The 226,541-nt window shown below is 73.8% G+C and carries 197 protein-coding genes, 6 tRNA genes, 4 pseudogenes and 1 riboswitch (2 of these 208 running past the window's edge); of the genes and pseudogenes, 77 read left to right on the top strand and 130 right to left on the bottom strand.

Annotated features, from left to right (window positions below; translation table 11 throughout):
* The 4 genes from PU704_RS05240 to PU704_RS05225 all read left to right on the top strand — a co-directional run.
* On the top strand, positions 1-172 hold the 3' portion of the coding sequence (locus tag PU704_RS05240) for an excalibur calcium-binding domain-containing protein (protein WP_277550504.1). It extends 929 nt beyond the left edge of the window; only the last 172 of its 1,101 coding nucleotides appear in the window; the start codon falls outside the window, past its left edge; the stop codon is at positions 170-172.
* Between the two features lie 257 nt (positions 173-429).
* On the top strand, positions 430-615 hold the full coding sequence (locus PU704_RS05235) for a hypothetical protein (RefSeq protein ID WP_139318556.1): 186 nt from the start codon (positions 430-432) through the stop codon (positions 613-615).
* Positions 616-761: 146 nt separating this feature from the next.
* Positions 762-1,001, top strand: coding sequence for a hypothetical protein (locus PU704_RS05230; protein WP_277550503.1), 240 nt, complete (start codon positions 762-764; stop codon positions 999-1,001).
* 245 nt (positions 1,002-1,246) lie between these two features.
* Positions 1,247-1,546 carry a hypothetical protein gene (locus PU704_RS05225; RefSeq protein ID WP_277550502.1) on the top strand — a complete coding sequence of 100 codons (300 nt, stop codon included), beginning with the start codon at positions 1,247-1,249 and terminating at the stop codon, positions 1,544-1,546.
* A gap of 159 nt (positions 1,547-1,705) precedes the next feature.
* On the opposite strand, the gene PU704_RS05220 is transcribed toward PU704_RS05225, so the two are convergent.
* Positions 1,706-1,791 (bottom strand) — tRNA-Leu (locus tag PU704_RS05220).
* Positions 1,792-1,918: 127 nt separating this feature from the next.
* Positions 1,919-3,112 carry a glycogen synthase gene (gene glgA / locus PU704_RS05215; RefSeq protein ID WP_277550501.1) on the bottom strand — a complete coding sequence of 398 codons (1,194 nt, stop codon included), beginning with the start codon at positions 3,110-3,112 and terminating at the stop codon, positions 1,919-1,921.
* A gap of 212 nt (positions 3,113-3,324) precedes the next feature.
* Here glgA and glgC point away from each other — a divergent pair, with 212 nt between their 5' ends.
* Positions 3,325-4,569 (top strand): glucose-1-phosphate adenylyltransferase, encoded by a 1,245-nt coding sequence (gene glgC / locus PU704_RS05210; protein WP_075872319.1) that lies wholly within the window; start codon positions 3,325-3,327, stop codon positions 4,567-4,569.
* Positions 4,570-4,620: 51 nt separating this feature from the next.
* On the opposite strand, the gene PU704_RS05205 is transcribed toward glgC, so the two are convergent.
* From PU704_RS05205 to PU704_RS05195, 3 genes are read right to left on the bottom strand one after another with little or no spacing between them, the layout of a single operon-like run.
* Positions 4,621-5,475, bottom strand: a complete 855-nt coding sequence (locus PU704_RS05205) for a transglutaminase family protein (RefSeq protein ID WP_277550500.1) — start codon at positions 5,473-5,475, stop codon at positions 4,621-4,623.
* Positions 5,472-6,398 carry an alpha-E domain-containing protein gene (locus PU704_RS05200; protein WP_075872321.1) on the bottom strand — a complete coding sequence of 309 codons (927 nt, stop codon included), beginning with the start codon at positions 6,396-6,398 and terminating at the stop codon, positions 5,472-5,474. Before PU704_RS05200 ends, PU704_RS05205 begins: the two co-directional genes overlap by 4 nt.
* Complete coding sequence (locus PU704_RS05195; RefSeq protein WP_277550499.1) at positions 6,392-8,011, bottom strand: circularly permuted type 2 ATP-grasp protein; 1,620 nt, start codon at positions 8,009-8,011, stop codon at positions 6,392-6,394. The genes PU704_RS05200 and PU704_RS05195 overlap by 7 nt, the downstream gene beginning before the upstream one ends.
* A gap of 228 nt (positions 8,012-8,239) precedes the next feature.
* Here PU704_RS05195 and PU704_RS05190 point away from each other — a divergent pair, with 228 nt between their 5' ends.
* Positions 8,240-9,160, top strand: coding sequence for a glycosyltransferase family 2 protein (locus tag PU704_RS05190; protein ID WP_277550498.1), 921 nt, complete (start codon positions 8,240-8,242; stop codon positions 9,158-9,160).
* Positions 9,157-10,089: a glycosyltransferase family 2 protein gene (locus tag PU704_RS05185; RefSeq protein ID WP_277550497.1), complete on the top strand. Its 933-nt coding sequence runs from the start codon at positions 9,157-9,159 to the stop codon at positions 10,087-10,089. The genes PU704_RS05190 and PU704_RS05185 overlap by 4 nt, the downstream gene beginning before the upstream one ends.
* A 35-nt stretch (positions 10,090-10,124) precedes the next feature.
* Here PU704_RS05185 and PU704_RS05180 read toward each other — a convergent pair whose 3' ends face one another.
* The 10 genes and pseudogenes from PU704_RS05180 to PU704_RS05140 all read right to left on the bottom strand — a co-directional run bounded on the left by PU704_RS05180 (position 10,125) and on the right by PU704_RS05140 (position 21,789).
* The gene (locus tag PU704_RS05180) at positions 10,125-11,126 is read right to left on the bottom strand and encodes a UDP-glucuronic acid decarboxylase family protein (protein ID WP_277550496.1); all 1,002 of its coding nucleotides are present in this window, start codon (positions 11,124-11,126) and stop codon (positions 10,125-10,127) included.
* A 61-nt stretch (positions 11,127-11,187) separates the two neighbouring features.
* Positions 11,188-12,198, bottom strand: coding sequence for a glycosyltransferase family 9 protein (locus tag PU704_RS05175; RefSeq protein ID WP_277550495.1), 1,011 nt, complete (start codon positions 12,196-12,198; stop codon positions 11,188-11,190).
* Entirely contained in the window at positions 12,188-13,594 is a 1,407-nt protein-coding gene (locus tag PU704_RS05170; RefSeq protein ID WP_277550494.1) for a PfkB family carbohydrate kinase, read from the bottom strand. Before PU704_RS05170 ends, PU704_RS05175 begins: the two co-directional genes overlap by 11 nt.
* Positions 13,591-14,280: a D-sedoheptulose-7-phosphate isomerase gene (locus PU704_RS20055; protein WP_417466371.1), complete on the bottom strand. Its 690-nt coding sequence runs from the start codon at positions 14,278-14,280 to the stop codon at positions 13,591-13,593. Before PU704_RS20055 ends, PU704_RS05170 begins: the two co-directional genes overlap by 4 nt.
* Positions 14,275-15,450 (bottom strand): annotated as a pseudogene (locus PU704_RS20050) (glycosyltransferase); the annotation flags it as partial. The pseudogene PU704_RS20050 and the gene PU704_RS20055, both read right to left, overlap by 6 nt.
* Positions 15,447-16,406 (bottom strand): glycosyltransferase, encoded by a 960-nt coding sequence (locus PU704_RS05160; RefSeq protein ID WP_277550492.1) that lies wholly within the window; start codon positions 16,404-16,406, stop codon positions 15,447-15,449. The gene PU704_RS05160 and the pseudogene PU704_RS20050, both read right to left, overlap by 4 nt.
* A complete protein-coding gene (locus PU704_RS05155; RefSeq protein ID WP_277550491.1) occupies positions 16,394-17,503 on the bottom strand; it encodes a glycosyltransferase family 9 protein in 1,110 nt (369 codons plus the stop codon). The genes PU704_RS05160 and PU704_RS05155 overlap by 13 nt, the downstream gene beginning before the upstream one ends.
* A gap of 2 nt (positions 17,504-17,505) precedes the next feature.
* Positions 17,506-19,134: an HAD-IIIA family hydrolase gene (locus tag PU704_RS05150; RefSeq protein ID WP_277550490.1), complete on the bottom strand. Its 1,629-nt coding sequence runs from the start codon at positions 19,132-19,134 to the stop codon at positions 17,506-17,508.
* Positions 19,131-20,768, bottom strand: coding sequence for a carbamoyltransferase family protein (locus tag PU704_RS05145; protein WP_277550489.1), 1,638 nt, complete (start codon positions 20,766-20,768; stop codon positions 19,131-19,133). Before PU704_RS05145 ends, PU704_RS05150 begins: the two co-directional genes overlap by 4 nt.
* A 49-nt stretch (positions 20,769-20,817) precedes the next feature.
* Complete coding sequence (locus PU704_RS05140; RefSeq protein ID WP_277550488.1) at positions 20,818-21,789, bottom strand: polysaccharide pyruvyl transferase family protein; 972 nt, start codon at positions 21,787-21,789, stop codon at positions 20,818-20,820.
* A gap of 172 nt (positions 21,790-21,961) precedes the next feature.
* Here PU704_RS05140 and PU704_RS05135 point away from each other — a divergent pair, with 172 nt between their 5' ends.
* Positions 21,962-22,084 (top strand): hypothetical protein, encoded by a 123-nt coding sequence (locus PU704_RS05135; protein ID WP_277550487.1) that lies wholly within the window; start codon positions 21,962-21,964, stop codon positions 22,082-22,084.
* Positions 22,081-22,353 carry a hypothetical protein gene (locus PU704_RS05130; RefSeq protein ID WP_047801467.1) on the top strand — a complete coding sequence of 91 codons (273 nt, stop codon included), beginning with the start codon at positions 22,081-22,083 and terminating at the stop codon, positions 22,351-22,353. The genes PU704_RS05135 and PU704_RS05130 overlap by 4 nt, the downstream gene beginning before the upstream one ends.
* On the opposite strand, the gene PU704_RS05125 is transcribed toward PU704_RS05130, so the two are convergent.
* Both PU704_RS05125 and PU704_RS05120 read right to left on the bottom strand, forming a co-directional pair.
* A complete protein-coding gene (locus PU704_RS05125; protein WP_277550486.1) occupies positions 22,283-23,143 on the bottom strand; it encodes a cytochrome c oxidase assembly protein in 861 nt (286 codons plus the stop codon). The genes PU704_RS05130 and PU704_RS05125 overlap by 71 nt on opposite strands.
* On the bottom strand, positions 23,140-23,640 hold the full coding sequence (locus PU704_RS05120) for a DUF2243 domain-containing protein (protein WP_277550485.1): 501 nt from the start codon (positions 23,638-23,640) through the stop codon (positions 23,140-23,142). Before PU704_RS05120 ends, PU704_RS05125 begins: the two co-directional genes overlap by 4 nt.
* A 99-nt stretch (positions 23,641-23,739) precedes the next feature.
* Here PU704_RS05120 and pepN point away from each other — a divergent pair, with 99 nt between their 5' ends.
* Entirely contained in the window at positions 23,740-26,352 is a 2,613-nt protein-coding gene (gene pepN / locus PU704_RS05115; protein WP_277550484.1) for an aminopeptidase N, read from the top strand.
* A 25-nt stretch (positions 26,353-26,377) separates the two neighbouring features.
* Here pepN and PU704_RS05110 read toward each other — a convergent pair whose 3' ends face one another.
* Both PU704_RS05110 and PU704_RS05105 read right to left on the bottom strand, forming a co-directional pair.
* A complete protein-coding gene (locus PU704_RS05110) occupies positions 26,378-26,581 on the bottom strand; it encodes a hypothetical protein (RefSeq protein ID WP_047801466.1) in 204 nt (67 codons plus the stop codon).
* Between the two features lie 66 nt (positions 26,582-26,647).
* Positions 26,648-28,066: a hypothetical protein gene (locus PU704_RS05105; RefSeq protein ID WP_277550483.1), complete on the bottom strand. Its 1,419-nt coding sequence runs from the start codon at positions 28,064-28,066 to the stop codon at positions 26,648-26,650.
* 225 nt (positions 28,067-28,291) lie between these two features.
* Here PU704_RS05105 and PU704_RS05100 point away from each other — a divergent pair, with 225 nt between their 5' ends.
* The 4 genes from PU704_RS05100 to PU704_RS05085 all read left to right on the top strand — a co-directional run bounded on the left by PU704_RS05100 (position 28,292) and on the right by PU704_RS05085 (position 33,226).
* Positions 28,292-29,449: a hypothetical protein gene (locus PU704_RS05100; protein ID WP_277550481.1), complete on the top strand. Its 1,158-nt coding sequence runs from the start codon at positions 28,292-28,294 to the stop codon at positions 29,447-29,449.
* On the top strand, positions 29,446-31,128 hold the full coding sequence (locus PU704_RS05095; protein ID WP_047801463.1) for an ABC1 kinase family protein: 1,683 nt from the start codon (positions 29,446-29,448) through the stop codon (positions 31,126-31,128). Before PU704_RS05100 ends, PU704_RS05095 begins: the two co-directional genes overlap by 4 nt.
* A 272-nt stretch (positions 31,129-31,400) precedes the next feature.
* On the top strand, positions 31,401-32,351 hold the full coding sequence (locus PU704_RS05090) for a PLL family lectin (RefSeq protein ID WP_277550480.1): 951 nt from the start codon (positions 31,401-31,403) through the stop codon (positions 32,349-32,351).
* A gap of 317 nt (positions 32,352-32,668) precedes the next feature.
* A complete protein-coding gene (locus PU704_RS05085; protein WP_277550479.1) occupies positions 32,669-33,226 on the top strand; it encodes an AfsR/SARP family transcriptional regulator in 558 nt (185 codons plus the stop codon).
* Positions 33,227-33,311: 85 nt separating this feature from the next.
* Here PU704_RS05085 and PU704_RS05080 read toward each other — a convergent pair whose 3' ends face one another.
* Entirely contained in the window at positions 33,312-34,706 is a 1,395-nt protein-coding gene (locus PU704_RS05080) for an aldehyde dehydrogenase family protein (RefSeq protein WP_277550478.1), read from the bottom strand.
* A 220-nt stretch (positions 34,707-34,926) separates the two neighbouring features.
* Here PU704_RS05080 and PU704_RS05075 point away from each other — a divergent pair, with 220 nt between their 5' ends.
* From PU704_RS05075 to PU704_RS05050, 6 genes are all read left to right on the top strand, one after another.
* Positions 34,927-35,628, top strand: coding sequence for an SDR family oxidoreductase (locus PU704_RS05075; protein WP_047802163.1), 702 nt, complete (start codon positions 34,927-34,929; stop codon positions 35,626-35,628).
* 185 nt (positions 35,629-35,813) lie between these two features.
* A complete protein-coding gene (locus PU704_RS05070) occupies positions 35,814-36,488 on the top strand; it encodes a hypothetical protein (RefSeq protein ID WP_277550477.1) in 675 nt (224 codons plus the stop codon).
* Positions 36,489-36,697: 209 nt separating this feature from the next.
* The gene (locus PU704_RS05065; protein ID WP_277550526.1) at positions 36,698-37,588 is read left to right on the top strand and encodes an oxygenase MpaB family protein; all 891 of its coding nucleotides are present in this window, start codon (positions 36,698-36,700) and stop codon (positions 37,586-37,588) included.
* Between the two features lie 105 nt (positions 37,589-37,693).
* The gene (locus PU704_RS05060) at positions 37,694-38,617 is read left to right on the top strand and encodes an ABC transporter permease (protein WP_277550476.1); all 924 of its coding nucleotides are present in this window, start codon (positions 37,694-37,696) and stop codon (positions 38,615-38,617) included.
* A gap of 3 nt (positions 38,618-38,620) precedes the next feature.
* Positions 38,621-39,685 (top strand): taurine ABC transporter substrate-binding protein, encoded by a 1,065-nt coding sequence (locus PU704_RS05055; protein WP_277550474.1) that lies wholly within the window; start codon positions 38,621-38,623, stop codon positions 39,683-39,685.
* Entirely contained in the window at positions 39,682-40,548 is an 867-nt protein-coding gene (locus PU704_RS05050; RefSeq protein ID WP_277550473.1) for an ABC transporter ATP-binding protein, read from the top strand. The genes PU704_RS05055 and PU704_RS05050 overlap by 4 nt, the downstream gene beginning before the upstream one ends.
* A gap of 109 nt (positions 40,549-40,657) precedes the next feature.
* On the opposite strand, the gene PU704_RS05045 is transcribed toward PU704_RS05050, so the two are convergent.
* The 11 genes from PU704_RS05045 to PU704_RS04995 form a co-directional block, all read right to left on the bottom strand.
* Entirely contained in the window at positions 40,658-42,418 is a 1,761-nt protein-coding gene (locus tag PU704_RS05045; RefSeq protein ID WP_277550472.1) for a glycosyltransferase family 4 protein, read from the bottom strand.
* Positions 42,419-42,518: 100 nt separating this feature from the next.
* Positions 42,519-43,550, bottom strand: a complete 1,032-nt coding sequence (locus PU704_RS05040; protein WP_277550471.1) for an LCP family protein — start codon at positions 43,548-43,550, stop codon at positions 42,519-42,521.
* A gap of 121 nt (positions 43,551-43,671) precedes the next feature.
* The gene (locus PU704_RS05035) at positions 43,672-44,739 is read right to left on the bottom strand and encodes a lipoate-protein ligase LplAB (protein WP_277550470.1); all 1,068 of its coding nucleotides are present in this window, start codon (positions 44,737-44,739) and stop codon (positions 43,672-43,674) included.
* Positions 44,740-44,906: 167 nt separating this feature from the next.
* Complete coding sequence (locus tag PU704_RS05030) at positions 44,907-45,167, bottom strand: type B 50S ribosomal protein L31 (RefSeq protein WP_047802707.1); 261 nt, start codon at positions 45,165-45,167, stop codon at positions 44,907-44,909.
* Between the two features lie 192 nt (positions 45,168-45,359).
* The gene (locus tag PU704_RS05025) at positions 45,360-45,914 is read right to left on the bottom strand and encodes an AMIN-like domain-containing (lipo)protein (RefSeq protein WP_277550469.1); all 555 of its coding nucleotides are present in this window, start codon (positions 45,912-45,914) and stop codon (positions 45,360-45,362) included.
* Between the two features lie 148 nt (positions 45,915-46,062).
* Positions 46,063-46,884 (bottom strand): TrmH family RNA methyltransferase, encoded by an 822-nt coding sequence (locus tag PU704_RS05020; protein WP_277550467.1) that lies wholly within the window; start codon positions 46,882-46,884, stop codon positions 46,063-46,065.
* A 90-nt stretch (positions 46,885-46,974) separates the two neighbouring features.
* A complete protein-coding gene (locus PU704_RS05015; protein ID WP_380113157.1) occupies positions 46,975-47,841 on the bottom strand; it encodes a sulfite exporter TauE/SafE family protein in 867 nt (288 codons plus the stop codon).
* 12 nt (positions 47,842-47,853) lie between these two features.
* On the bottom strand, positions 47,854-48,639 hold the full coding sequence (locus PU704_RS05010) for an ABC transporter ATP-binding protein (RefSeq protein WP_277550465.1): 786 nt from the start codon (positions 48,637-48,639) through the stop codon (positions 47,854-47,856).
* A 60-nt stretch (positions 48,640-48,699) separates the two neighbouring features.
* On the bottom strand, positions 48,700-49,617 hold the full coding sequence (locus PU704_RS05005; protein ID WP_277550463.1) for an enoyl-CoA hydratase/isomerase family protein: 918 nt from the start codon (positions 49,615-49,617) through the stop codon (positions 48,700-48,702).
* Positions 49,614-50,849, bottom strand: a complete 1,236-nt coding sequence (locus PU704_RS05000; protein ID WP_277550461.1) for a CaiB/BaiF CoA transferase family protein — start codon at positions 50,847-50,849, stop codon at positions 49,614-49,616. The genes PU704_RS05005 and PU704_RS05000 overlap by 4 nt, the downstream gene beginning before the upstream one ends.
* A gap of 57 nt (positions 50,850-50,906) precedes the next feature.
* The gene (locus tag PU704_RS04995; RefSeq protein WP_277550459.1) at positions 50,907-52,292 is read right to left on the bottom strand and encodes an SLC13 family permease; all 1,386 of its coding nucleotides are present in this window, start codon (positions 52,290-52,292) and stop codon (positions 50,907-50,909) included.
* Positions 52,293-52,500: 208 nt separating this feature from the next.
* Here PU704_RS04995 and PU704_RS04990 point away from each other — a divergent pair, with 208 nt between their 5' ends.
* From PU704_RS04990 to PU704_RS04970, 5 genes are all read left to right on the top strand, one after another.
* Positions 52,501-53,199: a FadR/GntR family transcriptional regulator gene (locus tag PU704_RS04990; protein ID WP_047802712.1), complete on the top strand. Its 699-nt coding sequence runs from the start codon at positions 52,501-52,503 to the stop codon at positions 53,197-53,199.
* A gap of 65 nt (positions 53,200-53,264) precedes the next feature.
* The gene (gene serB / locus PU704_RS04985; RefSeq protein ID WP_075871604.1) at positions 53,265-54,200 is read left to right on the top strand and encodes a phosphoserine phosphatase SerB; all 936 of its coding nucleotides are present in this window, start codon (positions 53,265-53,267) and stop codon (positions 54,198-54,200) included.
* A 137-nt stretch (positions 54,201-54,337) separates the two neighbouring features.
* Positions 54,338-56,140, top strand: coding sequence for a sensor histidine kinase (locus tag PU704_RS04980; protein ID WP_277550525.1), 1,803 nt, complete (start codon positions 54,338-54,340; stop codon positions 56,138-56,140).
* Positions 56,137-56,799, top strand: coding sequence for a response regulator (locus tag PU704_RS04975; RefSeq protein ID WP_277550457.1), 663 nt, complete (start codon positions 56,137-56,139; stop codon positions 56,797-56,799). The genes PU704_RS04980 and PU704_RS04975 overlap by 4 nt, the downstream gene beginning before the upstream one ends.
* 152 nt (positions 56,800-56,951) lie before the next feature.
* Entirely contained in the window at positions 56,952-57,371 is a 420-nt protein-coding gene (locus tag PU704_RS04970; RefSeq protein ID WP_277550456.1) for a hypothetical protein, read from the top strand.
* Between the two features lie 36 nt (positions 57,372-57,407).
* Here PU704_RS04970 and PU704_RS04965 read toward each other — a convergent pair whose 3' ends face one another.
* Entirely contained in the window at positions 57,408-57,824 is a 417-nt protein-coding gene (locus PU704_RS04965) for a hypothetical protein (protein WP_047802716.1), read from the bottom strand.
* Between the two features lie 81 nt (positions 57,825-57,905).
* Here PU704_RS04965 and PU704_RS04960 point away from each other — a divergent pair, with 81 nt between their 5' ends.
* Positions 57,906-58,664 (top strand): amidohydrolase family protein, encoded by a 759-nt coding sequence (locus tag PU704_RS04960; RefSeq protein ID WP_277550455.1) that lies wholly within the window; start codon positions 57,906-57,908, stop codon positions 58,662-58,664.
* A gap of 49 nt (positions 58,665-58,713) precedes the next feature.
* On the opposite strand, the gene PU704_RS04955 is transcribed toward PU704_RS04960, so the two are convergent.
* Complete coding sequence (locus tag PU704_RS04955) at positions 58,714-59,268, bottom strand: dihydrofolate reductase family protein (protein WP_277550454.1); 555 nt, start codon at positions 59,266-59,268, stop codon at positions 58,714-58,716.
* Positions 59,269-59,406: 138 nt separating this feature from the next.
* Here PU704_RS04955 and PU704_RS04950 point away from each other — a divergent pair, with 138 nt between their 5' ends.
* Both PU704_RS04950 and PU704_RS20045 read left to right on the top strand, forming a co-directional pair.
* Complete coding sequence (locus tag PU704_RS04950; protein ID WP_277550453.1) at positions 59,407-59,820, top strand: VOC family protein; 414 nt, start codon at positions 59,407-59,409, stop codon at positions 59,818-59,820.
* A 101-nt stretch (positions 59,821-59,921) separates the two neighbouring features.
* Positions 59,922-60,315, top strand: a pseudogene (locus PU704_RS20045) (VOC family protein).
* A gap of 55 nt (positions 60,316-60,370) precedes the next feature.
* Here PU704_RS20045 and PU704_RS04940 read toward each other — a convergent pair.
* The 6 genes from PU704_RS04940 to PU704_RS04915 form a co-directional block, all read right to left on the bottom strand.
* Entirely contained in the window at positions 60,371-60,880 is a 510-nt protein-coding gene (locus tag PU704_RS04940) for an SRPBCC domain-containing protein (RefSeq protein ID WP_277550450.1), read from the bottom strand.
* A 116-nt stretch (positions 60,881-60,996) separates the two neighbouring features.
* Entirely contained in the window at positions 60,997-61,566 is a 570-nt protein-coding gene (locus PU704_RS04935; RefSeq protein WP_277550448.1) for a class I SAM-dependent methyltransferase, read from the bottom strand.
* A 2-nt stretch (positions 61,567-61,568) separates the two neighbouring features.
* Positions 61,569-62,405: an ABC transporter permease gene (locus tag PU704_RS04930; RefSeq protein WP_277550447.1), complete on the bottom strand. Its 837-nt coding sequence runs from the start codon at positions 62,403-62,405 to the stop codon at positions 61,569-61,571.
* On the bottom strand, positions 62,402-63,427 hold the full coding sequence (locus tag PU704_RS04925) for an ATP-binding cassette domain-containing protein (RefSeq protein ID WP_277550445.1): 1,026 nt from the start codon (positions 63,425-63,427) through the stop codon (positions 62,402-62,404). Before PU704_RS04925 ends, PU704_RS04930 begins: the two co-directional genes overlap by 4 nt.
* Before the next feature lie 207 nt (positions 63,428-63,634).
* Complete coding sequence (locus PU704_RS04920) at positions 63,635-64,393, bottom strand: SDR family oxidoreductase (RefSeq protein ID WP_277550444.1); 759 nt, start codon at positions 64,391-64,393, stop codon at positions 63,635-63,637.
* 98 nt (positions 64,394-64,491) lie between these two features.
* Positions 64,492-65,220: a beta-ketoacyl-ACP reductase gene (locus tag PU704_RS04915; RefSeq protein ID WP_047802724.1), complete on the bottom strand. Its 729-nt coding sequence runs from the start codon at positions 65,218-65,220 to the stop codon at positions 64,492-64,494.
* A gap of 175 nt (positions 65,221-65,395) precedes the next feature.
* On the opposite strand from PU704_RS04915, the gene PU704_RS04910 reads away from it, so the two are divergent.
* The 3 genes from PU704_RS04910 to PU704_RS04900 are packed head-to-tail and all read left to right on the top strand — an operon-like array spanning position 65,396 to position 67,241.
* The gene (locus PU704_RS04910; RefSeq protein ID WP_277550443.1) at positions 65,396-65,917 is read left to right on the top strand and encodes a DUF3099 domain-containing protein; all 522 of its coding nucleotides are present in this window, start codon (positions 65,396-65,398) and stop codon (positions 65,915-65,917) included.
* A 56-nt stretch (positions 65,918-65,973) separates the two neighbouring features.
* Positions 65,974-66,252: a hypothetical protein gene (locus PU704_RS04905; protein WP_277550442.1), complete on the top strand. Its 279-nt coding sequence runs from the start codon at positions 65,974-65,976 to the stop codon at positions 66,250-66,252.
* Entirely contained in the window at positions 66,249-67,241 is a 993-nt protein-coding gene (locus PU704_RS04900; RefSeq protein WP_277550441.1) for an SURF1 family cytochrome oxidase biogenesis protein, read from the top strand. The genes PU704_RS04905 and PU704_RS04900 overlap by 4 nt, the downstream gene beginning before the upstream one ends.
* Before the next feature lie 27 nt (positions 67,242-67,268).
* Here PU704_RS04900 and mgtE read toward each other — a convergent pair whose 3' ends face one another.
* The 3 genes from mgtE to PU704_RS04885 form a co-directional block, all read right to left on the bottom strand.
* Entirely contained in the window at positions 67,269-68,606 is a 1,338-nt protein-coding gene (gene mgtE, locus PU704_RS04895; protein ID WP_277550440.1) for a magnesium transporter, read from the bottom strand.
* Positions 68,607-68,673: 67 nt separating this feature from the next.
* The gene (locus PU704_RS04890) at positions 68,674-70,272 is read right to left on the bottom strand and encodes an ABC-F family ATP-binding cassette domain-containing protein (RefSeq protein ID WP_047802727.1); all 1,599 of its coding nucleotides are present in this window, start codon (positions 70,270-70,272) and stop codon (positions 68,674-68,676) included.
* A 94-nt stretch (positions 70,273-70,366) separates the two neighbouring features.
* Positions 70,367-71,077, bottom strand: a complete 711-nt coding sequence (locus tag PU704_RS04885; protein ID WP_277550439.1) for a histidine phosphatase family protein — start codon at positions 71,075-71,077, stop codon at positions 70,367-70,369.
* 166 nt (positions 71,078-71,243) lie between these two features.
* Here PU704_RS04885 and PU704_RS04880 point away from each other — a divergent pair, with 166 nt between their 5' ends.
* The 9 genes from PU704_RS04880 (at position 71,244) to ypfJ (ending at position 79,926) form a co-directional block, all read left to right on the top strand.
* Positions 71,244-72,212, top strand: coding sequence for a glucosyl-3-phosphoglycerate synthase (locus tag PU704_RS04880; protein ID WP_277550438.1), 969 nt, complete (start codon positions 71,244-71,246; stop codon positions 72,210-72,212).
* Entirely contained in the window at positions 72,209-73,348 is a 1,140-nt protein-coding gene (locus PU704_RS04875) for a glycosyltransferase (RefSeq protein WP_277550436.1), read from the top strand. Before PU704_RS04880 ends, PU704_RS04875 begins: the two co-directional genes overlap by 4 nt.
* On the top strand, positions 73,345-74,322 hold the full coding sequence (locus PU704_RS04870) for a Gfo/Idh/MocA family protein (protein ID WP_277550435.1): 978 nt from the start codon (positions 73,345-73,347) through the stop codon (positions 74,320-74,322). The genes PU704_RS04875 and PU704_RS04870 overlap by 4 nt, the downstream gene beginning before the upstream one ends.
* The gene (locus tag PU704_RS04865; RefSeq protein ID WP_277550434.1) at positions 74,319-75,413 is read left to right on the top strand and encodes a zinc-dependent alcohol dehydrogenase; all 1,095 of its coding nucleotides are present in this window, start codon (positions 74,319-74,321) and stop codon (positions 75,411-75,413) included. The genes PU704_RS04870 and PU704_RS04865 overlap by 4 nt, the downstream gene beginning before the upstream one ends.
* A gap of 142 nt (positions 75,414-75,555) precedes the next feature.
* Positions 75,556-77,004 carry an AI-2E family transporter gene (locus PU704_RS04860; protein WP_277550433.1) on the top strand — a complete coding sequence of 483 codons (1,449 nt, stop codon included), beginning with the start codon at positions 75,556-75,558 and terminating at the stop codon, positions 77,002-77,004.
* Between the two features lie 10 nt (positions 77,005-77,014).
* Positions 77,015-77,638 (top strand): biotin transporter BioY, encoded by a 624-nt coding sequence (locus PU704_RS04855; protein WP_277550430.1) that lies wholly within the window; start codon positions 77,015-77,017, stop codon positions 77,636-77,638.
* A gap of 3 nt (positions 77,639-77,641) precedes the next feature.
* Positions 77,642-78,379 carry an energy-coupling factor ABC transporter ATP-binding protein gene (locus PU704_RS04850; protein WP_277550429.1) on the top strand — a complete coding sequence of 246 codons (738 nt, stop codon included), beginning with the start codon at positions 77,642-77,644 and terminating at the stop codon, positions 78,377-78,379.
* A complete protein-coding gene (locus PU704_RS04845; protein ID WP_277550427.1) occupies positions 78,376-78,987 on the top strand; it encodes an energy-coupling factor transporter transmembrane component T family protein in 612 nt (203 codons plus the stop codon). Before PU704_RS04850 ends, PU704_RS04845 begins: the two co-directional genes overlap by 4 nt.
* A gap of 39 nt (positions 78,988-79,026) precedes the next feature.
* Positions 79,027-79,926: a KPN_02809 family neutral zinc metallopeptidase gene (gene ypfJ / locus PU704_RS04840; RefSeq protein WP_277550425.1), complete on the top strand. Its 900-nt coding sequence runs from the start codon at positions 79,027-79,029 to the stop codon at positions 79,924-79,926.
* A gap of 263 nt (positions 79,927-80,189) precedes the next feature.
* Here ypfJ and PU704_RS04835 read toward each other — a convergent pair whose 3' ends face one another.
* The 3 genes from PU704_RS04835 to PU704_RS04825 form a co-directional block, all read right to left on the bottom strand.
* Positions 80,190-80,723, bottom strand: a complete 534-nt coding sequence (locus PU704_RS04835) for a hypothetical protein (protein ID WP_277550424.1) — start codon at positions 80,721-80,723, stop codon at positions 80,190-80,192.
* A 442-nt stretch (positions 80,724-81,165) separates the two neighbouring features.
* The gene (locus tag PU704_RS04830; RefSeq protein ID WP_277550423.1) at positions 81,166-81,888 is read right to left on the bottom strand and encodes an NYN domain-containing protein; all 723 of its coding nucleotides are present in this window, start codon (positions 81,886-81,888) and stop codon (positions 81,166-81,168) included.
* Positions 81,889-81,999: 111 nt separating this feature from the next.
* Entirely contained in the window at positions 82,000-82,791 is a 792-nt protein-coding gene (locus tag PU704_RS04825; protein WP_277550421.1) for a ZIP family metal transporter, read from the bottom strand.
* Between the two features lie 700 nt (positions 82,792-83,491).
* Between PU704_RS04825 and PU704_RS04820 the strand changes: the two genes are divergently transcribed.
* Positions 83,492-84,376, top strand: a complete 885-nt coding sequence (locus PU704_RS04820; protein WP_277550420.1) for a calcium-binding protein — start codon at positions 83,492-83,494, stop codon at positions 84,374-84,376.
* A gap of 82 nt (positions 84,377-84,458) precedes the next feature.
* Here PU704_RS04820 and PU704_RS04815 read toward each other — a convergent pair whose 3' ends face one another.
* The 5 genes from PU704_RS04815 to PU704_RS04795 all read right to left on the bottom strand — a co-directional run bounded on the left by PU704_RS04815 (position 84,459) and on the right by PU704_RS04795 (position 89,264).
* On the bottom strand, positions 84,459-84,821 hold the full coding sequence (locus PU704_RS04815) for a metal-sulfur cluster assembly factor (protein WP_047802736.1): 363 nt from the start codon (positions 84,819-84,821) through the stop codon (positions 84,459-84,461).
* Between the two features lie 35 nt (positions 84,822-84,856).
* Positions 84,857-85,618 (bottom strand): Fe-S cluster assembly ATPase SufC, encoded by a 762-nt coding sequence (sufC, locus tag PU704_RS04810; protein WP_047802737.1) that lies wholly within the window; start codon positions 85,616-85,618, stop codon positions 84,857-84,859.
* Between the two features lie 41 nt (positions 85,619-85,659).
* Positions 85,660-86,859 (bottom strand): Fe-S cluster assembly protein SufD, encoded by a 1,200-nt coding sequence (gene sufD, locus PU704_RS04805; protein ID WP_277550524.1) that lies wholly within the window; start codon positions 86,857-86,859, stop codon positions 85,660-85,662.
* 166 nt (positions 86,860-87,025) lie between these two features.
* The gene (gene sufB, locus PU704_RS04800; RefSeq protein WP_047802738.1) at positions 87,026-88,480 is read right to left on the bottom strand and encodes a Fe-S cluster assembly protein SufB; all 1,455 of its coding nucleotides are present in this window, start codon (positions 88,478-88,480) and stop codon (positions 87,026-87,028) included.
* A complete protein-coding gene (locus PU704_RS04795; RefSeq protein ID WP_277550413.1) occupies positions 88,473-89,264 on the bottom strand; it encodes a helix-turn-helix transcriptional regulator in 792 nt (263 codons plus the stop codon). The genes sufB and PU704_RS04795 overlap by 8 nt, the downstream gene beginning before the upstream one ends.
* A gap of 238 nt (positions 89,265-89,502) precedes the next feature.
* Between PU704_RS04795 and PU704_RS04790 the strand changes: the two genes are divergently transcribed.
* The 3 genes from PU704_RS04790 (at position 89,503) to PU704_RS04780 (ending at position 92,549) form a co-directional block, all read left to right on the top strand.
* Positions 89,503-90,501, top strand: a complete 999-nt coding sequence (locus PU704_RS04790; RefSeq protein ID WP_277550411.1) for an ABC transporter ATP-binding protein — start codon at positions 89,503-89,505, stop codon at positions 90,499-90,501.
* Positions 90,498-91,286, top strand: coding sequence for an ABC transporter permease (locus PU704_RS04785; protein ID WP_277550410.1), 789 nt, complete (start codon positions 90,498-90,500; stop codon positions 91,284-91,286). Before PU704_RS04790 ends, PU704_RS04785 begins: the two co-directional genes overlap by 4 nt.
* Positions 91,287-91,523: 237 nt before the next feature.
* Positions 91,524-92,549, top strand: coding sequence for a COX15/CtaA family protein (locus tag PU704_RS04780; protein WP_277550409.1), 1,026 nt, complete (start codon positions 91,524-91,526; stop codon positions 92,547-92,549).
* 6 nt (positions 92,550-92,555) lie between these two features.
* On the opposite strand, the gene PU704_RS04775 is transcribed toward PU704_RS04780, so the two are convergent.
* The gene (locus tag PU704_RS04775) at positions 92,556-93,473 is read right to left on the bottom strand and encodes a dihydrodipicolinate synthase family protein (RefSeq protein ID WP_277550408.1); all 918 of its coding nucleotides are present in this window, start codon (positions 93,471-93,473) and stop codon (positions 92,556-92,558) included.
* Between the two features lie 66 nt (positions 93,474-93,539).
* Positions 93,540-94,436, bottom strand: a complete 897-nt coding sequence (locus PU704_RS04770; protein ID WP_047802744.1) for a heme o synthase — start codon at positions 94,434-94,436, stop codon at positions 93,540-93,542.
* A gap of 406 nt (positions 94,437-94,842) precedes the next feature.
* On the opposite strand from PU704_RS04770, the gene tkt reads away from it, so the two are divergent.
* From tkt to pgl, 6 genes are all read left to right on the top strand, one after another.
* Positions 94,843-96,975, top strand: a complete 2,133-nt coding sequence (gene tkt / locus PU704_RS04765; protein ID WP_277550407.1) for a transketolase — start codon at positions 94,843-94,845, stop codon at positions 96,973-96,975.
* Positions 96,976-97,055: 80 nt separating this feature from the next.
* Positions 97,056-98,162 carry a transaldolase gene (gene tal / locus PU704_RS04760; RefSeq protein ID WP_047802746.1) on the top strand — a complete coding sequence of 369 codons (1,107 nt, stop codon included), beginning with the start codon at positions 97,056-97,058 and terminating at the stop codon, positions 98,160-98,162.
* A 52-nt stretch (positions 98,163-98,214) separates the two neighbouring features.
* Positions 98,215-99,825, top strand: a complete 1,611-nt coding sequence (locus PU704_RS04755) for a glucose-6-phosphate isomerase (RefSeq protein ID WP_277550406.1) — start codon at positions 98,215-98,217, stop codon at positions 99,823-99,825.
* A 168-nt stretch (positions 99,826-99,993) separates the two neighbouring features.
* Complete coding sequence (gene zwf / locus PU704_RS04750; protein WP_277550523.1) at positions 99,994-101,505, top strand: glucose-6-phosphate dehydrogenase; 1,512 nt, start codon at positions 99,994-99,996, stop codon at positions 101,503-101,505.
* A complete protein-coding gene (locus PU704_RS04745; RefSeq protein WP_277550405.1) occupies positions 101,502-102,593 on the top strand; it encodes a glucose-6-phosphate dehydrogenase assembly protein OpcA in 1,092 nt (363 codons plus the stop codon). Before zwf ends, PU704_RS04745 begins: the two co-directional genes overlap by 4 nt.
* Positions 102,590-103,339: a 6-phosphogluconolactonase gene (gene pgl / locus PU704_RS04740; protein WP_277550404.1), complete on the top strand. Its 750-nt coding sequence runs from the start codon at positions 102,590-102,592 to the stop codon at positions 103,337-103,339. Before PU704_RS04745 ends, pgl begins: the two co-directional genes overlap by 4 nt.
* 112 nt (positions 103,340-103,451) lie before the next feature.
* On the opposite strand, the gene secG is transcribed toward pgl, so the two are convergent.
* The 12 genes from secG to PU704_RS04680 all read right to left on the bottom strand — a co-directional run bounded on the left by secG (position 103,452) and on the right by PU704_RS04680 (position 118,603).
* The gene (gene secG, locus PU704_RS04735; RefSeq protein WP_062733570.1) at positions 103,452-103,706 is read right to left on the bottom strand and encodes a preprotein translocase subunit SecG; all 255 of its coding nucleotides are present in this window, start codon (positions 103,704-103,706) and stop codon (positions 103,452-103,454) included.
* A 70-nt stretch (positions 103,707-103,776) separates the two neighbouring features.
* Entirely contained in the window at positions 103,777-104,592 is an 816-nt protein-coding gene (tpiA, locus tag PU704_RS04730; protein ID WP_277550403.1) for a triose-phosphate isomerase, read from the bottom strand.
* 122 nt (positions 104,593-104,714) lie between these two features.
* Positions 104,715-105,938 carry a phosphoglycerate kinase gene (locus PU704_RS04725; RefSeq protein WP_277550402.1) on the bottom strand — a complete coding sequence of 408 codons (1,224 nt, stop codon included), beginning with the start codon at positions 105,936-105,938 and terminating at the stop codon, positions 104,715-104,717.
* Between the two features lie 39 nt (positions 105,939-105,977).
* The gene (gene gap / locus PU704_RS04720; RefSeq protein ID WP_277550401.1) at positions 105,978-106,982 is read right to left on the bottom strand and encodes a type I glyceraldehyde-3-phosphate dehydrogenase; all 1,005 of its coding nucleotides are present in this window, start codon (positions 106,980-106,982) and stop codon (positions 105,978-105,980) included.
* A 245-nt stretch (positions 106,983-107,227) separates the two neighbouring features.
* Entirely contained in the window at positions 107,228-108,208 is a 981-nt protein-coding gene (whiA, locus tag PU704_RS04715; protein WP_047805027.1) for a DNA-binding protein WhiA, read from the bottom strand.
* 47 nt (positions 108,209-108,255) lie between these two features.
* Positions 108,256-109,323 carry a gluconeogenesis factor YvcK family protein gene (locus tag PU704_RS04710; protein WP_277550400.1) on the bottom strand — a complete coding sequence of 356 codons (1,068 nt, stop codon included), beginning with the start codon at positions 109,321-109,323 and terminating at the stop codon, positions 108,256-108,258.
* A gap of 31 nt (positions 109,324-109,354) precedes the next feature.
* Positions 109,355-110,278 carry an RNase adapter RapZ gene (gene rapZ, locus PU704_RS04705; protein ID WP_277550398.1) on the bottom strand — a complete coding sequence of 308 codons (924 nt, stop codon included), beginning with the start codon at positions 110,276-110,278 and terminating at the stop codon, positions 109,355-109,357.
* 191 nt (positions 110,279-110,469) lie between these two features.
* Entirely contained in the window at positions 110,470-112,527 is a 2,058-nt protein-coding gene (gene uvrC / locus PU704_RS04700; protein ID WP_047805024.1) for an excinuclease ABC subunit UvrC, read from the bottom strand.
* A gap of 13 nt (positions 112,528-112,540) precedes the next feature.
* Complete coding sequence (locus PU704_RS04695; RefSeq protein WP_277550397.1) at positions 112,541-113,236, bottom strand: HAD hydrolase-like protein; 696 nt, start codon at positions 113,234-113,236, stop codon at positions 112,541-112,543.
* A complete protein-coding gene (gene uvrA, locus PU704_RS04690) occupies positions 113,233-116,232 on the bottom strand; it encodes an excinuclease ABC subunit UvrA (protein WP_277550522.1) in 3,000 nt (999 codons plus the stop codon). The genes PU704_RS04695 and uvrA overlap by 4 nt, the downstream gene beginning before the upstream one ends.
* Positions 116,233-116,276: 44 nt before the next feature.
* Complete coding sequence (locus PU704_RS04685) at positions 116,277-118,013, bottom strand: MDR family MFS transporter (protein WP_277550396.1); 1,737 nt, start codon at positions 118,011-118,013, stop codon at positions 116,277-116,279.
* Complete coding sequence (locus tag PU704_RS04680) at positions 118,010-118,603, bottom strand: MarR family winged helix-turn-helix transcriptional regulator (protein WP_277550395.1); 594 nt, start codon at positions 118,601-118,603, stop codon at positions 118,010-118,012. Before PU704_RS04680 ends, PU704_RS04685 begins: the two co-directional genes overlap by 4 nt.
* Before the next feature lie 282 nt (positions 118,604-118,885).
* Here PU704_RS04680 and PU704_RS04675 point away from each other — a divergent pair, with 282 nt between their 5' ends.
* The 6 genes from PU704_RS04675 to PU704_RS04650 are packed head-to-tail and all read left to right on the top strand — an operon-like array spanning position 118,886 to position 130,325.
* Positions 118,886-119,545 carry an MBL fold metallo-hydrolase gene (locus PU704_RS04675; protein ID WP_277550393.1) on the top strand — a complete coding sequence of 220 codons (660 nt, stop codon included), beginning with the start codon at positions 118,886-118,888 and terminating at the stop codon, positions 119,543-119,545.
* Positions 119,539-120,525 (top strand): bile acid:sodium symporter family protein, encoded by a 987-nt coding sequence (locus PU704_RS04670; RefSeq protein WP_380113096.1) that lies wholly within the window; start codon positions 119,539-119,541, stop codon positions 120,523-120,525. Before PU704_RS04675 ends, PU704_RS04670 begins: the two co-directional genes overlap by 7 nt.
* A gap of 52 nt (positions 120,526-120,577) precedes the next feature.
* Positions 120,578-122,776: a glycosyltransferase gene (locus PU704_RS04665; RefSeq protein ID WP_277550392.1), complete on the top strand. Its 2,199-nt coding sequence runs from the start codon at positions 120,578-120,580 to the stop codon at positions 122,774-122,776.
* On the top strand, positions 122,773-124,071 hold the full coding sequence (locus PU704_RS04660; RefSeq protein WP_277550390.1) for a nucleotide disphospho-sugar-binding domain-containing protein: 1,299 nt from the start codon (positions 122,773-122,775) through the stop codon (positions 124,069-124,071). The genes PU704_RS04665 and PU704_RS04660 overlap by 4 nt, the downstream gene beginning before the upstream one ends.
* Before the next feature lie 7 nt (positions 124,072-124,078).
* Positions 124,079-127,678, top strand: coding sequence for a DUF3376 domain-containing protein (locus PU704_RS04655; protein WP_277550389.1), 3,600 nt, complete (start codon positions 124,079-124,081; stop codon positions 127,676-127,678).
* A 10-nt stretch (positions 127,679-127,688) separates the two neighbouring features.
* Positions 127,689-130,325 carry a DEAD/DEAH box helicase gene (locus PU704_RS04650; protein WP_277550388.1) on the top strand — a complete coding sequence of 879 codons (2,637 nt, stop codon included), beginning with the start codon at positions 127,689-127,691 and terminating at the stop codon, positions 130,323-130,325.
* A 74-nt stretch (positions 130,326-130,399) separates the two neighbouring features.
* Here PU704_RS04650 and PU704_RS04645 read toward each other — a convergent pair whose 3' ends face one another.
* The 3 genes and pseudogenes from PU704_RS04645 to uvrB all read right to left on the bottom strand — a co-directional run bounded on the left by PU704_RS04645 (position 130,400) and on the right by uvrB (position 135,638).
* A complete protein-coding gene (locus tag PU704_RS04645; RefSeq protein ID WP_277550387.1) occupies positions 130,400-131,731 on the bottom strand; it encodes a TerC family protein in 1,332 nt (443 codons plus the stop codon).
* A 512-nt stretch (positions 131,732-132,243) separates the two neighbouring features.
* Positions 132,244-133,155, bottom strand: a pseudogene (locus PU704_RS04640) (TerC family protein); the annotation flags it as partial.
* A 362-nt stretch (positions 133,156-133,517) separates the two neighbouring features.
* A complete protein-coding gene (uvrB, locus tag PU704_RS04635; RefSeq protein ID WP_047803974.1) occupies positions 133,518-135,638 on the bottom strand; it encodes an excinuclease ABC subunit UvrB in 2,121 nt (706 codons plus the stop codon).
* Positions 135,639-135,729: 91 nt separating this feature from the next.
* Between uvrB and PU704_RS04630 the strand changes: the two genes are divergently transcribed.
* Positions 135,730-136,596 carry a phosphatase PAP2 family protein gene (locus PU704_RS04630; RefSeq protein ID WP_338130212.1) on the top strand — a complete coding sequence of 289 codons (867 nt, stop codon included), beginning with the start codon at positions 135,730-135,732 and terminating at the stop codon, positions 136,594-136,596.
* A 37-nt stretch (positions 136,597-136,633) separates the two neighbouring features.
* On the opposite strand, the gene PU704_RS04625 is transcribed toward PU704_RS04630, so the two are convergent.
* The gene (locus PU704_RS04625; RefSeq protein WP_277550386.1) at positions 136,634-137,461 is read right to left on the bottom strand and encodes a DUF1206 domain-containing protein; all 828 of its coding nucleotides are present in this window, start codon (positions 137,459-137,461) and stop codon (positions 136,634-136,636) included.
* A 314-nt stretch (positions 137,462-137,775) separates the two neighbouring features.
* Here PU704_RS04625 and PU704_RS04620 point away from each other — a divergent pair, with 314 nt between their 5' ends.
* A complete protein-coding gene (locus tag PU704_RS04620) occupies positions 137,776-138,507 on the top strand; it encodes a polysaccharide deacetylase family protein (protein ID WP_277550385.1) in 732 nt (243 codons plus the stop codon).
* Positions 138,508-138,673: 166 nt separating this feature from the next.
* Here the strand turns inward: PU704_RS04620 and PU704_RS04615 are convergent, their stop codons facing one another.
* The 7 genes and pseudogenes from PU704_RS04615 to PU704_RS04585 all read right to left on the bottom strand — a co-directional run bounded on the left by PU704_RS04615 (position 138,674) and on the right by PU704_RS04585 (position 146,740).
* The gene (locus tag PU704_RS04615; protein ID WP_277550383.1) at positions 138,674-139,672 is read right to left on the bottom strand and encodes a sugar phosphate isomerase/epimerase family protein; all 999 of its coding nucleotides are present in this window, start codon (positions 139,670-139,672) and stop codon (positions 138,674-138,676) included.
* A gap of 78 nt (positions 139,673-139,750) precedes the next feature.
* Complete coding sequence (locus PU704_RS04610; RefSeq protein ID WP_277550382.1) at positions 139,751-140,926, bottom strand: Gfo/Idh/MocA family protein; 1,176 nt, start codon at positions 140,924-140,926, stop codon at positions 139,751-139,753.
* A complete protein-coding gene (locus PU704_RS04605; protein ID WP_277550381.1) occupies positions 140,923-141,792 on the bottom strand; it encodes a sugar phosphate isomerase/epimerase family protein in 870 nt (289 codons plus the stop codon). Before PU704_RS04605 ends, PU704_RS04610 begins: the two co-directional genes overlap by 4 nt.
* A gap of 103 nt (positions 141,793-141,895) precedes the next feature.
* Positions 141,896-143,131: pseudogene (locus PU704_RS04600) on the bottom strand (substrate-binding domain-containing protein); the annotation flags it as partial.
* Entirely contained in the window at positions 143,131-144,228 is a 1,098-nt protein-coding gene (locus PU704_RS04595; RefSeq protein ID WP_277550380.1) for an ABC transporter permease, read from the bottom strand. The pseudogene PU704_RS04600 and the gene PU704_RS04595, both read right to left, overlap by 1 nt.
* Complete coding sequence (locus tag PU704_RS04590) at positions 144,225-145,235, bottom strand: ABC transporter permease (RefSeq protein ID WP_075871816.1); 1,011 nt, start codon at positions 145,233-145,235, stop codon at positions 144,225-144,227. The genes PU704_RS04595 and PU704_RS04590 overlap by 4 nt, the downstream gene beginning before the upstream one ends.
* The gene (locus tag PU704_RS04585; RefSeq protein WP_277550379.1) at positions 145,232-146,740 is read right to left on the bottom strand and encodes a sugar ABC transporter ATP-binding protein; all 1,509 of its coding nucleotides are present in this window, start codon (positions 146,738-146,740) and stop codon (positions 145,232-145,234) included. Before PU704_RS04585 ends, PU704_RS04590 begins: the two co-directional genes overlap by 4 nt.
* A 115-nt stretch (positions 146,741-146,855) precedes the next feature.
* Between PU704_RS04585 and PU704_RS04580 the strand changes: the two genes are divergently transcribed.
* Positions 146,856-148,076 carry an ROK family transcriptional regulator gene (locus PU704_RS04580; protein WP_277550378.1) on the top strand — a complete coding sequence of 407 codons (1,221 nt, stop codon included), beginning with the start codon at positions 146,856-146,858 and terminating at the stop codon, positions 148,074-148,076.
* Positions 148,077-148,258: 182 nt separating this feature from the next.
* On the opposite strand, the gene PU704_RS04575 is transcribed toward PU704_RS04580, so the two are convergent.
* The 3 genes from PU704_RS04575 to coaE all read right to left on the bottom strand — a co-directional run bounded on the left by PU704_RS04575 (position 148,259) and on the right by coaE (position 151,127).
* The gene (locus tag PU704_RS04575; RefSeq protein ID WP_075871826.1) at positions 148,259-148,528 is read right to left on the bottom strand and encodes a hypothetical protein; all 270 of its coding nucleotides are present in this window, start codon (positions 148,526-148,528) and stop codon (positions 148,259-148,261) included.
* A gap of 120 nt (positions 148,529-148,648) precedes the next feature.
* Complete coding sequence (locus PU704_RS04570; RefSeq protein ID WP_277550376.1) at positions 148,649-150,403, bottom strand: BCCT family transporter; 1,755 nt, start codon at positions 150,401-150,403, stop codon at positions 148,649-148,651.
* A 100-nt stretch (positions 150,404-150,503) separates the two neighbouring features.
* Complete coding sequence (coaE, locus tag PU704_RS04565; RefSeq protein ID WP_277550375.1) at positions 150,504-151,127, bottom strand: dephospho-CoA kinase; 624 nt, start codon at positions 151,125-151,127, stop codon at positions 150,504-150,506.
* A gap of 275 nt (positions 151,128-151,402) precedes the next feature.
* Here coaE and PU704_RS04560 point away from each other — a divergent pair, with 275 nt between their 5' ends.
* Complete coding sequence (locus PU704_RS04560; RefSeq protein ID WP_277550374.1) at positions 151,403-152,122, top strand: IMPACT family protein; 720 nt, start codon at positions 151,403-151,405, stop codon at positions 152,120-152,122.
* Between the two features lie 206 nt (positions 152,123-152,328).
* Here PU704_RS04560 and rpsA read toward each other — a convergent pair whose 3' ends face one another.
* The 4 genes from rpsA to PU704_RS04540 form a co-directional block, all read right to left on the bottom strand.
* Complete coding sequence (rpsA, locus tag PU704_RS04555; protein ID WP_277550373.1) at positions 152,329-153,810, bottom strand: 30S ribosomal protein S1; 1,482 nt, start codon at positions 153,808-153,810, stop codon at positions 152,329-152,331.
* Between the two features lie 169 nt (positions 153,811-153,979).
* Positions 153,980-155,392 carry a GNAT family N-acetyltransferase gene (locus PU704_RS04550; protein ID WP_047803959.1) on the bottom strand — a complete coding sequence of 471 codons (1,413 nt, stop codon included), beginning with the start codon at positions 155,390-155,392 and terminating at the stop codon, positions 153,980-153,982.
* Between the two features lie 47 nt (positions 155,393-155,439).
* Positions 155,440-158,331, bottom strand: coding sequence for a DNA polymerase I (gene polA / locus PU704_RS04545; RefSeq protein ID WP_277550372.1), 2,892 nt, complete (start codon positions 158,329-158,331; stop codon positions 155,440-155,442).
* A gap of 53 nt (positions 158,332-158,384) precedes the next feature.
* Positions 158,385-158,960 carry an ANTAR domain-containing response regulator gene (locus tag PU704_RS04540; protein WP_047803981.1) on the bottom strand — a complete coding sequence of 192 codons (576 nt, stop codon included), beginning with the start codon at positions 158,958-158,960 and terminating at the stop codon, positions 158,385-158,387.
* Between the two features lie 270 nt (positions 158,961-159,230).
* Here PU704_RS04540 and PU704_RS04535 point away from each other — a divergent pair.
* Positions 159,231-159,310 (top strand) — tRNA-Leu (locus tag PU704_RS04535).
* Between the two features lie 80 nt (positions 159,311-159,390).
* Here the strand turns inward: PU704_RS04535 and PU704_RS04530 are convergent.
* The 12 genes from PU704_RS04530 to PU704_RS04470 all read right to left on the bottom strand — a co-directional run bounded on the left by PU704_RS04530 (position 159,391) and on the right by PU704_RS04470 (position 176,077).
* Positions 159,391-159,873, bottom strand: a complete 483-nt coding sequence (locus PU704_RS04530) for a PaaI family thioesterase (RefSeq protein ID WP_238986058.1) — start codon at positions 159,871-159,873, stop codon at positions 159,391-159,393.
* Entirely contained in the window at positions 159,858-161,336 is a 1,479-nt protein-coding gene (gene pyk, locus PU704_RS04525) for a pyruvate kinase (RefSeq protein ID WP_277550370.1), read from the bottom strand. Before pyk ends, PU704_RS04530 begins: the two co-directional genes overlap by 16 nt.
* A gap of 259 nt (positions 161,337-161,595) precedes the next feature.
* Positions 161,596-163,059 carry a glutamate synthase subunit beta gene (locus PU704_RS04520; RefSeq protein WP_047803956.1) on the bottom strand — a complete coding sequence of 488 codons (1,464 nt, stop codon included), beginning with the start codon at positions 163,057-163,059 and terminating at the stop codon, positions 161,596-161,598.
* Positions 163,052-167,722: a glutamate synthase large subunit gene (gene gltB, locus PU704_RS04515; RefSeq protein WP_277550369.1), complete on the bottom strand. Its 4,671-nt coding sequence runs from the start codon at positions 167,720-167,722 to the stop codon at positions 163,052-163,054. The genes PU704_RS04520 and gltB overlap by 8 nt, the downstream gene beginning before the upstream one ends.
* 302 nt (positions 167,723-168,024) lie before the next feature.
* Positions 168,025-168,909: a prolipoprotein diacylglyceryl transferase gene (lgt, locus tag PU704_RS04510; RefSeq protein ID WP_277550368.1), complete on the bottom strand. Its 885-nt coding sequence runs from the start codon at positions 168,907-168,909 to the stop codon at positions 168,025-168,027.
* Between the two features lie 75 nt (positions 168,910-168,984).
* Positions 168,985-169,803, bottom strand: a complete 819-nt coding sequence (trpA, locus tag PU704_RS04505) for a tryptophan synthase subunit alpha (RefSeq protein ID WP_380113152.1) — start codon at positions 169,801-169,803, stop codon at positions 168,985-168,987.
* Positions 169,804-169,832: 29 nt separating this feature from the next.
* Entirely contained in the window at positions 169,833-171,959 is a 2,127-nt protein-coding gene (trpB, locus tag PU704_RS20040; protein ID WP_380113079.1) for a tryptophan synthase subunit beta, read from the bottom strand.
* Positions 171,960-172,106: 147 nt separating this feature from the next.
* Positions 172,107-172,370: an HGxxPAAW family protein gene (locus PU704_RS04490; RefSeq protein ID WP_047803953.1), complete on the bottom strand. Its 264-nt coding sequence runs from the start codon at positions 172,368-172,370 to the stop codon at positions 172,107-172,109.
* Positions 172,371-172,600: 230 nt separating this feature from the next.
* Positions 172,601-173,200, bottom strand: a complete 600-nt coding sequence (locus PU704_RS04485; protein WP_277550367.1) for a Trp biosynthesis-associated membrane protein — start codon at positions 173,198-173,200, stop codon at positions 172,601-172,603.
* Positions 173,193-174,791, bottom strand: coding sequence for an anthranilate synthase component I (locus PU704_RS04480; RefSeq protein WP_047802391.1), 1,599 nt, complete (start codon positions 174,789-174,791; stop codon positions 173,193-173,195). The genes PU704_RS04485 and PU704_RS04480 overlap by 8 nt, the downstream gene beginning before the upstream one ends.
* A gap of 51 nt (positions 174,792-174,842) precedes the next feature.
* Positions 174,843-175,223, bottom strand: a complete 381-nt coding sequence (gene hisI / locus PU704_RS04475) for a phosphoribosyl-AMP cyclohydrolase (protein WP_047802392.1) — start codon at positions 175,221-175,223, stop codon at positions 174,843-174,845.
* Positions 175,220-176,077, bottom strand: a complete 858-nt coding sequence (locus tag PU704_RS04470) for a Pr6Pr family membrane protein (protein ID WP_277550365.1) — start codon at positions 176,075-176,077, stop codon at positions 175,220-175,222. The genes hisI and PU704_RS04470 overlap by 4 nt, the downstream gene beginning before the upstream one ends.
* Before the next feature lie 137 nt (positions 176,078-176,214).
* Here PU704_RS04470 and PU704_RS04465 point away from each other — a divergent pair, with 137 nt between their 5' ends.
* Positions 176,215-176,709, top strand: coding sequence for a hypothetical protein (locus tag PU704_RS04465; RefSeq protein WP_277550364.1), 495 nt, complete (start codon positions 176,215-176,217; stop codon positions 176,707-176,709).
* Between the two features lie 71 nt (positions 176,710-176,780).
* On the opposite strand, the gene PU704_RS04460 is transcribed toward PU704_RS04465, so the two are convergent.
* The 17 genes from PU704_RS04460 to PU704_RS04380 form a co-directional block, all read right to left on the bottom strand.
* Positions 176,781-176,960: a hypothetical protein gene (locus tag PU704_RS04460; protein ID WP_277550363.1), complete on the bottom strand. Its 180-nt coding sequence runs from the start codon at positions 176,958-176,960 to the stop codon at positions 176,781-176,783.
* A 188-nt stretch (positions 176,961-177,148) separates the two neighbouring features.
* Positions 177,149-177,913, bottom strand: coding sequence for an imidazole glycerol phosphate synthase subunit HisF (hisF, locus tag PU704_RS04455; RefSeq protein WP_277550362.1), 765 nt, complete (start codon positions 177,911-177,913; stop codon positions 177,149-177,151).
* A gap of 38 nt (positions 177,914-177,951) precedes the next feature.
* Entirely contained in the window at positions 177,952-178,797 is an 846-nt protein-coding gene (gene hisG / locus PU704_RS04450) for an ATP phosphoribosyltransferase (RefSeq protein WP_047801457.1), read from the bottom strand.
* Between the two features lie 42 nt (positions 178,798-178,839).
* A complete protein-coding gene (locus PU704_RS04445) occupies positions 178,840-179,103 on the bottom strand; it encodes a phosphoribosyl-ATP diphosphatase (RefSeq protein WP_047801456.1) in 264 nt (87 codons plus the stop codon).
* 72 nt (positions 179,104-179,175) lie between these two features.
* Positions 179,176-179,655, bottom strand: coding sequence for a 6,7-dimethyl-8-ribityllumazine synthase (gene ribH, locus PU704_RS04440; RefSeq protein ID WP_277550361.1), 480 nt, complete (start codon positions 179,653-179,655; stop codon positions 179,176-179,178).
* The gene (locus PU704_RS04435) at positions 179,652-180,353 is read right to left on the bottom strand and encodes a GTP cyclohydrolase II (RefSeq protein ID WP_277550360.1); all 702 of its coding nucleotides are present in this window, start codon (positions 180,351-180,353) and stop codon (positions 179,652-179,654) included. The genes ribH and PU704_RS04435 overlap by 4 nt, the downstream gene beginning before the upstream one ends.
* The gene (gene ribB / locus PU704_RS04430) at positions 180,350-181,024 is read right to left on the bottom strand and encodes a 3,4-dihydroxy-2-butanone-4-phosphate synthase (RefSeq protein ID WP_082157126.1); all 675 of its coding nucleotides are present in this window, start codon (positions 181,022-181,024) and stop codon (positions 180,350-180,352) included. Before ribB ends, PU704_RS04435 begins: the two co-directional genes overlap by 4 nt.
* Positions 181,024-181,698 (bottom strand): riboflavin synthase, encoded by a 675-nt coding sequence (locus PU704_RS04425; RefSeq protein ID WP_075871369.1) that lies wholly within the window; start codon positions 181,696-181,698, stop codon positions 181,024-181,026. Before PU704_RS04425 ends, ribB begins: the two co-directional genes overlap by 1 nt.
* 57 nt (positions 181,699-181,755) lie before the next feature.
* Positions 181,756-182,814: a bifunctional diaminohydroxyphosphoribosylaminopyrimidine deaminase/5-amino-6-(5-phosphoribosylamino)uracil reductase RibD gene (gene ribD, locus PU704_RS04420; RefSeq protein ID WP_277550359.1), complete on the bottom strand. Its 1,059-nt coding sequence runs from the start codon at positions 182,812-182,814 to the stop codon at positions 181,756-181,758.
* Between the two features lie 117 nt (positions 182,815-182,931).
* Positions 182,932-183,071, bottom strand: a riboswitch (FMN riboswitch).
* A gap of 62 nt (positions 183,072-183,133) precedes the next feature.
* Complete coding sequence (gene rpe, locus PU704_RS04415) at positions 183,134-183,799, bottom strand: ribulose-phosphate 3-epimerase (protein WP_277550358.1); 666 nt, start codon at positions 183,797-183,799, stop codon at positions 183,134-183,136.
* 39 nt (positions 183,800-183,838) lie between these two features.
* Complete coding sequence (locus PU704_RS04410) at positions 183,839-185,482, bottom strand: RsmB/NOP family class I SAM-dependent RNA methyltransferase (RefSeq protein WP_277550357.1); 1,644 nt, start codon at positions 185,480-185,482, stop codon at positions 183,839-183,841.
* The gene (gene fmt / locus PU704_RS04405) at positions 185,479-186,402 is read right to left on the bottom strand and encodes a methionyl-tRNA formyltransferase (protein ID WP_277550356.1); all 924 of its coding nucleotides are present in this window, start codon (positions 186,400-186,402) and stop codon (positions 185,479-185,481) included. The genes PU704_RS04410 and fmt overlap by 4 nt, the downstream gene beginning before the upstream one ends.
* A 33-nt stretch (positions 186,403-186,435) precedes the next feature.
* Positions 186,436-187,017, bottom strand: coding sequence for a peptide deformylase (gene def, locus PU704_RS04400; RefSeq protein WP_047801448.1), 582 nt, complete (start codon positions 187,015-187,017; stop codon positions 186,436-186,438).
* Between the two features lie 76 nt (positions 187,018-187,093).
* Positions 187,094-187,948, bottom strand: a complete 855-nt coding sequence (locus PU704_RS04395) for a cytochrome P450 (protein ID WP_047801447.1) — start codon at positions 187,946-187,948, stop codon at positions 187,094-187,096.
* Between the two features lie 157 nt (positions 187,949-188,105).
* A tRNA-Val gene (locus PU704_RS04390) sits at positions 188,106-188,180 on the bottom strand.
* Positions 188,181-188,230: 50 nt separating this feature from the next.
* A tRNA-Cys gene (locus tag PU704_RS04385) sits at positions 188,231-188,301 on the bottom strand.
* Positions 188,302-188,361: 60 nt separating this feature from the next.
* Positions 188,362-188,434: transfer RNA gene (locus tag PU704_RS04380), tRNA-Gly, on the bottom strand.
* Positions 188,435-188,706: 272 nt separating this feature from the next.
* Here PU704_RS04380 and PU704_RS04375 point away from each other — a divergent pair.
* Positions 188,707-188,778, top strand: a tRNA-Val gene (locus PU704_RS04375).
* Positions 188,779-188,957: 179 nt separating this feature from the next.
* Here PU704_RS04375 and zapE read toward each other — a convergent pair.
* On the bottom strand, positions 188,958-190,016 hold the full coding sequence (gene zapE / locus PU704_RS04370; protein ID WP_047801446.1) for a cell division protein ZapE: 1,059 nt from the start codon (positions 190,014-190,016) through the stop codon (positions 188,958-188,960).
* 224 nt (positions 190,017-190,240) lie between these two features.
* Here zapE and PU704_RS04365 point away from each other — a divergent pair, with 224 nt between their 5' ends.
* The 3 genes from PU704_RS04365 to ybaK are packed head-to-tail and all read left to right on the top strand — an operon-like array spanning position 190,241 to position 192,110.
* Complete coding sequence (locus PU704_RS04365; protein ID WP_047804930.1) at positions 190,241-191,149, top strand: sulfurtransferase; 909 nt, start codon at positions 190,241-190,243, stop codon at positions 191,147-191,149.
* Complete coding sequence (locus tag PU704_RS04360) at positions 191,146-191,601, top strand: SufE family protein (protein WP_075871363.1); 456 nt, start codon at positions 191,146-191,148, stop codon at positions 191,599-191,601. The genes PU704_RS04365 and PU704_RS04360 overlap by 4 nt, the downstream gene beginning before the upstream one ends.
* A 17-nt stretch (positions 191,602-191,618) precedes the next feature.
* Positions 191,619-192,110: a Cys-tRNA(Pro) deacylase gene (ybaK, locus tag PU704_RS04355; protein WP_277550355.1), complete on the top strand. Its 492-nt coding sequence runs from the start codon at positions 191,619-191,621 to the stop codon at positions 192,108-192,110.
* Positions 192,111-192,116: 6 nt separating this feature from the next.
* Here ybaK and PU704_RS04350 read toward each other — a convergent pair whose 3' ends face one another.
* On the bottom strand, positions 192,117-193,439 hold the full coding sequence (locus PU704_RS04350; protein ID WP_277550354.1) for an alpha/beta hydrolase family protein: 1,323 nt from the start codon (positions 193,437-193,439) through the stop codon (positions 192,117-192,119).
* A gap of 132 nt (positions 193,440-193,571) precedes the next feature.
* On the opposite strand from PU704_RS04350, the gene msrB reads away from it, so the two are divergent.
* The 3 genes from msrB to PU704_RS04335 all read left to right on the top strand — a co-directional run bounded on the left by msrB (position 193,572) and on the right by PU704_RS04335 (position 196,213).
* Positions 193,572-194,006 (top strand): peptide-methionine (R)-S-oxide reductase MsrB, encoded by a 435-nt coding sequence (gene msrB, locus PU704_RS04345; RefSeq protein WP_047805047.1) that lies wholly within the window; start codon positions 193,572-193,574, stop codon positions 194,004-194,006.
* A 64-nt stretch (positions 194,007-194,070) separates the two neighbouring features.
* Entirely contained in the window at positions 194,071-194,742 is a 672-nt protein-coding gene (locus PU704_RS04340) for a DUF3000 family protein (protein ID WP_277550353.1), read from the top strand.
* Positions 194,743-194,794: 52 nt separating this feature from the next.
* Positions 194,795-196,213 carry an HRDC domain-containing protein gene (locus tag PU704_RS04335; RefSeq protein ID WP_380113070.1) on the top strand — a complete coding sequence of 473 codons (1,419 nt, stop codon included), beginning with the start codon at positions 194,795-194,797 and terminating at the stop codon, positions 196,211-196,213.
* A 143-nt stretch (positions 196,214-196,356) separates the two neighbouring features.
* Here the strand turns inward: PU704_RS04335 and PU704_RS04330 are convergent, their stop codons facing one another.
* Entirely contained in the window at positions 196,357-196,770 is a 414-nt protein-coding gene (locus tag PU704_RS04330) for a hypothetical protein (RefSeq protein ID WP_075871361.1), read from the bottom strand.
* A 305-nt stretch (positions 196,771-197,075) separates the two neighbouring features.
* Between PU704_RS04330 and PU704_RS04325 the strand changes: the two genes are divergently transcribed.
* Positions 197,076-197,507, top strand: a complete 432-nt coding sequence (locus PU704_RS04325) for a Rieske (2Fe-2S) protein (protein WP_277550352.1) — start codon at positions 197,076-197,078, stop codon at positions 197,505-197,507.
* 5 nt (positions 197,508-197,512) lie between these two features.
* Here the strand turns inward: PU704_RS04325 and dxs are convergent, their stop codons facing one another.
* From dxs to PU704_RS04305, 4 genes are all read right to left on the bottom strand, one after another.
* The gene (gene dxs / locus PU704_RS04320) at positions 197,513-199,540 is read right to left on the bottom strand and encodes a 1-deoxy-D-xylulose-5-phosphate synthase (protein WP_277550349.1); all 2,028 of its coding nucleotides are present in this window, start codon (positions 199,538-199,540) and stop codon (positions 197,513-197,515) included.
* 209 nt (positions 199,541-199,749) lie between these two features.
* Complete coding sequence (locus PU704_RS04315; RefSeq protein WP_277550348.1) at positions 199,750-202,575, bottom strand: aconitate hydratase; 2,826 nt, start codon at positions 202,573-202,575, stop codon at positions 199,750-199,752.
* A 159-nt stretch (positions 202,576-202,734) separates the two neighbouring features.
* On the bottom strand, positions 202,735-204,129 hold the full coding sequence (locus PU704_RS04310; RefSeq protein ID WP_277550347.1) for a class I SAM-dependent RNA methyltransferase: 1,395 nt from the start codon (positions 204,127-204,129) through the stop codon (positions 202,735-202,737).
* Positions 204,126-206,132 carry an APC family permease gene (locus tag PU704_RS04305; protein ID WP_277550346.1) on the bottom strand — a complete coding sequence of 669 codons (2,007 nt, stop codon included), beginning with the start codon at positions 206,130-206,132 and terminating at the stop codon, positions 204,126-204,128. Before PU704_RS04305 ends, PU704_RS04310 begins: the two co-directional genes overlap by 4 nt.
* Positions 206,133-206,217: 85 nt before the next feature.
* Here PU704_RS04305 and PU704_RS04300 point away from each other — a divergent pair, with 85 nt between their 5' ends.
* Positions 206,218-206,967, top strand: a complete 750-nt coding sequence (locus tag PU704_RS04300) for a potassium channel family protein (RefSeq protein WP_277550345.1) — start codon at positions 206,218-206,220, stop codon at positions 206,965-206,967.
* Positions 206,967-207,650 carry a potassium channel family protein gene (locus tag PU704_RS04295; protein WP_277550344.1) on the top strand — a complete coding sequence of 228 codons (684 nt, stop codon included), beginning with the start codon at positions 206,967-206,969 and terminating at the stop codon, positions 207,648-207,650. The genes PU704_RS04300 and PU704_RS04295 overlap by 1 nt, the downstream gene beginning before the upstream one ends.
* Before the next feature lie 15 nt (positions 207,651-207,665).
* Here PU704_RS04295 and PU704_RS04290 read toward each other — a convergent pair whose 3' ends face one another.
* The 4 genes from PU704_RS04290 to dut all read right to left on the bottom strand — a co-directional run bounded on the left by PU704_RS04290 (position 207,666) and on the right by dut (position 210,040).
* On the bottom strand, positions 207,666-208,421 hold the full coding sequence (locus tag PU704_RS04290; RefSeq protein WP_277550343.1) for a DUF3159 domain-containing protein: 756 nt from the start codon (positions 208,419-208,421) through the stop codon (positions 207,666-207,668).
* A gap of 30 nt (positions 208,422-208,451) precedes the next feature.
* A complete protein-coding gene (locus PU704_RS04285) occupies positions 208,452-208,844 on the bottom strand; it encodes a single stranded DNA-binding domain-containing protein (RefSeq protein WP_277550342.1) in 393 nt (130 codons plus the stop codon).
* Positions 208,845-208,847: 3 nt separating this feature from the next.
* The gene (locus tag PU704_RS04280; RefSeq protein WP_277550341.1) at positions 208,848-209,546 is read right to left on the bottom strand and encodes a DUF3710 domain-containing protein; all 699 of its coding nucleotides are present in this window, start codon (positions 209,544-209,546) and stop codon (positions 208,848-208,850) included.
* A 65-nt stretch (positions 209,547-209,611) separates the two neighbouring features.
* On the bottom strand, positions 209,612-210,040 hold the full coding sequence (gene dut, locus PU704_RS04275) for a dUTP diphosphatase (RefSeq protein WP_369821359.1): 429 nt from the start codon (positions 210,038-210,040) through the stop codon (positions 209,612-209,614).
* Between the two features lie 111 nt (positions 210,041-210,151).
* On the opposite strand from dut, the gene PU704_RS04270 reads away from it, so the two are divergent.
* Complete coding sequence (locus PU704_RS04270; RefSeq protein WP_277550339.1) at positions 210,152-210,673, top strand: DUF3093 domain-containing protein; 522 nt, start codon at positions 210,152-210,154, stop codon at positions 210,671-210,673.
* Positions 210,674-210,766: 93 nt separating this feature from the next.
* On the opposite strand, the gene PU704_RS04265 is transcribed toward PU704_RS04270, so the two are convergent.
* Positions 210,767-211,066: a DUF4193 domain-containing protein gene (locus tag PU704_RS04265; protein WP_047802547.1), complete on the bottom strand. Its 300-nt coding sequence runs from the start codon at positions 211,064-211,066 to the stop codon at positions 210,767-210,769.
* A 299-nt stretch (positions 211,067-211,365) separates the two neighbouring features.
* Here PU704_RS04265 and sepH point away from each other — a divergent pair, with 299 nt between their 5' ends.
* Both sepH and PU704_RS04255 read left to right on the top strand, forming a co-directional pair.
* Complete coding sequence (gene sepH / locus PU704_RS04260; protein ID WP_277550338.1) at positions 211,366-212,838, top strand: septation protein SepH; 1,473 nt, start codon at positions 211,366-211,368, stop codon at positions 212,836-212,838.
* A 160-nt stretch (positions 212,839-212,998) separates the two neighbouring features.
* Positions 212,999-213,778, top strand: coding sequence for a hypothetical protein (locus tag PU704_RS04255; RefSeq protein WP_277550337.1), 780 nt, complete (start codon positions 212,999-213,001; stop codon positions 213,776-213,778).
* Positions 213,779-213,796: 18 nt separating this feature from the next.
* Here the strand turns inward: PU704_RS04255 and PU704_RS04250 are convergent, their stop codons facing one another.
* The 4 genes from PU704_RS04250 to PU704_RS04235 are packed head-to-tail and all read right to left on the bottom strand — an operon-like array spanning position 213,797 to position 219,852.
* Entirely contained in the window at positions 213,797-214,972 is a 1,176-nt protein-coding gene (locus PU704_RS04250; RefSeq protein WP_277550335.1) for an alkaline phosphatase family protein, read from the bottom strand.
* Positions 214,969-215,679: a DUF5998 family protein gene (locus PU704_RS04245; RefSeq protein WP_047802544.1), complete on the bottom strand. Its 711-nt coding sequence runs from the start codon at positions 215,677-215,679 to the stop codon at positions 214,969-214,971. Before PU704_RS04245 ends, PU704_RS04250 begins: the two co-directional genes overlap by 4 nt.
* 45 nt (positions 215,680-215,724) lie before the next feature.
* Complete coding sequence (locus tag PU704_RS04240; RefSeq protein WP_277550334.1) at positions 215,725-217,140, bottom strand: serine/threonine-protein kinase; 1,416 nt, start codon at positions 217,138-217,140, stop codon at positions 215,725-215,727.
* 15 nt (positions 217,141-217,155) lie between these two features.
* Entirely contained in the window at positions 217,156-219,852 is a 2,697-nt protein-coding gene (locus PU704_RS04235; RefSeq protein WP_277550333.1) for a bifunctional acetate--CoA ligase family protein/GNAT family N-acetyltransferase, read from the bottom strand.
* Between the two features lie 126 nt (positions 219,853-219,978).
* Between PU704_RS04235 and PU704_RS04230 the strand changes: the two genes are divergently transcribed.
* On the top strand, positions 219,979-222,480 hold the full coding sequence (locus PU704_RS04230) for a DNA gyrase/topoisomerase IV subunit A (protein WP_277550331.1): 2,502 nt from the start codon (positions 219,979-219,981) through the stop codon (positions 222,478-222,480).
* Between the two features lie 15 nt (positions 222,481-222,495).
* Here PU704_RS04230 and PU704_RS04225 read toward each other — a convergent pair whose 3' ends face one another.
* Both PU704_RS04225 and PU704_RS04220 read right to left on the bottom strand, forming a co-directional pair.
* Entirely contained in the window at positions 222,496-223,548 is a 1,053-nt protein-coding gene (locus PU704_RS04225; protein ID WP_277550330.1) for a malate dehydrogenase, read from the bottom strand.
* Between the two features lie 98 nt (positions 223,549-223,646).
* Entirely contained in the window at positions 223,647-225,755 is a 2,109-nt protein-coding gene (locus PU704_RS04220) for a DNA gyrase/topoisomerase IV subunit B (protein ID WP_277550329.1), read from the bottom strand.
* Between the two features lie 256 nt (positions 225,756-226,011).
* Between PU704_RS04220 and PU704_RS04215 the strand changes: the two genes are divergently transcribed.
* Positions 226,012-226,212, top strand: a complete 201-nt coding sequence (locus PU704_RS04215) for a DUF7455 domain-containing protein (RefSeq protein WP_017834164.1) — start codon at positions 226,012-226,014, stop codon at positions 226,210-226,212.
* A 139-nt stretch (positions 226,213-226,351) separates the two neighbouring features.
* Here the strand turns inward: PU704_RS04215 and PU704_RS04210 are convergent, their stop codons facing one another.
* Positions 226,352-226,541: the final stretch of an RNA polymerase sigma factor gene (locus PU704_RS04210; RefSeq protein WP_277550316.1), read on the bottom strand. 1,316 nt of this gene lie beyond the right edge of the window; 190 of the gene's 1,506 nt are visible here — the last part of the coding sequence; its start codon lies beyond the right edge, outside the window — the gene reads right to left on this strand; its stop codon occupies positions 226,352-226,354.

Raw genomic sequence — 226,541 nt, 5'->3', positions numbered from 1 at the left:
TGCCCCGGTCGCTCCGGCCCCGGAGCCAGATCCGGTCCCGGCAGCACCGGCCGTCGGGTTCGCGAACTGCACGGAGGCCAGGGCCGCCGGTGCGACCCCGCTCCATGTCGGCTCCCCGGGCTACGCGCCCAAGCTGGACCGCGACGGCGACGGAGTGGCCTGCGAGGGCTGAGCACGGCTCCACCCGCACGAAGCCCCGCTGCTCCGCGGCCCGACAGGGACGGGGACGGCGGGGTTCCACCGTTCACCCGGCCGCCGCTCACGAGGACCGGGGAACGCCGGCCGCGGCTGCGGTCGACGTCGCCGGGGCCGTCCCGTCGGCTCCGGGTCCGGGGCACTGCGCACCCGGGCCGGGTCGCAACCACGGCAGCCCCGGTCACAGACCGGTCGCGTCTGGAACACCCGCGCGGTGCGTGCCATCATGCCCGCATGACGCACATGAGGAAGAACGTGACCGCTCCGGCTCGCCACCAGGCTCCTCTTGCCGAGGAGCTCCGTGTGCCCTTCTGGATCGTGCTCGCCGGGGTGGGTGCCGGCGCACTGTGGGCGCTGGCGGGCGTGGTCGTCGGCTCCTGGGTGCGCAGCCGCGGCCTCCGCGCACGCGGCGCGCACTGACCGGCTCCCTGCACGACGGCTCCCCGGCCGGAGCCGGTGGCCCGTCGCGCCCGTCGAACGCGGCGCCGCCGCGCACGCGGCGCCCACGAGGACCCGCCGAGGTCGCCCGGCAACCCCATGTCGTGCTGCCCGGGGAGGAGGCCGCGGTGCCGGTGAACACCGTGCACCGGTGGGCGAACCAGGGCTCGTCCACGGTGCGGGCCCTGGCGGAGATCACTCCGGCCAGCGAGGGGTTCGAGAGGGGGCTGCCGATCCTCTACGGGTTGGCCGGCGACGGGGTGTCCACCTCCCAGGGTGTGCCGCGCGACCCGCTGGTGGCGGCGTGGATCATGGAGCTCACCGACATGCGCCTGCCCGGAGTCTCCCGGGTGGTCACGGGCCGGTGATCCACGCGCTGCCCCGGCAGCCGGCGCCCGGGCTGCGGCAGCACAGCCCGCCACGTCGTCCGTCGCCGGGTGGTCCGGACCGGGGCGCGCCGCGCCGGTTTCCGGCTCTCAGCCACCGATAATGGTGTCCGGTGAGCACCACGGTCCCGCGCTCACCATCCCTTCCCCCATCGGCCTCTCCTTCCCCGGAGGTACCCCATGCCCGCTTCCCCCTGCTCGCGCCTCCACCCCGCAGGCGGCCCCCGATGATCCTGCCGGTCTTCGAGCCTGCCCTCCCCGTCCTGCTGGCCGCCACCGGATCCATCCTGGCCGTCGCCGGGCTGCTGATCATCGCCGGCCGCCGACGCCGCGGCTTCGTCGCCGTGGGCGCCTGCGTCCTGGTGGCCGGCGTGGCGATCATCTCCCCTTCCACCACCTCGCACACGGCCCGGGCCACGGTGACCGCCACCTCCGAGGCGATCACCGGGCTCACCGGTCGCGCCGATCCGGGACCTGACCCGGCGGACGGGGAGATCGTGGCCGTGGAGACACGGGCGGCTCCCTGAGAACCGCCGCGGCGCGGCACCGCCCGGGTCAGTGGTCCGTCCTCGTGCGCACGCTGCCCGGTGCGGGCCACGGACATGACAAAAGCCCCGTCGTCGGCAGGAGTTTCTTTCCTGTCGACGACGGGGCTTCCGTCCCGGGCCAGAACCGCCCGATTCCTGTGCGCGAGGGGGGACTTGAACCCCCACCCTCTAATACGAGGACTAGCACCTCAAGCTAGCGCGTCTGCCTATTCCGCCACCCGCGCGAGTGGATCCAGGAGGAACGTCGTACCGTTTCCGGCCGTCCTTTCCTGAACGCAACAGGAAATAATCTACCACAGGCCGGCCCGCAGTTCACATCGGGGCCGGCGGTGCCGAGGCCGCCCGAGCGGCTCACAGCACGGAGCGGTAGACCTCCACGGTCCGCTCGGCGATGGACTCCCAGGAGAAGTGCTGCTCGGCGCGACGGCGGCCGGCCGCGCCCATCTCGCGGGCCCGCGCCGGATCGGTGACCACGTCGGTGAGCGCGGCGGCGAAGTCGGCCACGAACTTCTCCGGGTCCAGGGGCGTGCCGGTGCCGTCCTGGACCTGCTCGAGCGGGACCAGCCGGCCGGTCTCGCCCTCGACGACGACCTCGGGGATGCCGCCCGTGGCCGAGGCGACCACGGCGGTGCCGCAGGCCATGGCCTCGAGGTTGACGATGCCCAGCGGCTCGTAGACCGAGGGGCAGGCGAAGGCCGTGGCCCCGGAGAGGATCTGCACGATCTCCCGGCGGGGCAGCATCTTCTCGATGAGCACCACGCCGGAGCGGGTGGCCTTGAGCTCGTCGATCAGCGCGTTGACCTCGGCCCCGAGCTCCGGGGTGTCGGCCGCGCCGGCGCACAGCACGAGCTGGACGTCGTCGGGCAGCTGGGCGGCGGCGCGCAGCAGGAAGGGCACGCCCTTCTGCCGGGTCACCCGGCCCACGAACGCCACCGACGGCCTGGCGGGATCGATGCCGTAGGACTCGAGGACGTCGGTGCCCTCGTCCGGGACCCACTGGCTGACGTCGATGCCGTTGTGCACGGTCCGCACGCGCTCGGGGTCGACCTCGGGGTAGGAGCGCAGGATGTCGTCGCGCATCCCGTCGGAGACGGCGATGATCGCGGCGGCGGCCTCGTAGGCGGTCTTCTCCACGAAGGAGGACACCGCGTAGCCGCCCCCGAGCTGCTCGGCCTTCCACGGGCGGAGGGGCTCGAGCGAGTGCGCGGAGAGCACGTGCGGGATCCCGTACATCAGCGACGCCAGGTGCCCGCCCATGTTGGCGTACCAGGTGTGCGAGTGGACCAGGTCCGCGCCGGCGATGTCGTCGATCATGGCGAGGTCGACGCCGAGGGTCTGGATCGCGGCGTTGGCGCCGCTGAGGTCAGCGGGCACCGGATAGGCCTGCACCTCCACGCCGTTGACCCGCGGCTCGCGCGGGGCACCGAAGCACCGCACCCTCAGGTCGACCAGCGGGGCCAGGACCCGCGAGAGCTCGGACACGTGGACTCCGGCGCCGCCGTAGATCTCGGGCGGGAACTCCTTGGACAAGATATCGACTCGCACGGTCCCGAGCGTACTGCAGGATCGCGGCGTTGCCACGGGTACGCCACCGTGGGACGCCGACATCCCCAGTTCTGATGACACATCGGCACGGCTGTGTCCGGGATCGCACGGCATTCCGCGTGTTAAGACACAATGAAGGCGCCTGTCGAGTGGTTCCGCACCGCGAGGCGGAGAGGTTGCGCCCGTTGCCGTCGAAGTCAGAGAGGTCCTCAATGCCCCACCGTAAGAAGGTACTCGCCATCGTCCTGGCCGGAGGCGAGGGCAAACGCCTCATGCCGCTGACCGAGGACCGCGCCAAGCCCGCGGTGCCCTTCGGGGGCAGCTACCGGCTCATCGACTTCGCCCTGTCCAACATTGTGAACTCGGGCTACCTGCAGGTCGTGGTGCTGACCCAGTACAAGTCCCACTCCCTGGACCAGCACGTCTCCCAGACCTGGCGGCTGTCCACCCAGCTGGGCAACTACGTGGCCACCGTGCCCGCGCAGCAGCGCCGCGGCAAGGACTGGTTCCTGGGGTCGGCCAACGCGATCTTCCAGTCGCTGAACCTCGTCGACGACGCCCGCCCGGACATCGTGGTGGTCGTCGGCGCGGACCACGTCTACCGGATGGACTTCTCCTCGATGGTCGACTTCCACGTGGAGTCGGGCGCCCGGGCCACGGTGGCCGGCGTGCGCCAGCCCATGGAGATGGTCACGTCCTTCGGGGTGATCGAGACCGACCCGCAGGACGTCACGAAGATCACCCGGTTCGTGGAGAAGCCGGAGAGCACCGCGCCCCTGCCGGACGACCCCAACGCCTTCCTGGCCTCGATGGGCAACTACGTCTTCGACACCGACGCCCTCGTCGAGGCGCTGCGTGCGGACGAGGGCAAGGAGGACACCGCGCACGACATGGGCGGGGACATCATGCCGTGGTTCGCGGACCGGGGTGAGGCCGCCGTCTACGACTTCACGCACAACGACGTGCCCGGCTCCACGGACCGGGACCGCCAGTACTGGCGCGACGTCGGCACCCTGGACTCCTACTACGACTCGCACATGGACCTGATCCGGCCGCTGCCGGTCTTCAACCTCTACAACTACGCGTGGCCGATCTACACGCACGAGCTCCAGGCCCCGCCCGCCAAGCTCGTGCGCGGCCCGCACGGGGAGGGCGGCATGACCACCGACTCGATCCTCTCCGCCGGGGTGCTCGTCACCGGCGGCCGGGTCTCCGAGTCGGTGCTCTCCCCCAAGGTGCTGGTCAACAACGACGCCACGGTCAGCCAGTCGGTCCTGCTGCCCAACGTCCAGGTGGGCGAGGGCGCGGTGGTCGATCGGTGCATCCTGGACAAGAACGTCGTCGTGCCCCCCGGCGTGCAGGTGGGCGTGGACCGCGAGCTCGATCGCTCGCGGGGTCTGACGGTCACGGCGTCCGGGCTGACGGTGGCGCCGAAGAACTTCCGCTTCGAGCGGTAGCACCGACGACGCAGCCGCCCGCCCTCCCGGGGACGGGCGGCTGCGTCGTGCTCAGGCGGTCTGGGTGACCTCGACCGTGACGTCGAGCCCGGAGGTCCCGCCCCCGCCGGTGACCATGCCCTTGAGCGGGGTGACGTCGGTGTAGTCGCGGCCGCGGGCGACCGTGACGTGGAAGTCGGTCAGCCGGGTGTGGTTGGTCGGGTCGTAGGCGTACCACCGGTCGTTCCACCACTCGACCCAGGCGTGGGACTCCCCCGGCACGGTGCGTCCGATACCGGCCTCGTAGTCCGGGTGCAGATAGCCGGAGACGTAGCGGGCGGGGATCCCGATGTGCCGCATCATCCCGATGGCCACGTGCGCGAGGTCCTGGCAGACGCCCTTCGCCTCCCGCCAGGCGGCCTCCGCGTCGGTGTGCACCCCGGTGACGCCCGGGACGTACTGCATGTGCGTGGCGATCCCGGCGAAGATCGCCGCTGCCGCGGCGGCCGGATCCGCGGACTCCTTGCGGATCTCCTCGGCGACCCGCTCCAGCTCGGGCCCGATCCGCGTCAGCGGGGTCTGCGGGACGTGGTCGGACACCGCGTCCAGCACCTCGGGCACGGCCAGCTCCTCCCAGCTGAGGCCGTCGGCGGCCTCGTCCCCGGGACGGCGGTTGACCTCGACGGTGGCGGAGGAGCGGATCTCCAGGTGGCGGTGCCGGCCCTGGATGTCGAAGGCGGCCACCCGGGTGCCCCAGTAGTCCCGGTAGTTGCTGACCGTGGCGATGCCCGGGCTCAGTGTCAGCTCCGCCTCCAGGACGATCTGCTCGTCGTCGGTGATGGGCGTCATCCGGGCCTCGTTGTAGGACTTCGAGACGCTGTCGTTGTAGTCGTAGCGGGTGACGTGGTCGATCTTGAGCCGGGTCACAGCATGCCTCCGAACCAGGACGCCTCGAGGGCGTGCGAGAAGTACTTGGCGCCCACGGACTCCGACGCTCTCGCGCACGCGGCCTGGACGTTGTTCAGGTGCTCGGGCAGCACCGCGATGAGGTCCTCCGCGTGGTGGAACTCCAGGGCCGTGCGCGCCTCGCCGATGATCCGCCGGGCGTCGTCCTTGAACCCGACCCGCTGGATGCCCGGCTCCAGGTTCACGAGGATCTCCTCGGCCGTGGTGAGGGCGTGCAGGATGGAGCGCGGGAAGAGCCGGTCCAGCAGCAGGAACTGCGTGGCCGACTCGTCGCTGAACGTCCCGTAGCGGGTGCGCAGGAACGCCTCGTAGGCCCCGGCGCAGTGCAGGATCGACACCCAGGACATGCCCGAGGTGGACGTGGAGCGGGTCCACAGCAGTCGCGAGGTCATGTCCGCCCGCTCGATCGCGGCGCCGAGGGACAGGAACATCCACGACTCGTCGTGGGACATGGTCATCTGCACCTGCCCGCGCACGGTCGCCATCCGCTCGACGGTCCAGTGGCAGACGCGGAAGGTCCCGACCACGTCCCGGCGGTGCTGGCCCAGGCCGTAGTAGGTCGAGTTCAGCGACTCCCACATGGCCGAGGAGACGGTCTCCCGGGCACGGCGGGCGTTCTCCCGGGCCGCGTGCAGGGAGCCCGAGATCGAGGTCAGGCAGTCCCTGTTCCAGGCGAGCTCGTGGATCATCGACCGGACACTGTAGTCCCCGTCGGCGGGTTCCACGCCCATGACCGCCATGATGCGCCGCACCTCGGCCTCCTGCTCGCCCACGGGCAGCTGGGTGATGCGCTCGAGGTGGACGTCAAGGATCCGGGCGACGCCGTCGGCGCGCTCGACGTAGCGCCCGATCCAGAACAGGGACTCGGCGATCCGGCTCAGCATGAGGACTCCTTCCCGGGGCGGGTCGTGGGGGCGGCGGCCCGCCCCTGCTGCTGCTGCTGCTGCTGGCCGCCGTCCGCCTCGTCCTGCCAGGACGCGGACACCGGCCAGGTGTGCACCGAGGAGTCCACGTCCGGCGGCGGCGCCTGGCCCGGGTCGAGGTCCTGGGTCTGGGGCTGGCCCAGCACCCAGGTGTCCTTCGAGCCGCCGCCCTGGGAGGAGTTCACGATCAGCGACCCCTTCTGCATCGCCACGCGGGTCAGCCCGCCGGGCAGCACGTACACGTCCTCGCCGCTGTTCACCGCGAAGGGGCGCAGGTCCACGTGGCGGGGGCTGAACTCCCCGTCCGCGAACGTCGGCACGGTGGACAGCTGGAGCACGGGCTGGGCGATCCAGCCGCGCGGGTCGGCGAGCACCTTGGCCCGCAGCTCCTCGAGCTCGGCCGCGGTGGCCTGAGGGCCGATCACCAGGCCCTTGCCGCCGGAGCCGTCCACGGGCTTGACCACGAGCTCCTCCAGGTGGTCCAGGACGTAGGCGCGGGCCTCGTCCTCCTCCAGCCGGTAGGTGTCCACGTTGGGCAGCACCGGCTCCTCGTCGAGGTAGTAGCGGATCAGCTCGGGCACGTAGGAGTAGGTCAGCTTGTCGTCGGCCACGCCGTTGCCGATGGCGTTGGCGATGGTCACGTTGCCGGCCCGGGCCGCGTTGACGAGCCCGGAGCAGCCCAGCGCGGAGTCGGAGCGGAAGTGCAGGGGGTCCACGAAGTCGTCGTCGATGCGCTTGTAGATCACGTCCACGCGCTGCTCGCCGTCGGTCGTGCGCATGTAGACCTTGTCCCCGCGCACCACGAGGTCGCGGCCCTCCACGAGCTCCACGCCCATCAGCCCGGCCAGCAGGGTGTGCTCGAAGTAGGCGGAGTTGAACACGCCCGGGGTGAGCACCACGACCACCGGGTCCTCGGCCGCTTCGGGGGCGGTGGCGCGCAGCGCCCGGTAGAGGTGCCGGGGATAGGCCTCCACCGCACGGATGGGCTGGGACATGAACGCCTCGGGCAGGCCCTTGGCCATGGCGCGCCGGTTCTCGATCACGTAGGAGACCCCGGAGGGCACGCGCACGTTGTCCTCGAGCACCCGGAACACCCCCTGCTGGTCGCGCACCACGTCGATGCCCGCCACGTGGATCCGCACCCCGCCCGGCGGCCGGAAGCCCCACACCGCGCGGTGGAAGTGCGCGGAGGAGGTGATCAGCGCCCTCGGCACGATGCCGTCGGCGACCACCCGCTGCTCCCCGTAGACGTCGTCGAGGAAGCACTCCAGCGCCCGGACCCGCTGCTTCACGCCCCGCTCGATGACGTCCCACTCCTCGGCGGTGAGCACGCGCGGGACGATGTCCAGGGGGAAGGGCCGCTCCTCCCCGGCGAAGTCGAAGGTCACGCCGCGGTCGAGGAAGGACCGGGCCATCGAGTCGGCGCGCGTGTTGACGTCGCTGAGCGACAGCTCGCCCAGCACGCCGCCGACCTGCTCGTAGCCGGGCCGGGACCGCTGGTCCCCGGTGAACATCTCGTCGTAGGCCGCCGCGCCGGACATGTCGGCGGCATAGTGGTCGAACAGGTCGGGCATGTCGGGCGATCACACGCCTTTCGGGATCGTGGCGGTCTGTACCCGCAGTATGGACGCGCCGTATTTCGCAGTGGTAACCGGGATGCCGGACGTGCTTCCGATTCTGTCACGCACCGCACCGGGGGACCCGGCAGGACGTACCCCTACGATGGGATGGCGCGCCCGCCCGACGCGGACGCGCCGCCGCCCCGGACGCCGGGCGCGGCGGGCCCGAGCGGAGAGGAACCGATGGACGCCCCGGACCCCCAGCACCGCGTCACCGTGGTCGTGGCCACCCGCAACCGGCGGGAGGAGCTCGTCGAGCACCTGGGACGGCACGAGGGGCCCGTGATCGTCGTCGACAACGCCTCCACGGACGGCTCCGTCGAGGCGGTGCGCGCGGCGCACCCGCACGTGCAGGTCGTGCCCCTGCCGCGCAACGTCGGCGCGGTGGCCCGCACCGTGGGCGTGCGCCTGGCCCGCACCCCCTACGTGGCCTTCGCCGACGACGACTCCTGGTGGGCCCCCGGCGCGCTCGCCCGCGCGGCCGCCGTGTTCGACGCACATCCCCGGCTCGGCCTGCTCGCCGGGTCGATCGCCGTGGGACCCGAGGAGCGTCCCGACCCCCTCAACGCCGTGCTGGCGGCGTCCCCGCTGGGCATCCCCCCGGGGTGCCCGGGCCCCGCGCTGCTCGGTTTCGTGGGGTGCGGGTCGATCGTGCGCCGCTCGGCGTTCCTGGAGGTCGGCGGCTTCGACGACGTCGTGCGCTTCCCCGGCGAGGAGGAGCGCGTGGCCCTGGACCTCTTCGACGCCGGCTGGCGGCTGGCCTACGTCCCGGAGATCCGGGCCCACCACCACCCCTCCCCCCACCGGGAGACCAGCGACCGCCGCCGGACCGAGCTCGTGCGCAGCCGCGTGCTCACCGCGCTGATGCGCCGGCCCTGGCGCACCGTGGGCCGGGAGCTGCGGGATGGCCTGCGCGGCGGGCGCACGGGGCGCCGCGGCGTGCTGGGGGCCCTGCCCCGGGTCCCGGCCGCCCTGCGGGCCCGCCGCCGCATCTCCCCCGCCACCGAGGCCGCGCTGGCGCTGCTGCACGCCCCGGCCACCACCGACCCGCACCGCACCGACCCGACCGCCACCGATTCCACTGCCCCGGAGGACAGCCCGTGACCGAGACCGCCCCCACCCCCGCGACCGGCCCCGGCCCCGACGAGCGCGTGGCGGTGGTGATGATCACCTACAACCGCCGGGACGAGGCGCTGCTGGCGCTGGCGCGGCTGCGCGAGCTGCCCGAGCGCCCGCACGTGGTGGTGGTCGACAACGGCTCGCAGGACGGGACCGCCGACGCGATCCGCGAGCAGCACCCCTGGGCGGAGCTGGTGGCGAGCCCGGTGAACCTCGGCGCGGTGGGCCGCAACGTGGCCATGGAGCGGGTGCGGACCCCGTTCGTGGCCTTCTGCGACGACGACACCTGGTGGGAGCCGGGGTCCCTGCGCCGGGCCGCCGACGCGCTGGCGGCCCACCCGCGCCTGGGCGTGGTCACCGGCCGGATCCTGGTGGAGCCCGGCGCCCGGGAGGACGCGATCAACGCGGAGCTGCTGCACTCCCCCGTGCAGGGCCCCGACTGGCTGCCGGGCCCGGCGCTGGGCAGCTTCCTCGCAGGTGCCTCCGTGGTGCGCCGCACGGCCTTCCAGGAGGTCGGCGGCTTCAGCGAGCGGCTGTGGCTCGGCGGGGAGGAGGAGTTGCTGGCCGCGGACCTCGCGACCGCCGGCTGGGAGCTCGTGCACCTGCCCGACGTCGTGGTCCACCACCAGGCCTCGACGGTCCGGGACCCGCACCTGCGCCGCCGGCACGGGCTGCGCAACACGCTGTGGTTCATCTGGCTGCGCCGGCCGCTGGGGGCCGCGCTGCGCCGCACCCGCGACGTGGTCGGCGGCGCGCCGCGGGACCGGGTGACGGTCCTGGCCCTGCTCGACGCGCTGCGCGGGGCGCCCTGGGTGCTGCGCGAGCGACGCCCGCTCCCGGAGCGGGTGGAGCGGCGCTTCCTGGCCCTGGAGGACTCCCAGCGCAGCAGCGCCGCCCGCCGCTACGTCAGCTGAGCGCTGCGCCCGGCCCGGAGCGGTCCGGGCGCGCCTCAGCCGAGACCCGGGGCGGCGGAGACCGGGCGGGCGGCGGCGCTCTGCCGGAACCACTCGACCGTGCGCCCGAGGCCCTCGCTCCAGGGCACCTCCGGCGCCCAGCCGAGGACCTCCGTGGCCAGCGCGGTGTCGGGGCGGCGCACCTTGGGGTCGTCGACCGGGCGGTCGACGAACTCCACGGCCGAGGAGGACCCGGTGGCGGCGATGACGTCGCGGGCGATCTGCAGCACGGAGAGCTCGTGCGGGTTGCCGATGTTCATCGGTCCGCTGTGCCCGCTCCCGGCCAGGGCGAGGATGCCCCGCACCAAGTCGGAGACGTAGCAGACGGAGCGGGTCTGCTCGCCGTCGCCGGCGACGGTGAGCGGCTCCCCCGCGAGGGCCTGCCGGATGAAGGTGGGGATGGCCCGGCCGTCGAAGGGCCGCATCCGCGGGCCGAAGGTGTTGAAGATCCGCACGATCCCGGTGTCCACGCCGTGCTCGGCGCGGTAGGCGACCGTGAGGGCCTCGGCGAAGCGCTTGGCCTCGTCGTACACCCCGCGGGGGCCGACCGGGTTGACGTGGCCCCAGTAGCTCTCGGGCTGGGGGTGGACCTGCGGGTCGCCGTAGACCTCGGAGGTGGAGGCGAGCACGAACCGCGCGCCCTTGTCCTTGGCCAGGCCCAGGGCGTGGTGGGTGCCGATGGAGCCGACCTTGAGCGTGTGGATGGGCAGCTTGAGGTAGTCGATCGGGGAGGCCGGGGAGGCGAAGTGCAGGACCAGGTCCACGTCGCCGGGCACGTGCACGTAGTCGGTGACGTCGCACTGGACGAGCCGGAACCCCGGGTCGCCCACCAGGTGCTCGATGTTGGCCGCGGAGCCGGTCAGGAAGTTGTCCAGGCAGACCACCTCGACCTCCCGGCGGCGCAGCTCGGTGCACAGGTGGCTGCCGAGGAAGCCGGCGCCGCCGGTCACGACGGCGCGGCGGATCGGGCGGGTGGTCACGTCGGGCGTGGGGTTCACGGTGCTCCTCTGGATCGACAAGGGGTGGTGGGGCCGGCGCAGGCCGCGGCGCCGGCCGGTCTCAGGTGCGGGCGGCGGCGAGCTGGGAGCGGGCCGCGGCCAGGACCTCGTCCGGGGTGACGGCGGCGAGGCGCTCGTCGAGCTCCGCCGCGTGCGGGTCGCCCCAGGCGGGCGCGGACGGGTCGCCGTGCCACAGGACCGTGTGCAGCCCGGGGTCCACGGCCGGGCCCCACCACGCGGGCGGGGTCGGGCCGAAGAGCACGACGGAGGGCACGGCCAGGGCGGTGGCCACGTGGGCCACGCCGGTGTCCGTGCTCAGCACCGCGGCGCTCTCCCCGACGGCCGCGGCCAGCCCGGCCAGGTCCAGGGTGCCGCAGCGGTCCTCGGCGCCGTCCACGCCGTCCACCACGGCGGCGGCGAGCCCGGACTCGGCCGGGGAGCCGGTGACGACGACCCGGTGGCCGTCGGCGACGAGCGCCCGGGCGACCTCCCGCCAGCGCGGGGCGGGCCAGCGGCGGGAGCCGGAGGCGGCGCCCGGGTGGATGAGCACGGGGGCCCCAGCGGGTGCGGGGCGGTGGGGTCGCAGGAGCAGGTCCTCCGGGCCGCACGGGCCGCCGGCCTCGCTCACCAGCCGGCACCAGCGGTGCACCTCGTGCTCGTCCCGTCGCCAGGCCGGTCCGGTGTGCCCGGCCTCCGGGGCGGCGAACCCGACGAGCCGCTCGGGCCCGGAGGCCAGCAGCAGCTCGTGGCTGCGCGGGCCGCGCCCGTGCAGGTTCACGGCCACGTGCCCGCCGCGCACCGGCGGCAGCGGCACCAGCCCGGACTGGGGCAGCACTCCGTCGACCACGCCGAGCTCGGTCAGCCAGGAGCCCAGGGGCTCCGGGGCGGCGAGCACGATGCGGTGGTCGGGCAGCATCCGGCGCACGCCGCGCAGCGGGGCCACGGCGGTCAGCGAGTCCCCGAGGCCCAGGGCCCGCAGCACGAGCACGTCCCCGGTCCCGATGGTGGCCGGGTCCACGGTGCACCGCCCGGGCGCGGGAAGGCCCTGGACGGCGACCGGCTCAGCCCTCACGGCCGGCCCGCTGCAGGATGGCCGTGGTGGAGCGCCCCGAGAGGTAGGGCAGCACGGTGACCCGCCCGCCCCAGCCGCGCACGTCGGCGGCCTCGGGCAGCTGCTCGGGGGTGTAGTCCCCGCCCTTGACCCACACGTCGGGGCGGAGCAGGTTCAGGGCGGCGCGGGGGTCGTCCTCGTCGAAGAGCACGACCGCGTCGACGCTGCGCAGCGCGCTCAGCACCCGGGCGCGGTCGGCCTCGCCGACCACGGGCCGGCCCGGGCCCTTGAGCCGGCGCACGGAGTCGTCGGCGTTCAGCAGCACCACGAGGGCGTCGCCGAGGCGCCGCGCGGCGTCCAGGGAGGCGATGTGCCCGGCGTGCAGCACGTCGAAGCAGCCGCCGGTGGCGACCACGGTCCCGCCGCGCCCGCGCACCTCGCTCAGCAGCTCCTGCACCTCCCGGGGCAGCCGCTCGGCACCCGGGTGCAGGGCCGGCCGGGCGTGCACCCCCGCGGCGCGGCGGGTGCGGTAGGTGGCCGCGCCGCCGGCGGCGACCCACTGGCCCGCGGCCTCCACGGCGGTCTCCACGGCCGCGGTCACGTGGGCGCCGCCGCCCAGGGCCAGCGCCGCCGCGGAGGCGAACCGGTCCCCCGCGCCGCAGGGGTCGGTGTTCTGCACCGGCGCCGCCGGCACGAGCTCCACGCCCGTGGCCGTGGCCAGGTACGCCCCGTCCGCCCCGGCCGTGACGGCCACCGCACGGGCGGCCCAGTGCCGGCGCAGCCCGGCGGCGAGGTCCCGGGGCGTGCCCGGGGCGTCGAGGGCGGCCGCGGCCTCGGCGGCGTTGGGGGTGACGAGCGCGCAGCCCGGCACCGGGGCGCCTCCGCGCGGGTGCGGGTCCCACACGACCACGCCGGTCCGGGCGTGCTCCTCCAGCGCCGCGCGCACGGCGGGGTCGGTGCTGACGCCTCCCCCGTAGTCGGAGACCAGGACGGCGTCGGCCCCGGCCAGGACGGCGGCCACCTGCGCGGTCGTGACCCCCACCGGGGTGCCGGGTCCGCCCTCGTCCACGCGCACGAGGGTCTGGCCCGCGCTGCGGATCCGGGTCTTGGTGCGGGTCCCGCCCTCGTGGCCGAGCCGCTCCAGGCGGACCTCCCCGAGCGCGTCGGCCAGCTGCCGGCCGGCGTCGTCCTCGGCCACCGGCGCCAGCAGCGTCACCGTCACCCGGGCCGGGACGGCCCCGACCGCCGGGGGCTCCGCGCACAGCAGCGCGGCCAGGCCGGCCCCGCCCGGGCTGGCGAAGACGGCGTCCACGTCCACCACCGGGACCGGGGCGTCGGGGCTGAGCCGGGTCGAGGTCCCGGCCACGTCCCGGTCCAGCAGGGCGTCGCCGACCACCACGATGCGTGCCGCGCTCATGCGACCCCCGCCCGCACGGCGTCGCGCGCCGCGAGTTCCCCGGTCCGCTCGTCCCCGCTCGCGGGCTCCTCCGCGGCCGGGACCAGCCGGGCGTCGACGGCCGCGCACACGGCGTGCAGCAGCATCAGGTGCACCTCCTGGATCACCGAGGTGCTGGCGGCGGGCACCGTGAGGACCTCGTCGGCCCGCTCGGTCAGCGGGTTCGGGCCCGGGCCGGTGAGCGCCCAGACGTGCATCCCCTGCTCGCGCGCCCGCTCGGCGGCGGCCAGCACGTTGGGGCTGCGCCCGCTGGTGGAGAGCACGACCAGGACGTCCCCGGCCCGGCCGTGGGCGCCCACCTGCCGGGCGAAGACCTCCTGCGCGCCGTAGTCGTTGGCGATCGCGGTGAGGCTGGAGGTCTCGGCGGACAGGCACAGGGCCGAGAGCGGGCGGCGCTCGTCGACGAAGCGGCCCACGAGCTCGGCGGTGAAGTGCTGGGCCTCCGCGGCGCTGCCGCCGTTGCCGGCGGCGAGCACGCGCCCGCCGTCGGTCAGCAGCCCCGCCAGGCGGGCCCCCCAGCGGTCCACCACGTCGGCGTGCCGGGCGGCCTCGCGGGCCGCGACGGCGAGCTCGTGCGCGTGGGTCTCCAGCCACAGCTCGGTCCGGTCGCGCAGGGGCGGGTGCTCCCGCCGGTGGCGCTCGAGCACCCGGGCGTAGGAGCGCTCCGTCTCCTCCGCGACCCGCTCCCAGCCGAAGATCCGCTCGACGCGCTCGCGGCCGGCGCGGCCCATCCGGGCGGCCAGCTCGGGATCCTCCAGCAGGGCGCGCAGGGCGGCGGCGGTGCCGGCGACGTCGCGCGGGGGCACGTGCAGGCCCGTCACGCCGTCCTCCACGCTGTCGAGCAGCCCGCCCACGGCGGTGCCGACCACGGGGCGGGCGCAGGCCATCGCCTCGAGGGGGACCATCCCGAACGGCTCGTACCAGGGGGTGCAGGCCACGACGTCCGCGGTGGCCAGCAGGGCCGCGGCGTCGTCGTGGTCCACGCGCCCGAGCAGCTCCAGGCGGCCGTCCACGCCGAGCTCGCGGGCCAGCGCGCGCAGCCGCAGGGCCTCGGGGTCGCGGTCGAGGTCGGCGCGGTCCGGCCCGCCCGCCACGACGAGCTCGGCCTCGGGCAGCTCGGCCAGCGCCCGCACGACGACGTCGACGCCCTTGCGCTCCACCAGCCGGCCGAGGGCCACGATCCGGGGCCGGCGCCGGCCCGTGGGCGGCGGGGCGGGGACGAAGGCGTCCAGGTCCACCCCGCAGGGCACCACGTCGATCCGGGAGTCGTCCCCGCCCAGGGCGAGCAGCTCGGCTCGCTCGTCGCGGCAGGTGGCCAGGAGCAGGTCCGCGGCGGCGATGATCTCGTTCTCCACCGCGAGCCGGCCGGCCGGGCTGGTGTCCGCCGCGCCCTGGTGCCGGCGCTTGACGGCACCGAGGGCGTGGAAGGTCTGCACCACCGGGATCTGCAGGGCCTCGGCGGCGCGGCGGGCGGCGATCCCGGACATCCAGAAGTGCGCGTGCACGAGGTCGGGGGCGCCGGTGCGCGCCCAGTCCCGGGCGAGCCAGCGTCCGAACTCGTCCATGTACGGGGCGAGGTCGTCCTTGGGCAGCGGGCTCGGGGGCCCGGCCGGGACGTGCACCACGCGCGCGCCGGGGGCGAGCTCCACCACGTCGGGGAGCCGCACGGCGTCGCGCCGCGTGTAGACGACGACCTCGTGGCCGCGGCGCGCCAGGCCCGTGGCGAGGGCGGCCACGTAGACGTTCTGTCCCCCGGCGTCGACCCCGCCGAGGGCGGCCAGGGGGCTGGCGTGCTCGGACACCATTGCGATTCTCATGCAGTCACCTTCTCCAGGATGCGGTCCCAGTCCGCCAGGAAGCGGTCCAGGCCGTAGTGTCTCAGGGCGTGCTCGCGGGCGGCGGTGCCCGCGGCGGCCGCCGCGTCGGGGTCGTTCAGCCAGTGCCGGGCCTGCGCGGCGAGGGCCTCCAGGTCGTTGGAGAGCAGCCCCGCGCCCGGCGGCACGGCACGCGGCGCCTCGGTGGTCGAGAGCCCGAGCACCGGCATGCCGATGGTCATGGCCTCGAGCAGCGCCAGCCCCAGGCTCGTCCACCGGTAGGGGTGGAAGTAGGCCCGGTGCTCGCCGAGGGCCCCGTGCAGCTTCTCCTGAGGATAGTTCTCGTGCAGCCGCCCGGCCATGTGCGGCGCGTGCTCGGCCAGCTGGTCCATGCCCATCCCGTACACGTCCACGGGCAGCTCCCGGGCCAGGGCGGTCAGCAGGTCTGTGCCGGCGATCCGCCCGCGCCGGACGGGTTCGTTGACCACGGCCGCGAGGCTCGCGGTGCGTCCGGTGTAGAGCGGGCCGGGGTCGAGGACGCCGTGCTCCACGACCTCGGTGGGCGCCTGCCCGTTGTCCCACATCACCCGGTTGAAGTGCGTCACGTGCACCACCGGGATGTCGGAGCGCTCCGCCAGCGGGTGGCGGGTGGCCACGGCGGGCCCGCGGGGGGTGTCGTGCTCCACGTACACGGCCGGGAGGTCGGTCCCGGCCCGCCGCCCGGTCCAGCGCTCGAGCAGCTCGAGCTCGTGCGGGCGCTGGAGCACCACGACGTCGACGTCCGCGTCGGCCAGCTCGGCCGGGGCGAGCTCCACGGCGGAGGCGGGCCAGTCCCAGGTGCGGGCGCGGCCCCGGCCGTCGGGGCCGCGGTCCTCGACCACGGGCAGCAGGCAGGTGTGGCGGCCGTGGACGAACGAGGTCGTCCACGAGCCGTGGACGTGCCAGATCAGGACGCGCATCGGGGTCCTCCTTCCGGTGCGGGAACAGGGGCGGGGGCGCCCGCGGGACGGCGCACGAGGTCCTCGACGGCGGCCAGCACGGCCGCGGGCGGGACCTCGGACAGGCACGGGTGCCCGGGGACGGGGCAGTCGCGGGCCCGGGAGCCGCGGCAGGCCGCGGTCTGGTCCCCGAGCAGCACGACCGGCACCCCGTAGGGCGCCCACCGCTCGGGCGGGACCACCGGGGAGAAGAGGGACACCACCGGGGTGCCCACGGCGGCGGCGAGGTGGGCCGGGCCCGTGTTGCCGACGACGACGCAGGCCGCGGCGTCGAGCACGGCGGCCAGGCCCGCCAGGTCCGTGCGGCCGGCGAGGTCCAGCACGGCACCCTCGGGCACCGTGCGCAGCGCGGCCGCCCGGGTCGCCGCGGTGAGCTCGCGCTCCCCCGGCCCGCCGGTGAGGACCACGGTGTGCCCCGCGGCCGCGAGCCCCGCCGCGAGGGACCCGGCGTGCTCGGAGGTCAGACCGCGGGAGGGGACGGAGGCACCCGGGTGCAGCACCACGTGTCCCCCGTCCGGGACGGCGGTCGCGAGCTCCGGGGGCAGCGGGGGCAGCGGGCGGCGCACGGCCAGGCGCAGCTGGTCCCCGGCGGCCGGCGGCGCGCCGGCCGCGACGGCGAGCTCAACGGCCGCCTCGACCTCGTGCCCGCCGCCGGGCGGGTCGGCGCGGCGGTGCCGGACGTCGAGCAGGGACCCCGGGTAGTCCTCACTGGTCCCCACCACGCGGGGGATCCCGGCGAGGCGGGCCAGCAGGGCCATGGGCAGGGGGCTCTGGTGGAAGGACGTGAAGATCACGGCGAGGTCGTAGTCCCGCGCGGCGAGCTCCCCGACGAGGCCGAGGGTGACCTCCGGGTCCACCGGCGGGGGCCGGAACCCCGACCAGGGCGCGGCGTGCACGAGGACCTGCTCCACGTCCGGCAGCAGCCGCGCAGCGGCCGCCCCGGCGGGCGAGGCCAGCAGGTCCACCGGGCTTCCGGTCCGGGCCAGGGCCCGGACCGCGGGGCCGGTCAGCAGGACGTCCCCGTCCGAGTCGAGGCGGACGGCGAGGATGCGGCCCACGCTCAGCCCCGGGCCCCGGCCGGCACCGCCGGACGGCCGGTCGGGGCGCCGAGCACGGAGGCGACCGCCTCGGTCAGGGTGGCGGCCACCGCGGGCGCGGCGGCGACCTCCTCCTCGCGGGTCACGGGCGTGGGCACCAGCACGGAGCGGGCCCCGGCGGCCTGGGCGGCCTCGACATCGGCGCCGATGTCCCCGATCAGCACGCACTCGGCGGGCTGGACGCCCAGCTCCGCGGCGGCGGCGAGCACCATGCCGGGGCTCGGCTTGCGGCACGCGCAGCGGTCCTCGGGGGCGTGCGGGCACAGCTGCCAGGTGTCGAACGGGCCGAGCAGCTCGGCCACCCGGGCGTTGACGGCGTCGACCTGCGCGCGGGTGAGCAGGCCGCGGCCGATGCCCGACTGGTTGGAGACCACGCCCACGGCCAGCCCGGCCGCGCGCACGGCGGCCACGGCCTCCTCCGCGCCGGGCACGAGCTCCACCTTCTCCGGGTCGCCGTTGTAGGGCACGTCGTGCACGAGGGTGCCGTCCCGGTCGAAGAGCACCGCCCGCACCGGGACCGGCCAGGGGCCGGTCCCCCGGTGCCGCCACCGGCCGCGCAGCTTGTGCCGCACGGCGGCCACGGGGATCGCGGCGCTGGTGCGGGCCATGCGGCTGAGCTCGGGCAGGAACTCGGGGTCCCCGGGCCGCGGGCCCGAGCCCATGCGCAGCATCAGGAACCGGCCGGTGAGCCAGCCCCAGGCCGCGGCGCCGGCGCCGGCCGCAGTCAGCGCGGTGCGGGCGCCCGGGCCCCGGCCCAGGGCCGCGGCCCCGGCGGCCGCCGCGGCCCCGGCCGCGGTGACCCCCAGCGCGCCGACGGTGGCGGCGTGCCACGCGAAGCCGCCGCGGGGCGCCTGTGCCGCGGCGCGCCAGTCCGGTCCGTGCAGCCGGCGCATCAGGGCGTCGTCGGCGTTGCCGGCCTGCACGCGCAGGCTCACCAGGTCGTCGGCCGGGCGCACCGGGTGGGTGATCCGCCGTTCGCCGCGCACGAGCTGCCAGCCCGCCCGGCGCACGCGCAGGGCGAGGTCGGCGTCCTCGCGGTAGGCGCGCGGGAACCGCTCGTCGAAGCCGGCGACAGCCTCCAGGGCCGCCACGCGGTAGGCCATGTCGGCGGTGGCCCAGTCGGCGTCCTCGAGGGAGGCGGTGTTGCGCTCCCAGTCCGTGGGCCGGCGGGTGTCCGGCAGCGGGACGTCGATGCGGCCCTGGGTCGCGCCGGTCTCGGGCCCGCACGCGGCGAGGTCCTCGGCCAGCCGCTGCGCCCAGCCGGCAGGCAGCTCGACGTCGTCGTCGAGGAACGCGATCCACTCGGCGCCGGAGCGCCGGGCGGCGCGCCAGCCGCGGTTGCGGGCCGCGGCGGGTCCGCGCCCGTAGCCGCGCACGGTGCGCACGGTCCAGGCGACGGTGTCCGGGACGCTCAGCTGCAGGGGTGCCACGTCCCCGCGGCGGTCGTCGACCACGACGACCTCCAGCGGGCCGGGGTGACGGGCGTCGACGTCCTGGGCGGAGAGGGTGTCCAGCAGCCACTGCAGGGTGGGCCGGCCCACCGAGGGGATGACGACGGCGTAGGTGGCGGGCTCGGTGGACGCCGGCGTCATCGGGCCTCCTGGAAGAAGGAGGCGCGGCGGACCAGGTGCGGGCCCAGCACGAGCGCGGCCACGGGGGCCGAGCCGAAGAGCTCGAGGGCATCGCGGGGATCGTCGACCATGGGGCGGCCGGCGGTGTTGAGCGAGGTGTTCACGACGACGGGCACGCCCGTGCGCTCGTCGAAGGCCCGCAGCAGCGCCGCGATCCCGGCGTTGTCCTCGTCCGTGACGGTCTGGATGCGCGCGGTGCCGTCCACGTGGGTGACGGTGGGGATCCTCTCCCTCCACTGCGGGGCCACGTCGTGCACGAAGAGCATGAACGGGCTGGGCATCGGTCCGCCGCTGAAGATCTCGGCGGCGCGCTCCTCGAGGACCATGGGCGCCACGGGGCGGAACTGCTCCCGGCCCTTGACGTCGTTGAGCCGCTCGAGGTTCTCCTGGTGCATCGGGTTGGCGATCAGGGACCGGCGGCCCAGGGCGCGGGGTCCGAACTCGCTGCGGCCGTCGAACCAGGCGACGACCCCGTTGTCCGCGAGGACGTCGGCGACCTCCCCGGCGAGGTCCTCGGGTGTGGTGAAGGGCACCTGGGCGGTGCGCAGCCACTGCGCGAGCTCCTCGTCGGACCAGCTGCGCCCGAGGGCGGCGGTGGGCTGCGGCTCCCCGAGGTCACCGGCCTCCTGGGCCAGGTGCAGGGCGGCGCCGAGGGCGGTGCCGGAGTCCCCGGAGGCGGGCTGGACCCAGACCTCCTCGAAGGGGGTCTCCCGCCAGATGCGGGAGTTGGCCACGCAGTTCAGGGCGGTGCCGCCGGCCATGGTCAGCACGCGGTCGCCGGTCTGGCCGTGCAGCCACGTGGCGAGGTCCACCAGGACCTCCTCGACCACGGCCTGCACGGAGGCGGCGAGGTCGGCGTGGTCGCCGCCCCAGGTGCCGTCGTCGATCCGGCGTGGGGCGAAGCGGGTCCAGTCCGGGGCCTGGGCGGTGAACCCGCCGTCGCCGGTGGCGCGGACGATCTCGCGCAGCTCGGGCAGGAAGCGGGGCTCGCCGTAGGAGGCCAGGGCCATGACCTTGAACTCGTCGGAGGAGCGCAGGAAGCCGAGGTGGTCGGTGAGGGACTCGTAGAGCAGGCCCAGGGACTCCGGCAGGGCCTGGCGGTGCAGGATCTCCAGCTCGCCGTCGCGGTAGCGTCCGGCCAGGTGCGAGTGCGCCTCGCCGCGGCCGTCGACCACGAGCACGCTGCTGGTGCGGGAGGGGGCGGCCAGGCCCGCCGACGCCGCGTGCGCGACGTGGTGCTCGACGAAGCGGACCTTGTTCCGGTCCAGGCCGGGCAGGGCCTCGGCGAGAAAGCCCGGGGCCCGGCGGGCGTAGTCCACCCGCACCGGGTCGTACGGGTCGTCCGGCATCTCGGCGGCGATCGCCGGGTCGAAGGAGTAGCCGACGGCGTCCAGGTCCGCCGGGGTCAGCCCGGCCTCGGCGAGGCACCAGCGCATCGCCTGCTCGGGCAGCTCCCACGCGGAGAACGGCACGGGCCGCTTGCCGTGCTTGCGCCGGGAGAACCGCTCCTCCTCCGCCGCCGCCACCACTCTGCCGTCCACGACGAGAGCCGCCGCGGGGTCGTGAAAAATCGCGTTGATGCCCAGGTAGTTCATAGAGCGGAGTATTACACAGACTGATCAGGCGGCTGATCTTGGGGGCGTGTCACCGCTGGTGCGCGGGGGTTCCGGCCCGCTCGAGGAGCCTGTCGCCGGTCTCGGCGCCGAGTGGGCCGGCGGTGCCGGGGCGGGGCGTGCCGCCCAGCTCCCGGACGAGGTCGTGGAGCTGCTCGGCCCCGCTGGGGTCCTTCGCGGAGCGCGCCTGGGCGGCCTTCCGCCCGTCCTCCGACAGGCACCAGCGCAGCTGCTCCTCGAGCAGGTCGGCGCCGAGCTCCTCGGGCCCGACGACGGCCGGCCAGTCCCAGGCCCGTGCCTGGGCCGTGACCTTCCCGCCCCCGGCGACGGGGTCCACGGCCAGGACGGGGACCCCGGCCCGCAGGGCCAGGACGAGACCGTGCATGCGCATGGTCACGACGGCGTCGAGCCGGGCGATCACGGAGCCGACCTGCGCCGCGGTGGCGGGCAGCCGCCAGTCGCGCGGGTCCAGCCGGGTCTCCAGCGGCAGCCGGGCCGCGTCCAGCCCGCCCAGCCACGCCTCGAGCCCGGACCGCGTCGTCTCGTGCCGGCGGCGCGCACCGTACTCCTGCTGCCCGGAGGTGAGGTAGACGCCCAGCACGGGCACCGCCTGCGGCACCGGGCGGGCCGCCAGGTCCCGGTGCGCCCCGGCCCCGGGGCGGTCGCGGGCGATCACCCGGTGGAACCCGGCGGTCACCGGGTCGCCGGGGTCGAGCACGCTGACCCCCACCGCGATCCGGCGGCAGTGGGCGAAGCGCTCGTGCAGCTCGGCGATCGAGCGGCCGGTGGCCGGCCCGCAGACGAAGACGAGATCGGTGTACCGTCCGGGGTCGGCGTCGTCGAGGCGCAGCCCGCCGGACGGGCACATCACCGCGCTCCAGGCGACGTCGTGCGGGACGCCGGCCGCGCCGAGGGCGTCGGCGACGGCGTCCATGGCCAGGACGTCACCGGCCGTCGCCTCGCCGTGCAGGACGCTGGACCAACCGACCACGAGTGTGCGCATGGCCCCGAGGCTACCGGTCGGCGGCCCGGGGTCCGGCGCACCGCACCGCGTCCAGGTCCCCGGCCCGGGCACGGCCGCGCATCCCCCCTGGTGGCGGGCGGACCACCGGTCTAAGCTCGACCTCACGGGTCAAGCAGCCGGCCACGTCATCCCGTTGTGGAAGGAATCCTCCATGGACTCCCAGCTGACCGTCGTCCCGCGAATCGACCCGGTCGCCCGGTGCCGCACCGGTGCCGCCCCCGTCCCCGTCTCCCGGTCCGCCGGCGGCTTCGCTCCCGAGGCCGTGGCAGCATGAGCGGCCTCGACACGGTCCCGTCCCCGGCCGGCCCCGCCGCCGGGGGAACGTCCGGCTGCGACACGTGCCTGGGCCCGGACTGCGCCTTCCCCGCCGAGCTCTCCGCCCTGTCCCTGGTGGAGCTGCAGGTGCTGCACAGCCGGGTGGTGTGCCAGCTCGAGCACGAGTACCTGACCGCTCCGGACGGCCCGCACCCCGTCACCCAGGACCGGCACGACGAGCTCGTCGCCGAGCTCGAGGCCCGGGGCGGCTCCGCGCCGGCGGCCTGAGCCCGGCCGTCCACGACACCGCAGGGGCGGCCCGCGTCCGGCCGGCGGCATACCACTGGGCGAAGAAGACCACGAGCAGGGCCACGTCCACGGCGTCCCCGCCGTAGTACATGATCCGGGACCCCAGCTGCGCGTCGGCGGTCCCCACCCCGGCGGGCGGGTCCCCGTAGAGCCGCTTCGCCAGCACCGCGTGCACGGTGAGATACCCCACCAGCACCGCCGCGCGCAGCCGGAGGGATCCTCGGTGCGGGTCGGGGTCCACCCCGACGACGGCCGCGGTGAAGAGGTACCCGGCGAGCATGACGTGAGCGTGCACGGCGGCGTGCACCGGCGCAGAGGCGTGCATGGCGGCGTACAGGCCGGTGTCGTACAGCACCCAGAGGCCCCCGGCGTTCAGCGTTCCCGCCACCACCGGGTGGCTCAGCACCCGGACCGGACGGCTGCGCAGGAGCCGGGCCAGACACCGGGCGCCGGCCACCGGCAGCGCCCGCAGCGCCAGGGTCACGGGCGCGCCGAGTACGAGCAGCAGCGGCGCCGCCATCCCGAGCAGCAGGTGCACCACCATGTGGGCGGCGAAGCTGCCGTGGGCGGCGGCGGCCAGGGGGCCCAGCAGGGAAGCCCCCGCGCAGCCGAGTCCGGCGAACCACAAGACGGTCCGCCGGACCGGCCACGGACTGCGGTGCCGTGCCGCCCACAGCGCCGCGGCGTAGCCGGCCGCGCCCACCGCCAGGGCGAGCACGGCCACGGCCTCCACGGCGGCCCAATCCGCACCGCCGTGGTGCGGGCTCACCGGCCGGCCCGGGCGGACCGGGCGCGGTGGAGCACCCCCAGCCCCACCGCGAGCGCGAGCACGGCCGTCCCGATCCAGGTGACGTCGTAGAGCAGCAGGTCCACGTCGTAGCGGACCTGGTGGATCCGGAGCACCTTGTGCAGCACCACGCCGTCGAAGAGCTGGAAGGCACCCAGTCCGGCCAGCAGCGCCCCGGCCCAGCGTCCCCAGGACAGGGCCCCGCGCCGCCGCACGTCAGCGAGCAGGAAGAGCGAGCCGACCGTCACGAACCAGCCGAAGGCGTGGAAGAGGCCGTCCGAGAACAGCGCGACGCCGGTGGTGGACAGGTCGTAGAAGTGGTGCCAGTGCAGGAGGAGGTGGAACACGGCGAGGTCCACCACGGAGGCGGCGATGCCCGCGCCCAGCAGCGCGCCGGCGAGCACGGTGCGGCGGTCCTGCCCGGCGGGACCCGCCGGCTCGGGGGCGCGCCCGCTGCGGGCGGCGGGGGCGTCGGCCATGGGGGCCTCCTGGGGTCGAGGGCGGCGGTCGCCTCCAGCCTAGGCACCGTCAGCCTGCTGTCCAGGGCGGGGCGGCGGCCCGGATGGTTCAATGGCACCGTGCGCAACGACAACCTGACCCGCCGCGAGGCCGCCGAGCGCTCCGCGCTGATCACCGTGGAGGACTACGAGGTGGTGCTCGACCTCTCCGCCGCCGCCGACCCGGCCGAGGACTCGTTCGGGTCGGTGACCACGGTGCGCTTCCGCGCCGAGGAGGGTGCGCAGACGTTCCTGGACTTCATCGCGCACTCGGTGGAGTCGGTGGCGGTCAACGGCCTGGCCCTGGACCCGGACGACGTCGTGGAGGGCTCCCGGATCCGGCTGCCGTCGCTGGCGGCGGACAACGAGGTCACGGTGGCCGGCCGGGCCCGGTACTCCCGCTCGGGCGAGGGCATGCACCGCTTCGTGGACCCGTCCGACGGGCGGACCTATCTCTACACGCAGTACGAGCCGGCGGACGCCCGCCGGGTCTTCGCCGGTTTCGAGCAGCCCGACCTCAAGGCGTCGTTCCGGTTCACGGTCCTGGCCCCGGAGGGCTGGGAGGTCTCGTCCAACGGGGTGCGGATGGTGAGCTCCCCCGCCCCGGAGGCGGAGCGCGGCGGGGCGCTGCGGCACGAGTTCTCCGCCACCGAGCGGATCTCCACGTACATCACCACCGTCCTGGCCGGGCCCTACCACCGGATGGCGAGCGAGTGGCGGCACTCCTTCGAGGACGGCAGCCGGATGACCGTGCCGTTGGCCCTCTACTGCCGGGCCTCGCTGGCCGAGCACCTCGACGCCCGTGAGCTGTTCGACCTCACCCGGCAGGGGCTGACGTTCTTCACCGAGCTCTTCGACCACCCGTACCCGTTCGGGAAGTACGAGCAGGCGTTCGTGCCGGAGTACAACCTGGGGGCGATGGAGAACCCGGGGCTGGTGACGTTCACCGAGGAGTACCTGTTCCCGGACGGGGCGACCCGTGCCCAGTACCAGGGCCGGGCGAACACGCTGATGCACGAGATGTCCCACATGTGGTTCGGGGACCTGGTGAACATGAGCTGGTGGGACGACCTCTGGCTGAAGGAGTCCTTCGCGGAGTTCATGGGCGCCCACGCGTCGGTGCAGGCAACCGACTTCGAGGAGGCGTGGATCGCCTTCGCCTCCCGGCGCAAGGCCTGGGCGTACCAGCAGGACCAGCTCCCGACCACGCACCCGGTGGTCGCCGACATCCCGGACCTCGAGGCCGCCCGGCAGAACTTCGACGGCATCACCTACGCCAAGGGCGCGGCGGTGCTCAAGCAGCTCGTCGCGTTCGTGGGCTACGGCCCGTTCGTCGACGCGTGCCGCTCCTACTTCCGCCGCCACGCCTACGGGTCCACCACGCTGGAGGACTTCCTGGCGGTGCTCGAGGAGGCCTCCGGGCGGGACGTGCGCGGGTGGGCGGACTCCTGGCTGGCCACCTCCGGGGTCGGCACCCTGAGCCTGGACCTCGCCCGAGACGACGACGGGGCGGTGACCTTCGCCGCGCTGCTGCAGGAGCCCGGCCCCGGCGTGCTGCGCCCGCACCGGCTGCTGCTCGGCGGCTACGAGCGCGGGCCCGGGGACGTGCTCGTGCGCACCGGCACGGTCAGCGTGGACCTGCCCGCGGCGGCCTGTGTGGAGGTCCCGGAGCTCGTGGGCTCCACCGCCCCGCTGCTGGTGGTCAACGACGAGGACCTGACCTACGCCAAGACCCGCCTGGACCCGCTGTCGCTGACCACGGCGCTGAGCTCGCTGTCCTCCGTGGAGGACGCCATGGCCCGGGCCCAGCTGTGGTCGGGGCTGTGGAACGCCGCCCGCGACGCCGAGCTGGACCCCGGGGACTGGGTGGGGGCCGTCCTGGACCACGGGTTCGCCGAACCGCAGGCGGGGATGTTCGTCAACGCCGTGGAGCACGCCGTGCAGGCCGTGGAGCGCTACACCCCGCCGGCACGGCGGGACCGGCTGCGGGGGCGGCTGCTCGACGTCGCCGTGCGCGAGCTGCGCAGGGCGGACCCCGGCAGCGACCGCCAGCTCGCCCTCGCCCGGCAGACCGCGCGCCTGGCCCGGCGCGACCGCTCCCACGACGGCTGGCTGCGGGACCTGCTCACCGGGGCGGACGCCCTGCCGGGGCTGACGCTGGGCCCGGAGCTGCGCTGGGCGCTGTGGACGGCGCTGGTGGCCACCGCGCACGGCCCGGACCCGGAGCTGGAGGCCGCCGTGGAGCGGGAGCACGCCGCGGACCGCACCCGCACCGGGCAGATCGGGTGGGCCCGCACCCGCGCTGCCCGGCCCACCCCGAAGGCCAAGGCCGAGGCGTGGGAGGCGATCACCGGGGAGGGGTTGTCCAACGACCTGCTGACGGCCACGATCGCCGGGTTCCGGCTCGGCCCGGAGGAGCTCGTGGAGCCCTACCGGGAGCCCTACTTCGCCATGCTGGAGGAGGTCTGGGCGCGCCGGTCCATCGGGATGGCCACCCGCACGGTCGAGGGCCTCTACCCCTCGGACGCCGATCTGGAGCCGGGCCGCGACCCGCAGCACCACCCCGTGGTGGCGCGCACGGAGCTGTGGCTGAGCAACCACGCCGGGGCGCCGGCCGCGCTGCGCCGGATCCTGGCCGAGGAGCAGGACCACCTGCTGCGGGCCCTGCGCGCCCAGGCGGCGGCCCGCCCCTGACGGCGCGCTTCCGGGCGGCGTCGCCTCAGCCGGCGCGGCGGGCGGCCCGGCGCAGCACGCGCTCCACCGCGCGCTGGGCGTCCTCGTTGGACTTGAAGACCCGCCGGTCCAGGCTCTGGCCCAGGGACATCGACGAGTTGCCCAGCTGCAGCACGTTCACCTTGGAGTCGTTCGGTCGCGTGCGGCGCGGCTGGGGCTCCTGCGGGCCGGTCCGTGCGTCATAGGCCATGGTGGATCCTTTCCGTGACCTCTCCAGTGTAGGAGGCCACCGTCCCACTGAACAGAGCGCCGCGGGTCACGGCCCGCGCCGTCGCGCCCGGGCGGTGTAGCGGCCGCGGTCCACGGCCCGGCGCACCCACCAGGTGCGCACGACCAGCACGAGGGACAGCGTGTGCAGGAGCAGCAGCAGGGCCCAGTAGGCCCCGGCGGCCCCCGGGGTGAAGGGCACCGACGCCGCGCCGGCGAGCATGAGCATGACGAACGCCTCCAGGTTCAGGGCGTAGCGCAGCGGGCGCATCACGCGCACCGAGAGGTCGTGCTCGGGCTGCCGGTTGATCCAGGAGAGCAGCACCGCGACCACGGACATCACGATCGACGCCGCCGCGGACGGCACCTGCCAGCCCGGCCCCAGCACCCGGTCGGGCGCGGCCGCCACGACACCCACGAGCAGCAGGACCGCGGTGATCAGGCTCACCGCCACGGACGCGAACGCCGTAATCCCCTGCCGGGCCGGCAGGATCACCATCTCGCAGAAGGCGTCGTCGAAACGGGACGTGGGCCGCAGGGCCAGGTGGCCGCGGACGGCGCCGGGCCACCGCTGCACGATCCGGTCCTCGGCGAGGACGCGGTCCACCGCCCGGTCCGGGACCGTGCCGTCCCTGTCGTCCTCGGCGGAGAGGACCGTGAACTCGTGCAGCCGGACCTCCGCGGGCACCGTCAGCTCCAGGTGGAAGCTGCGGCAGGAGGCGAGGTCGTGCAGGCCCACCCGGCCGACCCAGGGCTTCCAGCAGTGCCGCAGCCGGTCCTGCGCCCGCGACCGGCGGCCGGCGGCGTACTGCTCGTCCATCGCGTACTTGAGCACGAGCCGCCGGCCCGCGAGCTCGGCGGGCAGCACGAAGGTCAGCAAGAACCCGCGCGCCAGCTGGTCGGCCACCGTGGTGAACAGGGCGAAGTCGCCGTCCCAGTTCTCGGCGTCCTCGGCCGAGAGCCGGCCCAGCGCGATCAGCTCGTGCACGACCGCGCGCAGGTGCTCGCAGTGGGCCCAGAACCGGTCGAGGGCGTCCTCCATGAGCAGCTCCGGCACGTGCACGATCGCGGGCACGTGCTGCTCGGCCAGCAGTGCGGCCTCGGCCAGCGGCAGCTGCTCCGGGATGAGTCCGCGCAGCAGCAGCTCGGCGAGCGCCCCGTTGTCCTCGGTGCCGAGCACGGGGGCGGGCTCCCCCTCGCAGACGGCGTCGAAGCTGCGCAGGGGCTGCTTGGCCTGGATGGTGACCGGCACCAGCAGCCGGCCGGCGGCGTCGGCCGGCCAGGGGTCGTGGGCGGCGAGGTCCACGTCGAGGGAGACCTTCCGCCGGGTGACGCCGTCGGGGCTCATCAGCACGGACTCCACGCGGCGGTGGATCCAGCCGGCGGGGCTGAGGAACAGCGTGCGGAGCACGTCGACGTCCACGGCCGTGCCGGCGGGCTCGGGCGGGGGGACCTGGCCCTGGGGCATCCGCGCCTCCTCTCCGGTCCCGGTCCGGCTCTCGTCCCGGGGCGGGCACCGGGGCCCACCCGGTGTCCTGATCAGCGTCCTCATCGGTGTCCGCACGGGACTCCTGATCGGGGATCATTGCACCAGTCGGCCCGGACACCGTAGGGGCCGGGGCTTGAACCGGCCGTTCCGGGAATCGTGAGAAGCTATTGACGACTTGCCGCCCCAGCTCCACCGAGGGAGACCATGACCGACTACGCGCTCAACGACCGCGGCTCTCTGGAGATCGTCACGGAGAACTTCTACGACACCGAGATCATGCGGGTGTTCGGCGGTCTGTCCTTCGGCAAGCTGCGGACCTGGACGGGCAACGCGGCGCTGGTGCCGGAGCCGGACAACCCCTTCGACCCGCACACGGTCTCGGTCCGGATCGGCCCCAACAAGATCGGCCACCTCGCCCAGCAGGACGCGCAGCGGTACTGGCCCTACCTGGCCCGGGTGATCGCCTCGGGCTTCACACCGGTGGCCCCGCTCAAGCTCGACGCCACCGTGCTGCGCCAGGACGGGCAGGCGGAGGTCGACGCGACGGCGCGGCTGTCCATCGCCGCCCCGGACCTGCTGTTCCCGCTCAACACGCCACCGACCCACGCCACCGTGCTGCCGCAGGGGCCCTCAATCAAGGTCCTGGACGAGCAGGAGTTCGCCGAGTACCTGCACAGCGTGGTGCCGCCCTCGGGCGAGGGCCGGGTGATGCTGACCCTGGAGGCCAACAAGGTCAAGAACCACCACGGGCAGGTCGTAGACACCGTGGACGTGCTCTACGAGCGCCGGCAGGTGGGACGGCTGTCGACCCAGATGTCCCAGCAGTTCATCCCGATCATCAACCACGCGTTCCAGCACGAGCTGCTCACCGCGGTGTGGGGCACGATCCGCGGCTCGGCCTTCGAGGTGTCGATGACCATCCAGGCCGCCCGCCCGGAAGAGATCCCGGCCGAGTGGTTCGAGCGGCTGCCCAACGACGTCCCCGAGCTGCTCCCGCCCACCGGCGGCCACCCGGTGCCGCACGCCTACGTCCCCGCGGAGGCCGACCGCTCCCGCAACGCCAAGAAGTGGCGCAAGGGCCTGACCGTGGCCGGTGCGGGGGCCGCCGGCGCCGAGCGCTCGGGGCCGGACGAGGACGTCTCCGCCCAGCGCTCCTCCGCCCGCCCCCGCGGCGGTGCCGCAGGGCGGGTCGGCGTGGCCGTGTGGGCGCTGCTGGCGGTGACCGTGCTGCTGGCCGGGGTCGGGGCGGTGTTCCTGGGGATCGAGCCGCTGGTCAGCGCGCTGTGCTTCATCGTGGCGGTGGCCACCGGCTTCATGTCCTTCTACCTGGCCCGGATGAGCACCGGAGTGGCCGGCCGATGATCAGCCGCCGCGAACGCTTCCTGCAGATCCTCGAGGTGCTCTCCAAGCACGGCTTCGGCTTCGCCCTCGGCGGGATCAAGGAGGAGTGGCGGGCGCCGCTGGCCCGGGTGCGCCTGATCGACCCGAACAAGCTCTACAGCCAGCCGGTGCACCTGCGGCAGGCCCTCGAGGAGCTCGGTCCCACCTTCGTGAAGCTGGGTCAGCTGGTCTCCACTCGACCGGACCTCCTGCCGCCGCGCTACGTGCAGGAGCTCACCCGGCTGCAGGACAACTCGCCGCCGGTGCCCCCGGAGCAGATCCGCGCGATGATCGAGTCCGAGCCGGACTCCGCCGCGGAGGAGATCCTCGCCCAGATCGACCCCACCCCGCTGGCCACCGGCTCGATCGGCCAGGCGCACGCGGCCGTCTACCACGGCGTCGACGTCGTCGTGAAGGTGCGCCGGCCGGGCGTCGTCGAGGAGGTCAACCGGGACCTGGAGATCCTCGCGGAGCTCGCCAAGCTGCTGTCCACCTACTGGCCGGCCGTGGAGCACTTCGACCTCGCGGGGCTCGCGGACGAGTTCGCGCAGTCCCTGCGGGACGAGCTGGACTACCTCACGGAGGCCCGCAACGCCCAGCGGATGGCGGAGAACTTCCGGGGCGACCCCCGGGTGCACATCCCGGAGATCTTCTGGGAGGCCTCCACCTCCCGGATCCTCACCATGGAGCGGGTGCGCGGGATCAAGATCAACGACTACCCCGCGCTCGAGGCCGCCGGGCTCGACCGGCACCTGCTGGCCGTGGACTCCACCGAGGCCATCTGCCGGATGATCTTCGAGCACGGCTTCTTCCACGCCGACCCGCACCCGGGCAACCTCTTCGTGGAGACCGGCGGGCGGATCGGCATCATCGACTTCGGCATGATGGGCACCCTCACCGACGAGTTCCGCGACCACCTGGTCACCCTCATGCTCGGGGTGGTGCAGCAGAACCCCCGGCGCGCGGCGGCCGGGCTGCTCGGCATGACGTCCCAGGAGGAGGACGTCAACAAGCGGGAGCTGGACCGCGACGTGGGGATCATGCTGCGCCGTTACGCCAACAAGCCGCTGCAGGAGGTGCGGGTGGGCCACCTCATGGGCGACCTCATCGGCCTGCTCCGCCGCTACCGGATGCACCTGCCGCGCGAGTCCGCCCTGTTCCTGCGGATGCTCGTCACGGCCGAGTCCGTGGGCACGGGCCTGGACCCGGACTTCGACCTGGTCACCGTCCTCACCCCCTACGCCCAGCGCTTCGTCCTGCACCGGCTCTCCCCCGAGGTGCTGGTCAAGCGGCTGCGGGACGTTGTGGAGGACGCCGTGCAGATGGGCGTGGAGGCCCCGGAGTACCTGCGCCGGCTGATCGTGGTCCTGGAACGGGGCGGCTTCGACGTCCACCTGCGCGCCGACGAGTTCGAGCCGCTGCTCAAGCGCGGGGAGAAGATCGGCCACCAGGTGGTCGCCGGGGCGGTGATCGCCGCGTCCATCAACGGGATGGCGCACATCCTCGCCTCGGACCCGGAGCGGTGGCGCCGCTACCACACGCCGCTCATCGCCGGCGGGGCGACCACCGTGGGCACTCTCACGGGCTACCTGGTGCTCTCCACCAACGTGCCCAAGGTCCGGCGCCTGGCGAGCACCCTGCGGGTCCGGCGCCGCTTCTGAGCCCCGCCGGCCCGGCCGCCCGCCCATCGGGCCGCGCCGGGCCCCCGGCGTCCCGCCCGGGCGCGCCCGAAGTGCCCGAAGTGCCCGAAGTGCCCCGGAGGTAGTCATACCGGGATAACGCCGCAGACCGGATCATGGCCGTGCGACCGGCGGACCGTGCCCGCACCACCCCGGACGGAGGGCGGGACGGCGCCGGCCCGGTCGCGGCCACCATCCACCGTGGCGGGAGCCCGTGCGACCGGCCGGTCCCGCCCCGCGTCGAGGAGCACACCATGACCACACGGGACCTTCCGCACGAGCGGACCGCCGCCGCCCCCGGCGGCATCTCACGCAGGAACCTCATCACGGCCGGCGCCGTGCTGGGCACAGGGGTGGCCCTGGGGTCCGCGCCGGCCGGCTCCGCCGCGCCCGTGACCACCACCGCCTGGTCGGGATGGGAGGACCTGGGCGGCGACTGCCGGTACGGCACCGGCGTGTCCTCCTGGGCACGGGGCCGGCTCGACACCTTCGTCGTCGGCACCGACGACGCGCTGTGGCACAAGTGGTACGAACGCGGCTGGAGCGAGTGGGAGAGCCTCGGCGGCCGGCTGAAGTCCAATCCCGCGGCCGTCTCCTGGGACCGGGACCGGATCGACTGCTTCGGCATCGGCCGCGACGACGCCCTGTGGCACAAGTGGTGGAACGGGCGCCGCTGGAGCGGCTGGGAGAGCCTCGGCGGGCGGTGCCGAGGCGGCGTGGGGGTCTCCTCCTGGGCGCGCGACCGGCTGGACTGCTTCGTGCTCGGCACGGACGACGCCCTGTGGCACAAGTGGTGGAACGGCCGCCGCTGGAGCGGCTGGGAGAGCCTGGGCGGCCGGCTGCGGTACATCCCCTCCGCGGTGTCCTGGGACCGGGACCGGATCGACTGCTTCGGAATCGGCCGCGACGACGCCCTGTGGCACAAGTGGTGGAACGGGCGCCGCTGGAGCGGCTGGGAGAGCCTCGGCGGCGTCTGCCGCGGCGGGACCGGCGCCTCGTCCTGGGCCAGGGGCCGGCTCGACTGCTTCGTGGTCGGCACCGACGACGCCGTGTGGCACAAGTGGTACGACCGCCGCTGGAGCGACTGGGAGAGCCTCGGCGGGCGGGTCAAGCACAACCCCTCGGCGGTCTCCTGGGCCCGCGACCGGGTCGACGTGTGCGCGATCGGCAGCGACGACCGCCTCTACCACAAGTGGTGGGACTGACCCCTCCCGAGCCCCCCGGCCCGGGCCCCGTCACCGGGGTCCGGGCCGGGGCGGTCGCACTCGTCGCCGGGCGCGACATGTCGTTGACTTCCCCGGGGCCGCGGCCCAGCATGACGGTGGGCGCACGGTGCGGACATCGTGCCTGGTCAGCCGGGGGGAGACAGCTCATGGGCGAGCGGGGGACGATCGCGCTGCGGCTGCTGGGGAGCTGGGACGCCACCGTGCGGGGCGCCCGGGTGCCGACGGGATCGCGGTAGCAGCGGCTGCTGGCGGCCCTGGCGATCCACGGCCCCCGGTCCCGGGCCTACCTCGCCGGGGTGCTGTGGCCGGAGGTCCCGGAGGACCACGCGCTGGGCAGTCTGCGGGCGGCCGTCTTCACGCTGTCCCGCCGCCTGCCGGGGGCGGTGGTGTGCCAGGGAGGCACCCTGGCGCTGGCCGAGACGGTGGACGTGGACCTGCACCACCTGCTCGAGCTGGTGCGGCGGCCGGTGGCCTCCTGGTCCGCGGCACGGGACGACGCGTGGGTTCTGGACCGCCCCGGGGTGCAGCTGCTGCCGGGCTGGTACGACGACTGGGTCCTCGCCGAGCAGGCGCGGCTGCAGGAGCTCTACGTCAACGCCGTGGAGGAGCGGGCCGAGTTCTGCCTGGCGCACGGAGACGTCCACCGCGCCCTGGCCCTGGCCCGCACCGTCCAGGACGCCGCTCCCCTGCGGGAGAGCGCCGTGTGCCTGCTGATCCGCGCGCACCGGGGCCTGGGCAACGAGACCGAGGCGCGGCGGACGTTCGAGGGCTTCCGCGCGCTCGTGGCGCGGGAGCTGGGCGAGCAGCCCTCCGACCGCGTCCGCGGGCTGCTCCAGCCGCTGCACGGGGCCTGACGCCCCGGCGCCCCGGGCACGGGGGTGCCCGGGGCGCCGTCCGCACCGGTCGGGTCGGACCAGGCCCGGGGGCCGTCCGCGCGGCTCAGCCGCGGGCTGCGGGCATCTCGATGTGCACGACCTTCACCTGGGTCATCTCGTCCAGCAGCTCCGGCCCGTAGCCGAAGCCCGCGCCGCTGGCCCGCCGCGGCTGCGCCGCACCGCCCGGGGCGCCGCCGAAGACGTTGTTGACCTTCAGCGTGCCGACGGGCAGCTCCGCCACGGCCTGCTGGGCATGGGCGATCCGACCGGTCAGGACGGTCGCGGCCAGCCCGTAGCGGTCGGCCGCCGCCAGCCGCAGGCCCTCCGCGAAGCTGTCCACGACCTGGACGGGGGCCACGGGCCCGAAGGTCTCCTCCGCCATGACGGTCATCCCCGGGACGCACTCGCCCAGCACCGTGGCGGGGTAGAAGGCGCCGGGTCCCTCGGGCACCCGCGCCCCTTCCAGCACGACGGCGCCCGCGGCGACGCTGTCGGCGACCTGGCGGTGGACCTCCTCCCGCATCCGCTCGTCGACCAGGGGCGCGAGCGCGCCCTCGGCGTTGCGCCGGCGCGCCAGCTCGGTGAGGGCCGCCAGGAACGGCTCCGCCACGGCGCGGTGGACGTAGATCCGCTCGACCGCCACGCAGATCTGCCCCACGTTGGCGAAGGCCCCGATGGCCGCCTGCTCCGCCGCCCAGACCGGGTCGACGTCGTCGTCGATCACGAGGGCGTCGTTGCCGCCGTTCTCGCGGATCACGTGGGCACCGGTCCCCACGGCGGCGCGGGCGATGGCCTCGCCGGTGGCGGTGGAACCGACGTGGGCCAGGACATCGACGCCGGGCAGCCCCGTGAGCAGCTCGCCGACGGCCGCCCCGCCGCTGACGGTGCCCAGCACGCCGGCGGGCAGGGCACCGGCGAGGATCTCCCCGAGCCGGGCGCCGACGTGCGGGCAGCGCTCGCTGGGCTTGTGCACCACGGTGTTGCCCGAGACCAGGGCGGCCCCGAGCAGGCCCGCGGCCACCGCGACGGGGTCGTTCCAGGGGGTCAGGGCGACGACGACGCCGCGCGGCTCGGCCACGGTGTAGTCCGCCGCCAGCACGTCCCCGCGCAGGCTGCGGCCCCGGTGCACGGGGCCGAGCTCGGCGTACTGGTAGAGGGTGCCGATCCCGGCCTCGACCCCGCCCAGGGCCTCCTCGAAGGGCTTGCCCGTCTCGCGGGTGTTGAGCTCGGCGAGCTCCCGGGCGTGCTCGGACAGGCGGTCCGCGGCCGCTCGCAGGGCCTTGCCGCGCTGTTCCGGGGCCGTTCGGGCCCAGTCCCGGGCGGCGGCGCGCGCGGCGGCGACCGTGGCGCGGACCTCGTCCTCGGTGGCCGCGGCCACGGTGCCCACCACGGACCCGTCCCGCGGGTCCAGCACGGTGAGCTCGGTGGTCGGGTCGGTGGTGGGTGCTGCGGTGGTCATGGATCTCCTGTTCCGTCGGGCGGACGCCCTCCGGCCGCGAAGGCGCCGGAGGGCCGGGGCTGTCCCGATGAGCATACTTACCGATGGCCCGGGACCGGTTACGGTAGCAGTGACCAGGCCGCCGCGTCCGCGGGGGCCTGCCCCTGTTCCGACGAGGAGCAGCACGTCCGCCCGCGGCGCCGTCCGCGGGCGGAGCAGTGCCCAGCAGAGAGGAAGTTGCATGAGTTTCCAGCCCACCAACCCCGGTCGCGTCCTGATCACCGGCGGTGCCTCCGGGCTCGGCGCCGCGGTGGCCGAGGCGGTCCGCGACAACGGCGGCACCCCCATCGTCCTGGACCGGGACATCAGCGCGCTGAACGGCGTGACCGCCTACCAGGTGGACGTCGCCGACACCGCCGCCGTCACCACGACGGTCCAGCGGGCCGTGCAGGAGGCCGGGGGGCTGGACGCGGTCGTCACCGCCGCCGGCATCGACCGCTGCGGCCGGCTCGAGGACGTGGAGACCGCCGAGTGGGAGAAGGTCGTCCAGGTCAACCTCTTCGGCACGGTCTCCACCGTGCGGGCGGCGCTGCCCGCACTGCGGGAGTCGCGCGGACGGGTGATCACGGTCGCCTCGACCCTGGCGCTGAAGGGCGTCTCGGACGCCACCGCCTACTGCGCGTCCAAGTTCGGGGTGCTCGGCTTCAGCCAGGCCCTGGCCGCCGAGCTCAAGGGCGAGGTGGGTGTCACCCAGCTCATCCCGGGCGGCATGAAGACCCGGTTCTTCGACGACCGCGACGAGCAGTACAAGCCCCAGGACGACTCCCAGCTCAACGACCCGGAGAACGTGGCGAACGCGGTCCTGTTCGCCCTCGCCCAGCCCGCCGGCTGCGAGATCCGCGAGCTGTTCATCGCCCACGCCGAGGAGGGCTCCTGGCCGTGACCCGCTGAGCCGAGGCGGTGGCCGCCGGGGGCGGGGCGAGCGGCCCCGTCCCCGGCGACCGCCGCGTCACCGCTGACGGGAGGACTGTTGTCCCCACAACCGGCCACAGCAACTACGGCGTGGCGGATGCATGCGCATCTAGAATGGAGGACATCCCGGTCCCGGCAGAAAGGCGCGATCCCACCGTGGACACTCCCCTCGTCACCGCGGTGGCCGGCGTGCCGCGCGTCGTGCGCTGCCTCGACGCCCACGGGCGCCCCGTGAGTCTGTCCGGACGCACCCTCAGCCGATCCTCCACCCAGCTGCAGGACCTGCTCCGCAGGGCCTACACGGGCGTTCGCGGCGACGCGCCCACCGAGGAGGTGACCGTGTCCTTCCTCGAGGAGCACGACGGAAGCCTGCAGCTGGAGTACCTGGTGGTGGACCGCACCCGGCCGCGCCGTGGGGTCCGCGGCCGGCGCCGCGCCCGGGAGCGCGCCCGGGACAGCCAGACCGCGCTGACGCAGGCGGCGCTCGTCGTGGCCGGCGCCGTGGACACCCTGGGCGTGCTCTCCTCCGCGACCGCCGTGCGCTGGACCGACAGCGACAACCCGGACTTCGCCGACGTCGTCCTCGACGGTGTGCGCACCGTGCGGGTGCCCGCCGCCGTGCGCACACTGCTCCGGGACGAGACCGCGCTGGAGCTGCTGCGGGGAGTGCTTGCCATGTTCCTGGACGACGACGTGGACCGGCTCGTGATCGGCAGGGACCCGGAGCTGCTGGGCCGCTACCACGAGACGGTCGTCGCCCGCTCCCCCGCCCTGCTGCGCTTCCTGGAGGGCGCCCCGCCGGTCGCCGGCGCGGAGCCGGAGCGCAGCTGACGGTCCGCCCCGACCGCCGCACCGTCCCGGCGCCCCTCGATCACCGCGCGCCCGCACACCGCCGACGGGGCCGGACCCGTCGGTCGTGCGCCCCGTGCCGAGGCGCCCGCCCCGGAGTGCCCCCGGGCCCGGCGCACCGGGTGTCGGAGCCGGAGCGCATACTGGGGCCGAGGCACGGCACGGGACGGGAGGACGCGCACGTGGGACTGATGGCGCCGCTGCAGGATCGGCTGCGGACCACCTTCGCGGGCCAGGCGGACGGCATCCCCGCGTGGGAGCTGGCGCTGGCCGACGGCGAGGACGCCGGCCACTTCCGGCCGGGCTCGGCGGTGTGGGCCGTCCACGGCTCCATGGCCACCATCCCGGCCGGAGTGCGCGCGCTGCTCACCCAGGCCCTCCACCCGGGCGCGCTGGCGGGCGTGGTGGAGCACTCCGACTACCGGCGGGACCCGCTGGGACGACTGGCCGGGACCATCCGCTGGATCTTCACCGTCACGTACGGGGACACCGCCGCCGCGCAGCGCGCCTCCGCCCACGTGCGGAGGCTGCACGAGAACGTGCGCGGGACCTACACCGGGGCCGACGGCCTCCGGCGGCCCTACTGCGCCAACGACCCCGACCTCGCCGAGTGGGTGCACCTGGCGTTCACGGACGCGTTCCTGCGCTGCCACCAGCGGTGGGGCGGTCCGATCCCGGGCGGACCGGACGCCTACGTGCGGGAGTGGGCGGTGGCCGGCCGGCTGATGGGCGTGGTGGACCCGCCGCGCTCCGAGGCCGGGCTCGAGGAGCGGATCCGGACGTTCGGCCCCCAGCTCGCCGGCGGGCCGCGGGTGGACGACGTCGTGGGCTTCCTGCGCCGCCCGCCCCTGGACCCTCTGCTGCTGCCGGGCTACCGGGCGCTCTTCGCCGCCGTCGCCGACTCCCTGCCCGAGGAGCGGCTGGCCCTGCTCGGCCTGCGCCGTCCCCGGTTGGGACCCGTGCCCCTGCCCACCCGGGGCGCGGCTGGTCTCACCCTCGCCGTCGTCGGGCGGGCCCTCGGCGAGACCGGGCCCAGCGAGGCCGCCGCCCGCCGGCGGCTCGCGCGGCTGGGCGTGCTCTGAAGGAACCGGTCAGCGGACATACCGGTAAGGTGGTGCGCCACAGCGCCTTCGCCTGGGGCAGGGCCGTTGCCGCGGAGCACCATCACCACGATCCGGAGAGCGCAGATGACGGAGAACGCGACGACCAGAGAGCCGCCCGTGCCGGGCGCCGCTCCCCTCCGGACCGACTCGTCCCGCGAGAGCTCTCAGGCCGTGGCCGCCGGGGCCCGCAGCGCCTCGCGGCGGACGCGGAGCCGGCGGCTGATCCTCCAGGTGGGCGTGCTGGTGGTGGTCGTGCTCCTGTGGTGGGTGGTCGCGGCGCTGCAGCTGGTCCCCGCCCTCTACCTGCCCTCCCCCGGGGCCGTGCTCAACGCGTTCGTGCAGGCCAACACCTGTCGGCCGGTCGCGGAGGGCCTGTCCCGGACCGTGTGCGGTGAGCAGAACTACTACCTGTGGGAGCACCTGGTGGCCTCCCTCCAGCGGATCGCCGTGGGCCTGGGCGCGGCGGTGGTCGTGGGCCTGGCGGTCGGCTTCCTCATGGGCTCGTCCCGATGGCTGCAGGTGGCCTTCGAGCCCTACCTCAACTTCCTGCGCGCCCTTCCGCCGCTGGGCTACATCGGCCTGCTGATCGTCTGGCTGGGCATCGGGGACGCCTCCAAGAACGTGCTGCTGTTCCTGGCTGCGTTCCCGCCGATCGTCATCGCCACCGTGCAGGGCGTGGCCGGGGTGCCCGCGGACCGGATCAACGCGGCCCTGTCCCTGGGGGCGTCCAAGGTGCAGAGCATCCGCTACGTGATCCTCCCCTCGTCCCTGCCGAGCATCCTCTCCGGCATCCGGCTGGCGGCCGGCTTCACCTGGACCACGGTCGTGGCCGCCGAGCTCAACAACGGCATCCCCGGCATCGGTGGACTCGCCTATCTCTCCGGCACCCAGCTCAACACTGCGCTGACGATCGCCTGCATCATCACGATCGGCATCGTCGCGGTGGCCCTCGACGCCCTCATCGTCCGGACCAGCCGCTGGCTGGTCCCCTGGCAGGGAAAGGCCTGATCCGTGCCCCACACCTGGAAGCACCCGGCCTGCCTGGCCGCCGTCCTCACCGCCGTCGCCACGACGACGGGCTGCGTCGAGTCCGGGCGCACCGTGCACCCGGACGCGGTGCAGGCCGCCGCGGTGTGCCCGGTCGAGCCCGACCCCTCGATCGCCACCACGGCCCGGATCGCCTGGCAGGCGATCCCCAACGGGGACCTCGCGGTCAAGGACCTGCGGATGCTCGAGACGTGCATGCCCAACGCCGACATCACCTGGTCGAAGTTCGACTCCGGCGGGGACGTGGTGCAGGCCTTCGGCGCCGGGTCCGTGGACCTCGGCCTGGTCGGGTCGAGCCCCGCCGTGCGCGCCGTCTCCCCGCCCCTGGACATCGACCTGCGCGTGGTGTGGCTGCAGGACGTCATCGGCGCCGCCGAGTCCCTGGTGGTGCGCGACGAGTCCATCACCTCGGTCGAGGACCTGGCCGGCCGGACGGTGGCCGTGCCCTTCGGCTCCACCGCCCACTACTCCCTGCTCAGCGCCCTGCGCCGGGCCGGTGTCGACCGCCAGACCGAGCTGATCAACCTCGCGCCCGACAAGATGCTCGCCGCCTGGCAGCGCGGCGAGGTCGACGCCGCGTGGGTCTGGGACCCCACCCTCTCCGAGCTGCAGGCCGACGGCACCGTCATCCTCACCAGCGCGGAGACCGCCGAGGCCGGTCAGCCCACGTTCGACATGGGCGCGGCCACGGCCGACTTCGTCGAGCAGAACCCCGAGTTCATGCGCATGTGGACGGCCACCCAGGACTCCGCGGCCCGCCGGCTGGCCGCGGGGGACGACGCCGCGATCGAGTCCCTGGCCGTGCAGCTGGGCCTGTCCCCGGACATCGTGCGCAAGCAGACCGAGGGCCTCACCTACCTGAGCGCGCGGGAGCAGGCGGAGCAGTACTTCGACGGAACGCTCGGCCGCGTCCTGGCGGACACCGCCGAGTTCCTGGTGGACGCCCGGGAGATCGACACCACGGCACCCGCGGAGGTCTACCAGCAGATGCCGTACGCAGAGGCGATCGAGGAGGTGGCGGGACGATGAGCCAGCCGGTGGAGCACGGGAGCACGGCGGCGACGACGGCTGCGACGACAGCTGTGACGACGGCGGGAGCGGCGACGGGGCCGGGCACGGCCACCCGGCAGCTCGTCCTCGACGGGATCAGCCACCACTACGTGACCGACGCGGGCGACGTCGTGCACGCGGTGGCGGAGACCGACCTGCACGTCCCCGGCGGGCAGTTCGTCTGCGTGGTGGGCCCTTCCGGCTGCGGCAAGACCACGCTGCTCAAGGTGCTGGCCGGCTTCCTCTCGCCCTCCGCCGGCCAGGCACGGTACGGGGAGCAGGTGATCACCGGCCCCTCCCCGGACCGGGGCGTGGTGTTCCAGCAGGCGAACCTCTACCCCTGGCTGTCCATCCGCGGCAACGTGGAGCTCGGGCCGAGGTTCCGGAAGGTGCCCGCGCGCGAGCGGACCGCCCGGGCCGACGAGCTGCTCGAGATGGTGGGGCTAGCGCAGTTCGGCGAGGCCAAGCCGTACGAGCTCTCGGGCGGCATGCAGCAGCGCGCCCAGATCGCCCGGGTGCTGGCCAACCAGCCCGAGGTGGTGCTGATGGACGAGCCCTTCGGCGCCCTGGACGCCCTGACCCGGGAGCGTCTGCAGGCGGACCTGCTGCGCATCCAGCGCAAGCGGCGGCAGACCGTCTTCTTCATCACCCACAGCGTCGAGGAGGCGGTGTTCCTCGGCGACCGGGTCCTGGTGATGAGCCCGCGCCCAGGCCGGATCCTGCTCGACGAGCGGGTGGACCTCGCCTCGACGTACGGACCCGACGTGGGCCCCGAGATGAAGTCGACCCCCGAGTTCATCGAGCTGCGGGACCGCGTGGCCGCCGCCATCCAGGTGTCCTGAGCTCGCGCCGGCGCGGCGTGCACCGCGGAGGCGACCGCGCGGCCCGGGCGGGCCGCCCGCACATCGGCGCTCACCGGAGCACCGGTCCGCAGCGGGTCCCCCCGCCGGCTCAGGCGGTGGCCTCCCGCGGATCGGCCCGGCCGGTCAGGTGGTCGTAGACCTCGGCGGCGTCGGCCGCCACGGCCTGCCAGGTCCGTGCCGGGACCGCCCGGCGCCGGGCCTCCCCGCCCAGGCACCGGCGCACCACCGGACACTCGAGCATCATCTGCAGGACGGTGGCGAGGGTCTCCGGGTCCTCCGCCGGGGTCAGCAGCCCGGTGATCCCGTCGGCCACCGTCTCGGCGAGCACCGGCAGCCGGGAGGCGACCACCGGGGTGCCGGTGGCCAGGGCCTCCACGGCCGCGGTCGGGACCGTGGAGCGGGTGACGGGCTCGTCCCGGCGCGGGACCACGAACACGTCGAAGGCCTGGTGGTGGAGCAGCACCTCCTCGTCGGTGAGCCGCCCGGCGAACCGCACCCACCCGGCCGGTCCCAGCCGCCGGGCCAGCGCCTCCAGCTCCGCCCGGGCGGGGCCGTCGCCGACGATCACCACGAGCAGCTCGGGGACCCGCTCGGCCACGAGCGCCGCGGCGCGCAGCAGGTCGTCGAGGCCCTCCCGCTCGAGCAGGTCCGCGACGGCGCCCACGACCGGGGCGGACTCGGGCAGCCCGAGGACCCTGCGGGCCTCCTGCCGGGGGCGAGGGTCGGCGAGGTAGGGTCCCTCCACGGCCGGGGGCGCGACACGGGTCGGCACCGGGCCGGTCGGCAGGGCGCGCGTGAGCTCCCGGAGCCGGTCCTGCATGGCGCGGCTCGGGGCGACCACGTCGTCCGCGGCGCTCAGGAGCTCGGCCTCCCGCGCGCAGCACATCCGGTAGCGCTCGCTCGCGGCGGCCTCGGCGGGGCGGGTGGCCGCCCACCGGTCGGCCGGCAGCTCCCCCACCTCGTACACCCACGGGATCCCGAGGGCCTGCGCGACCGCCCGGGTGACGAGGGCGTTGTCGCCGTGGCTGGTGGTGCGCAGCACCGCGGGCCGGGCCCGCAGCGCCAGCTCCAGCAGCGCCTGGGCCTCGTGCTGCAGCCGGGCCGTGGCCGTGCCCGTCCGCTCGGCCGGGGGGATGCGGTGGTAGGCGACGCCGTCCACGGTCCACGCGCCCGCGGGGCGCCGGGACGGGGTGTGCGGGGACGGGCCGGGGCGGACGACGGCGGTCACGGTCCAGCCCGTGGCCGCGGTCGCGGAGAGCAGGGCGTGGACCCGCGGGGCACGGCGGCGCGGCCGGTCCCCGGTGAGCACGTGGAGCACCGAGGCGGGGTCCGGCCGGTAGCCGACCACCGGTGTCAGGGCGGGACGCCAGCCCGAGAGCAGCCGCAGCTCCTCCTCGTAGCGGTGCAGCTGCCGGCGTTCGCGCGGCGTGGCCAGGCCTGCGGACACCGCGCGGCGCAGCCCGACCACGGCCTCGGAGACCCGTCCCACGTGCCGGTGCCGCCGGGCCCGCGTCCCGGCCAGGCCCCGCGTGCCGGGGGGCACCAGGGCGAGGTAGCGGTCCGCCTCGGCCACCCGGCCCGCCGCGAGGGCGAGCTCGGCGAGCTGGTGGGCCGAGCGGGGCGTGGGGCGCCCGCCCTCGGCGCGCCGCAACCGGGCGGCGAGGTGCCGGTCCATGCCCGGACCCGCGGCCGGGCCGCGTGCCACCGCGGCACCGGCCTCGGGCCAAGGGCTGCGCAGCAGCACCCGGGCGGCCGGGCGGGCGGCCAGGGTGGTCAGCAGGCGGGCGGCCGACAGCCGCGGGGGCGCGGTCCCGTCGTCCAGGGGGAAGGGGCGGGGGGTGTGCGGCATGGCTCTCTCGGGGGGTCAAGAGGGGCCGTCCCGGTCGATCACGGGGCGTGCTGCGGGCGGGGAGGGGAACCCGCCGGTGCGGGGGGCCTCCGGCGGGGCACTACTGATCGTCTGCGCTCAGCGTAGCAAGATATCCCCCCAGATTGTCCTCCGAAATGGCCTCGCCGAGGCCGGCCATCGCCTCGAGGTCCGGCACCACCACCGACTGCCCGTCCGGGGACCAGCCGAGGCCCTGCTGCGGCGCGGTGGCCAGGTGCAGGTTCCCGGCGGAGAGGCCGGCGAGGTCGGGGGCCAGCCCGGCGATCCACCCGGCGTCGAGGCCTTCGCTGACCACCAGGTAGGGCGAGAAGCCCTCGACCACGGCGTGCAGCCGGAACGGGTTGAGCAGCGTCTGCGGGGCCAGGGCCCGCTCCAGCGCCGCCCGGAGGTAGGTGCGCTGGTTGGCCACCCGCTGGAAGTCGCCGTCGGCGAAGGCCTTGCGCTCCCGGACGAACTCGAGGGCCCGCTCCCCGTCCATGTGCTCGGGGCCCTGCTCGAAGGTCATGCCCTCGTTCGAGACGAAGTCCTGGGGCACGTCGACCGTGACCCCGCCCAGGGCGTCGGTGAGCGCCTGGAAGCCGGCGAAGTCCACCTCGGCGACCTGGTCGACCCGGGTGCCGACGAGGTCCTCGACCGTCTCGACCATCAGGGGCACGCCGCCGAGGTCGAGGGCCGCGTTGATCTTGGCCTCCCCGACGCCGGGGATCGGCACCCAGGTGTCCCGCAGGATCGAGAGCACGTAGGCCTCGCCGCCGCCCTCGGGCAGGTGCACGAGCATGACGGTGTCCGCCCGCTGCCCCTCCACCCCCACGTCCGCGCGTCCGCCGGGCTGGGTGTCGGCGCCCAGCACCAGCACCGTGGTGCCGCGGTCCTGGGCCGAGCCCGCGGCCGGGCGGGCGGACTCGGCCGGGAAGGCGTCGTCCAGGACCTGCGTGCGGGCGTCGAAGGTCCGCCCGAGGGTCCAGAGGAACAGTGCGGCGGCCACGGCCAGCACGAGCACGAGGCCCAGCAGCACGAGCAGCACCCGCCGCACGGCGTGCCGGGGACGGAGCGGGACCGGCGCGGGGGCGCGGTCGTGGTCGGCGAGGGACATGGGGTGCTCCGGGGTCGGCGGGGACGGCGGGCGGGAGTGCCGCGCCGGGCGGCGCGACCCCCCGCGGGCCATGCTAGGCCTCCGCCGCTGCGGAATCCCTGGGAACGAGGACCACCCCGGCTCAGGGCACGCGGGTGAGCCACTCCTGGGTGCCGAACTTCGTGTCGACGAGCTCGCGGGCGGCGGCGAGCTCGTCCTCGCCGACCGCGCCGGGCACGGCCGCGTAGCGCCCGGTGAAGACCTCCAGCAGCTTGTCCACGACGTCGGCCCGCGCCATGCCGGTCTGGCGCCGCAGCGGGTCCACGCGCTTCTTGGCCGAGCGGTGTCCCTTGTCCGAGAGCTTCTCCCGGCCGATCCGCAGGACCTCGGTCATCTTCTGGGCGTCGATGTCGTAGCTCATCGTCACGTGGTGGACCATGCCGCCGCCGGCGAAGCGCTTCTGCGCCGCGCCGCCGATCTTGCCGTGCTCCGTGGCGATGTCGTTGAGCGGGACGTAGAAGGCCTCCAGTCCCATCTCCTGGAACGCCTGCATCACCCACTGGTCGAGGAACGGGTAGGACTCCGAGAAGCTGAGCCCGTCCACGAGCGTCTGGGGCAGGTAGAGGGAGTAGGTGATGCAGTTGCCGGCCTCCATGAACATGGCGCCGCCACCGGACACGCGCCGCACCACGGAGATGCCGTGCCGCCGGGCCCCCTCCGCGTCCACCTCGTTGCGCAGGGACTGGAAGGAGCCGATCACCACGGACGGCTCGTCCCAGTCCCACAGCCGCAGGGCGGGCCGGCGCCGGCCGGCCCCCACCTCCCGGGCCAGCACCTCGTCCAGGGCCAGGTTCTCCACGGTCGGCCGGACCGTGGGCGGGATGACCTCCCACGCGTGGTCGTCCCACGTCGTGGCCCGGGCCAGGGCGCGGCGCACCGCGGTGGCGATCGCCTCCGGGGAGAAGCCGAACAGGACGACGTCGTCCGCCAGGCCCGCCCGCACGGCTCCGGCGATCTGCTGGGGCGACGCGTCCTCCTCCAGCCCGGTGAGCGCCGCGTTGATGTCCTCGAGGGCATCGTCGGGCTCCAGGAAGAAGTCCCCGTTGACGGAGACGTCGGCCAGGCGGCCGTCGACGACGCTCAGGTCGGCGACCACGAGCTTGCCGCCCACCACCTTGAACTCCCCGTGCCGCCGCTCGTGCTGGTCCATCCGTGCTCTCCCGTCCTGCGTGCCGCTGGTCCCGGGCCAGCCTACGCCCGGTGGCGCGCCGTGCGCCCGGAGCCCAGCGGCGCCGGGCCCCGGGCACGACGCAGGCCCGGACCGATCCGGTCCGGGCCTGCGTGCGGCGCTGCGGGATCCCGCGGGCGGGACGGGGGTCAGCTGCCGGACTTGCCGAAGTTCTTGAAGCGGGCGTTGAAGCGCTCCACGCGGCCGGCGGAGTCCATGATGCGCTGCTTGCCCGTGTAGAACGGGTGGGACTCCGAGGAGATCTCGACCTCGATGATGGGGTACTCGTTGCCGTCCTCCCACGTCTCGGTCTTCTGCGAGGTGGCGGTGGAACGGGTCAGGATGGTCTTGCCGGAGGCCAGGTCGCGGAAGAGGACCGGGTGGTAGTCCGGGTGGATGTCAGTCTTCATGGGGTTCAAACCTTCTGTCGGTGCCTGGATTTTGCCAGGCACGGTTTCGCTCGGTGGACGGTGCGCCGTCGTCGTCCGGCCGCGGTGCCGTGGAACGGACGCGCGCGCGGTCCCGTGCGGGAGGCACCAGCGCTCCAGCCTACCGGATCCCCGCCCGGACTTCACGCCCCCGGGCGGGGAGGTCCGGACCGATCACCAGCGGTGGGCGACGTCGACCACGAGCCGCGAGCCGTCGCCCGGCCCGTCGAGGACGAACACGCGGAACGGCAGCCGGGCCCGGACCCCCAGGCCGACGGACGTCCGCGCCTCGAAGCTCCCGCCCCAGGCGACCTGCCGGAAGGTCCGGTAACCGGCGACGTCCACGAGCTCGGAGCCGTTGCGGAACGTGTACGTGGCCCTGCCGCGGTCGTCGTAGGCCGGGGCGTCGACGGTGATCACCAGGTCCCGTCCGCGCAGGGCGATCGGGTCTCCGGAGCCGATGCCCGTGAACGCCTGGTAGCGGACGTCGTAGCCCCGCAGCCGGCCGTCCAGGTCGATCACCAGCCGGTCGAAGCAGGCGTGCTCCCCCGCCCGGACGTCGGTGACGTGGGGGTAGCGCGGTGTGCTGGCCTCGCCGCTGCGGGCCTTCGCCCCGGATCCCCAGGTGATGCCGCAGTACGGGGCCGCGGCGTTCGCGCTGCCGGGGACGATGAGCCCCAGCCCCATGGCCAGCACCAGTGCCGCCAGCCATGAGATCAACTTCTTCATGACACACCTTCTCGGTCGTCCGCCCGCCGGCCGCCGGCTGGTGCCGCGGTTGTCGCAGCGACGGCGGACGCCTCCAGGATAGTCTTCGCAGATGCCAACGGCCCTGGTGAGAATGGGATCGACGCCCGAACCGTTACGATCGACGGCCTCAGCGACCGGGCCGGGTCTCCCAGAACGCCACGGCGGAGGCCGCGGCGACGTTGAGGGAGTCCACGCCGTGGGACATGGGGATCTGCACCGTGAGGTCCGCGTGGTGGACGGTGGCCGCGCTCAGTCCGTCCCCCTCGGTGCCCAGGACCAGGGCGAGCTTGCGGTCGCGGCGGGCGGAGAGCTCCTGCAGGGTGATCGAGTCGTCGCTCAGCGCGAGCGCCGCCGTGGTGAACCCCGCGTCCTTGACCCGCTGCAGGTCGGCGGTCCAGTGCTCCAGCCGCGCCCAGGGCACCTGGAACACGGTGCCCATGGACACCCGGATGGCCCGCCGGTACAGGGGGTCGGCGCACCGGGGGGTGACCAGCACGGCGTCGACGTCGAGCGCGGCGGCCGAGCGGAAGATCGCGCCCACGTTGGTGTGGTCCACGATGTCCTCCAGGATCGCCACCCGCGACGACGAGGCCAGCAGCTGCTCCAGGCCCACCGGTGCCGGGCGCTGCATGGCCGCGAGGGCGCCGCGGTGCAGGTGGAAGCCGGTGATCTGCTCGAGCACCTCGTCCGGGCCGACGTACAGGGGCACGTCAGGGTGGGCGGCGAGCACGTCGGCGAGGTCCTCCAGCCACTTCTCCGCCATGAAGAAGGACCGGGGCGAGTGCCCGGCGGCGAGGGCCCGGCGCAGCACCTTGGAGGACTCGGCGATGTACATGCCCCGCTCCGGTTCGAGCTTGCGCCGCAGCCTGACGTCGGTGAGCCGGGCGTAGTCGGCCACCCGGGGGTCGTCGGCGGACTCGAGGCGGTGGAGCTGGGGGAAGTCGGTCACGGGGTCTCTCGTCGGCGGCGGCGGGGGTCGATCCGATGGTAGCCCGAGCCGGGCCGGGTCCGGGCGCCCGCCCGGACCCGGTCGGGGAGCTCAGAGCAGTTCGGCGACCAGGCTCACCAGGGCGACCACGCCCAGCACCACGATGACCGTGCGCAGCGCGACCGGGGAGAGCCGGCGGCCGATCTTGGCGCCGGCCCACGCCCCCACGGACGAGCTGAGGGCGATGAGCAGGACCGCCCACCAGTTGATCCGGTCGAACGCGAAGAGGATGTAGGAGGTCGCGGCCACGATGTTGACGACGGCCACGAGCACCACCTTCACCGCGTTGGCCGCCTGGAGGGACGCCAGCAGGAACACCCCGAGGACGCCGAGCAGGAGCACGCCCTGGGCGGCCACGAAGTAGCCGCCGTAGATCCCGGTCAGGAACACGAGCAGGTACAGGGAGGCCGGCTGCGCGGCGCGGTCCGGGTCGATGGGCCGCGGGGTCTCCCCCCGGGCCTCGGCGGCCGCACGGGCGGCGGCCGCCTGCGCGTCCTTGCGGCGGCGGACCACCGCCTGCAGGCGGGGCTGGAGCACCACGAAGCCGAGGGCGACGACGATCAGCACCGGCGCGGCGTAGCCGAACACCTCCTCGGGCAGGTGCAGCAGCAGCCACGCCCCGATCACCCCGCCCACGGCCGAGGCGGGCACGAGCTTGAGCAGGGTCCGCTCCACCCCCCGGAGCTCGGCGCGGTAGTGCCACGCACCCGTGAGGTTGCCGGCGATCAGGCCCATGGCGTTGGACATGGAGGCGGTCACCGGCGGAACGCCCATGGTCACGAGCACGGGGAAGGTGACCAGCGTGCCCGAGCCGACGATCGTGTTGATCAGCCCGGCGGCCACCCCGGCGAGCAGGATGAGGGCGGCCTGCCACCACTCGAACGGGAAGCCGGCGGCGAGGTCGGTCAGCGTCTCCAGCACGACGGCCGGTCAGGGACGGCCGAAGGCGGCGTAGCGGTCGCCCACCTTCACCAGCTTCAGGGGCAGGCCGAACGTCTCGGAGAGGTTCTTCTGCGTCATCACGGTCCGGACCGGGCCCGCGGCCACCACCCGGCCCTCGCGCAGCAGCAGCGCGTGGGTGAAGGCGTCGGGCACCTCCTCGAGGTGGTGGGTGACCATGACGACGGCCGGGGACGACGCGTCGCGGGCGAGCTCGTCGAGCCGGGACACGAGGTCCTCGCGCCCGCCGACGTCCAGGCCCGCCGCCGGCTCGTCGAGCAGCAGCAGCTCCGGGTCGGTCATCAGGGCGCGGGCGATGAGCACGCGCTTGCGCTCGCCCTCGGACAGGGTGCCGAAGCGGCGCTCGGCCAGCGGCTCGAGCCCCCACGCGGCCATGAGCTGCCGCGCCTGGGCCTCGTCGGCGTCGTCGTAGCTCTCGATCCACCGCCCGGTCACGCCGTAGGCGGCGGTGACCACGCAGTTGAGCACGGTCTCGCCCTCCGGGATCTGGCCGGCGAGCACCGTGGAGCTCAGGCCGATCCGCGGCCGCAGCTCGAAGACGTCGACCGCGCCGAGGATCTCGTCGAGGATGTCGACCATGCCGCGGGTGGGGTGCAGGCGGGCCGCCGCGATGGACAGCAGCGTGGTCTTGCCGGCGCCGTTGGGGCCCAGGATGACCCACCGCTCGCCCTCGTTGACGACCCAGTCCACGGAATCCAGCAGGGTCTTCCGCCCGCGGACGACGCTGACGTCCACCATCTCCACCACAGCACTCATACCGGCCACTCTAGGACACGCGGTGCGCCGCCCCGGCGCACCGGCCCGGCGGAGGCGCCGTCAGGAGCGGGCGGCACGGCGCGGCCACCGACCCCGGACGATCGGGGCGCGGTGCTCCTTCCCGGGGCGGGCCGCGCCGCTGCGGGCGGCCCAGAACTCCTCGCCCGACCAGCGGAAGCGGGGTGGTCTCCTGGCCAGGAAGGCCTGCTGCCCGATGCGGGCGTCGGGACCGTCGAGGACCTGCCGGAACAGGGCCTCCGAGGTCCCGTCCGTCCCGAGGGTGCCGGGCACGGCGCCGGCGCTGAGCCGGACGAGGTGCTTGTGGGCCTGCGTGCTCAGCTGCGAGCGCTGCGCCAGGCCCGTGACCACCTCCGCGAGGACCCGGTCGAAGTCCTCCTCCGCGACCACGCGCGTGAGCATGCCCCACCGCTGGGCGTCGGCGGCGCTCACCGTGTCGCCGGTGAGCAGCAGGTAGGAGGCCGTGCCGGGGCCCACCAGCCGGACCAGCGCCTCGACGCCGGAGGCGGGGAAGACGATGCCGATGCGGGCCGGGGTCAGCCCGATCCGCAGCGAGGCGGAGCCGATGCGCAGGTCACAGGCCCCGGCCAGCATCCAGGCCCCGCCCATGCAGTAGCCCTCCAGCGCGGCGACGGTGGGCTTGTGCACCGCCGCCAGGGCGGTCTCGGCCTCGGTGAGCAGCCCGCCGCGGGGCAGTCCGGTGCCGGGCTCGCCCAGGCACTCGAAGAGCTCCCCGATGTCCGCCCCGGCGGAGAAGACGCCGCCGGCGCCGCGGAGCCCGATCACGCGGACGTCCGGGTCGGCGTCGAGCTCCTCCAGCAGACCGGGCAGGGCGGCCCACATGGCCGGGGACAGGGCGTTGCGCCGGTCGGTGCGGTCCAGGACCAGCCACGCCACGGGACCGTCGCGCCGCACCTGCACGGTGCCTGCCGGGACCTCCGGCACGGGCTGGGCGGTCATCGCCGGGCCTCCTTCGGCCGGGGGGTCGTGCCGGGCCCCGTGGTCCCCAGCCAGGCGCGCACGGACCCGCCGTGCTGGTCCAGGACGGGCGGGGCCGCGTGGGCGCGCCGGGTGGTCTCGTCCGCGTCGCCGGGGGCGAAGAACCGCACCGCGGGACCGGGCAGCTCGACGGGCCCCAGGACCTCGTGCTCGACGCCGACGACCAGGCCCTGCGAGCGGACCTGCTCCCAGGCGTAGACCTCGTCCAGGGTGCGCACCTTCCCGGCGGGGATGCCGATCTGCTCCAGCCGGGTCAGCAGCTCCTCGGGCCCGTAACTGGCGAAGGCCTCCTCCACGGCGGCGATCACCGCGGGGCGATTGCGGACGCGGTCGGCGTTGCTCGCGAATCCCGCCCGCTCCGGGTCGATCCCGAAGGCCTGCGCGAAGGTGCGCCACAGCTTCTCGCTGCCCACGCTGATCTGCACCCTTCCGCCGCGGCAGGAGAACAGGCCGTAGGGGGCGATCGAGGGATGGTGGTTGCCCTGGGCGGCCGGCACCTCGTGGGCGACGGTGGTCCGGGTGCCCTGGAAGGCGTGCACCCCCACCACGGCGGACAGCAGGGAGGTCCGGACGACCTTGCCCTGCCCGGTGCGCTCGCGCTCGTAGAGGGCGGCCAGCGCCCCGTAGGCACCGTTCATCCCCGCCAGCAGGTCGGCGATGGGCACGCCCACCCGCTGCGGGTCCTCGGGCCCGGAGCCGGTCAGCGACATCAGCCCGGCCTCGCCCTGCACGATCTGGTCGTAGCCGCTGCGCCGGGACTCCGGGCCGTCGTGGCCGAACCCGGTGATGGACAGGACGACCAGGCGGGGGTTGAGCCGGTGCAGCTCCTCGACGGAGAAGCCGAGCCGGTCCAGCACCCCGGGCCGGAAGTTCTCCACCAGGACGTCCGCGCGCTCCACGAGCGCCCGGAGCACCTGCACGCCGTCGTCGGACTTGAGGTCCAGGGCGACCGACTCCTTGTTGCGGTTGCAGGACAGGAAGTAGGTGGCCTGCGGGTTCTCGGCGGGGCCCACGAAGGGCGGGCCCCAGCCGCGGGTGTCGTCGCCCGTGCCGGGGTTCTCGATCTTGATCACGCGGGCGCCGAGGTCGCCGAGCATCATGGCCGCGTGCGGACCGGCGAGGGCGCGGGAGAGGTCGACGACGAGGGTTCCGGCCAGCGGGCCCTCGAGGGTGTCGGTGGTGGTGTCGGGCATCGGGTGTTCCTCCGGGTCGGCTCGGGTCGGACTGGGGTCGGGGCGGGCGCGTGGGGGCTACAGCCAGCCGGGGGCGACCATCACGCCCCAGACCAGCAGGGGGCCGATGACGACGACGCCCGTGGCGTAGACGAGGATCTTCTTGTAGAAGGCGTCGCGGTCCACGCCGGCGGGGGCGTTGGCGAGCACCAGGGCGCCGTTGGTGGAGAACGGGGAGACGTCCACGATGGTCGAGGAGACCGCCAGGGCGCAGATCAGCCCGGTCGCCCCGACGTCCCCGGCCAGCAGGAAGGGCACGGCCAGCGGGATGAGCGCGGCCAGGATGGCGGTCGAGGACGCGAAGGCCGAGACGACGGCGCCGATGTAGCAGATCAGCAGCGCGGCCAGCAGCGGCATGCCCATGCCGGCCACCCCGTCCGAGACGTACTCGATGGTGCCGGCCTCCTGCAGCACCCCCACGAAGGTGAGCATGCCGCCGAGCAGCAGCACGGTGGACCAGTCGATCTTGTTGACCGCGCCCTTCTGCGCCTGCGGGGAGACCAGCGCCAGGACGACGGCCACGGTGATGGCCACGAAGCCGACGTCCACGCCGAAGCCCAGGGCGACGACGGCCAGGACGACCAGGCCGACGATGGTGGCGACCTGCGGCACGAGACTCTCCCGGCCCGCGCCGCCCGTGGCCGGCGGCGCGGAGGAGCCGGCCGGGTCGCGGGGACCGTACATGCCGGAGCCGAAGCCCTTGAACGCGACGTCCCTGTCCCCGGCGTGACCGGCGGCGACCTTGCTGCGGGACAGCCGCGCCTCGGCGGCGCGCTCCACGAAGTCCTCGGCGCGGGCGGAGACGAGGCCCCGGCCGCCGAGGGCGACGAACAGCACGACGGCGATGAGCAGGTTGAACACCAGGCTGGAGAGGAACACCGCGGTGGGGCTGACGTCCAGGCCGGCCTGGGCCACGATGCCGTTGACGGTCACGCCGTACACGGCGATGGGCGAGAACCCGCCGCCCTGGGCGCCGTGGATGACCATCATGCCCATCATCAGCGGATTGATCCGGTACTTGGCGGCGAAGCTCTGCGCGATCGGGGCGATGATCGCCACGGCCGCCGGGGAGAGGGCTCCCACGGCGGTGATCACGGCGGTGATGAAGAACATGATCCACGGGATCAGCGCCACCCGGCTGCCCACGAGCTTCACGGCGCCCTGCACCAGCAGGTCCACGGTGCCGTTCTTCTGGGCGATCGCGAAGAGATAGGTGACGCCCACGATGGTCAGGAACAGGCCGCCGGGGAACGCCTCGAGGATCTGGTCGGTGTCCATGCCCAGCACGAGGACGCCCAGCACGAAGGCGCCCACGAAGGCCAGCGCCCCCATGTTGACGGGCAGGACGGTCGCCACGACGAACATCGCGGCGAGGATGATGATGGAGAGCACTTCAGGGCCCATGGGTCTGCTTTCTGACGGTGGCGGGGATCGTCCCCGCGGCGGCCCCCGGCCGTGATGTGATCAGGGCCACAGGTTTTGGACTAGCCAATAGGACACCTGACCGCTTGTCAACAGGGCGGGTACGATGAGGTGCAACGGTGCGGGGCCGCGGCGCCGCACGACGACGACCCGGGCGCTCCGCCCGGCGCAGAGCACGGGGAGGCCGGCGATGGCAGGGGCCCGGGGACTGGACCGCGTGGAGCGGCCGCGGCTGTACGAGCAGGTCGTCGAGCGGCTGCTGGACCACGTCATCGAGCAGCGTCTCCGGCCCGGCGACCGCCTGCCGCCCGAGCGCGATCTCGCCGAGCGGCTGGGGGTCTCCCGAGCCACCGTGGCGCAGGCTCTCGTGGCCCTCGAGGTGCTGGGGGTGATCGACGTCCAGCACGGCAACGGGGCGGTGCTGCGCTACCGGCCCAGCAGTGCGGCCGTGCTGCGCGGGCTGCGCGAGCACACCGACCGGCTGCCCGACATCGTCGACGCCCGCAGCGCCGTGGAGACCAAGATCGCGGAGCTGGCGGCGCTGCGGCGCACCCCCGAGGATCTGGCGGCCGTCGAGGAGGCCCTGGAGGTCATGGACCGCGACATCGCCCGGGGCGGACGCGGTCTGCAGGGCGACGAGCTGTTCCACGCCGCCGTCACCGCGGCCGCCCACTCCGCCGTGCTGGCCCGCCTCATGACGTTCATCTCCGACCTGGTCCGGGAGACCCGCATCGAGTCGCTGAGCCAAGAGGGCCGGCCCGAGCGGTCCCTCGAGTCGCACCGGGCCATCGCCCGTGCCGTTCGCGAGCAGGATCCCGAGGCGGCCGCCCGGGCGATGCTCGAGCACATCCGGCTGGTCTCCGACGTCGCGGTGCTCCGCCCCGAGTGAGCGCCCGGCCCGGGCGGGCGCCCGGTGTGGCAGGGGACGGCCGGGCACCCGGATACACTGACGGCATGACCACCGACCTCGCCGTGATCGCGTTCGCCCAGAATCCGGACCCGGAGGCCCGTGAGCGCATCCTCACCCTCGTGCGGGACGCCGGTGCCGAGATCGAGCGGTTCTCGACCGTGCGGGTGACCGGCCCCGGCTCCGCGGGCCCGGACGCGGAGGTGCCCGGCTACAACGCCTTCACCGCCCGCGTGCACGGCACCGAGGCGTCCGCCCTGCTCGCCGCGCTGCGCCCGGACCCGCTGTCCCCGCTGCTGCCCGGCGTGGACGTCAACGTCGTGCCCACCACGATGCTCGACCCGGAGCGCAAGAAGCTGCTGGTCATGGACGTCGACTCCACGCTCATCCAGCAGGAGGTCGTCGAGATGCTCGCCGCCCACGCCGGCCCGGAGGCCGAGGCCGAGGTCACGGCCGTGACCGAGGCGGCCATGCGCGGGGAGGTGGACTTCACCCAGTCCCTGGTCGCCCGGGTGGAGACCCTCGCCGGGCTGCCGGCGAGCGCGATCGACGAGGTCCGCGCCGCCGTGCGTCTGTCCCCCGGCGCCCACGTGCTGATCAAGGCCTTCCTGCGGGAGGGCCACGCCGTGGCGGCGGTGTCCGGGGGGTTCCTGGGCGTGCTCACCCCGCTCGCCGAGCAGCTGCAGCTCACCCGGCACGCCGCCAACCTGCTGGAGGTCGCCGACGGCCGGCTGACCGGCCGGATCGTCGGGGACGTGGTCGACTGCACGGCCAAGGAGCGCTTCCTGCGCACCTGGGCCGCCGAGCTGGACGTCGCCCTCGAGGACGTGATCGCCGTGGGCGACGGCGCCAACGACATCGACATGGTCACCGCCGCCGGCCTCGGCGTGGCGTACAACGCCAAGCCCGCCCTCCGCGCCGTCGCCGACGCCCAGATCAACCTGCCCAACCTGGACGCGGTCCGCTTCTTCGCCGACCTGTGAGCCGGGCGGCGGGCCGGCCGGCCCTCCCCCGGGTCACCCGCCCCCGGCGGCCCGCTGCGGACCGCCACCCGCACGACCGCCCGGCCGGAGGAGGGACCGTGACGACACCCCGCGCACGGCCGGGCTTCCTGGCCCGGATGCTGCTGCTCCACCTGGCCGTGGTCGCGGCCGTCGTGCTCCTGTGCGGCGGGGTCTACGGCTGGCTGACCTACGAGCGGCTGGGCCGCGACGCCGAGGCCCAGGCCCTGGCGATCGCCCGTGCGGTGGCCGCCGACGACGACGTCCGCGCCGGCGTGGCCGGGTTGGCCGACGCGGACCCCGACCGGCTGGTCCCGGAGGTGCTGGCTGCCGGGGCCCTGCAGGACTCCGCCGAGGACACCCGCCGGCGCACGGGCGCGCTCTTCGTGGTGATCTTCGACGAGGACGGGATCCGCCTGTCGCACCCGAACCCGGCGCGACTCGGCGAACGGGTCAGCACCGACCCGGGCGAGCCGTTGGCCGGACGGGAGTTCACCGGCCAGGCCCGGGGCACGCTCGGCCGCTCCGCGCGCGCCAAGGTGCCCGTGCTCGCCCCCGGATCGGCGACCGAGGTGATCGGCGGGGTCAACGTCGGGTTCTCCCGGGCCGACGTCCTGGCGAGCCTGGAGGAGGACATCGCCCCGGTGGCCACCACCGCGGCCCTCGCCCTGGGGCTCGGGGCGGCCGCCTCCACCGCGATCGCCCGCCGGCTCAAGCGGCTCACCCTGGGCCTGGAGCCGGAGGAGATCGCCACGCTCGCGCAGAACCAGGAGGCCGTGCTGCGCGGGGTGGACGAGGGCGTCATCGGGGTCTCCCCCGGGGGCCTCATCACCGTGGTGAACCAGGAGGCCGGGCGGCTGCTCGGCCTCGACGACCCGTCCCGGCTCGTGGGCACGCCCCTGGCCGAGGCCGGCCTGCCCGGCTCCTTCCCCGGCCTGCTCGCCGCGGCCACCCCCGCGTCCCCGGCGGTGGAGCAGGTCGTGGGCCCGCACGTCCTCATCCTCTCGGCCCGTGCCGTGCGGCCCGCGGGGGCGGGACTGCCCGGACTGGGCTGGGTGGTGCTCGTGCGGGACCGCACCGAGCTGCAGTCCCTGACCCGGCAGCTGGACGCCGTGGGCGCGCTCAGCACGGCGCTGCGCGCCCAGCGCCACGAGTTCGCCAACCGTCTGCACACCATCACCGGCCTGCTGGCCCTGGGCGACACGGACGAGGCCCGCCGCTACGTCGCCGAACTGACCGAGACCGGACCCCTGACCTATCCCGCCGAGCAGGCCGAGCTGCTGCGGGACCCGTACCTGCAGGCCTTCATCGGCGCCAAGAGCGTCGAGGCCGCCGAGCGGGGGGTAATCCTGCGCATCGGCGAGGACACCCTCGTCCGCGGGCAGATCACCGATCCCCAGGACGTCACCACCGTGATCGGCAACCTCGTGGACAACGCCGTGCGCGCCGCCGTCCAGGGATCGGCCGAGGACCGGTGGGTCGAGGTCGAGCTGCTGGACGAGTGGGCCGGCGGCACCGGCACGCTGCACCTGGTGGTCGCCGACTCCGGCGACGGCCTGCCGGTGGCGGACCCCGAGCCGGTCTTCGCCCAGGGCTGGTCCACTGCCGCACCCCCCGCGGGTGCTGCCCCGGACGGCGCCGTCGCGGCGCTGGGGCTGCCGGAGGCCCACGGGCAGGGCTTCGGCCTGCCGCTCAGCCGGGAACTGGCGCGGCGCCGGGGCGGGGACGTGTGGGTGGCCGCCCCGGGCCGGCCGGGCGGCCCCGGGGCCGTCTTCTGCGCGCGGCTGCCAGGGACCGTGGTCCCCCGAGCCGGGGGCACCGGGTCGGGGAGCACCGGAGTCCGTGCCGCCGTGCGGCGCGGCGCAGGAACCGACGGCGAGACACCCGGGGGAACAGCCGCAGGAACAGGAGGAGCGGGATGAGCGAGGACCTGGTGGTCCTGGTGGTCGACGACGACTTCCACGTGGGGCGGCTGCACGCCGGCTACGTGAACGCCGTGCCGGGCTTCACGGCCCTGCCCCCGGTGGGGACCGCCGAGCAGGCCATGCGCACCGTGCACGCGCACCAGCCCGATCTGGTGCTGCTGGACGTGTACCTGCCCGACGCCCTCGGCCTGGACCTGCTGCGCGCCCTGGACGTGGACGTCATCATGCTCACCGCGGCGGCCGATCCCGTCTCTGTCCGGACCGCCGTGCGCCGCGGCGCGCTCGCATACCTGATCAAGCCCTTCACCGGGCCCCGGCTCGCCCGGACCCTGCGGGCCTACGCCCGGTACCGCCGCCTGCTGGCCGACCGGGACGGGCTCACCCAGGAGGGCGTGGACCGCGCCCTGCACGCGCTGCACCCGGCCGAGGCGACCCCCGGGGAGCGTCCGCGCTCCGCGACGGAGGCCTCGGTGCTGGCGGCGCTCGAGCCGGGGGCCCCGCTCTCGGCCGCGGAGATCGCCCGGAAGGTCGGCATCTCCCGCGCCACCGCCCAGCGCTACCTATCCGCGCTGGCCGAGGACGGCTCCGTGGAGATCCAGCTGCGCTACGGCAGCACCGGCCGGCCCGAGCACCGGTACGGGCCCGCCGCCCCCTGATCCCGCCCCCGTTCCCGGCACTGCGGCCCGCGGTCGCCCGTCACGAGGGGCGCCGGAGGCTCCCCAGCGCATAGGATCCCCGTGAGGGCACGAGCGACGGCACTCGCTCCGACGTCCGGCCACTCCTCCTCCACCGACAAGGACCCCACCTCATGCGCCGTTCCCCCGCCGCCGCGCTTGCCGCGACCGCCCTCGCCTCCGTGGTCCTCACCGGGTGCGGACTCACCACCGACTCGATCGCCGCCAGGATCCCCGCGGGCGGGGCCACCTTCGACGACGCCCTGGGACTGCGCGAGGCCGTCATCGACGCCGGTGTGGAGTGCCCCGGCGAGCAGCAGCTGCGCGACACCCAGGGAGGTACGGGCAGCACCGTCCTGCCCTGCGACTACAACCTGCTGCTCGCCGTGGCGGACGGCGAGCAGATGACGCAGCAGCTGAGGGACAACCTCCAGGCGATCCCCGGGATCCACTACCTGCACGCGGGCAACTGGGTGGTCGCCTCGGACGACCGCGGACAGCTCGAGCGGGTCCAGGAGGAGCTCGGGGGCGAGATCAGCTCCACGGATTCCTGAGCGCCCGGCCGCCGCGGCCCGCCGGCGCGGACGGGCTCAGGCCCGGCGCAGGTCCAGCCAGTAGACGTCCTGCTCCGTGTCGTGGCGCAGCAGCTTCACCACCGGCCCCTCGTAGACCTCGAACGCCCGGACCACCAGCTCCCGGACGTCCCGGGTGGCCACGGTGACCGTTCCGCCCAGGTCGTCGTCGGCGGTCTCGCGCACCACCACGACCCGGCCCGGATCCACCCAGGAGGCCTCGCCCTCCGCGTCGCGCAGCACGTCCAGCGCGTACTCGAGCTCCTCCGCGCCGGTGTCCGCGAAGACGTCCAGGCGCACGGCCTCGGGATGCCGGCGGGTGAGCTCCTCGGCCACCAGGCGCAGCAGCTTCCGGGCATAGGTCCGCCGGGCACGCTCCAGGGCGTCCTCGGCGGCCCGCAGCGTCTCCTCGGGGGGCAGGGTGGTCGTGCTCATCGGCAGACAGCCTATGCGCGCCGGCGCCGGAACCCGCGCAGGGACCCGCGAGCCGACGGACGGGTCCGGCACAATGACAGGATGATCGACGCCCACCTGCACATCGTCGACCTGCGCTTCCCGCTCGAGCCCAACCAGGGCTACGTGCCGGCGGCGTTCACGGTCGCCGACTACATCCGGCGCACCCGCTCGCTGGGCGTGCAGGGCGGTGCCGTGGTCAGCGGCTCCTTCCAGGGCCACGACCAGAGCTATCTGGCGGCGGCGCTGGCCGACCTGGGTCCCGGCTTCGCCGGGGTGACGCAGCTGCCGGCCTCGGTGCCGGACGAGCAGGTCCTGGCGCTGCACCGGATCGGGGTGCGGGCGATCCGGTTCAACCTCCGCCGGGGCGCGGACGCGGACCCGGCGCGGATCGAGCGGCTGGCCCGGCGGGTGCACGAGCTCGCCGGGTGGCACGCGGAGTTCTACCTCGACGGCTCCTCCCTGGAGGCCCTCGCCCCGGTGCTGCGCCGGCTGCCGCGGGCCTGCGTGGACCACCTGGGGATGACCGCCGACGCGCAGCCGCAGCTGCTGCCGCTCGTGGAGCGGGGCCTCAAGGTCAAGGCCACGGGCTTCGGCCGGGTGGAGCTGGACGTGCCCCGGGCGCTGCGGGACGTCCACGCCGCGGACCCCACCGCGCTGCTCTTCGGCACGGACCTGCCGAGCACCCGGGCGCGGCGGGCCTTCCGGGACGACGACGTGGACCTCGTCGCGGCCGTGCTCGGCGAGGACGCCGCGGCCGCGGTGCTGCACGACAACGCCGCGGCCTGGTACGGGCTCCCCCGCTCCGGCCCGCTGGACTGATCCCGCGGCCCGCACCGCCCTCCGTGCGACCGGCGCGGACCGGGGCGCGCTACTCCGGCCGGATCCGCCGCTCGGGGCCCTCCAGGGCGTAGCGCAGCTCCACCGCCCCGCCCTCGAAGTGCGTGGTGCGCTGCAGCCGCAGGTCGTGGGCCTCCTCCGTCGGGAGCACAGGGTGCCCGGCCCCCAGCGCGATCGGCATGCAGGTCAGCCACAGCTCGTCGAGCAGACCGGCGTCCGCGAACTGGGCCGCCAGCCGGCCGCCGCCCACCACCCACAGGTTGCGCCCGCCCGCGGAGTCCGTCACGGCGCGGGCGTGCACGCCCACCGGTCCGCTGACGAAGCGCAGGTCGGCCCCCGAAGGCCGGGGCAGGTCCCGGTGGGTGAACACCCACACCGGCAGGTCGCCGTAGGCCCAGCCGCCCTGCCCCAGGACGAACTCGTAGGTGCTCGCGCCCATCGCCAGCGCACCGACCTCGGCCAGGAACGCGTCGTAGTGCTCCTGGTACGCCTCGAAGCCGTACTGCAGCAACCAGTCCAGGTGGTTCTCACGGTCGGCGATGTAGCCGTCCGCGCTGGCCGCCACGTAGTACTGCGTCCTGCCCATGGACACCAGGCTACGCGTGCTCGCCGGGCCCGGTCCGCGGGCCCGTAACGGATCCGGCGGCAGCCGCGCCGGTGTTCCGTCCCCGCCGGGCCGGGGCCATGATGGGGGCATCGACCCATTCGACACGGAGGACGGCCCATGCCCGTGCAGCTCAACCCCTACCTCACGTTCCGGGACACGGCCGAGGAGGCCATGACCCACTACCGCTCCGTGTTCGGCGGGCAGCTGACGATCAGCCGGTTCGCCGAGTACGGCGCCGGTGACGGTCCGGCCGAGCAGCACAAGGTCATGCACGCGATGCTGACCACCGACCAGGGCGTGGTGCTCATGGCCTCCGACACCCCCGACAGCATGGACCTGACCGTCGGGGACAACATCTCGGTCTCCGTGGGCGGTGACGACGAGGCGGTGCTGCGCCGCTGGTGGGACGGCCTGAGCGACGGCGGGACGGTCACGATGCCCCTCGAGCCGGCTCCCTGGGGCGGCCTCTTCGGCATGTGCACCGACCGGTTCGGCGTCCACTGGATGATCAGCATCGACGACGGCGCCTGACCCGCCCCGTCCTGTTCGACCATCTCCGGAGCGACCGGCTCCCGCTCCACCGTCTCCTGTTCGAACGGCTCCCGTTCCGCCGCGCCGAGGAGGGCCGCCCCATGCGGATCACCCACACCCGGGTCCTCGTCGACGACCAGCAGCAGGCCCTGCTGTTCTACACCGGCAAGCTCGGGTTCATGGTCGAGCACGACCTCCACACGGGGAGCGGCCGCCGGCTCACGGTCGTCTCCCCCCAGGCGCCCGATGGCGTGGAGCTCGAGCTGGCGCCCGCCGACCACTCCACGGCGGGTCGGTTCAGGGCCGCGCTCGTGGCCGACGGGATCCCCGTTCACGAGCTTCGCCGTGCGGGACGTGCAGGCGGAGTACGAACGGCTCGTGGAGCGCGGCGTGCGCTTCGTCCAGCCGCCCACGACGACCGGCGCCACCACGGCCGCCGTGCTCGACGACGCGTGCGGCAACCTCATCCGGATCGAGAGCGGCAGCCCCGCCTGACCGCCGTGCCGGACGCCCGCCGGCCCGGCCGCCCCGCCCGGATCGGGAGCGGCGGTCAGCCCCGTGCGTGCAGCTCGTCGGCCAGCGCCCGGTAGTACTGGGCCATGGCGGGGTGGTAGTTCCGGGCGAAGTCCAGCTCGTCCGGGTCCCGGCCGCTCTCGGCGGCGACCATCCGGTCCAGGTAGTACTCCCAGCCGGGTCCGACGGAGTCGAGGTCCCCGGCCGCGGGGTACCGGTGCGTCAGCCGCACCACGGTGGTCCCGTCGCCGTCCTCGAGGTCGAGGTCCACCCGCCAGGCGTCGGCCGTCGTGCCGAGGGTGACGGCCAGGTGCCGCGGCGGTGCGCACCGGCGGAGCAGCACGGGTTCCGGCCGGTCGGCGCCCTCCGCGGTCATGAGCACCCCGACCCGTCCGGAGGAGGGGTCGCCGCTCCAGGTGCCGTACCAGCGGCCGAGCCGGCCGGGGTCGGTGACAGCGGCCCAGAGCTCCTCGAGCGGCGCCGGCAGGGTGCGCGACAGGACGAGGTGTCCGGCGGGGTCGAGGCGTCCGGTGGGCTGTGCGGTCATGGCTGCTCCTCGCTGGGGTCCGTGCCGGCGGGAACGTCCGGGGCGCGGGGCGGTCGGCTCACTGCCGGGTCCCCCATGGGTAGCACCCCCGGCCGGTACGGGGCGTCACAGAGCCGTCACCTTCGCCGGACGGGAGGCGCGGCAGGAGGCGCGGCGGGCTCCCCGCCGGCCGGGGCACCCGCCAGGACCCCGCTGCCCCGGTCCTCGACCAGCACGAGCGGCGCGACGAATCCGTGCGCGTCCACCGCGGCCCGCACCCGCCGCAGCACGTCGGCCTGCCGCCCCGGGCGCGGTCCCGGCCCGTAGGCGACGAGCAGCGTGCCGCCCGGTGCGAGGGCCTGCCGCAGGACGGACAGCTCGGCAGCCGCCGGCGTGGTCCAGAAGAGGTTCACGTCCACCGCGAACGCGACGTCGAAGGAGGCCGCCGGAACCGACAGCTCTGCGAGGGCGACCTGCCGGACGGTGAGCACGCCGGCCCGCACCGCGCCGAGGTTGCGCTCGACGGTCCTGGTGACGGCGGTCGCGGAGCGGTCGAGCGCGAGCACGTGTCCTCCACCGGTCCGCGCGCACACCAGCCCGGCGGCCGCGCCGGACCCGCAGCCCACCTCCAGCACCCGGCGCCCCGGCCGCAGCGGCAGCTGATCGACGGCCCACCGGACCCGCTCGGGCACCGTGCGCGGCGCCACGGCTAGCGCGAGCTCACGGTGGCGAACTTGCGCAGGCACAGCGGCACGAACACCACGAGCAGCAGCACGCTGCCGGCGACCACGGTCAGGACCGGGTGCTGCATCGGCCACACGTCGGGCACGGGGGCGGAGCCGGTGTTGCCGAACAGCTGACGGGCGGCCTGCACGAGGGCGGAGACGGGGTTCCAGTTGGCGAAGGTCTCGAGCGGGCCCGGGAGGTTCTGGGACTGCACGAACGCGTTGGAGATGAACGTCAGCGGGAACAGGATGATGAAGGAGGCGTTGTTCACGGTCTCCGGGCTGCGCACGCTCATCCCCACCAGCGCCATGACCCAGCTGAACGCGTAGCTGAACAGCAGCAGCAGGGCGATCCCGGCGAGGAACGACCCGACCGACGTGGTGAACCGCCAGCCGACCACGAAGCCCGTGCCGATCATGATCACCATGGACACGGCGTTGAGCACCAGGTCGCTGTTGGTGCGCCCCACCAGCACGGCCGAGGGGCTCATCGGCAGCGTCCGGAAGCGGTCCACGATCCCCTCCTTGAGGTCCTGGGCCATGCCCGCCCCGGAGAACGTGGAGCCGAAGAGCACGGTCTGCCCGAAGATCCCGGCCATCAGGTACTGGGTGTAGTCGGTTCCCTGGACCTGGATCGACCCTCCGTAGACCTGGCTGAACAGGAGCACGAACATCACCGGCTGGAGCACGGCGAAGACCAGAAGGTCCGGTGAGCGCCGCAGCCTGATCAGGTTGCGCTGGGTGACGGTCCAGCCGTCGGCGGCCCAGCTGCCGAGGCCGGCGCGCGGGCTGGTCGCCCCCGGCAGCGTGCGGGTGCTCACCGGTGCCGCCCGTCCCCGGACGCGGCCACGGCGGCGCCGGCGTCCTGTGCGTCCGGACCGGGTCCCGCGGCGGTCGGGTGCCCGGTGAGGGAGAGGAACACGTCGTCGAGCGTGGGCCGGCGCATCCCGGCGTCGTGCAGGCGCACGCCCTCGGTGTCGAGGTCGGCGAGGATCCGCTGCAGCGCCGGCGGGCCCTCCCGGACGGCGACCTCCAGCTCCCGTCCCGGTTCGGCCGGCACGGGGGCGCCCTCCCCGTGCCGGGCGAGCACGGCCGCGGCCCGCCCGGCGTCGGCACCGTCCTGCAGCACGACCACGACGCGGTGCCCGCCCACCTGGGCCTTGAGCTCGTCCGGGGTGCCCGCCGCGATGACGCTGCCGTCGTCGATGACGGAGATCTCGTCGGCGAGCTGGTCGGCCTCCTCGAGGTACTGGGTGGTCAGCAGCACCGTGGTGCCGTCCGCCACCAGCGAGCGGATCACCTCCCACAGGCCGATCCGGCTGCGCGGGTCGAGCCCGGTGGTCGGTTCGTCCAGGAACAGGACACGGGGCCGGATGACCAGCGCCCCGGCGAGGTCGAGGCGGCGCCGCATGCCTCCCGAGTACCCCTTCACGGGCCGGTCCCCGGCCTCCTCGAGGCCGAACAGCTCCAGCAGCTCCGTGGCCCGCCGGCGGGCGGCGGCACCGCCCAGGTGGTAGAGCCGGCCCACCATCCGCAGGTTCTCGGTGCCGGTGAGGTTCTCGTCGACCGCGGCGTACTGGCCGGAGGCGCCGATCATCCGCCGGATCCGTGCGGGCTCGGCGACCACGTCCACCCCGTCGATCCGCGCCGTGCCGGAGTCCGGGACGACGAGCGTGGTGAGCACCTTCACGACCGTGGTCTTCCCGGCGCCGTTCGGGCCCAGGAGTCCCTTGACGATGCCCTCCGGCACCGACAGGTCGAGACCGGCCAGGGCGTGGACGGTGCGCGTGCGCGACCGGTAGGCCTTGGTGAGCCCCTCGACCTCGATGAGCGGACGGGTCATGGCGCGGCCCCCTTCCGGGGCGCACGGCCCCTGTCCCGGCCGGTCCCGCCTCGTTCCCGGGGCCGGCCGCCGGATCGACGACGTGAGAAGTATCTCACCCGCCCCGGACAGCGCACCGGGCCGGGGACGGGAACGGCGCCGCTCCGGCCGGGGACACCCGGGCGGAGCGGCGCCGCTGCCTCGTCGTACGCCGGGGCCCCGGCGGGGCTACTCCTGCCCGGCCTGGGCGAGGAAGTCGTCGGCCCCGCCGACGAGCTCCACGTGCCCGGTGGGGACCTCGGCCGTGACCATCCGCGTGATCTCCTCGGCGAACTCCCGCACGGAGTAGAGCTTGCCCGCGGCCTCGCGGCGCTGCTCGAGCGCGCCCGGCCGGGCCCGGTTGAGCAGGGTGGCGGTCACCGTGCCCTCGATCATGTCCCCCGAGACCACCACGAACGTGATGCCCCTCTCCGTCAGCTCGGGGATGCGGGCGGTGAGCGTGTCCTCGCCGGCGCGCTTGGACTTCGCGACCTGCACGTACTCGGGCATGGTCTCGACGTCGTTGATGAAGTGCGCCTGGTGGCTGGTGACGAAGACCACGCGCCCGCCCTCGGGCAGGTGCTCTAGGGCGGCGGTGAGGGTGTCGTCCTGGGCGTCCCGGTTGAGCCGGAGCGCGTAGTCCTCGCCGAGGTCCGACTCCATCCCGCCGGAGGCGTTGAGCACGAGCACGTCCACGCCGCCGAAGGCCTCCACGGCCCGGCCGAAGAGGCCGCGGACGTCCTCGGGGACGGTCATGTCGGCCTGCACCGCGATCGCGCGGCCGCCGGCCTCCTCGATCTCCCGCACCACCTTGTTGGCGCGGGGCGCCTTCTGCCGGTAGTTGACGACGACGTTGGCGCCCTGGGCGGCCAGCAGCTTGGCGGTGTCGGCGCCGACGCCGCGCGAGGATCCGGTGACGACCGCGGTCTTGCCTGCGAGTGAACTCATGGTGCTCCTTCGGTGGAACGTGTGCGTGGAGGACGCGCGCGGGGAGCGCGCAGTGGACGGTGTGCGGTGGAACGTGCGGGGAACCGGGTGGGCGGGGCTCAGTGGCCCATGCCCAGGCCGCCGTCCACGGGGATGACGGCGCCGGAGACGTACTTCGCCTCGTCGGAGGCGACCCAGCGCACGACCGCCGCGACCTCCTCGGGCTCGGCGAAGCGGCCGGCCGGGATGGAGGCGAGATAGTTCTGCTGGGTCTCCTCGGGCAGGGCCGCGGTCATCTCCGTGTTGATGAACCCTGGAGCCACGACGTTGGCGGTCACGTTGCGTCCGCCCAGCTCACGGGTGATCGAGCGGGCCATGCCGACCAGCCCCGCCTTCGAGGCGGCGTAGTTGACCTGGCCGGGCGAGCCGTAGAGCCCCACCACGGAGGAGATGAGCACCACGCGGCCCCGCTTGAGCCGCATGAAACCCTTCGCGGCGCGCTGGACCACCCGGAAGGCTCCGGTGAGGTTGGTGTCCACGACGTCCTGGAAGTCCTGCTCCTTCATCCGCAGCAGCAGGGTGTCGCGGGTGATCCCGGCGTTGGCGACGACCACCTCGACGGGGCCGAACTCGGCCTCGACGGCCTTGTACGCGGCGTCGATCGACGCGGCGTCCGTGACGTCGGCCTGCACCGCGAAGAAGCCCTCGGGCGCCTCCCCGGAGCGGTAGGTGACGGCCACGTTGTCCCCGCCGTCCCGGAAGGCCTGCGCGATGGCCCGTCCGATCCCGCGGTTGCCGCCGGTCACGAGGACGGTGCGGGGGGCCGGGCTGCGCTGCTCGTCTGCCATGGGGAACGGTGCCTTTCGGTCGGGGTGGCCGGGCCCGCCGTCCGCACAGGAGGCGGGGCCCGGGGAAGATCCCTCCGATCCTACCGGGCCACCCGGGCGACCGACCGGTAGCCTCCGGGAGGCCATGCCGGATGTCAGACCCCGGTGAGAGAATGGAACGTCTGTTGGGAGGACCATGAGCAATCGCTATCTGACGACCGGCGAGACCGCCGGTCAGGACGACGTCCACTCCATCACGGCCACGGCCGGATCGCACACGCAGGACATGAACCACCGGATGAAGGTCTACAGCATCCAGATGGGCCTGCGGATCCTGTGCCTGCTCGTGTTCGTGGCGGTGGACACCATCTGGGTCCGCGGCGTCGCGATCCTCGGCGTCGCCATCCTGCCCTGGATGGCGGTGCTGCTGGCGAACAGCAACGACCGCTCCACGCGGACCAGCCGCTACTACGAGCCACCGGCGGCCCCGGCGCTGGCGGCCGCCCCCGAGCCGGCGCCGCGGGCGGCGCCGCCGGCGATCGACTTCGTGCTCGAGGGCGAGTTCACCACCGGCCACGCGGAGGACGGGGACCCGCACGGCACGGAGGGTCTGAGGAGCGGGAGCACCGGGACGGGGCGCACCGCCGCTCCCAGCGGGGATCCGGCTTCCTCCGCTACTGTCGAGGACGACACCTCCCGGCGCCGCGGCGCGGCCTGAGCCCGCCGCGGGCTGCGCCGGGACCCCGACCGCAGACCCTGAGGAGCACGACCGCCGTGGAGTTCGACCTGCTCGGATCGCTGTCCCCGCGAGGGTCCGGCGCTCCCCCGGCCGGGCCCGACACCCCCCAGTGCTCCCGCAAGGGCTGCCGCGCGGACGCCGCCTGGCAGATCCGCTGGAACAACCCCCGCCTCCACGCCCCGGAGCGCCGCAAGATCTGGCTGGCGTGCCCGGACCACCGCGAGGACCTCGAGCAGTTCCTGGGCGCCCGCGGCTTCTGGAAGGACACCGTCCCGCTCGGCCACGAGGGTCCGGCGGAGGAGGGCCGGCGGTGAGCGAGTACCGGTTCCTGCTCAGCGGGAAGTGGCTCCTCTGGTTCCTGCTGGCCTGCGCCGCCGCGGCCCTGGCCGTGTACCTGGGCGGTTGGCAGATGGACCGCAACGACCACCTGGTCGGGGAGAACGCCAAGATCACGCAGAACTACCGGGCCGACCCGCTCACCGGGGACGAGGCGGCCGCCCAGTTCACCGCCCTCGACGAACGGCTCACCTGGCACCCGGTGACCCTGACCGGGCAGTACCTGCCCGAGGAGGAGGTCCTGGTGCGCAACCGTCCCCAGGACGGGCAGGTGGGCTACGAGGTCCTCGTCCCCTTCCGCACCCAGGACGGGGACGTGGTGGTGCTGGACCGCGGCTGGATCCCCACCGGCTCGGCCGCCAACGGAATGCCCGACGAGGTCCCCGATCCGCCCGCCGGTCAGGTCACCGTCACCGCACGGCTGCAACCCGGCGAGCCCGCCGTGGACCGCGGCGCCCCGGAGGGCCAGATCGCCACCATCGACCTCGAGGAGCTCCGGCAGCGGTGGGGTCTGCCGATCGGCACGGCCGCCTTCGCGGAGGTCTTCGGCGAGGACCCGGCCCCGGCCGTGGCGCCGGTGCCGCCGCCCGAGCCCGAGATCGACTCCGGGCCGCACCTGTCCTACTCCCTGCAGTGGTACGCGTTCGCGGCCCTGTTCTTCGTGGCCTACGGCTACGCCGCCCGGCAGCAGGCCCGCAACGACGAGTGGGACCGCCAGTACGCCGCGGAGATGGAGCGCCACCTCTCCCAGTTCTACGACGAGGACGGCACCTACATCGGCGAGGGCGACGAGGAGCTCGTCATCCGGCAGATGGAGATGGCCGACGACATGCCCCCGCACCTGAAGTCCCTGATGCGCCCGAAACCGCGGCGCCGGCGCGCCCGCCCCAGCTGGGAGGACGAGGAGGACGCCCTGCTGGACGCCCTCGAGCGCGACGCGGCCCCCTCGGGCGGTGAGGCCCGCTGACCGGGGGCGCCGTCCTCGCGCGTGCCGTCAGAGCCCCAGCACGGCGGTCGCGATGAGGAAGTACACGACCAGCCCGGAGGCGTCGACGAACGTGGTGATGAACGGATTGGAGAACACCGCGGGGTCGACCTTGAGGGCTCGTGCCACCAGGGGCATGACCCCGCCCACGGTCGCGGCGAGCACGCACACGGACAGCAGCGTCAGGCCGATCACCGCCCCCACCGCCCAGCCGTAGAGCAGGCCCACGCCCAGGAGGCCGGCGGTGCCCAGCGCGGCGCCCAGCAGCGCGCCGACCCGCACCTCGCGGAAGGCCACACGCCCCACGTCCCGGACCCGCACGTCCCCGAGCGCCACGGCCCGGGTGACCGTGGTCGCCGCCTGGTTGCCCGTGTTCCCGCCCGTGCCGATCAGCAGCGGGATGAACACGCTGAGCACCACCATCTGCTCCAGCGTGGCCTCGAACACCTCGAGCACCCGCACGGTGAGCGTCGCCCCGACCGCCAGGACGAGGAGCCACACGACGCGTGAGCGGACGATGGCGCGCACCGGCGTCGACAGGTACGGCCGCCGCAGCGGTTCCGCCCCGCCCGACCGGGCGACGTCCTCGGACTCCGCCTCCTCGAGGACGTCCAGGGCGTCGTCGAAGGTGAGGATGCCGACCAGCCGGTCGGTGCCGTCGACCACGGGCAGGGCGAGCAGCTTCTCCTCCGCGCACCGGCGGGCGGCCTCCTCCGCCGGCGTGTGGGCCTCCACGGTCACCGCCTCGCGCAGGATCTGCCCGAGGGGCGCGGACCCGTCCGTGGCGAGGAGGCGCCGGAGCCCCACGATGCCGCACAGCCGCTGCTGCCCGTCCAGGACGGGCAGCGCGTACACGGTCTCGGCGTCGTGGATCCGCTCCAGCACCGCGGCCCGGGCCTGCTCCACCGTCATCGCCCGGTCCAGGGCCACGAACTCGGGGCTCATCCTGCGACCCACGGAACCGGGAGGATAGCCCATGACCAGCCCGGTCGCGTCCTGCTCCTCCGGGGAGAGATCCACCAGCAAGGTGCGGGCCACGGTCACCGGGAGCTCGTCGAGGAGCCTGACCCGGTCGTCCGGGTCCAGCTCCGCCACGAGTCCGCTGACCTCCTCGGACTGCAGCGCCGTCAGCAGCTCACTCTGCAGCGGCGTGTCGAGGCGTCCGAAGGCCTGGAAGGCGGCCTCGCGCGGCAGCAGCCGGTAGACCACGGCACGCTCCGGCGCCGACAGGCGTTCGAGCAGCTCCACCTGCTCCGCCAGGTCCCACTGCAGCACCCGGTCACGGACCTCCTCGAGGTCGTGCTGGCGCAGTCCCGCGCGGATCCGGTCCCGGAGCGAGGTGTCCACGTCACGTCCTTCCGTGCCGGGTCGCCCCCGGCCTCCGTCGCGGCGGTCCCCGCCGGGCATCCGGGAATCAGGCCAGGGAGATGAGATCCTGGTACTCCTGGCTCCACAGGTCCTCGGTGCCGTCGGGAAGGATCACCACGCGCTCGGGGTCCAGCGCCTCCACCGCGCCCTCGTCGTGGGAGACGAGCACGACCGCGCCCTCGTAGGTGCGCAGGGCGTTGAGGATCTCGCGGCGGGAGGCCGGGTCCAGGTTGTTCGTCGGCTCGTCGAGCAGCAGCACGTTGGCCGAGGACGCCACGAGCGTGGCCAGCGCCAGCCGGGTCTTCTCGCCGCCGGAGAGCACCCCGGCGGGCTTGGAGACGTCGTCGCCCTGGAAGAGGAACGAGCCCAGGACGTTGCGGACCTCCGTGTCGGCGAGGTCGGGGGCCGCGGAGCGCATGTTCTCCAGGACGGTGCGCTGCGGGTCCAGGGTGTCGTGCTCCTGGGCGAAGTAGCCGAGCTTGAGCCCGTGGCCGGGGATCACCTCTCCGGTGTCGGGCTCCGCCTCCCCGGCGAGCATCCGCAGCAGCGTGGTCTTGCCGGCGCCGTTGAAGCCGAGGATCACCACGCGGGAGCCCTTGTCGATGGCGAGGTCCACGTCGTTGAAGATCTCCAGGGACCCGTAGGACTTCGACAGGTCCCGCGCGGTGAGCGGGGTCTTGCCGCAGTCGGCGGGCTTGGGGAAGCGGATGTTCGCGACCTTGTCGGCCTGGCGCTCGCCCTCCAGGCCCTGCATGAGCCGCTCGGCGCGCTTGATCATCTGCTGGGCGGCCACGGCCTTGCTGGCCTTGGCGCGCATCTTGTTCGCCTGGTCCATCAGCGCGGTGGCCTTCTTCTCCGCGTTGGCGTACTCGCGCTTGCGGCGGTGGGCGTCCTGCTCGCGCTGGAGCAGGTAGTTCTTCCAGCCCATGTTGTACAGGTCGATGACGCAGCGGTTGGCGTCCAGGTACAGGACCTTGTTGACCACCATCTCCATGAGCTCGACGTCGTGGGAGATCACGAGCAGCCCGCCCTGGAAGTTCTTCAGGAACTCCCGCAGCCAGACGACCGAGTCGGCGTCCAGGTGGTTGGTCGGCTCGTCCAGGAGCATGATGTCGGCGTCCGAGAACAGGATCCGCGCCAGCTCCACGCGGCGGCGCTGACCGCCGGAGAGGGTGCGCAGCGGCTGGCTCAGGATGCGCTCCGGCAGGTCGAGGTTGGAGGTGATCGTCGCCGCCTCGGACTCGGCCGCGTAGCCGCCGCCGGCGAGGAACTCCGCCTCGAGCCGGTCGTAGCCGCGCATCGCCCTGTCCCGCACGGCGTCGTCCTCGGAGGCCATGTCCTGCTCGGCCGCGCGCAGCCGGGCGACGACGCCCGCCAGATTGCGGGCGGAGAGGATCCGGTCCCGGGCGAGCTGCTCCATGTCCTCGACCTTGGGGTCCTGCGGGAGGTAGCCGATCGCCCCCGTGCGCGTGACGGTCCCGGCCGCGGGCAGGGTCTCCCCCGCGAGGACCTTCGTCATCGTCGTCTTGCCGGCGCCGTTGCGGCCGACGAGCCCGATCCTGTCCCCCCTGTCCACGCGGAAGTTGACCTCGTCCATGAGCAGCCGGGCACCGGCACGCAGTTCGAGGTTCTGGACAGTGATCACGGAGGAGACCTTTCGGCAGGGTGCGGGGCGGGGTCAGCGCCCGAACGGGCAACCCATCCATCCTACCGGCCCCCGTTCCCCGGCGGCACCCCGCTCAGCCGGCCGGGTCCGCGTTCTTGCTCACGTGGTGGGCCGGCATCTCGTCGGCCAGCGCCGACGACTCGCCCGGCAGGGTGCGCGCGTTGTAGTCGGCGACCTGCCAGCCCCGGTGCGGGTGCTCCTGCAGCACGGTCCAGGCGCAGTTGGCCATCCCGGCGAACATGTCCCGGAGCTCGGGCGGGGCCCCCAGGAAGGCCAGCAGCCCGCTGCGCAGGGCCGCGCCGTGGCCGACGAGCACCCCGGTGCGGCCCTCCTCGAGCGCGGCCGCGGCGTCGCCGAGCACGGCCGCCATCCGGGCGTCGACCTCCGAGGGCAGCTCTGCCCCGGGCACCCGGTAGTCCTCCTGGGTGAAGAACCGCTCGTAGACGTCGGGGTGGCTCTCGCGGAACTCGGCGAAGGTGGTGCCCTGCCGGATGCCCACGTCGTACTCGCGCAGCCGGGCGTCGAGCCGGAGCTCGAGGCCGGTGAGGGCCGCGAGCTCCCGGGCGGTGTGCCGGGCCCGCTGCAGGTCGCTCGACCACACGAACGCGGGCTCCATCGCCGCGAGCACCGGCGCCACGCTCCGGGCCTGCCGGCGCCCCACCGGGTCCAGCGGGATGTCGGCCTGCCCCTGGGCGCGCTTCTCGACGTTCCACGCTGTGCGCCCGTGACGCCACAGCACCAGGCGCCTGCGCCCCGCTGCCGGATCGGTCCCCTGCTGGCTCATCCCTGCCTCTCGTCGGCGGCCCCGTACCCGTCCCCACTTCCGCGTCGGCGACATAATCGTGCGGGTCTTCCCGGCGGGCGGGAGCGCTCGGTATCGTCCGACGGCAACTGGTCGGTCACCTGCCAGTATTCCCCATCGTCATTTCCCAGCGGCGGAAGCGGGCAGCATGCGACAGGACGTCCAGCGGTGGTTCGGCACCCGCAGCTACCACGCCCGGCAGTGGTCCCCGGAGCAGCTCTGCGGCCGGAAGGCCGGCACGAGGGTCAGCGTGGTGCTGCCGGCCCGCGACGAGGCCGCGACGGTGGGCCGGATCGTCGCCGCGCTGCGGCGGGAGCTCATGGAGGACGTGGCGCTGGTCGACGAGCTGGTCGTGATCGACTCGGACTCCACGGACGCCACGGCGGCGGTCGCCGCGGCGGCCGGGGCCCGCGTGCACCGGCAGGCGGAGATCCTGCCCGCCCACGGCAACGTCCCCGGCAAGGGCGAGGCCTTGTGGAAGTCCCTGGCCGTGACCACCGGGGACGTGCTCGCGTTCGTCGACGCGGACCTGCGGGAGTTCGACACGCGCTTCGTCGTGGGGCTGCTGGGTCCGCTGCTGACCGAGCCGGGGGTGCAGTTCGTGAAGAGCTGCTACGACCGCCCGCTGCACGACGGCACCACCATCCTGCCCGCCGGCGGCGGGCGGGTCACGGAGCTGGTGGCCCGCCCGCTGCTCAACCTGTTCTGGCCGCAGCTGGCTGGTCTGGTCCAGCCGCTGGCCGGGGAGTACGCCGGGCGCCGGGCGCTGCTGGAGAGGGTGCCCTTCGTCTCCGGGTACGGGGTGGAGATCGCGATGCTCATCGACGTCCTGGAGGCCGTGGGCCTGGACGCCATGGCCCAGGTGGACCTGGGCGTGCGCTCGCACCGCAACTCGTCGGACGCGGCCCTGGCGCGGATGGCCGCCCAGATCCAGCTCACGGTCCAGGCGCGGCTGCGCTGCGAGGCCCCGGTGGCCGGCGAGCACGGTCAGCTCGTGCAGTTCCTGCGCCAGGGCGAGCGGTTCCTCGCCGAGACCCACGACGTCAGCGTCCGCGAGCGCCCGCCCATGGCGGGCGTCCCCGAGTACCGGGCCCGGTTCGTCGGCCGCGTCGCATGAGCGGGCTTCGGGTGCTCGTGAACGCGGGCCCCTGGCTGCCCGTGCCCCCGTCCGGCTACGGCGGGATCGAGACGGTGGTCGCCACCCTGGTGCCGGAGCTGCGGCGGGCGGGGGTGCACGTCACGCTGGCCACCGTGGGGCCCAGCACGCTCGAGGCGGACGACCACCTGCGGCCGCTGCCGGAGCCGGCGTTCCGGTCGATCGCGATGCCCTACAACCGGGTCTCCGGCATCGCCCACGCCCACATGCAGGTCCTGGTGGAGGCCCTGCGGGACCAGGACCGCTGGGACGTGGTGCACGACCATCTGGAGGTCGTGGGCCCCTCCGTGCTCGCCGCCATGGGCAGGGCCGCCCCGCCGACCCTGCAGACCCTGCACTGGGACCTGCGCAAGCACGCGGAGTTCTACTCGGCGTTCGACGGCCGCGGACGGGTGCGCTTCGCCGCGGTCTCCGCCTCCCAGCTCGAGAGGGCTCCGGCGAACCTGCGCCGGCAGACGCTGGGCGTGGTGCCGCTGGCGGCGCCGCCGCCGCTCGAGGTGTCGGCGCCCCCCGGTGAGCACGCGCTGGTGCTGGCGAGGATCACCGCCGACAAGGCCCAGGACGTGGCGGCGCGGATCTGCCGCCGGGCCGGGGTGCCCCTCGTCCTGGCCGGCCCCGTGGCCGGGATCGACGACCCGGAGGAGCTGGAGTACCGGCTCGCCGAGGGCGACGAGGCGCTGGGCGCCCACCCCGACGTCCGCTACTGGCTCGACGAGGTGCGGCCCCTGGTCGACGGCACGTCGGTGACCTGGGTGGGCGGCGTGGCCGGCGAGCGCAAGGAGCGGCTGCTCCGCTCCGCCCGGGCCCTGCTGAGCCCCATCCGCTGGGCCGAGCCCGGCGCCACCGGCGTGGTCGAGGCGCTGGCCCGGGGGGTGCCGGTGGTCGGGACTCCCCGCGGGGTGCTGCCGTCGCTCGTCGAGCACGGGCGGACCGGGTTCCTGGCCGCCGAGGAGGACGACCTCGTCCGGCACCTGCACGAGCTCGACACCCTGGACCCGCAGGCGTGCCGAGAGGCCGCCGAGCAGTGGACGCCGGTGGGCATGGCCCGGCGCTACCTGGACCTGTACCACCGGCTGCTGGAGGAGAACCCCGCATGACGCTCAGGATCGCCCTCGTCGGGGCCGGCTCGGTGGCCCGGCGCCACGTCGGGGTGCTGCACGGGCTGGGCGGGGCCCGCGTGGTCAGCGTGACCGACGCGCACCGTCCTGCCGCCGAGGCCCTCGCGGCCGAGCTCGACGTCCCGTGCTTCACCGACCCGGACCCGGCCCTCGACGCGGTGGAGGCCGACGCCGTGTACGTCTGCGTCCCGCCCTTCGCCCACGGGCCCGCGGAGCTCGCCGCCCTGGAGCGCGGCAAGGCGCTGTTCGTGGAGAAGCCCGTGGGCCTCGCCCTGGACGTCGCCGAGCGGATCGGCCGGCAGGTCGAGGAGACCGGGGTCGTCACGGGCACCGGCTACCACTGGCGCTGTCTGGACACCGCCGTGCTGGCCCGTGACCTGCTCGCGGAGGCCCCGCCGCTGCTGGCCAACGGCTACTGGCTCGACAAGCGTCCGCCGGTGCCCTGGTGGGGCCGGGCGGACCGCTCGGGCGGGCAGGTCGTCGAGCAGCTGACGCACGTGCTGGACACGGCCCGTTTCCTGCTCGGCGAGGCCGTGGAGGTCTACGCCGCCGGGGTCCGCGGCACCCCGGACGGCACCGGCCCGGACGACGGCGACGTCGACGACGCGACCGCCGCCACCGTCCGGTTCCGGTCCGGGGCGGTCGCCACCCTGGCGGCAACCTCCGCGCTGGCCGTCAAGCACCGCGCCGCTCTGCACACGGTCAGCCGCGGCCTGGTCCTGGAGCTGGCCGAGGACGGGCTCACGGCCTTCTGGCCCGCCGAGCGCACCGAGCACGCCCCGGCCGAGGACCCGCGGATCGCCGTGGACCGGGAGTTCCTCGAGGCCGTGCGCGGTGAGCGCGAGACCACCCGGGTGCCCTACGGCGAGGCGCTGCGGACCCACCGGCTCGCCTGCGCCATCGCGCAGTCGGCCCGCACGGGCCGGGCAGTGGCACTGGAGGAGCTCGGGTGAGCGCCCGGCGCAATATCGTGGTGCCCGCCCGGGGACGGCTCGAGATCGCCGAGGAGGAGCTGCCGGAGGTGCCGCAGGGCGGACTGCTCCTGGAGACGCTGGTCACCGGGCTGTCGGCCGGCACGGAGCTGGCCTTCCTCAAGGGAGACCACCCGGGCCTGCACTCGCGGCACGACACCGAGCTCGGCCTGTTCCACCCCGGCGTGCCCGAGCAGGGCTACCCCGTGCGCCGGCTGGGCTACATGGAGGTCGCCCGGGTGGCCGAGTCCCGCACCCAGGCCTTCCGGGCGGGCGACGTTCTGGCCTCGGCCTACGGCCACGCCACCGCCCACGTCGCCGACCCGCTGAGCGAGCACCTGGTGCCGCTGCCCGCCGGGCTCGACCCGCTGCTGGGCGTGTTCGTGGCCCACTTCGGCCCGATCTGCGCCAACGGGCTGCTGCACGCGGCCGCCGACGCCGGGCCGGTGCGCGGCCTCGGTGACGGCGTGGCAGGGAGGCTGGTGCTCGTCACCGGCGCCGGCCCGGTGGGCCTGGTCACCGGGTTGTTCGCCCGGGCGCTCGGCGCCCGGGAGGTGGCCGTGGCCGACGCCGACCCGCGCCGGCGGGCGGTCGCGGAGCGGCTGGGCTTCCTCCCGCTGGACCTCGCCGACGACCCGGGGCGGGTGCTCAAGACCCGCTGGCGCCACGGTCCGGGCGAGCACGGGGCCGACGTCGTGTTCCAGTGCCGCGGCAAGCCCGGCGCGCTGCACGCGGCGCTGCGGGCCGTCCGGCCCCAGGGCAGCGTGATCGACCTGGCGTTCTACACCGAGGGCGCGGACGCGGTGCGGCTGGGCGAGGAGTTCCACCACAACGGGCTGAGCCTGCGCTGCGCCCAGATCGGGCGGGTGCCCCGCGGTCTCGCCCACGCCTGGGACCGGGCCCGGCTCTCCGCGGAGACGATCCGGCTGCTGGGCGCCCACGCCGCGGAGGTCCGCGAGCACCTGATCAGCGACGTCGTGGGCTTCGACGACGCACCGGCGCTCATGCGCGACGTCGCGGCCCGCCGCCGGCACGTGCTGACCGCGGTGTTCGAGGTCGACGGCCCCGCCTGACCAGTGCCGACGCACCGGCGCGGCGGGCCCGCGTGCGCCCCGACCGGTGGACACTCTTCCGTCAGCCGCCTTAGGGTTGGACCGAGCGCGGACGTCGTCGCACGACCGCACCCCCGACCGCAGCCTTCCCCGAGGAGCCCGCATGGCCACGTCGTCCCGCCCGGACCAACCACCCCGCCGCTCCGGCGGCTCGTCGACCGCCCCGCTGCACGCCGAGAGCGTCCTCGGGGGCCGGACCGACCCCGGCACCAGCGGGGTCCCGGCCATGGGCCCCGGGGTCGAGCCCGCCGGCTTCGAGGAGACCACCCAGGCGCTCGCCCCCGCCGTGGGACCGTGGGCGGACTCGCTCGGCCGGGCCGGTTCCCGCGCCGCCCAGACGCTGCTCGTGGCCACCGTGCTGGTCGGCGTCGTCTGGGTCCTGCTGCAGATCAAGGTCGTGGTCATCGCGGCCATGGTCGCCCTGATCCTCGCCTCCGCCGTGGGGCCGGTCGTGAAGTGGCTCGAGCGCAAGGGCTGGTCGAACCTGCTCGCGACCCTCACCGCGTTCCTCGGCATCCTGCTGCTGCTCGGCGGCGTGATCACCGGCATCGTGCTCACCGTGCGCGCCCAGTGGGAGACGCTGGCGTCCCAGGCGTCGGAGGGCTGGAACGAGCTGCGCCGCCTGCTCGAGTCCACCCCGCTGCCCGTGGACACCGCCAGCATCGACGCCGCGCTGCGCCGGGTCGGGGACTTCGTCAGCAGCGGCAGCTTCGCCGGCAGCGCCCTCAGCGGGCTCTCCGCGGCCGCGTCCTTCATCACCGGTCTCGTCCTGATGATCGTCATCCTCTTCTTCTTCCTCAAGGACGCCGAGAAGATGTGGAACTTCACGCTGCGCTGGTTCCGGGGTGAGCGCCGCGCCAAGCTCGCCGAGTCCGTGGACCGCGGGGCGCAGGTGCTGGGCGGCTACGTGCGCGGCACCGCGCTCGTCGCGCTCATCGACGCCGTCTTCATCGGCGTGGGCCTCGTGCTCGTGGGCGTCCCGCTGGCTCTCCCGCTCGCCGTGCTGGTGTTCGTCACCGCCTTCATCCCCGTGGTCGGCGCCACCATCGCCGGCATCATCGCCGCCCTGGTCGCTCTCGTGACGAACGGACCCGTGGAGGCGCTGATCGTCGTGGGCATCATCGTGTTGGTCAACCAGATCGAGGGCAACATCCTGCAGCCGATCATCATGGGCCGCACCCTCAGTCTGCACGCGCTCATCGTCCTGCTCGCCCTGACCGTCGGCACCCTGGTCGGCGGCATCTTCGGCGCCATCCTGGCCGTGCCCTACACCGCCGTGGCGTGGGCCGTGATCCAGATCTGGTCCAGCCGCTACCAGGTCGGGGACGACCCCGTGCTGGGGTCGGACCCGGTGAACCCCAAGGACCGTGTCGAGTCCAAGGCCACGATGGCCGAGCGCTGGAAGTACCAGCGGATGCGCTACCAGCAGGCGCTGGGCGGGCGTTTCGGCGCCACGGAGCGCGACGCCGTCCGGCAGGACGACAGCACCGACGACGCCCCGCAGTCGGCCGGCAGGAGCACCGGTTCCGGCGAGAGCGCGCGCAAGCCCTAGTCTGGGAACCATGACCAACACCGAACGCCGCCGCTCCGTCACCGCCGAGGACCTCGCGAACATCGCCGTCTTCGCGGCCCTCACCGCGGCCCTGTCCGTCCTGCCCGGCATCCCGCTGGGCGGGGCGGGGGTGCCGCTGACGCTGCAGACCCTCGCCGTGTTCCTCACGGGCCTGGTCCTGGGCGGGACGCGCGGACTCCTGGCGGTGGCGCTCTACGTCCTGGTCGGGCTGATCGGCGTGCCGATCTTCGCCGGCTTCCGCGGCGGCCTCGGTGTGCTCGCGGGACCCTCCGCCGGCTACATCCTGGCCTTCCCCTTCGCCGCGGCCGCCGCGGGCTACGTGGCGCAGTGGCTGATCCCGGCCCGCCGGGCCGGGGACGGCGGAGCCACCAACGCCCGCTACGAGCGCACCGGCACGTACACGCTGCGGCTGGTGCTCGCCGCGCTCGCCGGGTTCGTGGTGATCCGGGTCGGCGGCATCGCCGGCCTCGTGCTCAACGCGCAGCTGCCGCTCCAGGACGCCTTCCTCGCGGACCTCGTGTTCTGGCCCGGGGACCTGGTCAAGTGCGTGCTCGCCGCGGTCATCGCCGTGGGCGTGCACAAGGCGTTCCCCCGGATCGCGGGCACGCGCTGACCCGTGGCCGGCTGCCCCGGGGCCGAGGCCCTCGTGTGCTCCGACGTCACCGTCACCGCCCCCACCACCTCCGGTGAGCTGACCCTGCTGCGCGGGGTGGACGTGGCCCTTCCCGAGCGGCGGGTCGCCGTGGTCGGGCTCAACGGGTCCGGCAAGTCCACGTTCCTGCGCCTGTTCAACGGCCTCGCCCGCCCGGCCTCGGGCGAGGTCACCGTGCACGGCATCGACGTGGCCCGCGACGTGCGCGCCGCCCGCCGGCACGTGGGCTTCGTCTTCACCGATCCCCTCTCCCAGCTGGTCATGCCCACCCCCGTGGAGGACGTCGAGCTGTCCCTGCGCGGGACCGGCCTCCCCCGCGCCCGACGCCGCGCCGCGGCCCTCGCGCTGCTCGGGCGCGTGGGGATCGCCCACCGGGCCGAGCACAGCATCTACGACCTCTCCGGCGGGGAGCGCCAGCTCGCGGCCTTCGCGGCCGTGCTGGCCGTGGAGCCTGAAGTGCTCGTGCTGGACGAGCCCACGACCCTGCTGGACCTCCGCAACCGCGGGCGCCTGATCGGGCTGCTCGACGGGCTGCCGCACCAGCTGCTGATCTCCACGCACGACCTCGGGCTCGCGGCGACCGCATCCCGCGTCCTGGTCCTGCACGAGGGGCGCCTGGTGGCCGACGGCCGCCCCGAGCAGGTCCTGCCCGCCTACGAGCGCTGGTGCGCGCACGGCTTCCCCCAGGAGGCCGCCCCGTGAGCCGCGGCCCGGACCTGTTCGGCAGCTACACCCCCGGCACGAGCCTGCTGCACCGGGCCCCGCTGTGGAGCAAGGGATTAGGCATCGTCGTCGTGACCGTGGCCGTGGTCCTCGCCCCGTCGTGGCCGGTCCCGGCCGCGCTGACCGCGGGACTCCTGGTGGCGGGCACCGCCGCCGGCGTCCGGGCTCGCGAGTGGTGGCGCGGACTGGCCCCCGCGCTGCCCGTACTGGTCCTGCTGGGCGTCTACCACGTCCTCACCACCGGACCGGGCCAGGCGGCCGACGTGCTGGCCACCATCGTGGTCTTCCTCGTCGTCACCCGCGTGCTGATGCACACCACTCCCCTGCCCGAGCTGCTCGACGGCGTCGTGTGGCTGTGCACCCCGGTGCGGCTCGTCGGCGCCGACCCCGAGCGGATCGGCCTGGCCGTGTCCCTGATGCTGCGCTCGATCCCGTTCGTCGTCGGCGCCGTGGGCGAACTGCGGGACGCCGTGCGCGCCCGCGGGCTGCGCCCCAACCCGGTGCTGCTGGTCACGCCCGCGGTGATCTCCACGGTGGCCTACGCAGAGCGCACCGGTCAGGCCCTCGCCGCCCGTGGATTCGACTGAGCGGCACCGCACGACCGTCAGTGCGCTTATGCTTTGCCCATGACTTTCAGCAACGACTCCCAGCTGGACCCCGGGCGGGTCGGCGGCGGCGGTGGCGGCCGTGGCGTGGCCGTGGGCGGCGGGATCGGCGGCACGCTGCTGCTGCTGGTCGTCGGGCTGTTCTTCGGCCAGGACGGCATCGACGCTCTCACCGGTGGCGGACAGGACACCGGCGGTCCGTCCTCCGGGCAGGAGCAGTTCGCGCACTGCGAGACCGGCGCGGACGCCAACCAGTACAGCGACTGCCGGATGATCGCCACCGCGCAGAGCCTCGACCAGTTCTGGGAGGGCTACCTCCCGCAGGCCACCGGCGAGCGCTACGTGCTGCCGGGCCTGGAGCTCTACCAGGGCCGAGACTCCACCGCCTGCGGCACCGCGTCCTCGGCCGTGGGTCCCTTCTACTGCCCGGCCGACCGGACCGTGTGGCTCGACGTGGCGTTCTTCGACGAGCTGCAGTCCCAGTTCGGGGCCGAGGGCGGACCCCTGGCCGAGGAGTACGTGCTCGCCCACGAGTTCGGCCACCACATCCAGCACCAGATCGGCACTCTCGGCTACGCCCAGCAGGACCCGCAGGGCCCGGAGTCCGGCGCCGTGCGGGTCGAGCTGCAGGCGGACTGTCTGGCCGGGCTCTGGGCCCGCGGCGCGTCCGGCGACACCTCCGGGGCGGTGGATCTGCAGGAGGTGACGCCCGAGCAGCTCGAGCAGGCGCTCAACGCCGCGTCCGTCATCGGCGACGACCGCATCCAGGCCACCACGCAGGGCCGGGTGAACCCCGAGGCCTTCACCCACGGCACCTCGCGCCAGCGCCAGCTGTGGTTCTGGGCCGGCTACCGCACCGGCGACCTGGACCAGTGCGACACCTTCGCCGCACGCGACCTCGACAACCCGCCGGCCCTCTGATCCCGCCCCACCCCCGCTCCCAGCTCCCACGTACGCCGAGCCCCCCATCGCCTGCACCCTCATGCACCGAGTCCCCCATGAAGTCGCAATCCCCCCGGATTGATCGGGGGGAATTGCGAGCCCATGGGGGACTCGGCGTTGGCGGGACGGTCCAGTGGTGAACTGGGTGGCAGTACACCCGGACCGGGTTGCTGAACTGCGTGGACCGGCGGCCGGCGTCGGGTCCGACGTCGGCTGCCGGTGTGCGGGTCTCGACGAGCCGGTCAGGTGCGGGGACGCTCCTCGGCGTCGGTGCTGCTCCCGGGCGCGACGGAACGCTGGTCCCGGAGGCTGTCGTCGAGGCGGGAGTCGTCCTGCCCGGGCGCCTCGCGCTCCTGGCGGCTGGCACCCTCGTGCGACCCCTCGGACCACTCGTCGCGTTCGGCGCGGTCGGTGTGGTCGGCCTGGTCGGTGCGCTCCCCGTCCGGGTCCAGTGTGGCGGCCTCCCGCCGGTGGGCCTCCGCCTCCTCGCGTGCGCGGTCGGCCTCCTCGGCCCGCCGCCGGGCCTCCTGCTCGATCCGGTCCGCCTCGATCCGGGCCTTCTCGGCCTCGGCCCGAGCCGCCTCTGCGTCCGCCTTCTGCTCCCGGGCGGCCAGGCTCTCCTCCTCGCTGCGGGCCCGCAGGTCGGCGGCGCGCTCCCGGTTCCGGCGCTCCACGGCGGCCTGGTGATCCCGCTTCTTCTTGCCGACCCCCACCAGCGCGAGCACGACGAGTGCCAGCACCACGATCGCCAGCACGATCCAGATCCACGGTTCCATCGGACGGTCCTCCTCGGTCGACGCGGCAGTCCCCGGGTTTGGGATCTGCCCGCTCACGTGCCAGCCCGGCGGGCTTGCTACCCGTCAGTTCAGCACCGGCCCCCTGTCCTGTCCACGACTGCAGACGCCCGTCACACCGCCTGATGCGGGCCTGCCGGGGCGGTCAGGAATTCCCCGCGCGAGGGGCGGACATCGCCGCAGGTCGGAGGCGGCAGTCCGAGACAGAACACACGGCGCCGGCCACCGAACCCGGCGCGTGATCCGATGCACGGCCTCCGCACGCTCGGCACGAGTCGGATTGTGTCGTGCCCTGCGGGACCACCGGCCCGGCCAAGCTCCGCACCGCACCTGGCCGGATGCTCCGGTCGTCGTCCGTCGTTCCGGAGGACACAGCGGCGGCACCGAGCGGGTGCAGCGTTCGGGCCGAGGCGGTGCCGCGCCGTCATCCCCTGCGGCCGTCCCGGACGTACACGGTCAGGTGCTGGCGCCGGACGTCGAACAGGCCCGTGGCCTCGATGAGCTCGCTGAGCTTCGCGTAGCCGTAGTTCCGGGCGTCGAAGGACGCCTGGTTGGCGATCTGGCTGCCCACAGCCCCCAGATGCGCCCACCCGTCCTCCCCGCCGGCGGCGTCGACGGCGCTGCGCAGCATCTGGACGAGCCGGGTGTCGCCGCGCAGACTCTGCTGCGGCATCCGCGCCAGAGCCGCCGCTGAACTTTCCGGCGTCGGCGTACCCAGTCCCTCCACATACGTGAACTGCGAGCAGGCGTTGACGAAGGGCGCCGGCGTCTGCTGCTGGCCGAAGCCGTAGACCTTCGCCCCCCCGGTGAGGATGCGCATCACCAGAGGAGTGAAGTCGGCGTCGCTGGAGACAACGGCGAATCCGTCCACAGAACCAGCGTGCAGCAGGTCCATCGCGTCGATGACCATGGCCATGTCGGAGGCGTTCTTGCCCGCGCTGTAGGCGAACTGCTGGATCGGCCGGATGGCATAGGTGTGCAACACCGCCTCCCACTGCTGCAGACGGGGACTCTTCCAGTTGCCGTAGGCGCGCCGCACGTTCGCGGCGCCGTGCCGGGCCACCTCCGCGAGGACGACATCGATCTTCGACGCCGGAGCGTTGTCGGCGTCGATCAGCACGGCGATGCGTTTCTCCTCGGTGCTCACATGCCGACTCTGCCACGGCGGGTGCGATCGTGAATGCGGGACACGACGACCACAGCACCCGGGCGTCGCCGCTCGGGAGTGCCTCCGGGGTCGGGCGGCAGGCGTGGCGGCTCAGGCCAGCGAGAGCGCGAAGGACAGCGCGAAGCCGGCCGCCGTGCTCAGGGCCACCGCGGGACCGCCGTGCTCGTAGGCCTCGGGCATGAGGGTGTCGGCCAGGGAGGCGATCACGGCGCCGGCGGCGAAGGCCAGCGGCAGCGAGATGGTCTGGGGATCGCTCCCGGCCAGGGGCCCCGCGCCGAGCAGCACGGCCAGCACGAGGAGCACCCCGCAGACCGTCCAGAGCAGCACGGCCCGGCCTCTCGCCATGCCCTGCTCCCGCATCGAGGCGGCCCCCACGAGGGACTCGGGCAGGTTGGAGACGAAGATCGCGGCGAGCAGGGCCAGGCCCCCGGTGCCCTCGGTGAGGGAGACGCCCAGGGCCACGTTCTCGGGCACCCCGTCCAGGGTGACGGCGGCGAGCAGGGCCAGGCCAGCCGCACCGCCGGCCGACGCCGCCGTGGGCGCCTTGTCGTCGGCGGCGGCGTCCGGGTCCAGCTTGGCGCTGCCCTGCTGCCGCTCCGCATCCCGGGACCGGGGACCAGGCTGGGCCCAACGGTCCAGCAGGGCGCTGAGCACGGTGAAGACCACGGCCCCGGCGAACAGTCCGCCGACGGCCAGACCGATGCCCCCGCGCTCGTAGGCATCCTCGAACAGCTCGAAGGCCAGGGCGGTGATCAGCGCCCCGGCGGCGAAGGAGAGCAGGATGGCGAGAAGGCGCTTCGGCAGCTCGAAGCGCACCCCGACCAGCGCGCCGATCACCAGGGCGCTGGAGGCGACGAGCCCGAACATCAGGGTCTGGACCATGACCGCAGTGTAGGAGCAGGCCGCGCCGGAGGGGCGGTATGCCGCAACGTTTCCCCGCCCGCGCCCGCGGGACGCCGGCATCGACGCCCGAGGCGGTGGCCCCGCGTGCCCTCGCGGACGGAACGGGGACGGCAGCCGCTGCACGGCGCTGCGGGCGTCGGCCCTGGTGGGAGACGGTTTCGACCTTGATCTGTGACAGAAGCTTTACTTTTCATGGGTTGGAACCGAGCTAGCCTGTAAACACCGAATTGCGGAACCGAGGCACCCTCGGAAAAGCTTTCGACGCCGACGCGCACACGATATTCCGGAGAATACGAGCGGCTCGGCCTTGTTGATGCGGCGATGTGGACCCATCGACCACACTGACACCCTTATCCCTTGTCAGACCCGCATTCGTATTTCCCTGTCCCAATACGGACATCACCCTCGGACCGGGTGATCAAGGCAATCCAGCACGCCCCGCAATGCGGAAGGAGAAGCCAGCAGGAATAGTCCCGGACGGCATCGGTCATCGACGTCGGTCCTTTTCTTACCAAGAGCACGGAGAATTGTCATGAGCAGCATTCTTGACTCGCATGCGCACGCCCCCACGCAGGGAAGCCGGCCTCCTCGCGGGGTCGGAGCTCGGCAGATCGTCCGGCGGAGGTCGGCGAGCATCCTCTCGGCCGGCGCACTGGCCGGGGCCTCCCTCTTCGTGGGCGTGGCACCGGCGCACGCCGACACCGGCGTGCGGATCGACAACGGGGTCCTGGAAGTCACTGGCGACGCACAGTCCAACGACGTGAGAGTCACGGTGGTCCTGAGGCAGGGCGTCGAGCGCTACAGGATTGCGGTGCCGGGAAGCACCGTGAACCCGGGATCAGGGTGCAGGTCCGACGGTACGGCTGCCGTGACCTGTCGGACCTCCGGTGTGTCCTCGATCGATGTGAATGCGGGCAACGGCAACGACAGTGTCACCCTGGACGTGACGGTTCCGACCACGGTGCGGGGAGGCAACGGCAACGACACCGTCAACGGCGGCAACGGCAACGACCGGTTCGACGGCGGCGCCGGCAACGACCGCCTGAACGGGGCCAGCGGCAACGACACGCTCAACGGCGGCAACGGCAACGACGTCCTCAGGGGAGGAAATGGCAACGACACCCTCAACGGCGGCAACGGCAACGACACCCTCAACGGCGGCAACGGCAACGACACGCTCAACGGCGGGGACGGCAACGACACCCTGAACGGGGACAACGGCAACGACACGCTCAACGGCGGCAACGGCAACGACCGGCTCAACGGCCAGAACGGCAACGACCTCCTGAACGGCGCCGACGGCAACGACATCCTCGACGGCGGCAACGGCAACGACGTCCTGACCGGGGGCGCCGGCGCCGACACCTTCAACGGAGGCAACGGCAACGACACCGTCAACGGCGGCAACGGCAACGACTCCGCCAACGGCGGCGCCGGCAACGACACCCTCAACGGCCAGAACGGCAACGACCGTCTGATCGGTGGTCCCGGCACCGACACCGCGAACGGCGGCAACGGCACGGATCGGTGTGAGGCCGAGACGGAGGTGAACTGCGAGAACTGATCCGGCGAGGCCGGACGGACGACGGCGCCCCGCCCACCTCGTGCGAGGTGGGCGGGGCGCCGTGGTCGTGCCGGGAGGACGATCAGATGTTGAAGCCCAGGGCCCGCATCTGGTCGCGGCCGTCCTCGGTGATCCGGTCGGGACCCCACGGCGGCATCCATACCCAGTTGACCCGCCACTCGTCCAGCAGCGGACCGAGGTTCTGCTCGACCTGCTCCTCGATGACGTCCTGCAGCGGGCAGGCCGCAGTCGTGAGGGTCATGTCCAGGATCAGGGCGCCGTCCTCGGCCCACCGCGAGCCGTAGAGCAGGCCCAGGTCGACGATGTTGACGCCGAGCTCGGGGTCGATGACGTTCTTGAGCGCCTCCTCGACCTCCTCCGTGGAGAGCCGGCCCGCAGGGGCCTCGGAGGTGTCGACGGGGGTCTCAGCAGGGGTGTCGGCCATCGCTGGCCTCCTTTCGGTGCTGGTCGGCGCGGCGCTTACTTGGCGGGAGCGAGGTAGCGGTCGTAGCCCTCGTTCTCGAGCCGCTCGGCGAGCTCGGGACCGCCCTCGTCGACGACGCGGCCGTCGGCGAACACGTGCACGAACTGCGGCTTGATGTAGCGCAGGATCCGCGTGTAGTGGGTGATCAGCATGACGCCCATGTCGTTGGTCTCCAGGGCGCGGTTGACGCCCTCGGAGACGACCTTCAGCGCGTCGACGTCGAGGCCGGAGTCGGTCTCGTCGAGCAGGGCCATCCGGGGCTTGAGCAGCTCGAGCTGGAGGATCTCGTGGCGCTTCTTCTCACCGCCGGAGAAGCCCTCGTTGACGTTGCGCTGGATCATGTCCGGGCTGATCTTCAGCTGCTCCATGGCAGCCTTGACGTCCTTCGTCCACGTGCGCAGGGAAGGGGCCTCGCCGTCGATCGCGGTCTTGGCGGTGCGCAGGAAGTTGGAGGTCGTCACGCCCGGGATCTCCACGGGGTACTGCATGGCCAGGAAGAGCCCGGCACGGGCGCGCTCGTCCACGGACATCTCCAGGACGTCCTCGCCGTCCAGGAGGACCTGGCCGGAGTCGACGACGTACTTGGGGTGCCCGGCGATGGTCGAGGCCAGGGTGGACTTGCCGGACCCGTTGGGGCCCATGATCGCGTGCACCTCACCGGAGTTGATGGTGAGGTTCACGCCCTTGAGGATCGGCTTGGTGGTCTCGTCGTCGAGCACGACGGACGCGTGCAGGTCCTTGATCTCGAGAGTTGCCATGGATGGTTCTCCTGTGGTCGGAAAGAGTGTGGGGAAAGGGCTCAGTGGTTGGCGGAGGCGAGCTCGTCCTGGACGGCCTCGCGCAGCCGCTCCTCGATGTCCGGGACACCGATCTGCTGGAGGATCTCGAACAGGAAGCCGCGCACCACGAGCCGGCGCGCCTCGTCCTCGGGGATGCCCCGGGACATGAGGTAGTACAGGTGCTCGTCGTCCAGCTGCCCCGTGGTGGAGGCGTGGCCGGCCCCGGCGATCAGGCCGGTCTCGATCTCCAGGTTGGGCACGGAGTCCATGCGCGGCCCGTCGCCCAGGATCAGGTTCCGGTTCAGCTCGTAGGTGTCGGTGCCCTCCGCGGTGGCGCGGATCAGGACGTCGCCGACCCACACGCCGTGCGCGTTCTCGCCCTGCAGCGCGGACTTGTAGGTCACGCGCGAGGTGCAGTGCGGCTGGGAGTGGTCCACGAACAGCCGGGACTCCAGGTGCTGGCCGGCGTCCACGAACGTGAGGCCGTACATCTCCACGGAGCCGCCGGGGGCGTCGAAGCGGGTGGACGGGGTCACGCGCACCAGGTCACCGCCGAGGGAGACGAGCACGTGCTTGAACGAGGCCGACCGGCCCAGGCGCGCCTGCTGGGCAGAGGCGTGCACGGCGTCGTCGTCCCACTCCTGGAGGGTCACCACGGTGAGGTTGGCCGAGTCGGCCACGCGGAACTCGACGTTCTGCGAGAGCACCGCGCTGCCGTGGTGGCGCAGCACCACGAGCGCCTTGGAGAAGGGCTGGGCGTCGATCACCAGGTGCTGGGCCGCCGGGGTGGCGTCCGTGCCGTGGATGTCCACGAGGACGGGCGCGGCGATCTCGGCCTCCTGCGGCACCGTGAGCACGGTGGCCTCGGTGACGCTGCTCCACGCGTTGGCGGAGACCCGGTCCTCGGGGATGCCGGCGCTGCCGATCCGGGCGTCGTCGCGGCCGACGGTCTCCACGCGCACGGCGTCGGAGTCCACGGTCACCGCCGGCGCCGGGCCGGTGAGGGCGTCGGCGTGCAGGCCCTTGAGGCGCTTGACCGGGGTGAACCGGAAGTCCTCCTCCTTGCCCGTGATCTTCGGGAAGTCCGCGACGTCGTAGGACGTCTGCCGCCCGGCACGGGACGAGTCCGGGCCCTCGGCGCTGCCGCCGCGGGCGGACTCCCGCACGAGGGTGTCGTTCTCGACCTTGTCGCGGGCGAGCCGCTCGCCCTCCTGGTCCATGCCCGGGATGGCGACGCGCCCGTCCCCGGTCGGGACCCCGTCGACCTTCTCGCCCAGGTTGTCGTAGACGTCCTTGGCCGTGCCGACGGCCTTGTCGGCCACCGCGGTGGCGGCGGAGGCGGCGGCCTCCGCCGCGTTGCGAATCGTTTCGTTCAGCTTGGACATGTCAGCCAACGGATCCTTCCATCTGCAGTTCGATGAGGCGGTTGAGTTCGAGCGCGTACTCCATGGGGAGCTCACGGGCGATCGGCTCCACGAAGCCGCGCACGATCATCGCCATGGCCTCGTCCTCGGCCAGGCCTCGCTGCATGAGGTAGAACAGCTGCTCCTCGGAGACCCGCGAGACGGTCGCCTCGTGGCCCATGGACACGTCGTCCTCGCGGATGTCGACGTAGGGGTAGGTGTCCGAGCGGGAGATCGTGTCGACCAGCAGGGCGTCGCAGACCACGTTGGACCTCGAGCCCTTGGCGCCCTCGCGGACCTGCACGAGACCGCGGTAGGCGGCGCGGCCGCCGTTGCGGGCCACGGACTTCGAGACGATCGACGAGGAGGTGTTCGGCGCGATGTGCACCATCTTCGAGCCGGTGTCCTGGTGCTGGCCCTCGCCGGCGAAGGCGATCGAGAGGGTCTCGCCGCGGGCGTGCTCCCCGGTCATGTAGACGGCCGGGTACTTCTGGGTCACCTTCGAGCCGATGTTGCCGTCGATCCACTCCATGGTGGCGCCCTCGTGGGCGATGGCGCGCTTGGTCACCAGGTTGTACACGTTGTTCGACCAGTTCTGGATGGTCGTGTAGCGCACCCGGGCGTTCTTCTTGACGATGATCTCGACCACGGCGGAGTGCAGCGAGTCGGAGTTGTAGATCGGCGCCGTGCAGCCCTCGATGTAGTGGACGTAGGAGTCCTCGTCCGCGATGATCAGCGTCCGCTCGAACTGGCCCATGTTCTCGGTGTTGATGCGGAAGTAGGCCTGCAGCGGGATCTCCACGTGCACGCCCTTGGGGACGTAGACGAAGGAGCCGCCGGACCACACGGCGGTGTTCAGCGAGGCGAACTTGTTGTCGCCCACCGGGATGACCGTGCCGAAGTACTCCTCGAAGAACTCCGGGTGCTCCTTGAGAGCGGTGTCGGTGTCCATGAAGATGACACCCTGCTCCTCGAGGTCCTCGCGGATCTGGTGGTAGACCACCTCGGACTCGTACTGGGCGGCGACGCCGGCCACGAGCCGGCCGCGCTCGGCCTCGGGGATGCCGAGCTTCTCGTAGGTGTTGCGGATGTCCTCGGGCAGGTCCTCCCAGGTCTGGGCCTGCTTCTCCGTGGAGCGCACGAAGTACTTGATGTTGTCGAAGTCGATGCCGGAGAGGTCCGCGCCCCAGGCGGGCATGGGCTTGCGGTCGAAGAACTTCAAGCCCTTCAGCCGCAGGTCGGTCATCCACTGCGGCTCGCTCTTCTTGGCCGAGATGTCCCGGACGACCTCCTCGTTGACGCCGCGGCGCGCGGAGGCGCCGGCGACGTCGGAGTCCGCCCAGCCGTACTCGTAGGTGCCGATGCCCTCGAGCTCCGGGTTCTTCTCCAGGATGTCGGCGATGACAGTGTCGTTGCCGCTGGCGATCTGTTCAGTCATGACGGCCTTCCTCTGTTGTCTGGTCTGTGGGGTGGTCCGTGGTCGTCCGGGCCGCGGCGGGTCCGGGCCGTGCGAGGGGCACGTGCGTGGTGCACACGTGCGCGCCGGCGGCCTGCGTGGAGAGCCGGCGGACGTCCGTGCCGAGCAGCCGGGCGATGAGCTCGGTCTCCAGCTCGCAGAACTGCGGGTAGCGGGCGGCCAGCTCCCGGACGGGGCAGTGGCCCTGGCACAGCTGCGCGGAGACGATGGTGCGCTGGTCCCCGCGCCCCACGGCGACCTCGTTCGTGGACGCGGCGAAGCCGTCCTGGCTCAGCAGGCGCACGAGCACCGGCAGGCGCTGGGCGACCTCGGGCCCGGCGGCCTCGACCTCGGGCCGGTAGGCGGCCTCGAGCCGGTCCACGCGCTCCTGGATGAACTCGCGCACGGCGTCGGGGCCCGCGACGCGCCGGATGGCCTCCAGGGCGTCGGTGGCGATCTCGAGGTAGTCGTCGCCGAGCTTCGCGTGGCCCTCGGGGGCCACGACGTAGCGGCGGGCGGGGCGGCCGGCGCCGCCGGTGCGGCGGCGGACCATGGTGACCTCGATGTAGTGCTGCTGCTCGAGGGCGTCGAGGTGGCGCCGCACGGCCGCCGGGGTGAGCTCGAGCATGTCGCCGAGGTCGGCGGCCGAGACCGGCCCGTGCTCCAGGACGGCCCCCAGCACGCGGGAGCGGGTGTTCTCCTCCTGCTCCGCCCGCGGTCCGCCGGAGGAGCGGGACAGGCTCCGGGCGTCCGTGGTGTGGGTCATGGGTGGACCGTGCGCTTCCTGATCGGAGGTGGGGTGGAAGGTGGTGTGCTGCGCGAAGCCCCCCGCGCGGGGGCTCACTGAATACACAACCTCAGTATGTCGTTATTCATTCCGGTGCGGCCAGTAAGTTCAGCCTTACCCGGGCCCGCCCCGGAAATCCCGACCTATTCATAATAACCCGCCGGGGCGGCGGGACCAAGGGGAACGGGGCGGCGGCGCGCACCACTACACTGGTCCGGTGCCCGCCCACAGTCCCCCCGCGTCCTCGCCCGCGCTGGCGATCGAGCGCCTCGTCAAACAGTTCCCCGCCCGCCGACGACGCCCCCGCCGGGGTCCGGAGCAGGGGGCGGACGCGGTGCACGCCGTCGACGGCCTCTCCCTGACCGCCCGGCACGGCGAGATCACGGCGCTGCTCGGGCCCAACGGCGCGGGCAAGACCACCACCCTGGAGTGCGCCCAGGGCCTGCAACGGCCCTCGGCGGGCGCCGTCCGTCTGCTCGGGCAGGACCCGTGGCAGGCAGGTCCGGAACTGCGCGCCCGGGTGGGCGTCATGCTCCAGGAGGGCGGACTGCCACAGGCGGTGCGCCCGCTGGAGCTGCTGCGGCACGTCGCCTCCCTCTACCGCAGCCCGCGGGACATGGACTCGCTCGTGGAGCGGCTCGGCATCAACGGCTTCGACCGCACGGTGGTCCGCCGCCTCTCCGGCGGCCAGCGCCAGCGGGTGGCCCTGGCGGCCGCCCTGGCGGGCAATCCGGAGGTCCTGTTCCTGGACGAGCCCTCGGCCGGGATGGACCCGCAGTCCCGCAACATCGTCTTCGACCTCGTGCAGCAGCTGCGCCGCGAAGGCGTGTGCATCATCCTGACCACGCACCTGCTCGACGACGCCCAGCGGCTGGCCGACCAGGTCTACATCGTCGACCACGGCCGGGTCATGGCCCAGGGCTCCGTGGCCGAGCTGGTGGCCCCCGGCGCGGACGCCCCGGCCGTGCTGGCCCTGACCCTGACCCCCGAACAGTCCGGGGCCGGTCCCTTCCCGTGGGAGGGACCCGGGTTCGAGGAGGTGCACGCGAACCGCTCCGACCGCACGGTCACGCTCACCGGCCGGCTCACCCCGGGACAGCTCGAGTCGGTGACCCGCTGGTTCACGGCCACCGGGACCCTGCCCGAGTCCCTGTCCCTGCAGCCCCGCACCCTCGAGGACGTCTTCCTCGACATCTCCGGACGGGAGATCCGATGACCGCACCCGCCCAGCCCCGCGCCACGCCCCCGCGCTCGGACCCAGCCCCCCTGGTCCGGCGGGTCGCCGCGCAGTCCCGCTACGAGGCCCTGACCATGCTGCGCAACGGCGAACAGCTGCTGCTGCTGGTGATCCTGCCGCTGATGGCGCTCGTGGCGCTGACCCTCACCGACCTGCTGGACGCCGCGGTCCCGCCGGGGCTCACCCGCGTGGACGTGGCGGTGCCGGGCGTGCTCACCCTGTGCGTGCTCTCCAACGCGTTCTCCGGCCAGGGCATCCAGACCGGCTTCGACCGCCGCTACGGCGTGCTGCGCTTCCTCTCGACCACGCCCCTGGGCCGCGGCGGGCTGATCACCGGCAAGCTGGTGGCGATCGTGGCCGTGCTGGCGGTGCAGTACGTGCTCGTCGGGGCCCTCGGCGCCGCCCTGGGGTGGCGCCCGGACCCGGTGGCGGTGCTCGTCTCCGTGCCGGTGCTGCTGCTCGGCGCCGCCGCCTTCACCGGGCTGGGCCTGCTGCTGGCCGGCACCGTGCGCGCCGAGGCGACCCTGGCCGTGACCAACCTCGTCTGGGTGGTGCTCGCGGCGGTCGGCGGGACCCTGTTCCCCTCCCGCACGCTGCCGCCGGCGCTGTCCTGGCTGGTGGACCTGCTGCCCTCCGGGGCGCTGGGCACCGCGATGCGGGAGACCTTCCTCACGGGTGGGCCCACGCTGCTGCCGCTGCTGGTGCTCGCCGTCTGGGCCGCCGCCGCGTGGGTCGCCGCGGTGCGCTGGTTCCGCTGGAGCTGACCGCCGGTCCGGTCCCGGACGGGACGGCGCGCCGCCCAGCGGCGCGGAAGGCCCGGCGAGCGGGACGGCCGGGGTGCCGCCGGGCTGCCCGCCCGGGGGTGCCGGGGAGCCGCCGCCCCGGTGCCCGGGGGCGCCGCTCCCCGCTCCGTGCGCTTCCCGCCCGTGCGCGGAGCGGGGCGAAGGCGGATAAACTGGGACGGCAATCGCACCCGCCGCCCTCCGTCCGGAAGTGAAGCCATGACCCCCGCCAGCGACCCCACCGACGCCGACGTCCGAGCGGACGGCAGGTTCCTGATGCCGACCCGGATCACCCCGTGGGTGCGGTGGATGGCGGTGGCCTCCCTGCTGGCCAACTCGCTGCTGATCCTCACCGGCGGGCTGGTGCGGCTCACCGGCTCCGGCCTGGGCTGCCCCACCTGGCCCCGCTGCACGGACGAGTCCTGGACGAACACCGCCGAGATGGGCCTGCACGGGGTGATCGAGTTCGGCAACCGACTGCTCACCTTCGTGCTCGCGCTCGTGGCGGTCCTGACGTTCCTGGCCGTGCTGCGGCTGGGCCACCGGCACTGGGACCTGATGCTCATCGCCCTGGTGCTCGGTCTGGCCATCCCGCTGCAGGCCGTGGTCGGAGGAGTGGTCGTCCACACCGGCCTGAACCCGTGGCTCGTGGGCATCCACTACCTGATCTCCAGCGCGATGATCGCCCTGTCCGCCGTTCTGGTGAACCGGACCCGCAGACGCTCCCTGCCGGCCGTCCGCGACGCCGAGCGCCCCGGCCAGGCCCTGAGCCAGCGGCGCCTGATCCGCACCCTCGTGGTGACCCTCGGTGTGCTCACCGCCCTGATCCTCTACCTGGGGACCCTGGTCACCGGCACCGGTCCGCACAGCGGGGACGACTCCAGCGCCCGGCACGCCTTCGACGCGTACCTGATCACCCGGGCCCACGCGGTGCCGGTGTACCTGATCGTCGTCACCGTGGTCGCGGGGCTGGTGCTGGCGCGGCGCCGGCGGTGGCCCGTGCCCGTGGCGTCGGCGCTGCACGTGATGCTGGCCGTGCTCGTGCTGCAGGCGCTGATCGGCTACTACCAGTACTTCAACGGCCTGCCGATCGTGGCGGTGGCCCTGCACCTGGTGGGCTCCGCGGCGCTGGTCTGGGCCGCGGCCCGGACCGTGGAGAAGGGCTTCGCGCTCACCCGAACCCCGGACGCGGTCGTGCGCGCCGCCCCGGACCAGCCGGTCGCCGAGGCTCCCGCCCGCGGCTGAGCGTGCTCAGGCCCGCTCGTCGGGGGCCTCGTCGAGCAGCTCCTCGACCGCCTGCGCCAGCCGCTGACGGCTGGCCGAGGGAATGGGCAGCAGCGGCCGCCGGGGCGGGGCCGTGCTCACCCCGCAGACCTCCGCGAGGGCGTAGAGGGAGCTGAGCGGGCGCTCCTGGCGCAGGATCTCCAGCAGCGGGGCCAGAGCGGCCTGCCACATGCGCACGGCCTCCTCGTCGCCCTCGACCACCGCGGCGCGGAAGGCGGCGTACTGGCGCGGCAGCACCGCCGCGATCCCCGAGTGCCACCCGGCGGCGTCCGGCGCCGCCTCGTGCAGCAGCCGCTCCCCGCTGACCCCGTGCGCGGTCCCCGGCTCGGCGAGCTCCGCGAACCGGGCCCGCCGCTCGGCGTACTCGCACGGGGTGCCGGCAGTGTCCTTGAAGGCGTTCACGTTCTCCAGCCAGGACAGCTCGGCCGCGAGCTCCACCGGGTAGCTGAAGCCCGTCGTCGTCGGATTGTTGTAGACGCACAGCGGCAGGGACACGGCCGCGGCCACCGTCTCCACCTGGTCGGCGATCTCCTGGGACACGAGGGGGATGTAGGACAGCGGGTTGAGCACCAGCCCGTCCGCCCCGCCGTTCTCGGCGGCGTAGGCCATCTCGAGGACCTCGCGGGTGGTCATGGCCGAGATCCCGGCGCCCACCGGCACCCCGGAGCCGCGGGCGGCCTCCACCGCCACGCGCACGACCTCGGCCCGCTCGTCGCCGGAGAGGTACGCGAAGCTTCCGGAGCTGCCCAGCACCACCACCGAGTCCACCCCGGAGCGGGACAGCCGGCGGACGTAGCGCTCGAGGGACTCCAGGTCCAGCCGGCCGCCCGGCTGGAAGGGGGTGATCGGATAGGCCACGAGCCCGGTGAAGGTCATGCTGAGCATGCGTCCATCCTAGGACCGCCCCGGGGACGGGCCGGTCCCCGGGGCGGCACGGGCGCCGCGCCGGGCTCAGAGGATGGGACCGCCCACGAACGGGTCCACGGCCAGGGCGAGGAAGACGAACGTGATGTAGGCGATCGAGCCGTGGAACACGTACATCGCCTGCTTGTCGGTCGGCCGGCCGGCCACGGCGAGGGCGTGCAGCTTGTGGCTGTGCCGCACGAACCACGCGCCCGCGCCGAGGGCGGTCAGCGTGTAGACCCACCCGGCGCCGCCGACCGGCACCAGCAGCAGGGAGCACACCAGCGTGGCCCACGCATAGAGCACCACCTGGCTGCCCACGGTCCGGGCGCTGGAGACGGCCCCCAGCATGGGGACCCCCGCGCGGGAGTAGTCGTCGGCGTACTTCATCGACAGCGGCCAGTAGTGCGGCGGGGTCCACAGGAAGATGAACAGGAAGAGCACGAGGGCCGGCCAGTCGAGGCCGCCCGTCACCGCGGCCCAGCCGATGAGCACGGGCATGCACCCGGCCACCCCGCCCCACACGATGTTCTGGGCGGTGCGCCGCTTCAGGACGATCGAGTAGAACACGGCGTAGAGGAAGATGGCCGCGGCCCCGAGCGCGCCCGCGAGGACGTTGACGCCCACCGCCAGCCACACCACCGAGACGACCGCCACGACCCAGGCGAACACGAGGGCCTCCCGGTCGGTGACCTCACCGGTGACGAGCGGACGCTTGGCCGTCCGCCGCATCACCCGGTCCTCCTCCCGGTCGATGTAGCAGTTGAACGCCCCGGCGGCCCCCGCGGCGAGCGTGCCGCCCACGAGGGTGTTGAGGATCAGCCAGAAGTCGGGCATGCCCTGCTGGGCGAAGATCATGGTGGGGACGGTCGCGACGAGCAGCAGCTCGATGATCCGCGGCTTCATGAGGGCCACGTAGGCCCGAAGCTTCCGGGAGAACGTCATCCGGCCCCCGGGACGGGAGGCCGCCGCACCACGCTCGTGCTCGGTGCCGAGGACCGGTCCTCCTGCGGTGCTCGACGTCTCGAGTGAGTTCACGAAATCATTGCTCCCGGTTGCGGTGGTGTCCCCCGCTCGGTGCGCGAGGAGGCCCGGCGCCCGCGCGTCGCCGACACGGCGACGGTCGGCGCAGCAGTTGCGGGCGCGGAAGAAGGTCCTATACAGCATAGCGCGTGGCGCTGTCCGTTCCCGCCCCGGGAATGCCGGGAACGGGCAGATCGGCAGGCCCGTTCCGGTGGTTCCGGTCACGTCACCGAAATGCGTGTGACCTAAGCTGGACCCAGACCGCCGGTCCAGGACCGGCGTCCGCTGCGCACGGCAGCGGCTCCCAGCAGAAAGGGCTCCGATTTTCGTGACCGATCTCGATGTGAAGCTGAAGTGGACCGAGCAGGACCAGCGCGCCGTGGACACCGTCCGGGTGCTGGCCGCGGACGCGGTGGAGAAGGTGGGCAGCGGACACCCGGGCACGGCGATGTCGCTGGCCCCGGCGGCGTACCTGCTGTTCCAGAAGGTGATGCGCCACGACCCCACCGACGACCGGTGGACGGGGCGGGACCGGTTCATCCTCTCCCCCGGGCACACCTCCCTGACCCTGTACCTGCAGCTGTTCCTCTCCGGATACGGCATGGAGCTGGAGGACATCAAGTCGCTGCGGACCTGGGGGTCGAAGACCCCGGGGCACCCGGAGTACCGGCACACCACCGGGGTGGAGATCACCACCGGCCCGCTGGGGCAGGGCCTGGCCTCTGCGGTGGGATTCGCCTACGCCCAGCGCTACACCCGGGGCCTGTTCGACCCCGACGCCCCGGCCGGGGAGTCCCCGTTCGACCACACGGTGTACGTGATCGCCTCCGACGGGGACCTGCAGGAGGGGATCACCTCCGAGGCGTCCTCCCTGGCCGGGGTGCAGGAGCTGGGGAACCTCGTGGTGATCTACGACCAGAACCACATCTCCATCGAGGACGACACCGACGTGGCCTTCACCGAGGACGTGCTCAAGCGCTACGAGGCCTACGGGTGGGACGTGAACCGGGTGGACTGGACGAAGTCCGGGGACTACGTCGAGGACGTCGAGGAGCTCTACGCGGCGATCCGCGCGGCCAAGGCCGAGACGTCGAAGCCCTCGATGATCGCGCTGCGCACGATCATCGGCTGGCCGGCCCCGACCAAGCAGAACACCGGCGGGATCCACGGCTCCAAGCTCGGGGCCGAGGAGGTCGCCGCCACCAAGGAGATCCTCGGCTTCGACCCGGAGCAGACCTTCCAGGTGGAGGAGGAGATCCTGGCCCACACGCGCGGGATCCAGGACCGGATGAGCTCCTACCGCCAGGAGTGGGAGCAGAAGTTCGACGACTGGCGGGAGGCCAACCCCGAGCGGGCGGCCCTCTACGACCGGATCCGGGCCGAGGAGCTGCCCGAGAACCACCGGGAGGCGTTCCCCGTCTTCGAGGCGGGCAAGGACGTGGCGACCCGCTCGGCCTCGGGGAAGGTGCTCAACGCCATCGCCGAGACGTTCCCGGAGCTGTGGGGCGGTTCTGCCGACCTGGCCGGGTCCAACAACACCACCATCGAGTCCGCGGCCTCCTTCATCCCGGAGGCCCGCTCCACGAACAAGTGGACGGGCCACCCCTACGGACGGGTGCTGCACTTCGGGATCCGTGAGCACGCCGCGGCGGCGATCGTCAACGGCATCACCATGTCCTCCCAGACGAGGGCGTTCTCCGGGACGTTCCTGATCTTCTCGGACTACCAGCGCCCGGCCGTGCGGCTCGGGGCCCTGATGAAGGTCCCCTCGATCTACGTGTGGACCCACGACTCGATCGGTCTGGGCGAGGACGGGCCCACCCACCAGCCGGTGGAGCAGCTCTCGGCCCTGCGCGCGATCCCGGGACTGGACGTGGTCCGCCCGGCCGACGCCAACGAGACCGCCATCGCCTGGCGCACGATCCTGGAGGGGCACGAGCGCCCCGCCGGTATCGCGCTGACCCGTCAGAACGTGCCGACCTTCGCCCGCCAGGACCTCCACCCCGAGGCCGAGGGCGAGAAGTTCGCCTCCGCCGAGGGCACCGCCCGCGGCGGGTACGTGCTGGCCGACTCCGAGGGCACCCCGGACGTGGTGCTGATCGGCACCGGCTCCGAGGTGTCCCTGGCGGTGGAGGCCCGTGAGCTGCTCAAGGAGCAGGGCGTCTCCGCCCGGGTGGTCTCCATGCCGTGCCGGGAGTGGTTCGACGCCCAGGACGCCGACTACCGCGAGTCCGTGATCCCGGCCGCCGTGAAGGCCCGGGTCTCGGTGGAGGCCGGGATCGCCATGTCCTGGCGGGACCTGATCGGCGACGCCGGGCGGGCGGTGTCCCTGGAGCACTTCGGGGAGTCGGCCGACTACGAGACCCTCTACCGCGAGTTCGGCATCACCGCCGAGGCGGTGGTCGCGGCCGCCCAGGACTCCCTCACCGCCGCTCAGGAGTCCGTCTCCGCGAACCGCTGACCCGCGGCGCGCACCGACAGAGCACCTTCCGCGCAGCGCGTGCCCCGCACGCGCCGCCCCGAACACGAGGACTGACACACATGACCACCCCCACCCAGAAGCTCTCCGACGCCGGCGTCTCGATCTGGCTCGACGACCTCTCCCGCGAACGCCTCACCTCCGGCGGCCTGCAGCGGCTGATCGACGAGAAGGACGTCGTGGGCGTGACCACCAACCCCACGATCTTCGCCGCCGCCCTCGCCGCCCACGACGCCTACGAGGACCAGGTCAAGGAGCTCGCCGCGGCCGGCACCGACGTCGACGAGGCCGTGCTGGCCATCACCACCGACGACGTCCGCGACGCCTGCGACCTGTTCGCCCCGATCGCCGAGGCCACCCAGGGCGTGGACGGGCGGGTGTCCATCGAGGTGGACCCGCGCCTGGCCCAGGACGCGGACGCGACCGCGGCCATGGCCCAGCGCCTGTCGACGACCATCGGCCGGGACAACGCGCTGATCAAGATCCCGGCCACCGAGGCCGGGCTGCCCTCGATCACCGCGACCATCGCCGAGGGGATCTCCGTGAACGTGACGCTGATCTTCTCCCTGGAGCGCTACCGCGCGGTCATCAACGCCTACCTGCTGGGCTTGGAGCAGGCCCTGGAGAACGGCAAGGACCTCGCCGGGATCCACTCCGTGGCCTCCTTCTTCGTCTCGCGCGTGGACGCCGAGATCGACAAGCGCCTGGACGCGGTCGGCACCGAGGAGGCCGAGGGCCTGAAGGGCCGGGCCGGCCTGGCCAACGCCCGCCTCGCCTACCAGGTCTTCGAACAGTCCCTGGACACCGAGCGCTGGGCGCGCCTGGCCGCGGCCGGGGCGAACCCGCAGCGGCCGCTGTGGGCCTCGACCGGGGTGAAGGACCCGTCCCTGCCTGACACCCTGTACGTCGCCGGCCTGGTGGCCCCGAACACCGTGAACACCATGCCGGAGAAGACTCTCGAGGCGACCTTCGACCACGCCGAGATCACCGGCGACACGATCACCGGCACCTACGAGGAGTCCAACGAACTCCTGGACCGGATCGCCGGCGTGGGGATCTCCTACGACGAGGTCGTGGAGAAGCTCGAGGCCGAGGGACTGACCAAGTTCGAGGACTCCTGGGCGGAACTGCTCGAGACGGTCCGCACCGCCCTCGACAACGCCCGCTGAGCCGGAGCGTCCCACACCCGTACCGCCCTGCCCGACCCGAAGAAGGAGACCCATGAGTTCCCTGTCCGTCCAGACCTCCGGCGCGGCCCGCGAGGCCGTCGACCGGCACGTCCCCGCGCTCGTGGGCGACGGGTTCGCCTCGAAGCTCTTCGCCCAGGACCCCACGCTGTGGGGTGCCGCGGCCGAGGAGGAGTCCGCCAAGCGGCTGGGCTGGGTGGAGGCGGCCGAGGTCTCCCGTCCGCTGGTCGCCCAGATCACCGCTCTGCGGGAGGAGTTCGCCGCCGAAGGGGTGGACCGGTTCGTGCTGGCCGGCATGGGCGGGTCCTCCCTGGCCCCCGAGGTGATCACCCGCACCGCGGGCGTCGAGCTGTTCGTGCTCGACTCCACGGACCCGGAGATGGTCGGCGCGGCCCTGGCCGACCGGCTGGAGCGGACCGCGATCGTGGTCTCCTCGAAGTCCGGCTCCACCGTGGAGACGGACTCGGCCCGCCGGGTCTTCGCCCGGGCGTTCGAGGAGGCCGGGATCGACGCCGCCTCGCGCATCGTGGTGGTCACCGATCCGGGCTCCCCCATGGAGTCCTCGGCCCGGGAGGCCGGCTACCGCCGCGTCTTCACCGCCGACCCGACCGTGGGCGGGCGCTTCTCCGCGCTCACCGCGTTCGGGCTGGTCCCCTCCGGCCTGGCCGGGGTGGACGTGGAGGCGCTGCTGGACGATGCCGACGAGGCCGCCGAGGTGCTGCGCGAGGACGCCGAGGACAACCCCGCCCTGCACCTGGGGGCGGCCCTCGGCGGCACGGAGCCCCTGCGCAACAAGCTGGTCTTCCGGGACCTCGGCTCCGGGATCGCCGGGTTCGCCGACTGGGCGGAGCAGCTGATCGCGGAGTCCACGGGCAAGGAGGGCAAGGGCGTGCTGCCCGTCGTCGTCGGCGACGGCGACGCCCCGGAGGCCGGCGCCGCCGACGTCCTCGTGGTGGAGCTCGTCGCCGAGGACGCCGAGGAGGCGCCGCAGGGCGACGTCGTCCGGGTGGCCGGGTCCCTCGGCTCGCAGCTGATGCTGTGGGAGGTCGCCACCGCGGTCGCCGGGCGTCTGCTGGGCATCAACCCGTACGACCAGCCGGACGTGGAGTCGGCCAAGAACGCGACCCGGGCGCTGCTCGCGGACAAGCCGAAGCCGACGCCCGCCGACGTCGTCGACGGCCCGGTCGAGATCCGCGGCGCGCAGGAGCTGCTCGACGGCACCCGCACGGTCGAGGACGCGCTCGGCAAGCTGCTCGCCCAGCTGCCGGCGACCGGCTACCTGTCCGTGCAGGCGTACTTCGACCGCCTGGCCTGGACGGACCTGGAGGGCATCCGCCCGGTCCTCGCCCGGGCCACGGGCCGGCCCGTCACCTTCGGGTGGGGTCCGCGGTTCCTGCACTCCACCGGCCAGTACCACAAGGGCGGCCCGGCGGAGGGCGTGTACCTGCAGATCACCGCCGCCTCGGGGACGGACCTGGACATCCCGGACAGCCCCTTCAGCTTCGGCGAGCTGATCTCCGCGCAGGCGGACGGGGACGCCCAGGTCCTCGCCGACCACGGCCGCCCCGTGCTGCGGCTGCGGCTCACCGACCGCGCCGAGGGCGTGGCGCGGTTGCGGCAGGCGGTCGAGGCCCTCGGCCGGTAGCCGGTCGGAGCCACCAGCAGCGCTGTCCTAGAATGGGAGGACGCCACGGTCGGCGCGGGACGCCCCGCGCCGACCGTTGTGCGTGGAGGAGCTCGAGGGCGGCGCCCGCCCGCGGGCCCGCAGAGACGTGAAGGAGTACCGTTGCCAGACAACAATGCCCGCAATCCCCTGCGGGACCCGAGGGACAGACGGCTCGTGCGGGTCGCCGCCCCGTCGGCGCTCGTGCTCTTCGGCGTGACCGGCGACCTCGCGAAGAAGAAGCTGCTGCCGGCGATGTACGACCTCGTGAACCGGGGGCTGCTGCCGCCGTCGTTCGCGCTCGTCGGCTTCGGCCGCCGCGACTGGTCCCACGAGCAGTTCCGCGAGGTCGTGCGGGAGTCCGTGGAGGCCCACGCCCGCACCCCCTTCCAGGAGGACGTGTGGCGCCAGTTCGCCTCAGGCGTGCGGTTCGTGCGCGGGGAGTTCGACGAGGACAAGGCCTACGAGGCGCTCAAGGCGACCCTCAAGGAGCTCGACGTCCACGCCGGGACGCGCGGCAACCACGCCTTCTACCTCTCGATCCCGCCCAAGGCGTTCGAGACGGTGTGCCAGCAGCTCGCCGACCACGGGCTCGCCCAGCACGAGAACGCCGCCGGGTGGCGCCGGGTGGTGATCGAGAAGCCCTTCGGCCACGACCTCGCGTCCGCGGCCGAGCTCAACGCCATCGTGGAGCGGGTGTTCCCCGCCGACTCGGTCTTCCGCATCGACCACTACCTGGGCAAGGAGACGGTCCAGAACATCCTGGCCCTGCGCTTCGCCAACCAGATGTTCGAGCCGCTGTGGAACTCCCGCTACGTGGACCACGTGCAGATCACCATGGCCGAGGACATCGGCATCGGCTCCCGCGCGGGCTACTACGACGGCGTGGGCGCGGCCCGTGACGTCATCCAGAACCACCTCCTGCAGCTGCTGGCCCTGACCACCATGGAGGAGCCGCTGTCCTTCCAGGCGCACCACATGCGCGCGGAGAAGGCCAAGGTGCTCGCCTCCGTCGTGGTCCCGGACGACCTCGCGGCGCACTCGGCGCTGGGGCAGTACGAGGCCGGACTGCAGGGCGGGCAGCGCGTGCGGGCCTTCCACCAGGAGCAGGACATCCCCGAGGACTCGCGCACCGAGACCTACGCGGCGCTGCGCCTGGACATCAACAACCGCCGCTGGGCGGGCGTGCCGTTCTACCTGCGCGCCGGCAAGCGCCTGGGCCGGCGCGTCACCGAGATCGCGGTGCAGTTCAAGAACTCCCCCAACCTGCTCTTCGGGGACAACGGGCACGAGGCCCTGGGGCAGAACGTGATCGTGATCCGGATCCAGCCCGACGAGGGCGTGACCATCCGGCTGGGCTCCAAGGTGCCCGGGACGCAGTCGGAGATCCGCGACGTCACCATGGACTTCGGCTACGGCCACTCGTTCACCGAGTCCAGCCCCGAGGCCTACGAGCGGCTCATCCTCGACGTGCTGCTCGGGGAGCCGCCGCTGTTCCCGGACCACGAGGAGGTCGAACTGTCCTGGCGCATCCTCGACCCCTTCGAGGAGTGCTGGGCGGAGCAGGAGATCATGCCGGAGCCGTACGCGCCGGGGTCCTGGGGACCCGCCGCCGCCGACGAGCTGCTGGCCCGCGACGGACGCGTCTGGAGGCGACCGTGATCGTATCGATGGAGAACACCACCACCTCGGCCATCGACAAGAAGCTGAGCCAGCTGAGGGACCAGCACGGCGTGGTCACGCTGGGCCGGGTGCTCACGCTGGTGATCCTCGCCCAGGCCGGGCACTCGGAGGCCGCGCTGGAGGCGGCGAACTTCGCCAGCCACGAGCACCCGTGCCGGATCCTCGTGCACGTGGCGCACTCCTCGTCCGAGGAGACCCGGCTCGACGCCCAGCTGCGCATGGGCGGGGACGCCGGGGCGTCGGAGGTCATCGTGCTGCACGGCTACGGCGAGCTGGCCGAGCCCACGGAGACCCTGTTCTCCGCGCTCCTGCTGCCGGACGCGCCCATCGTGGCGTGGTGGCCGCACACCGTGCCGCCGCCCTCGCCGCACACCTCCTCGATCGCCGGGATCGCCCACCGGCGGATCATGGACTCCGCGCGCAGCGACGACGCCTACGAGACCCTCGCGGAGCTGCGCCGACGGTACGTGCCGGGCGACACCGACCTCGCCTGGACGCGGGTCACCAACTGGCGGATCCAGCTCGCGGCGGTCCTCGACCAGGCCGACCCCGCGCCCGTGCGCGAGGTCGTCGTCGAGGGCTGCGGCCGCTCCCCCAGCGTGGTGCTGCTCGGCACCTGGCTCGGCACCCGGCTCGACGCCGAGGTGACCTTCGTGAACAACCCCGGTCCCCGCCGCCTGGACCGCGTCACGCTGGTGCGGGACGACGGCGAGATCGTGCTCGAGCGGCCCGGGCGCACGGTCGCCTGGCTCCGCCAGCCGGGCCAGCCGGACCAGCAGATCGCCATGCCGGTGCGGGACCTCAACGCCTGCATCGCCGAGGAGCTGCGCCGCCTGGACCCGGACGAGGTGTACGGCGAGGTGCTGACCACCGGGCTGCGCGACGTCCGGGTCGCCCGGATCGTCGACACCGCCGGGGAGCTGGCGCCCGGGGCGGCGCGGTTCCTGGCCGAGCACGGCGGGGGCCGGGCCGACGGGGAACAGCCGGCGGCCCCCGGGACCGCTGTCCCGGCGTCCGAGCCGGTCGCGCAGGCCGCATCCACCACCTCCGGGGAGGACCGCGCGTGAGCCCCGGAGCCGAGACGGTCCCCCACCCGGACAAGGACACGCTGGCCGCGGAGAGCGTCGAGCGGGCCCTGGCCGTCCTCGCGGAGGCGCAGCAGGAGCGCGGGGAGGCCACGGTCGTCCTCACAGGCGGGAGCATGGGCGCCGCCGTGCTCGCCGCGCTCGGCGCCTCGCCCCGCCGCAGCGAGGTCGACTGGTCGCGCGTGAACGTGTGGTGGTCGGACGAACGGTTCGTGGCCGAGGACAGCCCCGAGCGCAACAGCGTCCAGGCCGTGGAGGCCCTCGGCGGCGCCCTGACCCTGGACCCGGACCGGGTGCACTACATGGGCAGCGCCGACGAGTTCGCCACGGCGGAGGAGGCCGCCCTCGACTACCGTCGCGAGCTCGCCGCCGCGGCCGACGCGGAGCAGCGCGCGGAGGCCTTCCCCGTCTTCGACCTCTCCCTGCTGGGCCTCGGGCCGGACGGCCACGTGGCGTCCCTGTTCCCCGGCCTGCCGCACGTCCACGAGACCGGGGCCACCGTGGTCGCGGTGCACGGCTCCCCCAAGCCCCCGCCGGACCGGATCAGCATGACCCTGCCGCTCGTCAACGCGGCGCGGCGGGTCTGGTTCCTGGTGGCCGGGGCTGACAAGGCCGAGGCCGTCGCGGCCGTGCGGGCCGGCGCCCCGCTGGAGCGCACGCCCGGCGCCGGGGTCCGCGGGACCGAGGAGACGCTGCTGCTCGTGGCCCGGGACGCGCTCGGCGGCTGAGCCGCGAACGCGGCCGGCCCCGGGTTCCCCGACCGATCACGGAATGTCGTGGTCGGCCGGGGAACCCGGGGCCGGTTGCGTGCGGAGCGCGCTCAGCCGGTGCGGAAGCGGGTCAGGCGGCGACCTCGGTGAAGCGCATGGTCAGCGCGTACGCGGCGATGGACAGCGCCCACACCACGGCGGTGGCGGTGGTGAGCCGGATGAGGTTCTTCTGGGCCACCCCGGAGGTGTTGAGCGACTGGGTCATCCCGCCGCCGAACATGTCGGAGAGCCCGCCGCCCTTGCCCTTGTTCAGGAGCACGAGCAGGACGGCCAGGAGGCTGGTGATCACGATGATCGCCAGGAGCACGGTCTGCAGAATTTCCACTGGGGCCTTCCCTCGGGGTGTCCGTCGAGCAGCCGCGCCGGGCGGGGCGCGGACGGTCAGGGGGTCGTGATCAGTCGGTCACGAGGTGCTGCTCGAACCTGGCAATGCTAGCAAACTCCTGCGCGTCGAGGCTGGCGCCGCCGACCAGCACGCCGTCCACGTCCTTGCCCTGCAGGATCGCCCCGGCGTTGGCGGCCTTCGCCGACCCGCCGTAGAGGATGCGGGTCTTCGCGGCGGTCGCCTCGTCGTAGAGCCCGGCGAGCTCCGCGCGGATGGCCGCGGCCATCTCCTGGGCGTCGCCGGGGCCGGCGACCTCGCCGGTGCCGATCGCCCAGACCGGCTCGTAGGCCACGACGAGCTCGGCCACCCGCTCCGCGTCGAGTCCGGCGATGGAGCCGCGCAGCTGCTCGAGGGTGAACGCGACATGCTCCCCGGCCTGGCGGACCTCGAGGCCCTCGCCCACGCACAGCACCGGGACGAGGCCGTGGCGGTGGGCGGCGCCGATCTTGGCGTTGCACTGCTCGTCGGTCTCGCCGTGGATCGTGCGGCGCTCCGAGTGGCCCACGAGCACGTAGGTGCAGCCGAGCTTGGCCAGGAACTGCCCGGAGATGTCGCCGGTGTAGGCGCCGGAGTCCTTGTCGGAGAGGTCCTGGGCGCCGTAGACCACGCGCAGGTCGTCGCCGTCGACGAGGCTCTGCACCGAGCGCAGGTCGGTGAACGGCGGGAAGACCGCCACCTCGGCGCGGGAGTAGTCGTGCTTGGCGTCGTCCAGGGTCCACGCGAGCTTCTGCAGCAGCGTGATGGCCTGGGCGTGGTCCATGTTCATCTTCCAGTTGCCGGCGATCAGCGGCGTGCGGTCGAACTGTCCGTTGGTCTGCGAAGTCATCGGGGAACTCCTGTCCGCGGCGGGTGCGCCGCTCGTCGTGCGGGTCGGCAGTGGTGCGCTGGGCCGGAAGGGCACCCAGGCCGTGCAGGGCCGGGGTGCCCTTCCGCGGTGGTGCGTGCGGGTCAGGCGCCGAGGGCGACGACCCCGGGCAGCTCCTTGCCCTCGATGAACTCGAGGGAGGCTCCGCCGCCGGTGGAGATGTGGCCGAACTGGTCGTCGCGGAAGCCCAGGTTGCGCACCGCCGAGGCGGAGTCCCCGCCGCCGATCACGCTCATGGCGTCCGCGGCGACGATGGCCTCGGCGACCTCCCGGGTGCCGGCGGCGAACGCGTCCATCTCGAACACGCCCATGGGGCCGTTCCAGAAGATGGTGCGCGCGGCCTTGATCCGCTCGGCGAACAGCGCCGCCGAGGCGGGGCCGATGTCCAGGCCGAGGCCGGAGGCCCCGATCTCGCCGCCCACGATGTCCTCCACGGGACGGGTCTCGTGCGCCGCGTCGGCGGCGAACGCCGCCGCGTACACGACGTCCACGGGCAGCACGATCTCCGTGCCGGCGGCGGCGGCCTTCTCGAGGTAGCCCTTGACGGTCTCGATCTGATCCTCCTCCAGCAGCGACCCGCCGACGCGGTGGCCCTGGGCCGCCAGGAACGTGAAGACCATCCCTCCGCCGATGAGCAGGGAGTCGGCCTTTCCGATGAGGTTCTCGATCACGGCGAGCTTGTCGGATACCTTGGAGCCGCCCATGACGACCACGAACGGCCGCTCCGGGTCCTGGACGACCTTCGTGAGCACGTCCAGCTCCCGCTTGACCAGGTCGCCCTGGTAGGCCGGGAGCCGGTGGGCGATGTCGAAGACGGAGGCGTGCTTGCGGTGCACCGCCCCGAACGCATCGTCCACGTAGGCCCCGCCCTCACCCGTCAGGGCGGCGAGCTCGTCCGCGAAGGCGCCGCGCTCGGCGTCGTCCTTCGAGGTCTCCCGGGGGTCGAAGCGCACGTTCTCGAGCACCAGCACCTCGCCGTCGGCCAGGGCCCCGGCCTTGTCCCGGGCGTCCGGGCCGACGACGTCGGTGGCGACCCGCACCGGCATGTCGGCCAGGTCGGCCAGGCGCTGCCCGGCGGGGGCGATCGAGTACTTCGGGTCGACCTCTCCCTTCGGGCGGCCCAGGTGCGCCATCACGATGACGCGGGCCCCGGCGTGGGCGAGCTTCTCGATGACCGGCAGCGAGGCGCGGACGCGTCCGTCGTCGGTCACCGCGAAGCCGTCCAGCGGGACGTTGAGGTCCGAGCGGACCAGGACGCGGCGTCCGGCGACGCCGTCGGCGATCAGTTCGTCAAGTGCATGAGCCATGCCACTCACCCTACCCCGGGGCCGCCGCGCCGCCGCCGCTCAGAGCTGGTCGCCGACGTGCTGGACGACGTTGACGAGCCGGGAGGTGTAGCCCCACTCGTTGTCGTACCAGGCGATGACCTTGACCTGGTTGTCGATGACCTTCGTCAGCGGGGCGTCGAAGATCGTGGAGATGCTGTCGCCCTGGATGTCCGAGGAGACGATGGGGTCCTCGGTGTACTTGACGATGCCCTTCATGGGGCCCTCGGCGGCCTCCTTCATGGCGGCGTTGACGGCCTCGACGGAGACCTCCCGGGACGCCTCGAAGGTCAGGTCGACCACGGAGCCGGTGGGCACCGGGACGCGCACGGCGAAGCCGTCCAGCTTGCCCTTGAGCTCCGGCAGCACCAGGCCGACGGCGGCGGCCGCGCCGGTGGTGGTGGGCACCATGTTCAGGGCGGCGGCGCGGGCCCGGCGCAGGTCCGAGTGCGGGCCGTCCTGCAGGTTCTGGTCCGCGGTGTAGGCGTGGATGGTGGTCATCAGACCGCGCTCGATGCCGAACGCGTCGTTGAGCACCTTGGCCATCGGGGCGAGGCAGTTGGTGGTGCAGGAGGCCGCCGAGACGATGTTCATCGACGCGGAGTCGTAGGAGTCCAGGTTCACGCCCGGCACGAAGGTGCCGTCGATCTCCTTGCCCGGTGCGGACAGGACGACCTTCTTGGCGCCGCCGTCCAGGTGGGCCTTGGCCTTGCTGCCGTTGGTGAAGCGGCCGGTGGACTCGACGACGACGTCCACGCCCAGGTCGCCCCAGGGCAGCTTCGCGGGGTCCGGCTCGGCGAGGAACGTGATCTGCTGGCCGTCGACGGTCATGCCGTCGCCGTTCAGGGCGACCTCACCGGGGTAGCGGCCCATGATGGAGTCGTACTTGAAGAGGTGGACCAGGGTCTCCGGGTCCGTGAGGTCGTTGACCGCCACGACCTCGATGTTGGTGCCCTGCTCGCGCGCCGCGCGGAGGAAGTTGCGTCCGATGCGTCCGAAGCCGTTGATTCCCACTCGAATGGTCACTGGGTTCTCCTGTGTTGGTCGGGATCTGGATCGATGAACCGCGTCCATTCTACGTGGTTATCGATGGGTTGTCTTGGGGTCATGAAAGATTCAACCCAAATTCATCCCAAAACCCACACAAAACCACATTCTGGTGTCCAGGGCATCGGAAACCCACGGAGAGGCAGATCGAGCCCGGGCCGCACCACGCCGGGGCGGGCGAATCTACCCCGCCGGCCCCGGCGGTGCAGCATCCCGGACGGCGCTCAGGACGGCATGGCGTCCGCGGCCACCCCCGCGTCCGTGCCCGGGATCCCCAGCTCCTCGGCCCGGCGGTCCGCCATGGCCAGCAGCCGGCGGATCCGGCCGGCGACCGCGTCCTTGGTCAGCGGGGGGTCGGCCAGCCGGCCGAGCTCGTCCAGGCTCGCCTGCTTGTTGGACAGCCGCAGCTCCCCCGCCTGCCGCAGGTGCTCGGGGACCTCGTCGCCGAGGATCTCCAGCGCCCGCTCCACCCGGGCGCCGGCGGCGACGGCGGCCTGGGCGGAGCGGCGGAGGTTGGCGTCGTCAAAGTTGGCGAGCCGGTTGGCGGTGGCCCGGACCTCCTTGCGCATCCGGCGGTCCTCCCACTGCAGCAGCGTCTGGTGGGCGCCCATCCGGGTGAGCAGCGCCGCGATCGCGTCACCGTCGCGCACGACCACCCGGTCCACCCCCCGGACCTCGCGGGCCTTCGCGAGCACGCCGAGCCGGCGGGCCGCGCCCACCAGCGCCAGGGCGGCCTCGGGCCCGGGGCAGGTGAACTCCATCGCGGCGGAGCGGCCGGGCTCCGTGAGGGAGCCGTGGGCGAGGAAGGCGCCGCGCAGCACGGCCTCGGCGTCGGCCACGGCCCCGTTGACCACGGCCGGCGGCAGCCCGCGCACCGGGCGCCCGCGCGAGTCCAGCAGCCCGGTGCGCCGGGCGAGGGCCTCACCGTCCTGGACGACGCGCACCACGTAGGAGCTGCCGCGGCGCAGTCCGCCGCCGGAGACGACCACGATCTCGCTCTCGTGGCCGAAGACCTCGGCGATCGCCCGGCGCGCCCGGCGCGCCGTGGCGCCGAGGTCGACCTCCGCCTCGACGACGATGCGTCCCGAGACGATGTGCAGTCCGCCCGCGAAGCGCAGCAGGGCCGACAGCTCGGCGCGCCGTTCCGAGGACTTCTTGATCTCGAGGCGGGACAGTTCTTCCTTGACCGATGACGTCAGGGCCACGCGGTTCCTTTCCTGGGGACTCTGGATGTGGGGCGGTGCGGGCGGGCTCAGCGGTGGCGCTCGAAGATCTCCTGGTAGGCGGCCGCGAGCCTGAGGGTGTTGTGCACGGCGGTGCCGGGGTGAGCCCGGACGTCGGCGTAGAAGACCTCGGCGCCCAGGGACGCGGCGACCTCCTCGAGGTCGGCGCCGTCCTCGGTGGCGGAGGGGTCGGCCAGTACGACGTCGAGGGTCAGGTCGGGGCAGTAGGCGTGCAGGACCCGCAGGTGGTCGGCCGCGGTCTTGCCCTGGGTCTCGGTGTCCGGGGACAGGTTCAGCGTGACGCAGCGGCGGGCCGCGGAGTCGCAGATGGCCCGGCGCAGCTCCGGCAGCAGCAGGTGCGGCAGCACGGAGGTGTGCCAGGATCCCGGTCCCAGGATCACCCAGTCCGCGAGCCCGACCGCCTCCACGGCCTGCGGGCACGCCGGGGCGTCGGGCGGGACGAGGCGCACGTTGCCCACGTCGGCCTGCTTGGCGAGCACCGCCTGCCCCGTGATCGTGCGTACCGCGCCCGGGTCCGCCGGGCGGCCGGGGGTCCCGGCGCCGGGCACGTCCCCGGCGATCACCAGCGGCTGCGTGGACATCGGCAGCACCCGGCCGCGGGCGCCCAGCAGGGCACCGGCCCACTCGAGGCCGGCCACCGGGTCCCCCAGCAGCTCCCACAGCGTGACGATCAGCAGGTTGCCCAGGGCGTGGTTGTCCAGGGTCGTGGCCCGGCCCTGGGCGCTGCTGAAGCGGTGCTGCATGACGTCGCGCCACGTCCGGCCCCACTCCGAGTCGTCGCACAGGGCGGCGAGGGCCATCCGCAGGTCCCCCGGGGGCAGGACACCGAGCTCGTCGCGCAGCCGGCCGGAGGAGCCGCCGTCGTCGGCGACCGTCACGACGGCGGTGAGCAGCGGGGTGATGCGCCGCAGTGCGGCGAGGTTGGCCGAGAGCCCGTGCCCGCCGCCGAGGGCCACCACGGAGGGGCTCTCGTCGCCGGGGCGCCGCCCGGACGGGTCCGGGGTGTGGTGCGGGTCGGCCTCGGCGCGGCTGCTCAGCGGCAGCCGGGGGAACGCGCCGGTGGGGGGAAAGGTCATCGAGGGTCCAAAGGGGGTCAGGGCTGGCCGGTCACTCCCGGCCCACGTCCCGGTGCTGGATGTTGACGGTCACGAGCGGCAGCTTGGCGAGCCTGCGGGCCACCTCCTCGCTGACGGCCACGGAGCGGTGCTTCCCGCCCGTGCAGCCGATCGCGATGGTGGCGTAGTGCTTGTTCTCCGTACGGTACCCCGCGAAGACCGGCTCCAGCATCGAGACGAAGCGGTCCACGAACTGCCGCGGCCCCTCGTCCTGGAAGACGTAGTCCCGCACCTCGGGGTCCTTGCCGGTGCGGGGCCGCAGGGACGGGACCCAGTGCGGGTTCGGGATGAAGCGGACGTCGGCCACGTAGTTCGCGTCCGCCGGGACCCCGTACTTGAAGCCGAAGCTGAGCACGGTCAGGCGCAGCACCACGGGCCCGTTGGTGGAGAAGAGGTCGGCCACGGCCTTGGACAGGGCGTGCACGTTGAACCCGGAGGTGTCCAGCACCACGTCGGCCGACTCCCGCAGGTCCGTCAGCAGGGCCCGCTCCGCCCGGATCCCGTCCAGGATCCGGCCGCCGGCCTGGAGGGGGTGGGGCCGGCGCTGGTGCTCGTAGCGCGAGACCAGCACCTCGTCGGCCGCGTCCAGGAACAGCACGGAGAAGTCGACGTCGGAGGCCTCCAGGGCCGCGAGCGTCTCCTTCATGTCGTTGAACAGCGCCTTGCCGCGGACGTCGATCACCACGGCCAGCTTCGGCAGGGCCTGCGGGGTGCGGGAGACGAGGTCCGCGAGGGTGTGCAGCATCTGCGGCGGCAGGTTGTCGACCACGTACCAGCCGAGGTCCTCCAGGGCGTTGGCGGCGGTGCTGCGCCCGGCCCCGGACATGCCGGTGACGATGAGCAGCTCCGAGCTCGTGGGCTTCGCGTGGACCGTTCCGTCCGCGGCCGTGTCCGTGCCGGCGGTGTGCTCGCTCATGTCCGATCCGTCTCCCGTCGTCCTGCCTCGGCCTGCCCTCACGTGTCCTGCTCCGGACCGTCCCGTCCCGGGCCGTCCGGCCGCGGGCCGCCCCGCCCGGTGCGGTGGCCCGCCGCCCGTGCCCGCGGCGGTCCGTTCCAGCCTAACCGGGTTCGCGGCCCGGGCCGGCCGTCACGACGCGGGGCGGCGGCTCAGGAGAGCACCTCGCCCGTGGTCATGTTCACGGCCGGGGCGGCGTCCTCCTGCTGGGACTGCAGGGCGGCGGCGACCTTCTCCGACAGCGCCCGCCCGAACCCCGGCACCTGCTCGATCTCCTCCACCCGGGCCGCTCTGAGCTTCTTGACCGACCCGAAGTGCTTGAGCAGGGCCTTCTGCTTGGCCGGCCCCACCCCGGGCAGCTCGTCCAGCACGGAGACGGTCATCGCGGAGGAGCGCTTCTTGCGGTGGAAGGTGATGGCGAAGCGGTGGGCCTCGTCGCGGATGCGCTGCAGCAGGAACAGGCCCTGGCTGGCACGCGGCAGGATCACCGGGAACTCGTCGTCCGGGACCCACACCTCTTCCAGCCGCTTGGCGAGGCCGACCACGTGCACGTCGTCGATGCCGAGGTCCGCCAGCGCCCGGGCCGCGGCGGCGACCTGCGGCGGGCCGCCGTCGACCACCACGAGGCTGGGCGGGTACGCGAACCGCGCCCGCTCCGGCGCCTCGGCCCCGGCCTCGACCTGCCCGGTGCGGGGACCGGCGGCCTCCCGCTGGGCCTTCTCCTCGAGGTGGCGGCGGAAGCGGCGGGAGATGACGTCGTACATCGAGGCGGTGTCGTCCCGGGCCGCCTCCCCGGTGATGGAAAACTTCCGGTAGTCCGCCTTGCGCGGCAGCCCGTCCTCGAACACGACCATGGACGCGACCACGTTGGTGCCCTGCACGTGCGAGATGTCGTAGCACTCGATGCGCATCAGCGGCACCGGGATGCCCAGCGCCTCCTGCAGCTCCTGCAGCGAGGCGGAGCGGGTGGTGATGTCCCCGGCGCGCTTGGACTTGTGCAGCTTCAGCGCCTGCCGGGCGTTCTCCCGCACCGTCTCCATCAGGTGGGCCTTCTCGCCCCGCTGCGGCACCGCGATGGTGACCCGGGAGCCGCGCAGCCCGGAGAGCCACTCCTCGAGCCGGTCGGCGCTGTCGGCGGGCTCGGAGAGCAGCACGGTGCGCGGGATGGCGTCCTCGCGGTAGGCGAGCTCGGCGGCGGGCCGGTGCTTGGAGCCGCGCGGCTCCGGCGGCGCGGCGGCCGCGGCGATGGCGGCGCTCTCGGAGGCCTCCGCGGCCGTCTCCCCGTAGACCTGCTCGAGCAGCTGCTCCAGCAGCCGTCCGCCGTCGGCCTCCTCGACCTTCTCGGTGACCCAGCCGCGCTGGCCGCGGATGCGGCCACCGCGCACGTGGAAGACCTGCACGGCGGCCTCGAGCTCGTCCTCGGCGAGGGCGAAGAAGTCCGCGTCCGTGCTGTCGGAGAGCACCACGGCGTTGCGCTCGAAGGCCTTCTCCAGGGCGGCGATGTCGTCGCGGCGGGCGGCGGCGGTCTCGAAGTCCATGTCCGCGGCGGCCTCCTGCATCTGCCGCTGCAGCTCCTTGACGAACGGGGTGGCCTGGCCGGCCATGAAGCGGCACAGGTCCTCGGCGAGGGCGTAGTGGTCCTCCTCCGAGATCCGGCCGACGCAGGGCGCGGAGCACTTGTCGATGTAGCCGAGCAGGCACGGGCGCCCGGACTGCTCGGCGCGCCGGTAGACGCCCTTGGAGCACGTGCGGACCGGGAAGACCCGCAGCAGGGCGTCGAGCGTCTCCCGGATCGCCCAGGCCTGCGAGTAGGGGCCGAAGTAGCGGTTGCCCTTCTTCTTCTCCCCCCGCACCACCTGGGCGCGCGGGACCGTCTCGGACATGGTCACGGCGAGGTAGGGGTAGGACTTGTCGTCCCGGTAGGCGATGTTGAACCGGGGCTTGAACTCCTTGATCCACGTGTACTCGAGCTGCAGGGACTCCAGCTCGCTGCCCACCACGGTCCACTCCACCCCGGCCGCGGTGGTGACCATGGCGCGGGTCTTGGGGCTGAGCGTGTGCGGGGGCGCGAAGTACGAGCTGAGCCGGTTGCGCAGGTTCTTGGCCTTGCCCACGTAGACCACGCGCCCGTACTCGTCCCGGAAGCGGTAGACGCCCGGGTCGGTCGGGATGTCCTGGCGGGCGGGGCGGTAGCTCTCCGGATCGGCCACGGTCCGGGCCCCCTCAGCGGCCCGTCGGCGCGGGCTGGGTGTACCGGTCCAGCAGCTCCCCGAGCTCGGCGGCGTCCCCGGCCACGGCGGCGAAGCCGGTCCCGAGCTCGTCCTCGCCGGCGAAGCCCCAGCGCACGCCCAGGCAGTCGATCCCGTGGGCGAGCGCGCCCTCGGCGTCGTAGCGGCGGTCCCCGACCATCACCGTGCGGGCCGGGTCCGGGGCGTCCACGCCGAGCCGGCGCAGGGCCTCGCCGATGATCGCGGGCTTCTCGTGGACCGCTCCGTCGCGCGGGGCGGCCGCGGCGTCGTCGGCGGCCCCCGAGACGGTCTCGAACCAGCGGCCGAGGCCGAACCGCTCCACGGCCAGCTCCGCGGTGGGCTCGGGCTTCTGGGTGGCCACGGCCATCCGTACCCCGGCGCCGTGCAGCTGCGCGAGCAGGTCCTCCACCCCGGGGTAGACCCGGGTCTGCGCCAGGCCCTCGGTGCGGTACCGGGCCCGGTAGGTGGTCACCACGCGCGCGATCTCCTCCTCCGGGACGTCGGTGAACGCCCGCAGGGACCAGCCCACGGGCGGGCCCACGAAGCGGTGCAGGTCCTCGGGCACGGCGTGCCCGTGCTCGGCGAGCGCCCGGGCGATGCCCCCGGTGATCGCCCCGGCCGGGTCCAGGAGCGTGCCGTCGAGGTCCCAGAGCACCACGGGGGCGGTCATCGGGCGGCTCCCGCGGTCTGCTCGCCGAGGATCTCGGCGAGGAACCGCCCGGTGTGGCTGTCCGCGTTGCGGGCCACCTGCTCGGGGGTGCCCTCGGCGATCACCCGGCCGCCGCCGGAGCCGCCGTCGGGCCCGAGGTCCACCACCCAGTCGGCGGACTTGATGACGTCGAGGTTGTGCTCGATGGTCATCACCGTGTTGCCCTTCTCGACCAGGCCCTGCAGCACGAGCAGCAGCTTGCGGATGTCCTCGAAGTGCAGCCCGGTGGTGGGCTCGTCGAGCACGTAGATCGAGCGGCCGTTGGAGCGCTTCTGCAGCTCGGCGGCCAGCTTCACGCGCTGGGCCTCGCCGCCGGACAGGGTGGTGGCGGGCTGGCCGAGGCGGACGTAGCCGAGGCCCACGTCCACGAGGGTGTTCAGGTGCCGGGCGATCGGGCCGAAGGCCTTGAAGAACTCCGCGGCCTCCTCGATGGGCATCTCCAGCACCTCGGCGATGGTCCGGCCCTTGTAGTGCACCTCGAGGGTCTCCCGGTTGTACCGGGCGCCCTTGCACACCTCGCACGGGACGTAGACGTCGGGCAGGAAGTTCATCTCGATCTTGATCGTGCCGTCGCCGGAGCACGCCTCGCAGCGCCCGCCCTTGACGTTGAAGGAGAACCGGCCGGCCTGGTAGCCGCGCACCTTCGCCTCGGGGGTCTCGGCGAAGAGCTTGCGGATGTGGTCGAACACCCCGGTGTAGGTCGCCGGGTTGGAGCGCGGGGTCCGCCCGATGGGGCTCTGGTCCACGTGCACCACCTTGTCCAGCTGGTCCACGCCGTCGATCCGCTTGTGCCGGCCCGGGACCTGCTTGGCGCCGTTGAGCTTGTTGGCCAGGGACGTGTAGAGGATGTCGTTGACCAGGGTGGACTTCCCGGACCCGGACACCCCGGTGACCGCAGTGAGCACGCCGAGCGGGAACGCCACGTCGATGCCCTGGAGGTTGTTCTCGCGCGCGCCCACGACCTTGAGCATGCGCTTGCGGTCCACCGGCCGCCGCCGGGCGGGCACGCCGATGGCCTTGCGCCCGGAGAGGTAGTCGGCGGTGATGGAGCGCTCGTTGGCGAGCAGCTCGTCGTAGGTCCCGGAGTGCACCACCCGGCCGCCGTGCTCGCCGGCGCCGGGGCCGACGTCCACGATCCAGTCGGCCTCGCGGATGGTGTCCTCGTCGTGCTCGACCACGATGAGGGTGTTGCCCATGTCCCGCAGCTTGGTGAGGGTCTCGATGAGCCGGCGGTTGTCCCGCTGGTGCAGGCCGATGGAGGGCTCGTCGAGGACGTAGAGCACGCCCACGAGCCCGGCGCCGATCTGCGTGGCCAGGCGGATGCGCTGGGCCTCGCCGCCGGAGAGCGTCGCGGCGGCGCGCTCCAGGTTGAGGTAGTCCAGGCCCACGTCCACGAGGAACGTCAGGCGGGCCTGGATCTCCCGGAGCACCTGGTCGCCGATCTTCGCGTCCCGGGCGCTCAGCTGCAGGTCGCGGAAGAACTCGTGGGCCTCGCGCATGGGCATGCGGGTGGTCTCGGCGATGTTCTTCCCGCCGACCGTCACGGCGAGCATGGTCGGGTTCAGCCGTGCGCCGTCGCAGGCGGGGCAGGCGACCTGGCGCATGTACTGCTCGTAGCGGTCCTTGGCGTGGTCGGACTCGGTCTCGGCGTGCTTGCGCTTGATGTAGCCGATCACGCCCTCGAAGCCCTGGGTGTAGCGGCGCTCCCGGCCGAAGCGGTTCCGGTAGGCCACGGTGACCTGGTAGTCCTTGCCCTCGAGGATCGCCTTGCGCGCCTTGGCGGGCAGCTTGCCCCAGGGGGTGACGAGGTCGAAGCCGACCTCCTGGCCGAGCCCGGCGAGCAGCCGGTTCCAGTACTCGCTGGTGGCCTTGCCCAGCGACCACGGGGCGATGGCGCCCTCCACCAGGGAGAGGTCGGCGTTGGGGACCACCAGGTCCTCGTCGACCTCGAGCCGGGAGCCGATGCCGTCGCACTCCGGGCACGCCCCGAAGGGGGCGTTGAAGGAGAAGGAGCGGGGCTCGATCTCGTCGGCCTGCAGCGGGTGCTCGTTGGGGCAGGCGAGGTTCTCGGAGAACGGCCGGCGCAGCTCCAGCGGGTGGGCGATCTCCTCGTCGGAGCGGGGCACGAGCTCGACGACGACGCGGCCCTCGGCGAGGCCCAGCGCCGTCTCGACCGAGTCGGTCAGGCGCTGGCGGATGCCCTCCTTGACCACGAGGCGGTCGACGACGACCTCGATGGTGTGCTTGTACTGCTTCTTGAGCTTGGGCGGGTCCGAGAGCTGGACGGTCTCCCCGTCCACGGTGGCGCGCGAGAAGCCCTTCGTGGAGAGCTCCTGGAAGAGGTCGGCGAACTCGCCCTTGCGCTCCCGCACCACCGGGGCGAGGACCTGGAAGCGGGTCTTCTCCGGCATCTCCAGCAGCTGGTCCACGATCTGCTGCGGGGTCTGCTTCTCGATCCTCTCCCCGCACACGGGGCAGTGCGGCTGACCGATGCGCGCCCACAGCAGGCGCATGTAGTCGTAGATCTCGGTGATCGTCCCGACGGTGGAGCGCGGGTTGCGGGAGGTGGACTTCTGGTCGATGGACACCGCCGGGGACAGTCCCTCGATGAAGTCGACGTCGGGCTTGTCCACCCGGCCCAGGAACATCCGGGCGTAGGAGGACAGGGACTCCACGTACCGGCGCTGGCCCTCGGCGAAGATCGTGTCGAACGCCAGGGAGGACTTCCCGGAGCCGGACAGGCCGGTGAACACGACCATCGCGTCCCGGGGCACGGTCAGCGAGACGTTGTCGAGGTTGTGCTCGCGCGCCCCCTGGACCACGATCTCGGTGAGATCGGACTTGTGGGTGGCCCTGGACACGGCGGCGGAGGCTGCGCCCGCGCCGGGCTCGGAGGGCTCGTCGGCGGGGTTCAGGACCAGGGTGGACGTGGGGATCGGCTCAGACACGCCCTCCACTCTAGTACCGGGCCCGGACATGACCACGGGCTCCGTGGGCCGCTTCACACCCGGTCCACGGGGCCGGTGGAGGTGTCCTCGCGCACACGGTCCGGAGCGCCGTCTCCCCCGGCGTCCGGGTCCGCGGCGGAGTCGTCCCCCGAGGACCGCCCGGTCCCGGCCTCACGCTGCCGGCGCCGGACCTCCCGGGCGTCGAGGGTGCGGGTGACGACCTTGAGCTGGCCGGTCTCCGGGTCCACCTCGACGATGTCCACGGTGCGGCGCAGCGGGACCTCCTTGATCAGGAGCACGGCCAGCAGCGTGACGAGGGAGGCGATGGCTGCCACGAGGAAGACCACCCCGGTGCCCGTGCCGTAGGCCTCGCGCACGATGCCCTCCACCGAGGCGGGCAGCGAGTCCAGGTCCATCGTGGAGGAGTCCACGGCGGCGGGGTCCCCGCCCTGGGCCCGGGTGCGGGCGGTGAGCTCCGCGGCCAGGTGGGAGCTCATCAGCGCGCCGAAGACCGCGACAGCCACGGCTCCGCCCATGGTGCGGAAGAACGCGACCGAGGAGGACGCCGCCCCCATGTCCTTGAGCCCCACCGTGTTCTGCACGGCCAGGACCAGGTTCTGGTTCAGCGCGCCGATGCCCAGGCCCACGAGCAGGATGAAGGCGCTCACGGCCCACAGCGGGGTGTCGTGCGTGAGCGTGGAGGCGAGGAACAGGCCCGTGGACATCAGCACCGCGGCCACGACCAGGATGATCTTCCACCGCCCGTAGCGGGTGATCAGCTGCCCGGCGACCGTGGCGCCCACGAGCGAGCCGAAGACCTGCGGGAGCATGAGCACCCCGGCCATGGTGGGGCTGAAGCCCTGGCCCAGCTGGAAGTACTGGCCCAGGTAGGTGGTCGAGGCGAACATCGCCCCGCCGGTGGCGATCGCCGCGAGGATGGCGAGCGCCGTGGTGCGCTCCGTGACCACCCGGATGGGCACCACCGGCTCCGCGGCGCGCTGCTCGACGAGGACGAACAGGACGGTCCCGACGAGCGCGGTCGCCAGGAGGGCAGCGGAGGTCCCGGAGACCCACGCGAACATGCCCGGCTGACCGGCCAGGGAGACCCACAGCAGCAGCGCGGAGGCCGAGACGATCAGCAGGGCGATGCCCAGCCAGTCGATGCTCACCCGCCGCGGCGCCTGGGGCGGGATCTGCAGGGTGCGGTGGACCAGCACCGCGGCGAGGACCGCCAGCGGGGCCGGGATCAGGAACACCCAGCGCCAGCCGAAGAGGTCGACGATGAGCCCGCCCAGCAGCGGGCCGGCGGAGGTGGCCACGGCCATGACGGCGCCCATGTAGCCGGCGTAGCGGCCGCGCTCGCGGGGCGGGATGATCGTGCCCATGATGGTCATCGCCAGGGCCATGATGCCGCCCATGGCGATGCCCTGGACCACGCGGGCCAGGATGAGGAACTCGATGGTCGGGGACAGCCCGGCCATCGCGGAGCCGAGGACGAAGATCACGATGGACAGCTGCAGCAGCTTCTTCTTGTCGAAGAGGTCGGCGAGCTTGCCCCACACGGGTGTCGTGGCGGCGTTGGCCAGCAGGGTGCCGGTGACCGTCCAGGACAGGGAGGTCTGGTCCCCGCCGAGGTCGGCCATGATCACCGGCAGGGCCGTGCCGATGATGGTGAGGGTGACCATCGCCATGAAGAACACGGAGAGGATGCCGGTGAGGGCGCGGAGCACGTCCCGGTGGGACGCGCCGGTCCCTCCGCCCGGTGCGGCGGCTGGCTGGGGTGCGGTCATCTCGCGGTCTCCTCCTCGTGGTCCCGGTGCTGCGGGGGCCGTGGGCTCCCCGGGTGCTCTGCGTGCTCCCCGTCGTGCTCCTCGTCGGCGGTGACCGGTCCGGTGCGCGGGGGTCTCCGGGCCTCCCGGCAGGAGGTGGTGCGCTCCGCGCCGAGGGAGTCCAGGAAGACGGTGGTGATCTCGTTGATGGCGCCGCGGCTGGCGCGGGCCTGGTCCTCGTCCCAGCCCTCGAGCCGCGCCGCCAGGCGCTGGGCGTCCTGCTCCACGACGGCGCGGACCTGCTCACGGCCGCGCTCCGTGATGGCCACGAGCGCGGCGCGGCCGTCGTCCGGGTCGGGGGTGCGCTCCACGTGGCCCTCGTCCTCCAGGACGGCCAGCTGGCGGCTCAGGCCCGAGGGGCCGAGGCCGGTGTCCGAGGCCATCACGGCGGCCCGGCGGGGCCCGTTGCTGTCGAGGTAGTAGAGCAGGGCGATCGCGGTGGGGTTGAGCCGGCGCTGGCCGGCGTCGGTCTTGGTCACGCGCTTCATGACCCGCTGCAGCTCCAGCAGGTCGCGCACCAGCTCCACGGCGGTGTCGTGGGAGACGGGCAACGGGAATCCTCCGGGGCTCGGGGACGGGCGGGGCGACAACGACGACGGGGCGACCGCTCCGGTACGGCTTCCGCCGCTCGCGGGACCGCGCCGGTGACGGTGCGGGCGCGGATCGCTCACCGCCCCTGATGATTTGTTGCCGCACGCAACTATACGAGGGCGGGGGTGGTCCACAAGTCCCGGCGGGGTGGGTCCGGTCACTCCCGGCCGCCGCCCCGGCCCGTCGCAGGCCCCCGCAGGCCCGACTGGCGAGTCGCTGGACTCCGGCGTACCTTCGTCCTCATGATCGCATCGAAGACGGAGGTCACCGACCTCGCCGAGGTCACGATCCGCCGGATCTCCGTGAGCGAGATGGACAACAACGTCTACCTCCTCACCTCGAAGGAAGAGGGCACCCAGGTGCTCATCGACGCCGCGGACGACCCCCGTGCCATCGCCGGACTCGTGGGCGCCGGCAACGGGGACTGCTCGAAGGCCTTCGGCAGCCTCCAGCTCATCATCACCACTCACTCGCACTGGGACCACGTGCGCGCCCTCGAGGAGGTCCGCTCCCGCTCCGAGGCGATGACCGCCTGCGGCGCCGACGACGAGGCCGACATCGCCGTGCCCATGGACCTGACCTTCGAGGACGGGGACACCGCCGAGTTCGACGGCTTCGACCTGGAGGTCATCGGCCTGCGCGGGCACACGCCCGGCTCGATCGCCCTGGTCTACCGCGACCCGCAGGGACCGGCGCACATCTTCTCCGGCGACTCCCTCTTCCCCGGCGGCGTCGGCAGGACCGACGGCCCGGAGGACTTCCGGCAGCTCCTCGACGACGTCACCGAGCGGATCTTCGACCGCTTCGACGACGACACGGTCGTCCATCCCGGCCACGGCAGGCCCACCACGCTGGGGGCGGAACGCCCGCACCTCGAGGAGTGGCGGGCCCGCGGGTGGTGAACGCCGGTCCCGGCACCACCACCGAGGCCGCCGCGCCCGACCGCAGCGCCTATGTCGCCGTCCTGGTCTTCCCCGTCCTGGTGCTCGCCGGCGGACTCGTCGGCTTCCTGACCCCAGGGACGGTGAGCGGGCTGTCCGGGTGGATCAACCCGCTGCTGGGACTGGTCATGTTCGGGATGGGCCTGACCCTGCGCCCGGTGGACTTCGCGCTGGTGGCCCGGCGTCCGCTGCCGGTGCTGCTGGGTGTGGCCGCCCAGTACGTGATCATGCCCCTGCTCGCCCTCCTCGTGGTGTTCCTGCTCCGGCTGCCGCCGGAGCTCGCCGCCGGCGTGATCCTGGTCGGCTGCGCCCCCGGCGGCACGGCCTCGAACGTCGTGGCCTACCTCGCCCGCGGGGACGTCGCACTGTCCGTCGCGATGACGTCGATCTCCACCCTGCTCGCCCCCGTGCTCACTCCCCTGCTGACCCTCTGGCTGGCCGGGCAGTACCTGCCGGTGGACGGGGCCGCCATGGCCTGGTCGATCACCAAGATCGTGCTCCTGCCGGTCGTCGCCGGTCTGGCCGTGCGGCTGCTCGTGCCGGGGCTGGTCCGGCGCGCCCTGCCCGTCCTGCCGTGGGTCTCGGTCGCGGCCATCGCCCTGATCGTGGCCATCGTGGTCTCGGCCAGCGCGGACCGGATCGTCGAGGCCGGGCTGCTCGTGCTCGCGGCCGTGGCCCTGCACAACGCCCTCGGCCTGACCTTGGGCCACCTCGTGGGTGCTGTCACGCGGCAGCCTATCTCCGTGCGCCGCGCCACCGCGGTGGAGGTGGGCATGCAGAACTCCGGCCTGGCCGCGGGGCTCGCCGCCCAGTACATGAACCCGCTGGCGGCCCTGCCGGCGGCGGTGTTCTCGGTGTGGCACAACCTCTCCGGAGCCGTGTTCGCCCTGCTCTGCCGCCGGGCCGACGCCCGGGCCGCTCGCCGGCTCCCAGAATCCTGAGAATCCCCCACCCCGGCTCCGGCGGCCCGCCGCCGTCGGTTAGCGTGAGCCCATGACCTTCGTCGCGCCCTGCGCACCGGACACCACCGCGGGGCGCACCGGCGCGCGCCCGGCCGCCGCCCTGACCGCCGTGCGGGCCGCCCCCACGATCCTGGACGGCATCCGCCGCGCCGACGCCCTCGCCGCCGCCGCCCGGGAGGAGCCGGACGCGGCCCTGCCGGTGCTGGTGGAGGAGATCCGCCGGGGCGAGGACCAGCTTGCCGTGCTGGCCGCCGTCCACGCCCTGGCCGTGGTGCCCGGGTCCCGGCCGGACGCGCTGCTCACCGCCCTGCTGGACGACGGCAGAGCCTGGGTGCGGGAGCACACGGCGTGGTCCCTCGCCGGGCGGCCCCCGGTCGTCCGGGCCGTGCCCGTCCTGACCCACCTCGTCGCCGGAGGCGGCTTTCCCGGCATGCTGGCCCAGCGCACCCTGCAGGCCTGGGCGCCCGCCGCCGCGGATCCCGTCAGCGACGCGCTCGTCCACGCCCTGGCGGGCACCTCCGAACCCGGCGCCCGAGCCCGCCTCACCGAGACCGTGGGCCTGGTGCCCGGCTCCGGCGCCACCGGGCTGCTCAGGGCGCTGGCCGGGGACCCCGCCGAGGACCACGCGGTGCGCGGGGCCGCCCTGGAGGCCCTCGTCGAGCGGCACCACGAGGACCCGGAGGGCGTTCCCCGGCTCGGAGACCTCGCCGCCGAGTGCGCGCGGGCGGGCGGGGCGCTGGCACCGGTCGCGCGGCTGGCCCGGGCGGAGCTGGAGGCGGGCCCGGCCGCTCCCCCGCCGGCCGGGAGCGGCCCGGCCGTGCTGCAGGCGTTCCTGCACGCGGAGATCGACCGGGACCTCACCTTCTCCGGGCGGGGGGACAACGGCGGGATAGCCACCCTGCTCGCCCAGCTCGGCGACGTCCTCGCGGCGCACCGCCCCCGGCACGGCACCGGGGTGGAGCGGGTGGTCACGGTCTCCCGCGGCAGCCACGACGAGGCCCGGGCCGCGCTGCCCGGGCTGGCCGGGCCGGGGCACGTCTTCGGCGTCGTGCCGTTCCAGGGCGCCCCGGTGCCCCTGGCCGAGGCCTGGCCCCGGAGGGTCGCCGCGGAGCGCGGCCTGCGGCGCGCGCTCCGGGCGGCGGGTCCCGTGGACGTCGTGCACCTGCGGATGGCCGACGTCGGCTCGCTGGTCGTCGCGGCCGTGGCAGCGGAGCAGGGCATCCCGCGGGTGCTGACCATGGCCCCCGATCCGCACGCGCTGGTCGCGGCCCGCGAGGCGGACGGCACCCTCACCCGGGAGGGCTTCGGGGCCGCCGACGCCGTGGAGCACCTGTGGTTCCGGGTGCGCCTGCTCGCCGACCTCGCCGCCGGGGCGGAGCACCTGGTGCTGTTCCCCCGCCCGGACCTCGCCCGGGACGCCCGCGAGCTGCTGGGCCTCGACCCGGACGCGCCCGGGCGGTGCACCGTGGTCCCCGAGGGCATCGACCTGGACTCGGTCGACCGGGCCGCCGCGCAGGCCGGGGAGGGCGCGGGGCGGGAGCTCGAGGAGCTCGACGCCGTCCTCGCCGGCCTCCCGGCCTCGCGGCGCGGCCTGCCGCTGGTCGTCACGGTCGGGCGCCTGCACCGGGTCAAGGGCACGGCGCACCTGGTCGAGGCCTGGGCCGCCGACGAGCAGCTGCGCGCCCGCTGCAACCTGCTCGTCGTCGGCGGGAACCTCGCCCACCCCTCGGCCGACGAGCGCGAGCAGCTGGAGCGCATCGACGCCGCCGTGCCCCTCGCGCAGGCCGCCGCCCGCGGCCTGCTCCTGGCCGGGCACCGGCCCCACGGCACGGTGGCCGTCTGGCTCGCCGCGGTGCGCCGGGGCCGGCCCGGGCTCGCCGCCGCGCAGGGCGCCTACGTGTGCGCCAGCGTCAAGGAGGAGTTCGGGGTCGCACTCGTCGAGGCGCTGGCGAGCGGGCTGCCCGTGGTGGCCCCCGCGGCCGGCGGCCCCGCGACCTTCGTGCAGGAGGGTCTGACCGGCGTCCTCGTCGACACCCGCGACCCCGCCGCCCTGTCCCGGGGCGCCGCCCGCGCCCTGGACCTCGCCGCCGGCCCCGGCGCCGAGGACGCGGCGGCGGCCGCCTACGCCACCGTGCGCGAACGGTTCAGCATCGAAGGCATGGCGCAGGCCCTCACCGTCGTCTACGGCCGCGTCGCGGCCCCCGCCACCGACAGGAGCCCCACCCCGTGACCCTGCTCGTCATCAGCCCGGACTACGCGTCCCACCTCTTCCCCCTCGCCACCCTGGCCACCGCCTGGCGCGACGCCGGGCAGCGGGTGGTCGTGGCCACGGGCCCGGCCACCGCGCCCCTGGCCCGGAACTTCGGCTACGACGTGGAGCTGCTGCCGCTGGGGCGCGGGTCCAACCCCGGGGTGATCCGGGCGGAGGAGCAGCCGGCCGGGGAGGACGACTCGCTGCGCGGGTTCTTCGCCGCGACCCGGCGCGGGCCCGTGGAGACCCTGTCCTTCCAGGCCCGGGCCCGCCGCGACGACCTGCTGTGGGACCCGCTGGGCACGGCCCGGCGCGTGCAGGCCGTGGTGGAGCGGGTGCGCCCGGACCGGGTGCTCGTGGACCACCTGGCCTTCAGCGCCCGCCTGGCGCTCACCGGCAGCGGCGTCCGGCACGCCGACGTGGTGCTGGGCCACCCCTCCGCCCTGACCGTGGCGGACGAGGTGTACGGGCACCCGCCGGCCTGGCCCGGCCGACTGCGCCCGTCCCCCGCGGAGCTGGCGGCCCTGCACCGGCTGTGCTCGGTTGTGCGGGACGAGTTCACGCAGCAGTGGAACGACGCGCTGCAGCAGCTCGCCCCGGGCGCGCCCGCGAGCGCGGACGCGTTCGCGGAGACCGGCGACGACCTGCTGCTCAACTACCCGGGCGAGCTCCACGACGACTTTCGGACCCGCCGGCTGCCCGAGCACACGTTCCTGGGTTCGGCCGTGCGGGAGGAGGGCGAGGATCCCGAGGTGGCCGCGTGGCTGGCCGCCTCGGACCGCCCGGTCGTCTACGTCAGCCTCGGCAGCTTCCTCTCGGTGCGCGGGGACGTGCTCGCCCGGGTGGCCGAGGCGCTGCGGGGCCTCGACGTCCGGGTGGCCCTGGCCGCCGGCGCCACGCCGCCCGCCGCCCTGGGACCGGTGCCGGCGGACTGGCTCGTGCGCGGCTCCCTGCCCCAGGTGACCCTGCTGCGCCGGGCGCGCGCGGCGATCTCGCACGGCGGCAACAACAGCGTCACCGAGGCGCTCACCGCCGGGGTGCCCTTGCTGCTGCTGCCCCTGTCCACGGACCAGTTCGCCGGAGCGGCCGCCCTGGAGACGGCAGGACTGGGCACCGTGCTGGACCCCAACGCGGTCACCGCCGCCGAGATCCGGGAGGCCACGGCCGTGCTGCTCGACGACGGGCACGGGGGCCGGGAGCTGCTCGAGGAGCTGCGGCACGGGCTCGCCCGCCGTCCGGGCCCCCAGCGGGCGTTCGCGGCCCTTGCCGGGTGAGCGGGCCGTGCCGGCCGAACGGGCCGGGGCGCAACCGGGGGCGGGCGCACCGGGTGCCGGGCTGCGGCTGAGCGTCCTGCCGCCGGACCGGCGGCTGACCGAGGCCGCGGAGGGACGGCCGCCCGCCTTCGGGCGCACGCTCCGGTTCGCCCTGGCCATGCGCGGTGGGGTCAGCCTGGCGGTGTGGATCGGCGGGGCGGTCGCGGAGCTGGACCTGCTGCGCCGGATCCGGATCCACCGGGACCCGGCGGGCGGGCTGCACGCCCTGCTGCTGCAGCCCGCGGGCGAGTCCGACCCGCACACGGCCGAGCGCGCCCGGGTCTACGCCGGGCTGCTCGCGGACGCGGGATACGACCGGGTGGAGTTCGACCTCCTCGCCGGGGCCAGTGCCGGCGGGCTGAACAGCGTGGTGCACGCCGTGGCCCAGCGCGCCGGCACCGGGCTGGGCGCCCTGGGCCTGCTGTGGCAGGAGCACGCGGCGCTGGGCCGGCTGCTGCGCCCCCTGGGGCGGGCACCGGTCGATTCACTGCTCCAGGGCGACGCCTACCTGTGGCCGCGCGTGCACGAGCTGCTCGCCGCCGTGCACGGGGACCCGCGGCACCACCCCGACCTGGTCGCCGAGCACGTGTCCGTGGACCTGTCCGCCACCGTGCTGGACAGCGACCCCTCCGGCCACAGCGGCGCGGCGGAGGGCCGCGGCGGGTTCCACTTCTCCTCCCCGGAACCGGGCCGCCCCGCCCCGCCGCTGGGCAACGACATCCCCGCCCGTCCCGCGGCGGCCGGGAAGCCCTCTCCGGAGACGCCCGAGGAGGCCGGCCACCGCGCCGCCTCCCTGGCCCGGCTGGCCTACGCGGCCCGCGCGACGTCCTCGTTCCCCGGCGCGTTCGAACCCGCCGCCGTGTGGTCGGCGCCGACCGCGGGGCGGCTCGGCGGGTTCCCCCGCCCGGACCTCAGCCACGCCTTCTCGGCCCACCGCGACCCGGAGCAGCTGCCCTTCCGGGTGGTCGACGGCGGGGTCTTCGACAACATCCCCATCGACCGGGCCGTGGCGGCCGCCGGCACCCGGACCTCGCTGCGCCACGCCGACCGCTGCCTGCTCTACCTGGACCCGGACCCGCCCGCCGCGCGGCCGGTGCGCGCCGGCGACCTGGACCTGCCGCGCCTGGTGCGCACGCTCTGGGCCACGGTCACCCGGCTGCGCCGGCGGGAGACGGGCGAGGACGAGGTCCTGGCCCTCTCCGACCGCCGGGACGACCGGCTGCTCGCCGACGGGCGGCTGCACCCGCTCGCCGCGCTGCCCGTCGCCTGGGACCCGGCCGCGCGGGAGGACCGGCGCCGGGCGTACGTGCGCTACCGGGCCCGGGCGGACGCCGCGCTGCTGGCCCGCCTGCTGACCCGGCCCGCGCAGTGGCAGCTGGCCTCCACGCTCCCCCGGCGCCGGGAGGTGCACGCCCGGGACGCGGCCGAGGTCGAGCCGCTGCGGCAGGAGCTCGCCGGGCGCTACGACGCCCTGTCCCGCGGCCCGTTGACGGCCCCGGAGGCCACGGCCGTGCTGCGCGGCCCGCAGGCGCTGGCCGACGCGGCGTCCTGCGTGCTCGCGTGGGTGCGCTTCCTCGAGTCGCTGCTGCTCGCCCCAGGGGTCGGCCCCGTGGCCGGCCCGGTCCCGTCCGCCGGATTCGACCCGGCGCCCGCCCGGGCGAGCGCGTACCGGGTGCTGGCCGCCGCCGGCCACGCGCGGGACGCACTGTTCGCGGCGGTGCTGGAGGCCTGCGCGGACCCCGGGGCCCCGGTCACGGCCGCGGTCCCCGTCTGGCTGGACGTCTCCGTCCCGGCACCCGGGGCCGGGGAGGAGGCATGGCGGGAGCTCGACGCCGCGGTGGCCGCGCTGCGCGGCGCCCACGCCGCCGTCCGGGCGCAGTTGGGGACCGAGCGCCGGGCGGACGGCGGGCCCGGCGCGCCGTCCGCCCCCGGGGACGAGAAACCCGGGGACGAGGAATCCGGGGACGAGGAGCCCGACGACCCGGGGCCGAGCCGGCGCAGCATCTGGCGCGAGTCCCCCTGGTCCGCGGTGCCCGTCACGGGCCCGGTGCCGTCCGCCGCGGACCTGCCCCCGCTGTTCGCGGCGGCCGGCATCCCCACGCCGGTCTCCGGCATCAGCTACGGGGAGATCCGCGGCGACGGCGCGCCCGCCCGGCCCGAGGACCTGGGACCGCTGCCGCCCGCCTGGGCGCGGCGGCGGCTGCAGCGCGCCCTCGACGCGGCGGGGCTCCCCGGCGCCGGCGACGACGAGCTGCGCGGGATCCTGGCCCCCGACGCCGAGCGGCTGCCCGCGCGGGACAAGCTCGCCGGCGCCGGGCTGTTCAACTTCCGCGGCTTCCTCGCCGCCGACTGGCGCGCCAACGACTGGTGGTGGGGCCGCCTCGACGCCGCGGCCGGTGCGGCGTCGTTCCTCCGCGGGCTGCCCGCACGGTCCGGGTCCGGCGTCGACCCCCGTGCGGGCGCCGAGGCGCCGGCCGGCGCGGACCCGGCAGCGCAGCGGCCGGCGCAGGAGGCCGCCGCGCTGCAGCAGAGCCTGCTGGACGAGCTCGGCGGCGGGGACCGGCAGCACGCCCTGACGACCCTGGAGGCCGGGGCGGACGGCTTGGCCCGGCTCACCCCGGGCTACCGGGTCTCGCTGGCCTCGCGCGGGCTGCGGGTGCTCGGCCGGGCCCTGGCCGGGACCCCGGACCTGCCTCGCGGGGTGTGGGAGCTGCTGCTGTTCCTGGTGCAGCCCGTCTTCGTGCTCCTCCCCCTGCTGCTCGTCCCGGTCCGGGCCGCGCTCGGGTTCGTGGCGGCCGCCGTGGCCCTCGGGCTGCTCGCCGCGCCGGACCCGGCCGGCCGCGCCGGCGAGTTCGTCCTCGTCGGCATCGGCGCCGTGCTGCTGGCCTCCGCCCTGGCGCGCACGGTGCACCGGGCGCACCGGGGGTGGTCCCGCGTCCTGGCGGCGGCCGGTGGTGCACCGCCCGCGGCGCTCGCCGAGGCCGGCGCGGCCCGGGACGCGGCCCTGCGCCGGGCCGGGTGCTGCGGCGCCGCCGCGGCCGCGCTGCTCCTCCCGGCGGCGGCCGCCGCGACGGCCGGCCGGAGCGCACCGGTGCTGCTGCTGCTGGCGGGGGCGCTCGGGCTGGAGCGCTGCGCCGCCGCCGTGGCGCTGCGGGTGCCGGGGCGGGAGCCCGTCGACGAGGTGGTGCGCGCGGCCGGCGTCGTGCTGGTCTCCGTGGCCGGGTGGGTGCTCGTCGTCCTGGTCGTGGCGGACCCGGTGGCCCTCCGGCCCGGCGGGGGGCCGGCGCTGCTCGTGGCGGCCGGCGCGGGGGCCGTGCTCGGGGGTCTGGTCCTCGCGGGATTCCTGCGCCCGGGCTGGGCCGCGCTGGTGGCCGGCGCCGCCGCGAGCACCGCCGCCGCGGTGCTGGGGGCCGTCGGGGCGCTGACCGATCGGCCCGGCGCGGGGGCAGTCGCGGCCCTGCTCGGCTGGGCCGCGGTGCTGTGGTGGGCTCCGCAGGAGCCGATGCTGCGCACGTGGGAGCGCTCGGAGGAGCTGCGTCCGCCCGGTGGCCGGCGGGCGCGCGGATAAGCTGGGGACGATGAAACTCCTCGAAGCCCTCTCCCCCGAGCTCGGCACCCCGGGCCATCCGTACTACCGCGGCGACTTCGCCTCCAACCCGCTGTCCGGGGACGAGGTGTACGAGGGGTTCCTCGGCTGGATCGCCTCCCGGGACATGGAGCTCTATCCGGCCCAGGACGAGGCCGTCCTGGAGTTCGCGAGCGGGTCCAACGTGATCCTCGCGACCCCGACCGGGTCCGGGAAGTCGACCGTGGCGGTCGCCGCCCACTTCGCCGGCCTCGCCGCCGGGCAGCGCTCCTACTACACGGCCCCGATCAAGGCCCTGGTCTCGGAGAAGTTCTTCTCCCTGGTGGAGATCTTCGGCGCCGAGAACGTCGGCATGGTCACCGGGGACTCCGCCGTCAACGCGGACGCCCCCATCGTGTGCTGCACCGCGGAGATCCTCGCCAACGTGGCCCTGCGCGAGGGCCGGGACGCGGACGTGGGCCCCGTGGTGATGGACGAGTTCCACTTCTACTCCGACCCGCAGCGCGGCTGGGCGTGGCAGGTGCCGCTGCTGGAGCTGCCGCAGGCGCAGTTCCTGCTCATGAGCGCCACCCTGGGGGACGTCTCCCGCTTCGAGAAGGACATGACGGAGCTCACCGGGCGGCCGACGACGACGGTCTCCTCCGCCGAGCGCCCGATCCCGCTGCACCACTACTGGTCCGAGGACCCGATCCACGAGGCGCTCGAGGAGCTGCTGAGCACCAACCAGGCCCCGGTCTACGTGGTGCACTTCTCCCAGCTGCAGGCCATGGACCAGGCCCAGAACCTGATGTCCGTCAACGTGCTGTCCAAGGAGGAGAAGGAGCGGATCGGGGAGCTCATCGCCGGGTTCCGCTTCTCGGCCGGCTTCGGCAAGACGCTCAACCGGCTGGTCCGCCACGGCATCGGGGTCCACCACGCGGGGATGCTGCCCAAGTACCGCCGGCTCGTGGAGCAGCTCGCCCAGACCGGTCTGCTCAAGGTCATCTGCGGCACGGACACCCTCGGGGTGGGCATCAACGTGCCCATCCGCACCGTGGTCATCACGGCCCTGTCCAAGTTCGACGGCGAGCGCACCCGCCGGCTCAACGCCCGGGAGTTCCACCAGATCGCCGGGCGGGCCGGGCGGGCCGGCTACGACACCGCGGGCACCGTGGTGGTCCAGGCGCCCGAGCACGTCATCGAGAACACCAAGGCCATGAAGAAGGCCCACGCGAAGTTCGGCGACGACCAGAAGAAGCTGCGCCAGGTGGTGAAGAAGAAGCTGCGCCAGGTGGTGAAGAAGAAGCCGCCGCAGGGCTTCGTCTCCTGGGGGAAGCCGACGTTCGAGACCCTCGTGGCCGCGGAGCCCGAACCCCTGAGCTCCTCCTTCACCGTGACCCACTCGATGCTGCTCAACCTGCTGCAGCGGCCCGGGGACCCGGTGCTGGCCGCCTGGCACCTGCTCACGCACAACCACGAGACGCGGCAGCGCCAGCGCGCCCTGCTCAAGCAGGCGATCGGGATCCTCAAGGAGCTGCGGGCCGCCGGCGTCGTCGAGAAGCTGGACGCCCCGGACGAGGAGGGCCGCACCTGGCGGCTGACCGTGGAGCTGCAGGAGAACTTCGCCCTGAACCAGCCGCTGTCCCCCTTCGCCCTGGCCGCCCTGACGCTGCTCGACCGCGAGGCCCCCGGCTACGCGCTCGACGTCGTCTCCGTCATCGAGGCCACCCTCGAGAAGCCGCGCCAGGTGCTCAACATGCAGGAGAAGAAGGCCCGCGGGGAGGCCGTGGCCGCGATGAAGGCGGAGGGGCTGGACTACGAGGAGCGGATGAAGGAGCTCGAGGAGGTCAGCTACGCCAAGCCCCTCGAGGAGCTGCTGACGCAGGCCTTCGAGACCTACCGCACCGGGGCCCCGTGGGTGGCCCAGTTCGAGCTGACCCCGAAGTCGGTGGTCCGGGACATGTACGAGCGGGCGATGACCTTCGGCGACTACGTGCAGTTCTACGGCCTGGCCCGCTCCGAGGGGATCCTGCTGCGCTATCTCTCGGACGCCTACAAGGCCCTGCGCCAGACGGTGCCGCTGGACCTGCTGCGCGAGGACCTGGAGGACCTGGTCGAGTGGCTGGGCGAGCTCATCCGGCAGACCGACAACTCGCTGCTGGACGAGTGGGAGAAGCTCGCCGCCGGCGAGGAGTCCCCCATGGGCACCTCCGCGGACTCCCTGGAGGAGCTCATCGACGAGCAGCCCCCGGTGATCACGGCCAACCCGCGGGCGTTCCGGGTCATGGTCCGCAACGCGCTGTTCCAGCGGGTGGAGCTGTTCGCCGACGAGAAGGACAAGGTGCTCGGGGCCCTGGACGGCGCGCACGGCTGGGACCGGGACCGGTGGGCGGACGCCATGGACGCCTACTTCGACGAGCACGAGGACATCTACACCGACCCCCAGTCCCGGGGCCCCGGCCTGGTGCGCATCGACGAGCGGCCCGAGGGCCTGGACGGGTACTGGACCGTGGTGCAGGTCTTCGACGACCCCGACGGCCACCACGACTGGGGGATCAACGCCCGCATCGACCTGCGCGCCTCCGACGAGGACGGCTTCCCCGCCGTGCTCGTGGACAACGTGGGGCCGGTCACCGAGACGGGGCGCTGACCGCCCGTACCCGCCGACGACGGAGGCCCCCACCCGGCCGGGTGGGGGCCTCCGTCGTCGGCTCGGGCTCCGCGTCAGGCGGAGTGGCCGGTGCTCCCGCTCCGCGGGGCGTCCGGCGTGGTGGTGCCGGCGGCGTCCTGCGTCTCGACGTGCTCGCCGCGGATCGCCTCGGCCTCCGGGGCCGGGACCACGTCGGGCTCGGGGCCCACCCCGGTGCGCTCGAACTCCCGGTGCTTGCCGCGGGCGCGGTCCAGCAGCTCGTGGAAGTGCTTCTCGGACTCGAGCAGCTCCTCGCGGTGCTTGTCGGAGATCTTCGGCATCTGCCGCTGGTACTTGGCGGCCTTGTCCGCGAGCTTCTGGCGCTCCTCCGGGGAGGCGTCCTGGGGCAGGGTGACGTACTGCTCGGCGACGGTCTGGAGACCGTTGAGCACCCGCAGCGCCCGGCCCTTGGGGCTGAACAGCGAGGCGAGGACCGTGACGACCAGCACGCCCACGATCACGGTGAGGGACAGGGCGATGCTGACCTCGACGACCTCCACGTGCTCGCCGTTGTTGATGAACGGCAGGTTGTTCTCGTGCAGGGCGTGCAGGATGAGCTTCACGCCGATGAAGCCCAGGATGATCGCCAGGCCCCAGGAGAGGTAGATGAGCCGGTCCAGCAGCCCGTCGATGAGGAAGTACAGCTGGCGCAGGCCCATCAGCGAGAACGCCACGGCGGTGAACACCAGATAGGTCTGCTGGGTCAGGCCGAAGATCGCCGGGATCGAGTCCAGGGCGAAGAGGACGTCCGTGCCGCCGATCGCGACCATCACCAGCAGCATCGGGGTCATCGCCCGCTTGCCGTTCTGGATGGTGAAGAGCTTGTCGCCGTCGTAGTGGTCCGTGGTGTGGATGAAGCGCTTGGCCAGGCGGACCATGAAGTTGTCGGCCTCGTCGTGCTGGGAGTCCGAGAGCTCGCCCTTGATCAGCGACCCGGCGGTGAGCAGCAGGATCAGGCCGAAGAGGTAGAACACCCAGGCGAACTGGTTGATCAGCCCGGCGCCCACGAAGATCAGGGCGGTGCGGGCGATCAGCGCGAAGGTGATGCCGAAGAGCAGCACCTTCTGCTGGTCCTCCCGCGGCACCTTGAAGGACGCCATGATGATGAGGAACACGAAGAGGTTGTCCACGGACAGCGCCTTCTCCGTGATGTACCCGGCGTAGTACTCCCCGGCGTAGCGACCACCCCACTCGATCAGGACGAACAGGCCGAACAGGAGGGCGAGGCCCACGTAGATCGCCGACCAGATCGCGGCTTCCTTCAGCTGGGGCTCGTGCGCCTTGCGCACGTGGAACACGTAGTCGAAGAGGAGCAGGCCGAGGATGGCCGCGATCGTGACGATCCAGACGGTGAGTGAGACTTCCATGATTCTGCTTTCGGGGGTCGGGTACGGGACAGCCGTAAGTCTCTCCGCCGAGCGCGCCGCACCGTTGGGGTGCGCCGCGCTGGGACCGGCCGCTGCGTCCGGCCGGGTCCGGGGACCCGACGTGCTGACGTCCACAGCGCTGAGGGATACTCCCCTAGGCTGGGCTCAGTCTATACAGCCGTCCGGGCGGAACCGTGCGCAGGGCCCGTGCCGCCGGTCGGCGGTACGGGCCCTGCGCACGTCTCACCGGTCCCGCTGGACCGGACACCCCGGAGCCGGCGGGCTCAGCGCCCGGCCGCCCGGCGGGGGTCCGACGACGCCGTGCCGCTCTCGGCCCGGTGCTGCTCGACCGACTTGCCGGTGCGTTCGGCGAGGTCCGGCAGCTCCACGGAGGACCGCTCGGCGGCCGCCACGGCGGCGTGGTACTTCAGCACGAGGTCCGCCTGCACCGCCCGCATCTGACCGGTGCTCGTGTCCTCGCCCGGGCTGCGGTACGTCTCGATGGCCCGGTGCAGCTCCGCCGCCGCGTGGGCGGAGCGGCCCCTGGGGCTGAGCATCGACGCGACCGTGGCGACCGCGATGATGGCCACGATCACGCCCAGGGACACGAACGTGGGGATCTCCGGGGCCCAGGCGATGTGCTCGCCGCCGTTGATGAACGGCACCTCGTTCTCGTGCATGGCGTGCAGGATGAGCTTGACCCCGATGAACGCCAGGATCAGTGACAGGCCGTGCTTGAGGTAGATGAGCCGCTCCATCAGCCCGCCGAGCAGGAAGTAGAGCTGGCGCAGGCCCATGAGCGCGAAGATGTTGGCGGTGAAGACGATGAACGGGCTCTGGGTGAGCCCGAAGATCGCCGGGATGGAGTCGAAGGCGAACATCAGGTCGGTCACGCCGATGGTCACGAACACCACGAGCATCGGGGTGAACACGCGCTTGCCGGCCACCGTGGTGCGCAGCTTGTTCCCGTCGTAGTGCTCCGTCATGGGCACCACGGTGCGCAGGCGGCGGATGAGCCCGTTCTCCTCGGCCTCGTCCTCGCCGTCGTCCTTGGCCTGCTGGTAGGCGGTCCAGAGCAGGAAGACGCCGAACAGGTAGAAGACCCAGGAGAAGTTCGCGATGATCGTGGCGCCCAGCAGGATGAACACCCCGCGCAGGACCAGCGCGATGATGATGCCCACCATCAGCACCTCCTGCTGGTACTTCCGGGGCACGGAGAAGCGGGCCATGATCACGATGAACACGAACAGGTTGTCGATGCTGAGGCTGTACTCGGTGATCCAGCCCGCCACGAACTGGGTGCCCTGCTCGGCGCCGGCGAAGACGAACATCAGGCCCGCGAACACCAGGGCGAGGGCCACGTAGACGCCCACCCAGGTGCCGGCCTCCTTCATGGAGGGTTCGTGCGGGCGCTTGGCGACCATGATCAGGTCGAAGAGAAGGATGCAGCCGAGAACGACGAAGGAGCCGATCTCGAACCACGCGGGTAGCTGTGTGTGCACGCGAATTCTTTCGCTTGGAGATGGGTGAGCCCGCGGGCCGGCGTCGTCCGTGGAGCGGGGCGGACCGGGGCGTCACGATGAGCCGCAAGTCTCTCCACCGCTCCTGGCGGGCTCCGGGCCCGGATGCCGAGGTGCGGCCGCTGCGACCGGCCCGGCTCCGTTGCCCGGCGTGCTGACGATCGCAGCGCTGAGGGATACTCCCCTACGCGGGGAGCACTCTACCCCAACCTGGGAGAACGCCGGGAACCGGTGTCACCGCGGGTCGCGGTCCCGGCGCGACGGGCTCAGGCGTGCCCGGCCTGCTGCATCTGCCGCAGCTCCTTCTTCAGGTCCGCGAGCTCGTCGCGGATCCGCCCGGCGAGCTCGAACTGCAGCTCGGCGGCGGCGGCCTGCATCTGCTCGGTCATCTGCGCGATGAGGTCCACCAGGTCCTCCGCCGGGGCGGCGGCGACCCCGTCCCGGCGCAGCTTCTGCTCCGCGGCCGCCACCGCGTCCCGCCCGCCCCGGCCCGCGGTCGGGGCGGTCTTCTTCCCGGCGGCCGCCCGCCGGGCCAGCAGCTCCTTGGTGTCCTCCTCCTCGCGCTGGAGCTGGTCGGTGATGTCGGCGATCTTCTTGCGCAGCGGCTGCGGGTCGATCCCGTGCTCGGTGTTGTAGGCGACCTGGATCTCCCGGCGCCGGTTGGTCTCCTCGATGGCCGTGGCCATCGAGTCGGTGATCCGGTCGGCGTACATGTGCACCTGGCCGGAGACGTTGCGGGCGGCGCGGCCGATCGTCTGGATCAGGGAGGTCGTGGAGCGCAGGAACCCCTCCTTGTCCGCGTCGAGGATCGCCACGAGGGAGACCTCGGGCAGGTCCAGGCCCTCGCGGAGCAGGTTGATGCCCACCAGGACGTCGAACGTGCCCATCCGCAGCTCGCGCAGCAGCTCGACGCGCCGGAGGGTGTCGACGTCGGAGTGCAGGTACTGCACCCGCACCCCGTGCTCCATGAGGTACTCGGTGAGGTCCTCGGCCATCCGCTTGGTCAGGGTGGTGACGAGCACCCGCTCGTCGCGCTCCACCCGCACGTTGATCTCGTCGAGCAGGTCGTCGATCTGGCCCTTGGTGGGCTTGACGATGACCTCGGGGTCCACGAGCCCGGTGGGCCGGATGATCTGCTCCACGTAGCCGTCCGCCTGGGACAGCTCGTACTTGCCCGGGGTGGCGGAGAGGTAGACGGTCTGGCCGATCCGCTCCAGGAACTCGTCCCACTTCAGCGGCCGGTTGTCCATCGCGGAGGGCAGCCGGAAGCCGTGCTCCACGAGGGTGCGCTTGCGGGACATGTCGCCCTCGTACATGCCGCCGATCTGGGGGATCGTCACGTGGGACTCGTCGACCACCAGCAGGAAGTCGTCCGGGAAGTAGTCGATCAGGCAGTGCGGCGCCGAGCCGCGCGGGCGGCCGTCGATGTGCAGCGAGTAGTTCTCGATGCCGTTGCAGTAGCCCATCTGCTCCATCATCTCGAGGTCGTACGTGGTGCGCATGCGCAGCCGCTGGGCCTCGACGAGCTTGTTCTGCGACTCGAGCTCCTGCAGCCGGGCGGCGAGCTCGTCCTCGACGGACTTCACGGCCCGGGCCATCCGGTCCGCACCGGCCACGTAGTGGGAGGCCGGGAAGACGTACATCTCGGTCTCCTCCCGGATGATCTCCCCGGTCAGCGGGTGGAGGGTGTAGATGGACTCGATCTCGTCGCCGAAGAACTCCACGCGGATGGCGTGCTCCTCGTACATCGGGATGATCTCCACCGTGTCCCCGCGGACGCGGAAGGTGCCGCGGTGGAAGTCGACGTCGTTGCGCGCGTACTGCATGTTCACGAACCGGCGCAGCAGCTCGTCCCGGTCCATCTCCTCGCCCTGGCGCATGGTGACCATCTGGGCGACGTACTCCTCCGGGGTGCCCAGGCCGTAGATGCAGGACACGGTGGCGACGACCACGACGTCGCGGCGGGTCAGCAGGGCGTTGGTCGCGGAGTGCCGCAGCCGCTCGACCTCCTCGTTGATCGAGGAGTCCTTCTCGATGAAGGTGTCCGTCTGCGGGACGTAGGCCTCGGGCTGGTAGTAGTCGTAGTAGGAGACGAAGTACTCGACCGCGTTGTTCGGCAGCAGCTCGCGCAGCTCGTTGGCCAGCTGCGCGGCGAGCGTCTTGTTCTGCACCATCACGAGGGTGGGCCGCTGGACCCGCTCGATCAGCCACGCGGCGGTCGCCGACTTGCCGGTGCCCGTGGCGCCGAGCAGGACCACGTCCTTCTCCCCCGCCTCGATGCGCGTGGCCAGCTCCTCGATGGCCCGGGGCTGGTCGCCCGCGGGGACGTAGTCGGAGATGACCTCGAAGGGGGCGACCACACGGTTGATCTTCTGCGCCAGGCTCATGGATCCAGGCTACGCTCCGCCCCGGACACGGAGAGCGGGTTCCTCCGGAGGCGATCAGCCGGCACCCGGGACGCCGTAGGCTCTCCCTCACGTGCCCCAGGACGACTCCGCCGCGCGGGCGGACCGGGCGCGCGGACAGGGGGACAGCGTGACCGACGACCTGCGGCGGACCGGCAGCCACCAGGACCGGTTCCTGGGCGAACAGGACCTCACCACCTGGCGGACCCGCCTGGGACGCTTCCTCGTCCGGTGCGTCCGACGGCTGGCCCGGTGGCTCGGACCGCACGCGGCGGTGCTCGTGCCGCTGGTAGTCGGACTGGGCGTCGCGGTGACCATGACGGTCGCCTCCGCGGAGGTCTACGAGGCCGTCATGGACCAGGACGACGCCGCGGCGCTGGACCGGCCCCTGCTGCAGGCCGCAATGACGGTCCGCTCGCCGTGGCTGGACACCCTCGTGACCGCCTACACCCACGTGGGCGGGGTGATCGGCATGCCGATCCTGGCGGCGGTGGCCATGGTCTGGCTCGCCCTCAGCCGGCGGTCCTGGACCCCGGTGCTGCTGGTGACGGTGGCCGCGGCCGGATCGCTGCTGATGACCGTGGCCGGCAAGCCCCTGATCGGCCGGGCCCGCCCGGACCTGGCCGACGCGATCCCGCCCTACGAGTACTCGGCGTCCTTCCCCAGCGGCCACTCCCTGAACTCGTTCGTGATCGCGGGCACCGTGGCCTACCTGCTGGTCCTGCGGCAGCGCACCCGCGTGGCCCGCGGCCTCACGGTCGCCGCCGCCGCGGCCTTCGCGGTCAGCATGGCGCTGAGCCGGGTGTACCTGGGCCACCACTGGTTCACCGACGTGCTCGTGGCCCAGACCCTCGGAGCGGCGTGGCTGGCCCTGGTCATCACGGCGCACCGGCTCCACCTCACCGTCCGGCGCCGCGGCCCCGCCTCCCTCGACTCCTGACGGGCGGCGCCCGGACCCGGTCGGGTCCGGGACGGGCTCACATGCGCTGGTACTTCGCGCGGACCACCAGGTACAGCCCGTAGCAGATCAGCCCCACCGCCACGGCCCCGAGGAGCCACGTGCCGAACGGCTGCCCCTGCAGGGACTTGAGGGCGCCGTCCAGGCCGGTCGCCTCCTCGGGGTCGTGCTGCAGGGTGGCCACCACGAAGAGCGCACCCAGCACCGCCAGGGCCACCCCCTTCGCCACGTAGCCGGCCACCCCCAGCGCGACCACCGCCGAGCCGGTCCCGCCCGGGGGCAGGCCCTTGAGCGTCTGCGTGAACGTGCGGGTCACGCCGCGGTAGACGAAGTAGCCGCCGGCGACGACCAGCCCCAGCCCCACGGCCATGAGCAGCACGGTGCCGGCCGGATGGGCCATCAGCCGGGCGCTGATCGACTGCGTGGACCGGCTGCTGTCGCTCGACCCGCCCAGGGCGTAGGTGCCGAAGACCGCGCCGATCGCGCCGTAGACCACGGCCTGGCCCCCGCTCTTGAGCCGGTGCTTGAGCTTCTCCCGGTCCGAGCGCTGCGTCGCGCCGAAGACGGCCTCGCTGAGCAGGAACACCGCCAGGGCCGCGCAGCCCAGGAAGCACGCCCACAGCAGCACGGTGCCGCCCGGGGTGCCGGCGAGCGCGGCCACGGCCCCCGACTGGTCCGCCGACCCGGACCCGCCACGGGCCACCCGGAGGGCGATCACCCCGATCATCGCGTGCAGCAGGCCCGCGGCCACGAAGCCGGCCCGGGCCGCGAGGACGAACCCGCGCGAATCCGTGGCATCGTCGGCGGCATCGGCCGCCCTGGTCGCCCGGCGTCCGAGCTCGCCCATGGTCCCTCCTGAGGATAGGGCTTCATGGTGCGCCCCGCGGCGGCTCCTGTCCACGCCGCCCTTCGACGGACACCGGGCAGCCGGCGTGCCGGGCGCCCGCGCCGGATGCCTGCGCGGACACTCGCCACGGACGACGCACGACCGACGATTCCTTGACGGATTAGTTAATACTCTTTACTTTTAGGGCGTCCGATCCGCTCCTCCCCCACCCCTCCGCCGCCTCAGCCGCTCCCGGGCACCGATTCCGGCCGGGCTGCGCCCCTCGCCGGCGGTGACGCCTCCACCCGCTGTGACGCCTCCGAAAGGATTTCCCCATGACTCCGCCGTCCGCACCCTCCCCCCGGTCCTCCCCCGCCGCGCGCCGCCTCGTGGCCGGGGCCGCGGCCCTGGCCACCGTGGTCTCCGCCGGCCTGGTCACCGCCCTGCCCGCTCGCGCCGACCAGGCGACCCCCGCCGTCGTGGACTCGACGGTCCACGACGGCCGGTACCTCAGCCTCACGTTCGACGACGGACCGGACCCGGTCAGCACGCCGGCGCTGCTCGCCGTGCTGAAGAAGCACCACGTCAAGGCGACCTTCTGCCTGTGGGGCGAGCACGTGCAGCAGCACCCCGAGGTGGTCCGCCAGATCGCCGCCGACGGGCACCGGCTGTGCAACCACACCATGCACCACGACGACATGGCCGACTGGGACGCGGACGCGATCCGCCAGGACCTCGAGCAGACCAGCGCGGCCATCCGCGCCGCCGTGCTGGGAGCGCGCATCGACTACTTCCGGGCGCCCTACGGCAGCTGGGGACGGACGCCCGAGGTCGCGGCCGAGCTGGGGATGCAGCTGCTGGGCTGGCGGCTCACGATCGGCGACTGGGCACCTCCGGGCACGGCCGAGCTGGTGCGCCGCATCGAGGAGGGCGTCACGCCCGGGGCCGTGGTCCTGCTGCACGACGGCGGCGGCGACCGGAGCCGGACCGTCGAGGCCGTGGACCAGGTGATCCCCCGGCTCCAGGCCGAGGGCTGGCGCTTCGACAAGCCCGCCCGGCGGGGTTAGGCCCGCCGGGCGGTCGGTCCGTCCGCAGGCGCCCGGACCCCCGGCTCCACGTCGTCCGGGCGCCGCCCCCGGCGCTCTGACGACGGCCGGTGCCGCTCACGGCGCCGCTCGACCGGCACCGATCGGCCGGCACCGGGCGCGATGGGGCGCGGTGTCCGGGCGCCGTCTACTGCTGGAAGGCGGCGTCGAAGGCGGCGCCGGCGGGACCGAAGTCGAAGCGCTTCAGGAAGGCGAGTGCCTCGGGCGCGCCCTGGAGGCGGTCCATCCCGGCGTCCTCCCACTCCACGGAGATGGGCCCGTCGTAGCCGATCGCGGTGAGGGCCCGGAAGCTGTCCTCCCAGGGCACGTCGCCGCGCCCCGTGGAGACGAAGTCCCAGCCCCGGCGGGGGTCTCCCCAGGGCAGGTGCGAGGACAGGATGCCGTTGCGCCCGCCGCCCATCCGCATCTTCGTGTCCTTGCAGTCCACGTGGTAGATGCGCTCGGCGAAGTCGGAGATGAAGGCGACCGGGTCGATCTGCTGCCACAGGAAGTGGCTGGGGTCCCAGTTCAGCCCGAAGGCCTCACGGTGCCCGACGGCCTCCAGCGCCCGGTGGGTGGACCAGTAGTCGTAGGCGATCTCGGACGGGTGCACCTCGTGGGCGAAGCGCACGCCGCACTCGTCGAAGACGTCGAGGATGGGGTTCCACCGGTCCGCGAAGTCCTGGTAGCCGGCGTCGATCACGTCCTGGGAGACCGGGGGGAACATCGCGACGTACTGCCAGATGGAGGACCCGGTGAAGCCGACCACCGTGTCCACGCCGAGCCGGCGCGCCAGCCGCGCCGTCAGCTGCATCTCCTCGGCCGCGCGGGCGCGCACCCCCTCGGGGTCGCCGTCGCCCCAGACCCGGGGTCCCACGATGGCCCGGTGCCGGAAGTCGATGGGGTCGTCGCAGACGGCCTGTCCCTTGAGGTGGTTGGAGATGGCCCAGACTCCCAGCCCGTGGCGTTCCAGGATCGCCAGCCGGTCCTGGACGTACGCGTCGTCGTCCCACCGCCAGGCGTCGAGGTGTTCCCCGGACACGGCGATCTCCAGGCCGTCGTAGCCCCAGCCGGCGGCGAGCTCGGCGACCTGCTCGAGCGGGAGGTCGGCCCACTGGCCGGTGAACAGGGTGTAGCGGTGTCCCATGGCAGTCCTCGGTGTCGTGGAGAGGCGGTCTCCGGTGGATCGGGCGGCGGTGGTGGGTCGGTGGTGGTGGGTCGGGGGTCAGAGCCGGACGGTGGCGCCGTCCCGCGCCGCGCTGTCCGTCACGGCGTGGAGCACCCGCTGCACGGCCAGCCCGTCGTCGAAGTCGGGCGCGGCCGGGACCCCCGTGTCGATGGCGTGCAGGAAGTCGGCGGCCTGGCTGGTGAACGTGTGGTCCCAGCCGAGGGTGTGCCCGGGCGGCCACCACGCCCCGATGTAGGGGTGGGAGTCCTCGGTGACGAGGATCCGGCCGTAGCCCTGGACGTCTCCCGGGACGGTGGTGTCGAAGAACTGCAGCTCGTTGAGCCGTTCCAGGTCGAAGCGCAGGCCCCCGCGCGAGCCGTAGACCTCGATCTGGAGGGCGTTCTTGCGGCCGGTGGCGCAGCGGGAGACCTCCAGGCTGACCACCGCCCCGGAGGCGGTGCGCAGGGTGGCCCAGGCGGCGTCGTCGACCGTGACGCGCTCGGTCCCGTCCGGGCCCTCGCGGGTCGCCACGAACGTGTCGGTCGTCCCGGAGACGGACGTGACCGGGGAGCCCAGGAGGAAGCGCACCTGGTCGACGGCGTGCGAGGCGAGGTCCCCGAGGGCCCCGGACCCCGCGGTCTCCCGCCGGAGACGCCAGGTCATGGGCGCGCGCTCGTCGGCGAGCCAGTCCTGCAGGTAGCTGGCCCGCACCTGCCGGACCTCGCCCACCCGGCCGTCGGCGATCATCGTGCGCGCCAGTGCCAGTGCCGGGACCCGGCGGTAGTTGAAGCCCACCATGGCGTGCACCCCGCGGGCCCGGGCGGCGGCCGCGGCGGCCGCCATGCGCTCGGCCTCGGCCACCGTGTTGGCCAGCGGCTTCTCCACGAGCACGTGCTTGCCGGCGTCGAGGGCGGCCACGGCCATGTCGGCGTGCAGGTGGCCGGGGGTGCAGATGTCGACGACGTCGACGTCGGGCCGCTCCAGCACCGACCGCCAGTCCGTGCCGCTGTCCTCCCACCCGTACCGCTGCGCGGCCGCGGCAACGTGCCCGGCGTCCCGGCCGACCAGCACCCGCTGCGCGACGCGCGGCACGGGATAGAAGGCGTTGACGTTGCGCCACGCGTTGGAGTGGGCCTTGCCCATGAAGGAGTAGCCGAGCACGGCCACGCCCAGGACGGCCGGTGCGGGATCCCGGTCGGTGCGGGCGGCCGGCTCGGGTGCGGGGCTGGTCATGGGTGTCCTCCTCGGGTCCGGTCACGGGCGGCGCGCAGGAACGCCAGGCCCTGCTCCGCGAGCTGGTCCTGGGTCGGGGCCAGTGCCCGCCAGACCGCGGCGGCGGTGGCGATGCTGGCGTTGTGCGCGGTGAAGCTCTCGATGTTCAGGGCGCCGGTGTAGCCGACGGCGTCCAGGGCGTCGAAGATGCCCGTCCAGTCGGTCTGGTCCCCGCCGGGGGCTCCGCGGTCGTTGCCGCAGACCTGCAGGTGCACCAGGTGCTCCCCGGCCGCGCGGACGGCCTGGGCGGAGGAGCGTTCCTCGAGGTGCAGGTGGTAGGTGTCCAGGGCCAGGCCCACGCCGTGCCCGAGCAGCGGGCCGAGGGCCTCGAGGGCCTGTGCGGTGGTGTTGAGCAGCGAGGTCTCGTACCGGTTGAGCGGTTCGATGCCCAGGACCACACCGGCGGCCTCGGCCTCCGCGGCGAGCGGGGCCAGGTTGCGGCGCAGCTGCGCGTAGGCCTGCTCCCGTTCCGCGGCGTCCATCCGCCACAGCCGTCCCGTGTGGGAGTAGAACGGGCCGCACACCGCGGGGGCGCCGACGTCGTGGGCCAGCTGGATGCAGGCGCTGAGGTAGCGCTGGGTCCGCAGCACCACGTCGTCGTCGGCCAGCACCAGCTCCCGCCCGGGGGCCATGGCGCCCACGATCCACGGCCGCAGCCCGGCGAGCGCCTCCCGCACCGTCCCGGCGGTGAAGTCGCCCTCGTGCTCCAGGGGCAGCTCGACGGCCTCGAAGCCCAGGCCCGCGATCTTCGCCAGGAGCGGGGGCAGGTTCGCGTCGGTCAGCGGGGACTCCCACACCCAGGTGTTGACGCCGATCGGGCGGTGCATGGGCGGCTCTCCTTCCAGTGCGGTGTGGTGGGTGGGCGCCCCGCCCGCCGCCGGAGGGCCCGGGGGCCTCCGGCGGCGGACGGGGCGGCCGTCGCGCGGCTAAGGGGGTGATCCGGTCCCGCCACACCTCGGGGTAGCCCGGCAGGTCCTCGCCGCCGAACTTGGCGTAGTGGCCGTCCGGCATCCCCTCGTTGTCGGCCAGGAAGCCGGCCCGCTGGTCCTCGGTGATGGGCTCCTGCGGCAGGACCCACTCGGCGGGCACCTCCTCGCCGGCGAAGATCTGCTCGAGGGCCAGCAGCGGGGTGCGCCACTGGAAGTTCGAGTACACCGGGGCGATGCCGGTCAGGCCGGTGTCCTCCCACTTGCGCAGGTAGCTCATCTCGTCCTCGCCGGTCATCACGGGGTAGTCCGCGCCGGCGTCCTCGAAGGCCTCGATGGCGGCGACGGCGCCGTCACCGGCGTCCATCCACACGCCCTGCACCTCGCCGGTGGCGAGCTCGTCGGAGATGATCTTCTTGATCTCGGTGGGGTCGGCCCCGGTGAAGTAGTCCGTGGCCTCGATCCCGTTCTCCTCGAAGATCTTCTCGGCGGCCGCCCAGCGCTGCTCCAGCACGTCGACACCCGGCAGGATGCGCAGCGCCACGACCTTGTCGCCCTCCTGGAGGTTGTCCACCAGGAAGTTCGCCGAGTCGATGCCCCAGGCGAAGCCGCCGATCGGGTGGATGAAGGTCGTGGCGCAGTCGGTCTCCACCCCGCGGTCGAAGACCACCACCGGTTTGCCGGTCTCGCAGGCGCGCTCGACCGCCGGGGTGAGGGCGGCGGTCGAGTTGGGCGAGATGATGAACGCGTCGCAGCCGCCCTCGGCGATGAAGTAGTCGATGTCGGCGATCTGCGTGTTGTCGTCGTCCTGCGCGTCGCGGGTCTCCATCTCCGCGATCACCCCGGACTCCTGGAGCACCTTCAGCTGCTCGTTCATGGTGATCCAGCCGGTCTGGCGCCACGGGTTGGAGATGGAGGCGTTGGAGAAGCAGACCTTCTGCGGCCCCTCCGCGGCGTACTCCGCGGTCGGGGTCATCTCCCCCTCGATGTACTGCCTCCAGGGCTGCTCGGGATCGCCCTGGAAGTCGGCCGACCGCTGTGCGGACTGCTCGTCGTACTCGGCCTGGTCGAACCACTCGTCACCGCCTTCCGGGGCCGGCGTCGCGGCCGCCTGCTCGGCGCCCTCGGCGCCCTCGGTGGCCGGTGGGTTCTCGATCGATGAATCGGTGGTGCAGGCGGTCAGCCCCAGCAGCGCTGCCGCTGCCACCACGGTGACCTGTGACTGGATGCTTCGGCGCATCATGTTCCTTCCTCGTCGGTGCCCGGGGCGGGCTGTGCTGCGATGGCACGCTGTGGATCACGGGCCGGGTCCGCGCGGCCGCGCCGACGGCGCTGCCACGTCCGGGTGCCCGCGGCGACCGCGACGATGATGATCACGCCCTGCACCGTGTCCCGCCACGTGGACTGGACGCCCAGGAAGTTCAGGAGCGCGAAGAGGGTCTCGAGGGCGAAGGCCCCGGCGGCCGCGGACAGGACCCAGCCGCGCCCGCCGCCCAGGACGACCCCGCCGAGGACCACGGCGGTGATGGCCGTGAACTCGTATCCCCGCCCCACGGAGGGGTGCACACCGGCGTAGCCCACCAGGATGATCCCGGCGACGGTCGCGGACAGGGAGGAGAGCATGAACGCCCGGGTCCGCACCCACCAGACCCGGGCCCCGGTCAGCGCCGCGGCCCGCGGGTTGTCGCCCACGGCGATGAGCGTCCGGCCGTAGGGGCGGCGCATGAGCCAGAAGGCCGCGGCGGCGATCACCGTCACCAGGACCACCGGATAGGGCAGGACCTCCAGGACCGGGACGTCCTCGATGCCCCCGCGGCCGATCTGCCGGAAGCTGTCCGCGGGGTTGCCCGTGGCGGCGCCGCCGGTCCAGTAGAGCACCAGCCCCAGCAGGGCGAGCATGGTGCCGAGGGTCACGATGAAGCTCGGCACCTTCAGGAGCGTGGAGACCAGGCCGTTGACCAGTCCCACCAGGGCGCCGAGGACGAGCATGAGCACCAGGACGGGCACCACCCGGCTGTCGTCCTGGCCGATGAGGTTGCCGGCCACGAACACCTGGGCGGTGACCACCGACCCCATGGACAGGTCGAACTCCCCGGAGACGATCACGAAGTACTGGCCGATGGCGGCGATGGCGATCGGCGCCGTGCGGCCGACGAAACGGATCAGCGAACCCGGTTCCCCGAAGGACGGGTTGACTGCGATCGCCGCGGCGAGCAGGAGCAGCAGGAGCACGAAGACCGCTCCCCCGGGCGTCCGCAGGGCGCGCAGCACGCGCTCGTGCCGGGGTGCGCGGTTCTGCTGCAGGACGGCGGCCCGATCCGTGACGGCGGCGCTCATGCCGGGACCTCCTGTCCGCCGCGGGCGTGCTGGTGCTCGTCGAAGCGGGGGGTCCGGCGGGCCACCCTGCGCCGGGCGTACACGGCGACGGCGACCACGATGACGATCCCGCGGACGACGTCCTTGAGGAACGGGTTGATCTGCATGACGCTCATGATGTTGTCGATCATCGCGAAGATCAGCACGCCGCCCAGCGTCCCGACCAGCGAGCCCTTGCCGCCCGAGAGCAGCGTCCCGCCGAGGACGACGGCGGCGATCGAGAGCAGGTCGTAGCCGCCCTGGGATCCGATCGTCGGGCTGCCCACCCCGAGCCGCGCCGCCAGCAGCAGTCCCGCCAGGCCGGCCATCGTGGAGCAGATGACGTGGGCGGCGACGATCGGGGTGCCGGTCTGGATCCCCGACATCCGGGCGACCCGGATGTCCCCGCCGACGGCGTACATGTGGTGGCCCAGGCGAGTGCGCGTGAGCATCAGCAGGACGACGGCGGCGCAGGCCAGCATGATCAGCGTGGAGACCGGGACGGGCCCGATGCCGGTGGCGCCGACCAGCCGGAAGGCCACGGGGGCCTGTCCCGAGCTGCCCTTGTAGTTGGTGGCGAGGTAGCCGCTGACGATCAGTCCGGTGCCCAGCGTGGCGATGAACCCGTGGACCTTCAGCCCGGACACGACCAGTCCGTTGACCAGGCCGATGCCCGCCGAGACGAGCAGTGCCACGGCCACGCCGAGCAGGATGTTGCCGGGCTGCCCGGCCATGATCCCGGCCGAGAGCAGGCTGGCGAGGCTGATGACGTAGGGGACGGACAGGTCGAGGCTGCCCACCAGGATCACGAGCGTCTGGCCGATCGCGATGAACCCCAGGACGCTGGTCCCGGTGAGGATCGCCGAGACGTTGCCCGCGCTGACGAAGCTGCGCCCGGCGGCGCCGACCAGCACCGTGCCGGCGAGGAAGGTCAGCAGCACCACGAGGTAGACGATGTGGGTGGACGTGAGCCGGGAGAACGCGGTCATGGTGTGGCCCCCTCCGTCCGGGCGCCGGTGGCCAGCTGGAGCACTTGTTCCTCCGTGGAGTCGGGCGGGAGCTCACCGGCGATCCGGCCGTCCCGCATGACGAGGATGCGCCCGGACATGCCCAGCACCTCCGGCAGCTCGCTGGAGACCATGAGGATGGCCCTGCCCTCGGCGGCGAGCCGGCGCATGAGGTGGTAGACGGCGATCTTGGCGCCCACGTCGATCCCGCGCGTGGGCTCGTCGAGGAGCACGACGCGGGGGTCCACGGCCAGCCACTTGGCCAGCACCACCTTCTGCTGGTTGCCGCCCGAGAGGTACTGGACCTCCTGGTCCAGGTCCCGGGCCACGACCTCGAGGGAGGACAGCACCCCGGGGGCGGCCCTCCTGGCCTCGGCGGTCCGCCGCGGGAAGACGGAGCGGATGACGCCCAGGACGTTGTCCAGGACCGACTGGTCGAGGCTCAGCCCCTGGGACTTGCGGTCCTCCGTGATCAGCGCGATCCGCTGCCGGACGGCCTGGCGGGGCGAGGAGGCGGTGTACGGCCGCCCGTCCAGCTCCATCCGCCCCCGGGTGAAGGGGTGCACGCCGAAGACGGCCTCCACCAGTTCCGTGCGCCCGGACCCCTGCAGCCCGGCGACCCCCACGATCTCCCCCGCCCGCAGGGTCAGGTCGATGGCGTCGAGCTGGTCGTTGCCGCCGTCGTCGACCCTCAGGAGCACCCGGCCCCTGTCCGTGCCGGGCTCCTCGTCCGGGAAGTAGGCGGAGATCGGCCGGCCGACCATCATGCGCACCAGGGAGGCGTCGTCCATGGCGGAGGCCGGCTCGGTGCCCACGACGCGGCCGTCCTTGAGGACCGTGATGGTGTCGCAGAGGTCGAAGATCTCCCGCAGCCGGTGGGACACGTAGAGGATCGCGGTGCCGCGCGCCCGGAGCCGGCGGATGATCCCGTACAGCAGCTCCACCTCCGGGCCCGCGAGCGCCGCGGTCGGCTCGTCCATGGAGATGATGCGGGCGTCGTAGCTGATGGCCTTGGCGATCTCCACGATCTGCTGCTGCGCCACCGACAGCGAGCTCACCGTGGTGGTGGGCCGGATGCTGGTGACGCCCAGGTCCTCGAGCAGCTCGCCGGTCCGCGCGTTCATGGCCCGCCTGTCGACCAGCAGACCGCTGCGCGGCTCGCGGCCGAGGAACACGTTCTCCGCGACCGTGCGGTCGGGCAGCAGGTTGAACTCCTGGAACACTGTCGACAGCCCGGCCGCGTGCGCCTGTGTCGGGTGGTGGAACTCCACAGGAATGCCGTCGATCTCCACGGTGCCCGCGTCCCGCTCGTGGACCCCGGCGAGGACCTTCATCAGGGTCGACTTCCCGGCGCCGTTCTCGCCCACCAGGCCGTGCACCTCGCCGGCGTACAGCTGCAGCCCCGCGTCCTGGAGCACCGGCACCCCGAAGAAGGACTTCGACAGGCCGGTGACCCGCAGCACCGGGGAGCTCGCACGCTCATTCATGCGGTCACTGTGACATGCACCACGAACTTCTGTCGACAGTCCGGCAAAAGTTGGTTTGTGTGCATGCGATTGTGACGCGCTTGACCCCCCTAAGGGGCCGTGCTCTACTGACAAAGTGCTGAAGAGTCCACCGCAGACGCCCTCATCGCGGCCGGCGGCCTCGCCCGCTCCCGGGGCGAGCGAGGTCTTCCAGCTGCTGCGCGACGGCCGCCCGAGGACGCGGGCGGAGCTGGCCCGCCTGACCGGGCTGGCGCGCTCCACCGTGGCGTCGCGCGTGGACACCCTCATGGCGCTGGGCCTCGTCACCCCCGACGGAGGAGCCGCCTCGACCGGCGGCCGCCCGCCGTCGCTGTTCGCCCTCAATCCCGGCGCCCGGGTGGTGGTCGGCGCGGACTTCGGCGCCACGCACGCCCGGGTGATCCTGGCGGACCTCTCCGGCCGGGAGCTCGCCGAGGAGCGCCAGGCACTGGCGATCGACGAGGGACCCGACGCGGTCCTGGGCTGGCTCGTGCGCACGGTCGCCCTGCTGCTCGAGCGCGGGAACCGTCCGGTCTCGGAGCTCGCCGCCATCGGCATCGGGCTGCCCGGGCCCGTCGAGCACCGCACGGGGCGGCCGATCAATCCCCCGATCATGCCCGGCTGGGACCGCGCCGACGTCCCCGCCCTCGTGCAGACCCGGTACGACGTGCCCGTGCTGGTCGACAACGACGTCAACATCATGGCCCTGGGCGAGCGGAGCTTCTTCTGGCCCGAGACCACCGAGCTGATGTTCGTCAAGGTGGCCACGGGCATCGGCGCCGGGATCATCTCCGGCGGGGCGCTGCAGCGCGGGGCCCAGGGGACCGCCGGGGACCTCGGCCACGTCCGCGTGCCGCGCGGCGGCGAGGTCCTCTGCCGCTGCGGCAACATCGGCTGCCTCGAGGCGCTGGCCGGGGCGCCCGCGCTGGTGGCGGCGCTCAACGCGCAGTCCGCCGGTGAGCTCGGCACCAGCCAGGACGTGGTCGACCTCGTCCGCTCCGGCGACGCCCGGGCCGTCCAGGCGATCCGTCAGGCCGGCCGGGACATCGGTGACGTCCTGGCCACCTGCGTGAACCTCATCAACCCGTCCGTGATCGTGATCGGCGGCAGCCTCGCCCAGGCCGGTGAGCACCTGCTGGCCGGGATCCGCGAGGTCGTCTACCGGCGGTCCCTGCCCCTGGCCACGGAGCACCTGCGGGTCGCGCCCTCGGTCGCCGGGGACCGGGCCGGGGTGATGGGGGCGACCGTGATGGCCGTCGACCACGTGCTGTCCCCCGAGTCCATCGAGGCCGCCTGCGCCACCCTGACCACGGCCTGAGGACCTCCGCCCTCGGTCTCCCCGCCCCGTTCTGCACGAATATCGTCCGACGACCTGGCGGAACGGGTGCACGGACTAGTTCCCCGTCGCGCTCGGCACTCATCGCTGTCACGAGCGGCCGGCGCGCGCAGAACGGGCGGGCGCCTCCGTGAGGCGCCCGCCCGTTCTGCGGTGCATGCGGTTCAGTTGCGTGCGCTGCCGGTGTTCGTGCCCTCTCCGGAGTCGTCGCGGTGGTAGAGGTACTCGTTGCCGTGCTGGTCCTTCTCCACGTAGAAGTGCTCCTGCACCTCCTGGTACCACTGCTCGGCGGCCTCGCTCATGTGCTGACCCTCCTGGCCCTGGGCGAGGCGGTCCCCCGGCCCGTAGACCCGCATCGCGATGGCATTGAGCCGGTCGAGGATGCGGTGCGGCTGCTCCCCGTCCCGTGCGGTGGCCTGCTTCTTCTTCACCATGGCGTCCCCCGATGCCGATGTGATGGTGGTCACCATTCTACCGCCGGCGCAGAAAGGGAGAGAGCGGCCCTCCGGCCGGAATCGCCGGTGGGCCGCCCTTCGTATTGCGCTCCGGAGGAGCTACTCGATGTCGCGGATCTTCTTGAGGGAGCCGGTCGTGGTGCGGTACTCCCGGACGTAGTCGGGCTGCTCCGGGTGGTCGATGCTCGGGGCGTTCTCCGGCTCCGAGCCGTGCACGTAGTCCGGCGCCACCACGAACTCCTCGTCCACCGCGCCGTCACTGCTGCGGCGGTGGAACTCCTCCGGGGGCAGCACCCGCCGCCACTGGCGGGTGGGCAGGACGCCGATCTCGCCGGCGTCCTCGCGCAGGGCCCTCAGGAGCGAATATATCATCAGGTAGCCCAGCACGAAGAAGGGCAGGCCGATGAGGATGGCCACGTTCTGCAGGGCCGCCAGTCCCGTGGTGCCGGTGGCGGTCAGCAGGATCGCGGCGATCAGGCCGATGGCCACGACCCAGAACACCCGCTGGTGGACCGGGGCCTCCTCCTCGTGGCCGCTGCCCATGGTGTCCATGACCAGGGCGGCGGAGTCGATCGAGGTGATGAAGAACAGCACGACGATGAGCACGCCCACCGCGGAGGTCACCGTGGAGAACGGGAAGTTCTCCAGGAAGACGAACATCGCCCCGGGGATGTCGCCCTCGTCGACGACGGCCTCGACCAGTCCCCCGCCCCCGTTGAGCTCGATGTTGAACACGCCCATGCCGAAGATCCCGAACCAGATCACCGAGAACAGGGTGGGGAACGCGAGCACGCCGGAGACGAACTGGCGGATGGTGCGGCCCCGGGAGATGCGGGCGATGAAGATACCCACGAACGGTGACCACGTGATGGTCCACGCCCAGTAGAAGACGGTCCAGCCGCTCTGCCACCCGGTGTCCGCGAGCGTGTCGTTCCAGAAGGCGAGCGCCGGGAGCATCGAGAGGTAGGTGCCGGCGGACTCGACCATGCCCCGGAGCATCATCACGGTGGGCCCCGAGACGAGGATGAAGACGAGCAGGCCGATCGCGATGAGGATGTTGGTGTTCGACAGCCGCTTGATGCCCCGGTCCAGGCCCAGGGCCACGGACACGGAGGCCACCAGGCTCACGGCGGCGATGATGAGGATCTGGGAGAGGGCGGACTCGGAGATGCCGACGAGCCGGGCCAGGCCGCTGTTGATCTGCATGGTGCCCAGCCCGATGGAGACCGCGACGCCGAAGAGGGTGCCCACGATGGCGAGGATGTCGATGCCCCGGCCCACGGGGCCGTGGATGCGCTCGCCCAGCAGCGGCTGGAACATGGAGCTCACCCGCGGCGGCAGGTTGCGCTTGTACATGAAGTAGCCGAAGGCCAGGGCCGGGAGGGTGAAGATCGTCCAGGTGTGCAGTCCGAAGTGGTACAGCGTGAAGCCCATGGCCTCGGTCGCCGCCTCCATGGACTCGGGCTCCACCCCCTGCCGCGGCGGGTTCGCGAAGTGGTTGACCGGCTCGGCGACCGCCCAGAACATCAGGATCGTCCCGATCCCGGCGGCGAAGAGCATGGAGAACCAGGACAGGTTGGTGTGCTGGGGGCGTTCGTCGTCGGCCCCCAGACGCACCTGCCCGAAACGGCTGATCATCAGGTAGATGAGGAAGAGCAGGAAGACGGTCACCCCGAGGATGTAGAACCAGCCGAGCTGGTCCATGACCCAGGCGGAGCCCTGCGCGAAGAAGGCGTCCATCGCGTCGGTGAACACCAGGGTCAGGACCACGAAGGCGATGATGATCAGGGCGGAGCCGAAGAAGATGGCAGGACTGGTCCGCAGCCGCAGGGCATCGTGCAGTGAGTTGAGCATCGGAGAGCTTCCCCGGCCGCCGGCCACGTCGAGCGGACCGCCGCCGTGTCTGGACGACGTGCTTCGGTCGCCCTCGACCCTACCCGGACGTGACGCAGAGTTACAGGCGGCGGGGATGGGCCGGGGACGGCAGGCGGGGCTCGACGTGCCACTCCCACCAGGCGTCCACCCGGTCGAGCAGCCGCTGGACCGAGTCGTCGTTGGCCAGCACGGTGTCCGAGACCGCGGCCCGCTCCTCGTCCGTGGCCTGGGCCGCGATGCGCGCCCGGGCGTCCGTCTCCGTCATCGCACGGTCCTCGACCATCCGGCGCACCCGCTCCTCCACGGGGGCCTGCACGGTGAGCACGTGGTCGAAGCGCTCGTGCTGGCCGGTCTCCACCAGCAGCGGGATGTCCTCCACGAGCACCGCGTCCTCGCCGGCCGCGGCGGCCAGCCGTTCGGCCTCCGCCCGCACCAGCGGGTGGACGATCGCGTTGAGCCGCTGCCGGGCCTCCGGGTCCCCGAACACCAGGGCGCCCAGGGCGGCGCGGTCCAGCCGCCCGTCAGGGGTCAGCACCGAGGGTCCGAACTCCTCGACGATCCCCTCCAGGCCGGGCTGCCCGGGTTCCTGCAGGGCCCGGGCGATGGCGTCTGCGTCGATCACCGTGGCGCCGAGCTCCGTGAGCCGCCGGGAGACCGTCGACTTGCCCGAGGCGATCCCGCCCGTGAGTCCGATGGTCAGCATGCGGCCATGGTAGCCGCCGGGCGCGGACGGGAGCGCACGCCTCCCCGGCGGCCGCGACGGCGGTCAGCACGTCCGGGGGCGTGCCGGACCCATGCGGGCTAGGCTCCCGTAGCCGGCGGAACCCGCGGCCCGCCGGGGCGAGCGCCGCCGCCGCGTCGGCGGCGCGGGGCACGTTCCGCCCCGACGCGGGTCCGTCCGCTCGGTGCCCTCCACCGATCCGGGCAGCAGCAGCGGCCCCGTCGAGGGAGCGCCGGGGCCGCCCTAGAGTGGGGAGCATGGACCCGGACCCCCTGCTCAGTCGCGCCACCGGCTACACCACGCTCGCCGCAGGGACCGAGGCGGTGGCGGAGCTGGAGATCAAGCGGTCCCGGTTCCTGGCCGTGCTCCGCCGGGCCGGCACCGAGGCCGAGGCGCGGGCCCTGGTGGAGGAGCTGCGCCGGAGCTCCCACGACGCCCGCCACCACTGCTCCGCGTTCGTGCTGGGCCCGGACCGGGACGTCCAGCGCTCCTCGGACGACGGGGAGCCGGCCGGCACCGCCGGCCTGCCCATGCTGGAGGCGCTGGTGCTGCGGCGCACGGGCACGGCCGCGGGTGGCGCCGACGTCACCGACCTCTCCGATGTCAGCGCGGTGGTGGTGCGCTGGTTCGGCGGCACCCTGCTCGGCGCCGGCGGACTGGTGCGCGCCTACTCCGACGCCGTGTCCCAGGCCCTCGACGGGGCGCAGCTGGTCCGCCCCCGGCGGCAGCGCCTCTACCGCCTGCCGGCCTCGCACGCGGACGCCGGCCGGATCGAGAACGAGCTGCGGGCCACCGGCCTCACCGTGCTGGGCACCTCCTACGGGGCCGCGGGCGCCGAGCTGGGCCTCGCCCTGCCCGACGACGACGCCGCCCTCGCCGCGGCGCACTCGCGGGTGGCCGCGCTGACCGCCGGCACCGGGGTCCTGCACCCGGACGGCGTGGACTGGGTCGACTCCCCCGCCGCTCCCCCGGCCTGAGCGCCCCGCGGCGGGACCGCCGGGTCGCACCGGTGGCGTCCGGGGCCGGTTCCGGCCGAGCCGCGGCAGCCGCTGCCGGAGCGTGACCGGGCCGGAGCATGACCGCGCCGGTAGCGGCCGCGTCCGGACACGGGGACGGCCCCCGCCCTGGACAGGGCGGGGGCCGTCGGAGCGCAGTGCGGGACTGCCTACCGGTGCCGGTCGGCTCAGGCGCCGGTGAGCTTCTCGCGCAGCGCGGCCAGGGCCTCGTCGGAGGCCAGGGTGCCGGAGTCGGCGGGAGCCTCGGAGGAGTAGCTGGTCGGAGCCGGCGCGGAAGAGGAGGAGGACGACGAGGACGAGGAGCTCGTCGTGCCGCCGGCGGCCGCCTCGGCGTCCTCGGCGATCGACTTGCGGACCTGCTCCTTGTGGGCCTCCCAGCGGGCCTGGGCGTCGGCGTACTGCTGCTCCCAGGCGGCGCGCTGCTCCTCGAAGCCCTCGATCCACTCGTTGGTCTCGGGATCGAAGCCGGCGGGGTACTTGTAGTTGCCCTGCTCGTCGTACTCGGCGGCCATGCCGTACTGGGCCGGGTCGAACTCGGTGGAGTCCGGGTCCACGCCCTCGTTGGCCTGCTTGAGCGACAGCGAGATGCGGCGGCGGTCCAGGTCGATGTCGATGACCTTGACGAACAGCTCGTCGCCCACGGAGACGACCTGCTCGGCCATGTCCACGTGGCGCTGGGCCAGCTCGGAGATGTGCACCAGGCCCTCGATGCCGTCCTCGACGCGCACGAACGCACCGAAGGGAACGAGCTTGGTGACCTTGCCCGGCACGACCTGGCCGAGGGCGTGGGTGCGGGCGAACAGCTGCCACGGGTCCTCCTGGGTCGCCTTCAGCGACAGGGAGACACGCTCGCGGTCCATGTCCACGTCGAGGACCTCGACGGTGACCTCCTGGCCGACCTCGACGACCTCGGACGGGTGGTCGATGTGCTTCCAGGACAGCTCGGAGACGTGCACCAGGCCGTCGACGCCGCCCAGGTCCACGAAGGCACCGAAGTTGACGATCGAGGAGACCGTGCCCGTGCGGACCTGGCCCTTCTCGAGCTTGTGCAGGAAGTTGGAGCGGACCTCGGACTGGGTCTGCTCGAGCCAGGCACGGCGGGACAGGACCACGTTGTTGCGGTTCTTGTCCAGCTCGATGATCTTCGCCTCGATCTGCTGGCCGATGTACGGCGCGAGGTCGCGCACGCGGCGCATCTCGACGAGGGAGGCGGGCAGGAAGCCGCGCAGGCCGATGTCCAGGATGAGGCCGCCCTTGACGACCTCGATGACGGTGCCGGTGACGACGCCGTCCTCCTCCTTGACCTTCTCGATGTCGCCCCAGGCGCGCTCGTACTGAGCCCGCTTCTTGGACAGGATCAGGCGGCCTTCCTTGTCCTCCTTGGTGAGGACCAGAGCCTCGACCTCATCACCCACGGTCACGACCTCGTCGGGGTCGACATCGTGCTTGATGGACAGCTCGCGGGACGGGATGACGCCCTCGGTCTTGTAGCCGATGTCGAGAAGGACCTCGTCGCGGTCGACCTTGACGACGGTGCCCTCGACGAGGTCGCCGTCGTTGAAGTACTTGATGGTCGCGTCGACAGCGGCGAGGAAGTCCTCCTCGGACCCGATGTCGTTGACGGCAACCTGCGGGGTGGTGGTGGTCATGTAGTAGGGGCTCCGATGTGGATAGGTTCTGATCAGTCGGAACGGCACCTGCCGGCCGGCCGCGGCCGTTCCGAAGGACTGTTGGACAGGGTGCGTGCACAGCACGCACCGGCTCAGTCTACGGATGCGCCGAAAAGGAAGCAACACGCGCCCGCGCGGGCGGCGCCGGTCAGAACTGCGTGACCCCGTAGGGGGCGGTCGGCGTCTCCATGAAGTCCTGCAGGTCCCGCAGCGCGTCCTCGTCCCGGGCGACGATCAGCCCGGCCTGGGCCAGGGTGCTGGCCTTGACCGCCCCGAGGTACAGGGAGCCCAGCACGTCCACCCGCATCGCCACGTCGGCCCCGTCGGGCAGCTGCACCGCGGGCACGGACCGGCCGGCGTCGTCGTCGGCGGTGCGGGGACGGTCGGCGACGCGCTCGACCACGGGGCGCCCGCTGGTGGTGTCCAGCGCCCACAGGCCGTCGGCGTAGCCCATCGAGTCCACCAGGGAGATCACGATCCGCCCGCGCACGGTGTACGGGCGGGCCTCGAGGGCGGCGGCCGGGTCCAGGACCCGGACCCAGACCTTGTCCGACTCCGAGGTGACCCGGTACTGCGCGCGGTCGGTCATCGCCCACACCAGCGGGTCCTCCACGGGGGCCCGGCCGAAGCGGACCCGGTCCACGAGGTCCAGGGAGGTGACGAACTCCCACAGGGCGATCGACACGTCCGGGGAGGCGCCCACGAGGTCGAGCACGGTGAGGGTCAGCGGGTAGGAGGTATTGGGCTCGAACCGGTAGGTGACGTAGCCGTCCGGGCGCATCGCGTCGTCGTAGTGCACGGCGCAGCGCACCTCCGGGTCGGCCTTCTGCGGGGTGATGGCGTACTCCCCCGTGTACTCCGGCCAGTGGTAGGCCACCCGGCTCACCGACCCGTGCGAGCTCTCGTGGAAGCGCTGGAAGAGCACGGGGGCCAGCTGGCGCACGGCCTCCCCGTCGGCCATCTCCACGGTGCCCACCGTGGGGGCCTTCAGCTGCAGCCGGGTGGTGGCGTCGACGCTGACCTCCCGGTTGAACGTGGCGGCGCCGAAGCCGAACCGCCCGTAGATGGTCGCCTCCGTGGCGGTGAGCAGCGCCACGGGGTAGCCGTCCCGCTGCGCGCGGTCGAGGTCGCCGGTCATCAGCCGGCGCAGCAGGCCCCGGCGGCTGTGGGTGGGGCGCACCGTGACCTCGGAGATCAGCCGTGCGCGCAGCAGCCGGCCGCGGCCCACGTTGAGGGAGCCCTCCCACGAGGTGAACGTCGCCACGGGTCGCCGGGTGGGCAGCGCCGCCTCGGGCACCGCGTGCGGATAGGCGGCCCGCAGCCGGACCCGCTCGGCGTGCATCCAGGACAGGGTGCGCTCGAGGGTCTCCTCGGTGGGCTCCGCCTGGTGGAAGCCCTGGCGGATGGCCCGGACCCACTCCACCGCGGCGGGGTTCCCCGCGGTTCCGCCGGGGCCCACCCCGAACTCCGCGAAGGTGTAGTCGTGCCCGCCGGCCGAGTAGGACTCGGTCACGGTGCCCGGGGTGGTCGGCGGCGTCGGTGCCTCGTGCGTCAGGTCCATGTCGTGTCCTTCGTCGGCGGTGCGGAGCAGGCGGTCGGGCGGAGCGGTCAGTGGGCCGCCTCGTGCCAGGACCGCCCGGCGCCCACGTTGACCTCCAGTGGCACCGCCAGCTCGGCGGCCCCGCCCATCTCCTCGCGCAGCACCTGCTCCACGGCGGCCGTCTCCCCGCCCACGACCTCGACCACGAGTTCGTCGTGGACCTGCAGGAGCACCCGGGAGGACAGGCCCTCGGCGGTGAAGCGGCGGTCCACGCCCAGCATCGCCTTCTTGATGATGTCCGCGGCCGAGCCCTGGATCGGGGCGTTGAGGGCGGCGCGCTCGGCCATGGCCCGCAGCTGCCGGTTGTCGCTGGAGAGGTCCGGGAGGTAGCGGCGGCGGCCGTCGATCGTGGCGGTGTAGCCGTCGGCGCGGGCCTGCTCCACGACCCCGCGCAGGTAGTCCCGCACGGCGCCGAACCGGGTGAAGTAGTCGCTCATCAGCGTCCGTGCCTCGTCCACCGGGATCCGCAGCTGCTTGGAGAGCCCGAAGGAGCTCAGCCCGTAGACCAGCCCGTAGCTCATGGCCTTGACCTTGGAGCGCATCGCCGCGGTGACCTCCTCCGGGGCCACGCCGAAGATCTTCGAGCCGACGAACCGGTGCAGGTCCTCGCCGTTGCGGAACGCCTCGATGAGCGCCTCGTCCCCGGACAGGTGTGCCATGATGCGCATCTCGATCTGCGAGTAGTCGGCGGTCAGCAGCTGCTCGTACTCCCGGCCCGGCCCGGGGCGCCCCACCACGAACAGGGCGCGGATGCGCCGGCCCTCCTCGGTGCGCACCGGGATGTTCTGCAGGTTGGGGTTGGTGGAGGACAGCCGGCCCGTGGCGGCGACGTTCTGCATGTAGGTGGTGTGCACCCGCCCGTCCTCGGCGATGGCCTTCTGCAGGCCCTCGACGGTCTGCCGCAGCTTGTTCGCGTCCCGGTAGGCCAGCAGGCTCGCCAGGAAGCGGTGGCCCTTGGACTCGGGGTCGGTGCGGGTGAGCAGCTCCGCCACGGCGTCGGCGTCGGTGGTGAAGCCGGACTTGATCTTCTTGGTCCTCGGCAGCCCCAGCTCCTCGAACATCACCTGCTGCAGCTGCTTGGTGGAGCCCAGGTTCACGGGTTCGGCGATCTGGGCGTGGGCCTCCTGCTTGGCCTGCTCGATCACCCGGGCGAAGTCGTCGAGCAGGACCTGCACGCCCTCGGGGTCCACCGCGATCCCGGCCAGCTCCATCCGGCCGAGCACGACCGCCAGCGGCAGCTCCAGGTCGGTGAGCAGGCCGGTCTGGTGCGTCTCCGCGAGCTTGTCCAGCAGGTGCTCGGAGAGCTGGGTGGTGGCCACGGCCAGCTCCGCCTCCCGGCGCAGCACGGCCGGGTCCGGCCAGGGCCGCTCCTCCAGGGTCAGCTCCTGCTGGCCCTGGGCGGCGGGGCCGGTGTCCTCCGCGGCGGCCACCGTCAGGCCGAGCCGCTCCTCGAGCAGCGCCGGCAGCTCGTAGCTGCGCCGCGCCGGCTGCAGGAGGTAGGCGGAGAGCTGCGGGTCGTCCACCACGCCCTCGAGCACCAGCCCGCGCACGGACAGGGACTTCCAGACGTCCTTGACCCCGTCCACGATCTTCGCCCGTCCCGCGTCGGCGAGCCACCCGGCCAGGGCGGCCTCCAGTGCCGCGTCCGCGGCGGAGAGGTCGAGGAACACGGCGGAGGGCGCGTTCCCGCCGCGGGCCAGGACGACCCCGGAGAGCTCGCGGGCCCCCGGCAGCTCGGGGTCGTCCGCGCGGTGCAGGGCGCGCAGGACCACGGGCGAGTCCTCCGCGGCCAGCCAGTCCTGCAGCTCCTCCCCGGTGCCGGGCCGGGCCACCTCGCCGAGGCCGAGGTCGGCGGGCGGGGCGCTCTCGTCCTGCGGCCGGCCGAACGCGTCGAAGAGCCGGTTGCGCAGCCCGTCGCCGAACTCGAGGTCGTCGAAGACCTCGCCCACGGCCTCGGCGTCGGGCACGGGCAGCCCGGCGTCGGCGAGGTCGACGTCGAGGCCGAGGTCGGTGACGAGCCGGTTGAGCCGCCGGTTGCGCTCCACGGCCGCCCGGTGCTCGCGCAGCGCCTCGCCCTTCTTGCCCTTGATCCGGTCCGCGTGCTCGAGCAGCGAGGGCACGTCCCCGTAGGCGAGGATCCACTTGGCCGCGAAGCCGGCCCCCACCCCGGGCACCCCGGGGAGGTTGTCGGCCTGCTCCCCGGTCAGCGCGGCGAGGTCGGGGTAGTGCTGCGGCGGGACCTTGTACTTCTCCACCACCGCGGCGGCGTCCATGTGCTTGAGGTCGGAGGGGGTGCGCCCGGGGTAGACCACCGTGACGTGGTCGTCGATCATCTGGAAGGCGTCCCGGTCCCCCGAGAAGACGAGGACCTCGTAGTCCTGCTCCGCGCCGCGGCGGGCCAGGGTCGCCAGGACGTCGTCGGCCTCGTGGCCCTCCGCGGTGACCACGGGCACCCCCAGTGCCTCGAGGATCCGCCGGATCTGCGGGACCTGGCCGTGGAACTCCTCGGGCGTCTCGTCCCGCCCGCCCTTGTACTCCCCGTACTCCTGGGAGCGCAGCGTGGGGCCCTCGAGGTCGAAGGAGACCACCAGGTGGGTGGGCTTCTGCTCCCGGACCAGCTTCACCAGCGTGTTCACGAAGCCGTACACGGCCTCGGTGTGACGCCCGTCGGAGGTGACGAAGGCGGGCCCGCCGCCGTACTCGGCGGCGCGCGAGAGCGCGAAGAACGCCCGGAAGGCCAGGGAGTGGCCGTCGACCAGCAGCAGCTTCCGCTCCGGCCGGGAGACCGGCCGGGGGATCTCGACCTCGACCGGGTGGTCGGTCTCGGCCCCCACGGTCACCGTGCGCACGCCGGCCTCGGAGCTGCTGTCGGTCAGGATCTGCTGCGTCGTTTCACTCACGGACCCATCCTAGGGCCCGGGCCGGACGGGCTCCGTGTCCCGCAGCGTGCCGCTCAGGCGACCTGGTTGATGATCGCCTCGGCGACCTCGCGCATGGACAGCCGCCGGTCCATCGACGTCTTCTGGATCCAGCGGAAGGCCTCGGGCTCGGTCAGCCCCATCTTGGTGGTCAGCAGGGACTTCGCCCGCTCCACGAGCTTGCGGGTGGCGAACTGCTCCTTCATGTCGGAGACCTCGCGCTCCAGCGCCGCGATCTCCTCGAAGCGCGAGATCGCGATCTCGATCGCCGGCACCACGTCGTCGACGGTGAACGGCTTGACCACGTAGGCCATCGCGCCGGCCTCGCGAGCCCGCTCGACGAGCTCGCGCTGGCTGAAGGCCGTGAGCAGGACCACCGGGGCGATCCGCTCCGAGGCGATCTGCTCGGCGGCCGTGATCCCGTCCAGGACCGGCATCTTCACGTCCATCAGGACCAGGTCCGGGCGGTGCTCGCGCGCCAGCTCGACGGCGCGCTGGCCGTTGTCGGCCTCGGCCACCACGTCGTAGCCGGCCTCCCCGAGCATCTCCACGATGTCGAGGCGGATGAGGGTCTCGTCCTCTGCCACCACCACCCGGCGGGGCGGGCGCAGGGACGTCCCGGCGTCCTCCTCGGGAAGGGCGCTGTCCCGGTCCTCGGGCTCCTCCGCCGGGGCGGGTTTCGGCTGCTCCGTCACGCTGACTCCTTGCCTGCTGGTGGGGCGGTCCCGCGGCGGGCGGGACCGCGGACTCCGGGTGCACGGGTGGCCCGGGGCCGCCCGGCACGGCACGTGCCGTCCGATCGGTCCCAGCCTATAACTGTTGTACGCTGGTCGAGCGCAGGAGCAGTCCCCTCGACGGGGCCGCGGGGACTGCGACCACGGGCCCAAGTGGCGGAACTGGCAGACGCGCCGCACTCAAAATGCGGTTCCTCGGAGTGTGGGTTCGAGTCCCACCTTGGGCACGAGCACCCCGGACCGCCGGTCCGGGGTTTTTTCGCGCCCCGGACCGCCGGTCCCGCGCCGGTTCCCGCGCGGTCCTCGCTCAGGCCCCGGCGGGACGCTCGCGCAGCAGGTTGGTGACCCGGGCCGTGGACAGCCGCCGCCCCTGCTCGTCGGTCATGACGACCTCGTGCACGGTCATCGTGGCGCCCAGGTGCAGCGCCGTGCAGGTCCCGGTCACCGTCCCGGCGGCGATCCCGCGCTGGTGCGTCGCGTTGATGTCGACCCCCACCGCGAAGCGCTCCGGGCCGGCGTGCACGCTCGCGGCCGAGGAGGCCAGGGTCTCGGCCAGGACGCAGTGCGCCCCGCCGTGCAGGATCCCGCCGGGCTGGGTGTTCGGCTCCACCGGCATCGTGGCGACCGCGCGCCCGGGCGTGAGCTCCGTGAACCGGATGCCCATCGCCCGGGCGAGACCGCCGATCCCGTGCCCGGGGAACCCCGCGTGCAGCTCCTCGGGCACCCCGTGGGCACGGAGATCCCGGGCGTGCTCCTCCGGGTCGAGGCGCCCGCTCAGGACTCCCGCCACGGCCCCACGCGCTCACGCCGCCGCTGACCGCTCAGCAGCTCGCCGGCGTCCTTGACGTCGCCCACCCGGTGCACCTTCACGAGGTTGGTGGTGCCGGCGACCCCGGGGGGCGAACCGGCGCAGATCACCACGAGGTCGTCCTCCCCTGCCAGGCCCTGCTCCTGCAGGTGGAGGTCCACCTGCCGGGTCATGTCGTCCGTGTGGTCGACCTTCGCGACCTGGATCGGCTGGACGCCCCACAGCAGGGACATCAGGGCGGTCACCAGCGGCTCGGGGGTGAACGCCAGGATCGGGTGCGGCGGGCGCAGCCGGGAGAGCCGGCGGGCGGAGTCCCCGGACTGGGTGAAGGTGCAGATGTAGCTGACGTCGAGCTGCCGGGCGATCGTGACCGCCGCGCGGGTCACCGCGCCGCCGCGGGTGCGCGGCTCCGTGCCCAGCGCCGGGACGCGCTCGAGCGCCTGGGACTCGGTGGCCTCGATGATCCGGGCCATGGTCTGGATGGTCTCGATCGGGTACTTGCCCACCGAGGTCTCCCCGGAGAGCATCACGGCGTCCGCGCCGTCGAGCACCGCGTTGGCGCAGTCGGAGGCCTCGGCGCGGGTGGGGCGCGGGCTGTCGATCATCGACTCGAGCACCTGGGTGGCGACGATCACGGGCTTGGCCCAGCGGCGGGCGAGCTCGATGGCGCGCTTCTGCACGATCGGCACCTGCTCCAGCGGCAGCTCCACGCCGAGGTCGCCGCGGGCGACCATGATGCCGTCGAACGCGTCGATGATCTCGTGCAGGGAGTCCACCGCCTGGGGCTTCTCGATCTTGGCGATCACGGGCAGGCGGCGGCCCTCCTCGTCCATGATCTCGTGCACCCGCACGATGTCCTTGGCGTCCCGCACGAAGGACAGGGCGATCAGGTCCACGCCGCGGCGCAGGGCCCAGCGGAGGTCGTCCTCGTCCTTGTCGGACAGCGCGGGGACGTTCACGGCCACGCCGGGCAGGTTGATGCCCTTGTTGTTGGACACCGGCCCGCCCACGACCACCTCGGCGGTCACGGTGGTGTCCGAGACGGCGGTGGCGCGCAGGGCGACCCGGCCGTCGTCGATGAGCAGGGGGTCGCCCACGTTCACGTCGCCGGGCAGGCCCTTGTGGGTGGTGGAGCACAGCTCCGCGGTGCCCTCGACGTCCTCGACCGTGATGGAGAACTCGTCGCCGGGCAGCAGCTCGTGGGGGCCGTCGGCGAAGCGGCCGAGCCGGATCTTGGGGCCCTGCAGGTCCGCGAGGATCGCGACGGTCTGCCCGAGGTCCTCGGAGGCCCGGCGCAGGTTCTCGTAGGACGAGTCGTGGACGGAGTGGTCGCCGTGGCTCATGTTGAGCCGGGCCACGTTCATGCCGGACCGGATCGCCTGGGAGAGGTTCTCGTAGGAGGAGATGGCCGGGCCGATCGTGGCCACGATCTTTGCTCGTCGCATGTGTGCCGCCTTGGGTTGTGGGGTGCCACCGCGGGTGGACGCACAAGAAAGAACGACCGGGACGCCGCGCGGGCGCGGCGGAGCTCCCGGCCGCTCTGCCTGGTTGTCCTGCCCCGGAGCGGGGAGGTCCTTCCCAGCCTACCAACGCGGCACGTGGTGTCGAGGCCGCCGCTCCCCCGGCACCCGTCCACCGACGACGAGGCGCGGCCCGCACCCCGGGTGGGGGGTGCGGGCCGCGCCGTGGTCCGGGCCGTGGGCCCTACATGCTGAGGTCGATGGCCCGGTCCGTGGGGGCCACCGGCGCCGGCAGCCGGGTGGAGCCCAGGAGGTGGCGCTCGACGGCGGCCGCGCAGGCCCGGCCCTCGGCGATCGCCCAGACCACCAGGGACTGGCCCCGGCCCGCGTCGCCGCAGGAGAACACCCCGTCCACGTTGGTCATGTACTGGTCGTCGCGGGCCACGTTGGTCCGCCCGTCCAGCTCCGCGCCGATCTGCGCGGTGATGTCCTCGGACTCGTTGCCGGTGAAGCCCAGCGCCAGGAACACCAGGTCCGCGGGCAGGACCTTCTCCGTGCCCTGCTTCGGGGCGCGGCGGCCGTCGGGCAGGTACTCGGTCTCGGCGACCTTCAGCCCGGTCAGCTTCCCGTTCTCGCCCACGAACTCCACGGTCGAGGCCAGGTAGGTCCGCTCGCCGCCCTCCTCGTGGGAGGTGGAGACCTCGAAGACCCTCGGCATCATCGGCCACGGGTCGGCGTCGGAGCGGTCCGCGGCGGGCTTGCGCCCGATCGCCAGGGACGTGATCGAGGCGGCGCCTTGGCGGTTGGCGGTGCCGATGCAGTCGGAGCCGGTGTCGCCGCCGCCGAGTACGATGACGTGCTTGCCCCGCGCCGAGATCTGCCCCTCGACCTCGTCGCCGGCCACCACGCGGTTGGCCTGCACCAGGTAGTCCATCGCGAAGTGCACGCCCTCGAGGTCGCGGCCCGGGATCGTCAGGTCGCGCGGGAGGGTGGCGCCGGTGGCGACCACGACCGCGTCGTAGCGGCGCTTGAGCTGGTCCCAGGTGATGTCCTTGCCGATCTCCACGCCCGGGCGGAAGCGGGTGCCCTCGGCGCGCATGACGTCCAGGCGGCGGTCCAGGACCTCCTTCTCCATCTTGAAGTCGGGGATGCCGTAGCGCAGCAGCCCGCCGATCCGGTCGTCGCGCTCGTAGACCGCGACGGTGAACCCGGCCTGGGTCAGCTGCTGGGCCGCCGCGAGCCCGCCGGGCCCGGAGCCCACGACAGCCACGGTCTTGCCGACCAGCCGCTGCGGGACGAACGGCTTGATGATGCCCTCGTCGAAGCCCATCTCGCCGATCGAGTACTCGATCTGCTTGATGGTCACCGCCGGCTGGTTGATCCCGAGCACGCACGAGGACTCGCACGGGGCCGGGCAGACCCGCCCGGTGAACTCCGGGAAGTTGTTGGTGGCGTGCATGCGCTCGACCGCCTCGGCGTCGAGCCCGCGCCACACCAGGTCGTTCCACTCCGGGATCAGGTTGCCCAGGGGGCAGCCCTCGTGGCAGAAGGGGATGCCGCAGTCCATGCACCGGCCGGCCTGCTTCTGCAGCACCCCCCGGTCCTGGGCCTCCTGGACCTCCTTCCAGTCCATGATCCGGACCGGCACCGGCCGCTTGGGGCGGTCGACGCGCTCGGTCACCTTCAGAAAACCGCGCGGATCAGCCACGGGTCGTCACCTCCAGGATCTTGTGCCAGGCCTCGTCGCCGTCGGGGTCCTGCCCCCGGGTCGCGGCCTCTTCGCGGATGCCCTGCACCGCGGCGTACTCCCGCGGCAGGACCTTGGTGAACCGGCCCAGCGTGGCCACCGGATCGGCCAGCAGCCGGTCCGAGAGCTCGGAGCCGGTCTCCTCGCCGTGCTTCGTGATCAGCGCGAGCACCGCCTCGGCGTCGGCCTCGTCCAGTGGCAGCAGCTGGAGCTCGCCGCTGTCCCGGGCCTGCTTGTTGACGGAGGTCTCGGCCAGGTCGATGACGTAGGCGACGCCGCCGGACATGCCGGCGCCGAAGTTGCGCCCGGTGCGGCCCAGCACCAGGGCGGTGCCGCCGGTCATGTACTCGCAGCCGTGGTCCCCGATGCCCTCGACCACCGCGGTGGCCCCGGAGTTGCGCACCAGGAAGCGCTCGCCCACGGTGCCGCGCAGGAAGATCTCCCCGCCCGTGGCGCCGTAGCCGATCACGTTGCCGGCGATGACGTTCTCCGAGGCCTCGAACACGGCGTCCCGCTCGGGGCGCACGATGATCCGCCCGCCCGAGAGGCCCTTGCCGGTGTAGTCGTTGGCGTCGCCCTCCAGGCGCAGGGTGATGCCCTGCGGCAGGAACGCGCCGAGCGACTGCCCGGCCTGGCCGGTGAGCGTCACGTCGATGGTGTCGTGGGCGAGCTCGTCCGTGCCGAAGGTGCGGGTCACCACGTGCCCGAGCATCGTGCCCACCGCCCGGTCGGTGTTGATGATGTGCTGCTGGATCCGGACGGGCTCCCGCTTCTCCAGGGCGGCCCGGGACAGGCGGATGAGCTCGTTGTCGAAGTGCTTCTCCAGCTCGTGGTCCTGGCCGCGCATGTTGCGCACGGCCGCGCCGCGGTGCTCGAGCACCGTGGAGTGCAGGATCGGGGACAGGTCCAGCCCGTGGGCCTTCCAGTGGTCGATCGCGGCCTTGGTCTCCAGGACCTCGGCGTGCCCGACGGCCTCCTCGATCGAGCGGAACCCGAGCTGGGCCAGGTACTCCCGGACCTCCTCGGCGATGAACTCGAAGAAGTTGACCACGTGCTCGGCCTTGCCGGTGAAGCGCCGGCGCAGCTCCGGGTTCTGCGTGGCCACGCCCACCGGGCAGGTGTCCAGGTGGCACTTGCGCATCATGATGCAGCCCTCGACGATCAGCGGGGCCGTGGCGAAGCCGAACTCCTCCGCCCCGAGCAGCGCCGCGATGATCACGTCGCGGCCGGTCTTCATCTGCCCGTCCGCCTGGACGACCACCCGGTCCCGCAGCCCGTTGAGCATCAGCGTCTGCTGGGTCTCGGCGAGGCCGAGCTCCCAGGGGGCGCCGGCGTGCTTGAGCGAGTTCAGCGGGGCCGCACCGGTGCCGCCGTCGTGCCCGGAGACGAGCACCACGTCCGCCTTGGCCTTGGTGACCCCGGAGGCCACGGTGCCGATGCCGATCTCCGAGACCAGCTTCACGTGCACCCGGGCCCGCGGGTTGGAGCGCTTGAGGTCGTAGATCAGCTGCGCCAGGTCCTCGATCGAGTAGATGTCGTGGTGCGGCGGCGGGGAGATCAGCGACACCCCGGGGGTGGAGTGGCGCGTCCGGGCGATCCAGGGGTAGAGCTTCTGGGCCATGAGCTGGCCGCCCTCGCCGGGCTTGGCGCCCTGGGCCATCTTGATCTGGATGTCGTCGGCGTTCGTGAGGTACAGGCTCGTGACGCCGAAGCGGCCGGAGGCCACCTGCTTGATCGCCGAACGGCGCTCCGGGTCGAGCAGCCGCTCCACGTCCTCGCCGCCCTCGCCGGTGTTGGACTTGGCGCCGAGCCGGTTCATGGCGATCGCCAGCGTCTCGTGCGCCTCCTGGGAGATGGAGCCGTAGCTCATCGCACCGGTCTGGAAGCGCTTGACGATCGAGCTGACGGGCTCGACCTCCTCCAGCGGCACCGGCCGGCGGTCGGAGGAGAAGCCGAGCAGCCCGCGCAGGGTCAGCAGCTTCTTGGTCTGGTCGTCCACGAGCTTCGTGTAGGACTTGAAGATGTCGTAGCGGCCGCTGCGGGTGGCGTGCTGGAGCCGGAAGACGGTCTGCGGGTTGAACAGGTGCGGCGGGCCGTCGCGGCGCCAGTCGTACTCCCCGCCGGTCTCGAGGTCGCGGTAGGGCTCGGTCACGCCGTCCGCGGGGTAGGCCCGGCGGTGGCGGGAGGCGGTCTCCTCGGCGATGACGCCGAGGCCGATGCCGCCGATCTGGGTGTGGGTGCCGGTGAAGTAGTCGTCCACCAGCTCCCGGGACAGGCCGAGGGCCTCGAAGACCTGGGCGCCGCAGTAGGAGGAGACCGTGGAGATGCCCATCTTGGACATGATCTTCTGCACGCCCTTGCCCAGGGCCTTGATCAGGTTCTGCACGGCGTGCTCGGTGGTGATCCCGGTCAGGTCGCCCGAGCGGACGAGCTCCTCGGCGGACTCCATCGCCAGGTACGGGTTCACCGCGGAGGCGCCGTAGCCGATGAGCAGCGCCACGTGGTGGACCTCGCGGACGTCGCCGGCCTCCACGATCAGCGCCACCTTGGTGCGGGTGGCCGAGCGCAGCAGGTGGTGGTGCACCGCGGAGGTCAGCAGCAGCGAGGGGATGGGCGCCCACGCGCCGTTGGAGTCGCGGTCCGAGACGATGACGTACTCCACGCCGCGGGCCACGGCCGCGGAGACCTTCTCGCAGATCTCGGCGATCCGGGCGCGCAGGGACTCGGCCCCGCCGTCGGGCCGGTACAGGCCGCGCACCTTCAGGGCGGCGGGCATCCCGTCCTCGCCCTCGATGTGCAGGAACTGGTCCAGCTGGTCGTTGTCGATGACCGGGAAGTCCAGGGCGATCTGGCGGGTGCGCACCCGCTCGGTGGTCAGCAGGTTCCCGGACGGCCCGACGGAGCCGCGCAGGCTGGTGACCAGCTCCTCGCGGATCGCGTCCAGCGGCGGGTTGGTGACCTGCGCGAAGGACTGCACGAAGTAGTCGAACAGCGTCCGGGACTGCTCCGAGAGCACGGCGATCGGGGTGTCGGTGCCCATGGCGTAGATGGGCTCGGCGCCCTTGGCCGCCATCGGGCCCACGATCATCTTGAGCTCCTCCTGCGTGTACCCGAAGGTCTTCTGGCGCAGGGTGATCGAGGAGCGCGGGTGCACCATGTGCTCGCGCTCGGGCAGGGCGGTGATGTCGACGATGTTGCCGTCGGCCCACTCCTCCCACGGCGCCGCGGAGGCGATCTCGGCCTTGATCTCGGCGTCCTCGACGATCCGCCCGCGGGCGGTGTCGACGAGGAACATCGTGCCCGGGGACACCCGGCCCTTGCGCACGACCTTGCGGTCGCCGATGTCGACGACGCCGACCTCGGAGGCCAGCACGACGAGCCCGTCGTCGGTGACCCAGAACCGGCCCGGGCGCAGGCCGTTGCGGTCCAGCAGCGAGCCGACCTGCACGCCGTCGGTGAAGGCGACCGCGGCGGGACCGTCCCACGGCTCCATGAAGGAGGCGTGGTAGCGGTAGAACGCCTTGCGGGCCGGGTCCATGGTCTCGTGGTTCTCCCAGGCCTCCGGGATCATCATCATCATGGCCTGGGTGACGGGCCGGCCGGAGAGCACCAGCAGCTCGGCCACCTCGTCGAGGGACTGCGAGTCGGAGGCGCCCTCGGAGCAGATCGGGAACAGCTCCTCGGGGCTGCGGCCCAGCAGCGGGGACTTCAGCTGCGACTGGCGGGCGCGCATCCAGTTGCGGTTGCCCTTCACGGTGTTGATCTCGCCGTTGTGCGCCAGGGTGCGCATGGGCTGGGCCAGCGGCCAGGAGGGGAACGTGTTGGTGGAGAAGCGCGAGTGCACGATCGCCAGCTCGGTGGCGAACCGCTCGTCGGCCAGGTCCGGGTAGAACGGCTCCAGCTGCTGGGTGGTCAGCATGCCCTTGTAGACGATGGTGCGCGAGGACAGGGAGGGGAAGTACACGCCGGCCTTGTTCTGGGCGCGCTTGCGCAACCGGAAGGCCTTCTGGTCCAGGCGGCGGCGGGCGGCCTCGTCCTCGGGCGCGGGGGCCGGCTCGGCCACGAAGAGCTGGACGAACCAGGGCATGACCTCGCGCGCGGAGCGGCCCACCACGGACTCGGCGACGGGGACCGGGCGCCAGCCCAGGACCTGCAGCTCCTCCGAGGCGGCGATCTCCTCGAGCGCGGCCTGGATCTGCTCCGCGTTCACCCCGCCGTGCGGCAGGAACGCGGTGCCCACGGCGTAGCCGCCCAGGGGCGGCAGCTCGAAGTCCACGACCGCCCGGAAGAACGCGTCGGGCAGCTGGGTGAGCAGCCCGGCGCCGTCCCCGGTGCCCTCGTCCCCGCCCACGGCACCGCGGTGCTCCAGGTTGCGCAGGGCGGTCAGGGCGGCGTCGACGATCTCGTGGCTGGGGGCGCCGTTGAGGGTCGCGACCACGGCGAGCCCGCACGCGTCCTTCTCCTCGTCCGGGTGGTAGAGGCCCTGCTCCGCGGGCGCGTTCGAGAACTGCTCGAACGGCGACGTCGCCTGGTCCTCGGCGATCTCGGCCGGGTCGGCCGGACGGGGGTCCGTGCCGTGCTGGTCGGAATTGTCACCGGGGGTGCCGGCGGGGGTAGAAGTCATGACAGACGTCTCCTCACCATGAGATGTGGTCAGCAGGAGCGGCCCCCGCAGCAGAGCTCCGGTCGGGAGGTGCCGCCGGTTCGTGAGCTGCCGCCGGCGTCCTCGAGCGGTGGTCGAGGTGGTGCCGGGCGGCGGAAGGGCCCCGTTCCAGGAAGGTCCGACGTTGGACGCTCTGGCGTGCGCAGGAGCGGAAGGCGTGGTTGGCCCGTCCCCGGTCGTGCGCCAATGAAATCTAGCACTCCGATGTTACAAGTCTGAAAACTCCCGGACCCTCCGTGGTATTGCGGGGCTGATCCGGGGCATCAGGTCCGGGCCGCCTGCGCGGCGCCGTCCCGGGCCCTCCGGCGGCGCACGGTGACCGCCGCGAACAGCACCAGTCCCAGCAGCACCAGGCCCAGCGAGGTCCACACGTGCACCCGCAGCCCCAGCACCATCAGGGAGGGGTCGATCCGCAGGAACAGCTCGATCAGCATCCGGCCGATCCCGTAGTGGACCAGGTACAGGGCGAACAACCGGCCCCCGTCCAGACGGAACCGCCGGTCCAGGGCCAGCAGCAGCACCACGCCGGCCAGGTTCCACAGGGACTCGTAGAGGAACGTGGGGTGGAAGAGGGTGTCGGCGGGCAGCCCGGCGGGGAAGTTGGCGCCGGCCGGGTCGATCTCCAGACCCCACGGCAGGGTCGTGGGCCGGCCGAAGAGCTCCTGGTTGAACCAGTTGCCCCAGCGCCCGATCGCCTGGGCGAGGAGCAGCCCCGGGGCCGCGGCGTCGGCGAACACGGCCAGGGAGACCCCGTGCCGCCGGCACACCCACCACGCGGCGGCCGCGCCGAAGGCCACCGCGCCCATGATGCCGAGCCCGCCCTCCCAGATCCGCAGCGCGTCCACGGGGTCCGCCCCCGGGCCGAAGTAGCCCGCCGGGTCGGTGATCAGCACGTGGTAGGCCCGGGCGCCGACGATCCCGGCGGGCACCGCCCACATCACGACGTCCCACACGATCTCCGGGTCCAGGCCGCGGTCCTTCCAGCGGCGCAGGGTCAGCCACATGGCCGCGGCGATCCCGGCGAGGATGCACAGGGCGTAGGCGTGCACGGTCAGCGGGCCCACCGAGAAGCCCGACCAGTCCGGGGAGGGGATGCCGGCCCGGACGGGGACGCTCAGCAGGACGGGGGAAGCGGCGCTCAGCAGCATGGGACGGGGCCTCGGCTCGTGGGGACGTGGGGAGGGGCGGGGACCCGGTCCGGGCCGCTCCGCCCCGTCACGCTATCAGGCCAGACCCGCCAGTTCCCGGGCCAGGGCGCCCACGGCCTCGGGGCCGCCGTCGGCCAGGGCCTTCACGAGGGCGGTGCCCACGATGACCCCGTCCGCGTAGGCCCCGATCTCCTCCACGTGGGCCCGGCGGGAGACGCCCAGCCCGACGCACACGTGCTGGGCGCCGGCGGCGCGGGTGTCGGCCACCAGTTGCTCGGCGACGTCGGAGACCGCGTCCCGGGCCCCGGTCACGCCCATCACGGAGACGGCGTAGACGAAGCCGCTGGCGGCCTTGGCCACCAGGTCCAGGCGCTCGCGCGAGGAGGAGGGGGCGGCCAGGAAGACCCGGTCCAGGCCGTGCGCCTGGGAGGCGGCGAACCACTCGGCGGCCTCGTCCGGGATCAGGTCCGGGGTGATGATCCCCGCTCCCCCGGCCTCGGCCAGCCGCTCGGCGAAGGTGTCCACGCCCATCTGCAGGACGGGGTTCCAGTAGGTCATCACCACGGGCACCGCGTCGGTGCGCTCGGCGACCGCGCGGACCACGCGGAAGACGTCGGCGACCCGGAAGCCGTTGGCCAGGGCCGTCGTCGTCGCGTGCTGGATGACGGGCCCGTCCATGACCGGGTCCGAGTAGGGGATGCCGATCTCGATGACGTCCGCGCCGTTGCGGCCCAGGGCCACCGCCGCCTCCACGGACTCCTCGACCGTGGGGAAGCCCGCGGGGAGGTAGCCCACGAGCGCGGGCCGGCCCTGCTCCCGGCAGGCCGCGAGGCGTGCGGCGAGCCGGGAGTCGGGGTTGCTGCCCAGGCCGGGGGGCAGGATGCGGGAGGCCAGGTCGGCGCCGGCGCCGGGGTGGGTGGTGCTCACAGTCGCTCGCCCTTCTCGCCGAGCTCCGCCTCGGCGCTGTCGTCCGGGAGCATCCCGAACCATTCCGCGGCCGTGGCCACGTCCTTGTCGCCGCGCCCGGAGAGGGAGACGACGATGATCTTCTCGGCGGCGGCCTCCGCGCCGAGCTCCTCGACCCAGCGCCGGCCGATCTTCAGCGCCCCGGCGAGGGCGTGGGACGTCTCGATCGCGGGGATGATGCCCTCGGTGCGGCACAGCAGCTGGAACGCCTGCATCGCCTCGGTGTCGTTGATCGCCTCGTAGCGGGCCCGCCCGATGTCGTGCAGGTAGGAGTGCTCCGGGCCGACGGCCGGGTAGTCGAGCCCGGCGGAGATGGAGTGGGACTCGAGGGTCTGTCCGTCCTCGTCCTGCATCAGGTACGTCCTGGCGCCGTGCAGCACACCGGGCCGGCCCAAGGAGATGGTCGCCGCGTGCCGGCCGGTCTCCACGCCGTCCCCGCCGGCCTCGAGGCCGTAGAGCTCCACGGAGGGGTCGTCCAGGAAGCCGTGGAAGATGCCGATGGCGTTGGAGCCGCCGCCCACGCAGGCCGCCACCGCGTCCGGCAGGCGCCCGGCCCGGTCCAGGACCTGGGCGCGGGCCTCCTCCCCGATCTGCTCGTGGAAGTAGCGCACCATCGCGGGGAACGGGTAGGGGCCGGCCGCGGTGCCCAGCAGGTAGTGGGTGTGCTCGACGGAGGCGACCCAGTCCCGCAGGGCCTCGTTGATGGCGTCCTTGAGCGTGCGGGAGCCGTTGGTCACGGGCACCACGGTGGCGCCGAGCAGCTCCATCCGGGCCACGTTGAGGGCCTGCCGGCGGGTGTCCTCCTCCCCCATGTACACCACGCACTCCATCCCGAACAGCGCGGCCGCGGTCGCGGAGGCGACCCCGTGCTGGCCGGCGCCGGTCTCGGCGATCAGCCGGGTCTTGCCCATCCGGCGGGCGAGCAGGGCCTGGCCGAGCACGTTGTTGATCTTGTGCGAGCCCGTGTGGTTGAGGTCCTCGCGCTTGAGGAAGACCCGGCACCCGGCCTCGGCGCCGAAGCGGTGGGCCTCGGTGAGCAGGGAGGGGCGCCCGGAGTAGTCGCGGGAGAGCCGCAGGAACTCCGCGGTGAACTCGGGGTCCGCCTTGGCCTTGTCGAAGGTGTCCGTCAGCTCGTCGAGGGCGGCGACCAGGGACTCGGGCATCCAGCGCCCGCCGAAGTCCCCGAAGTAGGGGCCCGGGGCCTCGCGCAGCGACGCGGCCCGCGCAGCAACGGACTCGGCCTGGGCGTCCGGGACGTGCCGGCGGGCACGGGCCGCGGCACCGGCGGTGCGGTAGCGGGCGATGGCGGCCGCGGCGTCGGCGCTGCGCACGAGCGCCTCGCCGACCAGCACGGCCTTCGCCCCGTGGGAGGCGTACAGCTCGACCTGCTCCTCGCCCTCCACCCCGGACTCGGCCACGAGCACCGCGCCCTGCGGCAGCAGGCCGGCCAGCCGGCCGAAGGTCTCGACGTCGGTGTCGAGGGTCTTGAGGTTGCGCACGTTCACGCCCACGATGCGGGCGCCCACCGCCACGGCGCGCTCGATCTCCTCGGGGGTGTGCGTCTCCACGAGGGCGTGCATGCCCAGCTCGTGGGTGAGGTCGAGGAAGCGGCGCAGCTGCTCGTCGGTGAGGGCGGCCACGATCAGCAGGACCAGGTCGGCGCCGTGCGCCCGCGCCTCCCAGATCTGGTACTCGTCGACCGTGAAGTCCTTGCGCAGCACCGGCACCCCCACGGCCGCCCGCACGGCGTCGAGGTCGGCCAGGGAGCCGTTGAAGCGGCGCTGCTCGGTGAGCACGGAGATGACGGAGGCCCCGCCGCGCTCGTAGCCGGCGGCGAGCAGGGCGGGGTCGGCGATCGGGGCCAGGGCGCCCTTGGACGGGCTGGAGCGCTTGACCTCGGCGATAATCTGCACGGCGTCCGCGCTCGGCCCGCGCAGCGCGGACTCGGCGTCCAGCGCGGGCGGCCGCTGGGCGGCGGCGGCGCGGAGCTCGTCGAGGCCGACACGCTCCCGGCGCTCGGCCAGGTCGGCGCGGACGCCTTCGATGATGGCGTCCAGGACCGTCCCGGTGCTCTGTTGCGACATGGATTCCTGTCCTCTCGGCGGCGGCGGCCGCCTCTCTGCGTGCTGCGGGGACCGGGCCGGTGACCCGGCCGCGCCGGGACGCCGGCCCCTGGGGGAGCGCCCGGCCGTGGCCGGTGCTGCGCGGGGCCGGGCCCTGCCGGCGCCGGCTCAGCTCTGGTGGTTGCGGGCCTCGTGCTTGCGCTGCTCGGAGCCGGCTCCGTGGCCCATGGAGCGGAGCACGGCGCCGGCGATCAGGCCGACGACCACGAGGCCGATGCCGACGATCAGCACGGGGGTGTTGCCCACGGTGAAGCCCACGACGCCGACGATGACGCCCACGGACATGATGCCGATGGTCACCCAGGCGGCCAGGGTGTTGCCGTGCCCCACGAAGCCCGTGTGGTCGAGGACGATCTCGTTGCCGTTTGCCATGTTCCTGCACTCCCGATTTCCCTGCCGGGGCCGGCCGGCCCCGCTCGCCGGGCCCCGGCGGGGCGCGGCGGTTGCTGACAGTCTGTCTCGCTCCATTGTGCCACCCCGCGGCGGGGGACGCGCGCGCCGCGGGGCCGGGCGCGGTGCCCGGCGCGCCCGGGCGGCGGGCACGGTCCCCGCGGCGGGCCGGGGCGCCCGCGCTCGCTCCGGGCGCGGACCCGGGCGGGAGCTCAGGCGGTGGGGTCGCGCCCCTCCGTGAGGGCGTCCCAGGAGTCGATCTCGTCCCCGCGCCCGGCGGTCGCGCCCGGGGCGGCTTCCGTGCCGGTGCGCTCGTAGCGCCGGGCCGTGGTCCAGGACCGCCCCGCCAGCAGGGACCACGCGCCGCACAGGGCGACCAGCACGGCCGCCGCCGCGGCGAGCCACGGCCAGAGGGTCAGGGCGAACTCGCCGCCGGCGTTGACCATGCCCGTGGTCTCCCCCACCGTGGTCTGCGCGGCGCCGGCCGGGTCCGCCAGCACGGCCACGGACGCGGCCAGGGCGCCCAGGCCGGCCAGGACGACCACCACGGACACCACCGCGCGCAGCACGCGCCCGGAGATGGCCGTGGTGAGGGCGCCGGCGGCCGCGACCAGCCCCAGGGCGGTGACCGCCGGGGCGGCGTCGGAGCCGGCGACGTCCACGGTCACGGGTTCGAGGGTGGTCTGCACCGTGGCGGAGACCCACGTGGCCGCCGAGCAGCCGAAGACCGCGAGCGCGGCGACCAGCGTGGCCAGCACCACCGTGGACCGGCGGGAGAGCCGCGCGCGCCGGGACGCCGTGGCCTCAGCCACGCCCGGCACCGGCGCCCGGGACGGCCGTGCGCTCGAGGTCGAGCTCGTGCAGCCGCTCGGCGAGCAGGACCGCCCGCAGCGGGGCGGTGGCCTTGTTCAGGGACTCCAGGGCCTCGGTCTCGGGGTCGGAGTCGGCGACGATGCCGCCGCCGGCCTGGACGTAGGCCTTGCCGTCCACGAGCAGCGCGGTGCGGATGGCGATGGCCATGTCCATGTCCCCGGCGAAGTCCAGGTAGCCGACCACCCCGCCGTAGACGGCCCGGCGCAGCGGCTCGTACTCGTCGAGCAGCCGCAGGGCGCGCGGCTTGGGCGCACCGGAGAGGGTGCCGGCGGGGAAGGTCGCGGCGAGGACGTCGTAGGCGGTGGCGTCCGGGCGCATCCGCCCGACGACGTTGGAGCACAGGTGCATGATGTGGCTGAAGCGCTCGACCTCCATGAACTCGGTGACCTCCACGGAGCCCGGAACGGCGATCTTGGAGATGTCGTTGCGGGCGAGGTCCACGAGCATGAGGTGCTCGGAGCGCTCCTTCTCGTCCTGGAGCAGGTCCCGCTCGAGGGCGAGGTCCTCCTCCACGGTGCGTCCGCGGGGCCGGGACCCGGCGATGGGGTGGGTGACGGCCTGGTCCCCGGTCACGGTCACGAGCGCCTCCGGCGAGGAGCCGACGACCGAGAAGGGGCGCCCGTCGGCGTCCTCGAAGCTGTACAGGTACATGTAGGGGCTGGGGTTGATCGCCCGCAGCATCCGGTAGACGTCGAGGGAGTCGGCCGTGCACTCCGTCTCGAAGCGGCGGGAGACCACGACCTGGAAGATGTCCCCGTCCACGATCGCCTTCTTGCCCTCCACGATGGAGTTCATGAACAGCGTGCGGTCCCAGCTCTGGGCGACCTTGGCCTCGAGGTCGCCGCGGATCTCGTCGGCGCCGGTGAGCGTCGAGGCGGTGACGTGGTCCACGGGCCGGGCGAGCTTCTCGAGCATCGCGTGCACCCGCTCCACGGCGTCCGCCCACGCCTCGTCGACGCGCTCGTCGGTGTCGTCGAAGTTGATGGCGTTGGCCACGAGCAGGACGGTGCCGTCGGTGTTGTCGTGGACGGCGATGTCGGAGACGAGGTTCATGGCCAGCTCGGGCAGGTGCAGGTCGTCCTCGGGCGGGTGCGGGAGCTTCTCCCAGCGGCGCACGGCCTCCCAGCCCACGAACCCGACGAGCCCGGAGGTCAGCGGGGGGACGTCCTCGAAGCGCTCCGTGTGCAGCAGCGCCATCGTGTCCCGCAGCGCCTCGACCGGGCTGCCCCCGGTGGGGGCGCCGGCGGGTGCCCGGCCGATCCAGTGGGCCTGCCCGTCCTTGGCGGTCAGGGTGGCCCGGGAGTTCGCGCCGACGAACGAGTAGCGGGACCAGACCCCGCCCTCGGCCGCGGACTCCATGAGGAACGTGCCGGGACGGGCGGCGCCGTCCTCGAGCGCGAGCGCACGGTAGAGGCCGATCGGGGTCACGGCGTCCGCGAGGATCTTGACGCGCACGGGGATGACGCGGCGCTGCGCGGCGAGCGCGCGGAACTCTTCGAGGGTGGGGCTGATGGTGCCCAGGTCCTGCATGGGTGTCGACCTGACTTCCTGGTGGCGGAGGAGGAGAGCGGGGGGTGCGGCTCAGACGGCGGCGGCGGCGCCGAGGTCGCGGCCGTCGAAGCAGCTGCGGGTGCCGGTGTGGCAGGCGGCGCCGGTCTGGTCGACCTGCACGAGCAGGGCGTCGCCGTCGCAGTCCAGGCTCACGCGGTGCACGCGCTGGACGTGCCCGGAGGTGTCGCCCTTGCGCCAGTACTCCTGGCGGGACCGGGACCAGAACGTCACGCGGCCCTCCGTGAGGGTGCGGCGCAGGGCCTCGTCGTCCATCCAGCCCAGCATCAGCACCTCCTTGGTGTCGTGCTGCTGGACCACGGCGGCCACGAGACCGGCCGGGTCCCGCTTGAGGCGCGCCGCCACGGCGGGATCGAGGACGGCGGTTCCGGGTGCGGGGCTCTGCTGGTTCATCGCCCCCATCCTATCGACCTGTTCCGGGGGGACGGGTCCCCGGCCTCGGCGGCCAGGGGCCCGGGAGCCGGGGCCGCGGGAGCCGTGACCCCGGTGCCGGGGGCCGCGGCCTCCGGTCCCCGTGCCGCGGGCTCGGGGACCGCGGCGGGCCGGGCACCGGGTCGTCGCCGCCCGGCCGGCCGGGACGGCCCCGCCGACCGGTCCCGCCGCCGGGCACGTCCGGGGTCCGGTCCGCCCGGCACGGCCGGCAATCGGGTCGCGGCGACGGTCAGGAAGGCCACGGCGAGGATGAACATCGACAGCCCCAGGGCGTAGGTGCCCACCGCCCGGTAGCCGCCCACCAGGGCGGGGTCCAGGAAGAAGTAGGGGTACCAGCCGACCATCCGGCCCCGGACGAGGGTGTACACCGCCCACAGCGCGGGGAAGACCGTGGCCACCCAGACGGTGGCCCAGCGCAGCCGGTTCCGCCCCGGGGCCAGGAGGAAGTCCAGCAGGGCGTAGACGGGGAGCACGAAGTGCAGCACCTGGGAGGACCGCGGGACGAGGAAGAGGTGCCCGAACAGCTCGGCGTTGGCGAGCAGCACCGCGAACACTGCGCCCGAGACCGTCGTGTAGGTGGTGGCCAGGGCGCGCAGGCCCGTCAGCCAGCCCAGCTCCGGGCGCCCGGTGGCGGTGTGCAGCACCGCCAGCAGCAGCGCCACGATCAGCAGGAACGCGCTGTGCACGGTGAAGTAGCTGAACAGGTTGGAGCCGAGACAGGTGCGGGTCACGAAGGCGCAGTCGGCACGGGAGACCAGGGCCCAGATCGCGACCACCAGGGCCGAGACCCGGGCCGCGACGACGACGACTCGCACGTGCCCCTCCTCCCGGTCGCCCGTCACCCAGGATATGGGCTGCGCGCCGCCGTGTCCTCCGTCTCCCGCCACGGGGCGCCAGGGCCTATGGTGGGGCGGAGAACCGGATGGGCACGACGGGCAGGACACCGACGACGATGGATGCCAGGACAGCGCGGCGCGGCGCGGCGGCGGCCCTCAGCGGCCTGCTCCTGACCGGGTGCACGGGCCCCGGTCCGACCCCGGACCCGCCCGGGAGCCCGGTGCCGTCCGCCGCGGCGCCCTCGGCCACGGCGTCCCCCTCGGCGCCCTCCGCCACGGCCGCCTCCGGGCCGTGGGGCGCCTACCCCGGCCGGGGCGAGGCGTGCGCCGCGGTGGCCGAGGACCTCGTGGCGCTCGCCCTGCTGCCGGCCAGTCTCTCCGGCGGACCGACCACCGAGCAGGTGCAGGCCGTGGAGGACGAGGTCGCCGGCATGCTGGCGGCGGCTCCCCCGGAGCTCGCGGCGGACCACGCCCGGGTGCAGCTGCTCGTGGACTCCTACGGGGAGGAGCTGGCGGAGGACCCGGACGCCCGGTTCGACGGCGAGGCCCTCGACGAGGCGCTCGCACCGGTGCGGGACTGGCTCGACGGGACCTGCCGGGACACGCGCTGAGCCGGGCACCCGCTGGGTGCCCGGCTCGGTCGGCGCGGCGGTCGACGGTGACCGGCCGCGCCCGGCGGCGGTCAGCGGCGGTTGAGCAGACCCCTCAGCCAGCCTCCGAGGCCGCGCCCGGTGTTCCGGCCGGCACCGGCCTGCCCGGCGGCGTTCATGCCGCGGGTGGCCCGGCGGCCTCCGGCGCCCCGTCCGGCGGTGCCCCCGGCTCCCCGTCCGGTGAAGCTCTTGATGATGCTGTTCAGTCCCACGGTGGGCTCCTTCGCGATCGGCCTGTCGAGCGACTGTCGTCAGCTCACTGACGACTCTACGCCCGGCCACCGGCCCGCGGCTACGGGCACCCCGGCCGCCCGCGAGGTGGCGCACGGCGGCGACGGACGCTGCTCCGGTGGCCGACGGCTGCGACCACGGCACGGGGAGGGGGCGGGGGCGGAGTCGTTCAGCGGACCTCGTGGCCCGCCGAGCGCAGGGCGTCCTTGACTTCGGTGATGGCGTGCACCGGCCCGAAGTGGAAGATCGAGGCCGCCAGCACGGCGTCGGCGCCGGCCGCCACGGCCGGCGGGAAGTGCTCCGGGGCACCGGCCCCGCCCGAGGCGATGAGCGGCACGTGCACCCGGGCGCGCACGGCGCGGATCATCTCCAGGTCGAAGCCCTCCTGGGTGCCGTCGGCGTCCATGGAGTTGAGCAGGATCTCGCCCACCCCGCGGTCCTCGGCCTCCCGTGCCCACTCGAGGGCGTCCAGGCCCGTGAGGGTGCGCCCGCCGTGAGTGGTGACCTCGAAGCCGGAGGGGGTGTTGCCCGTGCGGCGGGCGTCGAGGGAGAGCACCAGCACCTGGCTGCCGAAGTGCCCGGTGATCTCGTCGATCACCCCGGGACGGGCCACCGCCGCGGTGTTGATCGACGCCTTGTCCGCCCCGCAGCGCAGCAGCCGGTCGACGTCGGCGACCGCGCGCACGCCGCCGCCCACCGTGAGCGGGATGAAGACCTCCTCGGCCGTGCGGGAGACCACGTCGAAGGTCGTGGCGCGGGCGGCCGAGGACGCCGTGACGTCGAGGAACGTCAGCTCGTCGGCGCCGGCCTGGTTGTAGCGCTTGGCCAGCTCGACCGGGTCCCCGGCGTCGCGCAGGTTCTCGAAGTTCACGCCCTTGACGACGCGACCGGCGTCGACGTCCAGGCACGGGATGACACGTACGGCAACGCCCACGGGCGGGACCTCCTCGGCTGCGGTGGGGTGGGAAGGGCTCAGATGCGGGCGGCCTGGATCGGGGAGACCAGGATGGCGCGCGCGCCGACGTCGTAGAGGGCGTCCATCACCTTGTTGGTCTCCGACTTCGGGACCATGGCGCGCACCGCCCACGCGTTGCCGCGCCCGAGCCGGGAGATGGTGGGGCCCTCCATGCCGGGGGTGATCTGGGTGGCGGCCTCGACGAGCTCCTCGGCGACGTCGTAGTCCATCATCACGTACTGCCGGGCCACGAGCACGCCCTGCAGGCGGCGGCGGAGCACGGACAGGCCCTCGGGCTCCTCGGCCCGGCGGCTGCGGATCAGCAGGGCCTCGGAGGTCATGATGGGCTCCCCGAACACCTGCAACCCCGCGGCGCGCAGCGTGTTGCCGGTCTCCACCACGTCGGCGATCGCGTCGGCCACGCCCAGCCGGATGGAGGACTCCACCGCCCCGTCCAGGCGCACCACCGAGGCGTCCACGCCCCGCTCGGCCAGGTAGTCCCGCAGCAGGCCGTCGTAGCTGGTGGCGATGCGCCGGCCGGCCAGCTCGGCGATCGAGGAGTACCGGCCGGCGGGGCCGGCGAAGCGGAAGGTGGAGCGGGCGAAGTCCAGGGCCAGGTCCTCGTCCGCGTGCGCGCCGGAGTCCAGCAGCAGGTCGCGGCCGGTGATCCCGACGTCGAGGGTGCCTCCGCCCACGTACACCGCGATGTCGCGCGGGCGCAGGTAGAAGAACTCGATGTTGGCCTCGGGGTCCACGAGCACCAGCTCGCGGGAGTCCCGGCGCTGCCGGTAGCCGGCCTCCTTGAGCATGGTGACGGCGGCTTCGGACAGGGCGCCCTTGTTGGGCACTGCGACACGCAGCATGGGGGATCCTTCTCGGCTTCGGTGGGACGGGGGCGGGGGCGCTCAGAGGTGGCGGTAGACGTCCTCGAGCGTCAGGCCCTTGGCGACCATCATGACCTGCAGGTGGTAGAGCAGCTGGGAGATCTCCTCCGCGGCCTGCTCGGAGGTCTCGTACTCGCACGCCATCCAGACCTCGGCGGCCTCCTCGACGACCTTCTTGCCGATCCCGTGCACGCCGGTGTCCAGCTCCCGGACCGTGCCGGAGCCTTCCGGTCGGGTCACGGCTTTGTCGCTGATCTCGGCGAAGAGGGTCTCGAAGGTTTTCACGACTACCAGGGTAATGGGTCCGCGGGCTCCCCCCGGACCGGCCGCGCTCGGCCGGTCCGGGGGCGCGGGGGCTCAGACGCCGAGCGAGCGCAGCAGCAGGGCGGTCTGCACCGCGGCGGCCGTCGCCTCGTAGCCCTTGTCCTCCTGGGAGCCCTCCAGGCCGGCGCGGTCGAGGCCCTGCTGCTCGGTGTCGCAGGTCAGCACGCCGAAGCCGACCGGCACGCCGGTGCGCACCGAGACGTCCGTGAGGCCCTGGGTGGCGGCGGAACAGACGTAGTCGAAGTGCGGGGTGCCCCCGCGCACGACCACGCCCAGGGCCACCACGGCGTCCAGCCCGGGCGCCAGGCGGGCGGCGGCGACCGGCAGCTCGAAGCTGCCGGGCACGCGCACGACCGCCGCGTCGGTCACGCCGGCGTCGGCGAGCGCGCGGCGGGCGCCGTCGAGCAGCCCGTCCATGATCACCGTGTGCCAGCTGGAGGCGACGACGGCGACGCGCAGTCCGCTCGTGTCGGCGGCGCTCAGGTCGATGTCGGGGGCTCCGTGTCCGCTCATGGGGTGAGGTCTCCTGTGCTGTTCGTGCGGTCGCCGGCGTGCGCCGGCGCCTCGGGGTGTGCGGTGGTGTCGTCGACGTGGCGCAGGCGGTGGTGCATGCGGTCCCGCTTGGTCGCGAGGTAGTCGTGGTTCTCGGGACGGGCCGGGACCTCGTTGGGCACCATCGCGACGACGTCGATGCCCAGCTCGGCCAGCCGCTCCGCCTTGGCGGGGTTGTTGCTGAGCAGCCGGATCCGCGACAGGCCCAGGCGGTGCAGGATGGCGGCGGCCGCGGTGTAGTCCCGCGCGTCTGCGGGCAGGCCGAGCAGCTCGTTGGCCTCCACGGTGTCCGCCCCGCCGTCCTGGAGCTTGTAGGCCCGCAGCTTGTTCACCAGGCCGATCCCTCGGCCCTCGTGGTTGCGCAGGTACAGCAGGGTGCCGCCGTCGTCGGCGATCCGGCGCAGGGCCAGGTGCAGCTGCGGTCCGCAGTCGCACCGGTAGGAGCCGAAGACGTCCCCGGTGAGGCACTCGGAGTGCAGCCGCACGAGCGGGGGCTGGCCCACGGGCACCCGCTCCGAGGACGGGGCGGTGAGGCTGAGGTGCTCGGCGGCCGGGTCCCCGGACCGGCCGGGCACCTGCCAGCCCACCACCTCGAACCGCCCCTCGGGGGTGGGCACGACCACGGGCTCGGAGCTCACCAGCGGGGCCTCCGGCGTCATCGGCGGTCCCCGCGCAGCTGCTCCGCCAGGTCCTCGATGCTCACCAGCGGGATGCCGTGCCGGTCGGCGAAGGCCCGCAGGGCCGGCAGCCGCATCAGCTCCCCCTCGTCGTGCACGAGCTCCGCGATGACCCCCACCGGTTCCAGGCCAGCGAGGACGCACAGCTCGACGGCGGCCTCGGTGTGCCCGCGGCGGACCGCGACGCCTCCGTCCGCGGCACGCAGCGGCAGGACGTGCCCGGGCCGGGTCAGGTCCTCCGCGCCGGCGGACCGGTCGGCGAGGACCCGGGCGGTGAGCGCCCGGTCCGCGGCGCTGATGCCGGTGCTCACGCCGTGGCGGGCGTCGCAGGTGACCGTGTAGGCGGTGCCCTTGGAGTCCTCGTTGACGGCGACCATGGGCGGCAGGCGCAGCGCGTCCGCCCGCTCCCCCGTCATCGGCACGCACACGACGCCGGAGGTGTGCCGGATGGTGAAGCCCATGAGCTCGGCGGTGGCGTGCTGGGCCGCGAAGACGATGTCGCCCTCGTTCTCCCGGTCGGCGTCGTCCACGACGACCACCGGCCGGCCCTGCGCCATCGCCTCGACCGCCGTGCGCACGGCGTCCAGGCGGATCGGCTCGCCTGCCCCGCCCGCGCCGGGGCCCGTGTCCGTCCGGGTGCTGCTGGTGCGCATCATGCTCCTTCTCCTGCGGTGGGCCCGGCCTCCGGCGCCGGGGTGCTGTCGGTGCGGGCGAAGGCCAGCAGCCGCTGGGCGTACTTCGCGAGGACGTCGACCTCGAGGTTGACGGACGCCCCGGCGGGGCGCCGTCCCAGCGTGGTCTCGGCCAGGGTGGCGGGGATGAGCCCGATCTCGAACCAGGGCTCGGCGGCGCCGGGGGCGCTGACCGCCGTGACGGTCAGGGACACCCCGTCCACGGCGACCGAGCCCTTCTCCGCGACGAAGGGAGCGAGCTCCCCGGGCACCGCGATGCGCACCCGTTCCCACTCCCCCAGGTCCTCCCGGGCGACGACGGTGCCGGTGCCGTCGACGTGGCCCTGGACCACGTGGCCGTCCAGGCGCCCGCCGGCGGGCACGCACCGTTCCAGGTTCACGGTGTCGCCGGGGGCCAGCGCCCCGAGGGTGGTGCGCACCAGCGTCTCGCCGATGACGTCGGCCAGGAACTGCCCGGCGCCGATGTCCTCGGTGCGCGTGGCCGTCAGGCACACGCCGTTGACGGCGAGGGAGCCGCCGTGCGGCAGGTCGGCGACGAGCGGGCCCGCGTCCACGAGGAGACGGGCGCTCCTGCCGTCCGGGCGGGGCTCTACCGAGCGCACGGTGCCCTGCCCGGCGACGATTCCTGTGAACATGCTGCTTGTCCTCTGTCTCTCTCGGTGCGGTCGGTCGGTGAGGTCTGTTCGGTGCGGTCAGTCCGCGGGGGCGGGCCGCAGGTGGATCCACAGGTCCGGGCCCAGCTGCTGCACCGGTCCCCCGCCGGTGGGGTCCAGCCGCCACCGGGAGGCGTCGGCGAGGGTGCCGATGCCCTGCTCGGCGAACGCGGGCCGCCCGGCGCCCAGCAGCAGCGGCGCCTGGTAGAGGCTGATCTCGTCGACGAGGCCGGCGCGCAGGAAGCCCGCGGCGACCGTGGCGCCGCCCTCGATGAGGACGTGGCGGACCCCGGCGTCGTAGAGCTCGGCCAGGGCGGCGTGGGGGTCGTGGGTGACCAGGTGGCGGAACCGGCCGTCGCTGCCGCGGATCGCCGCGTCGGCCGGGACGGCGCGCAGCCCCATGGCCGCGCGCAGCGGCTGCCGCGGCACGGCGGCGCCGTCGCCGGTGCGGGCGGTGAGCCGCGGGTCGTCGGCCAGGACCGTGCCGGTGCCCACGAGCACGGCGTCGGCGCGGGCGCGCAGGTCGTGGCCGTGCTCGCGCGCCGAGGCGGAGGTGATCCACTGGCTGGTCCCGTCCGCCGCGGCGATCCGGGCGTCGAGGGTCTGGGCGACCTTGAGGGTGACGAACGGCCGTTGAGCGCGCATCGTCTCGCCCCAGCGGTCGTTGAGCCGTTCGGCCTCCTCGGCGAGCACGCCGGAGCGCACCTGCAGCCCGGCCGCACGCAGGGTGGCGGCCCCGCCGGCGGCGGCGGAGGTCCGGTCGGGGGCCCCGAAGACCACCCGGGGCACGCCCGCCTCCACGATGGCGTCGGCGCACGGGCCGGTGCGGCCCCAGTGGTTGCAGGGCTCGAGGGTGACGTACATGGTGGTGCCGCGCAGGTCCGTGCCGGCGGAGGCGGCCTGCTGCAGGGCGTCGACCTCGGCGTGGACGGTGCCGGCCCCGCGGTGGTGGCCGACGTGCAGGATCCGGCCCGCGGCGTCGGCGAGGACGGCTCCCACGAGGGGGTTGGCCCCGCGCGGGCCGTGCGCCGCCGCGTGCAGGGCGGTCCGCATGATCGACCGTTCGGCGTCTCCGCCGGGCCGGTGCTGCGGGTCCATTCGCGTCGTCCTTTCCCGGGTCGGCTCCGGGGGGCAGGACGACGGTGCCGCCGGCCGGGCCCGTGCGGCCGCGACCGGCGACGCGGCGGGCCGGCAGGGCGCGCCGCGAGGGCCGTCGAACGTGTTGCCTTCCATCCAGACTGTGACTGTCGGTACCGGAGTTCCACCGGTTCGGCCGTGCCCGCCCCGCTGGGGCGCCGCACGGTTCGCGGACTGTGACCGCCGGTTCGGACTTGCACCGACCCCGGAACACGTTGTTCTTGAGCCCGATTATGGCACAGCCCCGCCGGGCCGGCAGCACCGGGCGGCGGGTCCCCGCTCAGGACCGGGCGTCGTGGGCGGCACTGCGCAGTGCCGTGATCGCCGCCTCGGGGTCCCCCGCCCCGTAGACGGCGGAGCCGGCCACGAAGGTGTCGGCCCCGGCCTCGGCGGCGCGCAGGATCGTCTCCTCCGTGATCCCGCCGTCCACCTGCAGGGCCACCCGCCCCCCGCCGGCACGGATCGCCTCGGCCGCCCGGCGGATCTTCGGCAGCATCACGTCCAGGAAGGCCTGCCCGCCGAAGCCGGGCTCCACCGTCATGACCAGGAGCATGTCCACCTCCGGGAGCAGGTCGAGGTAGGGCTCCACGGGGGTCGCCGGGCGCAGGGCCATCCCGGCCCGCGCGCCGTGGGCCCGCAGCTCCCGGGCCAGCTTCAGCGGGGCGCGCGCTGCCTCCGCGTGGAAGGTGACCGACTCGCAGCCGAGCTCGGCGTAGCCGGTGGCCCAGCGGTCGGCGTCCTCGATCATCAGGTGCACGTCCAGCGGGACCGGGCTGACGGCCAGCAGCCGCTCCACCACGGGCAGCCCGAGGGTGAGGTTGGGGACGAAGTGGTTGTCCATGACGTCCACGTGCACGGCGTCGGCGGTGGCGATCCGCGCCAGCTCGGCCTCGAGGTTGACGAAGTCGGCGGAGAGGATCGAGGGGTGGATGCAGGGCTGTGGCACGGAGGACTCCTGGATGGTCGGGGGTTCGGGGGGGGGGGCTCAGCGCTTGCGCAGCAGGGCCAGGAACATGGCGTCGGCGCCGTGCACGTGCGGCCACAGCTGGACGGTCGCCGGTCCCGCGGCGCCCTCCCAGGGGCGGGACGGGTCCCGGTCCCCCTCGAGGGCCCCGGGCAGGGCGGCGGCGCGGGCCGGACCGAGGGCATCGAGGAGCTCCACGTCCTCCCGGCGGCCCAGCACGTCCTGGACCACCGCGAGGGTCTCGGCAGCGTGCGGGGAGCACGTGGCGTAGGCGACCGTGCCCCCGGGGCGGGCGACGTCGAGGGCGGCCTCCAGCAGCTCCCGCTGCAGCGGCCCCAGCTCGGCCAGGTCCCGCGGGGTGCGGCGCCAGCGCGACTCCGGCCGCCGGCGCAGCGCCCCGAGTCCGGTGCAGGGGGCGTCGACGAGCACCCGGTCGTAGCCGGCCTCCTCCGCGGGGCGGCCCCCGAGCAGCTCGCCGGCGGCCCGGCCGTCCCCGGTGCGCACCGACCACGCGTGCCCGGGCACGGGCCGCAGGGCCTGGCGGACCAGCTCGGCCCGGTGCGGGGCCACCTCGTTGGCCGTCAGGTGCGCGCCGCGCTCGGCGGCCAGGGCGGCCAGCAGCGCGGCCTTGCCGCCGGGACCGGCGCACAGGTCGAGCCAGCGCTCGCCCCGGCCGTCCCCGGCCCCGGCGCTCCCGCCGCCGGCCGCGGCCAGGGCCCGGGCGACCAGCTGGGAGCCGGCGTCCTGGACCCGGACCCCGCCCGCGCGCACGGAGGAGAGCCGGTGCAGGTCGCCGCCGCTGCTGAGCGCGGAGCCGGGCACGAGCGCGCCCTTCTGCGCGCCGGCCTCGAGGGCCTCGGTCAGTTCGCCGAGGCCGGGCAGGGCCACGAGGTTGACCACGGGGGCCTCGTTGTCCGCCGCGAGCAGGGCCTCGAGCTCGGTGCCGGACCGGCCGTGGGCCACCAGGGCCTGGCGCAGCGCGCGGACCTGCCACGCCGGGTGGGCGTGGGCCAGGCCCAGCCGCGCGGTCTCGTCGGCGGCGTCCTCGCTCAGCTCGGCGATCCACGCGGGGAGGTCCCGGGCGGCGACCTTGCGCAGCACCGCGTTGACGAGGGACCCGGGCCCGGCGCCCACCACGGCCCGCACCAGCCCGACCGTCTGGTCGAGGGCGGCGTGGTCGGGCACCCGCATCGCCAGCAGCTGGTGCACGCCCAGGCGCAGGGCGTCGAGCACCGCGCCGTCGAGGTCGGCCAGCGGCCGGTCCACGCACCGGCTCAGCACCGCGTCCCAGGTCCCCTGCCAGCGCAGCGCCCCGTAGGCCAGCTCGGTGGCGAAACCGGCGTCGCGCCGGTCGAGCCGGTGGGCCCGCACGGCCTTCGGGAGCACGAGGTTGCCGTAGGCGCCTTCCTCGGAGACCGCGCGCAGCGTCTCGAACGCGGCCAGCCGGGCCGGGTCTGCCCGGCGGGTCCGGGCCGCCGGCGCGGCGGAGGAGAACGTCCGCTCGGTCCGGGGGCGCCGGTTGCGCTCGTGGCCCCGGGCGTTGCGCCGCTCATCCCCCGGGCGCCGGTCCCGGCCGCCCCGGCGGTCGTCCTGGCGGTCGTCCCGGCGGTCGTCCTGACGGTCGCGGCGGCGGTCGTCGCGCCCCCGGCTCTCGCGCTCGCTCACTCGAACACCACCCTGTCCTCCGTGTTGTGGCCCCGCGCCCAGGCGGCGGCGTCCATGGTCTTCTTCCCGGCGGGCTGCACCGTGCCCAGCTGCACCGCGCCCGAGCCGGTGCCCACGAGCACGGCGCCGCCGCGCAGCGCGCACTCCCCCGGCGCGAGGTCCCGGACCTCGGGGCGGGCGGCGACGCCCTCGAGCTTGATCCGGCGGCCGTCGAGCTGGGTCCAGGCCCCGGGCTCCGGCGTCGTCCCGCGGACCCGGCGGACCACGGCCAGGGCGGGGTCCGCCCAGCGGACCCGCCCGTCCTGCGCGGTGAGCTTGGGCGCCAGCGAGACGTCGCCCCGCTGGGCGGCGGGCCGGGCCGTGCCCTCGACCACCGCGCGCAGCGAGTCGGCCAGCAGGGGCGCGGCCGTGCGGGAGAGCCGCTCCAGGACCGTGCCGGCGGTGTCCTCGGGGCGGACCTCGTCGGTCATCGTCCCCACCACCGGGCCGGTGTCCAGCCCGGCCTCCAGCAGGAACGTGCTGGCGCCCACCACCGTGTCCCCGGCCATCAGCGCCCGCTGCACGGGGGCGGCGCCCCGCCACTGCGGGAGCAGGGAGAAGTGCAGGTTGAGCCAGCCGTGCGGCAGGGCGTCGAGCGCGGCCTGGGGCACCAGCGCGCCGTAGGCGACCACCGCGGCCACGTCGGCGCCCAGGTCCCGGATCCGCTCGGTCAGCTCCGCGTCGATCCGGTTGGCCTTGAGCACGGGAAGGCCCCGCCGCTGCGCCTCCTGCGCCACGGGCGAGGGCGTGAGTACCTTCTTGCGGCCCACGGGGGCGTCGGTGCGGGTCAGGACGGCGAGGATCTCGATGTTGGACCGGTCGGCCAGGTGGACCAGGGGGGGCACGGCGACGGACGGCGTGCCGGCGTAGAGGATCTTCACTGCTCTCCAGACGGGTGGGGACGGGGGGTGGACTCAGCCGCGGGCGGAGCCGAAAGCGCTGCCGGTGCCGCTGCCGAAGGAGGAGCCCACGGTCGCGGCCCGCTGCCCGGCCACGCCGTGGACCACCCCGTCGTAGTCGGCGGCGCGGATGGCCCGCAGCGCCTCCTTCCGGGCGGCGCCCACGAGGCGGTCGACGTACAGCCGCCCGTCCAGGTGGTCGGTCTCGTGCTGCAGGCAGCGCGCGAGCAGACCGGTGCCCTCGACGGTGACCGGCCGGCCGTCCTGGTCCGTGCCGGTGACCCGGGCCCAGTCGCGGCGCGGGGTGTCGAAGCCGAGACCGGGCACGGAGAGGCAGCCCTCGCCGCCCTCCTGCGGTGCGTCGCCCACCTCCAGGACCGGGTTGACCACGTGTCCGGCGCTGCCCTCGACCGCCCAGGTGAACAGGCGCAGCCCGATCCCCACCTGGGGCGCGGCGAGGCCGACGCCGCCGACGTCGAGCATCGTCTCGGTCATGTCGGCGACGAGCCGGCGCAGCGCGTCGTCGTACTGCGTGACCTCCGACGCGCGGGTGCGCAGGACGGGATCGCCGATGGTGCGGATGGGCAGGATGGGCATGGGGCAACCTCGCTCTCGACCCGACAAGTCTACGGGCCGCCCGCGGGGCGCGGGGCGCGGACCCGTTCCGGAGGTCCTAGGGCTGCTCCGGCGGCGGGGGCGGCGGCACGGGGCGCAGGGCGGGGCCGGCCGCGGCCAGGGCGGTCTCCTGGGTCCACAGCCGGTGCAGGGCACAGAACTTGTACCAGTGCTGCTCGAGCACCGCCGGCACGGCCTGCACGGGCACGACCTCCGTCTCCCCGATCGCGACCCCCAGCAGCAGGTCCGCGCCGCCGTAGGCCCAGGGCTCCCAGGTGCCGGCCTCGGCGTCCACGAGGGACTCCTCGGCCTTGAGCCCGGCCACGAGCTGGGTGACGACCTTGGCGTCGAGGGACTTCACGCGCCCGTCCCGGTCCGTGCCCTTCGTCTTGTAGTCGATCAGGCAGACCTTGCCCGCGATCCGGGCGACGAGGTCGAGGGTGCCGGCGTAGCCGACGGTGGAGTTCCAGACGGTGACCTCCACGGCGAGGGGCTCGGGGGCGTAGAGGTCCCACCACTCGTCGAAGCGGGAGGCGAAGCGCTCCTCGCCGTGCTCGGCCAGGGTGGCCCGCGCCTCCGCGGCCCGGTGGGGCTTCCCGAGGGCGCGCAGGGCGATCTGCTCGGCGTAGGTGTGCACCCGGTCCCCGCGGGCCGCGGCGTCGTCCCGGTGCCGCTGGGCGGCCTTGGCGGCGTCCCGCACGACGGCGCGCAGCTGGGCGGGCGAGCCCAGGGCCGCCCGCAGCCGGTCGTCCTGCACGGCCGCCTGCGCGGCGGAGTAGCCGTACCAGCCGTCCAGGTCGGTGGCGGCACGGGAGAGCACGGTGGTGATGGAGGGGACGGTGGCCTGCTCGGAGATGGACCTCGCGTACATCCGTCCGTACTCGGTCTGTTCCGCCAGCCTGGGCTGTGTCACGCTGCTCGTCGCCTCTCCGTCGGGTCCCCGGCTCGACCGGGCGGGTCCCCGGTGCTCCGGGTCCTGGGCCGCAGGCTACCGACCGCCTCGGACACGGGACGCCCGGGGCCCGCCGGGCACGACGAAGGCCCCGGCTCGGGGAGCCGGGGCCTTCGGGTGGTGCGCGATACTGGGATCGAACCAGTGACCTCTTCCGTGTCAGGGAAGCGCGCTACCGCTGCGCCAATCGCGCTTGACCGGCGACCTCCGGGGAGGCCGTCAAGCATGGTGGGTCGTGCACCGAGGTGGAGACGGGATTCGAACCCGCGTAGACGGCTTTGCAGGCCGCTGCCTAACCACTCGGCCACCCCACCGGGGCCTCGTCCTCGCGGACAGGGCCGTCGGTCACGGCATGGGACATGCCGATTCCTGCGAGCGGACGACGGGAGTCGAACCCGCGACATCCACCATGGCAAGGTGGTGCTCTACCAGCTGAGCTACGTCCGCATGTCTTTCCGGGGATCTCTCGATCTTCCGGTGTGGAACTCTATCACAGCCCCGTGCCCGGCGTTCCCGCCGGTCCGGTGCGTCGACATCCGGCGGAGTCCTGGAGCGTCCCGGCCTCGCGGCCCGTCCGTTCGCCGGAACCCGTCGGTGTTCCTGACAGGCAGAGACTGTACGGGACGGTTTTCCGGATCGCCAAATCGGCGGCCGGCGGCGCGGCCGGACGGGCGAATTGGCCCACGGCCCGGTTGTGGGTTATGGTTTTCGAGCAGTGAGCGCGATTGGCGCAGTGGTAGCGCGCTTCGTTCACACCGAAGAGGTCACTGGTTCGAACCCAGTATCGCGCACGAGCATCGACGAGGGCCCCGGCTGAGATCATCTCAGCCGGGGCCCTCGTCGTCGTGCCGCCTCCTGGGCGGGGCCCCTGCGGGCCCCCGACGACGGCGCCCGCCCCGCCGCCCCGTCCGGGGACGGCGGCGGAGCGGGCGCGGAGGGTGCGCCCGGGCCGTGCACCCGGGCGGTGGCCTCAGACCGTGGAGACGTCCCCCAGGATCCCCTCGCGGGCCAGGGCGGTGAGCCGCGAGACCGCCCGGTAGTACTTCTTCTGGTAGCCGCCGGCCATCATCTCGGCCGTGAACACCTCGTCGAAGGGCCGGCCGGAGGCGATGATCGGCAGGTTCTTGTCGTAGAGCCGGTCGGCGAGCACGACGAAGCGCAGGGCCACGGCCTGCTGCTCGATCGTGTGCACGTCCTGCCACACGATCGCGTCGATCCCCTCCAGGAGCTTGCGGTACCGGGAGGGGTGCACGTCGGAGAGGTGCTCGATCAGATCGGCGAACGCGTCCGCGGCCACCACCCGGCCCGAGAACCGCTCCTCGACGGCGCGCTCGAGCTCGCCGCCGGACAGCGGCGCCGGAGCCTGCGGCAGGCCGCGGTGCCGGAAGTCCTCACCGTCGATGCGCACGACCTCGAACTGGTCGGCCAGCACCTGGATCTCCCGCTGGAAGTCCTGGGCGGCGAAGCGGCCCTCGCCGAGGGAGCCCGGGAGCGTGTTGGACGTCGCGGCGATCCGGACGCCGGCGTCGGCGAGCTCGCGCATCAGGCGGGACATCAGCACGGTGTCCCCGGGGTCGTCGAGCTCGAACTCGTCGATGCACACCAGCTGGTAGGTGCTCAGGGCGTCGACGGCCTTGCGGAAGGTCAGCGCGCCCACCAGGTTGGTGTACTCCACGAAGGTGCCGAAGGCCTTGGGGCCGGGCACGGCGTGCCACAGGGAGGCGAGGAGGTGGGTCTTGCCCACGCCGAAGCCGCCGTCCAGGTAGATCCCCGTGCGGACGTCGGCGGGGCGGGGGCCGCCGCCGAAGAGCTTGGCGAAGAACCCGCCGCCGGAGCCGGCCCGTCCCACGGAGTCCGCGAAGGCGCGCAGCTCCCGCACGGCCTCCGCCTGGGACGGCTGCTGGGGATCGGGGCGGTAGGTGTCGAACGAGACCTCGCCGAAGCGCTCGGACGGGCGGAACCCTGCCAGCAGCTCGTCGGCCGACACGTGCGGCCGGCGGTCGGTGAGGTGTTCGATGCGGATGCTCACGGGGAGACCTCTCTGTCCGCCGGGCACGACGGCTCGCTGGTTCGGCGCGCCGGAGGGACGCGCGCGGGTGCTCCGGCGATTTTAGCCCGCGCCCCGCGGCCGCCGGTGCGCCGGCCGCGAAATCCCGGCCGTCCCGGGCCGGGTGCCGCCCGTGCGGGGGGCGGCACCCGGCCGGGAGCACTACGCTGGAGGGGAATCCGATCCCCACCCCGGAAGGAGCCCCCATGGGCGTTGCCGTGGAGAACAACGAAGAGTTCGCGCAGTACGCGCACCCCGAGCGGCTGGTGTCCACGCAGTGGGTCGCCGAGCACCTCGACGACCCGGGCGTGGTGCTCGTCGAGTCCGACGAGGACGTGCTGCTGTACGAGACCGGGCACGTCCCGGGCGCCGTGAAGGTGGACTGGCACACCGACCTGAACCGCCCCGACACCCGCGACTACGTCGACGGCGCGCAGTTCGCGGAGCTGATGTCCCGCAAGGGCATCTCCCGCGACACCACCGTGGTCGTCTACGGGGACAAGTCGAACTGGTGGGCCGCCTACGCCCTGTGGGTGTTCGAGCTGTTCGGCCACCCCGACGTGCGGCTCATGAACGGCGGGCGGGACAAGTGGATCGCCGAGGGCCGGGAGCTGTCCACCGACAAGGTCGTGCCCGAGCGCGCCGAGTACCCGGTGGTCGAGCGCGACGACTCCCGGGCCCGTGCGTACCAGGAGGACGTGCTCGGCCACCTCGGCGAGCAGCCGCTGATCGACGTCCGGTCCCTGCCGGAGTACACCGGTGAGCGCACGCACATGGCCGAGTACCCCCAGGAGGGCACGCTGCGCGGCGGGCACATCCCCACCGCGGCCTCCGTGCCGTGGGCCCGGGCCGCCGCCGAGGACGGCCGGTTCCGCTCCCGCCAGGAGCTCGAGGCGGTCTACCGCGACGAGGTCGGCCTGGCCGAGGACGACGACATCATCGCCTACTGCCGCATCGGCGAGCGCTCCAGCCACACCTGGTTCGTGCTGAAGTACCTGCTCGGCTTCGAGAAGGTGCGCAACTACGACGGCTCGTGGACCGAGTGGGGCAACTCCGTGCGCGTGCCGATCGTCCTCGGCGAGGAGCGCGGCGAGGCCCCGGGGGCGTCCCGATGAGCGCTCCGCTGCCCGCCCAGCTCGAGGAGCTCGTCGAGGACTTCACGGCCGTCCCGGAGGAGGACAAGCTCCAGCTGCTGCTGGAGTTCTCCCGCTCCCTGCCGGCCCTGCCCGCCCGGCTCGGCGAGCACCCGGAGGAGCTGGAGCAGGTCGTGGAGTGCCAGTCGCCGCTGTTCCTGACCGTCGAGTGGGACGAGGGCAGCGAGCCGGGCCCCGAGGCCCCGGTGCGGCTGTTCTTCTCCGCCCCGGCCGAGGCGCCCACCACCCGCGGGTTCGCGTCCATCCTGCACGAGGGGCTCGACGGCCTGCCCGCCCGGCAGGTCCTCGAGGTCCCCGACGACCTGCCGGAGCGCTTCGGCCTGACCCAGCTCGTCTCCCCGCTGCGGATGCGCGGGATGTCGGCGATGCTCGGGCGGGTCAAGCGGCGCGTGCGCGAGCTCCAGGGCGCCTGAGGGCCGGGCCGCCCGTCATGGCCAGAACCGCCCGCCGCGCCGGGCCCACGGCCGCCGTCGCGCTCCTGGAGCGGGAGCGGGTGGCCTACGCCCGGCACGAGTACGAGCACGACCCCGCGACGGCGTCCTTCGGCCTGGAGGCCGCCGCCGCGCTGGGCCGCGACCCCGCGCAGGTGTTCAAGACCCTCATGCTCGTCCACGAGCGCGACTGGGCGGTGGCGGTGCTGCCCGTCTCCGCCCGGCTGTCCGTGCGCGCGGCCGCAGCTGCGCTGGGCTGGAAGAGGGCCGCCCTGGCCGAGCCCAGGCTGGCGGAGCGGCGCACCGGCTACGTGGTGGGGGGCATCTCCCCGCTGGGCCAGAAGACCCCCTCCCCCACCCTGCTGGACGACTCCGCGCTCGGGTGGGCCACGGTGCTCGTCTCCGGCGGGCGCCGCGGCCTGGACGTGGAGCTTGCCCCGGCCGAGCTGCTGCGGCTCACCGGCGGCTGCACGGCGGCCCTGCGGAGCTGACCGGGCTCAGGGCCGCGCGGCCCCGGCTCCTCCGGCCGGCAGGGCGTCCTGCGCCAACCGCTCCGGCAGCCAGCTCCGCACCGCGTCCTCCCAGCGCCGCGGGTCCACGTTCCACTCCTTGGTGTGCCGGGCGCGGGTGAACGGCACGAACTCCACGAGCCGGTTCAGCTCCGCGAGCCGGCGGGAGCTGGCGGCGGGGACGAACTCGTCGTCCACGGAGTGCAGCACCAGGGTGGGCGTGTGCAGCTGCTCGCTGCGGGAGAGCCAGTCGAGGGCCTTGAGATCCACCGGCGCGGCGAGTCCGGTCAGCATCCGGCCCCCCGGGTGCGAGATGAGGCTGGTGGCCAGCCGTCCGATCCCGGAGGGGATGCGCCGGGTGCGGGAGTGGTGGGCGATCAGCTCGAACCAGTCCACGACCGGCCCGGTCAGCACCAGGGCGGCGATGTCGTCGCGGTAGAAGGAGAGATCGGCCGTCTGCAGGGAGATGGCCCCGCCCATGGACCAGCCGAAGAGCACGATCTGCGTGGCGCCGCGGGACTTGGCGTAGCTGATCGCCGTCTGCACGTCCTTCCACTCCGTGAACCCCAGCCCGTACCGGAAGTCGTGGGTGGGCGGCGCCTCGCGGTCGTTGCGGTAGGAGATCAGCAGGGAGGTCAGCCCGAGCTCCCGGGCCACGGGCACCGCGCGCACCGTCTCCATCCGGTTGGCCCCGCGGCCGTGCACCATGATCGCCCACGGCCCGGGCAGCTCCCGCGGCCGCTCGCCCTCCGGGGTGGGCCCGCCCTCGGCGGGCACGACCCAGCAGGGCGCCGGGCCGACCTCGATGGGGATCTCGACCTCCTCGAACGGCAGCCCGGCCGCACCGGGGTCCGGGTAGACGGTCCCGGACCAGAAGCCGCGGGAGGCCTTCGCGAGGTCCCCCGTGTAGACCTCCTCCACCACCCGGGTCACGGTGCCCTCCTGCGGGGAGTAGGAGCGGATCGCGCCGATCCGGGCGTGGCCGCGGCCGGCGTCGAAGCGCAGGCTGTAGGTGCCCGCCACGGTCGTGTCCACCGTGGCCGGCAGCTTCACGAGGGTCGTCGCGGCCGGGTCCCCGTCCTCGCCGGTGCGGGTCAGCCCGAGGACGGGCAGGTCCTCGGAACGGTACTTCGGCGGCACCACGACCTGCCGGGCGAAGTAGGCCGCGGCGGCGCTGGAGAGCCCGAAGGACAGGGAGGCCGCGCCCACGGTGGCGGCGGCGCCGACCACCGCGCCGCGGGCCCACGCCGTGGCGGGAGCGGGCGGCGCCGCGGGGGGCGCGACGGGGGCCGGGCGGAAGCGTCGAGGCATGCCACCAGTCTTCCACGGGGCCGCGGGCATAACCCGGAGGGGCACGTCGTTGTCCCTGCCGGGTGCTCCGGTTCCCGGGCCGCCGGCCGGACCACCCGCCCGACCACCCGCCCGATCCCGGAGGACGACACCATGAGCGAGACCACCAGGCACGACGACCGCCCCGAGCCCACCGACCGGACCGAGCAGGACTGGCGCTCGATCCTGTCCCCCGAGGAGTACCACGTGCTGCGGGAGGCCGGGACGGAACGGCCCTTCACGGGCGAGTACTGGAACACCCAGACCGAGGGCGTGTACACCTGCCGTGCGTGCGGCGCCGAGCTGTTCCGCTCGGAGACGAAGTTCGACGCCCACTGCGGGTGGCCCTCCTTCTACGCCCCGCTCGCGGAGGACCGGGTCCGCTACATCAAGGACACCGCCCTGGGCATGGAGCGGGTGGAGGTCCGGTGCGCCGCCTGCGACTCGCACATGGGCCACGTCTTCGGCGGAGAGGGCTTCCCGACCCCGACCGACCTGCGGTACTGCATCAACTCCGTCTCGGTCCGGCTGGTGCCCGCCTCCTCGTGACCGGTGGGCCCGCGCGCGGCGTGGCACCGGCCACGCCGGCGCCCGGACGGCCTACCCTTCCAGTGTGAGCACCGTGAACGACCTCTCAGGGGTGTCCCAGGGCTTCCAGGAGGCCCTGGAGCACCTGCTCCGCACCTCGTACCGGGACGGCATCGAGCTCACCGAGATCCCCGCGCCCACGCACCTGGCCCCCTTCGCGGCCGCGGTGCGCGCGGAGGTGCGGCAGCCGCCGGCCCCGCCCGCCGGCCCGGCGGCGGAGCCCGGCACGCCGCTCCCGCCCCGGCCGCGCACGGCCTCCCCGGCCGACGAGCTCGGGGCCCGGGGACCGGCGGACGAGCTGGCCGCAGGCCGCTTCGTGCTGCTGTTCGACCCCTCCGAGCCCGAGGCCTGGGGCGGGCCCCTCCGCATCGTCACCTGGGCGCGGGCGGCCGTGGGCCGGGAGGTCGGGAGCGACGACACCGCCGGGCTGCTCGCCTGGACCCGGCTGCTCGAGTCCCTGCGGCGCCACCGGGCCGGATACTCTCGGGAGGGCGGCACCGCGTCCCGGGTCCTCGCCGAGGGCTTCGGGACCCTCGGCGACCAGCTCGAGGGGGCCGACGTCGAGCTGCGGGCGTCCTGGACGCCCCACGGGTCCGACGTGGAGCCGCACCTCGCCGCCTGGGCGGACACGGTCTGCGCCTTCGCGGGCCTGCCGCCCTACCCGCGCGGGGTGACCGTGCTGCACCCGCGCCGCTGACCACCGAACCGACCGCGCCCCGACGGGGCCGACACAGAATCGAAGACGCCCCTTGACCAGCCCAGCCGACCGCCGATCCGCGCCCGACGAGTCCCCGACCCCGGTGGTCGCCGGATTCGAGGACTACGAGATCCCCGACAGCGTCCACCTCGCGGCCCCGTTCGACGGCGTCCCGCCCGTCGTCGAGACCGTGGCCGGGCTCGAGCGGGCCGCCGCCGCCGTGGCCGGGGGGACGGGCCCGGCCGCGATCGACACCGAGCGCGCCTCCGGCTTCCGCTACGGCCAGCGCGCCTTCCTCGTCCAGCTCCGCCGCGAGGGCGTGGGCACCGTGCTGATCGACCCCGAGGCCACCGGGTCGCTGGCCGTGCTGAACGAGGCGCTCGCCGGCGTGGAGTGGGTGCTGCACGCCGCCACCCAGGACCTGCCCTCGCTGCGGGCCCTGGACATGGAGCCGGACCAGCTCTTCGACACCGAGCTGGGCGGGCGCATCGCCGGGCTCCGCCGGGTGGGGCTGGCCGCAGAGACGGAGGAGCTGCTCGGCTACACGCTGGCGAAGGAGCACTCCGCCGTCGACTGGTCCAAGCGGCCCCTGCCGCAGGACTGGCTCAACTACGCTGCCCTCGACGTGGAGATGCTGATTCCGCTGCGCTGGGCGATGGAGGACCTGCTCCGGGAGCAGGGCAAGCTCGAGTGGGCCCTGGAGGAGTTCGAGGCCGTGCGCACGGCTCCGCCCGCCCCGCCGCGCCAGGACCCGTGGCGCAGGACCTCCGGGATCACCAAGGTCAAGGGCCGTCGCCAGCTCACCGCGCTGCGCCTGCTGTGGGAGGAGCGCGAAGCGCTGGCCCGGCACAAGGACCTCTCCCCCAGCCGGCTGCTGCCGGACGCGGCTCTCGTGGCGGCGGCCTCCGCCATGCCGCGGACCGTGCCCCAGCTGCTGGCCACCCCCGGATTCCACGGACGGCAGGCCGCGCGGGAGGCTCCCCGGTGGCTGCGGGCGATCGCCGAGGCCCGCAACGCCACCGAGCTCGTCCCCGTCACCGTGCGGTCCGACGCCCTGCCGCCCGTGAAGGCCTGGGAGGCCAAGCGCCCCGAGGCCGCCGCCCGCCTGAAGGTCCTCAAGCCGGTCGTGACCGAGCTGGCGGAGGAGCACGGGCTGCCGACCGAGAACCTGCTCACCCCGGAGCACCTGCGCCGGTTCTGCTGGCAGCCCCCCAAGAGCACCGGTGACCAGGCGGTGGCCGACCGGCTGCGCGACCTCGGCGCCCGCCGCTGGCAGGTCCAGCTCACGGCCCCCGTCATCGGCGCGGCGTGGCGGGAGCTGCGGGCCCGCAAGCGCGCCGCCCGCCACGCCGAGCAGCAGCCCCAGGCCGAGCCCCCTCAGGTCGAGCCGTCCCAGACCGAGCAGGTGCAGGACGAGCAGCCCGGGACCGGGCACTCTCCCGCCGGCGGCCAGGGAGCCCCCGCGGCCTGAACCGCACGGCCTGCGGCAGCCGGTCGGTGCCGCCCCCGGTCGGTGCCGTCTCCGGTCGGTGCCGTCTCGGGCCGGGCGCCTCGCGGGACGGCACGACGACGGGCCCCGGCCGTCGGCCGGGGCCCGTCACGGGGCTGCTGGGATCAGCTCTGGGTGTCGCCGGGGGCCGGCTGCGGCTCGGCGGGCTCCAGCGGGCTCTCCGGAGTGACCGGCTTCGCCGTCTGCAGATCCGCGTAGCCGGTGGTGGAGGTGCCGGTCGCCGCGTCGGTGCCGCCCGAGGAGCCGGAGACCTTGTCCTTGACCGTCGAGGACGCGTCCGAGGCCTTCGTGCCCACCGTGTCGGCGGCCTTCTTGGCGGAGTCGGCGAGCTTGCCGCCGACCACGGGCACCTCCGACTTGACCCAGTCGGTGCCCTCGGAGACCTTCGCCTGCACCTTGGGGTCCTGCCAGGTCTTCATGGCGTTCTGCTTCAGGGCCTCGTAGCTCTGGCGGCCCGAGGCCGAGCCGACCACGAAGCCGACGCCGAAACCGGTCACGAAGATGAGTCGCTTGATCATGGTGCTGTCCTTCCGTCCGTCCCGGCGCGGCGGCCGGGAACGGGTCGGAGCCTCTGGTGCACGGCTCGTCCCCGGTGTCTGTTGTCATCATCATCCTACTGATCACATGCTGTGGCCGACACTGCTCCCGCCGGTCTCCGCTGAGAGCGATCACCCGCCCCGCCCGGGCGCACGCCCGGAGCACATCCCTCGACCGCGCCGTTCAACCGCACCGTTCGACCTCACCGGTGGAGCTCCGGCCGGCCCGTCGGCGGCGGCGCCTAGACTGGCGGTGCACCCGCAGCACCGCCGACGAGAGGACCACCATGGCCGATCCCGACGCCTCCACCGCCCCCACGGCACTGCCCCGGCGCACGGTCCTGGGCGTGGCCGGCGCGGGCCTCGGCGCCGCGGCGGCACTGAGCGCCTGCGGCGGCCAGGACGGGCCGCCGGACGGACCCGCCCGGCCCGTGGACGCGGGCGCGGTCGGGGACGTGCCCGTGGGCTCCGGCGTCAAGGTGGACCGGGACGGCGTGCAGGCAGTGGTGGCCCGGCCCGCCGAGGACACCGTCGTGGCGTTCTCCCCCGTGTGCCCGCACCAGGGCTGCATGGTCGTGCCCGAGGAGCAGCTCTACGTCTGCCCCTGCCACGCCTCGCAGTTCGACCTCGCCACCGGGGAGGTCCGGGGCGGACCTGCCCGGACGGGGCTCACGCCGTACCCGGTGGCCGTCCGGGAGGGCCGGATCCTGCTGGGCTGAGCCGCTCAGCCCCGGCCCGGCCGCGGCAGCGACGTGCTGTCCCGGGCCGTGTCGGGGAGGACCTCGGTGTCCTCCGCCTCGACCGGGCGGGCGTAGGGCACCCGGGTGCCGAGCACGGAGGCGAGCGTGTCCTGGGCGACGCGCTGGGCGGTCAGCCCCACCCGCTCCAGGACCTGGGAGCGCGAGCCGTGCGCGAGGAACCGGGTCGGCAGGCCGACCTCGTTGAGGGCGGTGTCGACGCCGGCGGCGCGCATCTCCTGCCGGATCCTCGAGCCGATCCCGCCCGCGCGCACCCCGTCCTCCACGACGACCACGATCCGGTGCTGGGCGGCGAGCTCGATGACCGACCCGGGCACCGGGAGCACCCACCGGGGGTCGACCACGGTGGAGGACACCCCGTGGGCCTCCAGCCGGTCGGCGACGTCGAGGGACAGCCCGCTCATGGCGCCCACGGAGACGATCAGGACGTCGCGGCGGGCCCCCTCGGTGCCGCTCTCACCGCCGCGGCGGGCGAGGACGTCCACGCCGTCGCCGAGCCGCTCGACCGCCGGGACGGGCGTGCCCACGGACCCCTTGGGGTAGCGGATGACCGTGGGGGCGTCGCCGACGGCCACCGCCTCGCGCAGCTCCTCGACCAGGGTGGGTTCGTCCCGTGGGGCGGCGAGGTGCAGCCCGGGGACGATCTGGAGCAGCGCCAGGTCCCACATGCCGTGGTGGCTCGGCCCGTCCGGTCCGGTGACCCCGGCCCGGTCCAGGACCAGGGTCACCCCGGCGCGGTGCAGGGCCACGTCCATGAGCAGCTGGTCGAAGCCGCGGTTGAGGAACGTGGCGTACAGGGCGACCACGGGGTGGAGCCCGCCGTAGGCCATGCCCGCGGCCATCGCCACGGCGTGCTGCTCGGCGATGCCCACGTCCACCACGCGGTCGGGGTGGGCGGCCTGCATCTTCTGCAGCCCCACCGGGATGAGCATGGCCCCGGTGATGCCGACGACGTCCTCGCGCTCGTCGGCGATCCGGGCGATCTCGTCCCGGAACACGGCCGTCCAGCTGCGCTCGGAGCTCGTCGCGGTGGAGCGTCCCGTGACGGGGTCGATGACGCCCACGGCGTGGAACTGGTCGTCCTCGTGGGCGATCGCGGGCGCGTACCCGTGGCCCTTCTCCGTGATGGCGTGCACGATCACGGGTCCGCCGTAGTTCTTGGCGTTGCTCAGCGCCTGCTCGACCGCCTCGAGGTCGTGGCCGTCCACCGGGCCCAGGTACTTCATGCCGAGGTCCTCGAAGATCCCTTGCGGGACCACGACGTCCTTCAGGCCCTGCTTCATGCCGTGCAGGCCCCGGTAGAGCATCTCCCCCACCGGCCCGGAGTGCTTCAGCAGGTTCTTCACCGACTCGAGGGTCTGCTCGTAGCGCCGGTCGGTGCGCACCGCGTCCACGCCCTGCTGCACGCTCGCCTGCAGCTCGGCCAGGTGGTTGGCGAACCCGCCCACCGTGGGGGCGTAGGAGCGGCCGTTGTCGTTGACCACGATCACGACCTTGCGGTCGCGGTCGGAGGCGATGTTGTTCACGGCCTCCCACGCCATGCCGCCGGTCAGCGCGCCGTCCCCGACGAGCACCACGGTGTGCCGGTCGGACTGCCCCGTCATGGCGTAGCCGCGGGAGATCCCGTCCGCCCAGGACAGGGACGACGACGCGTGCGAGGACTCGACGATGTCGTGCACCGACTCCGCCCGGTCCGGGTAGCCGGCGAGGCCGCCCTCCTGGCGCAGCGTGCGGAAGTCCTGGCGGCCCGTGAGCAGCTTGTGCACGTAGGACTGGTGCCCGGTGTCGAAGACCACGGAGTCCTTGGGCGAGTCGAAGACGCGGTGGACCGCCATGGTCAGCTCCACGACCCCCAGGTTCGGCCCCAGGTGGCCCCCGGTCGCGGAGACGTGGGTGACGAGGAAGTCACGGATCTCGGCGGCCAGCTCGGTCAGCTCCGCGCGGGTCAGCCCCGCGAGGTCCTCGGGCCCGGACACCCGTTCCAGCACGCTCATGCTTCCTCCCGCACTCCTCGGCGTCGTGGTCGGCCGCTCCGGGGTCGCCGGGGCGGCGCGTTCCCCCGATCCTACTCGCTCGCCCCGACACCCCCGGGCAGCACGAGGGGCCCGGTCCGTCGCCGGACCGGGCCCCTCGTGCGTCCTGGATCAGGACCGGGCGACCGCTCGCCCGTGCTCTCCCGGGGCGCCGGAGCGCGCCCGGGGACCTACTTGGCGATCTGCCGCAGCACGTACTGCAGGATCCCGCCGTTGCGGTAGTAATCCGCCTCGCCCGGCGTGTCGATGCGCAGGACCGCGTCGAACTCGACCGTGGAGCCGTCCTCCTTCGTGGCGGTGACCTTCAGCGTCTTGGGGGTGGTGCCCTCGTTGAGCGCGGTCACCCCCTCGATCGCGAAGGTCTCGGTGCCGTCCAGGCCGAGGGAGTCGGCGGACTCCCCGGCCGGGAACTGCAGCGGCAGCACGCCCATGCCGATGAGGTTCGAGCGGTGGATGCGCTCGTAGCTCTGGGCGATGACGGCCTTGACGCCCAGCAGCGAGGTGCCCTTGGCGGCCCAGTCGCGCGAGGACCCGGAGCCGTACTCCTTGCCGCCCAGCACGACCAGCGGGACGCCGGCCTGCTGGTAGTTCATCGCGGCGTCGTACACGGCGGCCTGGGGGCCGCCCTCCTGGGTGAAGTCGCGGGTGAAGCCGCCCTCCACGCCGTCCAGCAGCTGGTTCTTGATCCGGATGTTGGCGAAGGTGCCGCGGATCATGACCTCGTGGTTGCCGCGCCGGGAGCCGTAGGAGTTGAAGTCCTTGCGCTCCACGCCGTTGGCGATGAGGTACTGGCCGGCCGGGGTGTCGGACTTGAAGGAGCCCGCCGGGGAGATGTGGTCGGTGGTGACCGAGTCGCCCAGCTTCAGCAGCACCCGCGCGCCGGAGATGTCCTCGACCGGGGTCGTCTCCATCGTCATTCCCTCGAAGTACGGGGGCTTGCGCACGTAGGTGGACTGCGGGTTCCACTCGAAGGTCTTGCCGGTGGGGGTGTCCAGGTTCTGCCAGCGCTCGTCACCGTCGAAGATGGTGCCGTACTCGCGGGTGAACATCTCCGTGTCGATGGACGCGTCGATGATCTTCTGCACCTCGGCCGGCTCCGGCCAGATGTCCTTGAGGTAGACGTCGTTGCCGTCCGCGTCCTGGCCCAGGGGCTCGCTCTCGAAGTCGAAGTCCATGTTGCCGGCCAGGGCGTAGGCGATGACCAGCGGCGGGGACGCCAGGTAGTTCATCTTCACGTCCGGGTTGATCCGGCCCTCGAAGTTGCGGTTGCCGGAGAGCACCGAGGTCACGGCCAGGTCGTTGTCCTGGATGGCCTGGGAGATCTCCTCCTCCAGCGGCCCCGAGTTGCCGATGCAGGTGGTGCAGCCGTAGCCCACGATGTAGAAGCCGAGCTCCTCCAGCGCCGGCACCAGACCGGACTTCTCGTAGTAGTCGGTGACGACCTTGGAGCCCGGTGCGATCGAGGTCTTGACCCACGGCTTCGCCTTCAGGCCCTTCTCGACGGCGTTGCGGGCCAGCACCGCCGCGGCCATCATGACCGAGGGGTTGGAGGTGTTGGTGCACGAGGTGATCGAGGCGATCGACACCGCGCCGTGGTCGAGCTCGAACTCCCGGCCGTCGGGCATGGACACGGGGACCTGCTTGGTCGGTCGGCCGTTCTCGGCGTACGCGTGGTGCTCGCGCGGGCGGTCGGCCTCGGTCTGCTGGTCGCCCGGGCTGTAGGCCGGGGCGTCGGAGGCCGGGAACGACTGGGCGGAGGCGTCGTCGGCGGAGTTGCCGGCGGTGACGTCCTCGTCCACGTGGGTGGCGTAGTTCTTGATGTCCTCGTGGAACTGCGCCTTCGCGTCGGTGAGCGAGATGCGGTCCTGGGGGCGCTTGGGCCCGGAGATCGAGGGAACCACGGTGGAAAGGTCCAGCTCGAGGTACTCCGAGAAGGTGATCTCCTCGGCCGGGTCGTGCCACATCCCCTGTTCCTTCACGTACGCCTCGACGAGCGCGACCTGCTCGTCGGAGCGCCCGGTCAGGCGCAGGTAGTCCAGGGTGACGTCGTCGATCGGGAAGATCGCGGCGGTCGAGCCGAACTCGGGGCTCATGTTGCCGATCGTCGCGCGGTTGGCCAGGGGCACCGCGCCCACGCCCTCGCCGTAGAACTCGACGAACTTGCCGACCACGCCGTGCTCGCGGAGCATCTCGGTGATGGTGAGCACCACGTCGGTGGCCGTGGCGCCCGCCGGGATCTCGCCGGTGAGCTTGAAGCCGACCACGCGCGGGATGAGCATCGAGATGGGCTGGCCGAGCATCGCGGCCTCGGCCTCGATGCCGCCCACGCCCCAGCCGAGCACGCCCAGGCCGTTCTCCATGGTCGTGTGCGAGTCGGTGCCCACGCAGGTGTCCGGGTAGGCGCGCAGGACGCCGTCGACCTCGCGGGTCATGACGACGCGGGCCAGGTTCTCGATGTTGACCTGGTGGACGATGCCCATGCCCGGGGGCACGACCTTGAAGTCGTCGAAGGCGGTCTGGCCCCAGCGCAGGAACTGGTACCGCTCGCCGTTGCGCTGGTACTCGATGTCCATGTTGCGCTCGATCGACTCCCGGCTGCCGAACGAGTCGATCTGCACGGAGTGGTCGATGACGAGCTCGGCGGGCGCGAGCGGGTTCACCCGGGCGGGGTCGCCGCCGAGGTCCGCGACGGCCTCGCGCATCGTGGCGAGGTCGACGATGCAGGGCACGCCGGTGAAGTCCTGCATGATGACACGGCCCGGGGTGAACTGGATCTCGATGCTGGGCTCGGCCTCCGGGTCCCAGCCGGCCAGGGCCTCGATGTGCTCGGAGGTGATGTTGGCGCCGTCCTCGGTGCGCAACAGGTTCTCGAGCAGAACCTTGAGGCTGTACGGGAGCTTCTGCGCCCCCTCCAGCGTGTTCAGTCGGAAAATCTCGTATTCGGTGCCGTCGACGTCGAGAACGCCCTTGGCTCCGAAGCTGTCCACCGTGCTCATATGCGTGGAACTCCTCTCGCCACCGTCATGGAAACGCCCGCGGGAGGATCCCGGCGAAGTGCCGGGCGTTCTCCCGTGAACAGTCACCTGTCAGTGTAGCCCGATCGGGCGCGGTGGCTCCCGAGCGGCCGTCGGCCCGGCGACACAACCGGGCGCGGGTCAGGGCTCCAGGACCGCCAGGGTCTCGACGTGGTGGGTGTTGGGGTACATGTCGAAGGCCCGCACCGACCGCACCCGCCACCCGGCCCGGCGGAACCGGCCGAGGTCCCGCGCCAGGGTGGCCGGGTCGCAGGCGAGGTAGGCGATCCGGCGCGGGGCCAGGGCCACGAGCTGGTCCACCACGACCCGCCCGGCGCCGGCCCGGGGCGGGTCCAGGACCACGACGTCCGGCCGGTCCGCCGCCCGGGCCCGTCCCGGGGACCTCCGCCTCCGGGGCGCGGCGGTGCCCGGCCAGAGCCGGGCCGCGACCTTGTCGACGCTGCCGCGCTCCACCCGGACCTGCGGGCGGTCCGTGAAGGTGCGCCGCGCGTCGGCGCTGGTGAGGGGCGACCCCTCGACGGCGAGCACGGACCCGGCGGGGCCGACCGCGTCGGCGAGCGCGGCCGTGAACAGGCCCGCGCCGGCGTAGAGGTCGAGGGCGTGCTCCCCCGGGCGGGCCCCGGCCGCGGCAGGCACCGCCTCGAGCAGCAGGCCGGGGGCGCTGCGGTGGATCTGCCAGAAGCCCTCGGCCGAGACCTCCCAGCGGTGGGCGCCGGCGTGCTCGACGACGGCGGGCCGCCCCGACCACGTCTCGAGCTCGCGCGAGTCCTCGGCGCGGGCGGTGACGGAGACCTCCCGGCCGGCGGCGAGGCGGTCCAGCTCCCGGTGCAGCCGCTGCCGGTCGGCGCCGGCGGCCAGGGACAGGTGGACCAGCGGCGTCCCGCCGCCGGCCGGGGCCGCGACGTCCACGCGCACCGCGCCCCGCAGGTCCAGCGCGGAGAGCCTCAGCTCGTCGATGGCCGGGACGACGAGCGGGAAGCTCTCGACCGGGACGACGGCGGCATCGCGGTGGGGGTGCATCCCGATCCGCCCGGCGGCGTCCACGGCGAAGTGGGCCCGGGTCCGCCAGCCCAGGCCCAGGGGGTCCTCCCCGGGCATGGCCTCGACCTCCACCACGGTCTCGAGACCCGCCAGGCGGGAGAGCTGCTCGGCGACCACGGCGGCCTTCAGCCGGCGCTGGGCCGGGAGCTCGGCGTGGCCGAACTCCGCCCCGCCCACGGGCGGCTCGCCGCGCCGCCAGGTCAGGAGGGCGTCGGCCGGTGCCCAGACGTGCCGGTCGCGGCGGCCGGGGTCGGCCTCCAGGACCGCCACCACGTCGCCGCGCCAGAAGCGTGCCTCGGCCCCGGCCTCCGTGAGCCGGACGCGGACCAGCTCACCGGGCAGGCCGTGGCGGACGAACACCACCCGGCCCTCGCCGGTGCGGGCCACGGTGTGGCCGCCGTGGGCGATCGGGCCGAGGCGCAGCTCGAGCTCGTCGTGCTCGTCGGGAGTGGCCGGGGGGTGCGGGGAGGTCACGGGCGGGCGGCTCTCTGCTGGGGGGCGGGGGCGGACTCGGGGCCGACGTCCTGGCCGGCGGCCGAGGACAGGTGCCAGGGCACGGAGGCCGTCATGACCCCGCGCTCCTGGTGCAGGCGGGCGCGCAGCGGGCGGATCGCCTGGTTGTGCAGCAGCCGCTCCCAGCGGTGGCGCACCACGTACTCGGGCAGGTAGACCACGACCAGGTCCCGCGGGGACTTCCGGCGGACCCCGCGCACGTGGTCGACCACGGGGCCGATGGTGTCCCGGTAGGGGGCGTCGAGCACGGTGACGGGCACCGGGATCTCGAGCCGCTGCCACTCGTCGAGGATCCGCCGGGTGGCGGCGGCGTTGGTGTCCACCACCACCGCCTCGAGGGTCGAGGGCCGGGAGGCCCGGGCGTAGGCGAGGGCGCGCATGAGGGGCTTGCGCACGGAGGAGACGTAGATGATGGCGTGCACCCGGGAGGGCAGGGCCCGCACCGGGGAGTCGGGCTGCAGGGCGAGCTCGGCGTCCACGGCGTCGTAGTGCCGGCGGACGCCGGCCATCACGGCGCTGAGCAGCACGATGGCCACCAGGGTGATCCACGCGCCCTGGGTCAGCTTGGTCACGAGCACGACCACGAGCACGGCCGCGCACAGCACGAAGGCGACCAGCGCCACCGCCCGGCGGCCGAACAGCTCCCGGCGCACCCCGGGGTGGGGCCGCATCCGCCGGACCCGCCCCCAGTGCCGGACCATGCCCGCCTGGGTGAGGGTGAAGGAGACGAACACGCCCACGATGTAGAGCTGGATGAGGCTGTTGACGTTGGCCCCGAACGCGACGATGAGGACCACGGCCACGAGCAGCAGCAGCAGGATGCCGTTGGTGAAGGCGAACCGGTCCCCGCGCGCCTGCAGCTGCCTCGGCAGGAAGGCGTCGCGCGCCAGTCGGGAGGCCAGCGTGGGGAACCCGGAGAAGGCCGTGTTCGCGGCGAGGATCAGCACCCCGACGGTCGCGGCCACGAGCACGTAGAACCACAGGGAGTCGGTGCCGAAGACGGTCTTGGCGAGCTGGCCCAGGACCGGGTCCTGGAAGAAGTCCGGGGCGGGGAGCCGGCCGTCGACCAGCAGCTGCTCCTCGGGGTTGCCCACGACGACGACGTCCGTGCGGTCCGCGAGGTACATGACCCCGGCGAGCAGGGCCGCCGAGAGCGCGCCCAGCAGGCCGAGGGTGGCGGCCGCGTTGGCGGCGCGCGGCTTGCGGAAGTAGGGCACGGAGTTGGTGATGGTCTCCACGCCGGTCAGCGCCACGGCCCCGGAGGAGAAGGCCCGGAGCACCAGCAGCGCCCCCGCCAGGCCGGTCAGCCCGGCGTCGAAGCCGGCGGCGGGAAGGACCTCCCGGTCCGCGCTCGGGGCCTGCCCCAGGGAGCCGGTGAGGTCCTGGCCCACGCCCACGAGCAGCAGCGCGGCGAGCACGGCCAGGAAGAAGTAGGTGGGCACCGCGGCGGCCCGGCCGATGAAGGCCAGTCCGCGCAGGTTGAGCAGCCCGACGAGCAGCACCCCCACCACCGCGAGCTCCACCCGCCGGTCGGCCAGGCCGGGCAGGGCCGCCGTGACGTACTGCGCGGCGGTGGCCATGGACACCGCCACAACCAGCGTGTAGTCGGCCATCAGGGCCGCCCCGACCCCCACGCCGGCGGTGCGCCCGAGGTTCTTGGAGACGATCTCGTAGTCGCCGCCGCCGGAGGGGTAGGCGCGCACGTTCTGCCGGTAGGCGGCGATGACCACGGCGAGCACCACGAGCACGGCCAGGCCCACCCACGGGGAGATCGCGACCGCCGTGGTCCCCGCCAGGGCGAGCGTGAGGATGATCTCGTCCGGCGCGTAGGCCACCGAGGACAGCGCGTCCGCCGAGAAGACCGGCAGCGCCGTGCGCTTGGGCAGCACGGCGTCGTGGAACCGCTCGTTGTGGATGGGCTTGCCGACGAGTGCGCGGCGCAGCGCCCGGGGAATGCTCTGCACGGCTCCCCACGGTAGTCCGTCCGGCACCGATTGTCCGCCGGGACGGGCGTGAGGTGCGCCGCCCCGCGTGGCCTAGGCTGAGGACATGGCGCATTTCGTGATCATGGGAGTGGGGCGCGTCGGCGTGATGGTCGCGCACACCCTGGAGGACTCCGGGCACACCGTGGCGGTGATCGACCAGGACGACCGGGCCTTCCGCCGGCTGCGCAAGTCATTCGAGGGCAAGAAGGTCACCGGGCTGGGCTTCGACCGCGAGGTGCTGCGCCGGGCCGGGATCGAGGAGGCCTACGCGTTCGCGGCCGTCTCCAGCGGGGACAACTCCAACATCATCGCCGCGCGGGTCGCGCGCGAGACCTTCAAGGTCCGCCACGTGGTCGCCCGCATCTACGACCCCTCCCGCGCGGAGTTCTACCAGCGCCTGGGCATCCCCACGGTCGCCGCCGTGCGCTGGAGCGCGGACCAGGCGCTGCGCCGGATCCTGCCCGAGCAGTCGATCACCGCCGACTTCCGGGAGGCCTCGGGCCGGCTGCAGCTGGGCGAGCTGTCCCTCGACGACTCGTGGTCGGGCCTGCACCTGGAGGCGATCGAGGAGGCCGCCGGCGTGCGCGTGGCCTTCGTGACCCGCTTCGGGGAGGGCGTCCTGCCCGGCCCGGACACCAGCTACCAGCAGGGGGACGTGGTGCACGCGATGATGCGCACGGGCGAGGTGGAGGCGATCTCGCGCATCCTCTCCCGCCCGCCGGACCCGGACGTCCTGGACTTCGCCAACTCCCTGCGCCGCGACGCCGAGGACGCGTCCGGCGCCGACCGCACCACCTACCCGGGAGGCAACTGATGCGCGTGGTCGTCGTGGGCGCGGGCGCCGTAGGGGCCTCGATCGCCCGGGAGCTGCTCTCCCACCACCACGAGGTGGTGATCTTCGACGAGAAGCCCGAGGTGATCGGTCGCTCCGACCTGCGCGGGGCCCAGTGGATCATCGGCGACGCCTGCGAGCTGTCCACGCTGCGGGAGGGCGGCCTGGAGCAGACCGACGTCGTCGTCGCCGCCACGGGCGACGACAAGGCGAACCTGGTGGTCTCCCTGCTGGCGCGCAGCGAGTTCGGCGTGCCCCGCACGGTGGGGCGGGTGAACAACCCCAAGAACGAGTGGCTCTTCGACGACGCCTGGGGCGTGGACGTGGCCGTGTCCACGCCGCGGCTGATGACGGCGCTCGTCGAGGAGGCCGTGGAGGTGGGCGACGTGGTGCGGCTGCTGACCCTGCAGACGGGCGGGGCGACCCTCTCCGCCTACACCGTCCCGCACGAGCACCCGGTCATCGCCTCGATGGTCTCCCAGGTGCCGTGGCCCCCGGACGTCACGCTCGTGGCGATCCTGCGCGACGGCGTGCCCATCACACCCTCCGGCGACGACGTGCTGGAGGGCGCCGACCAGCTCTTCTTCGTCTCCACCGCCGAGGGCGAGGGGCAGCTGCGCGCGATGTTCACGACCGCCGACCAGCACGAGCCGTTCGAGGGCTGAGCCCGGCCGGGCGGCTTAGCCGGCCCTGTCCCCCGCGGCTCCGTCCTGCTCGGTGCCGTCCTGCTCGGCGGCGATCTGCTCCGGCGGCCGGGAGACCAGCCACGCCAGCCACAGCGTCAGCGCGTACAGGGGCACGCCCATGACCAGCCGGGCCACGCCCAGCCCGGTGAGGTTCTCCGCGAAGTACAGCGGCACCTGCACCAGGAGCCGGGCCGCGAACATGGCCATGAGCATCACCGTGGCCACCCGGTACGCGCGCCGGCGCACCGGGACGTCGCGCCACTGGGTGCCCTCCCCGCGGATGTAGCCGTAGAACACCCCGAGCAGCGGCCAGCCGGCGAGCAGCGAGATCCCCAGGCCCACGAAGGAGACCGTGTTGATCCAGAACCCGGGGACGTAGTAGTCCAGGGCCTCGCCGGTGGCGCGGGCGAACAGCGCGCACACGCCCACGCCCACCACACCGGAGACCGCCTGGACGAGACTCTGCCGCTGGGCCAGGCGCAGCACCGTGAACGCGGCCGCGGTCCCGAGGGACGCCAGCAGGGCCACGCCCAGGGTGTTGCCCACCAGGAGCACGGCCAGGAACACGAAGCCCGGCAGGATCGTCTCGGCCAGGCCCCGCCAGCCCCCGACGGCGTGCAGCACGTCGAGCTGGCCGTTGTCCTTGCGCCGCATGCCGGAGCGGGCCGCGTAGGCGGCCATCGAGTCCTCCATCCCGGCGCGGCGCGGGGCGGGGCCCGCCGTCTCGTCCGGCTCCCCGGGACGTGTCATCCGTCGACCTGCCACATGTGCTGTTCCGTCCTATCTGCTGACCTGCTTGGCGATGATCTCGTAGCGCGGGTTGAACATGGTGGGGCGGCCGTCGCGGAAGCTCACGACCCCCACGCAGCGCAGCCGCGTCCCGGCGGTCACGCCCGGCACGCTGCGCTGGCCCTGCCACACGAGCAGCAGCGCCCGGGGCTCGGGGGCGTCGGGATCCCGGTCGCACTCCGGCACGAGCAGCGCCGCGTAGTTCTGCACCCCGGTCACCGGGGGCACCGTCACCTCGACCACCTGGCCGGTGGCCATCACCCGGTGCCGGCCGCCGGCGGCCGCCGGGTCGAGGTCCCCGGCGCACACGGGCGCCTCGGTGACCACGTCGATCGCTCCCGTCGCCGATCCTGCCCGCGGTGAGCCGATGTGCGCGTGTGCCACGGCTCAGCCGATCTCGGTGATCTCGGGGCCGCGCCGCGGCGGGGCCACGGGCCCGGCCTCCGGCTGCGGGGCCGGCGCCCGGACGGAGCCCTCCGGCACGGTGAGCGGGAGCAGCTCCCGCGGGGGCATGGGACGGTCGCCGCGCACCACGACGAGCTCGCGGACGACCTCCTCGAGGGCGGCGGACTCGGCTGCCACCGCGGCGGTGCCCGTGAACACCGCGCGCACGAACCAGCGGGGACCGTCGATGCCGACGAAGCGCGCGAGGCGGAAGCCCCGGGTCCCGTCCGAGGCGGTGGCCGGGAAGCGGGTGAGCACCTGGAGCCCGAAGGGCCCCTCCTCCACCGTGGGCTCCCCGTTGCCCTCGCGCAGGGACTGGACGAGCTCGCGGCGGACCTCGTCCCACAGCCCCTCGGACCGGGGCGCGGCGAACGCCTGGACCTGCACCGAGCCGCCGGCGAGGTCGAGCGCCACCGCGCGCGGACGCTGGGTGCGCTCGTCGACCTCCAGGCGCACCCCCAGGCCCTGCCGGGGACGCACGAGCAGCGCGCCCAGGTCGAGATAGCCGTCCCGGTCCTCGAGCTGGGCCACGTCCAGCGGGCCCTGCGGCTCCCGGGGCGGCGCCGGCTTCTCTTCCGGGGCGTCCCGCGGCTGCTCCGGGACGTCCTGCGCCGCCGGCTTGTTCTTCTTGCGACCGAACATGTTCTCGTCCTCCTCCGCCGGCACGCGTGCCGGCTCGTGGCGTCAGCTCTCGGGTCAGCTCGTGGTCAGGCGGTGCCGCTGGAGCCGAAGCCCGTTCCGCCGCGCTCGGACACCGGCAGGACGTCGACGACCTCGAAGACGGCCTGCTCCACGCGCTGCACCACGAGCTGGGCGATGCGGTCCCCGCGGCTGACCCGGAAGGGCTCGTCCCGGTCCGTGTTGAGCAGCGTCACCATGATCTCCCCCCGGTAGCCGGCGTCCACCGTCCCGGGGGCGTTGACCACCGTGATGCCGTGGCGGGCAGCGAGGCCCGAGCGCGGGTGGACGAACCCGGCGTAGCCCTCGGGCAGCGCGATGGCCACGCCCGTGGGCACCAGGGCGCGCTCACCGGGGCCGAGGGTCAGGTCCGCGCGGGAGCGCAGGTCCGCGCCGGCGTCGCCGGACTTCGCGTACACGGGCAGAGGGAGGTCCGGGTCGATCGCCTGCAGCGCGATGCTGAGCGGGCGCCCGGGGCCCGGGGAAGGCCGGTGGCCTGTCGACTGGTCGTTCACAGTGCCCCACTCTAACGCGCCGGACCACGCCCGCGGTCGTGAGAACCTTGTCCCATGTCCCACCCTGCTTCCTCCAGCGAGTCCCCGTCCGACGACCCCCGCGGCGCCCGACCGTCCCCGGCCGGCACCCCTGGGACCCGGGTCCTCTACGAGGAGAAGCTCACCGCCGCGTGGTGGATGTGGCTCCTCGTGCTCTTCACCGGTCTGGTCGTCCTCGTGGCGCTCGCGCCCATCAACCTCTGGGTGGCCGGGCTCGCCGCCCTCGGGGCCGCGGGGGGCGCCGCCGCGGCGCTGCTCGCCTCCACCAGCTCCATCGTGATCACCGACGAGTCGCTGCAGGTCGGCCGGGCCCGGATCGAGCGCCGCTTCGTCGGCACCGCCGAGGCCTTCCGCGGTGACGAGGTGCGCCGCGTCCGCGGCCCCGAGCTCGACGGCCGGGCGTTCATGAACTTCCGGGCGTCCGTGGGCCCCGTGGTGCGGATCCGCATCACCGATCCCGTGGACCCGACCCCGTACTGGCTGACGTCGACGCGGCACCCGGAGCGGATCGTGGAGGTCCTGTCCCAGCCGGTGTGAACCCGGCGCCCGGACCCGGACGGAGGAACCCCGCCGCGACACGCGTCGCGGCGGGGTTCCTCCGGTGCCGGGGCGGTCCGGCGGGTGCGGTGCTCAGCCCACGCACTCGATGCAGTACTTGACGCCGTTCTTCTCCTCGGCGACCTGGGACCGGTGGCGCACCAGGAAGCACGAGCCGCAGGTGAACTCGTCCTCCTGGGCCGGCAGCACCACCACGGAGAGCTCCTCGTTGGAGAGGTCCGCACCGGGCAGCTCGAAGCTCTCGGCCGCCGCCGCCTCGTCCTCGTCGACGCTGCCCGACTGCGGGTCGCTGCGGCGCGTCTGCAGCTCCTCGATCGAGTCCTCCTTGAGCTCGTCGTCCTGCTTGCGCGGCGCGTCGTAGTCAGTGGCCATAGTCGGTCTTCGCTCCAAGATGGGTCCAGCACGAGCTCTCGGGCGGCTGCCGCGCCGCCCACCGGGCTCTGTATCGCGTAGATTGTTCACCATGTGAGGGCAAAAATCCAACCGTGCTCCCGCCCGCGAACACGCGGTCCGACGGGTTCGCGGGCGGCGTCCCGCGACCCCCGTGCGGCGGCCAGTAGGATTGGGGCGCAGGGTCGCACCGGCACCACGCCCGCGGCCACCGGCCCCGCCGCGCAGTCCTCGCTCGACGACCGCGAGCGCACCCGAGAACCACCCGGAGGAATGACAGCATGGAGCAGTTGCGCCTGGCAGGTGTGCACGACGACGGTGAGCACCTGGTCGTCGAGGACGAGACGGGCACCCGCCGCCTGCTGCGGATCGACCAGGAGCTGCGCCTGGCCGTCCAGCGCGCCCGGCGCCTCGCCGGCGCCCGCCCCCGGGGCACGGGCCAGTTCGGTCCGCGCGAGATCCAGGCCCGGTTCCGCGCCGGGGCCACGGTCGAGGAGATCGTGGCCGAGAGCGGCTGGGAGGCCGCCCGCGTCCGCCGCTACGAGTGGCCGATCCTCGCCGAGCGCGCCCACATCGCCGCCGAGGCGCAGAAGGTCGAGATCGAGGACCGCTCCGCGCACCGGGGCTACCACTCCGTCTTCGAGGGCGAGCCGCTGACCCTGGGCCGGGCCGTGGCCCACCGGGCCGGGGACCTCGGCGTGGACCCCTCCTCGCTCGAGTGGGACTCCTGGCAGCGCGAGGACCACCTGTGGACCGTGGTCGCCCGGTTCTCCGTGGCCGACGCCGGGTCCGCCCCCACCCAGGACGAGCCCCAGGCCGAGTGGCTCTACAACCCGGCGAACCAGAGCGTGCGCCCGGCCAGTTCCTGGGCCGAGGCCCTCACCGAGACGGGCACCCCGGACACGCCGCTCGGCGCCGGCCTCGGCGTCCTGGACGGCGGGCTCGACCCGGAGCTCACGCAGCTGCGCCGCTCCGCCGTGGAGGCCGACGACCTGCTCGACGTCCTGCAGGCCCGGCGCGGTCAGCGCATCGGCGAGGACGTGGAGGGCGACGACGCCCTGGCCGAGCTGCTGGGCCGGGGCATGGGCCACGTCGAGCGGCGTCCCCGACCGCTGGCCGCGCCGGAGGACGCCCCGGTGTTCGACCGGCCCTTCCAGCCCGCCACCCGCTTCCCCGACGCCGCCCCGGCCGCACCGGACACGACCCCGCAGGCCGCGGCACCGCAGAATGCGCCCGAGGACGGTCCCGGCACGGCACCGTCCCACCCCGAGGGCAGCACCGCCCCCCGCGCCGCGGGGCAGGGTGCCGCGGGGCAGGAGCCCGTCGTTCAGGACGCGTCCCCGCAGAACGCCCCCGAGCAGGACGCCCCTGAGCGGGACGTGACCGATCAGGACGTGACCGATCAGGACGTCCCCGAGCAGGTTGCCGCCGCCCAGGACCCGTCGGAGCCGGGGCGCCCGGCGCAGGAGGTGCCGGGCCCGATCGCCGCGCTCCGGCCGGCGGCCCCGGCCCCGGAGTCGCCGGCCGGCCGCCCCGCGTCCGGCCGTGGCGAGGACGCCGTCGGCGCGGGCTCCGAGCGTCCCGACGCCCGGGACGAGTCCGGGCCGGCGGGCGCGGACACCGGTCCGGCCGACGGCGAGGGCGCCGCGCCCGAGCGGCCCCGGCCGCGCAACCGGACCGCGAAGGCCCGCCGCTCGGCGCGCTCCTCCGTGCCCAGCTGGGACGAGATCGTCTTCGGCAGCTCCTCCGACTGAGCTCCCGGCCCCGGCGCGCGCCGGCCTCCGGCGCACCGGGACGGCCACGGGATAGAGTGCACGCAACAGGGGCCGGTCCGCGCCGCGCCCCCGGGTCCGCGCGCTCCCCCGTCCTGCGCGCGGCCCGGACGCACGGAACCACGTCAGGGGTCAGCAGGTCATGGGCAATTCGATCGAGGACGATCTGTTCGGTGAGGACGAGCGCGACGGCGTCGCCGGGCCGCCGGACGGCTCCGCCGACCGGACCGGGAGCGAGACGCCGGCCGAGCTGGTCCGCGGCTCCGGGCCTGGCCGGGTGGTGGCGGGGCTCGTGCTCGGCGCGGTGGTGCTCGTGGTGCTGGCCGGCGTCGGCGCCCTCTATCTCGGCGGGGTGGGTCGCGACCTGTTCGGGGCCGGCCGGGAGGCGCAGTTCGTCCCGGCTCCCTCCGTGAGCCGCACCGCCACCGCCACGCCCACACCGTCCCGCACGCCCTCTCCGAAGCCCACCCGGTCGCCGTCCCGGACAGCTGCGCCCAGCCCGTCCGCGGAACCGGAGCCCGTCGCCCCCGCCCCCGTGGCCCCCGCTCCGGTCGCCCCCGTCGTGCCGGAGCCGGTGGCCCCGGCGCCCGTCGCCCCCGTCCCGGTGGCCCCGGTCCCGGTGGTCCCCGCTCCGGTGGCGCCTGCTCCGGTGGTGCCTGCTCCGGTGGTGCCCGCGCCGGTCGTGCCCGCGCCCGCTCCCCCGCCACCGAGCCCGCCCGCGACCCCGGCACCCGGCACCGGCAGCCCCGTGCCCGAGAACACCGTGGAGGCACCCGCCGAGGGGACCGACGAGGAACCGCTCACGGAGCAGGCCGCCGCCGGTGAGGAAGGGGCGGCGGAGGCCACTCCGGGCGCCCCTGTCCAGGAGCCCGAGCAGGAGCCCGCGGAGGACCCCGAGGAGCAGTCCGCGACCACCCCCTGAGTGCGGCCGCGTCCGCGCTCAGCTCAGCCGCAGCAGCGGCACCTCGCGCTCCGCCCGGGTGAGCGAACCGTGCTGGCCCACCATCGAGAGCACGCTGGGACGGGCCCGCCCGAGGTCGAACAGCGCCAGCGGGTCCTTGGCCGCGACCAGGAGGTCGCCGATGCGGGCGCGCACGGCCTCGCGCACCAGCCCGGGGGGCCCGAAATACCCCGCCTCGAGGGCGGCCTCGCGGGAGAACAGCCACACCCGGGAGCCGAAGCACTCCCGCCAGGCCGCCACGAGCGCCTGCACGTCCCCCGCCGTCGCGTCCGGTTCGAGGTGCAGCTGCACCATCCGCGGCTCCCCGGCCGTGTGACGGACGCCGTCGAGCAGGCCGGGCACGCGGGAGACGTCGACCCGGGCGTCCGGTGGCACGTCGACCATGCCGTGGTCGCCGGTCACCAGGACGGTGGTCCCGGCCGGCACCCGGGCGACGAGCCGGCGCAGGGACGAGTCGAGCTCCTCGAGCTGCGCGGTCCACTCCCAGGACTCCCAGCCCTTGGCGTGCCCCGTACGGTCCAGCTCGTCCCAGTAGAAGTACATGAGCGCGTCCCGGCCGGCGGTGAGCTGGTCCAGCGCGGTGCTCACGCGCGCCGCGGGGCCCTCGGCGGCCACGAACCGGCCTCCGCGCAGGGCCGCGTTGGTGAGCCCCGAGTCGGCGAACTTGTACCGGCTGACGGTCACCACGTCGACGTGCTCGGCGGCGCGCTCCAGCACCGTGGGCAGCGGCTGCCAGGCCCGCGGGTCCACGGCGGCGTCCCAGCCGCCGAGCTGGTTGACGACCGTGTCCCGGTCCGGGTCCAGCACGTCGTAGCCCACGAGCCCGTGCGCGCCGGGGGCGGCGCCGGTGCCCAGGGACGCGAGGGAGGACGCCGTGGTCGTGGGGAACGCGGCGTCCAGGGTGGCCAGGTTCCTGGCCCCGGCCAGCGTGGGGGCGTGGCCGGCGCGGGCCCGCAGCTGGGCGCGCCCGAGCCCGTCCGCGAGGACGACGACGACGCGGCGGGCGGCGGGCAGCCCCAGCACGTCCTCGAAGCCCGGCACGCCCAGGGAGGCGGCGGCCGAGGACATGACCTCCGCGACCGTGCGCCGCCCGTAGCGGGGCGGCTGCGGCAGGTCCCCGGGCAGGCCGGGCAGGATCTCCTCGACCGCCCTCATCGGGCGGGGCCGCCGTCCCGGCCGGTGAACCGGTCGGTGAACCGCGTGCGCGGGGTGGCGGTGGGGCCGCGCCGTGGGGCGGGCACGCGCCCGTGCGCCGGCTGGGCGATCTGCGCGCCGTCGGTGATCGGGGAGAGGTTGGCCCGGCGCAGCGTGCGCGCGAACTCCCGCGCGCCCTCGACCGCGGCGGGGCCGTCCGCCTCGGCGCTGATCCGCAGCACGATGTCCTCCCGCGAGGCCGTGCCGGTGTAGCCGTGGTCGGCCTGGCACTGCGGGTCGTCGCACAGGGCGGGTGCGAGGTCCACGTGCAGGGTCCCGGTCCACGCGATCGCCAGCGTGACCTCGGAGATGGGGCTGTCCGGCCGGTAGTTGGCCGGCTGGTAGTACGAGTAGCTCAGCGTGACCGAGCGGATCTGGGAGATCCCCACCGTCTCGGTCGAGACCCGGGCCACCACGTCGCGGCCGCTCTCGTCGAACTCCTCGTCGTCCACGTGCGTGACGTGCAGGACGTCCTCCGCCAGGACCAGCACGGTGATGTGCCGGTGCACCTCGGTCCGGTCGATGTGCGTCTCGAGCTGCACGAGGTGGGAGACCGGGGACCGGCCGTCCAGCGAGTCCTGGACCACGTCGATCACCAGTTGCGGATAGAAGCCGGCCTTGTTGATGTCCTCGACCAGCCGCTGGCCGCGCTCACCTGAATACGTCATGGGGGCCATTTTCCCCCACGCCCGCGCCCGCGCCCAACACGGCCGTCAGGGGACCCGGAAATAGCACTCCTGCCGGCCCCCGCCGACGTCCTCGCAGAACGGCTCGAGCTGGATCGGGCCCGACGCCGTCGGCGCCGGGCTCGAGGTCGGCGCCGGGCTCGGGGTGGCCGAGGTGGTGGCCCCGGGGGCGGGGGCCTGCCGGGCGGAGCCCAGGGGGTCCAGCAGCAGGTATCCGACGAGCAGCGCCGTCAGGCCGACGAGACCCAGGAGCAGCCCGGTGAGCGCGCCGCCGCGCCGGCGCCGGGACGGGGCCGGGTCCGGCGGGGACGGCGGGGCCGCCAGGGTCTCCGTCGTCGCCGCGGCCGCACCGGCCGGAGCGGTGGTCCGTGTGCGGCTCGCCCTGCCCGTCGCCGCGCCGGGGGCCCCGGGGACGGGGCTCTCCGGGATCGCCGGGGCGTGGCCGTCCGGGGTCGCGGCGCCCGGCGCGACGGTGGCGGGCCCCTCGTCATCGGCGCCGCCCGCCGCGCCCCACGCCCCGTCGCCGGTGGCGGGTGCCCCGCCGCCGCTCCCGTCCGGTCCCTCCCAGCCCTCGCGCACCCGGGTGGCCCAGGGCTCCGGCAGCGGGTCGAGGACGTCGAAGATCTCGAAGGGCTCCCCGTCGCGGGTGAGCGCCGGGTCGAACGTGCGGGCGGCCGCGCCCGCGGTCAGCGCGTCCAGCACGGCCACCGCGGCGTCCCGGCGCAGCGCCGGGTCCGGGGTGAGCAGCGCCGCGAGGTGCTCCGCCAGGTCGCCCTGCTCCCCCACGACCGCGCGCGCGTCGGCGGGCCCGAGGCTGCCCTCCGGCTCGAGGGCCGGGTCCAGCATCCGCAGCGCGGTGATCCCCGCCGCGTAGAGGTCCTGGGCGGGGGCCGGGTCGGCGAGCCCGTAGGCCTCCGGCGGCAGGTAGCCGGGCGTGCCCACCACGGTGCCCGTCCGGGTGAGGCGGGCGTCCTGCACCCGCACGGCGATGCCGAAGTCGGAGAGGAACACGTGGGGCCGTCCGGTGCCGGTGCTCTCCAGCATGAGGTTGCCCGGCTTCACGTCCCGGTGGACCCACCCCTGGGCGTGCACGAACTGCAGGGCCCGCAGCAGCTGGGCGAGGACCTCCTCGGTGAGCTCCGGAGAGGCGGCACCGTTGTCCAGCAGGGCGGACTCCAGGGTCCCGCCGTGGACGAGGGGCATGGCGATGGCCACGTGCTCGTCCTCCGCGGCCCAGCCGTAGGGGGCGAGCACGTGCGGGTGGTCCAGCTTCACGGACTGCTCCCGGGCGAACCGGAGCAGGTCCGCGGAGTCCCGCTGGCGCAGCACCTTGGCGGCGCACAGCTGCTGGAGCCGGCCGTCCCACGCCCGCCACACGGACCCGCTGCCGCCGCGCGCGATGGGGTCGATGAGGGTGTACCGACCGGCTATGGTGTCCGCCACGAGGTCCGGGACCGCCTAGCTGCGCATCGCCCGGCGAGCGCTGTCCGTCCGCTGCCGCGGGTTGCCGATCCCCACCGACGCGCCGAGCACCGTGAGGGAGCCGCTGGAGACCAGCACCGGGTTGAGCTCCACGCGGGCGATCTCCGGGTGCCGGTCCTTGAGCAGCGCGACCCGGGCCACGAGGTCCTCGAGCCGGTCCACGTCGGCGGCCGGGACCCCCTGGTGGCCGAAGAGCTTGCGGGAGGCCTTGGGCTCCCGGACCATCCGCCGCACGTCCATGTCGGTGAGCGGCGGCACCCGGTGGGCCCAGTCCTCCAGGAGGTTCACCGCGTCCCCGGCCATCCCGAAGGAGACCACGGGGCCGATGAGCGGGTCCTCGATGGCGCGCACGACCACGGCCTGGCCCGTGGGCGCCATGGACTGGACCTCGAGGTCGAAGGACCCGAAGGGGGCCAGGGCCCGGTGCATCGTCGAGATCGCCGCCCGCAGCTGCTCGCCGTCCTGGATGTTGAGCTGCACCCCGCCGAGGTCCAGGCGGTGGCGGAGGTTCGGGTCGGTGGTCTTCAGCGCCACCGGATAGCCCAGCCGCTCGGCGGCGGCCGGCGCGTCCGCCGGGTCGGTGAACCGGGCGCTGGGCAGCAGCCCGATCCCGTAGGTCGCCAGCAGCGTGCGGGTCCGGTCGGCGTCCAGCTCCAGCAGGCCGTCGCCGGGGACGCGGGGCAGCACCGTCTCCACGAAGGTCTCGGCGGCCTCCGCGTCGATCCCCTGGGGCTCGGCGAAACGACCCTGGTCCTGGGCGCGCCACCGGGTGTAGTCCACGACCTTCGCCAGGGCCCGCAGCGCGGCCCCGGGCGAGTCGAAGCACGGCACGTCCAGGCCGTCCTCGGCGTGGTGCAGCACGGACGCGGCGCCGGGCTCGGTGCTGCCGGTGAAGGCGACGACCACCGGCTTGTCGTGCTCCCGGCCCGCCCGTCCGACGGTCTCGGCGACCTGCTGCGGCACGGTGCCGGGGATCGGCATCAGCGTGACCACGGCGGCGTCGACGCCCTCGGCGCCGAGGCTGCGTCCCACGGCCGCCCCCAGCGCCTCGAGGGCCCGGGCCCCGCCCTCGGCGGTGGGCACCGACGCCTGGGTCACGGCGGTCTCCAGGCCCAGCTGGGTGCACCGGTCCTCCATGAGCTGGCCCAGCGCGAGCGCGTTGGACACCAGCGCCGTGCGGGGTCCCGCCGGCAGCGGCTGGGCGGCCAGGATGCCGGCCACGTCCATGAGGTGCTCGCTGGTGTCGGCGCGGATCACCCCGGCCTGGCGGAACATCGCGTCCAGGGCGCCGGGCGGGGCCTGGGTGGTGCGCCCGGTGTGGCCCGGCGGCAGCCGCAGCCCCGTCACCTCGCTCTTGGCCACGATGACGGGCTTGGTCAGGGACAGCCGGCGGGCGATGCGGGAGAACTTGCGGGGATTGCCCACCGACTGCAGGTAGAGCCCGCAGGCGCGGGTCGCGGTGTCGTCCTCCCAGTACTGCATCATGTCGTTGCCGGAGACGTCGGCGCGGTTGCCGGCCGAGAGGTAGGTGGACACGCCCACGTTGTGCCGCAGCGCCGCGGCGTTGAGCATCATCCCGATGGCCCCGGACTGGCTGAACAGCCCCAGCGGCCCCTGCCGGGGGGTCGTGGGCAGCACGGAGGCGTTGAAGCGGCACTCCGGGTCCGTGCGGTACAGCCCCAGGCTCGCCGGCCCGACCAGGCGCATGCCGTGGGAGCGGGCGCGGCGCACGAGCTCGGTCTGCCGGGCCCGGCCCTCCGCCCCCGCCTCCGCGTAGCCCCCGGTGACCACCACGACGGCGCGGACGCCCGCCGCGCCGCACTGGTCGACGACATCGGCCACCCTGTCCACCGGCACCGCGATCAGCGCCAGGTCCACGCGCTGCGGGACCTCGCCGATCGAGGTGGCGTGGGTCATGCCCTCCCGCTCGAACGGCGTGGGGCCCACCCCGCTCAGCCGGCCCGCGAACCCGGAGGCGAGCAGGTGCTCCACCAGGGCGTGCCCGGCGTGGCCGGGGTCCCGCGACGCGCCGACGACCGCGATCGAGGACGGGGTGACCAGATCGGCGACCGAGCGGGCCTCCGCCCGGTGCTCACGTGCGGCCATCACGGCCAGGGACTTCTCCGTGGGGTCGATGTCGAAGCCCACCACGACCACGCCGTCGTCGAAGCGGCGGGTCAGCTCGTAGCCGGCCTCGGCGAACACCCGCAGCATCTTCCGGTTCTCCGGCAGCACCTCGGCGGAGAAGTGGTCGATCCCGTTCTCCCGCGCCGCGGCGGCGAGGTGCTCCAGGAGGATCGAGCCGATCCCCCGCCCCTGGTGGGCGTCGGAGATCATGAACGCGACCTCGGCGTCGTGCGGGTCCTCCGTGCGGTCGTAGCGCCCCACCCCGACGATCTGCTCCCCCAGCAGCAGCACGAAGCAGACGCGGTCCTTGTGGTCCACCCGGGTGAACCGGTCCAGCTCGCGCGCCGAAAGGGTGGGCTTGTAGGAGAAGAACCGCAGGTAGATGCTGTCCTCGGACTGCGACTGGTGGAACGCCAGCAGGGCGTCGCGGTCCTGCGGGGAGATGGGGCGCAGGTGTGCCGTCGCGCCGTCGCGCAGCATCACGTCCGCCTCCCAGTACTCGGGGTACCGGGCGGCCTCTTCCGTGTCCGCGGTCTCTGGAACCATAGACTTCAGGCTAGTAGACAAACCCGCACCGTCAACGGTGCGTCCCGGTGCGTCCCCGCACGATCTCGCCCGCCGAGTCCCCGGGGCCGCCCGGGCCCATCCCCGACCGAAGGACCCCCCGCTTTGATGGCTCGCCGCCGCGCGTCCTCCCGCCCGTCCGCCGAGGACGAGCTCCCCGCCGACTTCCGGGAGAACATCGTCGACATCGACGTGACCTCCGAGATGGAGACGAGCTTCCTCGAGTACTCGTACTCCGTGATCTACTCCCGCGCCCTCCCCGACGCCCGGGACGGGCTCAAGCCCGTCCAGCGCCGGATCCTGTTCATGATGAACCAGATGGGGCTGCGCCCGGACCGCGGCCACGTCAAGAGCGCCCGCGTGGTGGGCGAGGTCATGGGCAAGCTGCACCCGCACGGCGACTCCGCGATCTACGACGCGATGGTCCGCCTCGCCCAGCCCTTCGCGATGCGCCTGCCCCTCGTGGACGGGCACGGCAACTTCGGCTCCCTCGACGACGGCCCGGCCGCCTCGCGCTACACCGAGGCCCGCATGGCCCCCGCGGCGCTGGCGCTGACGGCCGACCTCGACGAGGACGTCGTGGACTTCGTGCCCAACTACGACAACCAGTTCTTCCAGCCCGGTGTGCTGCCCGCCGCGTATCCGAACCTGCTGGTCAACGGCTCCTCCGGCATCGCGGTGGGCATGGCCACGAACATGGCGCCGCACAACCTGCGCGAGGTCGTGGCCGGGGCCCGGCACCTCGTGGAGCACCCCGAGGCCACCCTCGAGGAGCTGATGCGCTTCGTGCCCGGACCGGACCTGCCCTCGGGCGGGCGGATCGTGGGCCTGGACGGCATCCGGGACGCGTACCGGACCGGGCGGGGGTCCTTCAAGACCCGGGCGAAGGTCTCGATCGAGCAGGTCTCCCCGCGCAAACAGGGCATCGTGGTCACCGAGCTGCCCTACATGGTGGGGCCGGAGAAGGTGACCGAGAAGATCAAGGAGGCCGCGCAGGCGAAGAAGCTGCAGGGCGTCTCCGACGTCGTGGACCTCACCGACCGCAAGAACGGGATGCGCCTGGTGATCGAGGTCAAGAACGGCTTCAACCCGCAGGCGGTGCTCCAGCAGCTGTACAAGTACACGCCGATGGAGGACTCCTTCGGGATCAACAACGTGGCCCTGGTGGACGGGCGGCCCCGCACCATGGGCCTGCTCGAGCTGCTGCGGGTCTACGTGGAGCACCGGCTCTCCGTGGTCCGCCGGCGCACCGGCTTCCGCCTGGCCAAGCGGCGCGACCGGCTGCACCTGGTCGAAGGGCTGCTCGTGGCGATCGTCGACATCGACGAGGTCATCCAGATCATCCGCTCCTCCGACGAGACCGCCGTGGCCCGGGAGCGGCTGATGACCGTGTACGACCTCACCCGGGTCCAGGCCGACCACATCCTCGAGCTGCGCCTGCGCCAGCTCACCAAGTACTCCCGGATCGAGCTGGAGAAGGAGCAGGAGGAGCTGCGCGGGGAGATCGCCGAGCTGGAGGAGATCCTCGCCTCGGACGCCCGGCTGCGGGCCCTGGTCTCGGCCGAGCTCGCCGAGGTCGCCGCCGTGCACGGCGACGACCGGCGCACCGAGCTGCTGGAGTCCGAGGCGCTGCCCGGCCCGGCCGCCGCCGTGGCCGCCCCGGCCCCGGGCCGAGGCGGCGGCGGGGGGCTCGCCCTGGAGATCGCCGACGACCCGTGCTGGGTCTTCCTGTCCACCTCCGGCCAGCTCGCCCGCTCCTCCTCCCAGGACCCGCTGACGGACCCGCCGCGGCGGGTCAAGCACGACGCCCTGGCCTCCGTGGTGCGCGCCACCGCGCGCTCGGAGATCGGGGCCGTCACCTCGGCCGGGCGGATGGTGCGCGTGCAGGTGATGGACGTGCCCGTGCTCACGGCCTTCGAGGGCACCCCCAAGCTCGGCGACGGCGTGCCGGTCAAGGAGTTCCTCACCCTGGGCCGCGGCGAGCGGCTCGTGGGCCTGGCCCCGCTGGGGTCGGTGCTCGCCCTGGGCACGCGCAGCGGCGTGGTGAAGCGGGTGAACCCGGAGTACCCCCTCAACCGCGAGGAGTGGGAGGTCATCACGCTCAAGGACGGCGACGAGGTCGTCGGCCTCGCCGAGTCCGCGGCCGAGGACGACGAGCTGGTGTTCGTGACCCGGGAGGCCAGGCTGCTGCACTTCGAGGCGGGTGCCGTGCGCCCCCAGGGCCGCACCGCCGGTGGCGTGGCGGGGATCAAACTGGTCCCGGGAGACGCCGTGCTGTTCTTCGGGGCGGTGCGCGCCGCCGACGAGACGCCGGTGGTCGTGACGCTGGCCCGGGCGGAGGAGGTGCTGCCGGGGATGTCCAAGTACACGGTGAAGGTCACCCCCTTCGCCGAGTACCCGCCCAAGGGCCGGGCCACGGGCGGGGTGCGCGCCCACCGGTTCCTCAAGGGCGAGACGGGGCTGGTCCTGGCCTGGGCGGGGCACGGTCCGGCCAAGGCCGTCTCGGCCACGGGCGTGGCGCGGGCCCTGCCCACCGAGCACGGGCGCCGCGACGGCTCCGGGGTGCCCACCGACCAGGTGATCGACGCGGTGGGCCCGGCCTACTCCTGAGGCCGGGCGGAGAGGTCAGCGCCGGGGGCCGAGCAGCCCGAGCTGCTGCACGGCCTCCCGCTCCTCCTGGAGCTCCCGCACGGAGCGCTCGATCCGGGTCCGCGAGAACTCGGCCAGCGCCAGGTCCGGGACGATCTCCGCGCACCCGTCCCGGCAGACCACGGGGAAGGAGCTGACGAGGCCCTCAGGCACGCCGTAGGAGCCGTCGGAGGGCACCGCCATGGACGTCCACGTGTCCCCCGGGGTATCGAGCACCCAGTCGCGCACGTGGCACAGGGCGGCGTGGGCGGCCGAGGCCACGGAGGACCCGCCGCGCACGTCGATGATCTCCGCGCCGCGGCCGGCCACGCGCGGGATGAAGGTGCGGTCCACCCAGTCCAGGCCGAGGCCCTTCTCGTCCAGCACCTCGAGGGCCGGCCGGCCGGCGACCGTGGCGTGGGTGAGGTCCGGGTACTGGCTCGCGGAGTGGTTGCCCCAGATCGCCACCCCCCGGATCTCCGCCACCCGGGCGCCCGTGGCCTCGGCCAGCTGCGCGACCGCCCGGTGGTGGTCCAGCCGGGTGAGGGCGGTGAACCGCTCCCGGGGCACGTCCGGGGCGTGCGAGGCGGCGATGTAGGCGTTGGTGTTCGCGGGGTTGCCGACCACGACCGCCCGGAAGTCCTCCGCCGCGCCCCGGTTGGCGGCCCGGCCCTGCACCGAGAAGATCCCGGCGTTGGCCTCGAGCAGGTCCGCCCGTTCCATGCCCTGGGAGCGGGGACGGGCCCCGATGAGCAGGCCGACCGAGGAGCCGTCGAAGGCCGCGTCGGCGTCGTCGAAGACCTCCACGCCCTCGAGCAGCGGGAACGCGCCGTCCTGGAGCTCCAGGGCCGTGCCCTCTGCGGCCCGCCGTGCCTGCGGCAGCTCGAGCAGGTGCAGGCGGATCGGCGTGTCGGGACCGAGGAGGTCGCCCGCCGCGGCCCGGAAGACCGTGGCGTAGCCGATCTGCCCGGCGGCCCCGGTGACCGTGACCGTGGTGGGGCGGGACCGGCGGGGGGCGTCGGGACGGGAGTGCGGGCCGGAGGCGGTCATGCGGGGATCCTTCCTCGGGGACGGTCGGTCGTCCCTGCCCAGCGTAGTGCTCCGGCCCGCGCCGCGCCCGGGATCGCGCCCGTGACCCCCGCCCGGGCTCAGGCGTCGATGCGCTCCTGGTCCAGCTGGGTGGCGCCCTCGATGATGAAGTCCTTGCGCGGCGCCACCTCGGAGCCCATGAGCAGCGAGAACGCGTGCTCGGCCGCCTCGGCGTCCTCGACCCGGATCCGGCGCAGCATCCGGTGCCGGACGTCCATGGTCGTCTCCGCGAGCTGGTCGGCGTCCATCTCGCCCAGGCCCTTGTAGCGCTGGATGGGCTCCTTGTACCGGCGGCCCTCCGTCTCCAGCCGCCCGAGCAGGTCCGCGAGCTCCCGCTCGGAGTAGGTGTAGATCATCTCGTTGGGCTTGCCGCCCGCGTTGACGACCTCCACCCGGTGCAGCGGGGGCACGGCGGCGTAGACCCGGCCGGCCTCCACGAGCGGGCGCATGTAGCGGTAGAACAGCGTGAGCAGCAGGGTGCGGATGTGCGCGCCGTCGACGTCGGCGTCCGTCATCATGATGACCTTGCCGTAGCGGGCGGCGGAGAGGTCGAAGGTCCGGCCCGACCCGGCGCCGATCACCTGGATCAGGGCCGCGCACTCGGCGTTGGCGAGCATGTCCGTGATGGACGCCTTCTGGACGTTGAGGATCTTGCCGCGGATCGGCAGCAGGGCCTGGTGGTTCGAGGACCGGGCCAGCCGGGCGGTGCCCAGGGCGGAGTCGCCCTCCACGATGAACAGCTCCGAGCGCTCGACGTCGTTGGAGCGGCACTCCACGAGCTTGGCCGGCATGGAGGAGGTCTCCAGGGCGTTCTTGCGCCGCTGCGTCTCCTTGTGCACCCGGGCGGAGATGCGCGACTTCATCTCTGCCACGACCTTCTCCAGCAGCTGCCCGGCCTGCTGCTTGTCGTGGCGTGCGGTCGCGGTGAGCTTGGCCGTCAGCTCCTTCTCCACCACCCGGGCCACGATCTGGCGCACGGCCGGGGTGCCGAGGATCTCCTTGGTCTGGCCCTCGAACTGCGGCTCGGCCAGCCGCACGGTGAGCACCGCGGTGAGCCCGGCCAGGACGTCGTCCTTCTCCACCTTGTCGCTGCCGGCCTTGAGCTTGCGGGCGTTGGCCTCGATCTGCTTGCGGAAGGTCTTGAGCAGGGCTGCCTCGAACCCGGCCTGGTGCGTGCCTCCCTTGGGGGTGGCGATGATGTTCACGAAGGAGCGCAGGGAGGTGTCGTAGCCGATCCCCCAGCGCAGGGCGACGTCGACCTCGCACGTGCGGTCGACCTCGGTGAGCTTGGAGCGGCCGCTCTCGTCCAGGACGGGGACCGTCTCCTTGAACCGGCCCTCGCCGTGGAAGCGCCACACGTCGGTGACGGAGCTGTCGGCCGCGAGGTACTCCACGAACTCGGAGATCCCGCCGTCGTGCTGGAACACCTCCTCGTGGGTGCCGAACTCCCCCGGGGTGCCGGGCAGGCCCCGCTGGTCGCGCACCGTGATGCGCAGACCCGGGATCAGGAAGGACGTCTGGCGGGCGCGCTTGGCCAGCTCCTCGTAGCTGAACCGGGCGTCCGTGGTGAAGATCTGCTCGTCCGCCCAGTAGCGGATCCGGGTGCCGGTCACCCCGCGCTTGGCCTTGCCCACGACGTCGAGCACCGAGCCCTCCACGAACGGCTCGAAGGGCGCGTGCGGGGAGGGCCTGCCCTTGTCGAGGAAGCGGCCCGGCTCGCCGTGGCGGAAGGACATCTGGTGGGTCTTCCCGCCCCGGTCCACCTGGACGTCCAGGCGTGCGGAGAGGGCGTTGACCACCGAGGCGCCGACGCCGTGCAGGCCGCCCGAGGCGCTGTAGGACCCGCCGCCGAACTTCCCGCCCGCGTGCAGCTTCGTGAACACGACCTCCACACCGGTCAGTCCGGTGCGGGGCTCGACGTCGATGGGGATGCCGCGGCCGTCGTCGTGCACCTCCACGGCGCCGTCGGCGTGCAGGATCACCGTGATCTGGTGGCCGAACCCGGCCAGCGCCTCGTCCACGGAGTTGTCGATGATCTCCCACACGCAGTGCATCAGGCCGCGGGAGTCGGTGGAGCCGATGTACATGCCGGGCCGCTTCCGGACGGCTTCGAGGCCCTCGAGGACGGAGAGGTGGCGGGCGTTGTACTCGGAACGGGACGGTGTCACGGGGATACGACTCCTGGGGGACGGTGGGATTCCCCACCACTGTAGTCGGGGCGGCGGACACCCCGGGGCGGGAAGGGAGGGCCGTCGCGGGAACGGGGGCCTACGCCGGGGGCGAAAAAGCGCCCCGGACGGGATCCGATGTCCGACGGTCGTGGTTCTATGTACGAGTACCCCTCAGCGTCCACGAGACCCCGGGTACCTGCACCGGCGGGTCTGCGGCCCCCGTGCACCGCGTACGACACAGGAGGAGGATCCCGTGAACGCAACACTGGAAAGCCGAGAACTCAATGCGACCGACCGCTGCGACGCGTGCGGCGCCCAGGCCTACGTCCGAGTGATCCTCGAGTCGACGGGCGGTGAGCTCCTCTTCTGCGCTCACCATGCGCGCAAGAACGAGCAGAAGCTGCGGCCCCTGGCGGCCACCTGGCAGGACGAGACGGAGCGGATCGGTTCCTGACCCGGGCGCTCCCCGGCGAGCGCCCGGAGCGAGCAGGGCCCCGACACCTGGTGTCGGGGCCCTGCTGCATGTCCGGGTCCGGCCCGCACGGGCCGCCCCGTCCCCGTCCCCGGACGGGTCCGGGGACGGGGGCGTCCGGTCAGTCGAGGTAGTCGCGCAGCACCTGCGAGCGGGACGGGTGGCGCAGCTTGGACATCGTCTTGGACTCTATCTGCCGGATGCGCTCCCGGGTCACCCCGTAGACCTTGCCGATCTCGTCCAGGGTCTTCGGCTGGCCGTCCGTGAGGCCGAAGCGCATGGCGACGACGCCGGCCTCCCGCTCGGAGAGG

This window comes from Kocuria oceani (assembly GCF_029524215.1).
GTDB classification, from domain to species: Bacteria; Actinomycetota; Actinomycetes; order Actinomycetales; family Micrococcaceae; genus Kocuria; species Kocuria oceani.
This window is presented reverse-complemented; position numbering and strand designations above follow the sequence as displayed.

What these genes read in the sequence shown, in the direction of transcription:
- PU704_RS05000 (WP_277550461.1), bottom strand. Translation starts at nt 50,849, where the DNA reads ATGCCCGACACCACCACCGACACCCTCGAGGGCCCGCTGGCCGGAACC.
- PU704_RS04650 (WP_277550388.1), top strand. Translation starts at nt 127,689, where the DNA reads ATGAAACTCCTCGAAGCCCTCTCCCCCGAGCTCGGCACCCCGGGCCAT.
- PU704_RS04330 (WP_075871361.1), bottom strand. Translation starts at nt 196,770, where the DNA reads ATGATCAAGCGACTCATCTTCGTGACCGGTTTCGGCGTCGGCTTCGTG.
- PU704_RS04250 (WP_277550335.1), bottom strand. Translation starts at nt 214,972, where the DNA reads ATGAGGGCGGTCGAGGAGATCCTGCCCGGCCTGCCCGGGGACCTGCCG.
- PU704_RS04625 (WP_277550386.1), bottom strand. Translation starts at nt 137,461, where the DNA reads ATGGGCGAGCTCGGACGCCGGGCGACCAGGGCGGCCGATGCCGCCGAC.
- ribB (WP_082157126.1), bottom strand. Translation starts at nt 181,024, where the DNA reads ATGCGCACCAGCAGCACCCGGACGGACACGGGCCCCGGCGCGGGCGGG.
- tal (WP_047802746.1), top strand. Translation starts at nt 97,056, where the DNA reads ATGACCACCCCCACCCAGAAGCTCTCCGACGCCGGCGTCTCGATCTGG.
- PU704_RS05075 (WP_047802163.1), top strand. Translation starts at nt 34,927, where the DNA reads ATGAGTTTCCAGCCCACCAACCCCGGTCGCGTCCTGATCACCGGCGGT.
- PU704_RS04685 (WP_277550396.1), bottom strand. Translation starts at nt 118,013, where the DNA reads ATGACCGCACCCCAGCCAGCCGCCGCACCGGGCGGAGGGACCGGCGCG.
- PU704_RS04965 (WP_047802716.1), bottom strand. Translation starts at nt 57,824, where the DNA reads ATGAGCACGACCACCCTGCCCCCCGAGGAGACGCTGCGGGCCGCCGAG.
- PU704_RS05030 (WP_047802707.1), bottom strand. Translation starts at nt 45,167, where the DNA reads ATGAAGACTGACATCCACCCGGACTACCACCCGGTCCTCTTCCGCGAC.
- PU704_RS05170 (WP_277550494.1), bottom strand. Translation starts at nt 13,594, where the DNA reads ATGAGCGCGGCACGCATCGTGGTGGTCGGCGACGCCCTGCTGGACCGG.
- PU704_RS05095 (WP_047801463.1), top strand. Translation starts at nt 29,446, where the DNA reads ATGATCAGCCGCCGCGAACGCTTCCTGCAGATCCTCGAGGTGCTCTCC.
- PU704_RS04815 (WP_047802736.1), bottom strand. Translation starts at nt 84,821, where the DNA reads ATGGCCGACACCCCTGCTGAGACCCCCGTCGACACCTCCGAGGCCCCT.
- PU704_RS05200 (WP_075872321.1), bottom strand. Translation starts at nt 6,398, where the DNA reads ATGCTGAGCCGGATCGCCGAGTCCCTGTTCTGGATCGGGCGCTACGTC.
- PU704_RS04870 (WP_277550435.1), top strand. Translation starts at nt 73,345, where the DNA reads ATGACGCTCAGGATCGCCCTCGTCGGGGCCGGCTCGGTGGCCCGGCGC.
- rapZ (WP_277550398.1), bottom strand. Translation starts at nt 110,278, where the DNA reads ATGAGCGAGCACACCGCCGGCACGGACACGGCCGCGGACGGAACGGTC.
- PU704_RS04605 (WP_277550381.1), bottom strand. Translation starts at nt 141,792, where the DNA reads ATGCACCGCCCGATCGGCGTCAACACCTGGGTGTGGGAGTCCCCGCTG.
- PU704_RS04910 (WP_277550443.1), top strand. Translation starts at nt 65,396, where the DNA reads ATGAGCAATCGCTATCTGACGACCGGCGAGACCGCCGGTCAGGACGAC.
- ypfJ (WP_277550425.1), top strand. Translation starts at nt 79,027, where the DNA reads ATGACTTTCAGCAACGACTCCCAGCTGGACCCCGGGCGGGTCGGCGGC.
- PU704_RS05195 (WP_277550499.1), bottom strand. Translation starts at nt 8,011, where the DNA reads ATGCCCGACCTGTTCGACCACTATGCCGCCGACATGTCCGGCGCGGCG.
- PU704_RS04950 (WP_277550453.1), top strand. Translation starts at nt 59,407, where the DNA reads ATGCCCGTGCAGCTCAACCCCTACCTCACGTTCCGGGACACGGCCGAG.
- PU704_RS04590 (WP_075871816.1), bottom strand. Translation starts at nt 145,235, where the DNA reads ATGACCGCGTTCTCCCGGCTCACGTCCACCCACATCGTCTACCTCGTG.
- PU704_RS04235 (WP_277550333.1), bottom strand. Translation starts at nt 219,852, where the DNA reads ATGGTTCCAGAGACCGCGGACACGGAAGAGGCCGCCCGGTACCCCGAG.
- PU704_RS04360 (WP_075871363.1), top strand. Translation starts at nt 191,146, where the DNA reads ATGAGCGCTCCGCTGCCCGCCCAGCTCGAGGAGCTCGTCGAGGACTTC.
- sufC (WP_047802737.1), bottom strand. Translation starts at nt 85,618, where the DNA reads ATGGCAACTCTCGAGATCAAGGACCTGCACGCGTCCGTCGTGCTCGAC.
- PU704_RS05035 (WP_277550470.1), bottom strand. Translation starts at nt 44,739, where the DNA reads ATGGACCAGCACGAGCGGCGGCACGGGGAGTTCAAGGTGGTGGGCGGC.
- PU704_RS04925 (WP_277550445.1), bottom strand. Translation starts at nt 63,427, where the DNA reads ATGACCCGTCCGCTCATCGAGGTCGAGGGGCTCACCAAGGCCTACCGG.
- PU704_RS05065 (WP_277550526.1), top strand. Translation starts at nt 36,698, where the DNA reads ATGGCGCCGCTGCAGGATCGGCTGCGGACCACCTTCGCGGGCCAGGCG.
- PU704_RS04675 (WP_277550393.1), top strand. Translation starts at nt 118,886, where the DNA reads ATGATCGCATCGAAGACGGAGGTCACCGACCTCGCCGAGGTCACGATC.
- PU704_RS04570 (WP_277550376.1), bottom strand. Translation starts at nt 150,403, where the DNA reads ATGCTCAACTCACTGCACGATGCCCTGCGGCTGCGGACCAGTCCTGCC.
- hisG (WP_047801457.1), bottom strand. Translation starts at nt 178,797, where the DNA reads ATGCTGCGTGTCGCAGTGCCCAACAAGGGCGCCCTGTCCGAAGCCGCC.
- PU704_RS04645 (WP_277550387.1), bottom strand. Translation starts at nt 131,731, where the DNA reads ATGGAAGTCTCACTCACCGTCTGGATCGTCACGATCGCGGCCATCCTC.
- PU704_RS04595 (WP_277550380.1), bottom strand. Translation starts at nt 144,228, where the DNA reads ATGAGCGCCGCCGTCACGGATCGGGCCGCCGTCCTGCAGCAGAACCGC.
- PU704_RS04780 (WP_277550409.1), top strand. Translation starts at nt 91,524, where the DNA reads ATGACCCCCGCCAGCGACCCCACCGACGCCGACGTCCGAGCGGACGGC.
- PU704_RS04300 (WP_277550345.1), top strand. Translation starts at nt 206,218, where the DNA reads ATGGCGCATTTCGTGATCATGGGAGTGGGGCGCGTCGGCGTGATGGTC.
- PU704_RS04550 (WP_047803959.1), bottom strand. Translation starts at nt 155,392, where the DNA reads ATGGACCTGACGCACGAGGCACCGACGCCGCCGACCACCCCGGGCACC.
- PU704_RS04785 (WP_277550410.1), top strand. Translation starts at nt 90,498, where the DNA reads ATGACCGCACCCGCCCAGCCCCGCGCCACGCCCCCGCGCTCGGACCCA.
- PU704_RS05145 (WP_277550489.1), bottom strand. Translation starts at nt 20,768, where the DNA reads ATGAACTACCTGGGCATCAACGCGATTTTTCACGACCCCGCGGCGGCT.
- msrB (WP_047805047.1), top strand. Translation starts at nt 193,572, where the DNA reads ATGAGCGAGACCACCAGGCACGACGACCGCCCCGAGCCCACCGACCGG.
- PU704_RS05160 (WP_277550492.1), bottom strand. Translation starts at nt 16,406, where the DNA reads ATGCGCGTCCTGATCTGGCACGTCCACGGCTCGTGGACGACCTCGTTC.
- PU704_RS04955 (WP_277550454.1), bottom strand. Translation starts at nt 59,268, where the DNA reads ATGGGCAGGACGCAGTACTACGTGGCGGCCAGCGCGGACGGCTACATC.
- PU704_RS04860 (WP_277550433.1), top strand. Translation starts at nt 75,556, where the DNA reads ATGGCCACGTCGTCCCGCCCGGACCAACCACCCCGCCGCTCCGGCGGC.
- PU704_RS05120 (WP_277550485.1), bottom strand. Translation starts at nt 23,640, where the DNA reads ATGGCCGACGCCCCCGCCGCCCGCAGCGGGCGCGCCCCCGAGCCGGCG.
- PU704_RS04995 (WP_277550459.1), bottom strand. Translation starts at nt 52,292, where the DNA reads ATGGGCCCTGAAGTGCTCTCCATCATCATCCTCGCCGCGATGTTCGTC.
- PU704_RS04365 (WP_047804930.1), top strand. Translation starts at nt 190,241, where the DNA reads ATGGGCGTTGCCGTGGAGAACAACGAAGAGTTCGCGCAGTACGCGCAC.
- PU704_RS04255 (WP_277550337.1), top strand. Translation starts at nt 212,999, where the DNA reads ATGGGCAATTCGATCGAGGACGATCTGTTCGGTGAGGACGAGCGCGAC.
- PU704_RS05190 (WP_277550498.1), top strand. Translation starts at nt 8,240, where the DNA reads ATGGACGCCCCGGACCCCCAGCACCGCGTCACCGTGGTCGTGGCCACC.
- PU704_RS04825 (WP_277550421.1), bottom strand. Translation starts at nt 82,791, where the DNA reads ATGGTCCAGACCCTGATGTTCGGGCTCGTCGCCTCCAGCGCCCTGGTG.
- PU704_RS04770 (WP_047802744.1), bottom strand. Translation starts at nt 94,436, where the DNA reads ATGACGTTCTCCCGGAAGCTTCGGGCCTACGTGGCCCTCATGAAGCCG.
- PU704_RS04725 (WP_277550402.1), bottom strand. Translation starts at nt 105,938, where the DNA reads ATGGCTCATGCACTTGACGAACTGATCGCCGACGGCGTCGCCGGACGC.
- PU704_RS04480 (WP_047802391.1), bottom strand. Translation starts at nt 174,791, where the DNA reads ATGCAGGACCTGGGCACCATCAGCCCCACCCTCGAAGAGTTCCGCGCG.
- ybaK (WP_277550355.1), top strand. Translation starts at nt 191,619, where the DNA reads ATGGCCAGAACCGCCCGCCGCGCCGGGCCCACGGCCGCCGTCGCGCTC.
- PU704_RS04875 (WP_277550436.1), top strand. Translation starts at nt 72,209, where the DNA reads ATGAGCGGGCTTCGGGTGCTCGTGAACGCGGGCCCCTGGCTGCCCGTG.
- gltB (WP_277550369.1), bottom strand. Translation starts at nt 167,722, where the DNA reads ATGACTTCTACCCCCGCCGGCACCCCCGGTGACAATTCCGACCAGCAC.
- PU704_RS05150 (WP_277550490.1), bottom strand. Translation starts at nt 19,134, where the DNA reads ATGACGCCGGCGTCCACCGAGCCCGCCACCTACGCCGTCGTCATCCCC.
- dxs (WP_277550349.1), bottom strand. Translation starts at nt 199,540, where the DNA reads ATGAGCGTGCTGGAACGGGTGTCCGGGCCCGAGGACCTCGCGGGGCTG.
- PU704_RS04435 (WP_277550360.1), bottom strand. Translation starts at nt 180,353, where the DNA reads ATGACGCCGGAGGCCCCGCTGGTGAGCTCCGAGCCCGTGGTCGTGCCC.
- PU704_RS04270 (WP_277550339.1), top strand. Translation starts at nt 210,152, where the DNA reads ATGTCCCACCCTGCTTCCTCCAGCGAGTCCCCGTCCGACGACCCCCGC.
- PU704_RS05060 (WP_277550476.1), top strand. Translation starts at nt 37,694, where the DNA reads ATGACGGAGAACGCGACGACCAGAGAGCCGCCCGTGCCGGGCGCCGCT.
- PU704_RS05235 (WP_139318556.1), top strand. Translation starts at nt 430, where the DNA reads ATGACGCACATGAGGAAGAACGTGACCGCTCCGGCTCGCCACCAGGCT.
- ribD (WP_277550359.1), bottom strand. Translation starts at nt 182,814, where the DNA reads ATGGACCCGCAGCACCGGCCCGGCGGAGACGCCGAACGGTCGATCATG.
- PU704_RS04710 (WP_277550400.1), bottom strand. Translation starts at nt 109,323, where the DNA reads ATGACCTTTCCCCCCACCGGCGCGTTCCCCCGGCTGCCGCTGAGCAGC.
- PU704_RS05025 (WP_277550469.1), bottom strand. Translation starts at nt 45,914, where the DNA reads ATGAAGAAGTTGATCTCATGGCTGGCGGCACTGGTGCTGGCCATGGGG.
- pyk (WP_277550370.1), bottom strand. Translation starts at nt 161,336, where the DNA reads ATGCGACGAGCAAAGATCGTGGCCACGATCGGCCCGGCCATCTCCTCC.
- PU704_RS04775 (WP_277550408.1), bottom strand. Translation starts at nt 93,473, where the DNA reads ATGCTCAGCATGACCTTCACCGGGCTCGTGGCCTATCCGATCACCCCC.
- PU704_RS04245 (WP_047802544.1), bottom strand. Translation starts at nt 215,679, where the DNA reads ATGACGTATTCAGGTGAGCGCGGCCAGCGGCTGGTCGAGGACATCAAC.
- PU704_RS04325 (WP_277550352.1), top strand. Translation starts at nt 197,076, where the DNA reads ATGGCCGATCCCGACGCCTCCACCGCCCCCACGGCACTGCCCCGGCGC.
- glgC (WP_075872319.1), top strand. Translation starts at nt 3,325, where the DNA reads ATGCCCCACCGTAAGAAGGTACTCGCCATCGTCCTGGCCGGAGGCGAG.
- PU704_RS04885 (WP_277550439.1), bottom strand. Translation starts at nt 71,077, where the DNA reads ATGAGCCAGCAGGGGACCGATCCGGCAGCGGGGCGCAGGCGCCTGGTG.
- PU704_RS04585 (WP_277550379.1), bottom strand. Translation starts at nt 146,740, where the DNA reads ATGAATGAGCGTGCGAGCTCCCCGGTGCTGCGGGTCACCGGCCTGTCG.
- PU704_RS04970 (WP_277550456.1), top strand. Translation starts at nt 56,952, where the DNA reads ATGCGCCGTTCCCCCGCCGCCGCGCTTGCCGCGACCGCCCTCGCCTCC.
- PU704_RS04960 (WP_277550455.1), top strand. Translation starts at nt 57,906, where the DNA reads ATGATCGACGCCCACCTGCACATCGTCGACCTGCGCTTCCCGCTCGAG.
- PU704_RS04575 (WP_075871826.1), bottom strand. Translation starts at nt 148,528, where the DNA reads ATGGTGAAGAAGAAGCAGGCCACCGCACGGGACGGGGAGCAGCCGCAC.
- lgt (WP_277550368.1), bottom strand. Translation starts at nt 168,909, where the DNA reads ATGCTGCTGAGCGCCGCTTCCCCCGTCCTGCTGAGCGTCCCCGTCCGG.
- PU704_RS04940 (WP_277550450.1), bottom strand. Translation starts at nt 60,880, where the DNA reads ATGACCGCACAGCCCACCGGACGCCTCGACCCCGCCGGACACCTCGTC.
- PU704_RS05100 (WP_277550481.1), top strand. Translation starts at nt 28,292, where the DNA reads ATGACCGACTACGCGCTCAACGACCGCGGCTCTCTGGAGATCGTCACG.
- PU704_RS05110 (WP_047801466.1), bottom strand. Translation starts at nt 26,581, where the DNA reads ATGGCCTATGACGCACGGACCGGCCCGCAGGAGCCCCAGCCGCGCCGC.
- sufB (WP_047802738.1), bottom strand. Translation starts at nt 88,480, where the DNA reads ATGACTGAACAGATCGCCAGCGGCAACGACACTGTCATCGCCGACATC.
- PU704_RS04315 (WP_277550348.1), bottom strand. Translation starts at nt 202,575, where the DNA reads ATGAGCACGGTGGACAGCTTCGGAGCCAAGGGCGTTCTCGACGTCGAC.
- PU704_RS04835 (WP_277550424.1), bottom strand. Translation starts at nt 80,723, where the DNA reads ATGGAACCGTGGATCTGGATCGTGCTGGCGATCGTGGTGCTGGCACTC.
- trpB (WP_380113079.1), bottom strand. Translation starts at nt 171,959, where the DNA reads ATGTCGCAACAGAGCACCGGGACGGTCCTGGACGCCATCATCGAAGGC.
- PU704_RS05080 (WP_277550478.1), bottom strand. Translation starts at nt 34,706, where the DNA reads ATGACCACCGCAGCACCCACCACCGACCCGACCACCGAGCTCACCGTG.
- PU704_RS04880 (WP_277550438.1), top strand. Translation starts at nt 71,244, where the DNA reads ATGCGACAGGACGTCCAGCGGTGGTTCGGCACCCGCAGCTACCACGCC.
- PU704_RS04490 (WP_047803953.1), bottom strand. Translation starts at nt 172,370, where the DNA reads ATGGCAAACGGCAACGAGATCGTCCTCGACCACACGGGCTTCGTGGGG.
- PU704_RS04290 (WP_277550343.1), bottom strand. Translation starts at nt 208,421, where the DNA reads ATGACACGTCCCGGGGAGCCGGACGAGACGGCGGGCCCCGCCCCGCGC.
- PU704_RS04350 (WP_277550354.1), bottom strand. Translation starts at nt 193,439, where the DNA reads ATGCCTCGACGCTTCCGCCCGGCCCCCGTCGCGCCCCCCGCGGCGCCG.
- PU704_RS04980 (WP_277550525.1), top strand. Translation starts at nt 54,338, where the DNA reads ATGCTGCTGCTCCACCTGGCCGTGGTCGCGGCCGTCGTGCTCCTGTGC.
- serB (WP_075871604.1), top strand. Translation starts at nt 53,265, where the DNA reads ATGACCACCGACCTCGCCGTGATCGCGTTCGCCCAGAATCCGGACCCG.
- PU704_RS04615 (WP_277550383.1), bottom strand. Translation starts at nt 139,672, where the DNA reads ATGGGACACCGCTACACCCTGTTCACCGGCCAGTGGGCCGACCTCCCG.
- PU704_RS05010 (WP_277550465.1), bottom strand. Translation starts at nt 48,639, where the DNA reads ATGAGTGCTGTGGTGGAGATGGTGGACGTCAGCGTCGTCCGCGGGCGG.
- PU704_RS05140 (WP_277550488.1), bottom strand. Translation starts at nt 21,789, where the DNA reads ATGCGCACACTCGTGGTCGGTTGGTCCAGCGTCCTGCACGGCGAGGCG.
- PU704_RS05090 (WP_277550480.1), top strand. Translation starts at nt 31,401, where the DNA reads ATGACCACACGGGACCTTCCGCACGAGCGGACCGCCGCCGCCCCCGGC.
- PU704_RS05135 (WP_277550487.1), top strand. Translation starts at nt 21,962, where the DNA reads ATGGACTCCCAGCTGACCGTCGTCCCGCGAATCGACCCGGTCGCCCGG.
- sepH (WP_277550338.1), top strand. Translation starts at nt 211,366, where the DNA reads ATGGAGCAGTTGCGCCTGGCAGGTGTGCACGACGACGGTGAGCACCTG.
- PU704_RS04665 (WP_277550392.1), top strand. Translation starts at nt 120,578, where the DNA reads ATGACCTTCGTCGCGCCCTGCGCACCGGACACCACCGCGGGGCGCACC.
- PU704_RS04295 (WP_277550344.1), top strand. Translation starts at nt 206,967, where the DNA reads ATGCGCGTGGTCGTCGTGGGCGCGGGCGCCGTAGGGGCCTCGATCGCC.
- PU704_RS04695 (WP_277550397.1), bottom strand. Translation starts at nt 113,236, where the DNA reads ATGACCGCCCCCGTGGTGCTCTGGGACCTCGACGGCACGCTCCTGGAC.
- uvrB (WP_047803974.1), bottom strand. Translation starts at nt 135,638, where the DNA reads ATGAGCCTGGCGCAGAAGATCAACCGTGTGGTCGCCCCCTTCGAGGTC.
- PU704_RS05005 (WP_277550463.1), bottom strand. Translation starts at nt 49,617, where the DNA reads ATGACCGCCCAGCCCGTGCCGGAGGTCCCGGCAGGCACCGTGCAGGTG.
- ribH (WP_277550361.1), bottom strand. Translation starts at nt 179,655, where the DNA reads ATGAGCGGACACGGAGCCCCCGACATCGACCTGAGCGCCGCCGACACG.
- PU704_RS04610 (WP_277550382.1), bottom strand. Translation starts at nt 140,926, where the DNA reads ATGACCAGCCCCGCACCCGAGCCGGCCGCCCGCACCGACCGGGATCCC.
- PU704_RS05105 (WP_277550483.1), bottom strand. Translation starts at nt 28,066, where the DNA reads ATGCCCCAGGGCCAGGTCCCCCCGCCCGAGCCCGCCGGCACGGCCGTG.
- hisI (WP_047802392.1), bottom strand. Translation starts at nt 175,223, where the DNA reads ATGAACCAGCAGAGCCCCGCACCCGGAACCGCCGTCCTCGATCCCGCC.
- PU704_RS04795 (WP_277550413.1), bottom strand. Translation starts at nt 89,264, where the DNA reads ATGACCCACACCACGGACGCCCGGAGCCTGTCCCGCTCCTCCGGCGGA.
- def (WP_047801448.1), bottom strand. Translation starts at nt 187,017, where the DNA reads ATGCCCATCCTGCCCATCCGCACCATCGGCGATCCCGTCCTGCGCACC.
- rpsA (WP_277550373.1), bottom strand. Translation starts at nt 153,810, where the DNA reads ATGACCACCACCACCCCGCAGGTTGCCGTCAACGACATCGGGTCCGAG.
- sufD (WP_277550524.1), bottom strand. Translation starts at nt 86,859, where the DNA reads ATGGACCAGGAGGGCGAGCGGCTCGCCCGCGACAAGGTCGAGAACGAC.
- PU704_RS04920 (WP_277550444.1), bottom strand. Translation starts at nt 64,393, where the DNA reads ATGAGTTCACTCGCAGGCAAGACCGCGGTCGTCACCGGATCCTCGCGC.
- PU704_RS04425 (WP_075871369.1), bottom strand. Translation starts at nt 181,698, where the DNA reads ATGTTCACAGGAATCGTCGCCGGGCAGGGCACCGTGCGCTCGGTAGAG.
- PU704_RS04225 (WP_277550330.1), bottom strand. Translation starts at nt 223,548, where the DNA reads ATGACCGCCTCCGGCCCGCACTCCCGTCCCGACGCCCCCCGCCGGTCC.
- PU704_RS05040 (WP_277550471.1), bottom strand. Translation starts at nt 43,550, where the DNA reads ATGTCCCTCGCCGACCACGACCGCGCCCCCGCGCCGGTCCCGCTCCGT.
- PU704_RS04755 (WP_277550406.1), top strand. Translation starts at nt 98,215, where the DNA reads ATGAGTTCCCTGTCCGTCCAGACCTCCGGCGCGGCCCGCGAGGCCGTC.
- PU704_RS04915 (WP_047802724.1), bottom strand. Translation starts at nt 65,220, where the DNA reads ATGGCAGACGAGCAGCGCAGCCCGGCCCCCCGCACCGTCCTCGTGACC.
- PU704_RS04975 (WP_277550457.1), top strand. Translation starts at nt 56,137, where the DNA reads ATGAGCGAGGACCTGGTGGTCCTGGTGGTCGACGACGACTTCCACGTG.
- PU704_RS04855 (WP_277550430.1), top strand. Translation starts at nt 77,015, where the DNA reads ATGACCAACACCGAACGCCGCCGCTCCGTCACCGCCGAGGACCTCGCG.
- PU704_RS05050 (WP_277550473.1), top strand. Translation starts at nt 39,682, where the DNA reads ATGAGCCAGCCGGTGGAGCACGGGAGCACGGCGGCGACGACGGCTGCG.
- PU704_RS05225 (WP_277550502.1), top strand. Translation starts at nt 1,247, where the DNA reads ATGATCCTGCCGGTCTTCGAGCCTGCCCTCCCCGTCCTGCTGGCCGCC.
- PU704_RS04620 (WP_277550385.1), top strand. Translation starts at nt 137,776, where the DNA reads ATGACTCCGCCGTCCGCACCCTCCCCCCGGTCCTCCCCCGCCGCGCGC.
- PU704_RS04265 (WP_047802547.1), bottom strand. Translation starts at nt 211,066, where the DNA reads ATGGCCACTGACTACGACGCGCCGCGCAAGCAGGACGACGAGCTCAAG.
- PU704_RS05045 (WP_277550472.1), bottom strand. Translation starts at nt 42,418, where the DNA reads ATGCCGCACACCCCCCGCCCCTTCCCCCTGGACGACGGGACCGCGCCC.
- PU704_RS04230 (WP_277550331.1), top strand. Translation starts at nt 219,979, where the DNA reads ATGGCTCGCCGCCGCGCGTCCTCCCGCCCGTCCGCCGAGGACGAGCTC.
- PU704_RS04465 (WP_277550364.1), top strand. Translation starts at nt 176,215, where the DNA reads ATGGATGCCAGGACAGCGCGGCGCGGCGCGGCGGCGGCCCTCAGCGGC.
- PU704_RS05130 (WP_047801467.1), top strand. Translation starts at nt 22,081, where the DNA reads ATGAGCGGCCTCGACACGGTCCCGTCCCCGGCCGGCCCCGCCGCCGGG.
- coaE (WP_277550375.1), bottom strand. Translation starts at nt 151,127, where the DNA reads ATGCTGACCATCGGACTCACGGGCGGGATCGCCTCGGGCAAGTCGACG.
- PU704_RS04280 (WP_277550341.1), bottom strand. Translation starts at nt 209,546, where the DNA reads ATGTTCGGTCGCAAGAAGAACAAGCCGGCGGCGCAGGACGTCCCGGAG.
- PU704_RS04560 (WP_277550374.1), top strand. Translation starts at nt 151,403, where the DNA reads ATGGACCCGGACCCCCTGCTCAGTCGCGCCACCGGCTACACCACGCTC.
- tpiA (WP_277550403.1), bottom strand. Translation starts at nt 104,592, where the DNA reads ATGACTTCGCAGACCAACGGACAGTTCGACCGCACGCCGCTGATCGCC.
- PU704_RS04990 (WP_047802712.1), top strand. Translation starts at nt 52,501, where the DNA reads ATGGCAGGGGCCCGGGGACTGGACCGCGTGGAGCGGCCGCGGCTGTAC.